Annotated in this window: 175 protein-coding genes, 1 tRNA gene and 1 pseudogene (1 of these 177 running past the window's edge); 115 read left to right on the forward strand and 62 right to left on the reverse strand. The window is 70.7% G+C overall.

Features of this window, described 5'->3' with window-relative positions:
- Both NR112_RS06455 and NR112_RS06460 read right to left on the reverse strand, forming a co-directional pair.
- Positions 1 to 1,057: the 5' portion of a hypothetical protein gene (locus tag NR112_RS06455; protein ID WP_256793158.1), read on the reverse strand. 125 nt of this gene lie to the left of the window's left edge; 1,057 of the gene's 1,182 nt are visible here — the first part of the coding sequence; its start codon is at positions 1,055 to 1,057; the stop codon falls past the left edge of the window.
- A 125-nt stretch (positions 1,058 to 1,182) separates the two neighbouring features.
- Positions 1,183 to 1,848 carry an antitoxin gene (locus NR112_RS06460; RefSeq protein WP_256793159.1) on the reverse strand — a complete coding sequence of 222 codons (666 nt, stop codon included), beginning with the start codon at positions 1,846 to 1,848 and terminating at the stop codon, positions 1,183 to 1,185.
- A gap of 134 nt (positions 1,849 to 1,982) precedes the next feature.
- On the opposite strand from NR112_RS06460, the gene NR112_RS06465 reads away from it, so the two are divergent.
- The 3 genes from NR112_RS06465 to NR112_RS06475 all read left to right on the forward strand — a co-directional run bounded on the left by NR112_RS06465 (position 1,983) and on the right by NR112_RS06475 (position 4,123).
- A complete protein-coding gene (locus NR112_RS06465) occupies positions 1,983 to 2,501 on the forward strand; it encodes a peptidylprolyl isomerase (RefSeq protein WP_020141595.1) in 519 nt (172 codons plus the stop codon).
- Between the two features lie 79 nt (positions 2,502 to 2,580).
- Entirely contained in the window at positions 2,581 to 3,531 is a 951-nt protein-coding gene (locus NR112_RS06470) for a rhomboid family intramembrane serine protease (RefSeq protein WP_256793160.1), read from the forward strand.
- 7 nt (positions 3,532 to 3,538) lie between these two features.
- Positions 3,539 to 4,123 (forward strand): AAA family ATPase, encoded by a 585-nt coding sequence (locus tag NR112_RS06475; RefSeq protein ID WP_256793161.1) that lies wholly within the window; start codon positions 3,539 to 3,541, stop codon positions 4,121 to 4,123.
- 316 nt (positions 4,124 to 4,439) lie between these two features.
- On the opposite strand, the gene NR112_RS06480 is transcribed toward NR112_RS06475, so the two are convergent.
- Positions 4,440 to 4,691: a cell division protein CrgA gene (locus NR112_RS06480; protein ID WP_056780519.1), complete on the reverse strand. Its 252-nt coding sequence runs from the start codon at positions 4,689 to 4,691 to the stop codon at positions 4,440 to 4,442.
- 618 nt (positions 4,692 to 5,309) lie between these two features.
- On the opposite strand from NR112_RS06480, the gene NR112_RS06485 reads away from it, so the two are divergent.
- Together NR112_RS06485 and NR112_RS06490 are read left to right on the forward strand one after the other, a co-directional pair.
- Positions 5,310 to 6,155 carry a DUF881 domain-containing protein gene (locus NR112_RS06485; protein ID WP_256793162.1) on the forward strand — a complete coding sequence of 282 codons (846 nt, stop codon included), beginning with the start codon at positions 5,310 to 5,312 and terminating at the stop codon, positions 6,153 to 6,155.
- A 31-nt stretch (positions 6,156 to 6,186) separates the two neighbouring features.
- The gene (locus tag NR112_RS06490) at positions 6,187 to 6,825 is read left to right on the forward strand and encodes an aminodeoxychorismate/anthranilate synthase component II (RefSeq protein WP_256793163.1); all 639 of its coding nucleotides are present in this window, start codon (positions 6,187 to 6,189) and stop codon (positions 6,823 to 6,825) included.
- A gap of 91 nt (positions 6,826 to 6,916) precedes the next feature.
- Here the strand turns inward: NR112_RS06490 and pknB are convergent, their stop codons facing one another.
- The 7 genes from pknB to NR112_RS06525 all read right to left on the reverse strand — a co-directional run bounded on the left by pknB (position 6,917) and on the right by NR112_RS06525 (position 15,790).
- Positions 6,917 to 8,767: a Stk1 family PASTA domain-containing Ser/Thr kinase gene (pknB, locus tag NR112_RS06495; protein WP_256793164.1), complete on the reverse strand. Its 1,851-nt coding sequence runs from the start codon at positions 8,765 to 8,767 to the stop codon at positions 6,917 to 6,919.
- Between the two features lie 88 nt (positions 8,768 to 8,855).
- Positions 8,856 to 10,082, reverse strand: a complete 1,227-nt coding sequence (locus NR112_RS06500) for a serine/threonine-protein kinase (RefSeq protein ID WP_256793165.1) — start codon at positions 10,080 to 10,082, stop codon at positions 8,856 to 8,858.
- A complete protein-coding gene (locus NR112_RS06505) occupies positions 10,079 to 11,539 on the reverse strand; it encodes a penicillin-binding protein 2 (RefSeq protein WP_256793166.1) in 1,461 nt (486 codons plus the stop codon). The genes NR112_RS06500 and NR112_RS06505 overlap by 4 nt, the downstream gene beginning before the upstream one ends.
- Positions 11,536 to 12,933, reverse strand: a complete 1,398-nt coding sequence (locus NR112_RS06510; RefSeq protein ID WP_256793167.1) for an FtsW/RodA/SpoVE family cell cycle protein — start codon at positions 12,931 to 12,933, stop codon at positions 11,536 to 11,538. Before NR112_RS06510 ends, NR112_RS06505 begins: the two co-directional genes overlap by 4 nt.
- Positions 12,930 to 14,378 carry a PP2C family serine/threonine-protein phosphatase gene (locus NR112_RS06515; RefSeq protein ID WP_256793168.1) on the reverse strand — a complete coding sequence of 483 codons (1,449 nt, stop codon included), beginning with the start codon at positions 14,376 to 14,378 and terminating at the stop codon, positions 12,930 to 12,932. Before NR112_RS06515 ends, NR112_RS06510 begins: the two co-directional genes overlap by 4 nt.
- 4 nt (positions 14,379 to 14,382) lie before the next feature.
- A complete protein-coding gene (locus NR112_RS06520; RefSeq protein ID WP_256793169.1) occupies positions 14,383 to 14,955 on the reverse strand; it encodes an FHA domain-containing protein in 573 nt (190 codons plus the stop codon).
- Positions 14,956 to 15,004: 49 nt separating this feature from the next.
- On the reverse strand, positions 15,005 to 15,790 hold the full coding sequence (locus tag NR112_RS06525; protein WP_256793170.1) for a DUF3662 and FHA domain-containing protein: 786 nt from the start codon (positions 15,788 to 15,790) through the stop codon (positions 15,005 to 15,007).
- A 222-nt stretch (positions 15,791 to 16,012) separates the two neighbouring features.
- On the opposite strand from NR112_RS06525, the gene NR112_RS06530 reads away from it, so the two are divergent.
- On the forward strand, positions 16,013 to 17,608 hold the full coding sequence (locus NR112_RS06530) for a hypothetical protein (protein ID WP_256793171.1): 1,596 nt from the start codon (positions 16,013 to 16,015) through the stop codon (positions 17,606 to 17,608).
- Between the two features lie 31 nt (positions 17,609 to 17,639).
- A complete protein-coding gene (locus NR112_RS06535; RefSeq protein WP_256793172.1) occupies positions 17,640 to 18,464 on the forward strand; it encodes an NAD(P)-dependent oxidoreductase in 825 nt (274 codons plus the stop codon).
- Between the two features lie 104 nt (positions 18,465 to 18,568).
- Here the strand turns inward: NR112_RS06535 and NR112_RS06540 are convergent, their stop codons facing one another.
- Entirely contained in the window at positions 18,569 to 19,168 is a 600-nt protein-coding gene (locus NR112_RS06540; RefSeq protein WP_256793173.1) for a MarR family winged helix-turn-helix transcriptional regulator, read from the reverse strand.
- A gap of 56 nt (positions 19,169 to 19,224) precedes the next feature.
- On the opposite strand from NR112_RS06540, the gene NR112_RS06545 reads away from it, so the two are divergent.
- The 5 genes from NR112_RS06545 (at position 19,225) to NR112_RS06565 (ending at position 23,842) form a co-directional block, all read left to right on the forward strand.
- The gene (locus tag NR112_RS06545) at positions 19,225 to 20,919 is read left to right on the forward strand and encodes a DHA2 family efflux MFS transporter permease subunit (RefSeq protein ID WP_256793174.1); all 1,695 of its coding nucleotides are present in this window, start codon (positions 19,225 to 19,227) and stop codon (positions 20,917 to 20,919) included.
- Between the two features lie 62 nt (positions 20,920 to 20,981).
- Positions 20,982 to 21,064 (forward strand) — tRNA-Leu (locus tag NR112_RS06550).
- A gap of 287 nt (positions 21,065 to 21,351) precedes the next feature.
- Positions 21,352 to 21,762, forward strand: coding sequence for a hypothetical protein (locus NR112_RS06555; RefSeq protein ID WP_256793175.1), 411 nt, complete (start codon positions 21,352 to 21,354; stop codon positions 21,760 to 21,762).
- A gap of 345 nt (positions 21,763 to 22,107) precedes the next feature.
- Entirely contained in the window at positions 22,108 to 23,109 is a 1,002-nt protein-coding gene (locus NR112_RS06560) for a serine/threonine-protein kinase (RefSeq protein ID WP_256793176.1), read from the forward strand.
- 82 nt (positions 23,110 to 23,191) lie between these two features.
- Positions 23,192 to 23,842: an LON peptidase substrate-binding domain-containing protein gene (locus NR112_RS06565; protein ID WP_256793178.1), complete on the forward strand. Its 651-nt coding sequence runs from the start codon at positions 23,192 to 23,194 to the stop codon at positions 23,840 to 23,842.
- A gap of 204 nt (positions 23,843 to 24,046) precedes the next feature.
- On the opposite strand, the gene NR112_RS06570 is transcribed toward NR112_RS06565, so the two are convergent.
- Entirely contained in the window at positions 24,047 to 24,754 is a 708-nt protein-coding gene (locus NR112_RS06570) for a M50 family metallopeptidase (protein WP_256793179.1), read from the reverse strand.
- A gap of 145 nt (positions 24,755 to 24,899) precedes the next feature.
- Between NR112_RS06570 and NR112_RS06575 the strand changes: the two genes are divergently transcribed.
- Positions 24,900 to 25,745: a peptidase M10A and M12B matrixin and adamalysin gene (locus NR112_RS06575; protein ID WP_256793180.1), complete on the forward strand. Its 846-nt coding sequence runs from the start codon at positions 24,900 to 24,902 to the stop codon at positions 25,743 to 25,745.
- A 111-nt stretch (positions 25,746 to 25,856) separates the two neighbouring features.
- Here the strand turns inward: NR112_RS06575 and NR112_RS06580 are convergent, their stop codons facing one another.
- The gene (locus NR112_RS06580) at positions 25,857 to 26,792 is read right to left on the reverse strand and encodes a 2-dehydropantoate 2-reductase (RefSeq protein ID WP_256793181.1); all 936 of its coding nucleotides are present in this window, start codon (positions 26,790 to 26,792) and stop codon (positions 25,857 to 25,859) included.
- Between the two features lie 150 nt (positions 26,793 to 26,942).
- Between NR112_RS06580 and NR112_RS06585 the strand changes: the two genes are divergently transcribed.
- Genes NR112_RS06585 through NR112_RS06600 form a run of 4 tightly spaced genes read left to right on the forward strand, consistent with a single transcriptional unit; the run spans position 26,943 to position 31,500 of the window.
- Positions 26,943 to 29,540, forward strand: coding sequence for a molybdopterin-dependent oxidoreductase (locus tag NR112_RS06585; protein ID WP_256793182.1), 2,598 nt, complete (start codon positions 26,943 to 26,945; stop codon positions 29,538 to 29,540).
- Entirely contained in the window at positions 29,537 to 30,475 is a 939-nt protein-coding gene (locus NR112_RS06590) for a xanthine dehydrogenase family protein subunit M (RefSeq protein WP_256793183.1), read from the forward strand. The genes NR112_RS06585 and NR112_RS06590 overlap by 4 nt, the downstream gene beginning before the upstream one ends.
- Before the next feature lie 9 nt (positions 30,476 to 30,484).
- Positions 30,485 to 31,009, forward strand: coding sequence for an EVE domain-containing protein (locus NR112_RS06595; protein ID WP_256793184.1), 525 nt, complete (start codon positions 30,485 to 30,487; stop codon positions 31,007 to 31,009).
- The gene (locus NR112_RS06600) at positions 30,973 to 31,500 is read left to right on the forward strand and encodes a metallophosphoesterase family protein (protein ID WP_256793185.1); all 528 of its coding nucleotides are present in this window, start codon (positions 30,973 to 30,975) and stop codon (positions 31,498 to 31,500) included. Before NR112_RS06595 ends, NR112_RS06600 begins: the two co-directional genes overlap by 37 nt.
- A 43-nt stretch (positions 31,501 to 31,543) precedes the next feature.
- Here NR112_RS06600 and NR112_RS06605 read toward each other — a convergent pair whose 3' ends face one another.
- From NR112_RS06605 to NR112_RS06615, 3 genes are all read right to left on the reverse strand, one after another.
- Positions 31,544 to 32,032, reverse strand: a complete 489-nt coding sequence (locus NR112_RS06605) for a DUF1269 domain-containing protein (RefSeq protein WP_256793186.1) — start codon at positions 32,030 to 32,032, stop codon at positions 31,544 to 31,546.
- Positions 32,033 to 32,191: 159 nt separating this feature from the next.
- A complete protein-coding gene (locus tag NR112_RS06610; RefSeq protein WP_256793187.1) occupies positions 32,192 to 32,689 on the reverse strand; it encodes a DUF427 domain-containing protein in 498 nt (165 codons plus the stop codon).
- Complete coding sequence (locus tag NR112_RS06615) at positions 32,686 to 33,921, reverse strand: cysteine desulfurase-like protein (RefSeq protein WP_256793188.1); 1,236 nt, start codon at positions 33,919 to 33,921, stop codon at positions 32,686 to 32,688. The genes NR112_RS06610 and NR112_RS06615 overlap by 4 nt, the downstream gene beginning before the upstream one ends.
- 125 nt (positions 33,922 to 34,046) lie before the next feature.
- On the opposite strand from NR112_RS06615, the gene NR112_RS06620 reads away from it, so the two are divergent.
- Both NR112_RS06620 and NR112_RS06625 read left to right on the forward strand, forming a co-directional pair.
- Positions 34,047 to 35,822, forward strand: coding sequence for an FAD-dependent oxidoreductase (locus NR112_RS06620; RefSeq protein WP_256793189.1), 1,776 nt, complete (start codon positions 34,047 to 34,049; stop codon positions 35,820 to 35,822).
- Positions 35,815 to 37,194 (forward strand): adenylate/guanylate cyclase domain-containing protein, encoded by a 1,380-nt coding sequence (locus NR112_RS06625; protein WP_256793190.1) that lies wholly within the window; start codon positions 35,815 to 35,817, stop codon positions 37,192 to 37,194. Before NR112_RS06620 ends, NR112_RS06625 begins: the two co-directional genes overlap by 8 nt.
- Positions 37,195 to 37,252: 58 nt before the next feature.
- Here NR112_RS06625 and NR112_RS06630 read toward each other — a convergent pair whose 3' ends face one another.
- Positions 37,253 to 38,668, reverse strand: a complete 1,416-nt coding sequence (locus NR112_RS06630) for an FAD-binding oxidoreductase (protein ID WP_256793191.1) — start codon at positions 38,666 to 38,668, stop codon at positions 37,253 to 37,255.
- Between the two features lie 205 nt (positions 38,669 to 38,873).
- Between NR112_RS06630 and NR112_RS06635 the strand changes: the two genes are divergently transcribed.
- A complete protein-coding gene (locus NR112_RS06635; protein ID WP_256793192.1) occupies positions 38,874 to 39,398 on the forward strand; it encodes a DinB family protein in 525 nt (174 codons plus the stop codon).
- Positions 39,399 to 39,408: 10 nt separating this feature from the next.
- Here NR112_RS06635 and NR112_RS06640 read toward each other — a convergent pair whose 3' ends face one another.
- On the reverse strand, positions 39,409 to 39,813 hold the full coding sequence (locus tag NR112_RS06640; protein WP_256793193.1) for a hypothetical protein: 405 nt from the start codon (positions 39,811 to 39,813) through the stop codon (positions 39,409 to 39,411).
- Between the two features lie 123 nt (positions 39,814 to 39,936).
- On the opposite strand from NR112_RS06640, the gene NR112_RS06645 reads away from it, so the two are divergent.
- Entirely contained in the window at positions 39,937 to 40,761 is an 825-nt protein-coding gene (locus NR112_RS06645) for a CPBP family intramembrane glutamic endopeptidase (RefSeq protein ID WP_256793194.1), read from the forward strand.
- A 135-nt stretch (positions 40,762 to 40,896) separates the two neighbouring features.
- Here NR112_RS06645 and NR112_RS06650 read toward each other — a convergent pair whose 3' ends face one another.
- Both NR112_RS06650 and NR112_RS06655 read right to left on the reverse strand, forming a co-directional pair.
- Positions 40,897 to 41,181 (reverse strand): hypothetical protein, encoded by a 285-nt coding sequence (locus NR112_RS06650; RefSeq protein ID WP_256793195.1) that lies wholly within the window; start codon positions 41,179 to 41,181, stop codon positions 40,897 to 40,899.
- A gap of 132 nt (positions 41,182 to 41,313) precedes the next feature.
- On the reverse strand, positions 41,314 to 42,354 hold the full coding sequence (locus NR112_RS06655; RefSeq protein ID WP_306216823.1) for a LysR family transcriptional regulator: 1,041 nt from the start codon (positions 42,352 to 42,354) through the stop codon (positions 41,314 to 41,316).
- A gap of 236 nt (positions 42,355 to 42,590) precedes the next feature.
- On the opposite strand from NR112_RS06655, the gene NR112_RS06665 reads away from it, so the two are divergent.
- Genes NR112_RS06665 through NR112_RS06675 form a run of 3 tightly spaced genes read left to right on the forward strand, consistent with a single transcriptional unit; the run spans position 42,591 to position 45,120 of the window.
- On the forward strand, positions 42,591 to 43,391 hold the full coding sequence (locus NR112_RS06665) for an alpha/beta hydrolase (protein ID WP_256793196.1): 801 nt from the start codon (positions 42,591 to 42,593) through the stop codon (positions 43,389 to 43,391).
- A 2-nt stretch (positions 43,392 to 43,393) separates the two neighbouring features.
- Entirely contained in the window at positions 43,394 to 44,179 is a 786-nt protein-coding gene (locus NR112_RS06670) for an oxidoreductase (protein WP_256793197.1), read from the forward strand.
- Between the two features lie 23 nt (positions 44,180 to 44,202).
- Positions 44,203 to 45,120: an alpha/beta hydrolase gene (locus NR112_RS06675; protein WP_256793198.1), complete on the forward strand. Its 918-nt coding sequence runs from the start codon at positions 44,203 to 44,205 to the stop codon at positions 45,118 to 45,120.
- Positions 45,121 to 45,175: 55 nt separating this feature from the next.
- On the opposite strand, the gene NR112_RS06680 is transcribed toward NR112_RS06675, so the two are convergent.
- Complete coding sequence (locus NR112_RS06680; protein WP_256793199.1) at positions 45,176 to 46,528, reverse strand: S53 family peptidase; 1,353 nt, start codon at positions 46,526 to 46,528, stop codon at positions 45,176 to 45,178.
- A 149-nt stretch (positions 46,529 to 46,677) separates the two neighbouring features.
- Here NR112_RS06680 and NR112_RS06685 point away from each other — a divergent pair, with 149 nt between their 5' ends.
- The gene (locus NR112_RS06685; RefSeq protein ID WP_256793200.1) at positions 46,678 to 47,193 is read left to right on the forward strand and encodes a GNAT family N-acetyltransferase; all 516 of its coding nucleotides are present in this window, start codon (positions 46,678 to 46,680) and stop codon (positions 47,191 to 47,193) included.
- On the opposite strand, the gene NR112_RS06690 is transcribed toward NR112_RS06685, so the two are convergent.
- Positions 47,160 to 48,008 carry a hypothetical protein gene (locus tag NR112_RS06690; protein WP_256793201.1) on the reverse strand — a complete coding sequence of 283 codons (849 nt, stop codon included), beginning with the start codon at positions 48,006 to 48,008 and terminating at the stop codon, positions 47,160 to 47,162. The genes NR112_RS06685 and NR112_RS06690 overlap by 34 nt on opposite strands.
- 214 nt (positions 48,009 to 48,222) lie before the next feature.
- Between NR112_RS06690 and NR112_RS06695 the strand changes: the two genes are divergently transcribed.
- From NR112_RS06695 to NR112_RS06715, 5 genes are all read left to right on the forward strand, one after another.
- Positions 48,223 to 48,561 (forward strand): MmcQ/YjbR family DNA-binding protein, encoded by a 339-nt coding sequence (locus tag NR112_RS06695; protein WP_256793202.1) that lies wholly within the window; start codon positions 48,223 to 48,225, stop codon positions 48,559 to 48,561.
- A gap of 88 nt (positions 48,562 to 48,649) precedes the next feature.
- Complete coding sequence (locus NR112_RS06700) at positions 48,650 to 49,600, forward strand: alpha/beta hydrolase (protein WP_256793203.1); 951 nt, start codon at positions 48,650 to 48,652, stop codon at positions 49,598 to 49,600.
- Positions 49,601 to 50,000: 400 nt separating this feature from the next.
- A complete protein-coding gene (locus tag NR112_RS06705) occupies positions 50,001 to 50,906 on the forward strand; it encodes an ROK family protein (RefSeq protein WP_256793339.1) in 906 nt (301 codons plus the stop codon).
- Positions 50,903 to 51,859, forward strand: coding sequence for a 1-phosphofructokinase family hexose kinase (locus NR112_RS06710; protein WP_256793204.1), 957 nt, complete (start codon positions 50,903 to 50,905; stop codon positions 51,857 to 51,859). The genes NR112_RS06705 and NR112_RS06710 overlap by 4 nt, the downstream gene beginning before the upstream one ends.
- Positions 51,856 to 52,689 (forward strand): class II fructose-bisphosphate aldolase, encoded by an 834-nt coding sequence (locus tag NR112_RS06715; RefSeq protein ID WP_256793205.1) that lies wholly within the window; start codon positions 51,856 to 51,858, stop codon positions 52,687 to 52,689. Before NR112_RS06710 ends, NR112_RS06715 begins: the two co-directional genes overlap by 4 nt.
- A gap of 139 nt (positions 52,690 to 52,828) precedes the next feature.
- On the opposite strand, the gene NR112_RS06720 is transcribed toward NR112_RS06715, so the two are convergent.
- The gene (locus tag NR112_RS06720) at positions 52,829 to 53,728 is read right to left on the reverse strand and encodes an SIS domain-containing protein (protein ID WP_256793206.1); all 900 of its coding nucleotides are present in this window, start codon (positions 53,726 to 53,728) and stop codon (positions 52,829 to 52,831) included.
- Between the two features lie 130 nt (positions 53,729 to 53,858).
- Between NR112_RS06720 and NR112_RS06725 the strand changes: the two genes are divergently transcribed.
- The 4 genes from NR112_RS06725 to NR112_RS06740 all read left to right on the forward strand — a co-directional run bounded on the left by NR112_RS06725 (position 53,859) and on the right by NR112_RS06740 (position 57,996).
- Complete coding sequence (locus tag NR112_RS06725; RefSeq protein ID WP_256793207.1) at positions 53,859 to 54,659, forward strand: DeoR/GlpR family DNA-binding transcription regulator; 801 nt, start codon at positions 53,859 to 53,861, stop codon at positions 54,657 to 54,659.
- 163 nt (positions 54,660 to 54,822) lie between these two features.
- Complete coding sequence (locus NR112_RS06730) at positions 54,823 to 56,088, forward strand: extracellular solute-binding protein (protein ID WP_256793208.1); 1,266 nt, start codon at positions 54,823 to 54,825, stop codon at positions 56,086 to 56,088.
- A gap of 13 nt (positions 56,089 to 56,101) precedes the next feature.
- A complete protein-coding gene (locus NR112_RS06735; RefSeq protein WP_256793209.1) occupies positions 56,102 to 57,097 on the forward strand; it encodes a carbohydrate ABC transporter permease in 996 nt (331 codons plus the stop codon).
- Positions 57,094 to 57,996 (forward strand): carbohydrate ABC transporter permease, encoded by a 903-nt coding sequence (locus NR112_RS06740; RefSeq protein ID WP_256793210.1) that lies wholly within the window; start codon positions 57,094 to 57,096, stop codon positions 57,994 to 57,996. The genes NR112_RS06735 and NR112_RS06740 overlap by 4 nt, the downstream gene beginning before the upstream one ends.
- A gap of 24 nt (positions 57,997 to 58,020) precedes the next feature.
- Here NR112_RS06740 and NR112_RS06745 read toward each other — a convergent pair whose 3' ends face one another.
- Complete coding sequence (locus NR112_RS06745) at positions 58,021 to 59,448, reverse strand: hypothetical protein (RefSeq protein WP_256793211.1); 1,428 nt, start codon at positions 59,446 to 59,448, stop codon at positions 58,021 to 58,023.
- A gap of 116 nt (positions 59,449 to 59,564) precedes the next feature.
- Positions 59,565 to 60,464 (reverse strand): class I SAM-dependent methyltransferase, encoded by a 900-nt coding sequence (locus NR112_RS06750; RefSeq protein WP_256793212.1) that lies wholly within the window; start codon positions 60,462 to 60,464, stop codon positions 59,565 to 59,567.
- A gap of 139 nt (positions 60,465 to 60,603) precedes the next feature.
- On the opposite strand from NR112_RS06750, the gene NR112_RS06755 reads away from it, so the two are divergent.
- Positions 60,604 to 61,074: an SRPBCC family protein gene (locus tag NR112_RS06755; RefSeq protein WP_256793213.1), complete on the forward strand. Its 471-nt coding sequence runs from the start codon at positions 60,604 to 60,606 to the stop codon at positions 61,072 to 61,074.
- 69 nt (positions 61,075 to 61,143) lie between these two features.
- Here the strand turns inward: NR112_RS06755 and NR112_RS06760 are convergent, their stop codons facing one another.
- Positions 61,144 to 61,557, reverse strand: a complete 414-nt coding sequence (locus tag NR112_RS06760; protein WP_256793214.1) for a cupin domain-containing protein — start codon at positions 61,555 to 61,557, stop codon at positions 61,144 to 61,146.
- The gene (locus NR112_RS06765; RefSeq protein WP_256793215.1) at positions 61,541 to 62,464 is read right to left on the reverse strand and encodes a helix-turn-helix transcriptional regulator; all 924 of its coding nucleotides are present in this window, start codon (positions 62,462 to 62,464) and stop codon (positions 61,541 to 61,543) included. The genes NR112_RS06760 and NR112_RS06765 overlap by 17 nt, the downstream gene beginning before the upstream one ends.
- Positions 62,465 to 62,635: 171 nt before the next feature.
- Here NR112_RS06765 and NR112_RS06770 point away from each other — a divergent pair, with 171 nt between their 5' ends.
- The 6 genes from NR112_RS06770 (at position 62,636) to NR112_RS06795 (ending at position 71,195) form a co-directional block, all read left to right on the forward strand.
- Positions 62,636 to 63,655 (forward strand): zinc-dependent alcohol dehydrogenase family protein, encoded by a 1,020-nt coding sequence (locus NR112_RS06770; protein ID WP_256793216.1) that lies wholly within the window; start codon positions 62,636 to 62,638, stop codon positions 63,653 to 63,655.
- A gap of 203 nt (positions 63,656 to 63,858) precedes the next feature.
- A complete protein-coding gene (locus NR112_RS06775; RefSeq protein WP_256793217.1) occupies positions 63,859 to 64,212 on the forward strand; it encodes a cyclophilin-like fold protein in 354 nt (117 codons plus the stop codon).
- 5 nt (positions 64,213 to 64,217) lie between these two features.
- Positions 64,218 to 64,793: a sugar O-acetyltransferase gene (locus NR112_RS06780; protein WP_256793218.1), complete on the forward strand. Its 576-nt coding sequence runs from the start codon at positions 64,218 to 64,220 to the stop codon at positions 64,791 to 64,793.
- Positions 64,794 to 65,116: 323 nt separating this feature from the next.
- On the forward strand, positions 65,117 to 65,779 hold the full coding sequence (locus NR112_RS06785; protein ID WP_256793219.1) for an HAD family hydrolase: 663 nt from the start codon (positions 65,117 to 65,119) through the stop codon (positions 65,777 to 65,779).
- A gap of 488 nt (positions 65,780 to 66,267) precedes the next feature.
- Positions 66,268 to 69,015 carry a S8 family serine peptidase gene (locus tag NR112_RS06790; protein WP_256793220.1) on the forward strand — a complete coding sequence of 916 codons (2,748 nt, stop codon included), beginning with the start codon at positions 66,268 to 66,270 and terminating at the stop codon, positions 69,013 to 69,015.
- A gap of 272 nt (positions 69,016 to 69,287) precedes the next feature.
- Complete coding sequence (locus NR112_RS06795) at positions 69,288 to 71,195, forward strand: CocE/NonD family hydrolase (protein ID WP_256793221.1); 1,908 nt, start codon at positions 69,288 to 69,290, stop codon at positions 71,193 to 71,195.
- A 325-nt stretch (positions 71,196 to 71,520) separates the two neighbouring features.
- Here the strand turns inward: NR112_RS06795 and NR112_RS06800 are convergent, their stop codons facing one another.
- Complete coding sequence (locus NR112_RS06800; protein WP_256793222.1) at positions 71,521 to 72,177, reverse strand: alpha/beta hydrolase-fold protein; 657 nt, start codon at positions 72,175 to 72,177, stop codon at positions 71,521 to 71,523.
- Between the two features lie 274 nt (positions 72,178 to 72,451).
- On the opposite strand from NR112_RS06800, the gene NR112_RS06805 reads away from it, so the two are divergent.
- The 6 genes from NR112_RS06805 to NR112_RS06830 all read left to right on the forward strand — a co-directional run bounded on the left by NR112_RS06805 (position 72,452) and on the right by NR112_RS06830 (position 81,757).
- On the forward strand, positions 72,452 to 72,946 hold the full coding sequence (locus tag NR112_RS06805; protein WP_256793223.1) for a GntR family transcriptional regulator: 495 nt from the start codon (positions 72,452 to 72,454) through the stop codon (positions 72,944 to 72,946).
- The gene (locus tag NR112_RS06810; RefSeq protein ID WP_256793224.1) at positions 72,943 to 73,830 is read left to right on the forward strand and encodes an ABC transporter ATP-binding protein; all 888 of its coding nucleotides are present in this window, start codon (positions 72,943 to 72,945) and stop codon (positions 73,828 to 73,830) included. Before NR112_RS06805 ends, NR112_RS06810 begins: the two co-directional genes overlap by 4 nt.
- A complete protein-coding gene (locus NR112_RS06815) occupies positions 73,827 to 74,855 on the forward strand; it encodes an ABC transporter permease subunit (protein ID WP_256793225.1) in 1,029 nt (342 codons plus the stop codon). Before NR112_RS06810 ends, NR112_RS06815 begins: the two co-directional genes overlap by 4 nt.
- A 150-nt stretch (positions 74,856 to 75,005) precedes the next feature.
- Complete coding sequence (locus NR112_RS06820; protein WP_256793226.1) at positions 75,006 to 76,352, forward strand: hypothetical protein; 1,347 nt, start codon at positions 75,006 to 75,008, stop codon at positions 76,350 to 76,352.
- Positions 76,353 to 76,451: 99 nt separating this feature from the next.
- Positions 76,452 to 81,377, forward strand: coding sequence for a BTAD domain-containing putative transcriptional regulator (locus tag NR112_RS06825; protein ID WP_256793227.1), 4,926 nt, complete (start codon positions 76,452 to 76,454; stop codon positions 81,375 to 81,377).
- Positions 81,378 to 81,604: 227 nt separating this feature from the next.
- On the forward strand, positions 81,605 to 81,757 hold the full coding sequence (locus NR112_RS06830; protein ID WP_256793228.1) for a DUF6440 family protein: 153 nt from the start codon (positions 81,605 to 81,607) through the stop codon (positions 81,755 to 81,757).
- Between the two features lie 120 nt (positions 81,758 to 81,877).
- On the opposite strand, the gene NR112_RS06835 is transcribed toward NR112_RS06830, so the two are convergent.
- Positions 81,878 to 83,266 carry an alkaline phosphatase family protein gene (locus NR112_RS06835; RefSeq protein WP_256793229.1) on the reverse strand — a complete coding sequence of 463 codons (1,389 nt, stop codon included), beginning with the start codon at positions 83,264 to 83,266 and terminating at the stop codon, positions 81,878 to 81,880.
- Between the two features lie 442 nt (positions 83,267 to 83,708).
- On the opposite strand from NR112_RS06835, the gene NR112_RS06840 reads away from it, so the two are divergent.
- A complete protein-coding gene (locus NR112_RS06840) occupies positions 83,709 to 85,691 on the forward strand; it encodes a potassium transporter Kup (RefSeq protein ID WP_256793230.1) in 1,983 nt (660 codons plus the stop codon).
- A gap of 317 nt (positions 85,692 to 86,008) precedes the next feature.
- On the opposite strand, the gene NR112_RS06845 is transcribed toward NR112_RS06840, so the two are convergent.
- A complete protein-coding gene (locus NR112_RS06845; protein WP_256793231.1) occupies positions 86,009 to 86,335 on the reverse strand; it encodes a hypothetical protein in 327 nt (108 codons plus the stop codon).
- Positions 86,336 to 87,002: 667 nt separating this feature from the next.
- Complete coding sequence (locus NR112_RS06850) at positions 87,003 to 88,055, reverse strand: LacI family DNA-binding transcriptional regulator (RefSeq protein WP_256793232.1); 1,053 nt, start codon at positions 88,053 to 88,055, stop codon at positions 87,003 to 87,005.
- Between the two features lie 163 nt (positions 88,056 to 88,218).
- Between NR112_RS06850 and NR112_RS06855 the strand changes: the two genes are divergently transcribed.
- From NR112_RS06855 to NR112_RS06870, 4 genes are all read left to right on the forward strand, one after another.
- Positions 88,219 to 89,400, forward strand: a complete 1,182-nt coding sequence (locus tag NR112_RS06855) for a phytanoyl-CoA dioxygenase family protein (protein ID WP_256793233.1) — start codon at positions 88,219 to 88,221, stop codon at positions 89,398 to 89,400.
- 282 nt (positions 89,401 to 89,682) lie between these two features.
- Complete coding sequence (locus tag NR112_RS06860; RefSeq protein WP_256793234.1) at positions 89,683 to 90,840, forward strand: hypothetical protein; 1,158 nt, start codon at positions 89,683 to 89,685, stop codon at positions 90,838 to 90,840.
- A gap of 253 nt (positions 90,841 to 91,093) precedes the next feature.
- Positions 91,094 to 92,020, forward strand: coding sequence for a hypothetical protein (locus tag NR112_RS06865; RefSeq protein ID WP_256793235.1), 927 nt, complete (start codon positions 91,094 to 91,096; stop codon positions 92,018 to 92,020).
- Between the two features lie 227 nt (positions 92,021 to 92,247).
- On the forward strand, positions 92,248 to 93,204 hold the full coding sequence (locus NR112_RS06870) for an NAD(P)-dependent alcohol dehydrogenase (protein ID WP_256793236.1): 957 nt from the start codon (positions 92,248 to 92,250) through the stop codon (positions 93,202 to 93,204).
- 114 nt (positions 93,205 to 93,318) lie between these two features.
- On the opposite strand, the gene NR112_RS06875 is transcribed toward NR112_RS06870, so the two are convergent.
- Together NR112_RS06875 and NR112_RS06880 are read right to left on the reverse strand one after the other, a co-directional pair.
- Entirely contained in the window at positions 93,319 to 93,720 is a 402-nt protein-coding gene (locus NR112_RS06875; protein ID WP_256793237.1) for a nitroreductase family deazaflavin-dependent oxidoreductase, read from the reverse strand.
- Positions 93,721 to 93,852: 132 nt separating this feature from the next.
- Positions 93,853 to 94,710, reverse strand: coding sequence for an aminoglycoside phosphotransferase family protein (locus tag NR112_RS06880; protein ID WP_256793238.1), 858 nt, complete (start codon positions 94,708 to 94,710; stop codon positions 93,853 to 93,855).
- A gap of 224 nt (positions 94,711 to 94,934) precedes the next feature.
- On the opposite strand from NR112_RS06880, the gene NR112_RS06885 reads away from it, so the two are divergent.
- Both NR112_RS06885 and NR112_RS06890 read left to right on the forward strand, forming a co-directional pair.
- On the forward strand, positions 94,935 to 95,108 hold the full coding sequence (locus tag NR112_RS06885; protein WP_256793239.1) for a hypothetical protein: 174 nt from the start codon (positions 94,935 to 94,937) through the stop codon (positions 95,106 to 95,108).
- A gap of 2 nt (positions 95,109 to 95,110) precedes the next feature.
- Complete coding sequence (locus NR112_RS06890; protein WP_256793240.1) at positions 95,111 to 96,721, forward strand: MFS transporter; 1,611 nt, start codon at positions 95,111 to 95,113, stop codon at positions 96,719 to 96,721.
- A gap of 442 nt (positions 96,722 to 97,163) precedes the next feature.
- Here the strand turns inward: NR112_RS06890 and NR112_RS06895 are convergent, their stop codons facing one another.
- The 4 genes from NR112_RS06895 to NR112_RS06910 form a co-directional block, all read right to left on the reverse strand.
- Positions 97,164 to 97,379 (reverse strand): hypothetical protein, encoded by a 216-nt coding sequence (locus NR112_RS06895; protein WP_256793241.1) that lies wholly within the window; start codon positions 97,377 to 97,379, stop codon positions 97,164 to 97,166.
- A 1,179-nt stretch (positions 97,380 to 98,558) separates the two neighbouring features.
- On the reverse strand, positions 98,559 to 100,331 hold the full coding sequence (locus NR112_RS06900; protein WP_256793242.1) for a hypothetical protein: 1,773 nt from the start codon (positions 100,329 to 100,331) through the stop codon (positions 98,559 to 98,561).
- A gap of 909 nt (positions 100,332 to 101,240) precedes the next feature.
- Positions 101,241 to 101,921 (reverse strand): response regulator transcription factor, encoded by a 681-nt coding sequence (locus NR112_RS22855; protein ID WP_256793243.1) that lies wholly within the window; start codon positions 101,919 to 101,921, stop codon positions 101,241 to 101,243.
- Positions 101,918 to 103,117, reverse strand: coding sequence for a sensor histidine kinase (locus tag NR112_RS06910; RefSeq protein ID WP_256793244.1), 1,200 nt, complete (start codon positions 103,115 to 103,117; stop codon positions 101,918 to 101,920). Before NR112_RS06910 ends, NR112_RS22855 begins: the two co-directional genes overlap by 4 nt.
- A 203-nt stretch (positions 103,118 to 103,320) precedes the next feature.
- On the opposite strand from NR112_RS06910, the gene NR112_RS06915 reads away from it, so the two are divergent.
- Both NR112_RS06915 and NR112_RS06920 read left to right on the forward strand, forming a co-directional pair.
- Entirely contained in the window at positions 103,321 to 104,064 is a 744-nt protein-coding gene (locus NR112_RS06915) for an ABC transporter ATP-binding protein (RefSeq protein ID WP_256793245.1), read from the forward strand.
- Positions 104,061 to 104,804 (forward strand): ABC transporter permease, encoded by a 744-nt coding sequence (locus NR112_RS06920; RefSeq protein ID WP_256793246.1) that lies wholly within the window; start codon positions 104,061 to 104,063, stop codon positions 104,802 to 104,804. The genes NR112_RS06915 and NR112_RS06920 overlap by 4 nt, the downstream gene beginning before the upstream one ends.
- A gap of 927 nt (positions 104,805 to 105,731) precedes the next feature.
- Here NR112_RS06920 and NR112_RS23175 read toward each other — a convergent pair.
- Both NR112_RS23175 and NR112_RS06925 read right to left on the reverse strand, forming a co-directional pair.
- Positions 105,732 to 106,208, reverse strand: a complete 477-nt coding sequence (locus NR112_RS23175; protein WP_374511804.1) for an FG-GAP repeat domain-containing protein — start codon at positions 106,206 to 106,208, stop codon at positions 105,732 to 105,734.
- Positions 106,154 to 107,854: pseudogene (locus tag NR112_RS06925) on the reverse strand (FG-GAP-like repeat-containing protein); the annotation flags it as partial. The pseudogene NR112_RS06925 and the gene NR112_RS23175, both read right to left, overlap by 55 nt.
- A gap of 1,528 nt (positions 107,855 to 109,382) precedes the next feature.
- On the opposite strand from NR112_RS06925, the gene NR112_RS06930 reads away from it, so the two are divergent.
- On the forward strand, positions 109,383 to 110,846 hold the full coding sequence (locus tag NR112_RS06930; protein ID WP_256793248.1) for a hypothetical protein: 1,464 nt from the start codon (positions 109,383 to 109,385) through the stop codon (positions 110,844 to 110,846).
- 183 nt (positions 110,847 to 111,029) lie between these two features.
- Here NR112_RS06930 and NR112_RS06935 read toward each other — a convergent pair whose 3' ends face one another.
- Together NR112_RS06935 and NR112_RS06940 are read right to left on the reverse strand one after the other, a co-directional pair.
- Positions 111,030 to 111,509, reverse strand: coding sequence for a tyrosine-type recombinase/integrase (locus NR112_RS06935; protein WP_256793340.1), 480 nt, complete (start codon positions 111,507 to 111,509; stop codon positions 111,030 to 111,032).
- Positions 111,404 to 111,901, reverse strand: coding sequence for a site-specific integrase (locus NR112_RS06940; RefSeq protein WP_256793249.1), 498 nt, complete (start codon positions 111,899 to 111,901; stop codon positions 111,404 to 111,406). Before NR112_RS06940 ends, NR112_RS06935 begins: the two co-directional genes overlap by 106 nt.
- 774 nt (positions 111,902 to 112,675) lie before the next feature.
- Here NR112_RS06940 and NR112_RS06945 point away from each other — a divergent pair.
- Positions 112,676 to 113,002 (forward strand): hypothetical protein, encoded by a 327-nt coding sequence (locus tag NR112_RS06945; protein WP_256793250.1) that lies wholly within the window; start codon positions 112,676 to 112,678, stop codon positions 113,000 to 113,002.
- A 367-nt stretch (positions 113,003 to 113,369) separates the two neighbouring features.
- On the forward strand, positions 113,370 to 114,665 hold the full coding sequence (locus tag NR112_RS06950) for an IS110 family transposase (RefSeq protein WP_256793251.1): 1,296 nt from the start codon (positions 113,370 to 113,372) through the stop codon (positions 114,663 to 114,665).
- 222 nt (positions 114,666 to 114,887) lie between these two features.
- On the opposite strand, the gene NR112_RS06955 is transcribed toward NR112_RS06950, so the two are convergent.
- Entirely contained in the window at positions 114,888 to 115,859 is a 972-nt protein-coding gene (locus tag NR112_RS06955) for a hypothetical protein (protein WP_256793252.1), read from the reverse strand.
- Between the two features lie 253 nt (positions 115,860 to 116,112).
- Here NR112_RS06955 and NR112_RS06960 point away from each other — a divergent pair, with 253 nt between their 5' ends.
- The 7 genes from NR112_RS06960 (at position 116,113) to NR112_RS06990 (ending at position 126,039) form a co-directional block, all read left to right on the forward strand.
- Complete coding sequence (locus tag NR112_RS06960) at positions 116,113 to 118,170, forward strand: VCBS repeat-containing protein (protein ID WP_256793253.1); 2,058 nt, start codon at positions 116,113 to 116,115, stop codon at positions 118,168 to 118,170.
- Between the two features lie 831 nt (positions 118,171 to 119,001).
- Positions 119,002 to 119,601: a hypothetical protein gene (locus NR112_RS06965; protein ID WP_256793254.1), complete on the forward strand. Its 600-nt coding sequence runs from the start codon at positions 119,002 to 119,004 to the stop codon at positions 119,599 to 119,601.
- 438 nt (positions 119,602 to 120,039) lie between these two features.
- The gene (locus tag NR112_RS06970) at positions 120,040 to 121,224 is read left to right on the forward strand and encodes an IS110 family transposase (protein WP_256793255.1); all 1,185 of its coding nucleotides are present in this window, start codon (positions 120,040 to 120,042) and stop codon (positions 121,222 to 121,224) included.
- Between the two features lie 276 nt (positions 121,225 to 121,500).
- Positions 121,501 to 121,935: a hypothetical protein gene (locus tag NR112_RS06975; RefSeq protein ID WP_256793256.1), complete on the forward strand. Its 435-nt coding sequence runs from the start codon at positions 121,501 to 121,503 to the stop codon at positions 121,933 to 121,935.
- A gap of 1,310 nt (positions 121,936 to 123,245) precedes the next feature.
- Positions 123,246 to 123,992: a PrsW family glutamic-type intramembrane protease gene (locus NR112_RS06980; RefSeq protein ID WP_256793257.1), complete on the forward strand. Its 747-nt coding sequence runs from the start codon at positions 123,246 to 123,248 to the stop codon at positions 123,990 to 123,992.
- A 410-nt stretch (positions 123,993 to 124,402) separates the two neighbouring features.
- Entirely contained in the window at positions 124,403 to 124,831 is a 429-nt protein-coding gene (locus NR112_RS06985) for a hypothetical protein (protein WP_256793258.1), read from the forward strand.
- An 80-nt stretch (positions 124,832 to 124,911) separates the two neighbouring features.
- Positions 124,912 to 126,039, forward strand: coding sequence for a hypothetical protein (locus tag NR112_RS06990; RefSeq protein ID WP_256793259.1), 1,128 nt, complete (start codon positions 124,912 to 124,914; stop codon positions 126,037 to 126,039).
- Positions 126,040 to 126,488: 449 nt separating this feature from the next.
- On the opposite strand, the gene NR112_RS06995 is transcribed toward NR112_RS06990, so the two are convergent.
- From NR112_RS06995 to NR112_RS07005, 3 genes are read right to left on the reverse strand one after another with little or no spacing between them, the layout of a single operon-like run.
- On the reverse strand, positions 126,489 to 128,819 hold the full coding sequence (locus tag NR112_RS06995) for a beta-galactosidase (protein WP_256793260.1): 2,331 nt from the start codon (positions 128,817 to 128,819) through the stop codon (positions 126,489 to 126,491).
- Positions 128,816 to 131,011, reverse strand: a complete 2,196-nt coding sequence (locus NR112_RS07000) for a glycoside hydrolase family 3 N-terminal domain-containing protein (protein WP_256793261.1) — start codon at positions 131,009 to 131,011, stop codon at positions 128,816 to 128,818. The genes NR112_RS06995 and NR112_RS07000 overlap by 4 nt, the downstream gene beginning before the upstream one ends.
- A gap of 1 nt (position 131,012) precedes the next feature.
- A complete protein-coding gene (locus tag NR112_RS07005; RefSeq protein ID WP_256793262.1) occupies positions 131,013 to 134,459 on the reverse strand; it encodes a GH36-type glycosyl hydrolase domain-containing protein in 3,447 nt (1,148 codons plus the stop codon).
- A gap of 179 nt (positions 134,460 to 134,638) precedes the next feature.
- On the opposite strand from NR112_RS07005, the gene NR112_RS07010 reads away from it, so the two are divergent.
- The 9 genes from NR112_RS07010 to NR112_RS07050 all read left to right on the forward strand — a co-directional run bounded on the left by NR112_RS07010 (position 134,639) and on the right by NR112_RS07050 (position 145,499).
- Positions 134,639 to 136,321, forward strand: coding sequence for an ABC transporter substrate-binding protein (locus NR112_RS07010; protein ID WP_256793263.1), 1,683 nt, complete (start codon positions 134,639 to 134,641; stop codon positions 136,319 to 136,321).
- A gap of 61 nt (positions 136,322 to 136,382) precedes the next feature.
- Positions 136,383 to 137,372, forward strand: a complete 990-nt coding sequence (locus tag NR112_RS07015; RefSeq protein WP_256793264.1) for an ABC transporter permease — start codon at positions 136,383 to 136,385, stop codon at positions 137,370 to 137,372.
- A gap of 2 nt (positions 137,373 to 137,374) precedes the next feature.
- Positions 137,375 to 138,313, forward strand: a complete 939-nt coding sequence (locus tag NR112_RS07020) for an ABC transporter permease (RefSeq protein WP_256793265.1) — start codon at positions 137,375 to 137,377, stop codon at positions 138,311 to 138,313.
- Positions 138,310 to 140,163 carry an ABC transporter ATP-binding protein gene (locus tag NR112_RS07025; protein WP_256793266.1) on the forward strand — a complete coding sequence of 618 codons (1,854 nt, stop codon included), beginning with the start codon at positions 138,310 to 138,312 and terminating at the stop codon, positions 140,161 to 140,163. The genes NR112_RS07020 and NR112_RS07025 overlap by 4 nt, the downstream gene beginning before the upstream one ends.
- 184 nt (positions 140,164 to 140,347) lie before the next feature.
- Complete coding sequence (locus tag NR112_RS07030; protein WP_256793267.1) at positions 140,348 to 141,394, forward strand: LacI family DNA-binding transcriptional regulator; 1,047 nt, start codon at positions 140,348 to 140,350, stop codon at positions 141,392 to 141,394.
- A 297-nt stretch (positions 141,395 to 141,691) separates the two neighbouring features.
- Complete coding sequence (locus NR112_RS07035; protein ID WP_256793268.1) at positions 141,692 to 142,168, forward strand: hypothetical protein; 477 nt, start codon at positions 141,692 to 141,694, stop codon at positions 142,166 to 142,168.
- Between the two features lie 150 nt (positions 142,169 to 142,318).
- A complete protein-coding gene (locus NR112_RS07040; RefSeq protein WP_256793269.1) occupies positions 142,319 to 143,644 on the forward strand; it encodes an ABC transporter substrate-binding protein in 1,326 nt (441 codons plus the stop codon).
- A gap of 278 nt (positions 143,645 to 143,922) precedes the next feature.
- Positions 143,923 to 144,648, forward strand: coding sequence for a carbohydrate ABC transporter permease (locus NR112_RS07045; protein WP_082620056.1), 726 nt, complete (start codon positions 143,923 to 143,925; stop codon positions 144,646 to 144,648).
- Positions 144,648 to 145,499, forward strand: a complete 852-nt coding sequence (locus NR112_RS07050) for a carbohydrate ABC transporter permease (RefSeq protein ID WP_256793270.1) — start codon at positions 144,648 to 144,650, stop codon at positions 145,497 to 145,499. Before NR112_RS07045 ends, NR112_RS07050 begins: the two co-directional genes overlap by 1 nt.
- A 30-nt stretch (positions 145,500 to 145,529) precedes the next feature.
- Here the strand turns inward: NR112_RS07050 and NR112_RS07055 are convergent, their stop codons facing one another.
- Positions 145,530 to 145,961, reverse strand: a complete 432-nt coding sequence (locus tag NR112_RS07055; RefSeq protein WP_256793271.1) for a hypothetical protein — start codon at positions 145,959 to 145,961, stop codon at positions 145,530 to 145,532.
- A gap of 87 nt (positions 145,962 to 146,048) precedes the next feature.
- Between NR112_RS07055 and NR112_RS07060 the strand changes: the two genes are divergently transcribed.
- Entirely contained in the window at positions 146,049 to 146,942 is an 894-nt protein-coding gene (locus NR112_RS07060) for a hypothetical protein (RefSeq protein ID WP_256793272.1), read from the forward strand.
- A gap of 8 nt (positions 146,943 to 146,950) precedes the next feature.
- Positions 146,951 to 147,325 carry a hypothetical protein gene (locus NR112_RS07065; RefSeq protein ID WP_256793273.1) on the forward strand — a complete coding sequence of 125 codons (375 nt, stop codon included), beginning with the start codon at positions 146,951 to 146,953 and terminating at the stop codon, positions 147,323 to 147,325.
- Between the two features lie 39 nt (positions 147,326 to 147,364).
- Here NR112_RS07065 and NR112_RS07070 read toward each other — a convergent pair whose 3' ends face one another.
- The gene (locus NR112_RS07070; protein WP_256793274.1) at positions 147,365 to 148,486 is read right to left on the reverse strand and encodes a PfkB family carbohydrate kinase; all 1,122 of its coding nucleotides are present in this window, start codon (positions 148,484 to 148,486) and stop codon (positions 147,365 to 147,367) included.
- Between the two features lie 143 nt (positions 148,487 to 148,629).
- Between NR112_RS07070 and NR112_RS07075 the strand changes: the two genes are divergently transcribed.
- The 3 genes from NR112_RS07075 to NR112_RS07085 are packed head-to-tail and all read left to right on the forward strand — an operon-like array spanning position 148,630 to position 152,485.
- Positions 148,630 to 150,000, forward strand: coding sequence for a 6-phospho-beta-glucosidase (locus tag NR112_RS07075; protein WP_256793275.1), 1,371 nt, complete (start codon positions 148,630 to 148,632; stop codon positions 149,998 to 150,000).
- A 41-nt stretch (positions 150,001 to 150,041) separates the two neighbouring features.
- Positions 150,042 to 150,800 (forward strand): LamB/YcsF family protein, encoded by a 759-nt coding sequence (locus NR112_RS07080; protein ID WP_256793276.1) that lies wholly within the window; start codon positions 150,042 to 150,044, stop codon positions 150,798 to 150,800.
- Positions 150,801 to 150,802: 2 nt separating this feature from the next.
- Complete coding sequence (locus tag NR112_RS07085; protein ID WP_256793277.1) at positions 150,803 to 152,485, forward strand: carboxyltransferase domain-containing protein; 1,683 nt, start codon at positions 150,803 to 150,805, stop codon at positions 152,483 to 152,485.
- A gap of 4 nt (positions 152,486 to 152,489) precedes the next feature.
- On the opposite strand, the gene NR112_RS07090 is transcribed toward NR112_RS07085, so the two are convergent.
- Positions 152,490 to 153,638, reverse strand: coding sequence for a sensor histidine kinase KdpD (locus NR112_RS07090; RefSeq protein WP_256793278.1), 1,149 nt, complete (start codon positions 153,636 to 153,638; stop codon positions 152,490 to 152,492).
- Positions 153,638 to 154,309 carry a response regulator transcription factor gene (locus NR112_RS07095; protein WP_256793279.1) on the reverse strand — a complete coding sequence of 224 codons (672 nt, stop codon included), beginning with the start codon at positions 154,307 to 154,309 and terminating at the stop codon, positions 153,638 to 153,640. The genes NR112_RS07090 and NR112_RS07095 overlap by 1 nt, the downstream gene beginning before the upstream one ends.
- 315 nt (positions 154,310 to 154,624) lie before the next feature.
- Between NR112_RS07095 and NR112_RS07100 the strand changes: the two genes are divergently transcribed.
- From NR112_RS07100 to NR112_RS07160, 13 genes are all read left to right on the forward strand, one after another.
- Positions 154,625 to 160,093, forward strand: coding sequence for an IPT/TIG domain-containing protein (locus tag NR112_RS07100; RefSeq protein WP_256793280.1), 5,469 nt, complete (start codon positions 154,625 to 154,627; stop codon positions 160,091 to 160,093).
- Between the two features lie 119 nt (positions 160,094 to 160,212).
- Positions 160,213 to 161,505: a multicopper oxidase domain-containing protein gene (locus NR112_RS07105; RefSeq protein ID WP_256793281.1), complete on the forward strand. Its 1,293-nt coding sequence runs from the start codon at positions 160,213 to 160,215 to the stop codon at positions 161,503 to 161,505.
- A gap of 20 nt (positions 161,506 to 161,525) precedes the next feature.
- A complete protein-coding gene (locus NR112_RS07110; RefSeq protein WP_256793282.1) occupies positions 161,526 to 162,866 on the forward strand; it encodes a multicopper oxidase domain-containing protein in 1,341 nt (446 codons plus the stop codon).
- Between the two features lie 11 nt (positions 162,867 to 162,877).
- The gene (locus tag NR112_RS07115) at positions 162,878 to 166,045 is read left to right on the forward strand and encodes a multicopper oxidase domain-containing protein (RefSeq protein WP_256793283.1); all 3,168 of its coding nucleotides are present in this window, start codon (positions 162,878 to 162,880) and stop codon (positions 166,043 to 166,045) included.
- Positions 166,046 to 166,113: 68 nt separating this feature from the next.
- On the forward strand, positions 166,114 to 166,638 hold the full coding sequence (locus NR112_RS07120; protein ID WP_256793284.1) for a hypothetical protein: 525 nt from the start codon (positions 166,114 to 166,116) through the stop codon (positions 166,636 to 166,638).
- Positions 166,638 to 168,548: a copper resistance CopC family protein gene (locus tag NR112_RS07125; RefSeq protein WP_256793285.1), complete on the forward strand. Its 1,911-nt coding sequence runs from the start codon at positions 166,638 to 166,640 to the stop codon at positions 168,546 to 168,548. Before NR112_RS07120 ends, NR112_RS07125 begins: the two co-directional genes overlap by 1 nt.
- A 147-nt stretch (positions 168,549 to 168,695) precedes the next feature.
- Entirely contained in the window at positions 168,696 to 169,652 is a 957-nt protein-coding gene (locus NR112_RS07130; RefSeq protein WP_256793286.1) for a lytic transglycosylase domain-containing protein, read from the forward strand.
- Positions 169,653 to 169,760: 108 nt separating this feature from the next.
- Entirely contained in the window at positions 169,761 to 171,485 is a 1,725-nt protein-coding gene (locus tag NR112_RS07135; protein ID WP_256793287.1) for a nitrite/sulfite reductase, read from the forward strand.
- Positions 171,482 to 172,231: a phosphoadenylyl-sulfate reductase gene (locus tag NR112_RS07140; protein ID WP_256793288.1), complete on the forward strand. Its 750-nt coding sequence runs from the start codon at positions 171,482 to 171,484 to the stop codon at positions 172,229 to 172,231. The genes NR112_RS07135 and NR112_RS07140 overlap by 4 nt, the downstream gene beginning before the upstream one ends.
- A complete protein-coding gene (gene cysD, locus NR112_RS07145; protein ID WP_256793289.1) occupies positions 172,228 to 173,196 on the forward strand; it encodes a sulfate adenylyltransferase subunit CysD in 969 nt (322 codons plus the stop codon). Before NR112_RS07140 ends, cysD begins: the two co-directional genes overlap by 4 nt.
- A gap of 73 nt (positions 173,197 to 173,269) precedes the next feature.
- Positions 173,270 to 174,646 (forward strand): sulfate adenylyltransferase subunit 1, encoded by a 1,377-nt coding sequence (locus tag NR112_RS07150; protein WP_256793290.1) that lies wholly within the window; start codon positions 173,270 to 173,272, stop codon positions 174,644 to 174,646.
- Complete coding sequence (gene cobA, locus NR112_RS07155; protein WP_256793291.1) at positions 174,634 to 175,857, forward strand: uroporphyrinogen-III C-methyltransferase; 1,224 nt, start codon at positions 174,634 to 174,636, stop codon at positions 175,855 to 175,857. The genes NR112_RS07150 and cobA overlap by 13 nt, the downstream gene beginning before the upstream one ends.
- A 126-nt stretch (positions 175,858 to 175,983) precedes the next feature.
- Complete coding sequence (locus NR112_RS07160) at positions 175,984 to 176,157, forward strand: hypothetical protein (RefSeq protein ID WP_256793293.1); 174 nt, start codon at positions 175,984 to 175,986, stop codon at positions 176,155 to 176,157.
- Between the two features lie 26 nt (positions 176,158 to 176,183).
- Here NR112_RS07160 and NR112_RS07165 read toward each other — a convergent pair whose 3' ends face one another.
- A complete protein-coding gene (locus NR112_RS07165; RefSeq protein WP_256793294.1) occupies positions 176,184 to 176,738 on the reverse strand; it encodes a hypothetical protein in 555 nt (184 codons plus the stop codon).
- 98 nt (positions 176,739 to 176,836) lie between these two features.
- Here NR112_RS07165 and NR112_RS07170 point away from each other — a divergent pair, with 98 nt between their 5' ends.
- Positions 176,837 to 179,863, forward strand: coding sequence for a glycoside hydrolase family 38 C-terminal domain-containing protein (locus tag NR112_RS07170; RefSeq protein WP_256793295.1), 3,027 nt, complete (start codon positions 176,837 to 176,839; stop codon positions 179,861 to 179,863).
- A 26-nt stretch (positions 179,864 to 179,889) separates the two neighbouring features.
- On the opposite strand, the gene NR112_RS07175 is transcribed toward NR112_RS07170, so the two are convergent.
- The 3 genes from NR112_RS07175 to NR112_RS07185 form a co-directional block, all read right to left on the reverse strand.
- Complete coding sequence (locus tag NR112_RS07175; protein WP_256793296.1) at positions 179,890 to 180,843, reverse strand: phosphotransferase enzyme family protein; 954 nt, start codon at positions 180,841 to 180,843, stop codon at positions 179,890 to 179,892.
- Positions 180,844 to 180,873: 30 nt separating this feature from the next.
- Positions 180,874 to 181,473, reverse strand: coding sequence for a hypothetical protein (locus tag NR112_RS07180; protein WP_256793297.1), 600 nt, complete (start codon positions 181,471 to 181,473; stop codon positions 180,874 to 180,876).
- Between the two features lie 131 nt (positions 181,474 to 181,604).
- On the reverse strand, positions 181,605 to 181,997 hold the full coding sequence (locus NR112_RS07185; RefSeq protein WP_256793298.1) for a YciI family protein: 393 nt from the start codon (positions 181,995 to 181,997) through the stop codon (positions 181,605 to 181,607).
- Positions 181,998 to 182,163: 166 nt separating this feature from the next.
- On the opposite strand from NR112_RS07185, the gene NR112_RS07190 reads away from it, so the two are divergent.
- Entirely contained in the window at positions 182,164 to 182,697 is a 534-nt protein-coding gene (locus tag NR112_RS07190; protein ID WP_256793299.1) for an ATP-binding protein, read from the forward strand.
- 71 nt (positions 182,698 to 182,768) lie between these two features.
- On the opposite strand, the gene NR112_RS07195 is transcribed toward NR112_RS07190, so the two are convergent.
- On the reverse strand, positions 182,769 to 184,052 hold the full coding sequence (locus tag NR112_RS07195; protein WP_256793300.1) for an MFS transporter: 1,284 nt from the start codon (positions 184,050 to 184,052) through the stop codon (positions 182,769 to 182,771).
- 40 nt (positions 184,053 to 184,092) lie between these two features.
- On the reverse strand, positions 184,093 to 185,292 hold the full coding sequence (argE, locus tag NR112_RS07200) for an acetylornithine deacetylase (protein ID WP_256793301.1): 1,200 nt from the start codon (positions 185,290 to 185,292) through the stop codon (positions 184,093 to 184,095).
- An 88-nt stretch (positions 185,293 to 185,380) separates the two neighbouring features.
- Here argE and NR112_RS07205 point away from each other — a divergent pair, with 88 nt between their 5' ends.
- Positions 185,381 to 186,496, forward strand: coding sequence for an Lrp/AsnC family transcriptional regulator (locus NR112_RS07205; RefSeq protein WP_256793302.1), 1,116 nt, complete (start codon positions 185,381 to 185,383; stop codon positions 186,494 to 186,496).
- A 220-nt stretch (positions 186,497 to 186,716) separates the two neighbouring features.
- Here the strand turns inward: NR112_RS07205 and NR112_RS07210 are convergent, their stop codons facing one another.
- The gene (locus tag NR112_RS07210) at positions 186,717 to 187,766 is read right to left on the reverse strand and encodes an AAA family ATPase (protein ID WP_256793303.1); all 1,050 of its coding nucleotides are present in this window, start codon (positions 187,764 to 187,766) and stop codon (positions 186,717 to 186,719) included.
- A gap of 212 nt (positions 187,767 to 187,978) precedes the next feature.
- Between NR112_RS07210 and NR112_RS07215 the strand changes: the two genes are divergently transcribed.
- Complete coding sequence (locus NR112_RS07215; protein ID WP_256793304.1) at positions 187,979 to 188,458, forward strand: group II truncated hemoglobin; 480 nt, start codon at positions 187,979 to 187,981, stop codon at positions 188,456 to 188,458.
- Between the two features lie 119 nt (positions 188,459 to 188,577).
- Here the strand turns inward: NR112_RS07215 and NR112_RS07220 are convergent, their stop codons facing one another.
- From NR112_RS07220 to NR112_RS07235, 4 genes are all read right to left on the reverse strand, one after another.
- Complete coding sequence (locus NR112_RS07220; protein WP_256793305.1) at positions 188,578 to 189,408, reverse strand: anti-sigma factor domain-containing protein; 831 nt, start codon at positions 189,406 to 189,408, stop codon at positions 188,578 to 188,580.
- Entirely contained in the window at positions 189,405 to 190,016 is a 612-nt protein-coding gene (gene sigK, locus NR112_RS07225; protein ID WP_256793306.1) for an ECF RNA polymerase sigma factor SigK, read from the reverse strand. The genes NR112_RS07220 and sigK overlap by 4 nt, the downstream gene beginning before the upstream one ends.
- Before the next feature lie 46 nt (positions 190,017 to 190,062).
- A complete protein-coding gene (locus NR112_RS07230; RefSeq protein WP_256793307.1) occupies positions 190,063 to 190,731 on the reverse strand; it encodes a fasciclin domain-containing protein in 669 nt (222 codons plus the stop codon).
- Between the two features lie 111 nt (positions 190,732 to 190,842).
- Positions 190,843 to 192,414, reverse strand: a complete 1,572-nt coding sequence (locus NR112_RS07235) for a molybdopterin-dependent oxidoreductase (protein ID WP_256793308.1) — start codon at positions 192,412 to 192,414, stop codon at positions 190,843 to 190,845.
- Positions 192,415 to 192,517: 103 nt separating this feature from the next.
- Between NR112_RS07235 and NR112_RS07240 the strand changes: the two genes are divergently transcribed.
- A complete protein-coding gene (locus tag NR112_RS07240) occupies positions 192,518 to 193,534 on the forward strand; it encodes an LLM class flavin-dependent oxidoreductase (protein ID WP_256793309.1) in 1,017 nt (338 codons plus the stop codon).
- A 108-nt stretch (positions 193,535 to 193,642) separates the two neighbouring features.
- Here NR112_RS07240 and NR112_RS07245 read toward each other — a convergent pair whose 3' ends face one another.
- Positions 193,643 to 194,086 carry a hypothetical protein gene (locus NR112_RS07245; RefSeq protein ID WP_256793310.1) on the reverse strand — a complete coding sequence of 148 codons (444 nt, stop codon included), beginning with the start codon at positions 194,084 to 194,086 and terminating at the stop codon, positions 193,643 to 193,645.
- 100 nt (positions 194,087 to 194,186) lie between these two features.
- Between NR112_RS07245 and NR112_RS07250 the strand changes: the two genes are divergently transcribed.
- The 5 genes from NR112_RS07250 to NR112_RS07270 all read left to right on the forward strand — a co-directional run bounded on the left by NR112_RS07250 (position 194,187) and on the right by NR112_RS07270 (position 198,172).
- A complete protein-coding gene (locus tag NR112_RS07250; RefSeq protein WP_256793311.1) occupies positions 194,187 to 195,221 on the forward strand; it encodes an ABC transporter ATP-binding protein in 1,035 nt (344 codons plus the stop codon).
- The gene (locus NR112_RS07255) at positions 195,218 to 195,964 is read left to right on the forward strand and encodes an ABC transporter permease (protein ID WP_256793312.1); all 747 of its coding nucleotides are present in this window, start codon (positions 195,218 to 195,220) and stop codon (positions 195,962 to 195,964) included. The genes NR112_RS07250 and NR112_RS07255 overlap by 4 nt, the downstream gene beginning before the upstream one ends.
- Entirely contained in the window at positions 195,961 to 197,094 is a 1,134-nt protein-coding gene (locus tag NR112_RS07260) for a sensor histidine kinase (RefSeq protein WP_256793313.1), read from the forward strand. Before NR112_RS07255 ends, NR112_RS07260 begins: the two co-directional genes overlap by 4 nt.
- On the forward strand, positions 197,091 to 197,705 hold the full coding sequence (locus tag NR112_RS07265; protein WP_256793314.1) for a response regulator transcription factor: 615 nt from the start codon (positions 197,091 to 197,093) through the stop codon (positions 197,703 to 197,705). Before NR112_RS07260 ends, NR112_RS07265 begins: the two co-directional genes overlap by 4 nt.
- A 98-nt stretch (positions 197,706 to 197,803) precedes the next feature.
- Complete coding sequence (locus NR112_RS07270; RefSeq protein ID WP_256793315.1) at positions 197,804 to 198,172, forward strand: YciI family protein; 369 nt, start codon at positions 197,804 to 197,806, stop codon at positions 198,170 to 198,172.
- 84 nt (positions 198,173 to 198,256) lie between these two features.
- Here NR112_RS07270 and NR112_RS07275 read toward each other — a convergent pair whose 3' ends face one another.
- A complete protein-coding gene (locus NR112_RS07275) occupies positions 198,257 to 198,928 on the reverse strand; it encodes an HdeD family acid-resistance protein (protein ID WP_256793316.1) in 672 nt (223 codons plus the stop codon).
- Between the two features lie 162 nt (positions 198,929 to 199,090).
- Here NR112_RS07275 and NR112_RS07280 point away from each other — a divergent pair, with 162 nt between their 5' ends.
- The 12 genes from NR112_RS07280 to NR112_RS07335 all read left to right on the forward strand — a co-directional run bounded on the left by NR112_RS07280 (position 199,091) and on the right by NR112_RS07335 (position 213,870).
- Positions 199,091 to 200,320: an ATP-grasp domain-containing protein gene (locus tag NR112_RS07280; RefSeq protein ID WP_256793317.1), complete on the forward strand. Its 1,230-nt coding sequence runs from the start codon at positions 199,091 to 199,093 to the stop codon at positions 200,318 to 200,320.
- Between the two features lie 21 nt (positions 200,321 to 200,341).
- Positions 200,342 to 201,268 (forward strand): hypothetical protein, encoded by a 927-nt coding sequence (locus tag NR112_RS07285; protein ID WP_256793318.1) that lies wholly within the window; start codon positions 200,342 to 200,344, stop codon positions 201,266 to 201,268.
- 5 nt (positions 201,269 to 201,273) lie between these two features.
- Positions 201,274 to 202,416 carry an alpha/beta hydrolase-fold protein gene (locus tag NR112_RS07290; protein WP_256793341.1) on the forward strand — a complete coding sequence of 381 codons (1,143 nt, stop codon included), beginning with the start codon at positions 201,274 to 201,276 and terminating at the stop codon, positions 202,414 to 202,416.
- A gap of 28 nt (positions 202,417 to 202,444) precedes the next feature.
- A complete protein-coding gene (locus NR112_RS07295; RefSeq protein WP_256793319.1) occupies positions 202,445 to 203,173 on the forward strand; it encodes an esterase family protein in 729 nt (242 codons plus the stop codon).
- Positions 203,174 to 203,268: 95 nt separating this feature from the next.
- Positions 203,269 to 205,671 (forward strand): excinuclease ABC subunit UvrA, encoded by a 2,403-nt coding sequence (locus NR112_RS07300; protein ID WP_256793320.1) that lies wholly within the window; start codon positions 203,269 to 203,271, stop codon positions 205,669 to 205,671.
- Between the two features lie 12 nt (positions 205,672 to 205,683).
- Complete coding sequence (locus tag NR112_RS07305; RefSeq protein WP_256793321.1) at positions 205,684 to 206,685, forward strand: serine hydrolase domain-containing protein; 1,002 nt, start codon at positions 205,684 to 205,686, stop codon at positions 206,683 to 206,685.
- A 280-nt stretch (positions 206,686 to 206,965) separates the two neighbouring features.
- On the forward strand, positions 206,966 to 208,255 hold the full coding sequence (locus NR112_RS07310; RefSeq protein WP_256793322.1) for a sugar ABC transporter substrate-binding protein: 1,290 nt from the start codon (positions 206,966 to 206,968) through the stop codon (positions 208,253 to 208,255).
- A 167-nt stretch (positions 208,256 to 208,422) separates the two neighbouring features.
- On the forward strand, positions 208,423 to 209,298 hold the full coding sequence (locus tag NR112_RS07315; protein ID WP_256793323.1) for a carbohydrate ABC transporter permease: 876 nt from the start codon (positions 208,423 to 208,425) through the stop codon (positions 209,296 to 209,298).
- Positions 209,291 to 210,154 carry a carbohydrate ABC transporter permease gene (locus NR112_RS07320; protein WP_256793324.1) on the forward strand — a complete coding sequence of 288 codons (864 nt, stop codon included), beginning with the start codon at positions 209,291 to 209,293 and terminating at the stop codon, positions 210,152 to 210,154. The genes NR112_RS07315 and NR112_RS07320 overlap by 8 nt, the downstream gene beginning before the upstream one ends.
- A 40-nt stretch (positions 210,155 to 210,194) precedes the next feature.
- Positions 210,195 to 211,442, forward strand: a complete 1,248-nt coding sequence (locus NR112_RS07325; RefSeq protein WP_256793325.1) for a Gfo/Idh/MocA family protein — start codon at positions 210,195 to 210,197, stop codon at positions 211,440 to 211,442.
- 81 nt (positions 211,443 to 211,523) lie between these two features.
- Positions 211,524 to 211,937 (forward strand): hypothetical protein, encoded by a 414-nt coding sequence (locus tag NR112_RS07330; RefSeq protein WP_256793326.1) that lies wholly within the window; start codon positions 211,524 to 211,526, stop codon positions 211,935 to 211,937.
- Between the two features lie 118 nt (positions 211,938 to 212,055).
- Positions 212,056 to 213,870 (forward strand): ABC transporter substrate-binding protein, encoded by a 1,815-nt coding sequence (locus NR112_RS07335; RefSeq protein ID WP_256793327.1) that lies wholly within the window; start codon positions 212,056 to 212,058, stop codon positions 213,868 to 213,870.
- The last annotated feature ends 418 nt before the right edge of the window (positions 213,871 to 214,288 follow it).

The following is a 214,288-nucleotide window of genomic DNA, read 5'->3' on the forward strand; positions in this document are numbered from 1 at the left end:
CGGGCGCGGCGTCGACCGCCGTGGTCTCACCCTCCGCGGTCGCGGGTGCGCCCGCCAGCTCGTCCACCGCGTCGCTCGTCGCGTCGGTCGCGTCGGTCGCGTCGTCGACGGCCTCGCCGGACCGGTCCTTCGCGTCGGCGATGGCGGCCTGGCCCTTGGCCGCGAGGTCGCCGGCCTTGTCCTTCGCGGCGTCGGCGAGCTCCGAGCCCTTCACCTTGGCCTTGCTCGCGGCGTCGGTGACGGCCTCCTTGGCCTGGCCGACCTGCTCGGCCGCCTTGTCCTTGAGCTTCGCCGCGTCGGAGGCCAGGGCCGAGGCCGTCGAGCCGCCAGCGCCCGCGCCGGAGCGCGAGTCGAGCGGCGTGGCCCACGGGTCGTCGGCCTGCTTCTGCTTGCGGAAGGCTGCGACGGCGGCGACGGTGGCGGCGGTCAGGCCGATGGCGATGAGCCACCGCCCCCTGCTCCGACGCTTCTTGGCGACCGCGTCACCCTTGAGCACGTAGAAGGCGCCGTGGGCGCGGTGGCCACCGACCGCAGCCGTCTCCTTGGCCTGGGCGGCCGCCTGCTCCAGGTGCGGCTGGGCCGCCTCGCGAGCTTGCTCGGCACCGGCCGCGAGGGCCGCTGCGGCGGTGGCGATGGCCGCGCCGACCTTGGGCAGCACCGTGTCGACGAGCGTCGACTGGGCGGCTTCCACCTTCGGCTTGGCGCGGTCGGCCGCCTCGTGGAGCGCGTCGCCCGCGGCGTACTTGGCCGTGGTCGCAGCGTCGTAGAAGCGGTCACGGGTCGCGTCGGCCGCGTCCTGGAGCGCGGGCGTCGCCGCCTGCTTGGCCGCCACGAGCCGCTCACGCGCTGCGTCGGCGGCGTCCTGGACGGCCGGCGTCGCCGCCTCCTTCGCGGCATACGCGCGATCCTTGGCGGCCGCGGTGGCATCGCTCGCGGTGTCAGCGGCGCTGTCCTTCAGCGTGCCGAGCCGGTCACCTGCCGCCGAGCCGAGATCGGCTGCTGCGGAGCGTGCCTGGTCAACCGCAGCCTCTGTGCGGGACTGCTTGGTTCGGAACATACGTCCTCCTAAGTCCACTCGTCCTTACCCATCCTGCCAACTTCGGCCACGCAGCGCACGGTTGCCTCCCGGGCCTGGACTGCATCGTCGCCGATGCCGATCGCGTATGCCGTGACACCCTCCGGTCAGCTCGTGGCGTCGTGCGGCGGTCGGGGCACGTGCGGGGCGGCGTCGGCGTCCTCGGGAGCCGGCGCGCCCGGGTGCGCGGCCGGCGCCGTCGGCGGGTGGTCGAGACCGAGGACGGTGTCCTCGAGGGTCGTGTCGGCGAGCGCCTCGCGGATCGGGACCGGCACGTCACCCGCGGCGGCGTCGAAGCCGAGATCGTCGACCGGCGTCGGACGGTCGATCGGGGCCGGGGCCTCGAGCGGGCTGGCCGACACCGGAGCCGGGGCGTCGGGATCGACCGGGAAGGTCTCGCCGCCCGTCACGTCCGTGGCTCCCGCCGCAGCGGCAGCGCCCGTGGCGGTCGACGGTCCCGAGGTGTGGCCCTCGGCGACCTTGTCGACGCCGCGGTCGACGTGCTCCCTGACCTTGGCCACCTTGTCGGCGTACTTGCCCTCGGTCTTCTCGTCGATCTTCGTCGTGGCGGTCTCGACGTAGCCGTCGATCTTCTCGCGGTTCTGGGCGGCGTAGTCGCCCGCCTTCTCACGCGCCTGCTTTGCCGCCTGCGTGGCGGCGTCCTGCAGCTGCTTGGCCTTGGTCTCGAGGTCGAGCTCCTCGGCCTTCTTCTTCAGCTTGTCCATGAACGACATCGGCACTCCGTCCTGCGCCGGCTCCGAGCCGGCTGTCATCGGGTCGCGTCCTCGACTGCTGTGAGGATGATCCTTCTCCTAGGCCAACGGTGGGTCCAGCCCCAGCGTTCCGCCACTGCTGCGGCATACCCGCCCGGACGGCATACGTGCTCGGTCGTGCGAGGATTGGGCCCATGAAGGCAACCCTGCACACGAACCGCGGTGACATCGTCATCGACCTCTTCGAGCACCAGGCCCCGAAGACCGTGGAGAACTTCGTCGGTCTCGCCAAGGGCGAGAAGGAGTACAAGGACGACGCGGGCCGGACCAACCCGACCCCGTTCTACGACGGCCTGATCTTCCACCGCATCATCCCGAACTTCATGATCCAGGGCGGCTGCCCGATCGGTCAGGGCTTCGGTGGTCCCGGCTACGCGTTCGACGACGAGATCAGCCCCGACAAGGACTTCACCAAGCCCTACATCCTCGCGATGGCCAACGCCGGCAAGCGCATGGGCAAGGGCACGAACGGCTCGCAGTTCTTCATCACGACCGCTGCGACGACCTGGCTCCAGGGCAAGCACACGATCTTCGGTGAGGTCGCCGACCAGGCGTCCCGCGACGTCGTCGACGCGATCGGCGCCGTTGCCACCGGTGCCAACGACAAGCCCGTCGAGGACGTCGTCATCAACTCGGTCACCATCGAGGACTGAGCCCCGCACCACCGCACGACAGCTTCACCAGCATCACCCGAACCACCGCCCACGGACGTGACCGGCAGGGGGACCACCGTTGTCTGACAACCCACCCAGCGGCCAGCAGGGTCAGCCCCCGCTCGAGCCGGGGGTCCCGCAGCCCGCTGCCGGTCCGTCCGTGTGCCCGCGCCACCCCGACCGGGAGGCCTACGTCCGCTGCCAGCGCTGCGGCCGGCCGGCCTGCCCCGAGTGCCAGCGCCCGGCCGCCGTCGGCATCCAGTGCGTCGACTGCGTCCGTGAGGCCGCCCGCACGGCGCCGAGCGCGCGCACCGTCTTCGGCGGGCGGGCGACCGACGGCACGCCCGTCGTCACCTACACGATCATCGCGGTCTGCGCCGTCGCCTACCTCGCGCAGCGGGCCAACCCGAGCGTCACGGCGAACTTCGCGTTCGCGCCGGTCGTCGGGTGGACCGAGCCGTGGCGCTTCGTCACCGCGGCCTTCCTGCACTCGCCCTCGACGATCTTTCACATCCTGCTCAACATGTTCGCGCTGTGGAGCCTCGGGCAGTACCTCGAGCCGATGCTCGGTCGGGCCCGGTTCGCGGCGCTCTACCTCATCAGCGGCATCGGCGGGCAGGTCGCCGTGACGCTCCTCGCGGGCTCGCCGACGATCCCGGGCCTGCGGGCCGGCCTCGACGACGCGTGGCTCACCCCGGTCGTCGGGGCGTCCGGCGCGATCTTCGGACTCTTCGGCGCCCTCCTCGTGCTCAACCGGCACCTCGGACGCTCCTCGGCGGCGATGTACGCGACGATCGCCATCAACGCGGCCTTCGGCTTCTTCTACCCGGGCATCTCCTGGCAAGCCCACCTCGGCGGCCTCGTCACCGGTGTCGTCTGCGCCGGCGTCATCGTCGTCTTCCGACGACAGGGCGTCCGCCATCTCGTGTGGGCCGCGCTCAGCGCTGTCCTCGTGCTGCTCGTCGCGATCACCGTCGTCAAGTACCTCACGGTGCCCGAGGCCATCCGCGAGCTCAGCATCTTCGGCTGAGGACCCCGTGCACCTCGTCTGCGTCACCGGCCCGCCGGCCGTCGGCAAGATGACGGTGGGCCGCGCCGTCTGCGAGCTGACGGGCTTCCGGCTCTTCCACAACCACATGTCGATCGAGCCGCTGCTCGGCGTCTACGACTTCGGCACACCCTCGTTCCAGCGGATCAACGGCCTGATCCGCCGCGAGGTCATCGCCGAGTCGGTCGTCGCCGACCTGCCCGGCCTCGTCTTCACCTTCGCCATCGACCTCGAGCATCCCGGCGACCTCGCGCAGCTGCACGAGCTCGTCGAGCCGGTCGAGCGAGCCGGCGCGCCCATCGACGTCGTCGAGCTCTACGCACCCCAGGACGTGCGGCTGGCCCGCGAGGGTGGCACCGACCGGATGGACCACAAGCGCAGCAAGCGCGACGTCGAGTGGGCCCGCTCCCACGTCATCGAGCTCGAGTCCCGGGCCCGCCTCAACACCGACCCCGCGCGGGACGGGGAGCAGCTGCTGCCGGGTCACCGTCACCTGCGCCTGGACAACGCGCACGGCGACGCCCGGGCGACGGCCGAGCGGGTCGTCGACATGCTGGGGCTCCCCCGGGTCTGACGGAGGTCGAGCCCTCCACCGTCGAGGAGTCGGAAAGTTGTCCACCGGCTGTGGATAAACCTGTGGATGTAGTTACACACATGTCATTCATCCCCAGCTGGGGACAACGGTGTGGACAAGTCGCGCGATCCGCGCTGGAGGTTGTGCACGGCCGTCATCCACAGCTGTGGACGTGAAAGCCGTACGCCGGCTGTCCACAGGTGTGGACAGCCGGCGCTCGGTGGGGTGTGGGCACAAGGGCCGCTCCGTCGTGAATGACAGGAGCGGCCCTCTCGAGTGTGTGGGGGGTGCGGGTGGCTGCGGGGCTCGGTGGGGCTCAGCGCCACCGCATGGTCATGATGAAGCCGCCCATGAGCAGGACGAAGCCGATGCCGAGGTTCCAGACCCCGATTGACCCGATGGGGTACTTGTACTCGGTCACGTAGTAGACGACGATCCACAGCAGCCCGAGGACGAGCAGCGTGATGAAGACGGGCGCCCACCAGGTGGGGTTGGGCTCGGCGGCCTTGCTCGTGCGGGGCGGGGTGTATGCCGCCGCCTTGTGGTCGCGGCCTTTGGACTCGGGCACTGCGTTCTCCTTGCTCTGAGTTGAGGCAAGGGTAACCAATGACGCGCTCGGCGTCCCCGCGCGGGCGTGCCGGCCCGGTGGATCGGGGGGCTGCCCTCGGACGTACCGACCGGTCCCGTGCTCCCCTGCTCGGCGGTGCCCCTCGAGAACGTCTCGAGGGGCACCCCGACGGGTGGCACCGGTGTCGACGGCGTTCGGGCGGATGCGCCCCCTGTCTGCGCCCCGCCCGCCGCCGGTCCACACCCCGGTGACCGGTCGAGGATGACAGGCGCGGGCCCGCGTGTCGCGTCTGCGCTTCCCCGGTTGCACGAACCTGCAGCGCGGGGTGCGCTCATCGAGTTGACCTGAGCCGGGAACCGGCCATGCTGGCAGTCACGGACAGCAGATCAGGGGACGACGTGATGACCAGCCCGATGTCGGGTCCCGGAGCGAACAGGGACGACGCGCAGCTGCGAGCGCCCTCGCCGGCCGCGGCCGCCGTCGAGCTCTCGTGCCTCCGCGGAGGCACCCAGACCAGCGAGCTCTCCCCCTACGCGCCCTGCCTCCGGTCGGTCCACGCCCCGTGACGAGGCACAATGGAGGCGGCGCGGAGGGTCCGCGCGAGCGAGGACACGAGTCATGACGGACGCCGAGCAGCCTGGGCCGCGCGTGCAGGCCGAGCCGCCCGAACAGCCCGAACCGGCGACGGCGGGCGACGCCGGCGACGCCGGTGACGTGGCAGCGTCCCCCGTGCCCTCCCGTCGTCGACCCCGTCTGACGTGGGGGCTGGTCGTCCCGGTCGTGATGGCCTCCGCCGGCGTGATGTTCGCGATGAGCTTCCAGACCGCGCAGGGTCGGGACCTCCGCGCCGACCGCGACCTGCCGCAGCTGATCATGCAGGGTGACTCGCGCGTCGCCGAGAAGGCCAGCGTCCTCGACGGGCTCCAGAAGGAGGTCCAGGCGCTGTCGAAGACGAACGCGCCCACCGACGAGCACCTCTCGAGCCTGACCCGCGCGGCCGACGAGCTCGCCGCGCCGGCCGCGACGACGAAGGTCCGGGGCGCCGCGCTCGAGGTGACCCTGGACGACGCGAAGCGCACCGCGGACTCCCTGCCCGACGGCTTCACCGCCGACGACATCGTCGTGCACCAGCAGGACGTCCAGGCCGTCGTCAACGCGCTCTGGACGTCCGGAGCCGAGGCGATGATGATCCAGGACCAGCGGGTCATCTCGACGAGCGCCGTCCGCTGCGTCGGCAACACCCTCATCCTGCAGGGCCGCGTCTACGCGCCGCCCTACCGGATCACCGCCATCGGCGACGTCGACCGCATGCAGCAGGGGCTCGACGCCGACGCCTCCGTCAACATCTACAAGCAGTACGTCGACGCCGTCGGTCTCGGCTACGCCTTGCACACCCACAACTCGATCGAGTTCCCGGCATACTCGGGCTCGGTCGACTTCCAGTACGCGTCACCGATCCGCTGAGCGCGCCCCACCACCCCTCTGAGGCCCCCGCATGACCAGCCCCACCCGCATCCTCGTCGTCGACAACTACGACAGCTTCGTCTACACGATCGTCGGCTACCTCGAGCAGCTCGGCGCGGAGTGCACCGTCGTGCGCAACGACGCCGTGGCGGCGACCGACGCCGCTGCCTACGACGGCGTGCTCGTCTCTCCCGGGCCGGGCACTCCGGAGGATGCCGGGGTGTCGATGGACATGATCCGCGAGTGCGCCCGCATCGCGAAGCCGATGTTCGGCGTGTGCCTCGGGCACCAGGCGCTCGGCGTCGTGGCCGGTGCGGTCGTCGGGCGGGCACCGGAGCTGCTCCACGGCAAGACGTCGCTCGTGCACCACGACGGCACCGGGGTCCTCGAGGGACTGCCGAGCCCCTTCACCGCCACCCGCTACCACTCGTTGACCATCGACCCCGCGACCCTGCCCGACGAGCTCCTCGCCACCGGCAGCACCGACTCGGGCCTCGTCATGGCGGTCCGCCACCGCGACCTGCCGTTGCACGGGGTGCAGTTCCACCCCGAGAGCGTCCTGACCGAGGGCGGCCACCGGATGCTCGCGAACTTCCTCGCGCTCTGCGGCGACACCGGCGCCGTGCAGCGTTCGGTGGGGCTCAGCCCCCTCGTGACCGCCGCCGTCTGACGCGACGCTCGACCCGGCATACGGCACCACCTGTGACGAAGGGCCCCTCCCGCTCGGGAGGGGCCCTTCGTCGGATGCCGGGTGCTGACCGCTAGGGGGTCGGCGGCGGGGTCGTGGTCCCCGGGGCCGTCGTCGTCGTGCTGGGCGGCGGGGGCGTCACCGTGACGGTCGCCGTCTGGCTCGGGGTGCGCGCGACCTTGACCGTGATCTGGGTGCCGATCTTGACGACGTCGCCGGCCCGGTCGACGGAGAGCACCTCGTCGGGGTTCTTGTCGGAGTCCACGGTTTCCTTGACCGGGTTGAGCCCGGCGTTCTGCAGCGCGACGGCGGCGAGGGCCCAGTCCTGGCCGACGAGGTTGTCGGGCACCTTGACGTTGCCGGTGGCGTAGAAGATCTTGATCTTCGAACCCTTGGGGACGACGGACTGGGCGGCCGGCTCGGTCTTCGTCACCTTGTTCTTGTCCTGGTCGGGGGTGTTCTCCTCCTGGAAGCCCGAGACGACGAGGCCGGCCTTTTCGAGATCAGCGCGAGCCTCGTCCTTGTTGCGCCCGGTGACATCGGGCACGGTGAGGTTGTCGGGCCCCGTCGAAACGACGTACTTCACGGTCGACAGCTCGGCGACCCTCGTCCCCGACTTCGGGTCCTGGCTGATGACCTCGCCCTCGGTGACGGTCGTGCTCGCCGCCGTCGACTTCTCTCCGCGGAGGTTGTTCGTCGCCAGGGTGCGGACGGCGACGTCCTCCTGCATGCCCTCGACCGTCGGCACGGCGACGAGCGTCACGCTCGGAGTCTGGTTGCCGAACCACTTCACGCCGCCCCAGCCCACGAGGGCGAGGAGGGCGATGACGAGCCCGGTGATGAGCACCGCCTTGCCCGTGCCGCCCTTCCGTTCGTCCTGCTCCAGCTCGTCGTGGCCGACGGCGGGCAGGCTCGCGGTGTTCGCGTAGCGCTCGCTCCTGGACGTGACGGGGGCCTGCACGGCGGTCGGGGTCCCCGGTGCGGCATACGCCTGCGGGAGCGTCTGGGTGGCCGCAGCCCCCACGGCGGCCGCGGTGCCGAGCGCCGCGGCGCTGATCTGGCGGCCGAGCCGGACGTTCTCGAGGTCGTCGCGGAAGGCCGTGGCGTCCTGGTAGCGGGCCTCGCGGTCCTTGGCGAGGGCGTGCAGGGTCACGGCGTCGAGGTCACCGGCGACGGCGTCGTTGAAGACGCTCGGCGGCTGGGGCAGCTCACCGACGTGCTGGTAGGCGATGGCGACGGCCGAGTCCCCGGTGAAGGGCGGCCGGCCGGCGAGCAGCTCGAACAGGAGGCACCCGGTGGAGTAGAGGTCGGACCGCTCGTCGACCGTCTGGCCCTGGGCCTGCTCGGGAGAGAGGTACTGCGCGGTGCCGACGACCGACTGGGTCTGGGTCATCGTCGCGGCCGTGTCGGCGATCGCCCGCGCGATGCCGAAGTCCATGACCTTGACGTGACCACCGGTCGTGATCATGACGTTGGCCGGCTTGATGTCGCGGTGGACGATGCCCATCCGGTGGCTGTAGGCGAGGGCGTCGAGGATGCCCTCGGTGACACGGATCGCCTCGGCCGGCTGGAGCTGCTGCTGGTCGGTCAGCTTCTGGCGCAGCGTCTCGCCGTCGACGTACTCCATGACGATGTAGGGCAGGGTCGTCCGCGTGCCGTTGGGGCCCTCGACGACGCTGTCGTCCTCGCCCGAGTCGAAGATCGCGACGATCGCCGGGTGGTTGAGCCCGGCCGCCGACTGCGCCTCGCGCCGGAAGCGCATGAGGAAGTTCGCGTCGCGGGCGAGGTCGGAGCGCAGCATCTTGATCGCGACCTGACGACCGAGTCGCGTGTCGTGGCCCAGGTGCACGTCGGCCATGCCGCCCCGACCGATGAGCTCGCCGACCTCGTAGCGTCCGCCGAGGACACGGGGTGCGGTGCTCACGTCGTTGGCCTCTGCTCGTTCGGGTGCTGGGTCATCCTGGTCCACTCGTCGGGCGCCTGGATCGCGCTGTTCGGGCTGGTCGGTCATGTCACTTCGCCTTGCCCTTCCCCTTGCCCTTGCCCTTGCCGGCATGGGCGGGCTGCGGCTTGATGCTCGTCTGCTTCGTGGCAGCCGTGGCCTTGGCCGCCGTGCGGGTCGGCGTGGCCTTCGGGGCGGTCGTGGTCGCCCGGGAGGCGTTCGCGGTCGGCGTCGAGGTCGGGGTCGACGACGTGGCGGGGGGGAGGGTCGCCGGGGCCGTCGACCGGGCCTCGGGGCTCGCAGAGCCGGCGTTCAGGACGCTGCCGAGCGCGAACGCTCCCCACGCCACGAGGGCGACGGTCGGGACGGCCAGCCATGCCCAGCGACGTCCCGCCGAGGCTTCCGTGGCGGCCGCGTCGGCGGCCGGGATGACCGTCGTGGCGTCAGCCACCGCTGGAGGTGGCGTGACCCCGGGCAGGGACGCGAGCGGCACGCCGGCGGCTTCGGCCACCGCGCGGGCGTCGGCCGGGCGGTCGGACGCCGACTTGGCGAGGCACGCGTCGACGACCTCCCGCAGGTCGACAGGGACCGTCGAGGGCAGCTCGGGCGGCGCGTCGTTGACCTGCGCGATGGCCGTCGCCACGGGTGAGCCCATGTCGAAGGGCTTGCGGCCGGTGATCATCTCGTGAGCCACGACGCCGAGGGAGTAGATGTCGCTCGAGGCCGTCGCCGGCTCGCCGAGAGCCTGCTCCGGGCTGATGTAGTCGGGGGTGCCCAGCACCTCGCCCGTGAGGGTGTGTCCCGAGCCGTCGCCGACCCGGGCGATCCCGAAGTCGGTGAGCTTCGCCTGTCCCTCGGGCGTGACGATGATGTTGGCCGGCTTGACGTCTCGGTGCACGACGCCCGCCTCGTGGGCCACCGACAGGGCCAGCGCCGCCTGGCCGAGCAGGGAGCGCACCTCCTCGGCCGGCATACCGCCGTCGTTCTCGCGGATGATCTCGCCGAGCGTGCGTCCGGGCACGAGCTCCATGACGAGGTATGCCGTGCCGTCCTCCTCGCCGTAGTCGAAGACGGACGCGATGTTGGGGTGGTGGAGCGAGGCACTGCCCCGGGCCTCGTCGCGGAAGCGCTCGAGGAAGGCGTCGTCCTCGGGCCCCTGCGGGCGCATCACCTTGACGGCGACGGGACGCTGGAGCACCTCGTCGCTGGCTTCCCAGACGTCGCCCATCCCGCCCGAGGCGATGGCCGAGCCGAGGGTGTAGCGGCCGCCGAGGGTCGCACCGGTCGAGAGGGTCATCGGCCGAGCACCGCCTCCATGACCTGGCGGGCGATCGGGGCGGCGACGCGGCCACCGCCGATCTCGCTGCCCGTGACGCCGCCGTCCTCGACGACGACGGCGACGGCGATCTTGGCGTCGGTGGCCGGCGCGAACGAGATGAACCACGCGTGAGGGGGCTTGCCGGGGTCGTGCTGCGCGGTACCGGTCTTGCCCGCGACCTCGACGCCGTCGATCTGCGCCCGCGCGCCGCTGCCGTGGTCGACGACCGAGACCATCATCTTGGTCAGGGTCGAGGCGGTCTGCTCGGACGTCGCCTGCGACAGCTCGACCGGGTCGGGCGTCGACTCGATGATGTCGAGGTTGGGGCTGCGCACGGAGTCGATGAGGTAGGGCGTCATGACCCGGCCCTGGTTGGCGATGCCGGCCGCGACCATGGCCATCTGGAGCGGCGTGGTGCGCACGTCGTACTGCCCGATGGCGGCCTGTGCGGCCTGCGGCGCGTTGAGGTCGGCCGGGACCGAGCTCACCGAGACGCGCATCGGGATCTGGAGGGCGTCACCGAAGCCGAACTTCGCGGCCTGGGCGCGGATCTTCTCGCCGCCGAGCTCGAGTCCGAGGGAGCCGAACGCCGTGTTGCACGAGATCTCGAGCGCGTGGATGAGCGTCGTCTTGTCGCCCGGCCCGCAGGCGCGGCCGTCCTCGTTGGGCAGGTTGGTGCTCGTCAGCGGCAGGTCGAGCTCGGCCGGCCCGGGGACGGAGGAGTTCTCGTCGCTGACGACGCCGTTCTCGAGCGCGGCGGCCGCCGTGATGACCTTGAAGGTCGACCCGGGCGGGTAGACGCCGTTGATGGTGCGGTTGAGGTAGGACTTGTCCTTGTCGTTGGACAGCGTCTGCCAGGCCTTGGAGGCCTTGGTGAGGTCGTGGCTCGAGAGCGGGTTGGGGTCGTAGGACGGGTGGCTCACCATCGCGAGGATCGCGCCGGTCTTCGGGTCGAGGGCCACGACGGCGCCCTTGTTGTCGCCGAGGGCCTTGTCGGCCGCCGCCTGCGCCTTCGGGTCGATCGTCAGCTCGAGCGTCGCGCCAGCGGTCTTGCGGCCCGTGATCAGGTCGGTGACGCGCCGCACGAAGAGGGTGTCGGCATCGCCCGAGAGCAGGTCGTCGGAGGCGTGCTCGAGTCCGTAGGGTGCCCCGACGGCATACGAGTAGAAGCCGGTCATCTGGGCGTACAGCTCGTCCTGGGGGTAGGTGCGCAGGAAGCGGTACTGGTCCTGGACGGGCACCGACTTCGCGATGGCCTGGCCGCCGACGATGATCGCCCCGCGCTCGCGGGAGTAGGTGTCGAGCAGGGTGCGCTTGTTGGACGCCATGGCGTTGAGCGTCTTCGCCTGGGTGAACTGCACCATCGTCGCCGCGACGAGCAGGGCGGTGAAGAGAGCGGCGATGACCACGGACAGGCGGCGGATGGGCGTGTTCACGTCAGCCTCACCACCTGGGTCACCTCGGCGGGAGCCGGCTCGTCGGCGGCGACACCCACGGGGATCTCGGGCATCGGCCGACGGGCCTGGTCGGAGATGCGCAGCAGCAGCGCCATGATCACCCAGTTCGCGAGCAGGGACGAGCCACCGAGCGACATGAAGGGCGTCGTGAGGCCGGTCAGCGGGATGACCCGCGTGACGCCGCCGACGACGATGAAGAGCTGGAAGGCGACGGAGAAGGCCAGGCCGATGGCGAGCAGCTTGCCGAAGCCGTCGCGCACGCCGAGGGCCGTGCGGATGCCGCGCTCGCAGAAGATGAGGTAGAGCACGATGATCGCGACGGACCCGAAGAGGCCGAGCTCCTCCCCGAGGCTCGGGAAGATGAAGTCGCTCTCGGCGAAGGACGTCAGGTAGGGCCGGCCCGCGCCGAGCCCGGTGCCGGTGAGACCGCCCGAGGCCATGCCCCACAGGCCGTTGGCCAGCTGGTTGGACCGCTCGAGGTTGTCCGGCGAGAACGGGTCGAGCCACAGGTCGACGCGCTTCTGGAAGTGCGTGAAGGCCGACAGGGCGAAGGCGACGGCCGCGGCGAAGAGCATCAGGCCGATGGCGATCCACGAGACGCGCTCGGTGGCGACATAGAGCATCGCGACGAAGAGTCCGAAGAAGAGCAGCGCCGAACCGAGGTCCTTCTGGAAGACGAGGACGAGCAGCGCGAGCACCCACGCGACGAGGATCGGGCCGAGGTCGCGTCCGCGAGGGAAGGTGAACCCGAGGACCTTCTTCCCGGCCAGGGAGAGCACGTCACGGGTCTGCACGAGGTAGCCGGCGAAGAAGATCGCAAGGGCGATCTTGGCGAACTCGCCGGGCTGGAAGTTGAGCGGGCCGACCGAGATCCAGATCTGCGAGCCGTTGATCGTGCGGCCGATGCCGGGGACGAGCGGCAGCAGGAGCAGCACGAAGCCGACGGCCATCGTCACGTAGGTGTAGCGGCGGAGCAGGCGGTGATCGCGCAGCACGAAGAGGACGGCCACGGCGAGAGCCACGGCGAGCGTCGTCCAGATGATCTGGCGGTAGGCGTCGCCGTCCGTCCCGAGCTTGCCGCGGGCGAGGTCGAGACGGTGGATCATGACGAGCCCGAGCCCGTTGAGGACGGTCGTGATCGGCAGGAGCACGGGGTCGGCGTAGGCCGCCTTCCAGCGCAGCACGAGGTGGACCGTGAGCACGAGCGCGGTGAAGCCGCCCGCGATCGGGATGATGTTGGCCGGCACCGTGCCGTTGCGGTTGAGGTCGGTCGTGACCCAGGCGAGCAGCACGATGCCGATCGCGAGGATGAGGAGCAGCAGCTCGGCGCCGCGACGCGTGCGCGGAGTCAGGGGCTCGACGGTCGTCGTCATGCGCGGCTCCCCGGGGGTGCCACGAGGCGAACGGCGGACCCGGCCACGGCCGGCGGCGTGGTGATCGACGGGTTGGGGCGCGACGTCGCCGGCCGCGGGGCCGGCAGGCTCGGGCTCGGGCTCGGGCTCGGGCCCGGTGTCGTCGGGGGCGTCGTGGGCACCGGGGTCGGTGTCGGCGACGTGCCGCACGGCGTGCCGGTCGCGGCGAGGCGCTGGCAGCGCTCCGCCTCACCGCGCAACGCGGCGACCTTGACGAGCGCGTCGGCGAGGTCGCGGGCGGGGATCGTGTTGCCGACGGAGGCCTGGACGTCGCTCGGGAGGTCGGAGACGAGCACGTCGGACGGCGACTCGACGTGGGAGAGGCTGATCGGTCCGAGGTCCTGGGAGACGCCGCGGAAGATCGCGACGTGGGTTCCGTCGGTCGCGACGTAGTACTGCTTCTGCGACCAGGCCCAGGCGGCATACCCGCCGCCGACGAGGATGGCGGCGACGACGATGGCACCGATGGTGCGCAGCGCGATCGTGGACCGGCGTGAGCGCGGCTGGTCCTCGGCGAGCTCGAGGGAGTCGTCGTCGGGCTCCGCGCGACCCGTGGCCTCGCGCGACAGGGCGGCCGCCTTCTCGGCCGGGCTCGTCGGGATGGCGCGGGTGCGGCCCCGCATCCGCTTGCCGGCGGCGCCGACGACCTGGGGCACGGTGGTGGGGAGGTCGTCACCGTCGGCGTCGACGACCTCGGCGACGACGACCGTCACGTTGTCACGGGTGCTGGCCTTGAGCGCGACCTCGATGCACCGGTCGGCCGCCTGGTCGGGCGTACGCGCCTCGCGGAGGATCTCCTCGATGACGTCGGCGCCGACGAAGTCGGACAGGCCGTCGGAGCAGAGCAGGAAGCGGTCGCCGATCTTGGCCTCGCGCAGCGAGGTGTCGGGCTCGTCGTCGGGCTGGCCGGTCATGACCCGGGTCACGACCGAGCGCTGCGGGTGGTGGCCGGCGTCCTCCTTGGAGATGCGGCCCTCGTCGATGAGCTGCTGGACGAAGGAGTGGTCCTTCGTGATCTGCGAGAACGTGTCGCCGCGGAGCATGAACGCCCGCGAGTCGCCGCTGTGCGCCATGGCGAGCTTGTTGCCGGTGCGCAGCATGACGATGGTCGTGCTGCCCATGCCGGACAGGTCGGCGTTCTCCCGCATCGCCTTGGTGAGTTTGGCGTTCGCGGCGTGGAGCGCCTCCTCGAGGAGCGGGATCGCCTGGTCGGCGGTGACGTCCTCCTCGTCGAGCGGGGCGAGCTCGCCGACGATCATCGAGCTGGCGACGTCGCCCGCGGCGTGGCCGCCCATGCCGTCGGCGAGCACGAGCAGGTTGGGCCCGGCATACCCCGAGTCCTCGTTGCGGGACTTGGGTCCCAGGCCGAGGTCGGAGCGCGCGGCATAGCGCAAGGCGATGGCCATCCGGTCAGCCTCGCAGTTCGAGGACGGTCTTGCCGATCCGCAGGGTGGTGCCGATCTCGACCGGTCGCGCCCCGGTCAGCCGGTCGCGTCCGATGAAGGTGCCGTTGGTCGAGCCGAGGTCCTCGACGACCCAGCCGTCGCGACCCGACGGGTCGGGATGGATGCGGCAGTGCCGGCCGGAGGCGTAGTCGTCGTCGAGGACGAGGGCGCACTCGGGGTTGCGCCCGATGAGGATGCCTCCGCTGCGCAGCGGGAGTGACGTGCCGGTCAGGGGGCCCTCGGTGACGACGAGGGTCGTCGGGCTGCCCTTGCCGCGGCGACCCTTGCGGGCGGGCGCTTCGGGGGTGACGGCGGCGGCACCCGCCGCGCCGGCGCCGACGGCAGCCGGGGAAGGCGTACGCCTCGGGGCGGCCTTGCTGTCCTGCTTCGCCGCCTGTTTGAGCGCCTTGCGCTGCCCGCGCCGGCTCACCGCCGTGCCGTAGATGTCGGTGCGCAGCACGCCGACGACGCTGAAGATGAAGAGCCACAGCAGCGCGAGCAGACCCAGCCGCAGCAGGGTCAGGGTGAGTTCACTCATGCGTCACCAGATGTCATCGCCGGAGGGCCGTCCAAGGGGGTCATCGCGCTCACCGGCGCCCAGCACGGAAGGTCGCGGACGTCCGGCCGATCGTCAGACGGTCGCCGTCCTGGAGCCGCTGGCTCGAGACGCGCTCGCCGTTGACGAAGGTGCCGTTGGTGGAGTTGAGGTCGCGGATCGAGGTCACGAGGTGCGGACCGTCGGTCGTCACGCGGATCTCGCTGTGGCGGCGCGACACCCCGGGGTCGTCGATGACGATGTCGGTGGTCTCGTCGCGGCCGAGCGTCGTGAGGCTGCCGAGGAGGGGGTAGCGGTCTCCTCCGATGTCGAGCCACGGACGGGCGGACGGGTTGCTTCGGGGTGCCGGACGGTGCGCCGGGGCCTCGTCGATGGCCGTGCCGTTCGTGGTCTGCGGCCGCGGTGCCACGGGTGCCGGTTCGCGGGCGGCGGACTCGCGCCCGGCCTGCTTGGCGGTGGCGGGGCGCACGCGGAAGACGCCGGTCTCGAGCCCCTCGCCCTCGACGAGCGCGACCTCGAGCGGGCCGCCGGGCTGGTAGCCCTGCGAGTCGGCGTGCTCCTGCGCCGCGGCGACGAGGTCGTCGGACAGGTCGTCCTCGTAGTCGCCGAGCCGCTCGTAGTCGGTCTGGCTGAGCTCGATCGTGTAGAGGTTGGGCACCATGGCCCGGCCGTGGCCGAGCAGCGCCGCCCGGTCGTCCATGGCGCGGCGGATGGCCGAGGCGATCTCGACGGGCTGCACCTCGGACTTGAACGCCTTGGCGAAGGCACCGTGGACAGCCTTGGCGAGACCGTGCTCGACACGGTTGATGATTCCCACGCCGTCTCCTCCTCCTTGGTGAGCGCTCCAGTCGGGCGCTTCATCGTAACCGCGTCAGCACCCCGAGCCCCCAACCGACAGTCGGCACGGGGCGGCGTGAAACGTCCGTTTCGGCCCGCCGGGCCCCCGTCGGCGGGTTTGATGTGCGACGGAAGCATGGGACGATCACACGGGGTCCCGCGGCGGGATCCCGCACGTGGTGAGGCCAGCAAGGAGCGCTCGATGAGCAAGGACGACACCGGAAACACCGAGAGCCAGGGCATCCCCGGCTTCTCGGCGAACAGCTCCATCCCGGGTGGTTTCGCCCTTCCCATCCCGACGGCGACCACCGGCGCGGCCCAGCCCGACCAGGCGCCGGCCGACCCGTGGAGCTCGACGTGGGAGGACACCTCCTGGCAGTCCGGCGACACCGGTGCCATCCCGACCGTCGCCGCCGGCGACGCAGGCTCGGCGTCCGACGACTGGAGCGCTTCCCATGAGTACGGCGGTGCGAGCGCCACCGGCGGCACCCCCGAGCTCAACGGCCACGCCCAGAACGGCTCGGCCCAGGGCGACGCAGCCTCGTCCGGCTCCTCCGGGGCGACGAACTCGTGGACCGACTGGCAGCCCTCCGATCGCGGCACCGCCGAGTGGCCGGCTGCGAGCAGCGACGAGCCCGAGGCCACCTACACCGGGTGGACCCCCGCCGGAGCGAGCCTCGCGGACTACGCGGCAGGCACCGTGCCCGGTCCCTCGGCTGCGGCGTCGACCGACCCCACGGCGGCGCAGCAGGCGTATGCCGCCCAGCCCGCCGTCGACCCCGACGTGGCCGCCGCGGCCGCCGAGCTCGGCCCCGACGTCGAGACCCCCGCGGGACCGTCCTACGACCTGACCCCCGCGCCGCGCACCGGCAACTCCGACCGCCCCAGCGCCGAGGACCTCATCACGGCCCGGTCGAAGGGCGAGCGCCAGAAGGTCAAGGCCAACTCCGGACTGCGCAAGGCGTTCGGCCTCGGCCCGAGCGTCAAGGAGATGCTCGAGCGCGACCGCATCGACCGCATCGCCCGCCCGCTCAACGGCCGCAAGACGATCATGGTCATCAACACCAAGGGTGGCGGCGGCAAGACCCTCGTCACGCTGATGCTCGCGAGCTACCTCGGCCGCTACCGCTCGGGCTCGGTGCTCGCGTGGGACAACAACGAGACCGAGGGCACCCTCGGCATGCGTGCGCCGTCGCAGAGCCACCACCGCACGGTCGTCGACCTGCTCGGTGCCCTGCCGACGATCGCCAACGACCCCAACGCCGGCACGTCGGAGCTCGAGCACTGGGTCCGCGAGCAGCGGGGCCTGTCGTTCGACGTGCTCGCATCGGCCGACGACGACGAGGCGATGCGGATCATCGGGGAGCAGGAGTTCGAGGACCTCCACACCCAGCTCTCGCGCTTCTACCGGATGATCGTCGTCGACACCGGCAACAACCGACTGTCGCCGAACTGGCTGGCCGCCGCCGCACGCGCGGACATGCTCGTCTTCGCCACCTCGCTCAAGGACGACACGTCGGTCGTCGCGGCCAAGAACCTCGACGCGCTCGTCGCGATGGGCCGGGGGGACCTCGTGCGCAACGCCGTCTGCGTCATCTCGCACACGTCGGCCAAGGGCAACGACGTCGGCGCCGGGGTCCACACCCGCGAGCACTTCGAGCAGTGGGTGCGCGCGGTCGTCGACATCCCCTACGACCCGATGCTCGCTCCGGGTCTGCACCTCGACCCGCTGAAGATCAGCCCCAAGACGCACCAGTCGTGCATGGAGATGGCTGCCGTCGTCGTCGACGGCCTCTGACGCTTGCGTCCCGGTCGGGGAGACTGCTGACGTGGCTCTCATCGCGCTGACCGGAGCCGCCGGGCGCATCGCGACGGCGCTGCGCCCACGGCTGCGCGCCGCCGGACACCGGCTCGTCCTCTGCGACGGCCTCGGGGTCGCCGTCTGCGACGTCGACGCCGCGGCGGAGCGGGCCGTGGAGTGCGACCTGCGCGACGTCGACGGCCAGGCGGCGGCGTTCGCCGGCGCCGACCTCGTCGTGCACCTCGGCGCGTACTCCGACGAGCGGTCCTGGGCCGACATCCTCGCCGTCAACATCGACGGCACGCACGCCGTGTGTGAGGCGGCGCAGCGCGCGGGGGTGACGAGGCTGCTCCTCGCGAGCTCGGTGCATGCGGCCGGCTACGTCCCGGTGGACTCGCCGGTTGCCGCCGAGGGGATGCCGCTGCCGGCGCCCGACACGTACTACGGCGTCAGCAAGGCGGCGCTCGAGGCCCTCGGTGGGTTGTATGCCGGCCGGTTCGCGATGACGGTCGTCAGCGCCCGGATCATGACCTTCGACGACGAGCCGGGTGGGCCGCGCTCGCTCCAGTCGTGGCTCTCCCCCGACGACATGGCGCGGCTGGTGCTCGCGACGCTGACGACGGCGGCCGGAGGCCACCACGTCGTGTGGGGCGTCTCGCGCAACACGCGGCGCCGGATCGACCTGGCGCCCGGTCTCGCGATCGGCTTCGACCCCCAGGACGACGCGGAGGCGTATGCCGCGGGCGTCGAGCAGCGCGACCCGAGCCGTCCGCCCGGGGTGCTCGGCGGCGGGTTCGCCGACGCGGCATACCTCCTCGGGGTGCCGCACGGGGGCGCACGCGATCGGTCGTGATCGTCCGCACCGGACCGTGGAGCTGACCTGCCCGATGAGACGGCGTCCGGTGGCCTGATCACCCCACCTTTTGCAGCACCATCAGGCGGTCCGTCAGGCGTTCCTCAGCCGTCGTCGGTCGCGAACCGGTGGTAGGCCTCCGTCGCGGCCTGCAGGTAGCGGTGGATGGCGTCTCGCTCTGCGGGCGTGAACTCGGCGGTCAGCGCGTCGAGCCCGTCGAGAAGGGTGCGAAGCTGACCTCGGACCTCGGTGGCGGCGGAGTCGGTGGGCACGAGGCGCACCCGCCTGCGGTCCGCGGTGTCGCGCTCGCGCAGCAGGTGGCCGGCGGCCTCGAGCCGGTCGACGACGTCGGTCATGGCGGCGGGTGTGATGCCGAGCCGGGAGCTCAGCTCCCGTGGACCGAGCCTTCCGTCCGAGGCGGCGACGTGGCTCATCGCCGACAGGTCGGTGGGGTGCATCTTCATCCGCCGGGCCAGGGCGCCGCTGGCCTCCGCCGCGGCGGCCCCGAGGGCGCGCAGCGCCCAGGTCTCGGGCTCGTGGGCTCGTCGTCCAGGGCTCTCCAGGCTCTCGGTGCTCTCGGTGCTCTCGGTGCTCTCGGTGCTCTCGGTGCTCTCGGTGCTCTCAGTGCTCTCAGTGCTCTCAGTGCTCTCAGTGCTCTGAGTGCGCTCGGTGCGGTCGGTGCGCTCCGGAGGTGGGATTGCCATGGCTCAATCCTACTGCTTTCATATGTTCAGGTGATCTAAAGACTTTGGAGGCGGACATGACGACGGATGGGTCGAGCACAGCACGAGGTGGGGAACGGCGCCGATGGTTCGGCCTCGTCGCGATCAGCCTCGCGGTCGCGCTCATCATCGTCGACTCCACCATCGTCAACGTCGCCGTGCCCCACATCGTCGACGACCTGGGACTCACGTCGTCGCAGGTCCAGTGGGTCCAGGAGTCCTACACCCTCGTCTTCGCGGCCACCCTGCTCATCTGGGGCGCCGTGGCCGACCGTATCGGACGACGCCGGATGCTCCTCATCGGTGTCGTCGTCTTCGTCGCGGCCTCGGTCCTGGCGGCCGTCGTCGACTCGGGTGGGGCGCTCATCGGCGCCCGGATCCTCCAGGGCTTCGGCGGCGCCATGATCCTGCCGACGACCCTCTCGCTCATCAACGCCGGCTTCACCGGCCGCGAGCGAGGCATCGCCTTCGCGGTGTGGGGCTCGACCATCGGCGGCATGGTGGCGGTCGGGCCGCTGCTCGGCGGATGGCTCACGACGTCGTTCTCGTGGCGCTGGGCGTTCGGGATCAACCTGCCCATCGGCCTGCTCATCGTCGCGGGGGTGCTGCTCTTCGTCGACGAGTCGAGGTCCGGCCGACGTGAGGCGATCGACGTCGTGGGAGCGCTGCTGTCGGCGGTCACCTTCGCGACGCTGGCCTTCGGGCTCATCGAGGGACGGACCTACGGCTGGTGGAGCCTGACGAAGCCCTTCGAGGTCGGTCCCTGGACGTGGACCAGGGGGCTGTCTCCCGTGGCCGTCGCCTTCGCGGTGACGCTCGTCGCGGGGACGGTCTTCGTCGTGCGCACCCTGCGCCGCACGGCGGCCGGACGCCCGACCCTCTTCCGTTTCGACCTCTTCGGCATCCGTTCCTTCCGCAACGGCAACATCGCCGCGATGATCGTCAGCCTCGGCGAGTTCGGCATCGTGCTGTCCCTGCCGCTCTGGCTCCAGAACGTGCTCGGCTACACCGCCTTCCAGACCGGGCTCGTCCTGCTCGCGCTCGCCATCGGGTCCTTCACGGCCAGTGGTCTCGTCACCGTGCTCAGCTCCCGGCTCACGGCTGCGGCGATCGTGCGGATCGGCATCGTCGCCGAGATCGCCGGCATCGCCGGGCTCGGCCTCGTCATCGGACCCACGACCTCGTGGGTGGCCGTGGCGCCTTGCCTCTTCGTCTACGGGTTCGGCGTCGGCCTCGCGACGGCTCAGCTGACCGGCGTCGTCCTCGTCGACGTGCCGGTCGAGCGCAGCGGCGAGGGCTCGGGGTTGCAGTCGACGGCGCGCCAGGTCGGCTCGGCACTGGGCATCGCCATCCTCGGCACGGTGCTCTTCACGACCGCCGGGGCGCGTCTCGACTCGGGCCTCGCCGACCTGGGGGTGCCCGAGGCGAGCCGGACGGTCGTCGTCGACGCGGTCGTCGAGAGTGCGGGCGGCGCGATCCCTGCCCTGGCCGCCGACCCCCGCACGGCCGCGGCCGCCCCGGTCGCGGAGCAGGCCTTCTCCGACGCGACGAGGTATGCCGCGTTCACCGCTGCAGGCTTCCTCGTGCTCGGTCTTCTCGCGACCCTGTCGCTCGGTGACCCCGGCGGCGGCCGTCACCGGCAGGGGTATGCCGAAGCGCGCGGTCCGGCGGACCGGCGACGCTCGTCGGAGGACGTGAACGTCCCCGACGCGGACGCCCCGGCCCTCCCGTAGAACCGCTACCCGCCCCGGTTTGGCGATAGCGGGCCTCATACAGCACACTGTCTGCTTGTCACGCGCGAGTGGCGGAATGGCAGACGCGCTGGCTTCAGGTGCCAGTGTCCGAAAGGGCGTGGGGGTTCAAATCCCCCCTCGCGCACGCGTGCCGACGAAGGGCCCCGACCGATCAGGTCGGGGCCCTTCGTGCCGTCTTGGCCCTCGTCGTCACGTGTCCACGGCGTAAGCGCCCGGTGGGAGCGACGGGATCTCCCCCAACACCAGGCGGATCCGGTATCTGCCGGCTCTGCTCCTCCGTCTGTCAGCTACCCGCTCGATCGGCTCCGGCCACGGCCCGACGGAATCCTCGAAGGCCCGGCGCCCCTGGGAGCGATCGCGGTCCATGGCGCGGCCGTGCGGGGTCGACTCTCCACGTGAAAGGAGCGCCACATGTCCAGTCAGTCCTCCACCACCACTCGACTCGGTCGCCGTTCGGCCGCGGCGTTCGGCACCTCGGCCGTCTTCTGTCTCGCTGTCGCCGGGCCGGCCCTGGCCGTCCCGCGTCCCGACCCGGTGCCCGGTGCGCAGCCCTCGTCCGCGTCGGCGAGTTGCGTCTACGTCGGCGGCGGGTCCGTCGTGTCCTGCGCCGACCCGTCGTCTGCGTCCCCCGCTTCTGGCGCGGGCTCGGCGAACTCGGCCGAGGGGAGCACGCCCGCCGTCGTCGCACCCGTGTCGCGCCGGATCGTCCTGCCCTCGCCCCAGCCGTCCGACCTGCCCGTGCTCGGGCTCGGCGTCGCCGCCGCGGTCGTCGTCGCGGGTGGCCTCCTGATCGCCTCGACGAACCGGCGCCGTCCCGCCTGACCGCCCGTGCCCCGCTCGGTCGCCTCGCCCGGTCGCCTCGCCTGATCGCCTCGCCGACCGTCGTCCCATGGACCCGACCCAGGGCCACGTCGACGACGGACCCGGCCCGGCGGCATACGCCATCGTGTGTCGCCGGGCCCCGGCGGACCCGCCCAAAACGGGTGTTCGAGGCCCGGACCTCAGGGGTATGTAGGCGGGAGCCGTGCCCGGGGGCACGGTTCAGCAGAGACCCAAACCCGTGAATGCTCAATCATCTGCGGGTCCCGTACCATGACCGCTGACGAAGGCCCCTGAGATGTCATCTGACGTGCACCTTCAGTCCTTGGAGACCGAGGTGTGCCCGACATGAACCGCCTGCATGAAGGATTCGTGCTCGGCGAGCGCTACCACCTGGAGAGCCGCATCGCCTCCGGCGGGATGGCCGACGTCTGGGCAGGCACCGACTCCGTGCTCCGGCGTGAGGTCGCGGTCAAGGTCATGCGTCCCGACGCCGACCACGAGCGGCTCTTCGCGCTCCGCTTCCGCGACGAGGCCGTGCACTCGGCCGCTCTGATGCACACGAACATCGCGACGGTCTTCGACTACGGCGAGGACCAGGGCCTCGCCTTCCTCGTCATGGAGCTCGTCTCCGGTGAGCCGCTCTCGGCCGTGCTCAACCAGCGCGGCCCCCTTGCACCCGCCGAGGTCCGCTCGATCATGGGCCAGGCCGCGCTCGCGCTCGGCGTCGCCCACGAGGCCCGCGTCGTGCACCGCGACATCAAGCCGGCCAACATCATGGTCCGCGAGGACGGCCTCGTGAAGCTCACCGACTTCGGCATCGCACGTGCCCTCGACGCGTCCGGACACACTCAGCACGGCGAGATGCTCGGCACGCCCAACTACATCAGCCCCGAGCAGGCTCTCGGCCACGCGGCCACGGGCGCGAGCGACCTCTACGCCCTCGGCGTCGTCGGCCACGAGATGCTCGTGGGCAGGCGTCCCTTCGACCGCGGCACGCCCATCGCCACCGCGCTGAGCCATGTCAACGAGCCGCCCCCGCCGCTGCCCGACGACGTCCCCGAGGACCTGCGCGACCTCATCGCCGAGTGTCTCGAGAAGGACCCCGAGAAGCGTCCGGCCAATGCCGCCGCCGTCGCGGTGCGCCTCGGCCTCGGCGACCAGGAGCTGCGCGGCCTGGCCCTCGGTCTCGCGACGGCCATCAACGGCTCGCCCGCGGAGATGCTCGACGAGGTCGAGGAGCTCCACGGCGAGGTCCGCGACCCGGGGCAGCGCACCGGCTCGGGCCGGGCCGTGACCGCCGACCAGCTCGGCGCCACCCAGGCCATGCCGTCCGGCGTCCCGGACTGAGACTCGGGTCCGAGCCCCCGTCGGGCACCGAGGGCTCGACAGCCCACCTGCCACTTTGCAGTTCCGACCTAGGCTGGCCTTCATGGCGACCTTGCCGCTCTTTCCGCTCGGCACCGTGCTCGTGCCCGGTGCGCGGTTGCCGCTGCAGATCTTCGAACCGCGCTACATCCAGCTGCTCAAGGACCTGCTCGACGGCCAGGACGAGCGTCTGCCCGTCTTCGGGGTCATCGCGATCCGCGAGGGCTTCGAGGTGGGTGACGACGGCGTGCGGGCGCTGCACCCCGTCGGCTGCGGTGCCTTGCTCGTCCAGGCGGCAGCCCTGGAGGGTGAGCGTTTCCTCGCCGTCTCGGAGGGCACCGACCGCTTCCGCCTCGACGCCATCGACGAGTCCGCCGGCACCCCGTACACCACCGCCCGGGTCACCTGGCTGACCGAGCCCGACGGCGACGTCCCGGCCGTCGCCGTCCTCGCGGCGCGGCTGCGGGCCGAGCTGACCGCCTTCGGCGCGGCCACCGGGGCCGAGCCGGAGCTCCCCACCGACGACCGGTCGCTGGCGTATGCCGTCCCGGACACCGTGAGCCTCGACGTGTCCGACCGCCAGCGCCTCCTCGCAAGCAGCGACACGGAGTCCCGCCTGCGCCTCGGCATCCGGCTCGTCCGGCGCGAGCGGGAGTTCGCCTCAGCGCTGGGCGCGGTGGGCCGGGCGGCGATCCCACCCTTCAGCCTCAACTGACGCGGCGCCACGTTTTCCAGCGGGGCTCAGCCCGGCGGCATACCTGGACCCCCTGTATGCCGCCGGGCCGCGGCCGCGGTCATCCGTGCACCGGATGTGGCGTCCCCCGAGCCGTGCTGCAGGTGGCTCCCCCTGGCCCCACCCGAGCAGCGCTTACCCACTTCTCGGCGCGTCGAACATCAACGCCGCGGGGATCGTGCCGGCTCAGCGCAGGGTGGCGACGACCTCGCCGACGACGACCCACGTCGAGAGGGCGCACACGACGACGAACGAGAGGTTCCAGAAGGCGCGCGGCAGGGGGGTCAGGGAGGCGAGGACCCCCGGGTCGCTGCCGCTGCTGCGGTCCCGGAGCACGGCCACGAGATGGCGCCACCCCCCGACGACGAGCACGACGCCGAGCCCGACGAGCACCTGGGTCTGGAGCGCATCGTCGCGCCACCACCACAGGGCCGCCGAGCCGGCGATCGCGACGACCATGACGACGACGGTGAGCGCCGAGCGGACCCGGACGAGGGCGAAGAACAGCACGGCCAGGCCGGCCGTGATGACCGGGGCCGCCCAGCCTCGCTCGGCGGCCCAGACCATCGCGGCGCCGAGCAGCGCCGGCACCGGGTAGCCCGACCATGTCGACGCGACGCGACCGGTGCCGCGCACGGGACCTCGGGTCACGGCGTGGCCGGACATGTCGCCGCGGAGGACGAAGCCGGTGAACTGGCGGCCGACGAGGACCCCGACGACGGCGTGACCGAGCTCGTGCACGAGGGTGACGGCGAGACGGACGACCCGCCAGAGCGGCTCGACGGCGACGAGCACGAGCGCGACACCGAGGACGACGAGCAGGCGGGGCGCCGCGAGGGCGACGTCGGCGGTCGCCGGGACGACCCGGTCGCGCACGTGCTCGAACCACTCCACGGACGCAGAACCTAGCCGACGACCGTGTGGGCGCCCGACGCAGCGTCCCGCTGGGTACGGGATGAGGAGTCGCGCGTGAGGAGCCGGCTCTCGATCGAACGCTCTCGGGGCGACAGGACGGACGGTTCACGGCACCATGCACGACATGCGTCAGGGGTCCCTCGTCCGCGCACCCGGTCGGCACCGAGCCACCGGCGCGAGCGCGTCCCGTGGCCGCCGGCCCGTGTGGCTCGGCGCCGTGGTCCTCACCGTCCTGGCCGTCGTGGTCCCGCTGTGGCAGTGGCAGGCCAGACCGTTCGACTCGCGGCACGGCTTCGGTGTCGACTCGCCGCCCGCGGGCATCGGCGCGGCCCAGGAACCGCTCGGCGCTCCACCGACGATGCCCGGCGGCACGGGCGGCTACACGTTCATGCGGATGCAGGCCAACGGCACGGACCCGGTGGCCTACGACCCCTGCCGGCCGATCCACTTCACGACGAGCACCGTCGGTCTTCCCCCGGGCGGCGACGCCCTCGTGCGCGAGGCCGTGGCGACGATGTCGGAGGCGAGCGGGCTGCGCTTCGTCGACGACGGCCTGACCGACGAGGCGCCGGCGCCGGAGCGAGACCCCTACCAGCCCGACCGATACGGCGACCGCTGGGCGCCCGTCTACATCGCGTTCGCGACGCCCGACCAGATCCCGCGCCTCGCGGGCAGCACCGTCGGTCTCGGTGGGAGCACGCCGCGCGCGGCCGGCGACGGGGCCCTCGTCTACGTCACCGGCTCCGTCTGGCTCGATGCCACGGCCATGGACGACCTGCTCGCGGCGGGTCGCGAGGACTCCGCGCGGGCCGTCGTCGAGCACGAGATCGGTCACGTCCTCGGGCTCAACCACGTCTCCGACGGGTCCCAGCTGATGTCACTGACGGGTGGCACCGGTGCCGGACCGGCCGACGGGGACCTGCGCGGGCTGGCGATCCTCGGCCGCGGGGTGTGTCGCCCCGACCTCTGACCGTCCCGACCACATCGCGCCCACATCGCGCCCACATCGCGCCCACATCGCGCCCACATCGCGCCCACATCGCGCCCACCGAGGGCGTACGCCAGGAGTGGGGTCCAGCGGTCAGCCGAGCAACGCTGCGGGGTGGCGTGACGTGAGCACCTCGAGGAGCAGCCGGTGCAGCGGGACGTCGACACCGGACTCGCCGGCGAGGCGCACGACGGCGCCCGTCCACGCGTCGAGCTCCGACGGCCTGCCCTCGAGCAGGTCGCGCTGGAGCGAGGTCGTCGCGTCGGCCGGCTGGTCGTCGACAAAGGCGATCGTGCCCTCGACGATCCCTTCGGGCAGGCGTATGCCGCGGGCCCGGGCCAGCGACTCGACCTCCCGCATCGCGTCCTGCAGCAGCACCCGGCGCGGCGCGTGCGAGCGGAGCTCGCCGATGGTCGCGTCGAGGGCGGCGCCGAGCCCACCGAAGGGCACGACGAAGAGCATCTTCGACCACAGCTCGGCCCAGATGTCGTCGGGCACGGGCGAGACGGCGCCGGACGCCGTGACGGCGGCGCGCAGCCGCGTGACCCGGTCGGACGTGGCGCCGGGAGTGGCCGACCACTCGTCGAAGGCCAGCGAGGCCGGACCACCGGCGTGCGTGATGCGGCCGGGACCGTCGATGAACGCGAAGATCTTGGCGATGCCGGGCAGCACGACGGCGCGTCCGACGAGGCCTGCGACCTGGTCGGGCGCCTCGACGCCGTTCTGGGTGGTGACGACGGCCGTGTCCGGGCCGACGAGCGAGGGCAGCGCCTCGAGGACCGGTGGGAGCTGCCACGTCTTGACGGCGAGGAGGACCACGTCGACGACCCCGATGGAGGCCACGTCGTCGGTGACCCGCGCGGGCTCGACGGTCACGTCCCCCGCGACGCTCGTCACGACGAGGCCGTGGTCGCGGATGGCCTCGAGATGGGGACCCCGCGCGACGAAGGTGACGTCGTGCCCGGACGCCGCGAGCCGCCCTCCGAAGTAGCCGCCGATCCCGCCCGTGCCCAGCACCGCGATGCGCATGACCACACTCTCCTAGTCACCCGGCTCGGCTCGTCGGGGCCACGCGTCGGCCTCGAGCACGAGCCCTCGACACCATCATCGCGCCGGGGCCGGTCCGGAGGTAGCGTCGTGGCGCACCGTCTCGTCGAGACGCAGCCGCAGGAGGCCCTCATGGAGCTCACCACCACGGTCAACGACGAGGCGCGGGTGATCGACGTCGACGGCACGGAGTCGGCGCTGGACGTCGTGCGCGACGGACTCGGCCTGACCGGCACGAAGCTCGTCTGCGGCAGCGGGGTGTGCGGTGCGTGCACGATGCTCGTCGACCGCGAACCGCTGCTCGGCTGCCTCACCCCCGCCACCCGGTTGCGCGGCGCGAGCGTCACGACCGTCGAGGGCCTCGCCGACGGCGAGGACCTCCACCCCGTCCAGCGGGCCTTCGCCCACCACGACGGGCTCCAGTGCGGCTACTGCACGCCGGGGTTCGTCGTCGAGGCGGTCGCCTTCCACGACCGGTGGCGGCCCGAGCACGGTGCCGACGAGCCGGACGGCCCGAGCCGCGAGGTCATCGCCGAGGCGCTCGCCGGCCACCTGTGCCGGTGCGGTTCCTACGAAGGCATCTACCGTGCCGTCGCCGCCGCGTGCCGCGGTGAGCACGACGGCGGGGTCGGCGACGTGGAGCGCGTCGACGCCCCCGCCAAGGTCACCGGCGCCGCCGTCTACACGACCGACGTCGTCCTGCCCGGCATGATGCACGCTGCGATCCGGCGCTCCGACGTGGCGGCCGGCACGGTCGGCCCGATCCGCTTCCCCGACGGCGTCGTCGGCCTCGACGTCCTCGGCGACGACCGGCGCGTGCGCTGGGCCGGGCAGCCGATCGCCGTCGTCGCGGCGGAGTCCCTCGCCGAGGCGCGCCGGATCGCGCGGGAGCTCGTCGTGCCGGTGACGGTCCACGACTTCGTGCTCGATCCCGAGGTGGCCGTACGCCCGGGTGCCCCGCTCGTCTACCCGACCCGGGGCGAGCGGAAGGCGGCGCCCTCCGCCGGCGAGGGCGGGTCGATGCCGGCACCCTGGGACGGCAACCGCCACGGGCCCTCGCGCAGCCCCTTCCTCGGCACGCTCGCCAAACGTCGCGTCGGCGCCGCGCGCGCTGCCGGGAGACGTTGCCTCGTCGAGCTGGAGTTCCACACCGCCGCCCAGCTGCACACGGCGTTCGAGCCGCACGCCTGCGTCGCCGACTGGACCGACCCACAGCACCTGCGAGTCTGGCTCAGCACCCAGGGCGTGGACCTCATGCGGTACGCCATCGCCGACCGTTTCGACCTCGACCCCGCGCAGGTGGAGGTCGTCGCCGAGCACGTCGGCGGTGGGTTCGGGGCCAAGCTCTCGCTCACGACGGAGGCCACGAGTGCGATCTCCCTGAGCCGCCTCGCGCGTCGACCCGTACGGCTCGTGCTCGACCGGCACGAGGAGCTGACCGGCACCGGCAACCGTCCGGGGAGCCGGTCGCGCGTCTCCATGCTCGTCGACGACGACACGCAGGCCGTCAGGGCGCTCGTCGTCGACACCGACAGCCACGCGGGCGTCGCCATCGGCAACAGCGTGGCCGCCCTCTCGATGCTCCTCTACGAGCGCACGCCCCGGCTGGCCCGCGACGTCGACGTCGTGACGAACGCGCCACCCGGAGCGCCGTTCCGGGGACCCGGCGGCCCGACGAGCGCCTGGTCGCTCGAGCAGACCGTCGACGAGGTCGCGCACCGCTTCGGCCGCGACCCGATCGCATTGCGCGCCCAGTGGGACGGCAACCAGAAGCGTCAGGCGCTCTACCGCTGGGCCAGTGCGCTGCCGACCTGGGAGCGGCGACCCGCCACGGGCAGCCAGTCCGGGCGTTTCCGGCGCGGCGTCGGTGTGGCTGCCGGCAACTGGATCTACCTCGTCGACCCCGACTGCGAGGTCGTCGTGTCCGTCGAGGCCGGTCACCTGGTCGCGTCGACGGCGGCGCAGGACATGGGGACCGGGAGCCGCACGGTCGTCGCCCGGGCGGTGGCAGGTGTCTTCGACGTCGACCCGTCCCACGTCGAGGTCCGGCTCGGCCGCTCCCACGGCGGCACGTCCCACGGCCCGGCGTCCGGGGGCAGCCGCACGACGGTGTCGCTGTGGTCGACCGCCGTCGAGGCGGCGACCAGCCTCCGGGACCGGGTCGGCACCGACCTCGACCGTGCCCCAGACGGCGCGTCGGCGACGGCGAAGCGCGGGGGCGACCGAGGCCTGCGAGCCGTCCCGATGACGATGAACGGCATCCAGGTCGGCCGCGGCTTCTCGGCGGCCCTGCACGTCACCGAGGTCGAGGTGGACACCCGCACCGGGAAGACCCGCGTGCTCCGTGTCCACGGCGGCATCGCCGTCGGCCGCATCCACGCACCGGTCCTGGCCCGGAGCCAGTGCGAGGGCTCGATCATCCAGGGCATCGGGCTCGCGCTCTACGAGAACCAGGTCCTCGACCCGCACACCGGCCTCACCCTGACCGCCAACCTCGAGGACTACCGGATCCCCCAGCTCGGCGACACCCCGGAGATCGACATCCACTTCCACGAGGAGGGCTGGGACCGCGTGCCCGGCGGTGGGGTCGGCCTCGGCGAGGTCGCCACCGTCAGCCCTGCCGCCTCCGTGGGAAACGCGATCTTCAACGCGACGGGCTGGCGACCGCTGACGCTCCCGGTACGACCCGACCGACTGCTCGAGGGACTCCGCTCGGAGGTCACGCGATGAGCCTCACGATCCTCACGGCATACGACGAGCGGCCTGACGGCACAGGCGATCTCGTCTACCGAGCCGGCGGCACCGACCTCCAGGAGCGGCTGCGCACGACCGGCGCCACGCCGCACGTTCTCGACCTGACGGGGGTGCCCGGCTTCGCCGCGGTCGAGCGCACCGACGCGGGCACGACCCTCGGCGCCGGCGTCACCGTGGCCACGGTGGCTCGCGATCTCGCGACCGACTACCCGGCGCTCGCGCTCACGGCCGCAGGCCTGGCCACGCCCCAGGTGCGTGCCGCCGCGACGATCGGTGGCAACCTGCTCCAGCGCACCCGCTGCTGGTACTTCCGGCACCCTCACACGTCGTGCTTCAAGTCGGGCGGCGACGGCTGCCCCGCGCGCGACGGGCGCCACCTCTACGGCGTCGCCTTCGACACCGCCCCGTGCGTCCACCCGCACCCGTCGTCCCTCGCGATGGCACTGCTGACGTATGCCGCCACCGTCGACACGACGCACCGTGACGGTCTCGGCGTGGGCGACGTGCTCGGCGACGGGTCCGACCCCACCCGTGACCACCTGCTCGCCGACGACGAGGTGCTGACCCGCGTCACCCTGCCGCCTCCGGCTGCGGGCGAGCGGGCCGCCTACGTCCGCTCGATCAGCCGGTTCGAGGCCGAGTGGCCGCTCGTCGAGGCTGTCGTCCGCATCGTCCGCGACGCGGCCGGCACGGTCACGTCGTGCGGTGTCGCGATCGGCGGCGTGGCGCCCGTTCCCCTGCGGCTCGGTGCCGTCGAGGAACTGCTGACCGGCTCGACGCTCGACGACGGCACGGTCGCCGCGGGCGCGCACCTGGCGACCGAGGGCGCGAGCCCGCTGCCGGAGACGGGCTACAAGGTGCAGCTCGTCGAGGCCACGGTCCTCGAGGTGCTCGAGCGTGTCCGCGGGTAGGAGTCGTGCATGGCGAGAGGCAGGAGCACCGGGAGGTCCGTCGAGCGCGAGCGCCTCGGGGCGTGGGTGCTCAAGTGCAACCCCTCGCTCTGGGACCTGCGGGCCCTGCTTGGGTCCGGCGAGCGACGCCTGACCTCGTGGGCCGTGCACCCGAGCTACCGCACGCGGCTCGTCGCTCCCGGGGACAAGGTGCTCTTCTGGGTCTCTGGCGACGGTCGTGACGGCCTGAGCCGCGGGGTGTGGGGACTCGGCCATGCCGTGGCGCAGGTCGAGCCCTGGGTGGAGTCCACCCAGGCCTGGTGGCGCACCGCATCGGACGCGCACGCCGTGCGTGAGCGGGTCGAGATCGACGTCGCGCTGCTCGACGACCCGGTCGAGGACGCGGAGCTGAGGGCGGCGGGCATCGACGGTCTCGAGGTGCAGGGCCAGCCCTTCATGGCCAACCCGTCGTTCGTCTCGGCCGAGCAGCTCGGCGAGCTGCTGCCCCTGCTGCCCCCGTGGCCGACGACACCAGCGGGCGGGGGTCGGTCGTGAGGGTCCTCGTCGTCTCCGACACGCACGCGCCACGCCACTGGAAGGCCTGCCCGCCGGCGCTGCTCCCGCACCTCGCGTCGGCCGACGTCATCCTGCACGCCGGGGACGTCTGCACGCCCGACGTCCTCGACCTGCTCGCATCGTTCGCGCCGGTGCACGTCGTCATGGGCAACAACGACGTCGCGGAGGTCGCCGCGTGGGGCGCACCCGAGACGCTCGAGGTCGACCTGGACGGGCTGCGCGTCGGGATGATCCACGACAGCGGGCAGCGCCAGGGGCGCACCGCGCGGATGCGGCGGCGCTTCCCGACGGCCGACCTCGTCGTCTTCGGGCACTCGCACATCCCGCTCGACGAGACCGGCGACGGCGTCCGCATCCTCAACCCGGGGTCGCCGACCGACCGTCGGCGTCAGCCCGCCGGGACCTTCGCCTGGCTCGACGTGCGCGACGGACAGCTCGTCGACGCCCGGATCGAGCAGCTGCCGCGCTGATCCCCGGCCCGACGGCCGCGGTCAGCGACCCCGGAAGGTCTGGTCAGCGACCCCCGAAGGTCTCGAGCAGCATCTGGCGCTCGCCCTCGGTGAGGTTGGTGGTGATGAGCTTGCTGTGGATCCCGCGGAGCCGCTCGCCCACGCGGTCGAGGTCGCCGTTCTCGGTGACGACGAAGAGCGCCGACGTGCCCGGGGTCAGCTCCGTGCGGATCGTCTCCAGCTGCTCCTTCGTGATGCCGGCGTCCTCGGTCATCTTGCTGATCGCCCCGATGGCCGCGCCGACGACGCCGCCCACGACGGGAACGAAGAACAGCGCGCCGACGAGCACTCCCCAGAGCGCGCCCCAGCCCGTGCCTCGCCACTTGTCGTCGTTCCCGTGGCTCGTCTTGGGGTGCGGGTCCCCCGGGGGCCAGGTGACGACGGCGTGGTCGATGACCTTGAGGAAACCCTCCGCCTGACAGTCCTCGAGGACGGATTCGGCGTGGTCGGCGCCGTCGAGGTCGTCGAACTTCCATACCGTGAAGGCAGCCATGTCCTGCTCCTTTGCGTGGCGCCGTGGCGGGCCGGCCGTCCGGCGGTCGTTGCGGTCATGTCGTCGGGCTCCTGTGCGTCGCCGGACGCACGTCTCCCACCGACCACCCTGCCCCTCGGCGCGCCCGCGATCCTCCCCCTCTGAGGGTGAGGTCTGGCGTCACCAGCCCCGGGAGCCGGGGCCGCCCTTGAACGGACCCACGACGCGGTCGGTGATCCACCCGCCGTAGAAGCCGCCGTCCTGGGCCCGCACCTGCTCGCCGTCGACGAAGCACGCGTCGACGAGCCCCGGCATGACGGCGACGTGACCGGCGAGGACGGCATACGTGGGCACGGGGTCCGGATAGGTCCACGCCGCCCCGGCCGCCCGGCGCCCACCACCGACGACGTCGAGGTACGCCGCCTGGCCCTTCCACTCGCACACCGAGCTGCCCGCCACGGGGACGAGAGCGCCGTCGGCGAAGGCGTCGAGCGGCAGGTAGTAGGTCGGCGGGTGGCTCGTCTCCAGCACCCGGAGCGAGGCCCGGGTCCGCGCCACGACCTCCCCGCCGAGGTGCACCTCGACGAGCTCACCGCTCGGGTCGACGGCCGGTGGGCGCGGGTAGTCCCACACCGACTCCTGGCCGGGCCCCGCCGGGAGCGGCACCGGGCGACTCATCGCCCCACCCCGCAGATCTGCTCGAGGCCGGTCGCGAGCCGCTCGACGTCATCGGCGCTCGTGTAGGGAGCGAGCCCCATCCGCAGCCCTCCCGTGGTGCCGAGCCCCAGCGCGTGGCTCGCCTCCCACGCGTAGAAGTGCCCCGCGGGCGCGTTGACGCCGCGCTCGGCGAGGGCGACGCGCAGGTCCTGCGGGTCGTGGCCCTCCACCGTGACGAGGAGGGTCGGTGTCCGGTGCTGCGCGTTGCTGTGCGCCGTGAGCCCGGGGACGGCGCGCAGCCGCGCCTCCAGCGTGGCGAGGAGGCCGTCCTCGTGCGCCTCGAGCGCGGCGAAGGAGGACACGAGTCGCTGACGGCGGGGCTGCGAGGGATCGGTGAGGGCGAGGTCGGCCAGGAAGTCGACGGCGGCGGCCGTGCCGGCGAGCAGCTCGTAGGGCAGCGTGCCGAGCTCGAACCGCTCGGGCACCGCGTCCGACGAGGGCACCAGCTTGGCGGGGTGCAGCGTCTCGAGGAGGGCGGGCGTGGCGGCGAGGACGCCGTGGTGCGGGCCGAGGAACTTGTAGGGCGAGCAGACCCAGAAGTCCGCGCCGCTCGCAGGCACGTCGGTGAGCACGTGCGCGGTCGCGTGGACGCCGTCGACCCAGACGAGGGCACCCGCCGCGTGGGCGATCTCGGCGATGGCGGGGAGGTCGGGGCGCGTGCCGATGAGGTTGGACGCCGCGGTCACCGCGACGAGACGCGTGCGCTCGCCGACGACCGCGGCGACCGCGTCGGGGCTGAGCTCGCCGGTGGCCGGGTCGAACTCGGCCCAGCGCACTGTGGCGCCACGGGCCTCGGCCGCGAGCACCCACGGCCGGATGTTGGCGTCGTGGTCGAGGCGGCTGACGACGACCTCGTCGCCGGGCCCCCAGACCGCCGACAGCGTGCGGGCGAGGTGGAAGGTCAGCTCGGTGGCCGAGCGGCCGAAGACGACGCCACCCGGGTCGACCGCCAGCAGGTCACCCATCGCGGCACGGGCCTCGACGACGACGCGCTCGGCACGCCGTTCGGCAGCCGTGACGGTGCCGCGGTTCGAGATGGCCGAGGTGAGCGTCTCGACGACCGCCGTCGCGACGGTGTCGGGCACCTGTGACCCGCCGGGGCCGTCGAAGTGCGCGGCCCCTTCGTGCAGCGCGGGGAAGTGCCAACGGATCCGGTCGACGTCGTACGCGGTGGGTGGTCCCAGTGGTGCCATGGCCCCATCTTGGCCGAGAGGCGAGCAGATCGTCCGTTCGGACCCGCTGGCGGGCGGACCGTCCTACCGTCGAGAGAGGGGTGGTCGCACGTCGTCCTGCCCGCACGCTGCACCAGGGGTTTTCCATGACCCGTCCTCTCCTGCTCGTCGTCGACCACGACCTCGACGCACTGGCCCGGACCGAGGCTGAGCTGGCCCGGCGCTTCGGCGCGGACTTCCGGGTGCGTGGTGAGTCCGACAGCGCCGTCGCCCTGCACCACGTCGAGCTCGCGGCCGAGCGACGCGACCCCGTCGCCCTCGTCCTCGCCGACCCGTGGCTGCCCGGCCTCGGGGGCGCCGAGCTGCTGCGGTCGGTGCGCACCCTGCACCCGGACGCAGCCCGCGCCCTGCTCGTGCCGTGGGGCGCCTGGGCCGACGGGCGCACGGCGGCGGCGATCCTGCGCGGCATGTCCCTCGGCGACATCGACTACTACGTGCTCCAGCCGTGGACCTCGCCGGACGAGCTCTTCTGCCGCACCGTCTCGGAGTTCGTCCAGGTCTGGTCGCGCACCGTCGCCAACCGCCGGCGCGAGGTGGTCGTCGTCGGCGCGGCCCGCGACCCGCGGGGTCATGCCGTGCGGACCCTCCTGACCCGCAACGGGATCCCGCACGCGTACCTCGATCGCGGCTCGACCGAGGCGGTGGACCTGCTCGGGGAGATCGAGGCCCCGCGACCGGACGACGCGGACGGGCCGCTCGTCCTCTGGCTCGCGGCGCTGGGCGGCCGGGTCCTGCTCGACCCGACCGACGTCGAGATCTGTCAGGCCTGGGGCATCGGGACCGACCTCTCGGTGCCTCGTGGCGACGGGGGCCGCGACGAGGTGCGCGATGTCGACCTGCTCGTCGTCGGCGCCGGGCCGGCCGGTCTCGCGGCCGGGGTCTACGGCTCGTCGGAGGGGCTGTCCGTGGTCTGCGTCGAGGAGCACGCGCTCGGGGGCCAGGCCGGCACGAGCTCGCTCATCCGCAACTACCTCGGCTTCTCGCGGGGGGTCTCCGGCGCGGAGCTGGCCCAGCGAGGCTTCCAGCAGGCGTGGGTCTTCGGCGCGCGGTTCGTCCTGACGCGACGCGTCACGGCGATCGACCGGACCACCGACGCGGACGGGTCCTCGTGGTTCGTGGTCACCGTCTCCGACGTGGGCGACGTGCGGGCACGCGCGGTGCTGCTCGCCACCGGGGTGGCCTACCGGCGCCTCGGGGTGCCGTCGCTCGAGGCGCTGAGCGGCTCCGGCGTCTACTACGGCGCGAACGTCTCCGAGGCGCACGGACTCGCCGGGGCGCACACCGTCATCGTGGGCGGCGGCAACTCGGCCGGGCAGGCGGCCCTCCACCTGCAGCGGTACGCCGCGGACGTGACCGTCGTGATCCGCACCCCGGACCTCTCGGCGACGATGTCGCGCTACCTCATCGACGAGATCGAGGCGTCGCCCACCATCACGGTCGTCCCGAACGCCGACGTCGTCGACGGGAGCGGCGACGGATGGCTGTCCGAGGTCGTCGTCGCCGACCGCACGACCGGCGACCGACGCTCGACCCCGGCGGACGGCCTCTTCGTGATGATCGGCGCGCAGCCCCACACCGCGTGGCTGCCCGAGGCGGTCGCCCGCGACCCCTGGGGCTTCCTGCGCACCGGTGCCGACGTGCGCGAGGCCGGCTGGAGTCTCGACCGACCCCCGTGCGCCCACGAGACCTCCGTGCCGGGCCTCTTCGCGGTCGGGGACGTGCGGGCGGGGTCGGTCAAGCGTGTCGCGTCGGCGGTCGGCGAGGGATCGGTCGTCGTGTCGGAGGTGCACCAGTACCTCTCGCTCGTCGAGGCGGCGTCGCGGTCGAGGAGTCCGGAAGCGCAGGCCGTCCCCGATGGCTGACGGACCGGGCGACGGACGGCCTGGAGCCCGGCGACGCGCAGCCATGGGCGCCGTCGCGCTGACGCTGCCGCTGATCGGCCTGGCCGTCCTGCGGCTCTCCGAGCAGCTCGACATGCAGTGGCAGCACGACCCGACCCACTTCTGGATGGTCCTCGGCGCGGCTCTGCTCAGTGCGCTGACGGCATACGGCACGGGGGCGGCAGCGGTGCGACGGGGCGACGTGCGCGTCATGTACGTCTCGCTCGCGTTCCTGTCCGCCTCGGGCTTCCTCGGTCTGCACGCCCTCGCGACGCCGCACGTGCTGCTCGACACCGCCTCCGCCGGGTTCAACATCTCCACCCCCGTCGGCATCGCCATCGGCTCGCTCTTCGCGGTGGCGTCGGTGCGCGAGGTCGACGCGGCGCGGGCCGCCGCGGAGATGCGCCGTGCGCGGATCCTGCGACTCGCCCTGCTCCTGCTGATGGTCGTGTGGGGCGTCGCCTCGCTGCTGCGGCTCGGGCCGTTCGGAGCAGGGCCGGGGCTCGCGCGCGACTCCCCGCCGATGGTCGTCGCGGGCGTCGTGTCGGTCGTGCTCTTCGGGGTGGCCGCCGTGACGTACGCACGCCTCTGGTGGCAGCGCGGTGGGCTGCTGCCCGCGGCGATGGCGTCGGCGATGGTCCTCCTCGCCGAGGCGATGGTCGCGATCGTCCTGGCCCCGAACTGGCACTACTCGTGGTGGGGCTGGCACGTGCTCATGCTCGCCGCGTTCGTGCTCGTCGCGTGGGGGGCGCAGCAGTCCTGGCACGAGGAGCGCTACGCCGCGCTCTACACGGCCGACACCGTGGCAGGGCGTCGCGAGATGTCGATCCTCTTCGCCGACCTCAAGGGCTTCACGACCTTCTCGGAGGGCCATGACCCGAGCGAGGTCACCGACATGCTCAACACCTACTTCACCGTCGCGATCCCGGCCGTCGTCAAGGCGCACGGCGGCACGATCGACCGCCTCATCGGCGACGCGATCATGGCGACCTTCAACCGCCTCGGCGACCAGCCGGACCACGCTCGCCGAGCCGCGCAGGCGGGCCTGGACCTGCAGGTCGAGACGACGCGGATCGCCGACCAGCACCCCGGCTGGCCCCGCTTCCGGGTCGGGATCAACAGCGGCGAGGTGCTCGTCAGCGTGCTCGGCAGCGAGGGCGGACGCACGCACACGGTCATCGGCGACGCCGTCAACGTGGCCTCGCGGATCGAGGGCCAGGCCCCCGTCGGACGCGTCGCCGTCACCGCCGACACGCTCGCGCTGCTGCCCGGCGCGACCACCGAGCCGCTCGGCGCCCTCGCCCTCAAGGGCAAGGGCGAGCCGGTGGAGGCCTTCGTCCTCGTGACCCTCTGACTCCGGTCGAGGTGATCGCGTGAGGCCTGTGGCTCACGCGATCACCTCGAACCAGCCGTCACTCGGTGACCGCGCCGTCCTCGAAGAGACGGGGGACTCGGTGGTTGGCGAGGAAGCGGTCGTCGGGGTCGTACGCCGACCGGATCCCCTTGAGCTGCAGCCACGCCGACTCGGTGTAACCCGTACGGGCGTCGACCTCGTTCTCGGCGAAGTTGAGGTAGCTGCGGCCCGTCGACCACGGCTCGAGCGAGCCGGTGAGCGTGTGGGCGTCCAGCTGCCCCTGCATCGCCAGCTCCGGCGTCGCCGCGATGGCGACGGCGAAGACGGCGTATGCCGCGTCGATCGTCGCGAGGGCGCCGTGGCCCTCGGGCGCGCGGCCGAGGGCGCCGCCGAGCTGGCGCAGCTCGGTCGAGAGCAGCGACGACGTCGAGCCGGGGCCGACCTGCTCGAGGAGCGTGTCGATCGTCGCGTCACCGAGCTCGCCGATGAGCGTGCCGTCCGAGACCGCGGGTGTCGGGCCCTCCGGGTCCATGTGCAGCCGGGTCAGCGACCGGGCCGGCACGCGGTCGAAGGTGTCGATCTCGGGTCCGAGCCCGCGCAGCATCCCGAGGACCCCGCGGGCCTCCGCGTCGCAGCCCAGCACCGCGCCGTCGATGACGACGAGGGACCGGCCGCGCAACGGCTCGGGGATCGCCGGCAGGGGCGGCACGTTGAGGAAGCGGAAGGCCGTCGTCACGGCGTCGGGCGCCTCGGGCGCCCAGTCGGCCCAGCGACGCAGCACGCGCTCGGCCTGGTCGCGGTCCCAGACGAGCATGCCGGCATACGCCGTCTCGATCGGGTAGAGGCGGAACTCGAGCGCGGTGACGACGCCGAAGTTGCCGCCGCCGCCCCGCAGCGCCCAGAAGAGCTCGACGTTCTGCGTCGCGTCGGCGCGCACGTGCTCGCCGTCCGCGGTGACGAGCTCGACGGCCGTGAGGCTGTTGGTGGCCAGGCCGAGCTTGCGGGCGTACCAGCCGATGCCACCACCGAGGCTGTAGCCGGCGATGCCGACGTCCGGCGAGCTGCCGTGCAGCGCCGCGAGCCGGTGGTCGGCCGCGGGCTCGGTCGCGTCGATCCACAGGGCGCCGCCCTCGACCCGGGCGATGCGGCGGGTCGCGTCGATGGTGACGCCGCGCATCCGCTCGGTGCGGACGAGGACGACGTCGTCGAGACCGCGCCCGACGAGCGGCCCGGCGTTGTGCCCGGTGCTCTGCGGGGCGACCCTCAGGCCGTCGGCAGCAGCCGCGCGGACGACGGCCTGGACGTCCGCGACGGTGTGCGGCAGGGCGACGGCGGCCGGGCGCTGGTCGAGGGCGACGTTCCACGGCAGGCGTGCCGCGTCGTAGCCGGGGTCGCCGGGGAGGTGGACCGCACCGTCGCAGAGTCCGGCGAGGCTCGGGGCCCGTCGGGCGGTGGGGGTCAGGGTGGTCGTCATTGCTGGTCTCCTGGGTCGGGGCGCCCGGCGTCGTTGCGTGTGGTGGGCGCGGGGGTTCAGAGACCGGGCGGCCCGTCCAGATACATCGGGTGGCAAAGGTCCGTTTCGTCCGGCCCGCCTCTGGTGCAAAGGATCCGGATCGGCGTGGTGCCGGCACGGCCGGAGGCTGTTTCGGCATCGGATGCATGCTGGTTAGGTGGACGACATGACGACCGACATCGCACGCGACCTGATGCTCGACGGCTTCGGCCGCATCCGAGACGGCCTGCCGGAGGTCGTCGACGGCCTCTCCGTCAACGAGCTGCTCTGGCGCCCCGACGCCGACGCGAACCACATCGCGTGGCTCGTCTGGCACCTCGCCCGACAGCAGGACGACCAGGTGTCCCGGCTCGCCGATGCCGACGACTCGGTGTGGCGCGGCGACGGCTGGGTCGAGCGGTTCGGGTTGCCCTACCCCGCGGACGTGCACGGCTGGAGCATGACCTCGGCCGACGTGGGCCGTTTCACCGTCGCCGACCCGGCTCTCTTCGCCGAGTACCACGCAGCGGTGCACGAGCGCACGGTCGAGCTCGTCGAGGAGCTCGACGACACGGCATACGCCCGCGTCGTCGACGCTCGCTGGGACCCGCCCGTCACGGTGGCGGTGCGCCTCGTCTCCGTCCTCGACGACGCGGCCAAGCACCTCGGTCAGGCCGAGTACCTCCGCGGGCTCGTCGTCCGCCGTCGCTGACGCGCTCCGTTCAGAAGCCGCCGAGCGCAGTCACGGCGGAGGGTGCCACGAGGAAGAGCAGGATGAAGGCCCAGCCGCCCGTGAGACGACGGCCCGTGGGCACCGTGTCGGCGACCCCGGGCGACGGGCCCGAGAGGAGCAGGAAGAGCGGGACGGCCACGACCGCGGCCGGGGAGAAGAGCGCCCAGAACCAGGCCCAGCGGCTGGCCCACCACGGCTGCGCGCCGTTGGACAGCAGGGCGACGGTGGCGAGCCAGAGCAGGAACCCCACCGCTGGCATCCACCCGGGCACGTGCCAACCGGCGAGCTTCTGCCCCGGGTCGAACCACGCCTCCGTCCCGATGCGCACACCGGGGTCGAGCGCGCGAAGCGTCTGCTCGACGTCCGCGGTCTCTGCCGGCGGGGCGGCCCGCATGCTGTGGTCCGGGGGTCGGCTGGGGTGTCTGTGACCCCGGTGGCAGGCGAGGTCGGGGCGCCGTGTCAGCACAGGTCCTGCACAGGTTGACGTGCGAAAATCGAGGTAATGAGCAGCCCAGCCGTGAGTCCCGTTGTCGCCGTCGCGTCCCCGACCGACGGCATCGTCACGACCTCCCGGAGCGTGCTGCACGACGGTGCCCCTGACCCGGTGCGGCGGCGTCGACTGACGCTCATCGCCCGCGGACGGCGCGCGCGTCTGGCCGCCACGGTGGCCGTCGTCTTCGCCCTCGCCGGCGTCAACGTCGCCAACCACGTGCTCGGCTGGGACACGATGTGGCTGGGCCCGGTCGGTGCCGTCGCCCTTCTGGCGTTCGCCCGGTGGCAGGGCCTGTCGTGGCACCAGCTCGGCCTGGCCCGGCACACCCACGCCCGCGGCATCCGTTGGGGCCTCGGTGTCATCGCCGTCGTCGGGCTCGTCTACCTCGTCGGCGTCCTGCTCCCGATGACACGCACGGCGTTCCTCGACGTGCGCTACCACCTGCCCCCGGCCGGTGCGCTGCTCACGGCCTTCGTCATGATCCCCGTGGGCACGATCCTGCTCGAGGAGGTCGCCTTCCGCTCCGTGCTCTGGGGCTTCCTCTCCCGGCACGCCCGGATGTGGCAGGTGCTCGCCGGGTCGTCCCTGCTCTTCGGCCTCTGGCACGTCCTCCCCGCCATGGCCTCGGCCACCGGCAACGAGGCGATCGGCTCCGCCGTCTCCGGGCTGGGCCCCTTCGCCAAGGTCGCCGTCGTCGGTGGCACCGTGCTCTTCACCGCGCTCGGTGGCGTCCTCGCCGGCGAGCTGCGCCGACGCAGCGGCAGCCTCTTCGCGAGCGTCGGGATGCACTGGGCGACGAACTCGCTCGGCGTGCTCTTCGGCGTCCTCGCCTGGCGCCTCGCCGCCTGACGCTGCGGCTTCACGCGCACCACCACGCACCATCTCGCACCAGGGAGCGTCGGCCCAGGGGTGCGCGCTGCGTCGACGAGTGCGCCGTGCAGGGCGCACCGATCGTGGCGAGGTGCACCGCCGACGCACATGCGTTCAGACGCCGGCGCCCGCCCCGGCGACGTGTGGGATGTACGTCTGGTCCGCGATCTCGTCACCGCACTGCGAGCAGCACCATCCGGTCTCGCGCTTGAGGTAGCTGTGTCCGGCCGAGCGGCAGGCCCGGCCCGGGACGGCGTCGTCCCAACGCGGCCCGGCGCCCGTCGGCCGGCCGGCGCGGACGTAGGCCGTGGCGAAGAGGGAGCCGACGAGGATGGTGAGAAGCGCGAGAGGCCAAGCCGCAGCCAGGGAGGCTGCTCCGTCGAGGATCACCGAGTTCATGTGGCGAACACTCCTCCGCGTCGTGCAAGACACCGTCGGACACACCGGCAAGAACTCCGCAAGAAGGGCGCAAGCCGCAGCACGGCAGACGGAGGTCCGCGCCTCGGAGGAGAGCTGGGTCCGGGATCTGGGTCAGGGGCCCGGTGCCATCTCCGCTGCCGCGGCCGTCGCCGGACCCGTCCCGTGCGCGCCCGGGTCGGCTGTGAGGACCTCCGCCCAGGCAGGGTCGTCATCCGGCAACCAGGCGGGGGCGTGTCTGCCGTCCCGACCTGAGGCCAGCCAGCCGAGGTCCTCGGCCGCGCCGACCGAGACCTCGATGAGGCGAGTCGTCGTCGCGTCCACGTCGTCCGCGCGCCAGGCGAGCGACCACGGGTAGTACGGCTGGATCTCGTCGGGCCAGGACATGTGCAGCCCCTCGGCGACGTACTTCTCCGCGTAGCTGAGGAACTCGAGGTAGTGGATGCTGTCGGGTGCCCATCGAACGTGCGAGAGGCAGTGACTGAAGGCGCCCGGTGTTCCGAGCCACTGCATCGTGAGACCGAGTCGTTGCTCCAGGGCGGTCAGGTACTGTCCGTGCGCGTTGTAGGTTCCGGAGCTGGGCGGGTCCCCGAAGACGTGCAACGGCCGGTCGCCGAACGACACCCGCCCCTGGTGCCCCTCCTCGTGTCGGCCCACGAGCACGAGGGGCTCGAGGCGCAGGAGCCGGTGGCGCCAGCCGGTGGGGTGTGCGACCTTCATCCGCGGCGTGACGCGCAGGATGGCGACGTCGAGCCGGCCCTGCAGGAGCGCGTTGAGCTGCGTGACGCTGTCCATGGCGTGCTCTCGCAGGGGGATCCCCGGCTCGGCGAGCCTGAAGGCGTCGGCGACGACCTGGCTCGTGGACAGCTCGAACACATGGGCGATGCTCACCCCCTCGGGTCGGGTCCGTGCGGACATCGAGTCCGCCAGCGCCAGGAGCCGACGGGCGTCCACGAGGAACCGCTCCCCTCGCGTCGTCAGGGTCACATGCCGGCTGTCCCGCACGAAGAGGGGTTCGCCGAGCTGGTCCTCGAGCTTGCGGATCTGCTTGGAGAGGGCCGGCTGGCTCACGTAGAGCCGTGCCGCTGCACGACCGAAGTGCAGCTCGTCGGCGACCGCCACGAAGTAGCGCACCAGTCGAAGCTCCAGGTCCATGCCGACGCCTCCGTGGAGGCCGTGGACTGGATGGGCGTAGCGGGGTGTCGGTCTCCGTCGCCCACGCTATCGAGCCGGCCGCTGCCGGAGGGGATCTCGCGGTTATCGATCCGTTCGGAACGGGTCTTGGACGTGTGGCGACGGCTGCGGCAAGACTCGGAACCGTCGCCGTCCCCTGCGACACCCGTGGACGGCCAGGAGGTCGCCCAGCCCGCATCTGCTTCGGAGGCACCCTCATGCAGCCAGCCCCGCGCCCCGTCATCTTCATCCACGGACTGTGGCTCCACCGGACCAGCTGGGCCCCGTGGGTCGAGGCCTTCGCTCAGGCGGGCTACTCGCCCACCGCGCCCGGGTGGCCTCACGAGGCCGAGACCGTGGCCGAGGCTCGCCAGCAGCCGGAGGCCGTCGCGGGTCTGGGCATCGACGACGTGACGAACCACTACGCGTCACTGATCGACGGGTCCTCGGAGCCGCCGGTCGTCATCGGTCACTCGTTCGGCGGGCTCATCGCCGAGAAGCTGCTGGGGCAGGGAAAGGCCGCCGCGGCGGTCGCCATCGACCCGGCGCAGATCAAGGGCGTCCTCCCGCTCCCGCTCGCCCAGCTCCGCGCCGGACTGCCGGCCCTCGGCAACCCCGCCAACCGCAACAAGGCGGTCTCGCTGACGGCCAAGGAGTTCCGCTTCGGCTTCGGGAACGCGGTGAGCGAGGAGGAGTCGGAGGCCCTCTACGAGAAGTGGAGCATCCCGTCACCCGCGAAGCCCCTGTTCCAGGCCGCGGCCGCCAACTTCTCGCTCCACTCGGAGGCGGCGGTCGACACCCGGAACGCCACGCGCGGGCCGCTCCTGCTGATCTCCGGCCTGAAGGACCACACGGTTCCCGACGCCGTCACCCGGTCGACGCTGAAGCAGTACCGCCACTCGACCGCGGTCACCGAGCTGCGTCAGTTCGAGGGTCGGGGTCACTCGCTGACGATCGACAGTGGCTGGAGCGAGATCGCCCAGGCCGTGCTGGCCTGGCTGCATGAGCAAGGCCTCTGAGCGTGGACCTCGGGCTGGCGGGGCAGGTCGCCGTCGTCACCGGTGCGAGCAAGGGGATCGGTCTCGCCATCACGAGCGTGCTGGCCGACGAGGGGGTCACGGTGGTGGCCGGCGCGCGCGAGACGTCGGCAGAGCTGGAGGCGTTGACCCGCACCGGGACGGTGACCTACGTCGCCGCCGACCTCGGTCAACCCGACGGGGTGGCCCACCTCGTCGACGCCGCTGCCGGGCGTGGACGTCTCGACATCCTCGTCAACAACGTCGGAGCGGTGACCCCGCGGCTGGACGGCTTCCTGGCCGTGACGGACGAGCAGTGGGCGACGACGTACACGCTCAACCTCATGGCCGCCGTGCGCACCACCCGCGCCGCCCTGCCGATGATGCTGGCTCGTGGCCGGGGCGTCATCGTGTGCACCAGCTCGGTCAACGCCGTCCTGGCCGACCCGGGCGTCATCGACTACAGCGCGGCCAAGGCGGCGTTGCGGAGCTTCTGCAAGTCCCTCTCGAAGGAACTGGGCCCGAAGGGGATCCGCGTCAACACCGTGAGCCCGGGGCCGGTCTCCACCGACCTCTGGCTGGGCGCCGGCGGGGTCGCCGCCGCGGTGTCCGCACGGCAGGGCACCGACCCTTCCGCCGTCGCCGCTGCTGCGGCCGGGGAGTCCGCCACTGGCCGCTTCACCCGGCCCAGCGAGGTGGCCAACCTGGTCGCCTTCCTGGCCAGCGACGTCGCGGGGAACATCACCGGAGCCGACGTCGCCATCGACGGCGGCCTCATCACCACCACCTGACCTCCGAGCACGAGGAGAACCACATGTCCAGCAACCGGTCCGGCATCGTGACCACCGCACCGCCCATCCCGTCGCCGGACCCCGGGGCTCGTCCCCGCCGGTCGTGGAGCGGACGCGGCGCGTCGGGCGTCCGGCGACGTTCGACGTGGCTCGCCGGCGTGGCGCTCGCCGCGCTCGTCGCTCTCCTGGCGGGGACCCCGGCTCAGGCCGGGCCTGCCTCGTCCGTGGCACGGCCGTCCGTAGCGGCAGGCCCCACCATCGTGCTCGTGCACGGCGCGTTCTCCGGTCCGTCATCGTGGAACGAGGTCGCCTCCGCGCTGCGCAAGGACGGCTACACCACGGTCGCCGTGACGTTGCCACTGTCCGGCACGGTCGACGACATCGCGACGGTCAGGGCGACCCTCGATGCGGTGCCCGGCCCCAAGGTCGTGGTCGGGCACTCCTACGGCGGCTTCGTCATCACCGACGCCACCGCCGGGCGCAGCGACGTGTCAGCGCTCGTCTACACGGCCGCCTTCGTCCCCGCACCCGGGGAGAGCATCATCGGGCTCGGCGCGGGCTATGCGCCGGCCGCCTTCCTGGCGCCCGGTCACCTCACCTTCGACAGCACCGGTCGCGCCACCATCACGTCGACGAGCTTCCGCGACGACTTCGCGCAGGACCTGAACCCCCGGCTCGCGGCCACGCTCGATCATGCGCAGACGCCCACGGATCTCAGCATCCTGTTCGCGCCGTCGGCCGAGGTCGCGTGGCCTGCCATCCCGTCCTGGTATGCCGTCTCCGGCGCCGACCGGGTCATCGACCCGGCCTTGCAGCGCTCCATGGCCGCCCGGGCCGGGGCGACCACGGTCACCTTCGACGACGCGAGTCACGCCGGCGGGTTCACGCACTACTCCGCCCGCTTCACCAAGCTCGTGGAGCAGGCTGCGGCGGGACGCTGACGGCGTGGCCACCCAGCGGAGCGCTGGGTGGCCACGACACGGCATACGCGATGGGTCAGTGGACGAGCTGCCCCACGAGGTTCGAGACGTCCGGTGAGCCGAGGCCGGTCGGGTCGTCGTAGCCGGCCTTCGCGTCGAGGCCCGGTCCCTGCCAGGCGTTGTTGCCCGACGTCACGTCGTGGAAGGCGAGCGCATGCGTTGCCCCCGTGCCGATCGCGTAGAGCGCCGGGTTGAGGGTGCCGAGACGGTGACCCGCCTGCTGGTCGGCGAGGGCGCCGATCGCGGCCCACTGCGGCGAGCCCGAGCTCGTGCCGCCGTAGAAGTAGAAACCGTTGTCGTCCGGGTTGGCGTTGAAGCCCTCGTAGACGAAGACCGACGTGTAGACCGATGCGTTGTAGGAGACGTCGGAGGTCGTACGCATCGCGTTGCCGTTGACGCCGGCCTGGTAGGCGGGCGCCGGGAAGATCGTGCTCGGGGCGCCGCCCGTCGCGCCGATCGGCCCGAGGGTGCAGCCGAACGGCTGGTGCACGGCGCACGACGCCTCGTCGCCCCAGACCGTCTCGCCCTCGTAGGCGCCGGAGTCGCTGGCGAAGAGGTTCGTGCCGCCCACCGCCGTGACGAGCGGGTCGGATGCCGGGTAGCCGGCCGCGAGGGCCGGGCCGCCGTTCGAGGCGCCGTCGTCGCCGGAGGAGGCGAAGAGCGAGATCCCCTTGGCCGCGGCCGCCGCGAAGTTCGCGTGCGACTGCTGGACCTGGAGGTTGTTGCCCTTGCCCTTGATCGCGGCCTCGTCGGCGCCGTAGCTCATCGACAGGACGTCGCCGAGGTCGTGGTCGACGGCGTACTTCACCGCGACGTTGAGCGCGTTGCCGTAGTTGTTCGGCGCGACGACGAGGTTGATCGTCGCGTCGGGCGCGATGGCGTGCGCCCACTGGACGTCGAGGCTCGTCTCCCCCGCCCAGCTGAGCGGCTGGCCCCGGTGGGCCGTGCTCGTCTGCGGCCGCCCGGCCGGGTAGTAGACGTTGAGGTCGGCCTTGGGCAGGCCGAACGTCTGGCTGAAGACGTCGAGGTCGCCGCGGACCGTCGGGCTGCCGTAGGCGTCGACGATGACGATGCGCTGTCCCTTGCCGGTCCACCCGTCGGGGACGTCGTACGCCTTGCGGATGAGTGCCGGGGTGTAGCAGGCGAGCCCGATCCCGGCCACGCACTGCGACGGCGTCGGCAGCGCGCCCGGCTTCGTGCCCGTGGAGAACTGCTTCGTCAGTGGGTGGACGGTGTAGACGATGTCGCTGCCGTCCGTGCCGGCGGCCGACGCCGCCGATCCGGCTGCGAAGGTCGTGCCGAGCGCGAGGGCGCTCGAGGCGAGCCCGACCCCCACGAGTGTCCTGCTGCGCCTGCTGTGTGTGCGCATGCTGCCCCTTCCCTGTAGCCCCCGAGGCGGCTCGCTCGAGCCGTCTCGGAACGTAGGTGCGGTTTCTGCGAACCGGCTGGGTGCACCCTGCCGGTCACCTGGGAGACGTCTCGGACGATGGTCGGCCCGCGGCTGCGACACTGGCGCGCATGGACGGCTTCACGATCCGGGCCGTGCGCCCGGACGACTACGAGCGACTCGGCGAGCTGACGGCCGCGGCCTACCTCGACGACGGGCTGCTCGACTACGGCGCGGCGGACCCCTACCTCGCCGTGCTCCGGGACGTCGGGCGTCGGGCCGAGCACGCAGAGGTCCTCGTCGCGGTCGACGACGCGGGCGCGGTCCTCGGCGGTGTCGCCTTCGTCGGTGCTCCCGGCCCGTTCGCCGACGTCGCGCGCGAGGGTGAGGCCGAGTTCCGCACGCTGGCCGTCGCCCCCGAGGGCCGTGGTCGCGGCGTCGGGACGGCCCTCGTCCGCGCGTGCATCGACCGGGCGCGGGCCCTCGGGCGCCGCCGCGTCGTGCTCTCGACCCAGCCGATGATGCACGCCGCCCACCGCGTCTACGAGCGCTTCGGCTTCACCCGCGCCCCCGAGCGCGACTGGTCACCGATCGACACGCTGACCCTGCTCGTCTACGAGCTCGAGCTCGAGACCGCCCGGGACTGAGCGTCGGCCGCCGACCGGGCGATGAGGTCGCGGACGGCCGCGACGATCGTCGGCTCGAGCTCGACGTGCGCCTCGAGCAGGCGCAGGAGCGTCGCCGCCGCGTGGGCGTTGCGCTCGTAGCCTGGCACGAGGTCGGCCAACGGCAGCAGGTCGGGACCGAAGCGCCGCTCGACGCCGCGGTCGACGACGAAGACGTCCTGCTGCGCGCCGCGCCCGAGCCCCAGGTGGCCCAGCACCGTGATCCAGCGGTCGACGGCATACCCCTGGATGAAGCGGGTCGCGGTCAGGCGCTCGCCGCGCAGGTCGCGGTGCAGCCCGACGTAGAGGTTGGTGATCGCCTCGCCCACCTCGTGCTCGAGCGAGGGCGGCTGGGGCAGTGAGGCTTTGGGGATCTCGAGGTCGGCCGGTGCGTCGGCGCGACTCCAGTGGATGCGGCCCGGCGGATAGCCTGCGGTCGCCAGGTCGGCGACGGCGAAGACGGCGTACTCGGCGAAGAGGTCGCCCTCGAGGAGCGCCTTGCGGCCGAGCTCGCTGTTCTCGAACGACCACACGACCGGGTGCGCGGCCTCGAGCCAGTCGATGTCGGCGATGTAACGGTCGCGCGTGGCCGTGTCGTCGACGACGACGAAGAAGTCGGCGTCCGAGTGGTCGTCGAGGCGGTGCAGGTCGCGGCCGACCGAGCCGAGGCCGAGGAGCGCGACGGCGTCGCCGCGGCGGTCGAGCTCGGCGCCGAGGCGGTCGAGGAAGGCGAGCAGGCGCTGCGGGACGGTGGGCGCAGTGCCGGGGGCGGCGGGCGGGATGGGGTTGGACGGCATACGTCGTCTCCTTGTCGGTGTGTCAGGGAGTCGACGTTTCAGCCCGCCCGGCCCGGGGGCCGTCGAGGTCGCGACAGGGGCAGGGTATGCCGTCGCGTGCGTCCGCGGAAGGGGTCGGGGAGGGTGCCGGGCGCAGGAGCGAGCGGGTCCCTCGGAGTCAGAGGCTTCGGACGGCGTGTCGCCCGGGCGTGCATGGCAGGGTGGAGGGGTGCCCGTGACCATCGACGACGTACGGCGCGTGGCCGAGCAGCTCCCTCGCTCGTACGAGGTGCTCGTCCACGACCGCGTGAAGTTCCGTGTCGGCAAGATCGTGTGGCTCGCGTTCTCCGCCGACGAGACGCAGATGGGGTTCGCCTTCCCCAAGGAGGAGCGCGACGTGCTCGTCGCGAGCGAGCCCGACGTCTTCCTCATGCCGCGCCGGTCCGATCTGCGCTTCAACTGGGTCGAGGTGCGGCTCGACGCGCTCGACGTCGACCGGATGCGCGAGATCGTCATCGACGCCTGGCGCCTCGTGGTGCCCAAGACGGTGGCGCTCGCGCGCGCCGGGAACTGAGGCGGCTCGTCAGGCGTCGAGCCCGGCGACCTGTCGCGATCGTTCTACCTGCTGGACCCATCTGCCCCTCACCGCACGGGAGAACACCATGAGCACCACGCCAGCCGCCACGCCCGCCGTCACCTCCGTCATCACCGACACCGAGCGCGCCGAGGTCGAGGCCGCCAACGCGAGCGGCCGTCAGCCCGTCGTCTTCGTCCACGGCCTCTGGCTGCTCCCGAGCAGCTGGGACGCGTGGCGGGAGCACTTCGAGTCCCTCGGCTACGCCACGCTCGCCCCGGGCTGGCCCGACGACCCCGAGACCGTCGAGGAGGCTCGGGCGCACCCGGAGGTCTTCGCCGGCAAGACCGTCGGCCAGGTCACCGACCACGTCGCCGACGTGATCCGCCTGCTCGATCGCGAGCCGGTCGTCATCGGTCACTCGTTCGGCGGCCTCATCACCCAGAAGCTCGCCGGCCAGGGACTGGCCCGAGCCTCCGTCGCCGTCGACCCGGCGCCCTTCCGCGGTGTGCTGCCCCTCCCCTTGTCGGCCCTTCGCGCGAGCTCCCCCGTCCTGATGAACCCGGCGAACTACAACCGGCACGTGTCACTGACCTTCGACCAGTACCGCTACGCCTTCGCCAATGCCGTCAGCGCCGAGGAGGCCGCCGACCTCTACCGCACGTATCCCGTTGCGGCGCCGGGTCGCCCCCTCTTCCAGGCCGCTACAGCGAACGTCAACCCGCGCACCGAGGCCAGCGTCGACACGGACAGCCCCGACCGCGGCCCGCTCCTCGTCATCAGCGGCGAGCAGGACCACATCGTGCCGTGGGCCATCGCGCACGCCTCCTACAAGCGCCAGCTGAAGAACCCGGCTCCCACCGAGATCATCGAGATCCCGGGGCGCGGGCACTCGCTCGTCGTCGACAGCGGCTGGCGCGAGGTCGCCGACACCGCGGCCGCCTTCCTCGCTCGCCACGGCGCCGGGCCTGACGCGGCCCCGGACGCGGCCCCGGACGCGGCCCCGGACGCAGCCGCGGACGCAGCCCCCGACGCCTGAGACCCAGCGCGGTCAGCCGATCCGGTGTGCCGCGGACGCTCGCGGACCCCGCTCGTCCTCCCCCGCTCGAGACAGAACTCGTTGCCCTCGGGCACCGGGATGAAGAGCAGGGCCGCCCAGAACGTCGCGAGGGCGCGCGAGTCGGCGCCGTCGAACGTGATGCTGTGGATCCCCAGTGCCATTCGCAGCGTCGTCCCGACCGCGTTCGGCTGCAAGCCGTTTGCGTATGCCGCGTGCCGGCGTCCCGGGGGCGGGCCACGTCATGCGCTGCCCGACGTCGCGAGCGGCGGCCGGCTGGGGGTGGCAGGCTGTGCCGCGTGCCCACCGTGCCGCTCGCTTGTCCAAATGTGCTCGATCATGTGTTCAACCGTGCAGTAATACGCATAGAATGCGCGTCGTGATGCGCGAAGCAGTGGTCGGGATCGACGTCGGCGGCACCCGGATCAAGTCGGCTCTCGTGACCCCCGACGGACAGGTCCTCGCCGAGGCCTTGCGGCCCACGCCCGAGAAGGTCGGCGACCAGCTCGGCGAGGTCGCCGCCAAGGCCGTCGTCGAGCTGACCGCCCGGATCGACGATGCCGTCGACCTGCTCGCCGTCGGGGTCGCCGTGCCCGGGCTCGTCGACGACGTCACCGGCATCGGGGTGTGGTCGGCCAACCTCGGCTGGCGCGACCTCGACCTGCGCGGCGGCATCGCGGCGCACGTCGACGTGCCCGTCGCCGTCGGCCACGACGTGCGCTCCGGGCTGCTCGCCGAGCACCGCCTCGGCGCTGCGCGCGAGGCCGACAACGTGCTCTTCGTGCCGCTCGGCACCGGTCTCGCGAGTGCCATCCTCTGCCGGGGCCAGCTCGTCACCGGCTCGCTGTGGACGGGCGAGATCGGCCACATCGTCGTCGTGCCCGACGGACCGCTCTGCGCGTGCGGTCAGCGCGGTTGCCTCGAGGCGCTCTCGAGCGCCGGCGCCATCGGTCGCCGCTGGTCCGAGGCGACCGGTCTCGTCGGCGACGCCGAGGAGGTCGCCCGCCGCGCCGAGGCCGGCGAGCCCGAGGCGCGCCGCATCTGGCAGGAGGCCATCGACGCGCTCGCCATCATGGTCGCCCCCGTCGTGGCGGCTGCCGGCACCGAGCTCGTCCTCATCGGCGGCGGGCTCGTCCACGCCGGCGAGACCCTGCTCGAGCCCCTGCGCACCGCCCTCACCGCCCGCCTCGGCGGTCGCGACGACGTCGCCGTCCACGCCGCCGCCCTCGGCGACCGCGCGGGCTCGCTCGGCGCCGCGACCATCGCCCTGGACCTCGTCGGTCGATGATCATCACCTTCACGCCCAACCCGGCGCTCGACATCACGTATGCGGTCCCCCTCGTCGCCCTCGGTGACTCCCATCGCGTCGCCTCGGTGAGCGAGCGCGCCGGCGGCAAGGGGCTCAACGTCGCGGCGGTGCTGACGTCCATGGGCTGCCGGTCCGTCGCGGTGGCGCCCGTCGGCGAGATGGACCTGGACCTCTTCGCCTCGGACCTCGGCGCGCGCCGCGTGCCGCACCGGCTCGTCCCGTCACCGTGCCCGACCCGTCGGTCGGTCGCTGTCGTCGAGGCGAGCGGCCGGGTGACCCTGCTCAACGAGCCCGGCATCGGCCAGTCGCAGCGGGTCTGGGACCGCGTCGCCGACGAGATCGCGGCGCTCGCCCCGGAGGCGTCGACGCTGACCGTGTCGGGCAGCTTCCCGCCGGGCACCGACCCCGACCTCGTCCGCCGGGTCACCCGCGTGGCCCACGAGGCCGGTCTCCGCGTCGTCCTCGACGTGAGCGGGGCTCCCCTGTCGCGCGCCCTCGCCCTGGGGCCCGACCTCGTCAAGCCCAACCGCGTCGAGGCGGCCCAGACCCTCACCGGGCTCGGCCGCGGCGAGGTCCCTTCCGTGCCCGGGGCGGCCCGCGCGCTCGTGGCGGCCGGCGCGCGCGCCGCCGTCATCAGCGACGGCACGAACGGCTTGGTCCTCGTCCACGACGACGTCGCCCTCCGGGCCCACCTGCCGCGGCCACTGTCGGGCAACCCGACCGGCGCGGGCGACGCCCTGACGGCGTCGCTCGCGGCCGACCTCGACGGTGACGGCGACCTGCCGCAGGGGCCCGAGGCGTGGGCCGCGGTCCTGCGCCGCGGCGTCGCTTGGTCGGCCGCGGCCGTGCTCCAGCCCGTCGCCGGCGCCGTCGACCCGGCCGACGTCACCCGTCTGCTCCCCACCGTCGAGATCGAGGAGATCCGTCTGTGACCCGCTCCGCCCTGACGCCCCTGCTCGCCGAGGCGTCCGTCGCCGGCCGTGCCGTGGCGGCCTTCAACGTCATCCAGCTCGAGCACGCCGAGGCCTACGCCGCGGCGGCCGAGCGCGTCGGGCTACCCGTCGTCATGCAGATCTCCGAGAACTGCGTGCGCTACCACGGCGCGCTCGCACCGATCGCGGCGGCGACGCTCGCCATCGCCGACGCGTGCAGGCAGCCGGTCGTCGTGCACCTCGACCACGCCGAGGACGTCTCGCTCGTCGAGGAGGCGGTCCGGCTCGGCCTGACGTCGGTGATGTTCGACGGCTCGACCCTCGCGGACGACGAGAACCGGGCCGTGACCCGTCGCGTCGTCGAGCTCTGCCGCGCGGCCGGGGTCAGCGTCGAGGCCGAGCTCGGGGAGGTCGGCGGCAAGGACGGCGTCCATGCGCCGGGCGTGCGCACCGACCCGGACGACGCGGCCCGGTTCGTCGCCGACACGGGCGTCGACGCGCTCGCCGTGGCCGTGGGCAGCAGCCATGCGATGACCGACCGCACCGCCGAGCTGGACACGGATCTCATTGCGGCACTGCGCCGCTCGGTCCCGGTGCCGCTCGTGCTGCACGGCTCGTCCGGGGTGCCCGACGGGGGGCTCGTGGCCGCGGTGCGGGCCGGGATGACCAAGGTCAACATCGCGACGCACCTCAACCAGGTCTTCACGCGGGCGATGACCGAGCGGCTCGAGGCATCGCCCACGGTCGACACGAGGAAGTACCTCGGCGCCGCCCGCGACGCCGTCACGGACGAGGCCGCCCGCCTGATGGCCCTCCTGGCGCTCCGCTGACCTCGGTCCCCACCCCTCCCTCACCGTCGAGAGGCCAAACTTCGCCGGTGCGCGCGCGTCGAGAGGCCAAAGTTCGTCGCGAACTTTGGCCTCTCGACGCGCCGGGACCGGCAGACTCTGGCCTCTCGACGGTGTGGGGTCAGGTGAGGACGATGCTCCTCGTCAGGTTGCGGGGGGCGTCGGGGTCGAGGCCGGCGGCGTCGGCCTTGCCGAGGCACAGCCGGTGCAGGCGCACGAGGTCGGCGAGCGGGTCGATGTCGCGGTGCTCGAAGTGGGCACCGGTCGCGTGCACCTGCTCGGGTAGGCCTTCCGGCACCTCGCCGAAGGCCCACACGGCCCGTCCCGGCGCCGCGATGCTGATCGGTCCGTGGCGGTACTCCATCGCCGGGTAGGACTCGGACCAGAACTGCGCCGACTCGCGCAGCTTGAGCGCGGCCTCGTTGGCGATGCCGTTGGACCAGCCGCGTCCGAGGAAGGTGACCTGCTCCGACGGCGCCAGGTGGCCGTATGCCGTCGAGGCGTCCTCCGCGAGGACGGCTCGGGCCTGCTCGGCCACCGGTCGCAGGTCGTCACCGAGCGAGGCGCGCAGCAGGGCGAGCGTCGTCGTGGCGAAGCGGGTCTGCACGACGCTCTGCTCGTCGACGTCGTCGAGCAGCACCGTCGCGTCGGAGCGCTCGGCCACCGGGGTGCCGGCCGTCGCGACGATCGACACGTGCGGGGTGCCCGAGGCGCGCAGCTCCTCGACGACGGCCATGACCTCGGTCGTCGTGCCGGAGCGGCTGATGAGGACGACGCGGTCGTAGCCGCGCGCGACCTGGTGCTCGGAGGCGGCATACGCGTCGGTGGGGCCCTGGCCGAGGGCCTCACGGCGGGCGGCATACGCCTGTCCCATGAACCACGACGTGCCGCAGCCGATCGTCGCGACCCGCTCGCCGGGGCGCGGCAGGTGCCGCGCGACGTCGTCGAGGCGCGTGACGACGCGCTCCCAGTCGTCCGGCTGCGTGGCGATCTCCTGGGCGAGGTGCGTGGTCTGCGGCATGGTGGCTCCCGACGGTTCGACGGTCACACGGCTCTCGCCGTGGCGGTGTTGATTGTGTTTGCGCGAAACACAGCGTAAACGCGCAGAGATGCACATGTCCATTGCTCGAACTGCGCGGTATCGTCAGCGCGTGACCGAAGAGAGCGATCTCGCCCGCAACCGCGCCAGCCGCTGGTCGATCATGCTCGACCGCCTCGCCACGACCGGCCGCCTCGGCGTCGGCGAGGCCTCCGAGCTGCTCGGGGTCAGCGAGGCCACGATCCGGCGCGACTTCTCCGAGCTCGCCAAGCGCCAGCTCGTCGCCCGCAACCACGGCGGGGTCGTCGCGACGAACGTCGCCTACGAGCTGCCCTACCGCTACCGCAGCAGCATGGCCGACGACGACCGGACGCGGATCGCCGAGGCGGCGGCGGCTCTCGTCCTGCCCGGCCAGGTCATCGGCCTCAACGGCGGCACGACGACGACCGCGACGTCGCGCGCGATCACGGCGCGCGAGGACCTCGCGGCCGACGGCGAGATCACGATCGTCACCAACGCCCTCAACATCGCGACCGAGGCGGTGCTCCGGCCTCACGTCCAGTGCGTGTCGCTCGGCGGGGTCGCCCGTCCCGAGTCCTACGAGGTCACCGGCCCGCTCGCGACGCTCGTGCTCCACCAGCTGTGGCTCGACGTCGCCATCGTCGGCGTCAACGGTCTCTCGGCCCGCGAGGGGGCGACGTGCCGCCACGAGGAGGAGGCCGCCATCATCCGCACGATGATCGAGCGGTCGAAACAGGTCATCTGCGTCGCCACGGGTGACAAACTCGGAGCGCGTACCTTCGCCTCGATCTGTCCTGCCGAGCGCATCGACCACCTCATCACTACGGTGGGCGCTGACCGCGGCGAGGTCGACGCCCTGCGCGAGGCCGGTGTCGAGATCCACCAGGTCTGACGCGACGACGCCTCGTTTGCTTGATTGTGATCGAAACAATGAACATTCAGTCAGAATTGCTCTTGCGGATGGCGAACACGCCGATCTAGGTTGTCCTCACCGTGTGACCGGGTCGGCGCGTCACCACGCTGCCACCACGTCCGGCACCGAACCAAGGAGAGACATGAGGTCGACGAAGCAGTCTGTGGTCGTCGCGGGGCTGGCCATCGCAGGCCTCGCCCTCGGCGCTTGCGGCGGAGGGACAGGTGCCGGGACGGCACCGGGGGGCACTGCCGGCAGCACCGGCGAGGAGGCCAAGACGATCAAGCTCGTCGCGGCCGAGTACTCCAAGGACCACACGAAGGCGTTCTGGGACGCCTTCGCCAAGACGTACCACGACAAGACCGGCTACACCCTCGAGGTGCAGGTCGTCAGCTGGGACAACATCGACCAGCAGTCCTCGACCATGATCCAGAACAACCAGGCCCCCGACATCCTCAACCTCAACGCGTACGCCAGCTACGCCAAGGACGGCCTGCTCTACGACTCCGACGCGGTGCTCCCCGCAGTGGTCAAGGACGACATCCTCGACACGTTCGTCAAGTACGGCACCTACCAGGGCAAGTTCTACGGCTTCCCCGACCTGTCCTCGGCCCGCGCGTTCTTCTACAACAAGACGCTCTTCCAGCAGGCCGGCATCGCCGCGCCGCCGAAGACGTGGACCGAGCTCGAGGCCGACGCCAAGAAGATCACCGCTCTCGGTGGCGGCAAGGTCGGCTACGCGCTGCCCCTCGGCCCCGAGGAGGCGCAGGGCGAGTTCTCGATGTGGCTGTTCAACAACGGCGGCGACTGGAAGACCGACGGCAACTGGGTCATCAACTCCGACAAGAACGTCGCGACCCTGGACTTCCTCAAGAAGCTCGCCGACGAGAAGGTCACGCAGAACAACCCGGCCCGCACCAACCGCGCCGACGCCTTCGACCTCTTCAAGTCCGGCACGGCCGGCATGGTCATCGGCTTCAGCCCGCTCGCGGCCGACCTCGACAAGGACAAGAAGGTCGACTACGCGGTCGCGCCGTTCCCGTCCAACGACGGGACCGAGAGCAAGACCTTCGGTGTCACCGACTACCTCATGGCCTTCAAGAAGCCGGGCAACGAGAAGGCGGTCAAGGCCTTCTACAACCTCTACTACACGCCCGACCAGGTCAACACCTTCATCAAGGCCGAGGGCTTCCTGCCGGTCACGAAGTCCGGCGTCGCGTACTTCTCCAACGAGAAGGCGCTGCAGGTCTACCTCAACACGCTGCCCAACGCGAAGCTGACGCCGACCGACGACCCCACGTGGGACAAGGTCAAGCTCGCGGTCCAGCAGAACCTCGGTGGCGCCATGAACGGCTCCCCGAAGGCCACCCTCGACGGTCTGCAGCGGACCGCCGAGAGCGGCGGCTGAGGCACCCGCCCCGATGAGTGACAGCACCACGGTGTCCCCCGGTCCCGCCCCCGTGGCGGGGTCGGGGGACCGTCGTTCGCGTATGCCGTCCCGCGGCGGTCGTCGGCGCCGTGCGGGACGCATCGGCCAGGTCCACCCCCTCGTCGCGCTGCTGTGGCTCGCGCCGGCACTCGCGCTCATCCTCGGGGTCGTGCTCTACCCGGCGATCAAGCTCTTCGACGCCTCCCGCGGCGAGTACTCCATCACCGGCCTGCGCAAGGGTGACGCCGGCTGGGACAACTACGTCAAGGTGCTCGACCACCCCGACCTCGGCACGGTCCTGCGCAACACGGTCGTGTGGGTCGTCGCGGTCGTGGCCATCACGATCGTCCTGAGCCTCGCGCTCGCCCAGTTCCTCGTGAAGAGCTTCCCGGGACGACGGTTCGTCCGGTGGGCCGTCATCATCCCGTGGGCCGCATCTCTCGTCATCACGAGCCAGCTCTTCGTCCTGCTCTACGACTACAACTACGGGATCATCAACCACGTCCTGCTGAGCCTGCACGTCATCGGCACGCCGATCGACTTCCTCGGTGACGACAGCTGGACGATGTTCTCGATGGTGGTCGTCGGCGTCTTCGTGTCGCTGCCGTTCACGATCTTCGTCTTCATCGCCGGCCTCGGAGCGATCCCCGACGACGTCATGGAGGCAGCCACCGTCGACGGCGCAAGCCCGTGGCAGCGCTACTGGAACATCACGCTGCCGCTCATGCGCCCGGCCCTGATGATCGCGACGGTGCTCAACGTCATCTACGTCTTCAACAGCTTCCCGATCGTCTACACCCTCAACGACCGCAACCCGGGATACCTCCACGACACGACGATCACGTTCATGTACAAGCTGGCCTTCAAGAGCCAGGAGCACGACGTGGGCATGTCCGCGGCCGCGGGGATCTTCAACGTCCTGCTCATCCTCGTCGTCGTCGGCATCTACCTCAAGATCATCAACTGGCGCGAGGAGACGAGCCGATGAGCACGACGACGGCCCCCGCGCCCAGCGCTGCGGGCACGCCTGCGCCGCAAGGTGACCCGACGGCGCGCAATCGGGACCCCAAGCGGCGCAAGCGGATCCTCATGGCGGTGGGTGGTGCGCTCGTCGCGTTCGTCTTCGTCGCGCCGTATCTCGTCATGGTGCTCGACTCGCTGCGCACGAGCAGCGACGTCAAGAGCACGCCGCCGAGCTTCCTCCCGAAGGTCTGGCAGTGGGACACCTACGCCCAGATCCTCGGCGACGAGCGTTTCCTCAACTGGCTCAAGACCTCGCTCATCGTCGCGACGGGCTCGACGATCATCGTCATCCTCGTCGCCATCCCTGCGGCCTTCATGACGGCCCGCCACCGTTTCCCCGGGCGGGGCCTCTTCCTGCTCGTCGTGCTCGTGACCCAGATGTTCGCGCCCACCTCGCTCGTCGTCGGCCTCTACCGGCAGTTCTTCGAGCTCAACATGATCAACACCTACGGCGCGCTCATCCTCACGAACGCCGCGTTCAACCTCGCCTTCGCGATCTGGATCCTGCACGGCTTCTTCTCCTCGATCCCGCTCGAGGTCGAGGAGGCGGCGGCCCTCGACGGCGCGAGCCGGTGGCAGATCCTGCGCCGGGTCATGCTGCCGCTGACGCTGCCGGGCCTCGTCACGGCGACGATCTTCACGTTCATCGCGGCGTGGAACGAGTACGTCGTGGCCCTGACGCTCATGATCGACGACGACAAGAAGCCGCTGACCGTCGGCATGCGGGCCTACATCACCGGCTACGAGCAGCACTGGGACCAGCTCTTCGCGGCGTCGGTCATCGCCGTCGTCCCGGTCGTCATCCTCTTCGCGATCATCGAGAAGCACCTCGTCGGCGGCCTCACCGCGGGGTCCGTCAAGTAGTCGCTGCGTCCCCGCCGGCCGGTCTCAGATCCAGGCCGGTGGGGGCGGGACGACGACGCCGACGACCGACCCGAGGTCGACGACGTGCGTCCCGGCTGCCTTGATGCGCAAGCACTCCGCGGGCGCGCACCAGCGCGGCACGACGCCAGCCTGGGCCTGGCGCACCATCATCCGCAGCGTGCCGGCCATGATCGAGCCCTTGCTCGTGGCTCGCTGCGCCGGGTCCTGGTAGAGCACGACGGGGCGGCGGGTGCCCGACGGCCCCGGCGCGGTCGCGCGGTCGACGAGGGCGGCATACTCGCTCCGGGTCTGTTGGTGGGCGCCGATGTCGGCCCGCCACGTCAGGACGCCGAAGACCGTGAGCGCGGCGAGGCAGGCGATCCCGATGCGGGGCGACCAGCCGACGCCCCCGAGCAGCAGGGCCGCCGGGACGAGGACGGCCATCCACGCCCAGAGTTCGCCGCGCGGGTCGGTGACGACGCCCGTGACCACGGTCTGCGCGCCGCTCAGCGCGACGACGACCGCGAGCCCGACCACGAGACGCAGCAGCAACGGCCGGATCGTACGGTCGAGCCACGCGGCGACGACGGCGACGATCCCGACGAGGGCGGCGATCCACAATGCTGACCCGAGGCGGAGCACCTCGCGCGCGAACCGGCCGGCGTTGACCCGCAGGGTGTGCAGGTCGTGGATCGGGTTGGGGTGTCGCCACGCGGCGATCTTGAGGCCGAGGTGCCCGAAGAAGATGCCGTTGAGGCCGTAGATGACGGCGACGCCCACGGCGTACGCCACGACGTAGCCACCGGCGAGCAGCAGCACGTCCTTCCACGGGCGGGCACGCAGCTGGACGACGGCCGCGAGGAAGAGGACGACGCCCACCGGCGGGTAGGTCAGGGTCGTCAGGACGGTGGCGAGCAGGAGCCACACCGCGAGCCTGGGCGGCGTGCGCGAGGCCCACGGCAGCGTCCACACCGCGGCGGCCGCGACGAGGACCGACGGCGTGAGGGTTCCGGGCCAGTAGACCAGCTGCACCCAGAGCGCGGACGCGAAGACCGCGAGGCCGAGGAGCGCGTCGACCGCCCAGTGCAGCGTGCGGTCGACCGGGCGCAGCACGCGCCACAGGCCGGCGACGAAGAGAATGTATGCCGTCACGTACGTCAGCGACGCCGTGAGCGGCGTGCTGTGCTGGCCGATGCCGACCCACCAGGCCCAGTTGAGCCAGCGGCCCTCCGAGAGGTTCTTGGCGTAGACGTTGGACGCGAAGGGCGTGTGCGGCGGCAGGAGGAAGGGCCAGTCGTCGCGGCGGATGAAGGGCACGACGGCCTGGGTCACGGCGTCGGTGAGGACGACGGCGAGGACGAGCACCGCGGTGACGACGAGCCACCGGGGCGGCAGCCAGCCCGGTCGGGCGGTGCGTGCGGTGCCGGTGGCAGCCGCGGTCGGTGCCGTCATGTGCGGACCCGTTCACAGGAGGGAGGAGCGGTGCCTCCACGGTACGCAGGTGCGGTGGACCAACCGGGCGTCTTCGTGCTCTGCCCAGCGACTTCCCAGCGGACTCACCGCCTCGATCAGCCCGAGCGTGCTCCGAGACGAGCCACGGCGACTCGACCGTTGGCGAGTGATGTCGCACTGGCGTACGGGGTGTCACACCGGGTCGTGCTCTCGAGGAGACTGACATCGCTGTCGACGACCCAGCCGCGGTCGGCCAGGAGCCGGGCGATCTGTCGCTCTGACCACAGGGACCGCCACGGCTCGCCGGCCAGTGGTGACGGTGCACCCGACAGCCGGGAGGCCAGTCCCGCCACCCGACGCCCGACCTGTGCCGACAGCGAGCGCGACTGGTACTGGGCGACGAGGGCGTTGCCGGCGGCGGAGCTGCCGGTGACGGCGTCGACGGTGGCCGTGACCTGCTGGCGCGAGAGGTAGGGGATGACGCCCTCCCAGATCCATGCCGTGGGTCGGAGCGGGTCGTGCCCGGCGGCGGCCAACCCCGGACCGAGCGGCTCGTGCGTCAGGTCGACGGCCACGAAGCGTAGGTCGCACAGCGGGGCAGGAAGGCTCTCGGCGCGCCGGCGCAGGTCGGCTTGGGATGCCGGGTGGTCGACCGAGAACACGGTGGTCCCGGCCAGCGCGGCCAGGCGCCACGGTCGCCCGTCGAGCCCGGCGCCGAGCAGGACGACCTGCCAGTGGCCGCCCTGCTCGAGGGTCCGACTCACGGCGGTGTCGATGAGCACGGTGCGCGGCGCCATCACGGCCGCGCAGGCGCTGACCGCCTGCACGGAAAACCGCTGGCGGCGGTCGTCGGGAAGCTCACCGCGTCGGGCCAGCCGGACCGGCTCGAGCTCCGCCTCAGACAACAGCCGCTCGGCGACGGGGTCGGCGAACGGCTCGACCCCGACTCGCCCGTCGGCCACGGCGCGGCCCTGACAGACGAAAACCGCCGTCCGGCTCGGTTGTCCCGGTTTCACGTGTCGACCCTACGACCGGTCGTCGGCGAGACGGGGACGGCCGGGGGCAGGGGCGGCGAGGAGGCTATGACAGATCGCTGCGGATCACGCACGACCTGCCTACGCTGGGAGTGGTCGCCGCACCGATCGAGGAGGCTTCATGGCTGGGAGCGTGATTCGGTTCGAGGCGCAGACGGTGATCCGTCGGCCGGCGAACGAGGTGTTCGAGCGGCTGGCCGACCTGCCCGGCTACCGGCAGTGGATGCACCGGGACGGCGTGTTCGGCGGCACGGACCTGACCTCCGCGCTGCCCGTCCGGGCCGGCACGACGTACGTCGACCGGACGCGGATGGGCCGTTTCGTCGGGGAGGTGACCGAGCACGCGCCGACCTCGCGCCTCGCGTTCAGCGAGACGTTCAGCATCTTCGGTCACCCGCTCACCCAGGCGCGCCCGAGCTACGTGCTCGAGGTCGACGGCGATGACACGGTCGTCCACCACACCGCCGAGGCGGAGCTCTACGGAGTGGCTCGCGCGTTCAAGCCGGTGGCCGCGCGGATGGTGACGCGGGAGCGGTCACACACCCTCGCCTCCCTCAAGCGCTCCCTCGAGGGCTCATCCGAGACCGAGTAGCAGGTCGCCTCCGCGGGCCCCTGGGCGTCCCTGGCCGGGCCGCTCGTGTCGGCGGCAGGACTGGGTCGGTCACCCGGTGATCGAGGGCGCGGCGGCATACTCCTCGTCGGTGACGGGGGTCAGCCAGTGCACGACGTCGTGGTCGGCGTCTCCTTCGTTGATGGCGACGTGCACCATGAGCCGGGTGGGCGCGGCGCCGTGCCAGTGCTCCTCGTCGGCCTCGAAGAGGACGCGGTCGCCGGGACGGATGACCTCGATCGGGCCGCCGCGGCGCTGGCAGAGGCCGACGCCCTCGGTGACGAAGACGGTCTGGCTCAAGGGGTGGCGGTGCCAGTGGGTGCGGGCGCCGGGCATGAAGTGCACGAGGTTGGCCGAGACGCGCGACGGGCTGGGCGCGGCGGCAACCGCGTCGATGTAGACGTCGCCGGTGAACCAGTCGCTCGGGCCCTTGACGGTGTCGACGGAGCTACGGGTGATCTGCATGAGTTTCCTTCTGACTGTTGGGGATCGAGGTGTCGGTGGTCACGGTGGGTCTCGGAGTGCCTGCGGCCCAGGAGGCGAGCAGCTGGAGGCGCTCGGCCGAGGGCGAGCCGGGCTCAGCGGTGTAGACCATGAAGACGAGGCCGGGCTCGGCGGTGACGGCGAGCTCCTCGTAGGCGAGGGTCAGCTCGCCGACGACCGGGTGGTTGAAGCGCTTGGTGCCGGTGCCGTGGGTGCGCACGTCGTGGGCGCTCCACAGCCGCCGGAAGACGTCGCTGCGGGTCGAGAGCTCGCCGACGAGGTCCTGCAGCCCGCGGTCGTGCGGGTCGCGGCCGGCCTCGGCGCGCATGATGCCGACGCACATCCCGGCGAAGAGCTCCCAGTCGGGATAGAAGTCGCGGCTGGCCGGGTCGAGGAACTGGAAGCGGGCGAGGTTGGGCAGCCGCCCGCCCTCGCCGATGACGGGCGAGTAGAAGGCGCGCCCGAGGGAGTTGGTGGCGAGCAGGTTCTGGTGCGGGTCGCGGACGAAAGCGACCGCGTCGTGGATCGACTCGAGCGCCCACTGCAGGCTCGGGCGGGAGGCGGGCTTGCCGGTCGCGCGTCGGCGCGGGCGTCCCGACGTGGGTATGCCGTCCGCTGCCCTGGCGAGGTCGAGCAGGTGGGCGCGTTCCGCCTCGTCGAGCTGCAGGGCGCGAGCGAGCGCGTCGAGCACGCCGGCCGAGGCGCCGGCGATCTGACCTCGCTCGAGGCGGGCGTAGTACTCGACGCTGAGGCCGGCGATGGTCGCGACCTCGCTGCGCCGCAGACCAGGCACGCGACGGCCGCTGCCGGCAGGGAGGCCGACCTGGTCGGGGGTGATGCGGGCGCGGCGGGTCATGAGGAACTCGCGCACCTCTCGGCGGTTGTCCACGACCCCGAGACTAGGCCGGGTCGGAGCGCTCATCGAGCCGCGAGAGGTGCCCTGTCAGTACGTGCCCCGACAGGGACTTCCTCCGGGTTCCGGTGGCGGCTTGACTCGTGGGGTGGGCCGTGGGGCCCGGCGGGCCGTGGGCTCGCGACGAGACGATGGAAGGAACACGCGATGCGTGGAGTGGTCATGTACGAGCCCGGGGACGTGCGAGTCGAGGAGCGCGAGGACCCGCAGATCATCGAGCCGACCGACGCGATCATCCGACTGACGGCGACGTGCATCTGCGGCAGCGACCTGTGGCCCTACCGCGGCGCCGAGCCGGTCGACCACCAGGTCATGGGGCACGAGTACGTCGGTGTCGTCGAGCAGATCGGCTCCGAGGTCCGCACGGTCAAGCCCGGCGACTTCGTCGTGGGGTCGTTCTGGGCCTCGGACAACACGTGCGAGATCTGCCGGGCCGGCTACCAGGCGTACTGCGTGCACCGCGTCCTCATGGGCACGATCGGCACCCAGTCCGAGCTGGCGCGGATCCCCCTCGCGGACGGCACGCTGGTGGCGACGCCGGGGCAGCCGGATGCCGACCTCATCCCCTCGCTCATGGCGGCCTCCGACGTGCTCGGCACCGGGTGGTTCGCTGCGGTGGCCGCCGAGGCGGGCCCGGGCAGGACCGTGGCCGTCGTCGGCGACGGCGCGGTCGGGCTGATGGGCGTTCTCGCGGCCCGCGAGCTGGGGGCCGAGCGGATCATCGCCTTCAGCCGGCACGCGGACCGACAGGCGCTCGCGCGCGAGTTCGGTGCCACCGACATCGTCGAGGAGCGCGCCGAGGCCGGCGTGGCGCGGGTCAAGGAGCTGACCGGCGGCCTCGGGGCGCACTCGGTCATCGAGGCCGTCGGCACGCAGGAGGCGATGATGCAGGCGATCCACTCGACGCGGCCGGGTGGCCACGTCGGCTTCGTCGGGGTGTCGCACGACGTCGCCATCCCCGGGGACGAGCTCTTCATGGCCGGCGTCCACCTCCACGGCGGACCGGCACCGGTTCGGGAGTACCTGCCGCACCTGATCCAGCTCATCTGGGACCGGAAGATCAACCCCGGCAAGGTCTTCGACCTCACCCTGCCGCTCTCGGAGGCTGCCGCTGGCTATGCGGCGATGGACGAGCGTCGGGCGACCAAGGTGTTGCTGACGTTGTGAGTGTGGGCTTGCTCTCGAGAAGGACGCACGGCCCGATGGTGGCCCTCGGGCTGACGACGGTCCTGACCGCGGGCTGTGGCTCGACGGTCGAGACCGTCGACGCCCGGGAGGCGCCCGGCCGCGCGCAAACCATCGCGACCGCCACGACACCGCATACGCCATCCACCACGCCTCCGTCGACCGACCACGCAAAGGACCAACAGGTGAAGATCGTCATCACGCTCGGGGGTCAGCGCCTCGGCGCCACCCTCAGCGACAGCGCCGCGGTGCGTGATCTGCTCGCACAGCTGCCGGTCACCGTCGACATGGTCGACCACGGCGGGGTGGAGAAGACGGGACCGCTGCCGTCACCGCTCTCGCTCGACGGGCAGCCCGAGGGGGCGGACCCGGACGTCGGAGACGTGGGCTACTACGCCCCGGGCAACGACCTCGTCCTCTACTACGGCGACCAGTCCTACTTCCCGGGCATCCACGTCCTCGGCCGCCTGGACGAGGGCGCCGCTGTGCAGATCGCCGACCAGCGGGGTCCCGTCACGGTGACCGTCGAGGCCGGGTGAGGGCGGTGCAGCTGCAGGAGTTCCTCGACCACGTGAACGCCGGACGCCTCATCGAGGGCGGCTCGGAGGAGCACGAGTTCATGCACGCTGCGTCGCAGGAGGCGCTGCGGACGCTCGCCGAGCTGAACGGCGCCTACCGAACGCCCGAGGAGGTGCGGGCGCTGCTCTCCCGCCTGACCGGTCGGGCGGTGGCTGAGTCGGTCACCGTGTTCCCGCCGTTCTACTCGGAGTTCGGCAAGAACCTCACCCTCGGCGAGGGCGTCTTCATCAACATGGGCTGCCGCTTCCAGGACACCGGCAGCATCTCCATCGGAGACGGGTCGCTCATCGGCCACGGCAGCACGCTGACGACGCTGAACCACTCGATGGACCCGGCGCGGCGCGCCGACATGGAGCCGGCGCCCGTGACGATCGGCCGCAACGTGTGGCTGGGAGCCAACGTCACGGTCGTGCCCGGCGTGACCATCGGCGACGGCGCCGTGATCGGCGCCGGAGCGGTCGTGACCAAGGACGTTCCAGCCGACACCATCGCCGCCGGAGTCCCGGCCCGCGTCATCCGCCCCACCGGTTTCACGGCGTGACTGCCGGCAGGAGACGTGCCGACGTGATGGTGTTTTGCGGCACGTGACAAAGGGCATGGTGGGGGTATGCGCCTGCGGGATCACCACAAGGGAGACCTGGCCCTGACGGCACTGACCTTGGCGGTCGCCGCGGCGGCAGCTGCCAGCGAAGCAGCCCGCTGGGCAGCTCGCCGTCATCGTCGACACCACGGCTCCGGGCAGTCGATGCGTCCCACGGGGAAGTAGGCCGGCAGCGCTGAGCCGACGGTCTCCGGCCGGCCCGGCTTCCATCGTCCAACCGCGCCCGGGCTGGTGACTGCTGCCCCGCGGGGTATGAAGGTGCCATGGCGGATACGGCGATCTTCGATGTCGACGGCACTCTCGTGGACACCAACTACCAGCATGCGCTGGCGTGGTTCCGCGCCCTGCGCCGCTACGACATCACTCGGCCGATGTGGCGCATCCATCGCGGCATCGGGATGGGTGGGGACCAGTTCGTCTCGGCGGTCGCCGGTCGTGAGGCCGAGGAAGCCCACGGGGACGACTTGCGCGAGGCGTGGGCAGAGGAGTTCGACGAGCTGATCGGCGAGATCCAGCCTTTCGAGGGCGCGCACGAGCTGTTGGCCGAGGTCAAGGAGCGCGGCTTCCGGCTGGTGCTCGCCAGCTCGGGCAAGACCCAGCACGTCGAGGCCTTCCTCGACCTCATCGACGGCAAGTCGCTCGCGGATGCCTGGACGACCTCGGACGATGTGGAGAAGAGCAAGCCCGAGCCGGACATCGTGGCCGCCGCCCTGGCCAAGGTCGATGGCGCCAGCGCCATCATGGTGGGGGACTCGATCTACGACGCCCAGGCGGCGGCCAAGCTCAGCATCCCGACCCTCGGGGTCCGCACCGGCGGCTTCTCCGTCGGTGAGCTGCAGGAGGCCGGCGTCCTGCAGGTCTTCGACTCGCTGGTGGCCTTCCGCTACGCCCTGGATGGCACCCCGTTGGCCCGCGCCAGCCGCTGAGCGTGGCGGGTGGAACCATTGGATGTCGGTTGAGCTCCCAGTCCACTCGCCTCTGCCGAGGCGGGCACCGCTTGCGCGTCCACGGGGCTACCCCACACGCAGCGGGATCCCGGCGCTCGAGTTTTTCGATTCGTCTCTCGGAGGGATAAATCGGACGATACATTCCGATCTCGGCCCGCCGCAGTCCTGCGCGGGAGATCAATGCCGCGCGTCAGTCCACCCGGGCCGCGCGGGCCATACAGGGGAGTTCTTCTATGGGCGCTCGTCGCCGATGCTTTGTTGCGGCTACCGTCGCAATGGGCCTGTTCGTCCCGGCGGGATCAGCGGCAACCGCGGCTGACGGCAGCACTTCGCCGACCACGAAGCGAGAGCGGCTGGAGGAGCTGCACGGCCAGCCCGCCAGAACACCGGCGCCGCCGGGACGAGGAACAGGCGGTCGGTTGGGCGGCCTTGCGGCGCAGCGTGACTCCGACCGGATCGTACTGTCGGTGAAGGTCCGAGACGGTGCCGGCGCAGCCAAGGCCCTGACCGAGGTCTCACGGTCAGCCACAGCACAAGGTGGTGTTCAGCGGCGCATGATGCGCCAGCTGGCCACCGTGTCCGTGGAGGTCCCGAAGGCTGATGCGGCGTCCATGGCCGCCACCCTGCGTCAACGCCCTGACGTCGAGCAGGTCGACATCGTCAAGCGCAGAACGCTGACGTTCGTGCCCAATGACGAGAAGTACTCGGCCAGCGCCCCCTACCTCGAGGCGGTCAATGCGCCGTCCGCGTGGGACGTGCAGCATGGTGACTCTGCCGTGCGCATCGCCGTCGTCGACAGCGGCCTCGACGTGAACCACCCCGATCTGACCGACCGAGTGGTCGGTACCTACAACGCGTTCGACGGCAGCAGTGACGTCGTCGACGAGATCGGCCACGGCACCTTCGTCGCGGGCGTCGCAGCCGCGACCGCCGACAACGGGATCGGCATCGCCGGCGCGTCGATGGGCGCAAGCGTGATGGCCGTCAAGGTCGCAGACCCGTCCGGTCAGGTGTGGACTGACACCGAAGCCGCCGGCATCATCTGGGCTACCGACCACGGCGCGAACGTCATCAACATGAGCTTCTCCGGCGACACGCCCGACCAGGTCGAGTCCGACGCGGTCGCGTACGCCGTGAGCAAGGGGGTCCTCGTCGTTGCCGCTGCGGGCAATGACGCCGACACGCTCCCCAGCTACCCCGCTGCCTACCCCAGCGTCGTCGCCGTGGGAGCCACCGATGCCGTCGGCCACCGGGCGTCGTTCTCCCAGTACGGCTCTTGGGTCACCGTAGCCGCGCCAGGCACCTCCATCACGAGCACGTCGCCCACCAGCGCCAGCTCCGGCTTTCAGCTCGACTACGACACCGCGGACGGCACCTCGTTCTCCGCACCGCTCGTGGCCGCTGAGGCGGCACTGCTGTGGTCGCGAAGCCGCAGCGCGAAGGCCGCAGACATCCGTGCAGCCATCGTGACCACCGCGCACGGTTACACCGGTCTCGGGCTCGGCACAGGGCAGGTCGACTTCCGCGCCGCTCTCGACGCGGTCGCGCCGAACACCGTGCCTGCGCTGACCACCCCCGCCGACGCATCGTCCGTCACAGGCGTCGTCAGCCTGACCGCAGCCTCCACCGCACCCAAGGTCCGCTTCTTCGTCGACGGCGCTCCCCTGGGTGCGCCCGTGCCCGCAAACAGCGGCACCGCTACGACCAACTGGTCCACGTGGGGGCTGGCCAACGGCGCCCACACCCTGCGCGCTGTCGACTGCAGCCCGAAGGACCTGTGCAACACGGCGGGCACCCAGGTCGCCGTCACGCTGGGCAACGCGGCGCCCGTCATCACCTCGCCGCGGCCGTCGCAGCTCGTCTCCGGGTCCGCGACGTTCACCGCGACCGCGCCAGGCGGCGCCGTGGCCTTCTTCATCGATGGTGTACGCCGTGGGCAGGACACCAGCTCGCCGTACGCCCTGACCTACCCGGTGAGCGCGCTCACCGATGGAACCCACACCGTGAAAGCAGTCAGCTGCACGACCGCCGGCACCTGCAGTGGCCCCACCTCGACCGCGGTGTCGTTCAAGAACCAGTCACTGCACCCCAAGTTCACGGGGATCAGCCCGAGCGTGTTCAGCCCCAACGGCGACGGTCGCTCCGACACCACGAAGCTCACGTACTACCTGCCCGACAGCGAGACGGTGAAGTACCAGGTCCGCAACGCTGCCGGCGCTGTGGTCCGCGGCCCCGGTAGCCTCGGCACGCTTGCCGCGGGCACCCGCAGCTTCGTCTGGAACGGCCTGCTCAACGGCGGTGCACGCGCCACGAGCGGCGCCTACAAGGTTGAGCTCGTCACGACGCGGACGACGAGTGCCGGCACGTTGCGCGGCCTCGCCACGATCAACGTCCGCGTGGATCAGGTTGCCCCGACGATGAGCTCCATCACGGGTAGCGGTTCCGGGTTCTACCCGTACCCGGACACCTACCGTGACACGTTCGCGCCGGCCCTCACCTTGAGCGAGTCCGCGACCATCACCCTGACGGTCCGCACCAGCGGCGGGACCCTGGTTCGATCCGTCAGCGGCACTCGAGGCACCGGCCGGGCGAGCATCACCTGGAACGGCCGCAACAACGCAGGTTCCCTCGTCACTGCCGGCACGTACTACTGGACGTTGACCGCTCAGGACCCAGCCGGCAACCGGCGCTCCAGCGCCAAGTACTCCGTCACCGTGAGCAGCAAGCGGCTCGTGACGAAGACGGCAACGCTGGACAAGCGAGGCACCCAGTTCTACACCGCCGGCGGCAGCGACGACTACTGCGCCGGAGCGAGCCTGAGTCTGTCGTACTTCCGCCCCTACGGTCTGTGGCTGGCCAACACGTGCAGCGCGTCCTACGACGGCTACCAGATTGCCGGAGCGGTGTACCGCTTCTCGGTGCCGTCCGCCGTCAGCTACAGCTCGCTGAAGGTGCAGACCTACGGGTTCTCGATGGATACGTCGACGCTCGGTGCCGGCTTCACGAAGTGGGGCACCTCGAACTACGCGTTCACCCCCGAGATCTCCACCGGCACGGCGAGCGCGTGGCGCACCATCGGTTCAGTGTCCGCGTCCGGGCTGGTGAACTCCTCACGGGCCGTGGAGACGACTCTGTACGTGCCGAACGACTACTACGACAACGACTACGACATCAGCTACGTACGACTCGTCGTCACCTACAAGGTGCTCGCCTGACGGGGCGGACGTCGCAAGCGGACATCTGAGCTGCACTCTGGAGCCGGTACGGCAGCACCTGCTGTGCCGGCTCCCGCGTGCCGACCAGCCGGGTCTTTGCCCGGCCACTGGCCCCGTCAGGAGCGAGACGGTGGAGTGACAGTCAGACAGGAAAACGGACAACGAGGCATCTGGTTCGTCGTGTCCTCCTTTTCCGGACATTTGCTCGATACGTTGTGAAAGCCCCTCACCCTCAAGGGACATCGCCGGTTCCGGGGGCAGGAAGGACTCACATGAAAGCCAGGATCCTTGCCCTCGCCAGCTCCCTCGCCGTGGCCGCGCCGTTGGCCATCGGGACACTGAGCGAGGCACACGCCGCACCGACGAGCGCCACCGACACCGCGCCCGTCACGCTCGTCGACGGGATGACGTCGCCGAGGTACGACTACACGACCGCCATCCGCGAGACCGTCTGGGTCGACGCGCCCGACCTGGACGGGGACGGCAAGGCCGAGCGGATCGCCACCGACATCATCCGGCCGCGCGAGCTCGACGGCACCGCACGGGTGCCGGTCATCATGGACGCCAGCCCCTACTACCTCAGCCTGGGCCGGGGCAACGACAGCGAGTTCAAGGAGTACGCGGCTGACGGCAGCCCGACGAAGTTCCCGCTCTACTACGACAACTACTTCGTGCCCCGCGGCTACGCGTTCGTCGCCGTCGACATGGCCGGCACCGCCCGGTCCACCGGGTGCACCGACGAGGGCGGTCGCTCCGACGTCGAGTCAGCCAAGGCCGTCGTCGAGTGGCTCAACGGCAAGGGCAGCGCCCACGACTCGAGTGGCGCTCTCGTCCAGGCGACGTGGAGCAACGGCAGCACCGGGATGATCGGCAAGTCCTATGACGGGACGCTCGCCAACGGGGTCGCCGCCACCGGCGTCGACGGACTCAAGACGATCGTGCCGATCAGTGCGATCAGCTCGTGGTACGACTACAGCCGCTGGCAGGGCGCCGTGAAGTCGCGCCACTACGCCAGCAGCCTCTCGCGCACCATCGCGCAGCGCCGCACGATCCCCACGGACTGCTCGGCGCGGCTGGCATACATGGACGCCAACGACGCCGACTCCACTGGCGCCTACACGGACTTCTGGGCCGAGCGCGACTACCGTGACGGCACCTTCTACGACGCGTCCAACGTCAAGGCGAGCGTCTTCATCGTCCACGGGCTCCAGGACACCAACGTCAAGACCATGAACGCCTCCAAGTGGTGGGAAGCATTGGGGCAGAGTGGAGTCAAGCGCAAGATGTGGCTCAGCCGCCTCGGCCACGTCGACCCGTTCGACCACGACCGTCAGGAGTGGGTCACCACCCTCAACCGGTGGTTCGACCACGAGCTCATGGGGATCGACAACGGGATCGATCGCGAGCCTGCCGTCCGCGTCGAGACCACCCCGAACCAGTGGGAGACCTCGAAGACGTGGCCGATCCAGTCCGCGCGCACGATGTCGCTCAACCCGCGCAAGGACGGCACGATGGCCCTCGGCAAGCAGGACCCGGGCACAGCCCCCTATGTCAACAACTCCCGCCTGTCCGAGACCAACGCCGTCTCGCTCACCGCGAACCCGAACCGCGTGCAGTTCCTCACCGGAGCGCTGACGAAGGACGTCCGGATCTCCGGCACCCCCACGGTCGACCTCGGCGTGACCCACACGGCGCCCGTCGGCCAGGTCTCCGTCATGCTCGTCGACTACGGCGCGATGGACCGGGTGAGCGCCACCGGTGACGGTGCCCTGACCCTGGCCACGGAGACGTGTTGGGGCGGGGCCATCGCCACGGACGACGCCTGCTACAAGGACGTCACCCGTCGTCTGCAGAGCACCCAGCTGCAGGTGCTGGCTCGCGGTTGGGCCCGTCTCGACGGGGCCGGCAAGCACCAGGTCACCGTCGAGCTGGCAGCCAACGACGTTGTCGTCCCGGCGGGGCACCAGCTGGGTCTCGTCGTGAGCGGGGCGAGCAACGGCGTCATCGCCGTCGACACCAGCTCAGGGACGTATGCGGTCGACCTGCGGTCCACCCGGCTGAACCTGCCCGTCTCCGGCCCGATGAGCGGATTCGCTCCCGGACACCTGAACGCCAAGGACGCCGACAACCTGGCCCGAGGCACCCTTCCGGACCTGGACGAGACCGTGTGGCCCCGGTGATCTGGCGCTCACGCACGGTCTCTCGTCCCTGACGCCGCCTTCCAGAACGAGCGGCCCCCACTCCTGGCAATCAGGGGTGGGGGCCAGCTGCGTGTCCCGGGGTGTCGCGCGTGCATGACTGCTCAGGAGACGCTGTTTCCGGCCCGGGGCGCCGGTGACGCACGGGTGGTCGCGGCATACGCTCTCGCCCCCAGCGAGCGCGACCACACCGCGGAAGGCCGGCGGCCGCCCTGTTCACCCCGCCAACCGGGGCCCCTGTCGCAGGGTGCCGTCGGCGTCGCGGCGGCGCGTACAGATGGCGCAGCGGCCGGCTCGCCGAAGGCGCTCAGCCAGGTTCCCTCAGAAGATGAGGCAAGGCTTGTCCGAGCCCGGACCGCCACGCGGAGAGTTCATGGCCGCCGGAGTGCTCCACGTGGACGAGGTCGAGGCTCGCAGCGTCGGCACCCTCCCAGAACTCCCGGTTAGAGCGTAGGAGGTCGGGATCCTCGGCGGTGCCGGCCTGCATCCAGAGGCGGAGGCCGGTCGCTGCCTGGACCTCGGCCGCGACCTGGCTCCCGGACAGCTGTACGGGGTCGCCCGGCCACCACAGCGCGGCGGACCCGGTGGCGGCTCCACCGAAGAGTCTCGGCCAGTGTGCGGCGACGTAGAGGGCGGCGTTGCCGCCCAAGCTGTGACCCAGCACGACGCGTCGACGTGAGTCTGCGGTGACTGCACCAGACTGCTCGAGGAAACCTCGGAGCGTGTCGACCAGCCTGTCAAGCAGCACTGGATCCGTCAGTGATGCCACCCGCGACGGACCGCGAGTGGTGGAGCCCTCGATCGACTCGACGTAGACCGTGGTGAGCGGGCCGATGGCCCCCTCCTCCTGCAGCGAACGCACCGTCTCCGGGATGCCCGCGTCGATCATGGGTCGGCCGTCGAACAGAACGGCGAGTGACGTGTCAGTGGAGACGGGGGCGGTGGCCTGCTGCACCGAGAACACGGTTCCATCCACGAAAGCACGACGTTGCATCCGGTGCTCTCCTTTGGTGAACGAGTCCGCGGCAGTCCCACCCACGTTCTTCCGCACCAGAACACTGTCGCGCTCAGGGCTGCCGCCGTCCACACTGCCAGCCCCTCCGCGGTGGGCAACAGGCGGCAAGCACTCTCTCTCTAGGCGCTCGACGCTGCTGCGCCCAAGGGACGCTGATCCCACCCCGAAAGATGAGCGGCGAGAGGCACTGGCACCGACAACTGAGTTCGCGTACCGTTGTACTATGACACTAGTACAACCGAGTGACTCCGAGCCTGGCAAGGCCGGCTCGGCCATCGCCTTCCAGCTCGATCCCGCGTCCGGGGTGCCGACGTTCCTCCAGCTGGTTCAACAGGTCGAACACGCCTTGCGGCTTGGATATCTCACGACCGGAGATCAGCTGCCCAAGGTCCGCGATGTCGTGGCAGATCTGGCCATCAACCCGAACACGGTCATGAAGGCGTACCGGGAGCTCGAGCACAAGGGCCTGGCCTCGGGGCGGCCAGGGCAAGGCACGTTCGTGACGGGCACCTTGAGCCAGGCCGGTCTGCCGGAGATCGCTGGGTTGCGACGGGCGCTCCAGCGGTGGCTCGTTGATTCAGCCAATGCCGGCCTGGACGAAGACGGGATGGTTGCGCTGTTCAGCAGCACGCTGCGGGATTTTCGTGAGCGCGGCGCGGCGGCCGAGTCCAGAGCGGCCCGCAGCGCCCCGCGAGAAGTCGGAGGTGGCGTCGCATGAACGTGATCGAGACGTCCGCGCTGGGTCGGCGCTATGGCGGCCAGTGGGCTCTACGCAACTGCACCCTCAATGTCCCCGAGGGCCACCTGGTGGCCCTGGTGGGTCCGAATGGAGCGGGCAAGACGACATTGCTGAACATTGCGGTTGGACTGACATCGCCGACCGACGGGCAGATCACCGTGCTGGGTGGGATCCCTGCCGGGTCGCCGACCGCGCTGGATCGAATCGCGTTCGTCGCCCAGGACATGCCCCTGTATAGGAACCTGTCCGTCTCCGACATGCTGCACGTGGCGCGCAACCTCAACCATGGGTTCGACGTCGCATACGCGCACGGTCGGCTCGGCAACCTCGGGATCGGGTTACGGCACAAGGTCGGCAAGCTGTCGGGGGGTCAGAGGGCGCAGTTGGCCCTCACCCTTGCTCTGGCCAGGCATCCTCAGCTTCTGGTCCTGGACGAGCCAACAGCGTCACTGGACCCGGTGGCACGGCATGACTTCATGGCAACTGTCGTCACGGCGATGACCGACGACGGGGTGTCCGTCATCCTGTCCTCGCACGGCTTGGCAGAGTTGGAGCGCGTGGCCGACTACCTCGTCCTGCTCACCGACGGAGCGGTGCGCGTCGACGGGCCGGTCGATGACCTGCTCCGCCAGCATCTGCGCCTCACCGGCCCAGTGGGCGCGCCGGTCGACCCCCGCTGGCACGTGGTCGAGTCTCGCGACGCCCGAGCTGTACGCGTGCTGCTCGCCCGGGTCGACGACCCGGCCATGCCCGTCCCAGATGAGTGGGAGGCGCGAGCGGTTGGTGTTGAGGAACTCGCGCTCGCCTACCTGCGGGAGTCACCTGCTCCCACGCGTCCTTTCATGGTGGAGGCGGCCCGATGACCACCATCCTGACGAGTGTGCCGACAACGACGCCGCGACCGGTGCCGTGGCGCCGGTTGGGCTGGGTGGCCTGGCGCCGCCACCGCTCCACCCTGCTGGCCATCGTGTCGCTCATGACCGTGCTCGCGGTGCTGCTGCTGGCCAGGGGACACCAGATGCGCGAGGCGTACGCGACTGTGCAAGCGTGCACCCCCCAGGCATCCGCGCGATGCGGGTTCGCCTTCCGCCAGTTCCGTGAGACGTATACGAATACCGGCGCTCTGGCCGCGCTCTTCGTGTGGATCCCTGCTGTGACGGGCGCGTTCGCCGGGGCTCCGATGGTGGCCAGAGAACTGGAGTCGGGCACGTTCCGCTTCGCCTGGACTCAAGGCGCGGGACGCACCCGTTGGATGCTCGCGCTCACTGCCGTCGGGGCGCTGGGGGTCGTGTCGCTGGCCTTCGCCTTCGGCCTGCTGATCTCCTGGTACCAACAACCTCTCGTTTCCACGGCGATAGAGCAGCGCCTCCACCCGAGCGTCTTCCCCGTGACCGGCGTAGCCGTGGTCGGCTGGGCCCTGACCGCCTTCGCCCTGGGCGTGTTCCTCGGGCTCCTGACCCGCCGGGTTCTCCCGGCCGTCGCGCTGACTCTGGCGGCATGGACGGGGTTGGCCTTCCTGGCCTCGGCCTTGCGTGACCACTACGCGACACCCCTGCTGACGAGCGCGATCCAGCTGGACGACGCCGCTGTCACCGTCGACCAGTGGTGGACGAAGGGCAACGCCCGCGTCACGTACGCCGAGATCGACCAGGTCCTGCAAGCGGCCGGTGTTCAGCCCATCGACGGGGGGACCATCGCCGCTACCCCCGGAATCCAAGCGGTCGACCCGGTTCAGTACCTCATCGATCATGGCTACCTCCAGAGGACGACCTTCCAGCCGGACAGTCGCTACTGGCCGTTCCAATGGATCGAGTTCGGCTGGTTGACCATCCTGTCTCTCGTGCTGCTCGGCACGAGCGTCTGGCTTCTCCGCCGCCGATCCGCCTAGGAGCCCTGTCGGTCATGCCCTACGCGTTCAACCTCAGCTCGCGCTGGCGTGATCGGGCGCGTCTGATCCTGGAGGAGGCACAATCCGGGAACATTCCGTGGATGGTCCCCTCGGCTGGAGTTCACCCTTCCGGTGCCGGGCTTCTGGCGGGTGCTGGTCGACGCCTCGGGGCTGGCGTCCGACCTCTCGCCCACCGCGCCCGCTCGAACGGTCGGGTACGCCGCGCCTCCTGCTTGGGACGGCTCCGATGTGCACTGTTGCAACAGCCTTGCAACAGTGCACCGCGACCTTCGTGGTGGAGCAACCACAACGAGGGAGACGGACATGAGCAGACGACAGATCTCGGTACTTGCGGCGGTGGCCAGCGTGGCAGTGATGATGGCCGTGGCGCCCGACGCGCGTGCCGCCGGGGTGCGCGCTGACATCACGGCGGGTGCCCAGCGCGGCCCCACGATCACTGCCTTGCCGCTCCCGCCGGGGGAGACCAGCGGCGACATCATCTCAGCCGCTGGGCCTTGGGCGGTCGGCTTGTTGACGGACGACGCGCTGCACCAGCACGTCGCCATCTGGAGGAGCGAAGGCACCCGGTGGTCCGTCCGGGACCTCGGAGACTTCGGCATCTCCAGCCCCAACTCCGGGCTCTCGGCCACCGGCGTCAACGCCAGGGGGCAGGTGGCCATCGGCATCAACACCGGTGCGGGCATGGGCGGCTGGATGTTCGACGGTGCAACGGTCCACCAACTCGTCGACTTCGCCGGGGGGACCGACGCCTACGCCCGCGCGATCAACGCCAACGGCGAAATCGTCGGGGAAGCGCTCGATGAGACGGGCAACGACTTTGCGGCGGTATGGCGACACTGGTGGTCGCCGCCGATGGCTCTCGCCCCAACGGCCGGCTTCGACGGCTCGTATGCCCAAGGTGTCGACTCGCGCGGTGAGGTGGTCGGTGGCAGCTTCTCCAACGGCCCGGCGCCAACGCTTCCCGTCGTGTGGGGTCGGGACGGCACTCCTCGGATCCTGCCCGACCTGGGTATGGGTGGTGACCTCTTCGACCGCAACGACCTGGGCCGCACGGTGGGTCAGGTGTTCACGGCCTCTGGTTCCGAGGCGGCCGTGTGGGACCACGGGCGGCTGCGCGACCTCGGAGTCTTCTCGGACGACACCTTCTCCCGAGCGATCGGCGTCGGCGAGACCGGTGAGGTCGTCGGGTTCGCCGGCACACGGCCCAGCTCGGGGATCCCGCTACGCCAACTCGTGTTCTGGCCCGGTTTCGGACCCACCCGTTCGCTTCTCCCACTTGACCTTGACTGGCAGGACAACGCCTACGCTCACGCGATCGTCGGCGACACGGTCTTCGGGACGAGCATGGCATCGCATGGAACCAAGGAGCGTCCGACCGTGTGGACGCACGCGTTCGCGCAGTCGTTCGTTCCGCGGGCCAACGCTCGGCCGGCGACCGCGCCGCGCGTGGTGTTCGCAAGTGCGGGCGCGCGATAGGTGCCGTCGGCCTCGAGGCCGAGGAGTCCCGGACGGAAGCTCGCCGCCCGGGACTCCCGAGTCAGCGGACACGGCAGCACGGATGTGTTTCGATGTTTCATGCACTTCTCGGTGCTCGGCCCGCTGCGGGTGACCGGGCCCGACGGCCCGGTAGCCCTGGGTGGGCCCCGCCAGCGGGCCGTACTCGCTCTGCTCCTGGTTCACGCCGACCGGGAGGTCGCGACCAGCCGACTCATCGACGGCGTCTGGGCCGAGTCTCCGCCACCCACTGCTGAGCGCACCCTTCACGCCTACATGGCCCGGCTTCGTGGCCTGCTCGAGCCCGACCGAGCACCGGGCACCCCACCGCTCCTGCTGACCCGCGGCGAAGGGGGCTACCGGCTCCGAGTGCGGCCCAGCGATGTCGACAGCCTCGTGCTGGAGTCCGCCGTCACCGGAGCGCGGCTTCGGCTGGGTGCCGGCGACGCGGCAGGCGCGGCGGTTCAACTCCAGTTCGCGCTGGCGACGTGGCGCGGCCCCGCCCTGTGTGACCTACTCGAGTTCCCGGCACTGAGTGCCGCCGCCGATCGCCTCGAACGGCTGCGGGCAGACGCGGTGGCTGACCTGGTTGACGCCGAACTGCGCCTCGGCAAGCACGTCGAGCTGGTGCCCAGGCTCGCGGAGCTGGTTGACGAAAGTCCTTTCGACGAGCGGCTCTGGTGCTCGCTGGCGCTCGCGCAGTACCGGGCAAGTCGCCAGGCTGATGCCCTGGAGACGGTGCGGCGCGCCCGCCACCACCTGGTCACCGAGCTGGGGATCGAGCCCGGGCCGGCGCTGCACGATCTGCAGCATGCGATCCTGACCAACGACGCAGCGCTGGGATTCCACGCGCCATCGGCGGGGGCGCCGGCTCGCCCGCACCCCGGCCTGGAGGGTCGCGGCGACCAGCTCCACGCGCTGCGGAAGGCGTGGTCCCTCGCGTGCTCCGGCCATGGCGGTTGCGTCATCGTCAGCGGCCCGGAGGGTATCGGCCGCAGCAGGCTCCTACGTGCGTTCGCGGCCGAAGTCCACGCCTCTGCCGGCAGCGTTGTCGAATGGCGTGGCGCCGACGCACCCACGAAGGTCGACGAACCCGCGGATACCGACCCCGGAGGCGCCCCCGTCCTGGTCCTGGCGGACGATGTCGAGACCTCGACGCCGACCGAGTGGAGGCTGCTGAAGCAGTGGATCGAGGCCACCCGCCGCCGGCAGATACTGGTCCTTCTCGCCATCCGTGACGCGTGTGTCACGCCGGAGCTTGGCGCACTCCTGGCGCGGATCGACCCGACGGGCGAGCGGAGCGTCCGATTGAGCCCGCTGGAGCCGGACCAGATCGCGAGGGTGGCCGCCTCCTATGTTGGACCTGCGATGGCGCTCGAGGTGGCCATGCAGGTGGCTCAGGACTCGGCCGGAATACCCGCGCGGGTCCATGCCGAGATCGAGGCTCGTGCGGGGTCGAAGCTACGAAACGCAGTATCGGACTCGATGGTTGCAGCGACGGCAGACTGGTCCGGGGCCAGGCGGGGGGAGGCCGCCCTCGTGACGAGCCTGTTGGACCTCTCGGCCGTGGAGTCTGCCGCGAATGTCGCCCGAGCCCTGGCAACCGGCGCACCCGCCTGCCCCTACCCGGGGCTCGTTCCATTCGACGCCTCTTCTGCGGGGTTCTTCGTGGGTCGCGAGGAACTGGTCGCGCTCGGCATCGCCCGGCTGGCCATCGCCGGCTCGCTGATCGTCGTGGGCGCCTCCGGTGTCGGAAAGTCCTCACTGGTGCGTGCGGGCATGATCCCTGCCCTGCTCTCAGGTGCGATTCCGGGAAGCGACCAGTGGCGCATAGACCTGGTCACCCCCACCCTGGGCGGCCTCACCGCCACGAGACACCCCCTGGCCGCGGACCTCCTCGTCGTCGACCAGGCCGAGGAGCTGTTCGGCCTGGACCCGAGCTCCAGTGACGACTTCGTCAGATCCCTGCAGGGGGCGCGGGGCGACGGCAGCCGAGTGGTGCTCGTGGTCCGGTCCGACATGTACACGACCGTTGTCGGCGACCCGCGACTGGACGAATTGGGCTCGGCACCACAGCTGCTCGTCGGGTCCATGACGGACGCCGAACTGGCCAGGGCGATCCAGGTCCCCCTGCGCCGAGCCGGCACGGACTGCGAACCGGGCCTGGTCCAGGCGATCGTCGCCGACGTATCCGGTGAGCTCGGCGCGCTGCCACTGCTGTCCACGACGATGCGCGAGCTATGGGAGCTGTGCCCCAGCGGGCTGCTCACCCTGGCCGCCTATCACCAGCTGGGCGGCATACGGGATGCCGTCGCGCGACTGGCGGAACGCGCCTACTCGGGACTTGACGATGACGAGCGGTCGGCGGCCAGGGAGATCCTGGTGCGGATGGCCTCACCGGGAGAGGGGAACTCCGTCGTGCGCGGATTTGTCCAGCTGGACTCCATCGCCAGCGCCGGCCCGACCCGACGCGCCCTGGACCGGCTCGTCACCGATCGCCTCGTGACGGTGGACGAAGCCCATGCCAGCGTGGCTCACGAGGCCCTGTTCGCGCAGTGGCCACGGCTGGCCGCGTGGCTTGCCGCCGACTCGGAAGCCCGAGCCATGAGGACCCGTATCGGACAGGCCGCGAGCACGTGGGCGGAAGGTGGTCACCTGGACGCTGACTTGCTGCGGGGCCCGAGGCTGTCGGCGGCTCTGGAGCTCGTGCATGACGGCCGTGGCTGGCTCACCGCCGGTGAGACCGCGTTCATCGACGCCAGCGAACGCGCCGACTCGCGGGTTCGACTCGACCTGGTGGAGGGCCTGCGTGCGCAGCGGAAGATCAACCGCCGCCTGCGGACCGTCGCCACGGTCGCCGCCGTAGCCCTGCTGGTGGCGACCAGTGCTGTGGGTCTGGCCCTGCACGCTCGGGACGCGGCGAACCGGACCGCGACCCAGTCGGCTGCGCGCGGACTCGCGGCGCAGGCGCTGACGACACGGCGCCTCGACGTCTCCCTCCTGCTTGCCGCCCAGGCAGCCATGCTGGATCCCGGGGTCGCGGCCCGATCCGCACTGCTCGCCGCGCAGGCAAAGGCACCCCAGGCCACGCGCGTCTTCACCGGGACCGGGCAGCGACTGGACACGGTCGCGGTCGGCGGCCCAGGCCCGATCGTCGTCGCCATCGACCGCACCCGCCATGCCGACGCGTTCAGCCTCGGCACCGGCCTGACGACCACCATGGGGGAAGGTCCGAACGGCACGCAGGCTGCCGCCTTCTCGCCCGACGGAACCGTTCTGGCCCTGGGCGGTGCCGGCCGCGGTGACCCAGCCACGGGCCACATCGAGTTCGTCAACCCCTCGACCAGGGCTGCTTCGGGACCGGCGGTTACGACACCATCCCCGGTGGTGGCGCTGCGGTTCGCGGGCCGCGCACCGCGGCTCGCGGCGGTGATGATGTCCGGGGAGACCGAGGTCCTGGACACCAGCACACACGCGGTCGTGTGGAGCGCCCAGGGCGCGAAGACTCCGTATGCCACCACCGTGGACCTTTCCCAGGATGGGCACTACCTCACGGCAAACGCGCCGGCCGTGCTCTGGAATGTCGGCAGTCGTGTCGCGAAACCCATTGTGCTGGAGGGTGACCGGTCAGCCATCACGCCGGACGGAAGCCTCATCGCCGTCGCCACCGGCACCCAGATCCGCCTCGTCCAACGGGCAGGTCTGACCCCCTACCGGGTACTCGGATCATCGGCCGCCTCGGTCGAGTCCATGGCCTTCTCGCCCGACGGCTCGGCTTTGGCCAGCGGATCCGACGACGGTTCGGTCGTGGAGTGGGATGTGGCGACCGGGCAGCGTCGTGCCACGTTCGCCGGTCATGACGGGCGGGTCAACGGTGTGGCGTTCTCCCCGGACGGGCAATCCCTGGTCAGTGCTGCGACGGACGGCCGCGTGGTTGCGTGGGATCTCACCGACAGGCTCGGCCTCATTGGGGCGGTCGGCTCCGTCCGCGGGGTGACGCCGGACGTCATGGCCGGGTCGTACGTGGCCGTCACCCCGACGGCTGGCAGGATGCTCGTAGGCACCGCCGACGGCAGAGTCCTGATCACCCGGTTTCCCGGTGGTGGCCGCCTGAGCGCCTACACCACCGCCCCCGGGGGCAACGCCAACGATGCCCAGGTCAGTCGGGACGGCGACATCGGCGCCGTCGCCACCAGCAACAACCTCGTCAGCCTTTGGGACCTCCGGTCGGGGCGACCGTATTCCGTTCATCCCACGATCCACACACCTGTCCAACCCAGCACGGTCGCCATCTCCCCCGACGACCGGACCATAGCCTGGGGGGATGTCGCAGGAGGCCTCACCGCGATGTCCCTGGTCAGCGGACAGGTCCTGTGGCATCGCCAGCTCGGGCACCCGGTCGATCCCCCATCCGCGGGCAGCGTCATGATCATCGCGTTCAGCCCGGACGGATCGCACCTGGCTGTCGGGGTCTCCCACATCGCCACCGATCTGATCCGGGCAGACGGCAGCGGAGCCGTCCGGTCGTTCCACAGCGCAGACGACAACTCACTCTCGGTCGTCTTCTCACCCGACGGTGGCCGTCTGGCGACGGCGGACAGCGACGGGAGCGCCCGCGTGTGGACGCTGTCAACGGGAGCCGGGGAGGATCTGGGGACACCCCTCGGCGCGGCGAGCGCCGCCATCTTCGGGTCCAGCTTCGGCCCGACGGGCGACACCTTGGTGACGTATGCCGCTGATGGCACCGTCCAGCTCTGGGATGCCGCCACCGCGAGCCCGGTCGGCCCGCGCCTGACGGGGGGAACAACCCCCGTCATGGCTGCCGGCTGGCTCGACAACGACACCCTCGCCACCTTCCAGGCCGATGGGACGGTGAGACGGATCGCGGTCGGATCCACCGCGCTCCAACACCGAGCCTGCACCGTGGCTGGACGCACACTCACCCGAGCAGAGTGGTCTCAATACCTGCCCGACAGACCATATTCGCCGGCCTGCAAGCCGAGCTGACATGTCGTGGCTTCCTGTCAAGAGACAGGGTGAGGGCCCGTCGGGACGCGGTGAGTCCGGACGGCGCCTCTGCTTCGTCGCGAGAGTGGCTGGCGAGCGTGTCGTTGGCGACGCGCGGTCAGACTGATGTGCGCGGTTTGGGTACCGCAGAATGGTGGTTCGGCAGGAACGGGACCGCGTGTCCAGGATCGAGCGTCATTGTGTCCCAGGGGGAGCGGAAGAAGGGCATGTCTTCGCGGACCCAGATCCTGCGAGATCGCGAGACGGGAGTGTGCTACCTGCAGACCTGGGATGGCTTCGCTGCCTCCATCACCCTCTTGGTCAACGCCGACGGCTCCCCGGTCGTGAACAGCCAGGCGACCGAAACCACCGACGCCTGACTACTCGCCCGTCTAGCAACTGGGCGGTGGTTCCCCCGAAGGGCCGCCGTCCCGTGCCCGCAGCGTCCACCGTTACGCGTGCTGGAGTGGAGGGACTGGCGCGGGGAATTCTTTCGGGGCTCAGTGGCCCCTCGTAACGGTTTGAGCTGCCAGTAGGTACTTGTTGGTGGCGAGTTCGCCGATCGTCGTCGCGCCGAGCGCGTTGCCGAGCGCGTCAGCTTTGGCGGCGCTGATGCCTTTGAGCGCGGACAGCGGTGCGTCGGCGAGCTCGGCGGGTGTCTTGTTGACCCAGGCCTTGTCGACCAGCGCCGACAGGTACGGGGGCGGGGGTGATGGGGGTGGCCCGCCCCCGCCCGTGGCCGGCGGGGTGGGCGGCTTGGGGTGGACGGTCGCGTCGGCCGGCGCGGGGACCGTCGACCCGTCCAGAGTGACCAGGTCGGGCAACGGCTGTCCCGAGGCCCCCGTCCACGCCGGCGGGTCCTGGGGGACAGGGGCGGGGTTTGGCGGGTCTGGCTGGCTGATGCTGAGCCCGAACGCAGGGGGCAGCGGTCGGGAGAGGGTGGCGTCGATGCGGTCGGCCATCGAGATCGCCTGGTCGACCCGTTCGATCCCGATGGCGGGCAGTCCGAGCAGGTCGATGATGGTCGTGACGATGCTGGCATGGGAGTGCCAGCGGTTGTCGATGCCCTGCTTGACCTTCCCGCCGAACATGATCAGCGGGATCCGGGAGCCCCCGATCACTTGGAAACCGCCGGGGTGGAGGCTGTCGACGGCGGTCTCGCTGTCGGGCGTCGCGACGGAGTCGGTGTACCCGCCCCAGTCGTCCCAGGTCAGGATGAAGGTCGTGTCGGACCAGCCGCCGCCGTCGATCACGGCCTGCACACGCTGCCAGATCAGGTCGTGGCCGTTCTTGACGTAGTTCGGGTTGCTGGTCGCAGGCGGATGCTCGTCGAAGCCGCCCGGGCTCCACACGTAGCAGATCTGGGGCAGGGTGCCGGCCTTGGCCATCGGGATGAACTGGCTCGGCGGGTGGATGTTGTCGGTGGCTGGGCTCGTGGTCAGGTGCGTGTAGTACTTGGTCGGGTAGCCGTCGTTGTCGGGGAACGCCGCCCATGAGACTCCAGCCGACTGGGCCAGAGAGAACACGGTAGGCAGGTTCCACACTGGGTGGGCGCCGACGAAGGGCGGGTTCTTCAACGTCGGCGTCTGGCCGCCGACCGCAAGCATGTGCCCAGAGGTTGAGTTCGAGCCCAGCGCGAAATGGTGATCGCAGAAGGTGTGCTGCTTGGCCAGCCAGGCGTAGAACGGGATGACCGTGTCGGTGTCGACCTGCACATCGAAGGCCGGGTAGTCCCCGCTCTTGTAGTGCACCCAGGCCGAACGATCATGAGGCTGGTCGAAGTTCGGCGGCGCCGAGAGCAACGGCCGATCATGACGTACCGCCGCACCCCACGGCGCCAGCCCGGCGAAGTAGAAGTCGGTCGTTTTGTTCTCCTGCAAGAACACCACGACCCGATGCCCACTCAGCCCCGCCGAGCGAGTCGAACCGGTCGCCGCTGTACTCGACCTGGTGCTGCGCCGCCGCCCTGAGGCCACCACGGCCTCCTCTCGATCGCTGGATACCGACACGATCAGCCTTCACCCCGCCGCCCCGTCAGGGAAGGGCTTGGCGACGCCGGTCTCCCCCCGGAGAGAATCTTGGATCCCGTACCGCCACGCTCACTCCGAGCGACGATCCTCACCGGCAACGCGATGTCGCCAGGACTCGCAAAGGTGCGCGACCTCTATCGCCTACTCGAAAACACCACGCCAGGTGCTTGACGAAGCATAGGAGCGTCGCACGCTGCTCCGTGCCTGTGCCGGCGAGTGCGGACATCTGGTGAGGCCCGTGATCTACCGGATCTGCCGGACTCGTCGGACGGCTCGCCAGCACCCGTGCCACGATGACGTTGTGACGTCCGCGGGCGAAGCGACACCGCCGGCCGCGCGGCAACCAGAATCCGCGGGACCGGATGCGGCGCGCCCCAGCGGCATCCACGGCCACCATCACCGCAGCGGCAGGACGTTTCCGCTGGCGCTGGGCGCGCTGGGCATCGTCTTCGGCGACATCGGCACGAGCCCGCTCTATGCGATGCAGACGGTCTTCAGCATCGAGCACAACACGGTGCGGGCCACCCGAGGTGATGTTCTCGGCGTGATCTCGATGGTCCTGTGGTCGATCACCCTCGTCGTCTCGATGAAGTACGTGTCCCTCGCCATGCGGGCCGACAACGACGGGGAGGGTGGCATCCTCGCGCTCGTGGCGCTCCTGCGCCGCCACCTGCAAGGCACTCGTCGGCTCGCAATGGTGATGGCGATGGGCCTGCTCGGCGCCGCCCTGTTCTACGGGGACGCGGTGATCACGCCCGCCATCTCGGTCCTGTCGGCGATCGAGGGACTCGAGGTCGCCAACCCCAGCCTTGCCGATCTCGTGCTGCCCATGGCGCTCGTCGTGCTGTCCGGGCTGTTCGTCATCCAGCGTTGGGGCACGGGCGTCGTGGGCAAGGCCTTCGGTCCGGTGATGGTCCTCTGGTTCACGGTGCTCTTCGTGCTTGGTCTGCCTCACATCGTCGCGAACCCCCTGATCCTCCAAGCCATCTCGCCGACCTACGCGTTCATGTTCGTCGCCCAGCACCCGTTCGTCGCGTTCGTCGCCATGGGTGGGGTGGTGCTGACCATCACCGGCGCCGAGGCGCTGTATGCCGACATGGGTCACTTCGGAGCGCGCTCGATCCGCCTCTCGTGGTACTTCGTCGTCTTCCCCGCGCTGGCCGTCAACTACCTCGGGCAGGGCGCGATGATCCTCGCAGACCCGTCCGTCGTGTCGAACCCCTTCTTCCTGCTGGCTCCGTCGTGGGCGACCCTGCCCCTCGTGCTGCTCGCCACGGTGGCCACCGTGATCGCCTCGCAGGCAGTCATCTCCGGCGCCTTCTCGGTGTCGCGGCAGGCCGTGCGACTGGGGATGCTGCCCCGGCTCGCGGTGCGGCACACTTCCCGTGAGGAGGGCGGCCAGATCTACGTGCCCGTCATGAACTGGATCCTCTTCGTCGGGGTGCTCGTGCTGACCGCGACCTTCCGCAGCTCGAGCCGGCTTGCCGCGGCATACGGGCTCGCGGTCACGGGCACCCTGCTGCTGACGAGCGCGCTCTTCCTGCTGCTGGCAAAGTACGTGTGGCAGGTCCAGACGTGGAAGCTCGTCGTGTACATCGTGCTCGTCGTCGCCGTCGAGCTGACCTTCCTCGGCGCCAACCTCACGAAGATCGTCAACGGCGGCTGGCTACCGCTCATCATCGCGGCCCTGGTCGTCGCGGTCATGACAACGTTCAGGCGCGGGACCGATGCGCTGCATGCCGAGGAACGAGACCTCGAGGGCCCGCTCCAGCTCTTCCTCAAGGTGCTTCACGACCACCCTGAGCTCGTCCGTCGCGTTCCCGGGGTGGCCGTCTTCCCGCACCCCAACGCGACAACGACGCCGCTCGCGCTACGGGCCAACGCCGACTTCAACCGGGTGGTCCACGAACGGGTCGTCCTCGTGCAGATCGTCAACGAGAACGTGCCCCACATCCGCCACGTCGACCGCGTCGAGGTCGACGACCTGGGCGACGCCACCGACGGGTTCGTGCACGTCAAGGTGCACGTGGGCTTCACCGACAGCCAAGACATCCCCAAGGGACTGGCACTGGCCGTCGGAACATCGCGTGCGCTCGACGTCGATCTCGACGAGGCCCACTACTTCCTCTCGGTGCTGACCGTGCAGGCGACGGGCCACCGTGGGCTACGCACGTGGCGCAAGCGCCTCTACGCGTGGATGTACCACAACGCCGCGAACCGGACGGAGGTCTTCCACCTGCCGCCCGAGCGCACCATCGTCATGGGCGCCCACATCGAGCTCTAGCCGGAAGGTGGTTCGGGACACGGCGTGGGGGATGACCCCGCGTTGTCCCTCGCCAGGGCCGACCCCGAGCCGCATCCGCACGCCGACGAACGACGTCTGTTCTACGTCGCCCTCGTACGGGGCCGCTGGGGTGTCGTCCTGATCGCCCCGGCAGCACCTTTCCAACGTGCCGACACACCAGCCAGCAGGCCGAACACGCGTATCAGTGTGTGCCCCGCTAGCGGCGAACTGACGCAGACGGGTAGTCCTGGCGACCGCCCCCTCGCGAAGGTCGCGGTTTACCCGGTGAGGGGAGACCGCGCCAGCAGCCGCGCCTCTCAGACAGTCTGAGTCGTGGGCTGGGGTTGTACGTCTGTCTCTTCCACGAGCCGTTCGACGACTTCCTCAGCCAGCTTCTCGTGGCGGGCGGCCTGGGCTTCCTCGTGCTGCTTCACCTCGACACGAGCGGCCTGCCACGCGGACCAGTGGCCCGAGACGAGAGCCCACAACGACAGAGCTGACACGTACACCACGGAGTTGACCCAGTGCGTCACCAGCGACACCGGAATCATCACGAGCCAGAAGATGGTGAACCAGCCGTTGACCCGGCGCATGAAGACCGGGTCGCCCTGGACGCTGGCCCAGAGGGACTTGATGACCGTCACCGAATACCTCCACTTCGCAAGGGCTGCGCGGCCGCAGCGAGCAGAGATTAGGGCCAGATGCTGAGAGTCCGCTACATGGCCGTGTGGGAAATCCGTCGCGTCGTGTTCGACCTGCAGAATGAGGTGCGGCCCGGCACGGGGTGAGCACGGCTGAGACTGTCCGCGGGTGGGTGCGCCGGCTCAAGTCGACCAAGGCGCCCGGCCGGGCGTTACGAGCGAGGAGGACGTCGCGCTGAACATGGAGACTGAACGCCTGCAGCTCGGCACGGAAGGCGGTCGTGAGCCGGTCCATGAAGAAGGTGGCCGGCGGTCCGGCAGGCCAGGTTGCTCCCGGCTCGAGGTTGCGCAGGGGTGTCGTGTCGCTCCATCCGGCGGCGACGCTGTCCTCGGTCCCGTGCAGCCGGGACGACGTCCGTCACGACGAGGGAGTCTACGGCGGGCAGCTGGGACAGGGTGTCGGCGTGGAACGAGCCGATCCTGCCGAGACCGATGAGGCCAACGCGCATGGGTTCTCTCCTCGAGAGTGGTGACGGTGCCACGACCGTGCACCGATCCGCCGAGGCGACCGAGGACGTCGTGGTCCCGGTTGATGACCCCAGCGTGGTCTGCCCACCGGCGACCCGGTACCACTTCTGTCCCTCAGAAAGACCTCACAGGGCGTCTGCGGTCAGCGGGCGTGGATGCGCGGAGGGATGTTGTATGCGGTGACGACCTCGACGTTGGCCGCGACGCAGGTGGGGGCGCCGGGCACCAGCCGGTGGGCGCGCATCAGCTGGCGCACGCCGTTGCGCATGTCGGCATGGAGGTCGTGGTGCAGGACGGCGGTGAGCACCCCGGAACGCAGCAGGTCGAGGTTGTCCTCGTCGAGGTCGTGCGCGATGAAGACCTGTGGCCCCCGGCCAGCAGCCGTGAAAGCGCTGGCGATGGCTCGGTTCCCGCCGCCGACCGAGTAGACCGAGCGCACATTGGCCTGCGACCGGAGCAGGGCGGCGACGAGGGTGCCCATCGTGGCGTCGAGTCCGTCGCTGTCGGTGATCGCGTGGACCCGCCGGCCGGGCGCGATGCGCTCGAGGGTGGCCATGAAGGCGTCGGCGCGCTCGCGTTCGCCGAAGAAGAACGACCGGCTCAGGGTGAGCAGCACGTCTCCCGGACGGTCCCCGAGGACCTGTGAGACCAGGTAGGCAGCGGTGGCGCCGGCCGCGGCGTTGTCGAGGCCGACATAAGCCACCCGTGCGCTGTCGCGCACGTCGGTGACGAGTGTGACGACGGGGATGCCGCGGTGGGCGAGGCGCCCCACGGCGGCCGCCACGGCCGGGTCGTCGGGTGCCTTGAGCACGACGCCGTGACTGACGCGCCCCCGACGACCGAGTCCGTCGAGCACCGCGACGGCGGCGTCGACGTCGGCGTTCTCGCGCAGGTGGAAGCGAGCCCGCACCGCAGCCGGGCGCAGCGCCGGAAGCTCGTCCTCGAGGGCGGCCCGGACTGCCGAGCTGAAGCGCGACGGGGCCTGGACCACGACGTCGAGCAGGAGGGTCCGGGCCGCCAGGCGCAGCTGAGTCTGCTGGCGGTCGAGGTCGAGCACGGCCTGCTCGACGGCGCGGACCGCCCGCGCGCTGGCCCCCGGGCGACCGTGGAGCACCCGGTCGATCGTCGCCGGCGACAGGCCGGACTGCTCGGCGATGTCGCGCACGCGGTGCGAGTGGCTTCGGTGGGGGCCCACGCTCCGGAGCGTAACCCCGGCATGCCCGTCCTGAGGTCTTTCTGAGGTGCTTTCGCCACTCGGTGGCACCGGTGTCGGCCGCATCCTTGAGAGGTCGCCGCAGCACCACACGAGCGGTGCACCGACCCACCCGATCACCGCCGATCCGCCCGAGGAGGGCACCATGACCATCACATCGACCAGCTCACGAACGGGCTGGATCCGTCCCGAGGACGCCCGACTCCCCGACCTGCTCGCGGTGCTCTCCGATCGGACCGAGCTCGCCGACTACCCACACGCGGCCCGCGTCGAGCGGGAGGTCCTCGTCTACGACTGGTCCACCCTGCGGCATACGTCCGCGGACGACGCGAGGAGAGCCGACGTGCAGGCCGAGCTGGCGCGTGCCCTCTCCGACGGACCCGGGATCGTCGTGCTGGCAGGCGCTTTCGACGCCGCGCCCCTCGACCGTGCGACCGCAGTCTTCGAGCGGATGATCGCCGAGCAGCGCGCGAGCGGCACCGCCGCGGGCGACCACTTCGCCAAGCCTGGAGCCAACGACCGCATCTGGAACGCCCTCGAGAAGCTCGCTGTCGCCGACCCCGAGGCGTTCGTCGACTACTACGCCAACGACGCCGTCGCGCTCGTCGCGCAGGCGTGGCTCGGGCCCGGCTACCAGGTCACCTCCCAGCTCAACGTCGTCAACCCCGGCGGTGCCGGACAGACGGTGCACCGCGACTACCACCTCGGCTTCCAGTCGGCCGAGATGTGCGCGAGTTACCCCGCGCACGTGCACGCTCTGTCGCAGGCGCTGACGCTGCAGGGTGCCGTCGCTCACGTCGACATGCCCGTCGAGTCCGGGCCGACGCTCTATCTGCCGCACAGCCAGAAGTACACGCACGGCTACGTCGCCTACCAGCGGCCGGAGTTCCAGCACTACTTCGTCGCCCACCACGTGCAGCTTCCGCTGTCGGCCGGTGACGCGGTCTTCTTCAACCCGGCGCTGCTGCACGCGGCCGGCACGAACCACACGACGGACGTACGCCGGATGGCCAACCTCCTCCAGGTCAGCTCGGCGTTCGGCCGGGCGATGGAGACGGTCGACCGGGCGCGCGTCGTCGCGGCCGTCCACCCGGCGCTGCTCGCGGCCCGAGCCGCAGGAATGCCGCCGCGCGACGTGGCCAACGTCATCGCCGCGAGCGCCGAGGGCTATGCCTTCCCGACGAACCTCGACAGGGACCAGCCCGTCGACGGCCTTTCGCCGCGGACCCAGGCCGATCTCGTCGCCGACGCGCTGGCGGCCGAGGTGCCACCGGCCGAGCTGCATGCCGCCCTGGTCCAGCAGCAGTCGGCCCGCGACAGCCACTAGCCGGACCGGTGCGCGCCCGGCGGGTGCGCCTCCCGCCCGCCGGGCCACCCGGCAGCACGGCAGCACGGCAGCACGGCAGCACGGCAGCACGGCAGCACGGCAGCGTTGATCCGGCGCCAGACATGCGCGCTTCCGTTGACCCGTTGATCGAGCAGGCACTGCAATAGCCTGCGCCCCGCTCGCTGCGGAGTGACCCAGTCGTCTCGGTAGATCCGGGCGTTCAGCTCACGCACGCTCGTTCTTGCTGTGAAGATGTGGAGACGGGTGTTCGAGGAGGCTGACTTGTCGAATCTGAACTGGTTGACGGATCCTGGGCGCCACATTCTGGTGAACCCTGTGGTGCGTCTGGGGTGTTCGGTCTGGCTCGAAGGCCGTTCCTACGACGTTCTCCCCAGCGCCTTCGAACTGATCAAGGTGTGGTCGCCGACGTTGGCGCCCTTCCGCCGTCTGGTCGGAAAGGACGTTGAGTCGCAGGTCGCGGTCATTCAGTGCGCTGGCGGGCCCTTGGATTGCGTCTCTGATCGGGCGCTGACGATCGTGCCACAGTGGGGACGCCGCCGGTTCGTGTTCCTCGATGACCAAGGGACGCGGTCGCCAGTCCTCAAGGTGGTCAACCGCGTCTCACCGTCCACGGTGCGTCTTGGACTGCCAGCGATTGGCGTTTCGGTAGCGGAGCTTCCCGGTGGGGCGGCCGTGGGGAAGGCCGAACTGGACCTGTCCAAGACGTTGAGCGTGGAGGTGAAGGTCGCCGCAGCTGTTGACCCAGAGGTGGTCGTATCGCTTGTCACCGGAGATGAGCTGGGCACGGCATGGGCGGCGCTGATCGCGGCCGACACGGGTCTGACGACCGTTGGTGCCACGCGTTGGCTACTGCGCGCTCTGGAGGACGACAGTCCCGATCGGGACCGCGCGTTGGCCTTCCTTGAAGAAGTCCTCGCCTCCGGTGTGTCTGTCGAGAGTTCGCTCTCGCCAACAGACGAGGGGGGCGCTCTGGCGCGTGTTCTGAAAACTCATCCGTTCTCTGCCTCCGCCAGCCCTGCGCATGGTGGTGGCGACGATGAGCTGTCCGCCGCCCGGGACTACGTGGCCCTGGTAGCTGAATGGGATGTGGCCGGCCTGTTGGCTCCAGCGCAGCGTCATCGAGAGTTGCGCACCGGTCCCCGGCCCGCGATCTTCATCGGCGATGAGCAGGACCCCAGACCCACCGCTGAAGTGCACATCGACGAGGGGGAGTCGGTCGATGTGACCTTTACTCTCGTTGGACTCGGACCAGACGTGACACGTTTCGCGACGAAGGCCTCAACCGTCATCGATGGCGTGAACGAGGACGTGTACAGCGACGTCGTCAGCATCGCCGAGCGTGATGGATCCTTGGTGTGGTGGGAAGATCCCGACCTGGTGACCGTTATCGAACAAGAGCGGGAAATGGCGGTCTTGTAGGGTCGAATAGCGCAGCAGCTGCTGGACTACGGCTTTCGCGTCGAGTGCGTATGGTGCATCCACGCCAACACCCTTGAAAACCGTCGGTTGGCGCGCGCCGCGTCCAGCCCGCCTAATCGACTGTCCGGGTGTGACTCGTCAGAGCCGACGACAACATCGTCTGAATCGCTCGCTCCGAGTGCGGCGACCAACATCTGCACAAACTCAGCAAATCCGGTGCATGCCTAAATTGGCGCGCGTACCGTCAAGAGGTATGGCCGCACAAATGGCGGGTGTCGCCGAGGGCACCAGCAATATCACCCTGCAGACGTATCGCTACCTGCGGATGATCCTCGTCCTGCCGCCCGTCTTCCTCATGCTGGCCACCGTCGGGGAACGGCTTACCCGCGGCGTGTGGCGCGACTCGATCAGCGACTCGTACGCGGGCCCGGTGCGCGACGTCTTCGTCGGCGCCCTCATGGCCACCGGGGTCTGCCTGATCGCGTACAAGAGCAGCTCCAAGCTCGAGGACTACGCCCTCAACTTCGCCGGCTTCAACGCGTTCTTCGTCGCCCTCGTGCCGAACAACTTCACGCCGATGCTCGTGGCCGCCCCGGCGCGCGACCCCCATGACCTGGGTGTGCTCACCCAAGCCCAGATCTTGGACAACCTGCGGGTCGTCCTGTGGGCCTTCCTCATCAGCGCGGCCCTGTTCACCTTTTTCGACTGGCGCCTCATGCACTGGCGGTCCTTCCGCTGGGGAAAGGACGAGACCAGGTTCGCCAGCATCCTGGTCGGGATTTCCTGGGTCGCTGAAGCTGTCTTCCTGCTGGTCATCGTCGGCGGCTTCCTCCTCTTCGGCCGCAGGACACTCGTTGGAGGCGTGAGCATCTTCGGCGTCCTGCACTTCACTGCGGCGGGGCTGCTCATTGCCAACCTGTCCTTCGCGGCCGCAAGCCACGCGTATCCACTTAGCCTGCGCAGCAAAGCGGACCGGTCCGCCGCGCCGCCAACATCGAAGCGAGCGCTACTCACATACCGGCTGATCAGTGGCCTCATGTGGGTGGGACTGCTCATCGGTGGCGTCTGCATCTGGCGGCAGGTGCCGTACTCGGTCATCCTCACCGAGTACTTCGAGATCGCGATGTTCCTGGCGTACTGGCTCGTCGCCACCCGACGCGACTGGTCCAACCCCATTTAGGGGCACAAATGCCCTGAATCGTCTGGGAAAGGGCTATCTGGTGCGGGCGGCACCAGCGCCCCGAGCCCGATCCGGTCGGGACCGTCACCGTTACGCCCTGACGTTTCTTGGCTCTGAGCTGAGCTGACACCCGACCAGGAACGCTGAGGGACTCAGTAGATCATTCCGCGGAGCGGTCGTCGGCATTGCTACGTTGCCGTCATGACGTGGTGTGCTGGGAGACGGGAGTGAAGGCGGTCGTCTACGACCGGTACGGATCCCCTGACGGCCTCCGTGTTGAGGATGTGCCGGTGCCGATGCCCGGCGCCGGTCAGGTGCGCGTGAAGGTCGCTGCGGTGTCGGTCAACCTCAGCGACTGGGAGTGTCTGCGCGGGTCGCCGTCATACGCGCGGATCGGCGGGCTGCGCTCTCCGGCGCGCCGGACGCTGGGATCGGACATCGCCGGGGTGGTCGACGCGGTCGGGGCAGGGGTCTCCCGGTTCCAGCCGGAAGACCAGGTGTATGGCGACAACCTCGCGTTGAAGGGTGGCTTCGCGGAGTACGCGGTCGCGCCGGAGTCGGTATTGGCCCACAGACCGGCCCAGATGACGTTCGCCGAGGCATCCACCATCCCGCAGGCCGGTGCGATCGCGTTGCAGGGCACCGCTGGGGTGACGTCGGGAGCACGAGTGCTGATCAACGGTGCCGGCGGTGGGTCTGGATCCTTTGCGATCCAGGTGGCCAAGCGGCTCGGCGCTCACGTCACCGGTGTCGACAACGCCGGGAAATTGGGCTTCATGTCGGCTCTCGGGGCGGACGAGGTCATCGACTATGACCGCGACGACTTCACCCGTGATGCCGGGGCGTACGACCTCATTCTGGATCTGGCCGCGCATCGCTCGGTGTTGGCCTATCGGCGTGCGCTGGCGCCAGGGGGCAGCTATCGGTGCGTGGGTGGGTCGGTTCCGACGCTGTTGCGCGTGCTCACCCTTGGCTCCGTGGCCGGGCGGGTGACCGGTCGGAGGATCGGGGTGCTCGCCGTCAAGCAGGGCCCGTCGTTCTTCGAGCCGCTGGCCGCGCTGTGTGCGGCGGGCGAGGTGAGTACCCACATCGACCGCTTCTTCACACTCGACGAGGTTCCAGCCGCGCTGACTCGTGTCGGAGAGGGACGCGCCTTGGGCAAGGTCGTGATCAGGGTCTCCTGAAACACCATCGAGGGGCCTGCAGCTGCGGCGTCCGCAGATCCGGGCAGGCGATCCGACGCGATAACGCCCGGAAGGGCTCAGTTCCCTCCGCTGGACATGCAGCTCCTAGAAGCCCTAGTGCTGGTCATCCGAGTCGTCGACCGTGAGCACGATGAGCGGGCTGTGCCGGAGCATGTCGGACACATCCGTGCGACGCCATCGCTTGGCGGCCGCTTCGATGAAGGGTCGGCGTTCATCAATGTTGGTGACCACTCGGGCGGTAGCGGGCACGTCTATGACGACCGACGCCTTCAGGTGAATTACGACGTGGGGATCGGCTTCGATGTTGTAGATCCAGTCACGCGTACGGTCAGCCCGGGGCATCCCGGTGATGAAGAGTTGGTCGTCGTCATGGTGCAGGAAGATCTCGATGCGCCGTGGTTGACCGGTCCGTCGGCCAGTGGTCGTCAGATCGATGATCTGACTGTGGGTCAACGCTGCCCGGGTGGCTTCTCCCAGAGAACTGTCAGGCTCCACGGCGGGATCCTCTCGACTGAACCGACCCGGCCACTTTACGGCGGGGACCGCACTGTGCGCCGGCGCGGCGAAAAGTCGCATGTGGCGATCTGGTGGATGGTGAGTGAATTGCGGCTGGGCTGGTGGGTTCATCTACTCGGCGGAGAGGGCTCCGAGTACGGGCCACGGCGGACCCTGGCGCAGCAAGGTCACGATGTCGCGGCCGTGTCGGTGCCCATCCGGAAACTCATCGCGGACGTCCCAGCGCCAGGCGGCGACCATCGCAAGAACGAGCCGTCGACACTCTGCGAGCAGCACGTGGTCGAGGTTGGGATAGTGCGCGCTGACCTCGTTGGGCACGTGCGCGACGTCGAACTCGATGGGCCCGCGGCAGCACGTCTCGAAGTCGATGAACAACAGGCCACCGGGGGTGTTCAGGACGTTGCCGGGATGCGGTTCGCCGTGGAGCAGCTGCTCGGTGGCGCCGCGTTCCCGGATCCGTTTAGTCGCGTCGTGAAGTGTGTACAGGAGGAGCTGCCGGTCGCTCTCGCCGAGTGTCGGAGTCTTGTCTCGGTGGGCGATCAGACGTTCAGCTTCGGTGACGCGGTCCAGGAAGTGCGGCGTCTCGATGTCGACGCTGCGCAGACCCGCGTGCAGGCGGTGCAGCGCGTCGGCGTAGCTGCACGGGGAGCCCCATTCGGCGTGCACCGACTCGTAGAGGGTCCAAAATGTCACGGTGAAGCCGTTGCACTCGTAGACCCCCGGCGCGACCCTGGGTTCGGGCGCCGCGACGGGGCTTGCCGTTGCTGCGAGTCGCTGGGCAAGCTCGACCTCGAGCGCGGCCATCTGGTGCCCCGACGGTGCCACTCGGGCGAACACCTCACACGGGGTCATACGGAGCGCGAGCTTGTTCGAGTTGTGTAGTACGGCGACGTCCTCGACATGCAGCCCTGAATCCTTGGCCAGCGCCATTGCCGCAGCCACCGCGCGCGAAACGACATCCGCCTCCACGACGCCGATTCTCGCATCTACTGGCTCACCGGAAGCCAGCAGTGTCGACGCCCGTCAGGCGGCGGTCGGACGCATGTCCAGCCGCGACCGGGGCAGAGTTGAGGACGTCGTCGCTCGCGTCGTCGTTCGTGTATGGAGACGTCTGGTCGGGAGCCAGCGGGTCCCGTCCAGGGAGGTACTGGCAGGATCTCCCAGTTCAGGTCGTCGGGCCCTAGCGTGGCGGCATGGACAACCGCCTCTCCGTACGCGCCGGCTCGACGCGTGGCGGCGGGAAGAACGCTCCTGAGAAGGTCGATGGTCTCACCGGCGGCGTGATCCTCCGGTGTACGGCGCCGCTGACTGGGACCACCGGTTTCGTGGTGGGAGATACGCGGTGTCTGCCGCGCGGTGAGGGGTGACGGTGCCTCGTCCTGGAGACCCTGTCGCGGCGGGTGAGCCATCGGCTTTGGAGTCCTCGCCGTGGGCGCCGTTGCGGCAGCGGGTGTTCGCGTTGTTGTGGGTCGGGGTGCTGATCTCCGGGATGGGCACGTGGATGCAGACGGTGGGTGCGCAGTGGCTGCTGCTCGACTCGCCGAACGCCGCAGCGGTGGTGGCGCTCGTGCAGGTGGCGAACACGCTGCCGGTCATGGTGATGGCGATGCCAGCGGGTGTGCTGGCGGACTCCTTCGACAAGCGCTGGCTGCTTTTCGCGGTCCAGGTGTACTTCCTCCTCGCCGGGGTGTCGTTGCTGGTGCTGACGCTGGCCGGGCGGATGCCGGCGTCCCTGCTGCTGGTGTTCACGTTCCTGCTCGGTGCGGGGGCGGCGGTGCAGTTGCCCGCCCTGCAGGCCAGCACGCCCGAGCTTGTGCCGCGGCACCAGCTCAGGTCGGCCGCGCGCTTGGAGATGGTCGGGGTGAACGTGGCCCGAGCGGCCGGGCCGGCGCTCGCGGGTCTGGTGATCGCAGGGTGGGGCGTCGCGTCCGTGTTCGCACTGAACGCCCTGTCGGTGATTCCGCTGGGTGTCGGCCTGCTGTTCTGGCATCGCACGCCCACCGCGGTCCCTGGTGGCCGTGAACGGTTCTGGCCGGCGCTGCGAGCGGGTGGTCGTTACGCCTGGCATGACACCGACGTCAGGCGTGTCCTACTGCGGCTGGGGGTGTTCCTGCTTCCCGCATCCGCCCTGTGGGCGCTGCTGCCGTTGATCGCGACGCGCCGGCTGGGAGCGGGACCTGGTGGCTACGGGGTCATGTTCGCGGCTCTGGGGATCGGGGCCATCGCCGGCGCGCTCGTGCTGGGCCGGGTGCGCCGGGTGCTGTCGACAAACGCGACACTCACCGCCGCGGGGCTGTTGATGGCCGCGTCGCTGCTAGCGTTGGTTGCGGTGCAGGGCTACCCCGCGGCGCTGGTGATCCTGGTCGGCGCGGGCCTGGCCTGGACGACGACGATCTCCACACTGGTCGGGGAGCTGCAGCTGTTCCTGCCGGGGTGGGTGATGGCTCGTGTCCTCGCGATCTGGACGATGGTCTTCACCGGATGCCAAGCGCTCGGAGCCCTTCTCTGGGGTGTGGTGGCCAATCAGATCGACCTGTTCGCCACGTTTGTCGTGACAGCGGGGCTGTCGGCGGCCGTTGCCGGGATGGGAATGTTCTGGCGGGTGCCCGACGCGTCCGCCGACGCGCTGGATCCGATCGCGTACTGGGGTGAGGCCCGGGTCGCCCTCCCGCCCGAGCCCTCGGCGGGGCCGGTGCAGATCGCGGTGACCTATACCGTCGCGGCTGAGCACGAGAGGGATTGGCTGGCCGCGATGGGCGCCATGCGCCGCTCGAGGCTGCGCAGTGGGGCGACCCGTTGGGAGCTGTACCGCGACGCCGAACATCTGGACCGGTTCGTCGAGCAGTTCTGGGTGCCGACCTGGGAGGAGCACCTGCGCCAGCACGAGGGTCGCCTGACGGCCCACGACCAGGCCATCGAACGGACCGCCCTCGGTTTCTCCGACCCCCCGGCGACGGCCACGCACCTGCTTCCACCCTGAGCGTTCACACTCGCCAACGTCGGCGAACCGGCGGCACATGCGCTCTGACTCGACAGGGGGGTCAAAAGCTCGCGAGGGAGTCCGATCGAGCTGACATCCCTGTGCCGCCCCATCAAGTACTTGGGCGCATAGCGGCCCTACGCTCCAGAGAGTGACCCTTCCGCGGCGGAAATACGCAATTCCCTCGCAGCTCAACCGAACGGCAGTTGCCAAGAGGCGTCGTCGGCCATTGTGACGCTCGGTTCGGTAATGCCTTGCTCCTCCATTGCGCGCAAAGTGACGCGGCCTCCGTGGACACCTCGGTCCCCGAGGCGTAAGGCCTGACGGTCCCCGCTCAGCGCCAATGGGGGGGTAGGACTGCAGTCGGGGCAGATCGGCTTGCCCAAGCGTAAAGCTGCGCGAGCGCGGCTATCAGGACAGCGACCCGAGTCAAGCCTGACGGTCAGATGCGGGTGCTGCTGAGCCCGCCGCAGTTCGTGCACTCCATCACGATGTTGGCGACCTGAGAGGCCGACTCGAGGCCCCGCGCGACCACGTGCTCGCAGCTCCCGCAGATCAGGTCGACCCCGCCCTTGCCAACGAACACCGGGCCCGGGGCCTCAACCCGAGCGACCGAGGCACTGCCAAGCGACGGCTCGTCGACCGCGAACAGCTTCACCCTCACGCGCTCTGCCCACCCTCAGTCATCACGACCGCGCCCGTCACAACAGGCGTGACGCAGCCGGTCCCCGGTCCCCGATTCGCACAACCGCTGCCCCGGTCCCGCCGGGGCCTTCCCATGTCCAGAGGAGATCCCCAATGTCCGCGGAGACCACATGGAAGGGCTGCGCCCCCAACGCGCCCGTCATGACGATGTGTACCCACTTGCCGCCGATGCTGAACGAGCTCGCCCGGCTCGTCACCATCCGCACCAGAACGGCCGGTGTGCCCGACTTCTACATTAAAGGCATCGCTGGTTTCGGCTCGTTTCGGGAGAACGCCGCGTCGGCCGCCACCGACACGGGCTCGCACATCGACCTCAACTTCGCCGGGCTCACCGACGCCCAGCGCAAGATCGGCGAGGGCGCCGCCCGCGAGATCGGCTTCCATGCGACATCCGTATGCCGTCCTGGTACTCGTCATGGTTCGGCCGGATCATCCGCGCGACGTGGCGGCCGCACCTGCACATGCTGCCCGTCGGTGACCCGCACCTGTCGGCGCCGGCACTCGCCCAGCTCGCCGAGTGGAAGGCTGGCGAGAATGGTCTCGTCGGGCACGACAAGGACGCCGGCCCGCGCTCGTTCGTCGGGCGCACATGGTCGGCGTACCTCTCGACCCGTGACGGCGTCAACACCGTCACGCAGTCGGTCGTCAACGCCGCGAAGGTCAGGGCGCTGCGGGCCGCCGTGCACCAGAAGGGCGACGGGCTAGTGGGCACCGGGCGCGAGCACGGTGCTGTACCGCCTGGCTTGCGGCGATGTGACGCTGCAAGCGGCCCGACGGCGGAGACAGTTGAAACGAAACAGAGGATGCGCGGACATCGCGTCACTGATGGGCGAACTGTGGAGACCGCATACCGGATCCGTGGTGACCGTCTGACTGGTGAGCGGTCCGGAGAACGATTCTTCGTCTTCGCGGCTGATCTCGCTCGGAGCGGCGCGGCGAAGCGGACGCGGCGGAGTGCGCAGCTTCCCCGGGTCGGGGCTGAAGTCGGAGGCTTGACGGGTCGACCCCGCCCTTGGACAGGGCCCGGAACCGCGGGTCAAGAGCCTTGACCCGCGGTTCCTTCGGTCCTGTAGGTGTTCCCAGGGGCGCCCCGTCACGGACGGCGGGCACCCGAGGGCGGCGACCGGATCGTCTACGGGATGCGTACCGGTGCCACGTAGATGTCCTGGTCGTTCGCGATGGGTGCGTTCGGCGCCGAACCGGTGCAGACGGTCGGAGGCGTCGTCGGGGTCCCTGTGCCGGGGCAGAGGAACTCGTCGACGGTCCGGGTGTCAGCCCATAGCGGGTATGCCGTGCTGCGCGTCACGGCGACGCCCGCGTAGTCGCCGATGAACACCCCTCCGAACTGGGTCGGTGGGGGCATGGACGACGAGGTCACCCGTCGGTGCGCGAAGCCGACCCGGTCGTGGGATGCGGACAACGTGATGTCCGAGTAGCCGGTGGAGTTGTCGGAACCGTACGAGCGGTCGTAGTAGCTCGCGACGAGAACCCCACGAGGGGTGAATGCCGCACCCTGCCAGAACTGGTCGGTTCTGCTCTGCCGCCTGGCGTCGGTGACGACCGGCAGCAGGCGCGGGTCGATGGACCCCCCGGAGAAGTGGGCTCCACGATCCGTGGAGGAGCTGTAGACGATGTCGTTGTTGCACCCGCCGGCTTTGACGCCGATGTAGGTGTTGATGCCGTCGGCGGCGAATCCGTCAGGGGTGCAGCCTCGGGACTCGTTCGAGCTGCGGTTGATGTACGAGCCGAAGGTCACGACGACCCGGTGGGAGTCGGTCGGGTCCACGCCGCCGATCGGGTAGTTGCTCGCCCGGAAGATCGAGTTGTGGCTCGCGCCCTTCTCGACGACGCAGGACCTGCCTGGGTCCGAACCGGCGCCCTGGTAGGTGTCGCAGTCGGGCAGCTCGTAGTAGTCGGACACCTTCACGGGCGCCGTGAAGCTCGCGCCACCGTCCGTCGACCTGGCCAGCAGCACCTGATTGCGGTTGTCGGCACCGGTCACGACGTTGTTGAAGTTGTTGTAGACGACGTACAGGGTGCCGTCAGGTCCGGTGAACGGCTGCGAGTCCTGGTTCTCGTTGCAGTTGCCACGAGGGGTGGGAATCCCGAAGGTGTTGCCGCAATGGCTGCTGTTGCTGCTGACGAGCACCGGAGCCGAGAACGACTCGCCGTAGTCCTTGGAGTAGGCCTCGTAGATATAGCCGGTGCCGTCTGCGGCGAACGTGGTCCACGTGACATACACCCTGTCGGCGAACCGGCTTCTCGCGTGGTTGTCCACGGTCAGAAGCTGCTTGTCCAGGAGGAAGTCTCCGGCGCCGGCGGTGTCGTCGTGCGTCGCCACGGATCGGCCGGTGAAGTTGAACGATGCGCCTCCGGTGCCCGTTGAGCGGAAGACGTAGAAGGCACTCGACTGGTCCGGGTTGGGCGACACCGCGATGCCCCGGTTGAACGCCTGGCAGGACAAGTACACGTTGCCCTTGGTGTCCCACGCGACACTGGTGTCTCCGCCCGCCTGCCAGTACTCCCTGGCACTGCCGACGAAGTCTCCGCGGACGAAGCCGTTGGGTGTCGTGCTGTCAGCCCAGGTGCGTCCGGCGTTGTTGGAGTAGGAGACTCCGCAGGTTCCGTCCCCCCGGCGGTAGTCGTTGTAGCTGGCGACGATCCGGGACGAGTCGTTGGGGTCCACGGCGATCCAGGTCTCGTTCTGGGCCTGGCCGCGCCCGGACAGATCGGCGTCGGTGAGGTTCAGGCAGTTGGCGTTGACCTTGAGGTTCGAGCCGCGCGTGGCCTTGCATCCGTTCGGTCCCGGCTGCTGGGGCACTCTCGGGGTGCTGCGCACGGGCGCGGCGCCGCGGAGTCGAGCCGTGTTGCTCACGTCGAGCTCGGAGGACAGCAGGCCAGACACATGCCTCTTCTGGACGGAGTTGAGACTCTGGAATCCAAAGGGTTGGGCGGAGCTGACGGTCGGCCCCAAGGTCAGCAGCGAACCTGCCGCCACGGCCACGGCACCAACTGTCGCTAGCCATCGGTTCTTGTTCATGGCGTACCTCTGATCGGTGGGAAAGAGGAATCGCCGGCGCGCCAGAACGCTTTGTTGACCCCCCTTCCCCGCCACGGGCACGGTCATCTCGGCCGGTCGAGAGCAGTTCGTCGGCACCGATCCATGGCGCCCGGCCATCTCGGAGGCTACCCCCATCGGCTGCCGCGGATCGGCCGATCAGGCACATCCATCAGACTCGGGTGACGCGGTCGGCAGGCTCGGGTCGCCGCGCTGGACCACGTTCAGTGTCTGTCCCGGCGCTGTGTACGTCAGGGTCGGGTGAGACGGGTCGGTGATTTCCTTCCCTCCCGGGAGAGTGAGCGGGATGCCGTCGTCCGTCATGCGGCGCAAGGGCATGGCCGCTCCGCGGCGGAATGACTGTGAGGATCGCCAACGCAGCCTGAAGGTGCTGGGCTGTGGTTGGTGACCGCGAGTGTGACCCCCGGAGTGACTGGCCTCGTGCCTTGGTGCGACCTGTCCGCTCGTGGTCGCCGGCCCCGGCCCGGTTGGGAGGAGCTGGCCTGATCAGGAGCTCGACCATCTGGCGTTAGAGGCGCTTCCAGTACCAGCCAGCCACCCGCGAATACGTTGCCCGCCGGACGGCCGAAGGCAAGACCGGCCGAGAGATCAAACGCTGCCTAGCCCGCTACGTCGCCCGAGACCTCTACCGCCTACTCGAAAACACACCACGACAGGGGCTTGCGGGCTCCGGCGACAAAACCTCGACGATAGGTTGAGGGCGCGACTCATTAAGACGACCGTGGCCGCGATCCGTCAGAGGAAGCCGGGAGTCACGAGGCCTGACTCGTAGGCGGTGACGATGAGCTGCGCGCGGTCACGCGCCCCGAGCTTGGTCAGCAGCCTGCTGACGTGGGTCTTCGCCGTGGCGGGCGCCACGAAGAGTGCTGCAGCTATCTCGTGGTTCGCCATCCCGCGAGCCACGAGGGTGAGCACCTCCACCTCGCGCTCGGTGAGGACGTCGAGCGATCCGGGCTGCGGCCGCACGGTGTGGGACTCCGCAGGGGTGGTCCGGATGAACTGCTCGATCAGCTGTCGGGTGGCGGTGGCGCCGAGCAGGGCGTCGCCGCGGGCGATGATCCGGATTCCCTCGAGCAGTTCGGCTGGAGGGGTGTCTTTGACCAGGAAGCCACTGGCACCAGCCCGCAGGGCAGCGAAGACGTACTCGTCCAGGTCGAACGTCGTCAGCACGAGCACCTTGGTCGGGCTGTCGAGGGCGGCGATGGCGCGGGTCGCGGTCAGGCCGTCCATGACGGGCATCCGGATGTCCATCAGCACGACGTCGGGCGCGAGCGACCGCACAAGGTCGACGGCCTCGGCGCCATCGCCGGCCTGGCCGACCACCTCGAGGTCCGGGGCGGAGTTGACAAGGACGACGAAGGCGCCGCGCACGAGCGCCTGGTCGTCGGTCACGACGACGCGCACCGGCGACGTCACGACGTCTCCGCACCGGTGGGCAGGCACGCCTTCACGCGGAAGCCGCCGCCCGCCCGCGGGCCGGCCTCGAGCGTCCCGCCGTAGAGCATCAGCCGCTCCCTCATGCCCACCAGACCGTGACCGCCGCCTTCCTCGGAAGCGGCCGCCGTTCGGTCCCCGGCGAGCCGCGCGTCGGGGGGCCGGCCGTCGTCGGTGACCTCGATCGACACCTGCCCGTCCTCCACACCCACGCGCACGTGCGCGACGGGCCCGCCGTGCTTGAGGACATTCGTCAGCGACTCCTGCACCACGCGGTATGCCGTGAGCTCGACGCGCGCCGGCACCGCCAGCACCTCGCGTGCCGCTGGTGCCTGGAGCGTGACCCCGAGACCGGACCGACGCATCTCGAGGGCCAGCGCGCGGAGGTCTTCGATGCCGGGCGCCGGGCGCACGTCCGCGGTCTCGCCGTCATCGCGCAGCACCCCAAGCATCAGGCGCATCTCGACGAGCGCCTGGTGGCTCGTCACCTCGATGGCGCTCAGCGCGGACCGGGCACTGTCGGGATCGGTGTCGATGACGTGTGAGCCGACGCCCGCCTGCACCGCGATGACGGACATCGCATGGGCGACCACGTCGTGCAGCTCGCGGGCGATCCGCAGTCGCTCCGCTGCAACAGCGGCGCGCTCACGCTCGGTGCGCTCCCGCTCGACCAGCTGTGCCCGCTCCTCCAAGGAGGCCCAGCGCTGACGCCGCTGCCGGAGGCTGATGCCCCCCAGCATGGCCACGCTCGCGGCGAGCAGGGTGCTGACCCAGTCGTTGACGACCGCCACTCCCGGGGGCTGAAGCGCGAGGGCAACGGCCAGTGCGGCCACCGTCGTCCCGTAGGTGACCACCGCTTGCCGGCGGGTGCCGTGCAGGGCGACGCCAAAGACCAGGACGAAGAGGCACACGCCCGGATACGGCGCTACGTGCAGCACCGACCAGGTGAGCAGAGCCGCCAGAGCCGTGACGGTGGCGGCCATCGGATGCTGCCGGTGGACGGCATACGGCGCGGTCAGACCCAACGCGATGACCCACGCAACTCCGCTGGCGGGGCGCTGGCCGGGGTGGACGTTGCCCGGGAACGACAACGCCAGCAGGCCCAGCAGCGCGACGGCGACCACGGCGTCGAAGACCCGCGGGTCAAACCGCGGCCTGGGCCGGGCAAAGGGGGCCATGGCTCAAGGGTAGGCGGGCCGAACGCCGCGGGGATCGGCTCCGAGGTGTACTCCCGCAGATGTATGTCGTGACGCCGGGGCAGCTCGGATCGTCCGGGAGCAGCACGGCCAGGTTCACTCCACCGGCCGACGACGACTACCCGAGCCGCGGCGGATGGTGGAACCACGCCCCGCAGAACGGGCACCACGACAAGGAGCGCACCATGGCAACACTGTCCTTCCACCAGCTCACGAAGCGCTACGGCGACGTGCTGGCTCTCGACGGCTTCACCGCCGTGGCCATGCCCGGTCGGATCACGGCGTTCGTCGGCCCCAACGGCGCCGGCAAGAGCACGAGCATGCGGATCCTGCTCGGCCTCGCCGAGCCGACCAGCGGGACGGCGACGATCGACGGCTTGCCGTATCGCGACCTGCCCTACCCCACCCGGGTCGTCGGTGCCGTGCTCGACCAGGGCTTCCACCCGAACCGCAGCGCCCTTAACCACGTGCGCATCGCCGCTCGCCAGGCTGGCATGTCGCCAGACCGTGCAGCGGAGGTGCTCGGCCACTTCGGGCTGGCCGCCGCCGCACGGCGTCGTGTCGGGGGCTACTCCCTCGGGATGCGCCAACGGCTCGCCTTGGCCTCGGCAGTCGTCGCCGGTCCGTCGGTGCTCGTCCTCGACGAGCCCCTCAACGGACTGGACCCCGACGGCATACGCGGCATGCGCCAGTACCTGCGGTCCTTCGCGGACCAAGGCGGCACGGTCCTGCTCTCCAGCCACCTGCTCAGCGAGGTGGAGGCAGTCGCCGACGACCTGATCGTCATCAACGGCGGCAAACTCGCCGCCGCCGGGCCCTTGGCCGACCTCGTCGGGGATGCCGACCTGGAGTCGGTCTTCCATGCCGTCACCCACTCCACCGACCCCCGCCACAACCACCCCACAGACATCCAAGGAGCCTGGTCATGAACCACCTCATCTCCCTCGAACTGCACAAGCTCCGCACCACGCCGGCCGCGTGGATCAGCCTGGCCGTCACCGTCGTCCTCGGGGGGCTGTCGGTCGCCTCCAACGCCCTCGTGCCCAACCCCGGGGGCCCGGCCTTCGGGTCGACCGCTCACGTCAGCCACACGCTGTCGGTCGCCGCACTGACCTCGATGGTGATGCTCGCCATGGGCGTGGTCATCATCGCGGGGGAGTACCGCAGCCGCACCATCATCTCCACCTACCTGGCCACGCCACGGCGCGGCAGGGTGCTCGTCGCGAAGCTCGTCACGGCCACCGGTCTCGGTGCGGTCGTCGGCGCTGTGACCTTCGGTCTCGCCTGGGTCGAGGCGGTCGTGATCTACGGTGCACGCGGCGTGCACACCCTCCCAATAGACCTCGTGCAGCTGTGGGTCGGTACCACCGTGGCGACCGCACTCTTCGGGCTGCTCGGCGTCGCCCTCGGTGCCCTGACCCGCAACACGGTCGCCGCGATCCTCGGCGGCATCGGCTGGACGATGATCATCGAAATCGGCATCCTCGCGTCCCTCGCGCCGGAGGTCGCCAAGTGGCTGCCCGCTGGGGCGGCGGTCGCCCTGACCACGGTCGGCGCTGCCGGCACTGCGATGCTGAGCCCTTGGGTGGCTGCCGCCGTCCTCGCCGGGTGGGCGATCGCCCTTTCAGGTGTCGCAGCGCGGTTCACCCTCAGCCGGGAAGCGCACTGAACAGGGCGACGCATCCATGGCGGCACGCCCGAAAGGGCAGGCCCAGCATCGGGCCGAGACGGCCGGGACTCTCATCGTCCCGGCCGTCTCGTCGTCGTCGCCGCGCCCGGATCTGACGGATCCGGGAATCCCACCGGCGAACGGCCGGGACGCTCGCTCGCCTCGGCCAGCAGTATCAAGTCGTTGGGTCCTCGTCGTTCGCCGCGACCACATGGGTCGGCGACGTTCGACCGATGCCCCCGCTCGACCGACCACACGTAAGCCGGTCCCCCCGGCTTCCGCTGCCCAGCCACGACTACACGTCTTCGCGAGCCAGCTCCACGCGATACCTCCTCACCGAGCACCACTCTGACGGTTGACTGGCGGTTCTGACGGTCGACTGGCGGCGAAATGACGCGGATGGTGCAGCCGCTTGCGTCGAGTGCACTCGGTGCTCGGCGGCGAACAGTGCCTCGCGAAAGTCATCTGTGCTGAGGTCGCCGCTGTTGTCGGTGGCGATTCAGAAGATGCCCCCGCCTCCTCCGGCGCCCCAGGGAATGAAGTGGAAGGATGTGTCCTCGCCCGAGCTTCGGTCTGGATGTACCGAGGCGTCGAAGTGGTTGCGACCGCAGAGAACGCAGACCCGTTCGCGCATCCCAGCGACGGTGGTGGGCTGCCAGCGGTGCCGGCCGATAGTGCATCTCAAGCTCTTTTTCGTGTTCATGAGTTGAGAGTGCGCCGGGGGCTCGGGGATGTCTGTGCGCTGCGCGACATGCAGAGCTAATCCCGGACTCGTGCCATGGGAGATGTGCCTGACAGGCGGCGAAGAGACGCGGTGGGTGTCCAGATCATCCTGAGCCACCTCCTGCAGGTAGGGGAGGGTGCGGGTGCCGTCCAAGCGGCGTGTTCGGCGCAGCCGTTTCGACTGGCAGCGAGTAGACATGGTGGTTAGAGCAGCGGCCGGTAGCCGGTCCAGGCTGTCCCGACTTGCAAGGACGCCCCTAACGACGTGCCTCGGCCGGGATACATGAGCAGCTTGCCGCTCGTGGTTTGCACCGCGAACAGGTCGGGGTGACCATCGCGGTCGTAGTCGCCGATACCGGTGAGGTCTCGCATGCCGTTCCAGCCGCGGCCGATCCGGCTCTTTGCGGCGAAGCCGCCGCTTCGACCCGGGTAGAGCCACAGCTCCCCGGTTGCGTCCTGGCGGGCGAGCAGGTCCGGGTCTCCGTCCCGTTGAAGTCGCCGACTCCAGCCAGCTCGCTCATGTTGTTCCAGCCGAAGCCGAGCAACTGCCTTGCGCCGAACGACGTTCCCCGTCCGGGGTAGAGATATAGGGCTCCGGTCGAGGTTTGGACGGCCAAAAGGTCGGGGTATCCATCGCCGCTGAGGTCCCCTACGGGAGTGACCTCCCGCATGGCGTTCCACCCCGAAGCTCCGATCCTGACTCGTGACATGAACCCGTGGCCGGTCCCTCTGTAGAGCCAGAGAACTCCCGTCTTGTTTTGAGCGATGACGTCCTCGTGGCCGTCCCGGTCGAAGTCACCAAGGCGAGTTATGGTACTCATCGAGTTCCAACCGGTGCCGACCTCGGTCCTAGCGGTGAAGCCGACGCCGTTACCGGGGTAGAGCCAGAGCGAACCGGTCGAGGTCTGCCGAGCGATCACGTCCGACCACCCGCCACCGTTGAAGTCACCGAAACGCGTCTGCGGTACGGCAGTGAGCTGGTCGCGCACGAACACGTCGACCCCCGTGAAGCTTTGCGGGTCCGGGTTGTTGGTGTCTCCTGCCACCAAGTTGTTAGCCAGGGAGACGAACGCGACGTAGCGGCCGTCGGCGCTGATCGCGGGTTCGGCGCTGGTGCCCGAGTCGACGTTGGCTTGGCTGCCGGCGGTGGAGACGTTTGCTCGAGTTGTTGCGCCGGTGGTCTGGTCGTGGACGAAGACGTCCGAAGCCTGGTTGGTGTCACCGGCCACCAGGTTGGTCGAGGACGACTCGAAGGTGACGTAGCGACCGTCCCGGCTGACCTTTGGTGAGGAGCAGGTGTTGTTGGCCTGCATACCCGTGGTGTTCACGCTGCTGCGGACCGTCTCCCCGGTGATCCGGTCATGGAGGAAGACGTCGAGTGCGTGGTTTGTGTCTCCGCGCACGAGATTGGTGGCATAGGACGCGAATGCGATGTGCCGACCATCCGCGCTGATCGCGGGCGCCATGCTGAGGTCGTTGCCTTGAGCGCCCCCGGTAGCGACGCTGATCCGCGTCGTGTCACCGGAAACCTGGTCGTGCAGGAAGACATCCAGCTGTCCGTTGGTGTCTCCTGCCACCAGGTTGGTCGCCGTCGACATGAAGCTGATGTAGCGGCCGTCCTCGCTGATGGTTGGCCGATAGCTTTCGCGATCGGCCTGATCTCCGCCCGTGGCAACGCTGACCCGCTTCGTGGTGCCGGTGTGCCGGTCATGGACGAACACGTCGGTGCTGTCGTTCGTGTCGCCAGGGACCACGTCGGTCGTCGCAGAACTGAAGGCGACGTAGCGGCCGTCCCCGCTGATCACTCCTTCGCGCGATTCGAAGTAGGCCGGTGTCCCTGCCGTGGAGACACTCACCAGCGTCGTGGTCCCCGCCTTGCGGTCCCGGACGAAAACGCCCGCGGACCCCGCGCCTGGATCACCAACCTCTTCGAAGACGATGTACCGGCCGTCCGAGCTGATCGACGTCACGAAACTGCCGATATCGAGTTGAACTCCCGTGTTGGTGACGCTGACGCGGCTTGTGGCGCCGGTCAGTCGGTCCCGGACGAAGACGTCGGGCCAATCGTTGGTGTCCTTGGGCACGAGGTTACTGGCACTCGAGGTGAAGGCGACGAACCTACCGTTAGCGCTGAGTACTGGGCTAGCGCTGGAACTGTTGGCCTGCGCACCTCCAGTGGCGACGCTGACCCGGCTTGTCACACCCATGACCGCCGATGCCGTTAAGGCGGTCGGAGGCGCCGTGGTCGGTGGAGCAAACAAGCCGACCAGCAAGACAAGAGCTCCTAGAGGACGCAGGCTCATGCTCACCAACTCCCGACAGGTCATCCGCGCCGAAGCCTCACCCAGGGCCACCAATCCCCGATGCGACGTCTGCAACGGGAGCCAGCAGGAGGCATGAGCACGTGCATGACCATGATCGCGCTCGAGGAGCCTGTTCGCGGCGATCTCCCCAACATCGCTCAGAGATCCGAAATGAGGTGCCTCCTCATGGGGAGACCTCCGGCCACCGGCACGCGGCGACTCCGCGCCTTGTCATCCGCGAGGTCTGTACCTCCCGCCAGCAAATGACCCATGCCTGCTCAGGGAGGGCGGCCGCCGTGGACCCAGCACACGGCGCTGCAGAGGTCTTGCGGCGCACCCTCCGCCGCGACCAAACATGCCCTGCTCGCGGCGATGTGACGCAGCTCAGACCTGCTCTCGGCGCTCCTCGGCCATGGTTTGGGTCGCTTGAGGGCGGGCAGGCGAATCTGGGTGTGGGTCGTCGCTCGTAGGCTTCCGCGAGCCGATATCGGTGCCGGGCAGATGATTCCCGCCTATAACAGGGGTAGGGATGCACTCGGTCGACGGAGGTGTGGACTCGTGTCTGTGGTGAGCGTGCTCTCCAGCGCCAAGACGATTCTGTCTCTGGCCCAGGCAGCTGGCCTTGCTCGCTCATCGACAGACCAGGCCTTGAAGAACCTCGAGACCCGGTTGCGGGGACTGGTCGAAGCTCCTCTTCATGAAGGCTTGAACCGCGTTAAGTGGGCGGCCCAAAGCAAGGAACCGCGCAGGTCCGAGTTGTTGCGCGAGGCGCGGTCAAAGTTGCTTGACGCGGTAGCACGTCCTGACATGCCGCCTCGCGCTGCAGCGGTCGCATGCGTTGCCGGCGCGGCGGTCGCTCGTGAGCTAGGCGATGAGGACGATGCGCGCACGTGGATGGCCAACGCTGTCGCCGCGTACGACCGTTGTGTCGCTACCGCTTATCAGGGTATGAACCGCACGGCACTGGTTGGCGATCGGCTGCAGCAGCCAGCGCTGGCGTGGCACCGGTCATTCCTGGTTTGGTGTGGCGCTAAGGGCTCATTCGCCAAGGCGGTGCTAGTTGGTTCCTCGTTGCAGTTCGGGAAAGATCAAAGTGAGCTCGCCGCGTTAACGAGAGAAGTGTCGGATGCTCACGCGTTCGCCCGTGAGCTAGGCGTGAACGCGGACGGGCACTCCTGCTCCGTCCGCGTCGTCCACTTCCGGGGGGTGGTAGTCAAGGCAAAGGTCATGACGCATGGGCTAGGAGCGGATCAATGCGACGCCTGAGCGCCGGCGCACTCCTGAAGACGCCGGGCCGCGGAAGCGTGGCGAACGTCTACCTTGCGAGCGCGATAAACAAAGCAGCGCGGCCTAAGCGCGAGCGCCAGCCCGCGGCGGTGTGGCGCACTCACTGAGCTCTCCGAGTCAGGGGGATCAGTGCGTCGGCGTAGCCATGGCGTCACCCATGGCGCGAGGTCCGATGCCACATCGCACGCCGCCGATAGCGGGCGCAGTACGCCATCGCGGCGGTACGGTCGGGGCTGTCACTTCCGAATTTCCGGACGGGAATCCTATGGCCGAGCACTCGTGGAACGAAGCACGACTCATCCCCACTTCCGGCATCAACGGGGCCGAGGAGCAGGAGCGCCGGGCGACGTCAGCTTTGCTCGCCGTAATGACCGCGGTTAGGGAGTATGGCCGCGCGCTGGTCCGACCGCTGGGCGCTCCTGCCGGGGCGATCGAGTGCTTTATCGAGGTGCCGTTCGTCTTGGGGGAAAGGAAGCTGTACCCAGATGGGCTCATCCGCGTCTCCCGCGGGGTGAAGTCTTGGACGGCTCTTGTGGAGGTCAAGACGGGCAGTAACGAGCTGGCCGCTGAACAACTGGAGAACTACCTCGATATCGCGCGCGACCAAGGCTTTGATTCCGTCCTCACCATCTCGAACGAGATCCCGGCCGTGGCCGGCCAACACCCGACCAAGATCGACAAACGCAAGCTGCGCAAGGTCAACCTGCACCACCTGTCCTGGTCCCAGGTCCTGGCCGAGGCGGTTATGCAGAAGGAGTTCAGGGGTGTGGCAGACCCCGACCAGGCGTGGATTCTCGGTGAGCTCATCCGCTACCTCGAGCACTCAAGGTCCGGAGCGCTGGAGTTCGACGATATGGGTGAGTCATGGACGTCCGTGCGCGACGCGGTTGCCGCGGGAACGCTTCGAGCCACAGACAAAGGCATCGCAACGGTCGTGGCCCGCTACGACGCCTTGCTGCGGTTCGCGAGCCTGAGTCTCGGGCGACGCCTGGGGACCGAAGTGGTCCCAGTCCTCACCCGTAAGGAGCTCGCCGAACCGGCTCTACGCGCGCAGTCCCTGACCCAACAGCTGTGCGCCACCGGTCAGATGTCTGGGGCTATTCGGATCCCGGACACCGTGGGGCAGCTGGTCGTCACAGCTGACCTTCGCTCCGGACGCGTCTCCTGCCACGTCGATCTAGACGCCCCCCGCGACGACCGTGCCACGACACGGGTGAACTGGCTGGTGCGCCAGCTGAAGAACGCGCCCGACAGTGCGCGCGTGGAGTGCTTCACAGCGCACTCGCGCGGGTCCAGCGCCGCCGAGCTGCTCCGTACCGTGCGGGAGACCCCGGGCGTGCTTATCACCGACCCGGCGAAGGAGGTCCGCGCGTTCCGGGTTGCAACCTCGTCGACGGTGGGCACGAAACGTGGCCGGGGTCGCGGCGCGTTTATTGATTCCGTGCTCACTGCGATCGACTCGTTTTACGCCGAGTTCCTCGGCGACCTCAAGGCGTGGTCAGCGGCACCCCCGAAGATGCGCCAGGTCTCCCCTACTGAGTCGGCGGAGATTGAGCCGACGCGCCCCGCGTCGCTCGCCTCGACGGACTTCTCGTCGCAGGACGGAACCGGCGACGGCCGCGCCGGAGTCCTTGGGGTTCCTTCACCGGCGGGGCGCGACGAGAAGGCCCACAGCGACTCGGATAAGGGCACAGACCTCAGCCGGGACGGTCTGCCGCGCCAGAGTTAGCACACGGGCGCTGATGCCGGCACACGAAGGGCAGCATTTCGTAGCCGTGCAGACCAATCTCGACGCTTCCTTACCGATCCGCGGCGGAAGCGACCCCACCGGCCCCGACGCACGCCGAAGTTCCGCATCGACGCGTTGATGATGCCCGCCCCAGTCGGCCTCCTGCGGGTGCGCCAAGGCGGTTCAGACGCCGGCGACGTAGGCGGTCAGGAAGTGGACGCCGTGTCGGTCGAGGTTGCCGCGGGCGCGGTCGTAGTGCTCGGTGGTGCGCGGATCGGCGTGCCGGGCCAGGATCTGCGCGTCCCGGAGAGGGACGCCGGCGTCGAGCGCGTTGGTGATGGCGGCGTGCCGTAGCGAGTGGGGGCTGATGTGCCGCGGGATGCCGGCGGTCTTCGCGATCCGGGCGACCATTCGGTAGACGTCGCGTCGGTCGATCGGGTTGCCTGAGACCGGTCGCAGCACCAGCGGCCCGGACGTTCGTTGGCCGCGGCAGGCCTCGAGCGCTCGAAGCACGGGGACGGTGACCGGCATGGTCGCGGGCTTGTTGCCTTTGCCGACTAGGTGCAGGACGCGGTGTCCGCGGAGGGTATCGGCGTAGTCCTCGATGCGCACCGCGGCGGCTTCTGAGGCGCGGAGGGCGTTGATGCCGAGCAGGTAGGCCAGGGCGCCGTGGTGGACGGTGATGGTCGGGGCGACTTGGAGGAAACGGTCAGTTCGAGCCGGTCCAGTCCTTGGGTGCGGGACTCGTCGCGGTGGATCTTGGGTAGCCGCGCGTACACGGCTGGGTCGGCATTGATGAGCCCGTCGATGTGGGCGAAGCGGAAGTAGCCGCGGATGGCGTGCATCATCGTGACGATGGACGAATCCATCAGGCCCCGCTCGCCGAGGTGACGGATGTAGAGCTCGATGTGTGCTCGCTGGATCCCGAGGAGCGGGTCGAGCCCGCTGATCTCGCACCACGCGAACCACTCCCGCAGCTGGAACGCGTAGAGGGAGTGGGTGCTCCCGGCGTAGCGCGCCAGGAAGGACACGGCGGCGAGTTGGGCCCTGGACATGGTCGCGGGCTGGACGGTAGAAGGGTGGACGGGCCGGACATGAAGTCACCTCGCGCGGCGATGCTTCACTGACCTAGACCCCGCCCGCCGCTGGCGGCCAGGCGCATGGACCTATCGACGCTAGCCACCTGCCAGCGTTTCGGCCCGGTCTGCAGGCGGCGGAAAGACTCAGCATCACGCACCGACATATCGAGATTTTCGTCGACTGCCCGAGCCTCCGAGGTTTCGGGTCCTCGGCCGCCATCGCGCAGACGCAGCGGTCCTTACCAGGCCGGTAGAGGACGCCTCTGATCTGTGGCAGGAGATGCATCGCCATGGGCGCGTCCGCAAGGGTTGTAGATCAGCGTTCTTGTGCGTGACGACGCGATCTCGGAGACCGCACAATGGAACGACGGGCTGGCCCGTGTTCCTGGCAAGGTAGCGACCGCGACACTGGGAGGCGAAGTGACCATCCCTCAGCAAAGCTCGACAAATACTCACGAACCGCCACACTGGGCACTCGCGGTCGCCGCAGTTCTTACCGGGATCGCCGCTGGCCTCGTTGCCTACTTTCAGCTTTACCTTACGCAGGTCGGCAACGTAGTTATGGCAGCCTGTGGTGCTGTGGTCGGGCTCCTAGTCCTCTACGTGCTTTACCCCTCCAAGTCCCGTGGTGTTGCGAGTGTCCTAGTGGTCCTTGCCTTGGCTGCTGGATCGGCCGACTGGTACTACCTACGGGGGGCCCGATCACCAGACGGTGTCGCAACCATCGTCGGGGGGTGCCAGCCCTTCACGGTGTTCGCGCAGAATCGCTACGACCCCGTCGGCGCCGCCATACGTGCGGTCCCTCTTCCAGGGGGTCAAAAGGTTGGCGGTTTCAGCCCCAATGAACTGGTCACCGTTGACGGCTGGACCGAGACGCAGCCGGCCTACCCGCGCAACCGAGCACCGTGGAACAGCGACATCTGGTTCCATCTTGCCGATGGCAAGGGTTGGGTTTCCTTCGCCGGCTTGAGGCAGGCGCCGACCGCGAAGGATGACAACAACCACAGCCTTGAGGGCGGACCCCCAGTGCCGGCCACGGAGAGCTGCCGCGGAGTTTTGCGCATGCCAGCACTGTGAAGGTCGCGCTTCAAGGCGTGTAAGCGAGCCCTTTCGACGCCCGTTATGGGCGTCCCTGCGGAGCGTAGTACCGAGCCTATGGTCCGTGCCCCCGCGGGGCTAGGCGGCGGAGTGACATGTCCGCGCTCGCGGCTGTTAGACGATTGTCGGCAGGACCCGTGTCCGGCCAGACTCGGTTCCAGGTGCTCGGCGGGCTGCTCTTCTCGCGGCTGCCCACCAGGGTGATCGGTGTGGCTCTCTTTCGGTTTGCTGCCCGCCGGGCGCCGTGACGAGGCGTGGCTCCAGAGGGGACTGCCCTGCTCATAACAGCATTGCCCGCCTCGCGACTCCTTGCAGGTCCACGATGAGACGAGGACGAGGTGGCGACATGGCGATGGTGTTCATCGGGGTCGATCCCCAGAAGCTGTCGGTGACGATCGAGGTCGTCGATGCCCACGAGAGAGTCGTGGCGACGGGACGGTTCCCCACTGACAAGGCCGGCTATGCCGCGATGCGCACACAGGTGCGTGCCTGCCCGGAGCGGGTTTGGGCGGTCGAGGGCAGCAATGGCGCTGGCCGGCCGCTGGCGCAGCGATTGCTCGCCGACGGGGAGCGCGTGGTCGACGTGCCGGCGAAGCTGTCGGCACGGGCGAGGTCGCTCGACACGGGGCACAACCGCAAGACCGACGCCCACGACGCGCACGCCGTCGCGGTCGTCGCGGCACGCACGAAAGGTCTGCGGGTGCTGTCCTACGACGACGAGCTGGAGGCGCTGCGGATGCTGGCCGACCGCCGCGATGAGCTGTCCCGGGCGCGGGTGCAGACGGTCAACCGGTTACAGCGGTTGCTGTCCGAGCTGACCCCCGGGAAGGCGAAGAAGGACCTGACTCCCTTGCAGGCCAAAGCAATCCTCGCTTCGGTCCGCCCGCGGGACCTGGCCGGCAAGACCCGGCGGCGGCTCACGGTCGAGCAGCTGACCGAGCTCGTCGCGGTCGACAAGAAGATCAAAGCGCTGACCAAAGAGCTCAATGCAATGGTGATCGCCCGCGGGTCGCAGCTGATGGACCTGAGTGGCGTCGGTCCGGTCGTCGCGGCGCGGACGTTGGCCGACGTCGGTGACGTGGCCCGTTTCGCCGACCGGAACCGGTTCGCGTCCTGGACCGGCACCGCGCCGCTGGACGCGTCCTCCGGCGAGCAGAACCGACACCGGCTGTCGCGGGCCGGGAACCGGCGGATGAACCACATGATCCACATCGCTGCGATCAGCCAGATCCGCTTGGACACCGACGGGCGCGCCTACTACCGGCGCAAGTGCGCCGAGGGCAAGAAGCCCCTCGAGGCGCTGCGATGCCTGAAGCGAAGGATCTCCGACGCGCTGTACGGCCAGCTCGTCACCGACGCCCGCGCGGCCGGGGCGGGCCCGGGAGGGCACTGCGGGGCGACTCAAGAATCCAGCGCGGCCGGCTCGAACCCGCTCACCAGCGCTTCGGATCAGCCACTTCCCGGACCCGCACCCACGACGCTACCCGCCGCCACAACCCCTGCGAAGCCCCGCCCGGGCTCGGCTCCTGAGCAGCCGCGCCGACGAGCCGGAGCCGTCAAGGTGCAGCGCCCCACCGGACGAACGACCTTGACGGCGACCAGCGCCGGCGCAGACTCCAAAGAGCCGGTCCCGGCACCTTGACAACAGAGGGGAGCCGAAGTGACGCACGTCGACGGGCCATACACCGGCGTTCCCTAGGGCCTGATCGGTGGACCTGGGTCCACTACGCGGTCGGTGTTGTAGCGAGGCCTTCCTCGACCCGAATACCGCTCATGGAGTGTGGCAGCTGTAATCCAAGCCGGGTCCACATCGGCGAGATCCTGGGGATCTTTGCTGCGGCGACTTGGGACTGCCCCGGCGAGGTCACTCGGAAGTCCAGGTCTTCCCCACCGCCAGCACGTAGCGCCGCTGCATGCGCCCAGCCCACCGGGCGAGCTCCGGCTGTGCAGCGCACGCGTCGAAGAAGTCCTCGTGCGACCAGTAGGCGACCGGGGTGTGTGGCTGGCATGCTGCGATCGTCTGCACGACCTTCCTCGCGTTCCGGTCATCTTGGCGACCTAGAACGACCGCCAAGGTCCGATGCACCTCGTGCCGACGGCGCAGCCCGTGTCGGCGCAACGAGTCCGTCAACAGGACGGAGCGCAGGAACTGGCTACCACCGGCGGCGACGATGCGGGTCATCGACCCCTCGTCCAGCCCGGCCGAGGCCAGCTGGGTGGCGTACCGCTCCCACGTGACCTTCTTGGCCGAGAACGTGTCGACGTACTTGACCTCGACCGAAACCAGCAGGCTCTCTCCTTCCTGCAGCCGCAGGTACGCGGCGATGTCGAAACCGGAGCGGTCCCCGGTGTGGAGGTCCCTGGGCGGGAACCACTCGGCCTCGATGCCGCCCAGGTCATGCGAGGGGGTCTGGGTGTCGGCAAGGTCTTCGAGGGAGGCCACCTGCTGTCCGGTCAACGCGGCGAAGACCCGGGCGGTCGCTGCCGGGTGTTCACGCAGTTCGCCTGCGATGCTGAAGGCCAGCGGCTGGCTGGAGAGCAGGTTCCGCCACAGGCGGTCGTCCTCGGCGAGGCCGCCGAGGGTCTGAAGCTGGGCCAGCCGGGCATCCGCGTAGGACTTCGCGGCCGGGGACATCAGGTTGAGCCCTTCAGCCTTCGCAGATCGCCCGTCGAACTCGGGTGCGAGGCAACTGCCCAGAACCGGGTAGCGCTTCGCTGCTCCACGGTGCGTAGGTGGCCCGGCGGGCCAGCCAAGTTCCTTCTCGCGCCAATCGGATTGGTGCGCTCGGTGCGCTGCCACGGCGGCGCTGCGGTCGCGCGGGGATTCGGACTCCATCGGGCCAGTGTGACCCACGTCCTTTGACGTCGGGCGACTATCGCTCATCGGCATCATGTGGGTGAGACGCACGCGCCCGGCAGGCGGCGAAAGGACGCGGCTCGCGTCAGCGGCGACGCGCACCACGAGGCCGGTGATGACCTAGACCACGGGGATTCCGCCGGTCCAAGACATTCTCCCGCCGCTGCAGTGTGCAGTCGCCACACTGGAGGGAGCGGGCTCCCCTTGAGCCCCAGGTTCGGAGGGACTCAGCATGAGATGGCAACTCACCACCGCCCTCGTCCTGGCCACATCGATGGTGACCATCGGCTGCGTGGCTACACCGTCCGGCGCGGAACCGGGCGATCCCGGCGCCACGACGCTGGCCAGTGTCAACGCGTCGGGGCACGTCTCGGTCGGCACCCCTTCCGCTCCGGACCTCGCCGGTGCGATCGCGTTTTCGTCCACTGCCTCAGACCTTGTCACTGGCGACCGTAACGGGGTTGCCGACGTGTTCCTGTTCGGTCCCGGCTGGGGTGACAACTACTTCGCCCCGCCTTACTCCATGGAGCTTTACGGCGGGGAAGCATTCAACGGAGCGAGCAGCGAGCCGTCCCGGCCGAAGACGCTCGTTTTCTCGTCGAAGGCCAGCAACATCGTGACGCCGGACACCAATGGAGTTCAGGACGTCTTCGCCGACTGGGATGAGGGTGATCCCCCCTCTCGGCTCAGTCAGTCAAGCGTGGGAGCTCAGGCCAACGGTCCGAGCAGCCACCCATCGGCGAGCGAGGGCAGCATCCAGTTCACCGCCATCACGGTCGCGTTCCAGTCGGCGGCCACGAACTTGGTCTCGGGAGACACGAATGGCGCGACCGACGTCTTCGTGTCCCGCGCTGGCCGGTTGACCCGGGCGAGTGTGACCAGTGACGAGCGTCAGGCCACCGGTTCAAGCACCGAGCCCAAGGTCACGAGTGACGGTCTGCTCGTGGTCTTCACGTCGTCCGCACCGGACCTCGTGTCGGGCGACACGAATGGCGTGACCGACATCTTCGTCAGAGACCTGAAGGCCGGAACGACGAGCCGTGTTGACGTGTCCAGCTCGGGAGGCCAGGCGTCGCGTGCGAGCTCTCAACCAGACATCAGCGCCGACGGCAGGTTCGTGGCATTCACGTCCGCAGACGCCGGGCTGACAGGGGGCGCAACGGCATCTGCCGCCCAGATCTACGTGCGCGACCGTGTGGCCGGGACGACGAGGCGCGTCAGCGTGTCGACCTCCGGCGAACCCGGCAACGGCGCCTCATCGCAGCCGGCGATCAGTGGTGACGGACGATACGTCGCCTTCACGTCGTCCGCTTCGAACCTTGTACCGGCAGACACCAACGGGCTCACCGACGTCTTCTTGCACGATCTGAGCACCGGCACCACCACACGCGAGAGCGTCTCCTCGAGCGGGGCGCAGTCCAGAAGCAGAAGCCACTCACCCGACCTGGGGTACGGCTCGATGCTCGCGTTCCTCTCTGAACCGCACGGCGGGCTCGTGCCGGGGGACACCAGTCAGACTGTCCTGCTGCGTCGACCGGACGCCCCTGCTACCACCTTCGGCGACTTCGATAGGGATGGCCTGTCGGACGTCATCGCGCGCACGGGCAAGGGTGAACTGCGCCTCTTCCGTGGCTCAGGAGCCGGGCTCGCCCCCTCGACCCGCATCGGAGCCTCCGGTTGGAATGCCATGGCAGACATCACCAGGCACGGAGACTTCAACTCCGACGGACGTGAGGACGTCATTGCGAGTGAGAAATCAACCGGAGCCCTCTGGCTGTACCCCGGCACCAGAACCTATCTAGCCCCCAGGCTTCAGATCGGGGCCCGTGGCTGGAACGGCATGCGTGAGGTCACCGCTGTCGGCGACTTCACCCGCGACGGCAAACCCGACCTCGTGGCTGTCCAGGCGAACACCGGCGACCTCTACCTCTACCCCGGTCGAGGCACCGGCTTGGAGAAACGACGCATCATCGGCCATGGTGGCTGGAACGGGATGGACGAACTCATCGGAATCGGAGACCCCAACGCCGATGGATACGCCGACCTCATCGCTCGACAACGGTCAACTGGTGAGCTCTGGCTCTACCCCGGCACCTCCACGGCGACCAGGTTCTTGCATCGCGAACTGCTCGAGGGAGGCTGGAACAGCAAACGAGCCCTCGCAGCAGTGGGCGACTTCGACCGCGACGGCGACCCCGACATCGCCGGCATCCGAAACTCGACCTCTCGCCTCGAGGTCGGACCGGCCACAGTGGCAGGCTTCACCTCCACCGTGAGCGCAATTCTTTAACTGACTTCGACAACCCGCGGGCTCAAGGGCTACGGCCCAACCCGCACGGGGTAGGTCGGCTCGCGGCGAAGTGACGCACTTCGAACGCGAGGGAACGATTAGCGGAAGAGGTCGGTAGCCAGAGACTTTCCCGTTAAGTCGGGCTTGCCGGATTTCGAGGTGTAGTCCGGCGACGATCCCTACGCTGACGTCCATGACGTGGCATCAGGGGCGAGGCGTGCGAGCGGGTGTTTGGGGGCTGCTGATTACTGCGGTGCTGGCCGGCTGCACGGCGGCGCCATCGGCTCCGTCTGCTTCCAGCGCCCCAGCGGGGCTGCCGCCGACCAGCGCCGGCCAGACGACCCCGCAAGTCACGACGACCGTGACCGTGCCGGTCGCCGCGGAACCCGCGCGCACTTGCGCCTTGGCCTTCGCCCTTGTTGGCGCCGGCAGGCCGCAGCAGGCTCTGAAGCAGCTCGAGGACGCCAGCAGTCCACAAGTCCTTGGCGATCCCGTGTGTCGCGATCTGACGACCCGGGCAAGAGCTGCCGTCTCGGCATCCGCCGCCGCCGCTAAACATGTCGCTACGCCGCAGCCTCGCGTTCAGGTAACAAGGACGCCACCAACGCTGCGGCGAACGAGTACGCGGCGCACCTAGAGGGGCACCCAGAAGAGCTCGAGCGAGTCGTGCCGGCCATCTTGAAGGTAGTCGCGCAGACGGAGCCGCTGGTGGTGCTCGCCGCTCTTACGCACGTGCTTTGCGCGACCGCGGCCAAGGTGCAGCAGCGACCGATAGGAGGAGGGCCCTCGGGGTGCGTGGCGTTCACCGGGTCGTTTGTGAACCCTTCGTTCATGACGGTCGTCGACGTGCGCGACAAGGAGGACAAGCCGTTGCAGCCGCCCGAGATCACGACGGTCGACGGGAGGTCCTACCTCGACTTCGACGCGAGAATGGACTCTTTCTATATGGGTGATACGCGGCCACGCATGTGGATCGTCAAGCCCAATGACCCTGCGGATTCCGAGGCCCTGGCCAGCGATCTGAACCACATGCTCCTAGATCGGGTCGATAGGCCGGGCGCCCCAGTCGCGCACATCAAGGTTCACGACGTCATCTCGGAACCCGCGGGCGACTCCACGGCGGCGCGCGGGGTCCTGCGGATTGTGAACTACGTGTATGCCGACCGGGTGGATATCTTCTACCCGGACCCCGAGAAGGAGAAGGCCCTCCTCGCTGCGAAGACGCTGGCGGAGAAGCTCATTATCCGAATGCGAGAGACCGAAGTCGACAAGTTGGCACGCGGCGAGCGGCGAGAGTTTCTCGTCAGCGCGGTAGACGGACCCCGTGCCCTGCTTTCCTCTCTGCGGGCACTAGCCCTGCAGGACCAAGAACTACTTGGCGCGTGGCGCGATGACTGGGGCGGTCTTGGTGAGGAAGTCGCCGCCGGCTGAGCCACAGGCTTGTCGCAGCGCGGCAGGAAGCCCTCCATTCACCAACGGCTATGCTCGCGACCCCGGGTCCACCGGACGTCTCGGCGGCCGGGCATCCGCGAGTACGCGACGTCGACACTGACGATGGTCGGCGCCGAATCCTCGCTTCAATGGACGCTGGATGCCGCCTCCGGCTGTCGCCAGTCACTGCCTCGGTCCGGACGTTCGACTCGCGGCTGCTAGACGATTGCCGTCAGGATCGGTGTCTGGCCAGACTCGGTCCAGGTGTCCGGCGGGAGGCTCTCTTCGCGGCTGCCCACCTCGTGGGGTGTGGCTCTCTTCCGGTCTGCAGTCCGTCGGGCACCGTGACGAGGCGTGGCTCGAAAGGGGACTGCCCAGCTCGTAGCAGCATTGCCCACCTCGCCGTCCCTGTCGGTTCGAGGCATGCAGGAGAACGTCATGGCGAAAGTGGTCATCGGGCTCGATCCCCACAAGCTGTCCGCGACGCTCGAGGTCGTTGACGACCGCGAGCGGTTGCTCGGTTCGGGCCGGTTCGGCACCGACCAGGCGGGCTACGCCGCGATGCGGGCCTACGCGAAGGCGTGGCCGGAGCGGGTCTGGGCGGTCGAGGGCAGCAACGGTGCTGGCCGTCCTTTGGCGCAGCGGCTCCTCGAGGCCGGCGAGTACGTGGTGGACGTCCCGGCGAAGCTCGCCGCTCGGGTGCGGCTGTTCGACACCGGCCACAACCGCAAGACCGACGCGCGGGACGCGTACTCGATCGCGGTCGTCGCCGTGCGCACCGCCGGGCTTCGGGTGCTGCAGGTCGACGGTGAGCTCGAGGCGCTGCGGATGCTCGCCGACCGCCGTGAGGCGCTGTCCCACCGGCGGGTGCAGACTGTCAACCGGCTGCAGGCGTTGCTCGCGGAACTCCTTCCGGGACAGGCGAAGAAGGACATCCCCGCGGGGCAGGCCAAGGCCCTGCTCGCCTCTGTCCGCCCCCGCGACATCGCCGGGAAGACCCGTCGACGGATCGCCGCCGAAGAGCTCGCCGAGCTGGTCGCCCTCGATGCGAAGATCAAGAAGTCCAGCGCCGAGCTCAAGGCCATCGTCCTGGCCCGCGGGTCGCGTCTGATGGACCTGCGCGGTATCGGACCGGTCGTCGCGGCCCGCACACTGGCCGACGTCGGTGACGTGGCTAGGTTCGCCGACCGGAACCGGTTCGCGTCCTGGACCGGCACCGCGCCCTTGGACGCGTCCTCCGGCGAGCAGGACCGGCACCGGCTGTCGCGGGCGGGAGACCGGCGGATGAACCACATGATCCACATCGCCGCGATCAGCCAGATCCGTCTCGACAGCGACGGGCGGCCCTACTACTGGCGCAAGCGTGCAGAGGGCAAGAAGCCCCTCGAGGCGCTCCGGTGCTTGAAGCGCAGGATCTCCGACGCCCTGTTTCGCCAGCTGATGGCTGATGCCCACAGGGCGGCTGGAGCGGGTCCGGGAGGGCACTGCGGGGCGACTCAAGAATCCAGCGCGGCCGGCTCACACCGCCTACCGGCACTTCGGTCAGCCACTTCCCGGACCCGCGCGACCGACGCTACGCCCGGCAGCTACCCCACGAAAGACCGACCGCCAAAGAGCCGTTGAAGTCACCGCTTGACAACAGAAGGGAGCCGGTATGACGCAACTCGTGATGCATCTAGTCTCTGGGGTTGACGTGATCGTCTCGGATCGGACCGCTTCCCAAGCGGATCGGGACGCCACCGTGCTGGAATTCAGCTGTTTCTGGGTCCGCGCGGTGACACCGGCAGGAAGGACCCGGCGCCACGCGTGCCATTACCAACTCCTGTACGTCCGCGGCTCTACGCTGCGGTGTGCCTCACGGCACGCAAGACAGAACGAGATGAACAGGGGAAGTCGATCATGAATGCGAATGTCGTTGGGTTGGGCTGCGCACTACTGCTGATGGCCGGTCTAGGCGGCTGCTCGGCGTCCGCTATGGCCGGCACGGCTCGGGCAGGCGTCACCACGCAAGCGCACTCGACGGACGCGGAACCCGTATCCGCGATCGACGCGAGCATTCCGGCCTCTCCAGCCGGTGACCGTGCGAACAATGGCCAAGTCAAGGATCCGAGCGAGGTCACGGCGTCGGAAGCATCCGCTGCCATGGCGTCCCAGAGCGTGCAACGTGTCCTGATCGGTCTCTTGTGGAACGACCTCAGCAACGATAAACGGACGGATGCGTGCCAGGTCTGGAAGGCCTCGCCGGACCGGGCTGTGGAGCGGTTTGCGATCCACGACAAGGCCTTGCTGGAACGTGATGTGCTCGTCGCCTTCTTCACCGCTCACTGCGCATGAGCCCGACAAGGCACCAGTTCGCCGTGTGACGACGGGATCGACCAGCCGCTAGAGGGCCGGGCGAGTTGCATGCCTGTGTGGGATCTCGACAAACGAGCGTGGGGTGACGGCTGTATCTCGCCGAGGAGAAGCATTCGGAGGCGGACGTTCTCGCGGTTTCGGTAGCCGCGTGCGCCCCGACGGTGCAGCTCGATGTCGCCGCTAGATGGCGTCGGCTTCCGCAGTTGTTCGCGCCGCTGGTGTCGAAGTAGCCGAGGAACTCGATGGGTCGCTGCTCCAGAGTGCGTCCCAGGCGGGCGACCTCGCGGATCGGACACGTGGTGAAGGACTCGAGGATCTTCTCGGCGATCGCCCTTCCGGCGGCGTGGATGTCCTGGTGGTACGGAGCAGATCTGCTGCGCGCAGGCCAAGCCACTTAACCTCGGGATGATCCTCACGTTCGGCAGCGCCGGGACGGTGCGGACCCTCTCGGGCGGCGAACGCCAGCTCGAGCTGGCCCGTGCCTCCGGTCGGCGAGGTCCTCCGGTCCGGGCGCGGAGGATGTTGCGGATCCGATGGAGGGGGCCCTCTCGCCATGGGCTCTGGCCGCTGTCGTTCTGCTGCCCTCGTCGACGCACGTCGTCGACGACCCACGTGGCGACGTGAGGTCGACTTGAGGCGGGGTGACCCTGTTGGCGTGTGTTTCGTTCCCAGCGGCCGCCTCACCGAGTCGGGCGCTCGCCTGCACCGCACCCCGGCTCTCCACGAGGCCGTGCCGAAGGTCGAGCCGGTAGGCGAGTTGGGGGAGGGCGCTTCTTACGCCCGTTTCCCGATCACGAGATGTCGGGGAGGTCAGGGCCGACGGTGGTCCGGCGCTGACCGGGCGCTGGGGGCGACTCCCGGAACCAAGTGTGGATTCCGTTCGAGACAGATTTCGGCAAATGGGACATCTAGATCTCGACTTGGCTCTACCTTTGCCATCGGCAACTCGTGTGCCAACCCGCGCCCAGTAGAAGCGCGGCGTTTTCACGTCAGGGGTGGATATGCGGTTCTGCGGCGACTGTGGACAGCTGCTTGTTCACGCACGTCCGTTCTGTAGTCACTGCGGGGCGCGGGTCTCGGAGTGGAGTAGGGCTGGCGAGGAGCCGTTGACCTCCAGGTCGGCGCTTCGGTCCCGACACGGCGAAGCGGGGAACGCGACGGCGGGTGACCCGCTGGCAGCTCTGGGTGAGCAACTTCGATCGGTCCCCTGGCGGCAGCTACTGCCGCTGCGCTCTTGGTGGGGGGATGGAGGATGGCACCGCGGTCAGGTCGGCCTGTTTTGTCTGTTTGTGATCGCGCCGTTCTTCTTGCTTCGCCTGACCGCGGACGATCAGGAAATAGATCGAATCGCGTGGGGTTTCGCCGGGTACTTCGCGCTCCTTTGGTTTGTCGTCCTGTACGGCCTCATCCGGCCCGAGCGGATCGACTGGTTGGTGCTACTGCGGGTGGCATTGGTGACGGCTGTGGTGGGCACCGCCCTTGCAATCTTCCTCGAGTCCCGCATGGCTCCGGACGACTCCAATTTCGTGAAGATGGTCGTCGGAGTGGGCCTCCCTGAAGAGTTGGCGAAGGCTTTGGGGGTATACCTGTTCTTGTTCCGAGCCCGCAGGGTGTTCTCCAGCCGCAGCTACATTTTCGCCGGCGCGGTCTCCGGCCTGGCCTTCGGCGCTGCGGAAGCTGTCGGCTACACACAGAAGTACGCCGACTTGGCCGAGTACCTCTGGCCGAGTTCCTACACCGCTCTCATCACGTGGCGGCTACTGACTGACTCCCTGCTGCACGCCCTCATGGCGGCCATCTGCGCCTACTTCCTCGGTCTCGCGGCGCGGTACCCGGCTTCCCGATGGCCTTTGATCATCTCGGGGCTCGGCCTTGCCGCGTTGCTGCACGGCGCGTATGACGCGCTGTCCTCAGGCTGGCTGGGCACCGTCGTTGCAGCCGTCATCGTCTTCATCTTCGCCGGCTACGTCCGGACCGGCGACCAAATCACCCAACGACTCGATGTCAGCGCGCTCGGTGAAGCGTCGCGACGGTGAGAGGAACCCACATGGAAATCACGACCTGCCCCTCCTGCGGAGGCGAGGTCCCCTCCGCGCGCTTCTGTGCACGCTGCGGCAAGCCGTTGACGATCCCGAGCGAACCACCTGTTTCGACTCCAGCGGGCGCGCCAGTGGACACTCAACTAGCGGCCCGAGTGGAGGCAGGCGCTCCCCAAGCCATCACCGCCTCATCACCGGCGCCCACGGTCGGCGATGCTCAGACCCAATCCCTCCCGGTGCGGGACACGCAGATGCTGAGCGGACTCCGGGTCCGGGCCGATGTGTCGCCCGCAGCTGGCACTGCAAGGGTGGCGGCGTCCGTGGACGGAGGCCTTACCCCTACAGCCATTGTGGACTCAGAACTCAACTCGGTCCCGGACGTCAAAAGAGCCGACGCGCCAAGTCGAGTGGGTTACAACCGACGTATTGGAATCGCGGCGATTACGGTTGCCCTGCTGGCGGGGGCTGCATACCTAGTCCTGGGCATCGGCGGCGAGTCGCACACCTTGATGGGCGACCTGACCCTCAGAGCCAGCAGCGACCTCTCGCCCGGCGACAGCTGCTCCGGGCAGGGCGGGTACAGCGACATCCACGATGGAACACAAGTGGTCGTCGAGGACGAAACCGGCAAGACCCTTGCCACCAGCGCTCTCGGCCCCGGGACCTTCGACGGCACGTCATGCGTCTTTAGCTTCAGCTTGGCAGAGGTGCCGAAGGCGGCCTACTACCGAGTCGAAGGCGCACACCGTGGCGTGCTTCAGTACTCCTACCAAGACATGGTCAGCGCCAACTGGTCGGTGCATCTCACCTTGGGCGACAGCTCAGGGACCAACTAGCCATGCCACTCACATTGAGACGCTCCCGCCAAGGTCGACATCGGCCAGACCCCCCAGAAGAAGACACCACGGTGGCTTCCTTGCTCGACGACTTCGGGGTCCAGGCCCCCGGCGCGTTGGAGGACCCACTCGCCTCCCGCGAGAAGTGGAACACGTCGGTGCCCGCAACGGTTACCCGGAGCTCTCGGCTGCGCGGGATGGTTCGCACACACCGCTTTGCGGCTGCGGCGGCCGTACTTCTCCTTACGGCCGGCGCGGCGACACTCTTCGTCCCCATGGCTGGCGGCTCATGCGCCAACGGCTTCAGATCCCTAACAGCGCGGCCGGCGACTCAGCCTACCGACACGTCCCCACAACCCGATCCGGCGACAGCCGAGGCCGACGATAAGGCCATTGCAGACGCGCAAGGAGCGATCAATCAGGCCAACTCCGCCGTCGCGGATGCACAGGCCGCGCAGGACGCCGCCGCCAGCCTCCAGTCCAAGGCCGACGACGCGGCATCCGCGGCATCCGCGGCTGACAGCGCTAGTGGCACGCCCTCAGTCGACCTCGAGCAGGACCAGAACGCCCTTGAGTGGGACAAGCAGGAGGTCCAGAGCGCCAACGACGCGCTCACTTCCGCCCAAGAGGGCCTGCAGTCCGCGAAGGACACCCTGACCACTGACCAACAACTGGGGCTCGACACGAGTTACGACACGCAGTCGATCGCCGACGCAAAGGCGCAGATTACCCAGGCGCAGTCGGACCTGAAGACTGCACAGACAACCGTGGACGCCGACACTGCGAAGATCGCCAAGGACCAGAAGAGCGTCGCGAGCGCCGCTGCCGCCTCAAAGACGGCCACAGCAAACGCCGAATCCCTCGCGAAGAGGGCTGAAGACGCCCAGACCAAGGCGGACAGCCAACTCTCCGGCGCGCAGGAACGCCAGAGTTCCGCGCAAGCCGACCTCAGCTCAGCCCAAAGCACCCAGGCGGCGCACCAGGCCGCTGACTTGAACGCGGCCGCGGTGTGGCACCACGAACACCGGCTTGCAGTCTTCGCCGTCGATGCAAAGAACTCCACAATGACGGACTGTCGGCTGGCGGCCACGAAGAACGCCGGCGTTGGCGCCGGCCTGGCCGTCAGCGGAACAGTCCTTCTCCTCGTGGATGTCGTTTCCACTCGGCGGCGCCGGGTCGCCCTGCGCCGAACCGACCCCCAAGAGTGACACGAGGAGCGACATGTTCCCGACCCCATCCTCCCGGCGACAACTCACAAGAGTCGCCACCTTCGGGACTGCGACGTGCCTCCGAAAACACAAATGGCCCGCCTGGCCGGTCTCGCCGCGGGAAGCACGATCGGTCGGTCACCGCTGGAAGCAGGCCGGGAGCGCGTTCGCGCGATCATCTTGGCAGAGCGCATCCCGGGGACTGAGAATTCCTATCATGAGAGTGCCCGCCACCCGTTTGGTCTGACGGCCCCCAACAGGGCGGTAAGAGAATCGGCGCACGATCCGAAGACTGGGTATATGAAGCCCGATGGTCGCGCCTGCGTCGCGGCGGTAGGACACGGCCGCTTCGCGGCGGAATGGGCTACGTGTGGTCGGCCCACGGATCGTGGCAGAGCGGCCGGGGGACCTCTTGTCGCACTCCGGCCGCTCTCTCCAGCCTGGAACACTCAGGCATGCAGCGTGTGCTCACCTGGCGCGAGCTCGATGGGGAGGCCGTCGACGATGACAGTTGTGCCGCCGTCCTCGTCGAGGCCGGGGCGGAAGTGGATCGTGGCGTCTGCGTCGACGCCGGCGATCTCCGCCGAGGCCCAGTCCAGACGACGCCCGGCGACGTCGAGTCCGAGGGGGAGGATGTGGCCCGACCGAGCCGGCACCGACAGTGTCGCTCCCGCAGCGATCGGTGTTCCGTCGAGACCGACCGTCACCGTCGCGGCCGCGCCCGAGGTGTTGATGACGTGCACGGCCCGCTGGCCGTCGTCGGTGCTCGTCGTCGTGGCAAAGACACCGGGCCACTGGGTCTCGAGGCGCAGCCCCGGAGTGACACCCAAGCTCGAGAGCGCGCGGTCGAAGAGCACCGGGTCCGACGGCACCTGCGCTGCCAGCACGATGGCGCGCCCCTCGCCGAGCGGCACGTCGACGCCGCACACCGCCCCGTAGACGTCGGTCAGCACGACGTCCCCCCGCTCGTGACCGAGACTCTGCACCCAGCCGGCCCGCATCTCGGGCCAGGGCTCCGCCCACCCGTGCGCGACGAGCGACGGGTAGTAGTGCGCGGTGTCGCGCACCACCTCACCCGCCGTGAGGCCGAGTGCGTCCGCCAGCACCGTGCACGGCGACCCGTCGAGGTCCCGCTCCGGCACCCGACCGAGCAGGATGACATTCCCACCGGTCGTCACGTGCCCGACCAGCCGCTCCTGCACGACCCGCGAAAGGTAGCGCCCCGTCCCCACGAGCACCGTCGACCCGGGCGCGGGATCGCGCCGCTCGAGATGGGTTGCGCCATAACGGAACCCGCCCAGCAGGAGTGACCGCGCCAGCGCCTTGCGCTCCCCTGCCCCGCGGTGCGACGTGAGGTCATCAACAACCTCGGTCATCACCTCGGACCCCGGGTGGTGGTACTCCGTCATGTACGCGTCGAGCACGAGTCCCAAGGACACGTCGTCGTGGTCCTCGTCCATCCGGGCGAGCCACGGCTCGTTGGCCTTGACCGCCCGCACTGCCTGCGCCGTCGCCGAGTACGCATACCCCCGCTGGCCCTCCGGACCCACTGGAGCCGCCGTGCCGTGCCGCTCGCCCGTGAACGAGATGCGGTCGTTGCCGTCCCCCACAGCCTCGTCGAGCGGCGGGTTGATGCCGCCGGCGAAGAGGTAGTAGTTGATGAGCCGGTTGCCCTGCGCCAAACACCACCGCGTCTTGAGGTCGGCCGTCGAGGGGTCGTACTGCATCTCCGATCCCGCGCCGTAGTCACCCGAGCCCGCCTCGAATTCGAGGGAGGTGAGCGGCTGGTCGGAGTCGTGGACCGCGGCCATGTAGGCGTTGATGACGTAGAGGTCGGTCATCGTGTTGAGCGTCGCCTCGCCGAGGTAGTGGTCCGACCCCGAGACCATCCCCGGGATGCCGGCATACGTGTCGACGAGCTGGCTGATGCCGATGGGGAAGGGCGCGCCGTTGCCGCCCTCGGTGCCGTGGATGTTGACGAAGAAGGGCACGCCGACAACCCCCCGGTCCTCGCACATCGAGCGCAAGGCTGCGACGTACGAGGCGAACCGCTGCCGCATGAAGAGGCCGAGGTCGAGGCGCAGCGCACCGGCCCACTCCTCCTTCGGCGACCGCACGACCTCGGCCCACCCCGACGAACCCGGCGACACGGCATACGGCCCCGACTCTCCATGACGCGACCGCACGAACTCACCGAACGACTCGACGAGCCCGTCCGTGAGGTCGGGCGAGTTCGTCACCCAGGCGAGCATCCCGATCTCGTTGTCGAGCTGCACCCCGATGATCGGGCCACCGTGGGGCTGCAGCCGCGGCGCGAGCACCGGCATGATCGCGTCGAACCACCGCGCGCTCTCCGACAGGAACGCCGGCGCGAGGTAGTCGACCGTGCGCGACGACACGGTCTCGCCGTCCCACCCCACCGGGATGACCTCCGGGTGGTCCCGGTAGACGCTGAACGGGATGCCCTCGTTCTTCAGCTCGGCCATGATGAACGGCCCCGGGCGGGCGATGAACCGCAGCCCCTTCGACGCCGCGAGGTCGATGAACGCACCGATGTCGCGCTCGGGACGCGTCTCCCCGGCCACGTCGATCGACCCGTCGGGCAGCTCGTGGAAGATCCACGGGATGTAGGAGGCGACCGTGTCGCAGCCTGCCTCGACGAGCAGGTCGAGGCGCTGGCCCCACTCGGCGCGCGCGACGCGGAAGTAGTGCACCTCCCCCGACATGACGATGACGGGCTCCCCGTCGATGCGGATCTGGCGCTGGACGGTCTCGATCATGAGGAGGCCTTCGGGGACGTGACGGTCACGGACACGGGCTGGAGGCGGGCCGCGTCGGGCCCCGTGAGCAGGACGATCTCGCCCTCGTCGACGCGCGTCGTGAGGTCACGGCCTGCGTATGCGAAGTGCGAGGCTCGCACGTCGAAGGTGACCTCGCGCGCCTGGCCGGGCTCGAGGGCGACGAGCGCCCAGTCGGTCAGCTCGACGAGCGGCCGGGTCACCTGGGCGACGGGGTCGCGGAAGTAGAGCTGCACGACCTCGCGGCAGGGGCGCTCGCCCGTGTTGGTCACCGTGACCGTCAGCTTGACCGCGCCGTCGGTCGTCATCGTCGGCGACGACAGGATGGGCGCGCCGTAGTCGACGCTCGTGTAGGACAGCCCGAAGCCGAACGGCAGCCGTGGGTAGGTGAGGGCGTCGATGTAGCGGCCCTCCTGGTGGTCGACGTCGGCGCGGATGAGCCGGCCCGTCGGCCTCTGGTGCGTGCTCGTCGGGATGTGGCCCGTCGACAGCGGGAAGGTCATCGGCAGCCGGCCGTGCGGCTCGGCGTCGCCGAGCAGCAGGTCCGCCAACGCAGACCCGGCCTCGACCCCGGGGTGCCACACGACGAGCACCGCGTCGGCGAGGTCGAGCACCTCGGTGAGGTCGAGCGGGCGACCGGTGTAGACGACCGCGACGAGCGGCTTGCCGAACGCTGCCACCGCACGCACGAGCTCGAGCTGGCCCGGGGGCAGGCCGATGTCGACGACGGACTGCGCCTCGCCGGAGCGGGACCGGTGCTCGCCGAGGAGGAGCACCGACGTGTCGGCGGCCCGCGCCTGCATCAGGGTCACGTCGGGGAAGCGGCCGTCCGCCACCGTGACGCGGTCCCCGAGGCGCTCGCGCAGGGCCGCCTCGGGCGTGACGACCTCCTCGCCGCGACCATCCAGCACCCAGGTGCCGAGCAGCGCGTCCCCGTCGTCGACGAACGGCCCCGACAGCAGGACCTTTCCCGCGTCGTCGCCGAGCGGCAGGACGCCGTCGTTCTTGACGAGCACGTGCGCGGCTGTCGCGGCACGGCGTGCGACGGCGCGCGTCGAGGGAGTCGGCGCGTTGGACGCACCCGGCTGGGCGGCATACGGACGCTCGAAGAGCCCGAGGCGGAACTTGAGGCGCAGCACGCGGCGCACCGCGTCGTCGACGAGCGCCAGGTCGACCTCGCCCGAGTCGACGAGGTCCTCGAGGTGCTCGAGGTAGGCGCCGCTCACCATGTCGAGGTCGACGCCCGCGCGGATCGCCAGAGCCGCGGCCTCCCGCTTGTCGGCGGCCACGCCCTGGAAGACGATCTGGCCGATGCCGTTCCAGTCGGCGACGACGACACCGTCGAAGCCCCACTCGCCCTTGAGGACCTCGCGGACGAGGTGCTCGTGGGCGTGCATCGGGATGCCGTCGACGTCGTTGAAGGCCGCCATGACGGTGAGGACGCCGGCGTCGACGGCCGAGCGGAACGGCCGCAGGTGCAGGTTGCGCAGGGTGTTCTCCCCGACGCTGACCGTGTCGTAGTCGCGGCCACCCGCGGCGAGGCCGTAGCCGGCGAAGTGCTTGGCGCACGCGGCGAGGCGGTCGGGGTCGCTCGGGTCGTCGCCCTGGAAACCGCGGACCAGGCCGGCCGCCAGCCGACCCGAGAGCACTGGCGTCTCGCCGAGCGACTCGGCGACCCGGCCCCAGCGCGGCTCCTCGGAGAGGTCGACCATCGGCGCGAAGGTCCATGCCACCCCGTCGACCGCCGCCTCGCGGGCAGCGATCTCACCGATCTCCTCGGCGATGTCGGGGTCGAAGGACGCCGCGATGCCGAGCGGGATCGGCGCGACGGTGCGGTGCCCATGGATGACGTCGCGGCCGAAGAGGAGCGGGATGCCGAGGCGGCTGCCCTCGACGGCGTGCCGCTGGGCGGCGTCGATGTTGCCGACGAGGACGCCCTCGTCACGCTCGTTGCCGGCAGTCGCGCCCGAGGCGTACAGGCTCGAGCTGATCCGGCCGGATGCGATCTCGTCGGCGTCGTCGTCGGGGTTGATGTTGGCGACCTGGTGGGTCTGGCCGACCTTCTCGGGCAGGGTCATCTCGGCCATGAGGAGGTCGATGCGCTCCTCGACGGGCAGGGCGGCATCGAGCCACGGCCGCTCCGGGGTGGGCGGTGTGGCGGTGACGTCAGTCATGTCAGTGGGTCTCCACGAGGATCTCGGTGGTGGTCTGGGTGTGCGAGCCGCGGTCGCCGTCCGGCGCCGCAGCCGCGAGGAGGTCGGCCGTTCGCACAGCCGCACCCGCACGGCGGTAGGGGTTGGTCAGCGGTCGCAGGCTGAGCTCGCGCCCGTCCACGGTGACGCGGCGGACGCCGTGGCCCTCCCGCCCGACGACGTAGCGGACCGTGAGGTCGGTCCCGGCCAGGGGCAGGCGCGCCGTCAGCTCGGAGGAGCCATCGGAGGCCCCGTCGCCGGCGTCGCCGCTCGGCGGCAGCACCGGGTCGATCTCGACGTCGTCGCCACGCTGGCGGACGCCGAGGAGCACCTCGGTCACGAGCCGCAGCACGAGACCGGGACCGGAGGAGTAGACGCGCCACCCGCCCTCGAGCGGCACGTCGCCGGCCATGAGCGCGGCATACCGCTCCGACGCGTCGTAGCGGTCGGTGAAGGCGCCGTCGGACGACGAGTAGTAGCACGTCGTCTGGCGCGGGCGGGCCTGCGGCACCAGCGAGTCGAGCCCGACCGGGCTCGCCTTGGCCAGGGCCGTGAGCAGGGCCGCCCCGTCGCCGACGCGGGCCAGCGCCTCCGCGTAGCGCAGGTGGGCGTGCATGTACATGAGCCCGATCTCGCGGCCCCAGAAGGTGCTCGCCTCGGCCCGCTGGAAGACAGCCATCGGACCGCCGACGTAGCTGACCGGCCGGTCGAAGAGGCGCGCCCCGTCGGGACCGAGCAGGTGCTCCTCGATGAGGTCGAGGTGGTGGCGGGCCTGCTCCGGCGTCAGGAGGTCGGCGCCGATGGCGTGGATCCACGGCAGCACGCCGTAGCGCAGTCCGGTGCGCTCGTCGGTCGGGTGGACGAGCGGCTCGAAGTGCCCGTCCTCGTGCTGGAGCAGGTAGCCGGGCAGCACGGGGTCGGCCGCGAGCTGGTCGAGCAGGGCGTCGTGGGTGCGCTCGGCGAGCTCGTCGGCGTCGGCGGCCACGGCCGTCGTGCCGTGGGGTGCGCCGACCGCGTGCAGACCCTCGGCGAGGGTGCGCAGCGACTGCGTCTGGAGCACGGCCGTCCACGTGGAGACGAGGTGGGCAGCGAGGTGCGGGTCGGCCGGCTGGAGCGAGTCGTTCCAGTCGCCGTGGCCGTATGCCGGCAGCGGGCTCCCGGGGACCGTGCACTCCGCGATGCGCGCGACGGCACGACGCAGGTGCTCGGCGACGGTGGCCGGCTCGCCGAGCGCGTCGTCGCCGACGAAGGCGACGGTCTCGTCGAGCAGGCTCGCGTCGCCGCTCGTGCGCAGGTAGTCCCCGGCCGCGAGGACGGGCCAGAAGACGACGTCGCCGTGCGAGTCCTGCTGGCCCGTCTCGGGCAGTGGCGGGAGGAACTCGAAGGCCTGCGGCCAGTCGCCCCGGGCGTTCTGGGCGCGGAAGACCCGGAGCAGCACGTCGCGGACGGCGTCCTGACGACCGAGGGCCGTGAGCAGTCCGACGGGACCTTGGCAGACGTCGCGGGTGCCCCACGCGCCACCCGAGAACTGCTCGAGCCCGCGCGGCGAGAGGTAGTGGACGAAGGCGTTGTGCGTGAACCACGGCAGGGCCGCCGAGAGGTTCCCGGCCTGGGGCCCAGCCTCGCCGAGCGCCGACCCGTCGAGCGTCACAGCGTGGCCGGCCCTGTCCCAGAACGCTGCTCCGAGACGCTCACCCGTGGGCCTGACCTCTCCGGTCGCGTCCTCGCCAGCGCCGGGTGCAGACCGGACGACGACCTCGAGCTGATCGCTCGGGTCGAAGAGGACGGTGACCCAGCCCGGTCCACGGCCGACGCCGTCGGCCTGGAGCCGTGCGTCGCCGACCTCCGGGTCCCCGGGGCCGGTCCACGAGATGCGCCACGGCCGTGGGTCACCCGCGGTCGTGACATCCACGTGGTCGTCCGCTGTCGTCACCGACGGTGCGTCGGACAGGTCGTCGGCGACCTGCAGGGCGAGCAGGATCCGGCGGGGAGCCGCGCCGCGCTGCCCGACCGCGAGCGTCAGGGCGTGCCGCTCGGCGGGAGCGCTCGAGGTCACGGTGAGCACGGGACCCGACGCGGCGGCATACCACCACGTGCAGTGGTCGAGGCCGGTGAACCACGCGCTCGGGGTCTCGAGGAGGCTCCACGTGCCGTCTGCGTCCTCGACGAAGAGGCGCACGCCGTGGGCGCGCTGAAGACCGAGATAGGTGCGGCGGCCCGTGACCAGGGGGTCGCGCCCGACGTGGCCGCGCGTGATCTGGGAGTGGAAGGTGCCGGCCATCCACACCGTCGACGCGAGTGACCGCGAGTCGGGCGTGAAGGTGTCACCGGTGCGGAGCAGGTGGCCGTGCGGGCGCAGGACCGCGAGCTCCTTGGCGGAGGTGACGAGCTGGCCCCCGCGGACGGTCCACGCGAGCTCGGTGCCGTCATCGCCCGTCTCGACGTCGGTGCGGCCGTCGAGCAGGCCGGCGTCGTCGAGCTCGGTCCGGTCGAGTGGGCGCGAGGCGAAGGCCGGGCTCGACGACCAGAGGGTCGCGGGCGTGGCCCGCCGGCCGTGGGCGCCGTCGCCCGCCGGCGCCCACGGGGTCGGGGTGGCCGCGACCGCGACGTCGGCCCAGCGGGCGTCGGCGTCGGACGTGGCCGCGGGGTGGTCCTCGAGGGCGATGCCCCAGAAGCCGGTGCGGTGGGTGTCAGCCGGTGCGATCTCGACCGGGGCGTCCTGCAGCGCGATGAGCGAGTGCTCGTGCTGGAGGCGCTCGCTCGGCAGGTCGACGGCGTCGAGCCCGGGCCAGTCGACGCCGTGCCCGGTGCGGCGAGTGAGCTGGAGGGCGTCGGTCGCCCAGCCGGTGCCCCTGCCGGTCGTGCCGACCATGAGCCACGGCACACGCTCGCCGGGCATGTTCTGGCGGACGGCGACCGCGGTGCCGTGGCCGGCCGTCGCCACGGGGGCGAGGTCGAGGTACTGGCTGACGTAGTACTCGTTGATCCGGACGTTCCCGAGGGGCGCCAGGGCGGGGTCGTGGGTCAGGACCGCGTCGGCGACGACCGGCTCGCCGGTCGTGTTGGTCAGCACGAGGTCCCAGTGCCACGTCGGCGTCTCGGGCGACCCGTCGCCGAGCGTGAGGACGAGGCGGTAGTCGAGCCCCTCGTGCCGGCCCGTGACGACGACGGCGCCTTCGGCCGCGGTGACGACCGAGCCGCTGCCGGGTCCCAGCAGGGCCCGACGGCCTGGGCCGTCCGGGCGGTGCACACGCAGGTGGACGTTCGTCAGACCCGCCTCTGCGACGGTCGCGGGGTGCAGCAGCAGGCTGGTGCCGAAGGCCTCGAGGCGGCGCAGTGCGCCGTTGTCGAGCACCTCGGCGAACAGCGTGGAGCTGCCCTCCAGGGTGTGGACCGTGGGGGCGGTCAGGACGTCGTTGTCGTCGGGCACCCCTCCTTCCTACCAGCGGGGCTCGGATCGGCAACAGGCGAATCTCCTTGAAAACAAATGAAAGTCAGGAGCAGCACGGAAGTGGGTATGAAAGTAGTTACATGGTCGCAAGTCGTTGACACGAGACGTCGACGGACCCCTAGCCTGACGGAAAACCCGCCCCCCGACGGAGGTCTGCAATGACGCTGACTCGAAGCAAGCCCGTGTTGATCGTGACCGGCCTGACCGCCGCCCTGGCCCTTGCCAGCTGCGCCGGCAGCGCCAAGCAGAAGGAGAGCGCCGGCGCAGCCGGCGCCGGCGGGATGATCGCCCAGCTGACCTTCCCCTCCGAGGCGGACGCATCCGTCGGGAGCCTCGCGAACTACAACCCCTACGCACCCAAGCCGCTGACGACGACGTGGCTCTACGAGCAGCTCATCGTGCGCAACGCGCTGACGTGTGAGGAGACGCCGTGGCTGGCTGAGAAGGCCACGTGGGAGGACGGCAAGAAGCTGACCTTCGACATCCGCCAGGGCGTCAAGTGGAGCGACGGCCAGCCCTTCACGGCCAAGGACGTCGCCTTCACCTTCAACCTCATGAAGCAGTACCCGGCCCTCGACAAGGCAGGCGTCTGGACCTCGACGTTCGGCGCACCGGCCACGAGTGTGACCGCCGAGGGCAACAAGGTCGTCTTCGCCTTCTCCGGCAACGCCGCACCGAAGTACGACGGGATCATCTCCTCGAAGATCCTGCCCGAGCACGTCTACTCCAAGGTCGGCGACCCGACGAAGTACATCGACAAGGCCCCGGTCTCCACCGGCCCCTTCAAGGTGGCTAGCTTCAACGGCCGCCAGCTCGTGCTCCAGCGCCGCCCGGACTACTGGCAGGCTGACAAGATCAAGGTGCAGAAGCTCGTCCTCGAGGGCCAGTACGACGCGGCCCAGGCCGCCCTGAAGCTGCGGTCCGGTCAGCTCGACGCCTACTTCGGCGAGATCCCCAACCCGGAGAAGACGTTCGTCAGCGCGGACCCGCAGAACAACCACTTCTACTACGCGCCCAACGGGATGACCGTCCTCACCGGCAACAACGAGAAGGCGCCGTTCAACGACGTCAAGTTCCGTGAGGCCATCTCGTATGCCATGAACAAGCAGGAGATGTCCACCAAGGCGACGTACGGCGTCATGAAGCCGGCGAGCCAGACCGGTCTCAAGCTGCCCCCCATGCAGAACCTGCTCCCGGACAAGTACGCCGGCCAGGACACGGTGCTGCCCTACGACCTCGCCAAGGCGGGCCAGCTGCTCGACGCGGCGGGCTACAAGAAGGGCGCCGACGGCAAGCGCACGAACCCCGACGGGTCCCCGCTGGCCGTCAACTTCTCCGTGCAGGCCGGCTTCATCGACTACCAGGCGATGGCCGACGTCGTGGTCAAGGGCCTCAACGACCTCGGGGTCAACGCGAAGGTCACCGCGTCCGCACCGGACTCCGTGGACGGCCAGAAGAAGACCGGCGACTACCAGCTCATGCTCGAGTACCTCCACGGTGGCTGTGAGCTCGCCAAGAACCTCGGCACGAAGCTCTCCAGCACGCAGATCCCGACGAAGACCGAGGTGCTGCCCAACGTCCAGCGCTTCAAGGACCCAGCCGTCGACGCGGCCGTGACCAAGCTCGCCTCCGACACGGACCGGGAGACCCAGAAGGCCGATCTCGCGCCCCTCGTCGACACGATGATGACGCAGTACCCGGTGACGTCGCTCATCTACGCCCCCGCGCGCGTCATCTACCGCACCGACAAGGCGGTCGGCTGGCCCAGCGACCAGGACCCGTACGCCAATCCCCAGGACGACAAGCTCCTGATGCTGACGCACCTCACCGCACCCAAGTGACCGATCGACGTCGGTTTGGAGCGGCTCGGCGAGCCGCCCCGCACCGGGTCGGGAGGCCCAGATGATCTACTTCGCAAGGAAATTCGGCTTCTTCCTGGCCACCCTCTGGGCGGTCATCACGCTGAACTTCTTCATCCCCCGGCTCCAGCCCGGCGACCCGGCCGAGATCATCGTCAAGCGGCTGGCGGGCAAGGACTCCGCCCTGGACCAGGCTCAGGTCGAGGCGATGCGGGCGATGCTCGGCACGCCGACGGACTCGCTGTGGCACCAGTACGTCTCGTATCTCTCCGAGCTGGTCCACGGCAACTTCGGGCTCTCCTACACCTACTACCCGTTCCCGGTGACCGAGGTGATCGCCCAGGCCTTCTGGTGGACCGTGGTGCTCGTGGCGATCGTCCAGGTGCTCTCGTTCGCCGGTGGCGTCGTGCTCGGGGCGTACGCCGCGTGGCGGCGCAACTCGCGCTTCGACTCCGTCGTGACATTGGGCTCGACCTTCCTCGGCACCCTGCAGCCGTTCTGGATCGGCCTGCTGCTGCTCTACGTCTTCGGCTACACCCTCGGGTGGTTCCCGACGTCCGGCGGCTACGAGGAGTCGACCCCGGGCTGGAACTGGGCGTTCATCCAGGAGGCGGTCTCGCACGCCTTCCTGCCTGCCGTCGCCCTGCTCATCGTCACGCCGATCGGCTGGATCCTCGGCATGCGCAACACGATGATCATGAACCTCGGCGAGGACTACATCCGGCTGGCCAAGGCCAAGGGGCTCCCGGACCGGACCGTGGCCCTCAAGTACGCGGCGCGGAACGCGCTGCTCCCCAGCGTTACCGGCTTCGCGCTCGCTCTCGGCGGTGTGCTCGGTGGGGCGATCCTCGTCGAGACCGTCTTCGACTACCCAGGGCTGGGCCGCCTCATGGGCGAGGCCCTCCAGCAGAAGGACTATCCCTTGCTGCAAGCACTGATGCTCCTGACTGCGGTCGGCGTGCTCATCGCGAACCTCGTCGCAGACCTGCTCTACGGCGTGCTCGACCCCCGGGCCAGGAGGGCTGAAGGATGAGCATGACCCCCGTTCCCACCCCCGGCGAGGACTTCATGGCGGCGGGCGAGCCCGGTCAGGACCTCGCCGTAGAGCAGGTCAGCGACGTCGAGACCCCTGACCAGTGGTGGCAGGTCATCTGGAGCAGCAAGAAGGCCCGGGTCGGTGTCATCGTCCTCGCCGTCTACGTGCTCGTGGCGGTCTTCGCCCCCTTCATCGCGCCCCACGACCCGCTCGACGGCTCCTTCCCGCCACTCGCCGAGCCCAGCTCGACGAACTGGCTGGGCACGACGACGAGCGGTCAGGACATCGCATCGCAGCTCATCTACGGGTCGCGGATCTCCTTGTTGGTCGGCCTCTTCGGTGGCCTGTTCGCGACGATCATCGCCACCGTCGTCGGCCTCATCTCGGGCTACGCGGAGGGCACCATCCTCGATGACGTCCTCTCCTTCGTCACGAACGTCTTCATCGTCATCCCGATCTTCCCGCTCATCCTGACCCTCGTCGCCTACTCGGAGGTGCGCGGGGTCTGGCTCATCGTCGCGGTCGTGTCGATCACGTCCTGGGCCGGGGCGGCGCGTGCCAAGCGCGCCCAGATCATCACCCTGCGCAACCGAGACTTCGTCACGGCCGCGAAGTTCTCCGGGGAGGGGACGTGGCGCATCGTCTTCCGCGAGATCATGCCGAACATGAGCTCGCTGGTGCTGGCCAGCTTCGTCGGTGCCGCGACCGGGGCCATCGCGGCCGAGGCCGGCCTCGCGGCCCTCGGCCTCGGTGACAGCCGGACCGTGTCGTGGGGCACGATGCTCTACCAGTCCAACGCCCAGGGGGCCATCGCCCAGGGTCTCTGGTTGTGGGTGTTCGCGCCCGGCCTCGTGCTCGCCATCCTCATGACCGCGACGACCTTCATCAACTTCGGCGTCGACCTGCTGAGCAACCCCCACCTCCGGGAGGACGCATGACACTCCTCGACGTCCGCGACCTGAGCGTCCGGTACGAACCCAAGGCCTCCCGCTCCCTCGACGCCGTCCAGGGGGTCAGCTTCTCGATCGAGCCCGGTGAGTTCGTCGGTCTCATCGGCGAGTCCGGGTCGGGCAAGACGACCCTCGGCACCGCCCTGCTGCGGCTGCTGCAGCGACCGGGGCGCATCAGCGGTGGCTCGATCGAGTTCAACGGGACCGACATCACGAATCTTCCGGAGGACGAGCTGCGCTCGCTGCGCTGGCGTGACCTCTCGACCGTCTTCCAGAGCAGCATGAACTCGCTCAACCCGGTCGTCCGGGTGGAGGCGCAGTTCCGAGACGCCATCGAGCAGCACTCGTCGCTGCGCGGTGAGGCGGTGACCCGGCGCATCCGCGAGCTCTTCGACATGGTCATCATCGACCCGAAGTTCATGACGGCCTTCCCGCACGAGCTCTCCGGGGGCATGCGCCAGCGGGTCAACCTCGCCCTGGCCCTGGCGCTGGACCCGAAGTTCATCCTGCTCGACGAGCCCACCACCGGGCTCGACGTCGTCGTGCAGCACTCGATCCTCGAGAACGTGCGGCGCCTCCAGGCCGAGCAGGGCTTCGCGGTCCTCTTCATCAGCCACGACATCGGCACCGTGCTCGACCTCTCGGACCGGATCCTCGTGATGTATGCCGGTCGCATCGTCGAGGACCAGAGCGCCGCCGCGCTGCTGCGGGAGCCCCTGCACCCGTACACGAAGGGCCTGCTGGGGTCGTACGGCGACCCGCGCGAGGAGACCGTCAAGATCACGTACGTCCCCGGTCGCCCGCCGGACCTCAGCCGCGACATCGTCGGGTGCAGCTTCGCCCCGCGGTGTCCCGAGCGGATCCAGCTCTGCCTCGAGCAGGACCCGCCGCTCGTGCCGCTCAACGGTGGGCGGGTGGCGTGCCACGTCGCCGTGCTGCAGCGTGAAGACGGCGGCGCCGAGAGGTACGGCGAGCCCAAGCGCGGGTTCGAGGGCCCGCAGTTCGTCAAGACCGCGGCGGAGTCGCAGGACGCCCTGGCCAACGAGGTCGTCCTCTCGGTCGAGAACGTCTCGAAGGTCTTCGAGCGCCGTCGCGGCTTCACGGTCACCCGCACGGACGCCGTCCGTGACGTCAGCTTCGAGCTGCGCCGGGGCGAGGTGACGGCTCTCGTGGGTCAGAGCGGCAGCGGCAAGTCGACCCTCGCCAAGATGATCACCGGTGTGGAGACCCCCACTGAGGGCCGCATCGTGTTCCACGGCCCCGACGGCGACAAGCTCGTCTCGGGCTTCAAGGGCAGGGCGCTGCGCAACTACCGCAGCGACGTGCAGATGGTCTTCCAGGACCCGTACAGCTCGATCAACCCCGCCAAGCGGCTCGGCTACGTCCTGTCCCGTCCGCTGGTCAACTACCAGGGCCTCAAGGGCGAGGAGCTGCGCGAACGCGTCAAGGAGCTGCTCGAGCGGGTCGCCCTGACTCCGGCCGAGCGGTTCATCAACCGCTACGGCTACGAGCTGTCCGGAGGCCAGCGCCAGCGCGTCATCATCGCCAAGGCCCTGGCCGTCGAGCCCCAGATCATCGTCGCCGACGAGCCCATCTCCAGCCTCGACGTGTCGATCCGGGCGGAGATCCTCGAGCTGCTCAACGACCTCGTCAAGGAGAACGACGTCGGCATCCTCTACATCACGCACGACCTGCTGAGCGCGCGCATGCTCTCCGACGAGGTCATCGTGCTGAACGGAGGCAAGGTCGTCGAGAAGGGACCGACCCTCCGTGTCATCCGTGAACCCAAGGACGACTACACGCGCAGCCTGCTCGACGCGATCCCCAACCCGTTCTGAGCGGTCGGCACAGCCGTCGCGGCGGGGTCGTCCGGGAGGGAGCCCCGGACGCCCCCGCCGTAACCCCCGAGCCGACCGGACGGCATACGCCCTCGGTGTCTGGGACGGCGCGCGCCGAGCTCGGCGCGTGGCTTGTGGAGCGTCGCGACGCCGTGCACAGTTGACCCCGGAAGAGGGAGCCCGGGTGTCCACTGAGCACGATGACGCGCGACCGGTCACGATCTACACGGTGGCCGAGCGCGCCGGCGTGTCCATCGCCACCGTCTCCCGCGTGCTGAGCGGCTCGACCCCTGCGTCGGCGATGACCCGTCAGCGGGTGCTCCGGGCGGTCGAGGACCTCGAGTACGTCCCGCTGCGGGCCGGCCGCGCCGTCGGCGTGCCGTCCCACGAGACGCACGGGCTCGTCCTGCCGGGGCTGCGTGGGCCCTACTACTCCGAGCTGCTGTCGGGCTTCGAGTCCACGGCGGCGCGTGACGGGCAGTCGGTCGTCGTCGTCGTGTGCGACGCGTCGAAGGACGCCGAGGCCTCGGTGCGCAAGATCCTCGGCCGGGTCGACGGCATCGTCATCGCCAACGACACGGTCAGCGACAACATGGTGCGCCAGATCGTGCGCTCCACCCCGACGGTGCTCGTCGCGCGCGACGCCATCGAGGGCTGCGACTCCGTGCAGGTCGAGAACTTCATCAGCTCGGCCGAGCTGACCCGGCACCTGCTCGAGCACGGCCGCTCGCGGCTCGTCTTCGTCGGCGATCCCGACACCTCGCACGACGTCTCGGAGCGCTACCGCGGCTTCCAGCACGCGCTGACCCGCAAGCGCGGCGCGGAGGTGGCCGGTCCGATCCGGGTGCAGTACGAGGAGACGTCGGGTCGACGCGTCATGGAGGGGCTCCGGGAGGCCGAGGCGGCCGGGGCGCAGATCGACGGGCTCGTCTGTGCCAACGACGAGCTCGCGCTCGCGACGATGGTGCTTCTCGGTCGCGAGGGCCGGCGCGTGCCCGACGACGTGGCCGTCGTCGGCTTCGACGACATCATGACGTCGCGCTACCTCGCGCCGGGCCTGACCACGGTGCAGCAGCCGATGCGCGAGCTCGGGCGGTGGGCCGCGATCCGGCTCCACGAACGCATCGGTGGTCGCACGTTCGACGTGCATCCCCAGGTGCTCCCGACCCGCATGGTCGTGCGCGGCTCGTGCGGCTGCGACTGGGACCAGACCTCCGTCGTCAGCGACTGACCGCTCCGCTCCCTGCTCCTGCGCGGTCCGACCGACCGCCACGAGGCGCCTCCGCACGCCCGCCCCGCTCCCGTATGCCGTCTCGTGGCGGTCCGTCGGACCGCTGCCGCCTCCACCCCGCTGACTCCAACCCCGACCTGAGGACTTCGTATGCCTGACCGGACCTGCCGGACCGGACCGTCGGACGGTTCGTGGAGCTCCTCCGGCGCCCGGTGCCGATAGGACTCCACGACCTCGGCCGCGCGCCGGTCGTACGCTGGTGGGGTCGCGCAAGCGGACGAGAGGTGGTGGCACGACGTGTCGCAGTGGCGAGAGCAGTGGTCGGAGCAGGAGTGGTTCACGCTCCGGCTCGCGCCCGTCTGGGTGCTGAGCGCCCTCGCCGGCCGGATCCGCTTCGACGACGACGAGCGCGGCGCCTTCTGGGACGCCGTCACCGACGCCGCCCTGCGCAGCACCGGCCCGGGCCGGGAGGTGCTCGGCACCGTTGCGGCCCAACGCGTCTGGCTGTTCGACGAGTTCGAGCTCGACGGTCGACCCGTCGTGTCGGGCCTGCTCTCCGTGACCCGGCTGCTCGAGCGCATGGACCCCGACACGCGGACGGACGTCCGGTCGAGCATCCTGCGCATCGGTTCCGGCGTGGCCCTGGCCCGTGGCCACTTCGGCCGCCGCATGACGCTCGAGGACGAGCAGACCCTGCTCCTCGTCGAGCAGCTGCTCCAGACGGCCCCGGAGACCCTGAACGACAACCCGCTCAACTCCCCGGCCACCATCTGAACCGCGCCGGGGCCGGGCAGCGGCACATCCGGCATACGCGGAGGTAGCGGGCATACGATCGGGGGGTGGGCGAGGTCGAGCAGACTGGCCGAACGCCCGCCGTCGTGAACGGTGCCCGCACGCCCGGGCAGGAAGGACGCAGGGGAACCTATGTCTGACAAGCAGATCGGTCGCGAGATCGGCCAGGCCCTCGGAGCCAACCTCACCCGGCGCTCGCTCTTCGCGCTCGGCGGTGCCGCTGCGGTCACGGGTGCGCTCGCCGCGTGCGGAGGCAACACGGGCCGCGAGCCGGCCGCCAGTGGTGGCGCGACCGGCGGCGGCAGCGGGACCACGCTCAACCAGTGGTACCACCAGTACGGCGAGGCCGGCACGCAGCAGGCCGTCGAGAAGTACGCCGCCGCCTACAAGGACGCCACGGTCAAGGTCAGCTGGAAGCCCGGCGACTACGACCAGTCCACCGCCGCCTCGCTGCTCACCGACGCCGGGCCCGACGTCTTCGAGTATGGCAACGGCCCGACGATCGACATGATCAAGGGCGGCCAGGTCGTCGACCTCACCGACCTCATCGGTGCCACGAAGTCCGACTTCAACCCGAGCATCCTCGAGCGGATGACGTACGAGGGCAAGACGTATGCCATCCCGCAGGTCGTCGACATGCAGCTGCTGGTCTACCGCAAGTCGATGCTCGACAAGGCCGGCGTCACGCCGCCCCAGACCATCGACGAGCTCATCGCCGCGGCGAAGAAGCTGACGCAGGGCAACGTCAAGGGCCTCTTCCTCGGCAACGACGGTGGCGCCGGCCTCATGGGCGGCCCGATGCTGTGGTCGGCCGGGCTCGACTACCTCACCAAGGACAACCAGTTCGGCTTCGACGACCCGCGCGCGGCGACCGCCCTCGGCAAGCTCCGCGAGATGTGGGACGCCAAGGTGCTGCTCCTCGGCGCGCCCAAGGACTGGTTCGACCCGTCCGCGCTCACCGCCGGACTCACGGCCATGCAGTTCACCGGCCTGTGGACCTTCCCCGACCTCAAGAAGGGCCTCGGCGACGACTTCGGTGTCATGGCGTGGCCCGCGCTCGACGGGCAGGGCAAGGCCTCGGTGCCGGTCGGCGCGTACGGCTCGTGCGTCAGCGCCAAGAGCAAGGACGTCGAGGCCGCCAAGAAGTTCGCCAAGTGGCTGTGGATCGACCAGACCGCCTACCAGCTCGACTTCGCGACGGCCTACGGCTTCCACATCCCGTCGCGCACGAGCCTCATCGGCCAGGCCTCGACGCTCACGAGCGGGCAGGCGGCCGACGCGGCCAAGCTCGCCACCGACGTCGGCCACGCGCAGAGCCCGATCCTGTGGACGCCCAAGTGCAACACGGCCTTCGGTGACGCGATGAACCGCATCGTCAAGGAAGGCGCCGACCCGGCCGGCGAGATCGCCAAGGTCAAGACCGTGGCCGACGCCGAGCTGAAGCGGGTCCTCGCCTGACAGCGCAGGCCGACCCGGCGGCATACGACAGCGCCGCGCAGCGGAAGGGCGCCGACCGGGCGACGCCGCCCCCGACCGCGGGGAGGCCGTCGCTCGGTCGCCGCCTGCGCGGGCGCCAGGACCGCAACCTGTGGTTCTGGGTCTTCGTCGGGCCGTTCGTCATCGGGCTGATCGTCTTCGTCTACATCCCGATCGCCTGGTCGATCTACCTGTCCTTCTTCGAGTCCTACAACACCGTCACGCCCACGAAGTTCGTCGGCGTCGGCAACTACCTCGACATGCTGCGTGACCCGGCCTTCCGCAGCAGCCTCGTCACCTTCCTCGCCTTCGCCGTCTTCATCGTGCCGACGACGTTCGTCATCTCCCTCGGGGCGGCACTGCTCGTCGCGCGGACCCGCGTCATGCAGTCGTTCTTCCGGTCGGTCTTCTTCCTGCCGACCGCGTGCTCCTACGTCGTCGCCGCGCTCGTCTGGAAGATGTCGATCTTCAGCGGCATCCGGTCGGGCCTCGCGAACGCCGTGCTCGGCTGGTTCGGTGCCGACTCGATCCCGTGGCTCAGCCTCGCCGACCCGCCGTGGTACTGGCTCGTCATCGTCACGGCTCGGCTCTGGCTGCAGGTCGGCTTCTACATGATCCTCTTCCTCGCCGGCATCCAGCGGATCAGCCCGACGCTCTACGAGGCGGCCGCGATCGACGGCGCCGAGGGGTGGAAGGTCTTCCGCCACATCACCCTGCCGCAGCTGCGCGCGACGTCGACGGCGGTGCTGCTGCTCCTGCTCATCAACGCGTTCCAGGCGTTCGACGAGTTCTACAACATCCTGTCGACGTTCGGCACCTACCCGCCCTACGCGAGGCCGCCGCTCGTCTACCTCTACTACACGGCGCTCGGCTCGGGCCAGGACTTCGGCCACGGGTCGGCGGGAGCCGTCATCCTCACCCTCATCATCGCGATCGTCGCCGTGGTGCAGGGCCGCATCCTCCGGCTCGGCGACAGGGGCGACTGATGGCGATCGTCCGGAGCAAGCGGCAGTCCCGGATCACGGGCTGGGCCCGCTACAGCGCCCTCGCCGCGGCGGCGCTGCTCTTCCTCGTCCCCTTCTACCTGCTCGTCCGCAGCGCGTTCATGCGCGAGCAGGACCTCGGCTCGCCCGACTACCACTGGCTGCCGCCCGTGTGGGAGACCTCGAACCTCACCGGCCTCTTCGACAACCCGGCGATCCCGATGGCCCGCAGCCTGCTCAACTCCGGCCTCATCGCGGTGACCCAGACGGTGGGCGTGCTCGTCGTCTCGGGCCTCGCCGGCTACGGCCTCGCGCGCATCCCGTACCGCTGGTCCAACGCCGTCTTCTACACGATCACCGCGACCCTGCTCATCCCGGCGGCCGTGACCTTCGTGCCGAGCTTCGTCCTCGTCTCGACGCTCGGTTGGATCTCGACGCTCCGCGGCCTCATCATCCCCGGCCTCTTCCAGGCGCTCGCGACGTTCCTCTTCCGGCAGTTCTTCCTCGGCTTCCCCAAGGAGATCGAGGAGGCCGCCTTCATCGACGGGCTCGGCTATTGGGGCACGTTCTGGAAGATCGTCGTCCCCAACTCGTTCGGCTTCGTCGCGGCCATCGGCACCATCACCTTCATCGGCTCGTGGAACGCCTTCCTCTGGCCGCTCGTCATCGGCCGCGACCAGGAGTCGTGGACCGTGCAGATCGCGCTGTCGACCTTCCTCACCGCCCAGTCGGTGCAGGTGAGCCAGCTCTTCATGGCGGCGCTCGTCGCGATCGTGCCGCTGCTGCTGATGTTCCTCTTCCTGCAGCGCTGGATCGTCGAGGGCGTCGAGCGCACCGGCATCGGCGGCGACTGACGGCGTATGCCGGGTGGCGCGGTCTCCAGGTCAGCGCACGCGCCGCAGGTGGTCGGGTGCCGGCATCCGGCGCACCTCGACGCTCCAGAAGCGGACGACGAGCGGGTAGGCCGGCACGAGCGTGACCCGGTGCTCGAAGCCGCCGTCGGTGATGGGCACGACGTCGGACCGCTCGACCTCCGCGGCGGCCGCGACGGCACGGTCGAGGTCGCGGCGGTTGGTGTGGAGCACGACCGCCCCGACGTAGGTGATGGTGGCGAGCTCGTGTCCCCGGTCGATGTCACCGGCGAGCAGGGTCCACGTGAAGGAGTCGCCGGCGATCGACCAGTGCTGCACCTGCGCCGCACGCAGGTCGAGAGCCGCGAGGTCGCTGACGTCAACAGGCAGCTCCGCGGGCAGCTCGTCGGGCGGAGGGGTCGGCCACTCGGGCAGGAGGTCGTCCCTCTGGCGGGGGTCGTGCATCGCACCATCATCGCCGAGCCGCCGGGTGTGGTGAACGACGGACAGGGCCGTTGACGTCTCCTATGCTTCGGGACAAAGGGGACGAAAGTGACGTTCCCAGATCGGGGAACCACCGTGCACCGTCACCATCACCGCACCGGCACATCGGTCGCCGTCGCCGTGCTCACCGCAGCTCTCCTGTTCGTTGCGGGACCCGCCTTCGCGATCGCGCCGGCCGGGGCCGACAAGAGCAACGCGCGTGCCGTGACGACGACGACCGCGCCGCTCTCACCGGGACAGTCCGGGTGGGTGTCGGTCGTGTGGACGTCCGACCAGACGGTGAGCGGCTGGTCGACGACCGTCACCGCTCCCAAGGGTGTGACCGTGACCTACCCGACGACACGCGGTGGGGCCGACACCTCGCTCTACGGCTCGGACACGCTGGTCGGCACGACGAAGGACTTCACCTCCTTCAAGCTCAAGGTGCCCTACACGCAGACGACGAGCTTCCAGGTGGTTCTCACGTCGAGGTACTCCGTCGGCGTGGGCAACGACGCAAACGGCAACGGGAACGGCAACGGCGGCAACAACGGCAACGGCAACGGCAACAGCGGGGCATTCACGACGACCGCCACGGTCACGGTCCCGGTCCAGGCCGCCACCGGTCCGGCTTTCACCCCGCAGACCCCCTCGCTGTCGATCAAGGCGGGCAGCAGCGGTTTCGAGCGCATCGCGTTCGCGGGCGGCCAGACCGACCTCGCCGACTTCAGCGTGCGGCTCGGCGAGCTCCCCGCAGGGCTCGAGGTCGCCTACCCGGGCGATCGCGCCTCCGCCGGCCTCAACGGCGACCAGACGCTCGTCGGCGGAAGCGCCGACTACGTCGGGGTGCGCTTCATCGCGACCGACCTGAAGCCCGGCACGTACACGATCCCGGTCCTCATCTCCTACACCGCGGCCTCGCCCCAGACCCGTACCGCGAGCCTGACGCTCAACGTCTCGTGAGGAGCGGAATGCGCACGACGTCCACCCGCGGCGCGACGACGGGCCGAGTCGTCGCCCTCGCCACGGTCGCCGCCCTGCTCGTCCCCGTACTCGGCGCGTGCGGGACCTCCGGCCCTCCCGGCGCATCGAGCACGGTGCGCGCCGACGTGCCTGCCGACGCCCGCACCGAGCAGATCGCCGAGGTCGAGTTCGCGCGCCAGTGCTCGGTGGGCACACAGAGCTTCCCGAAGGAGTCGGACATCGACGCCGACCTCGCGAAGCGGCTGACGACCGCCGGACTCAGCCACCTCGAGTGGAAGCAGTGGCACGACTCGCTGGCCGTCTCACCGCAGCTCGTGACCCAGCTCGCCGAGGTCGGGAAACGCGGCTGCCCGAAGGCCTGACCTCTGTCAGGCCGCCCTGGCCGTTCGGTGGGCTGAGACTCAGTCGAGGTCCTGCACATCGGCGCGCTTGGCGATCGTCGCGGTCGCGCGGCGGCACGCCGTGACCGGCACCCGCGGCACGATCTCGTCGAGGAAGCCGAAGCGGCGCCGGAGCGAGCGGTGGTAGGCGTCGCCGCTCGTGTCGGAGACGAGGGCGGTCCACCAGTCGGCGAGGTCGCCCCAGCCGGGCGCCGCGAGGGAGCCGCCGTACTGCTGGAGCGCAAGGCCGGCGCAGAGGCTCGCGAAGGTCATCCGCTGCTCGAGCGGCCACTCGGCGAGCGTGCCGACGAGCAGGGCGGCCCCGAAGACGTCACCGGCGCCGGTCGGGTCGACCTCCTGCACCCGCAGCGACGGGACCTGGGACTCCTCACCCGTGCGGGCGTCGATGCCGAGCGCCCCGTTGGGGCCGTCGGTGACGATGGCGACGGGCACGCGGTCGGCGAGGGCATAGACGGCCTCGACGGGTGACCGCGTGCCGGTGTAGGCCATCGCCTCGACGGCGTTGGGCATGAAGACGTCGCAGCGCTCGAGCCGGTCGAGCACGTGCGGCGACCACTCCTCCTTGGGGTCCCAGCCCACGTCGGCGAAGACGAGCGCGCCGTCGTCGCGGGCCTTGTCCACCCAGGTGCGGCCGCTCGCCCCGAAGACCTCGTCCTCGCCGAGGTCGACCATGACCGCGCGAGCACGCGGGGGCGTGCCGATGAGCTCGGCAGCGGCGACGGGTGACGGGTGGCCGTGCGAGACCATGCTGCGGTCGCGATCCACCGACATCGAGATGGTGACGGGGCTGTGCCAGTCGGCGAAGCGGCGGCTCCGGGCGAGGTCGATGCCCTCCTGCTCCTCGAGGGTGCGCCAGCAGAAGTCGCCGTAGTCGTCGTCGCTGAAGGCCGCCGCGAGCCCCGTGCGCAGCCCGAGTCGGCGAGTGGCGACGGCGAGGTTGGCGATGCCGCCGGGGCACGAGGCGAGCCCCTCGGCCCACACCTCCGTGCCGGGCTTCGGAGCGCTCGGCAGGCCGGCGAAGATCATGTCGAGGAAGACGGTGCCCCAGACGAACACGTCGAGAGCCGGCTCGTCGGCGGTGCGACGAGACGCCAGCGGGTCGAACGTCTGGTTGGGTGGCACGTCCTCATGATCCCGCACTGCGGTCCGCGACTCGCCGGGTTTTCCGACGGTCGTATGCCGTGTCGGCGCGGTTCGTCCCCATGTCGCCTCGCATCGAGTGGCCCCGCCGTCACACCTTGGTACGGTCCGAGGGTGGTGCTGCCATGAAGCTGGTCATCCTCGGCGGGGGCGGGTTCCGCGTGCCGCTCGTCCACGGCGCGCTGCTGCGCGACACCGCGGACCGGCGCGTCACCGAGGTCGTCCTGCACGACACGGACGGCGCGAGGCTCGACGTCATGCGACGGGTGCTTGCCGCCCAGGCCTCCTTGACCGTGCGTGACTCCGGCGCGGCGACCGCGCCGCCGACGGTCACGGCGACGACCGACCTCGACACGGCGCTCGAGGGGGCCGACTTCATCTTCTCCGCGATGCGGGTCGGAGGTCTCGAGGGCCGCACCGCCGACGAGCGGATCGCGCTCGACCTCGGTCTCCTCGGCCAGGAGACGACGGGCCCCGGGGGTGTCGGCTACGGCCTGCGCACCGTCCCGGTGGCGCTCGACGTCGCCGAACGCGTACGCCGTCTGTCGCCCGACGCGTGGGTCATCAACTTCACCAACCCGGCCGGGCTCGTGACCCAGGCGATGCAGTCGGTGCTCGGTGAGCGGGCCGTCGGCATCTGCGACTCCCCGCTGGGCCTCGCCAAGCGCGCGGCCGGGGCGCTCGGTCACGACCTCGACGACCTCGAGATCGACTACGCCGGGCTCAACCACCTCGGCTGGCTCACCGGGCTGCGCCATGACGGCCGCGACCTGCTTCCCGACCTCCTCGCGGACGACGTGGCCCTCGGAGCCATCGAGGAGGGCCAGCTCTTCGGCACCGAGTGGCTGCGGACGCTCGGTGCCCTGCCGAACGAGTACCTCTTCTACTACTACTTCACCCGTGATGCGATCGCCCAGATCGCCGGGGCGCCGCAGACGCGCGGGGAGTACCTCGTCGGTCAACAGGCCGACTTCTACGCCCGGGTGGCCGCCGAGCCCGAGCAGGCTTGGCAGCGTTGGGACTCCGTGCGACGCGACCGCAACGCGACCTACATGCAGGAGACCCGCGAGAGCGACGACGGGCACACCCAGGAGCGCGCCGAGGCCGACGTCGAGGGAGGGGGCTACGAGGGCGTGGCGCTCGCCCTCATGGCCGCGCTCGCCCTCGACGAGCCGGCCCGCCTCATCCTCAACGTCCGCAACGGCGGCGCCGTCGTGGGGCTCCCGGACGACGCCGTCGTCGAGGTGCCGTGCCGGGTCGACGCAGCTGGCCCGGTCCCCGTCACCGTGAGCCCCCTCCCCGGCCACGCGTTGGGGCTCGTGCAGCAGGTCAAGGCCGTCGACGAGCTCGTCATCCGGGCCGCCTTGGAGCAATCGAGATCCCTTGCGGTGCAAGCGTTTGCGCTCCACCCGCTCGTCGACTCGGTCACGGTCGCGCGCGACCTGCTCACGGCTTACGTGAGGCGCCTGCCTGAGCACTATGACAACCTGAGGTGAAGGGACCGGTGGACCCGCTGCTGGTGGGGCAGGATCGGGTCATGCGACTCGACCTCAACGCCGACGTCGGCGAGTCCTACGGAGCCTGGACGCTCGGCGACGACGCCGCCGTGCTCGACGTCGTGACGAGCGCCAACGTCGCCTGCGGCTTCCACGCGGGCGACCCGCTGACGCTCCGCACGACGTGCCGGTACGCCGCCGAGCGGGGTGTCGTCGTCGGGGCGCAGGTGGCCTACCGCGACCTCGTCGGCTTCGGGCGCCGCTTCATGGACGTCCCGCCTGACGAGCTGACCGCCGACATCATCTACCAGCTGGGCGCCCTCTCGGCGGTGGCCCAGGTCGAGGGCACCGACGTCGCCTACGTCAAGCCGCACGGCGCCCTCTACAACGCGGTCGTCCACCACGAGGCGCAGGCCAGGGCGCTGGTGGATGCCGTCGTGGCGGTGGACACGTCGCTGCCCGTCCTCGGTCTGCCCGGCAGCCTCGTGCTCGAGCTCGCGAGGGACGCGGGGCTGCGCGCCGTCACCGAGGCGTTCGCCGACCGCGGCTACACGCCGGACGGCCGTCTGGTCCCGCGCACCGAGCCCGGCGCGGTGCTCCACGACCCCGTCGAGGTGGCGGCACGCGTCGTCCGGCTCGCGCGGGAGGGCCTCGTGACCGCCGTCGACGGCACCGACGTCGAGGTGCGTGCCGAGTCGGTGTGCATCCACGGCGACACCCCGGGCGCGGTCGCGATGGCACAGGCCGTGCGCGTGGCGCTCGAGCGGTCCGGCGTCGAGATCCACCCCTTCGCGGGCTGAGCGTGGAGGCCCGCCTGCTGCCGATGGGCGGCGCAGCACTGCTCGTCGAGGTGGCCGACACCGATGCCGCCCTCGCCCTGCGTGCGCACCTGGCGTCGCTCGTCGAGCGCGCCACGGGCGTGTGGGAGGCCGTCGACCACCTCGTGGCCGGGGCCCGCACCGTGCTCGTCGTGCTCCGGGACGCCCGAGGGAGCTCGGACGTCGGGCGGGAGTGCCTCGCCGAGGCGACAGGTCTCACGGTGGCGGTGGCGCCGCCGGAGGACGTGGCCGCAGTCATGGTCGAGATCCCGGTGCGCTACGACGGGCCCGACCTCGACGAGGTCGCCCACCTCACCGGACTGACCCGCGACGCGGTGGTCCGCGCCCACACCGGCACACCGTGGCGGGTGGGGTTCGGGGGCTTCGCGCCCGGCTTCGCCTATCTCGTCGACGGCGACGAGCGTCTGCGCGTGTCGCGTCGTAGCGAGCCCCGGAGCCGCGTCCCTGCCGGATCCGTCGCTCTCGCAGGCGATTTCAGCGGCATCTACCCCCAGGACTCTCCCGGCGGGTGGCAGCTCATCGGCACGACCGACGCCGTGATCTGGGACGTCGACCGTGACCCGCCCGCGCTGCTCGCGCCGGGCACGTCGGTCCGCTTCGTCGACGCCGGCCAGACCCCGTCGGGCGGCCCCGTGGCCCCGGCCACCTCATCGGTCACGGGGACGGATGGGACGACGAGACCCCTCGACGGTGGTGGAGGTCGAGAGGGTGGGACTGACGAGGCTGCGCCACTCGAGGGTCTGGCAGGTCGGGGCGGTCGCGGTCTGGAGGTGCTCGCCACGGGACCGCTCACCCTCGTCGAGGACCTCGGCCGCCCGGGTCTCGCCGACGTGGGCGTGGGCCGCTCCGGGGCGGCCGACCCCACGGCATACCTCCTCGGTCTGCGGCTCGTCGGGCACCTGCTCGACCCCCACGAGCCGAGCGGGCCGGCGCCCGCGTCGCTCGAGGCCACCCTCGGCGGGCTCTCGGTGCGCGCCCACGGCGACCTCCTCGTCGCGCTCACGGGCGCGCACTGTCCCGCTGACGTCGACGGCAGGCCGGTCCCGCACGGCGCCCCTCACGCGCTGGTCGACGGTGCCGTGCTCACCCTCGGCGCCCCTCCTGCCGGTCTGCGCACGTGGCTCGCGGTGCGCGGCGGCATCGCGGTCGCGCCGGTGCTGGGCTCGCGCTCGACCGACACGCTGGCTCGGGTGGGCCCACCGGTGCCCGCCGTGGGTGACGTCCTTCCAGTCGGGTCGCCGCCGCGGACGTTCCCCGTCGTCGAGGTCGCACCCCATCGTGCCGTCCCGAAGGGTGAGGTCGTGCTCGAGGTCGTCCCCGGCCCCCGTGCCGACTGGTGCCACCTCACCGGTGTCGACGAGACCTCGTGGTCGGTCTCCTCGCGTAGCAACCGCGTGGGAATCCGCTTGGAGGGCAAGCCGATCCAGCGACTGCCCACGTATGCCGACCACGAGCTCCCGAGCGAGGGGATGGTCCCCGGAGCGGTGCAGGTGCCACCCGGTGGCGAGCCCGTCGTGTTCCTCGCGGACCATCCCGTGACCGGCGGCTACCCCGTCGTCGCCGTGCTCACTCCGCGAGCCAACGCGCTCGCCGCCCAGCTGCGCCCCGGCCAGCAGGTGCGGCTCAGGTGGTCGCGCGGGGGCTGAGCCCTCAGGCGCTCCGTGCCCCGGTGCCGGGTTCCGGCTCGCGTCGCACTCCGGAGCGCCAGAACGACACCTGCTCCGTGGCCTCCGGGGCGATGACCGCAGTCGGGCGCCCGACGGGCAGGGCCGGCGCCGCGGGACGCACCGGGAGGATCATCGCGACGTCCGCACCGCCCCACGGAGAGACCCCGAGCTGGACCCACCCGCCGCGTCGCGTCGCGACGTCGCGGACGAGGGAGAGGCCGAGCCCGGTCTGGGAGAGGTCGTCGCGCACGCCGTCGAGCACGCCGCTCGGGAGGTCCTGGGCTGCGGCCGAGCGCAGCATGTCGGTGGTGAAGCCCCGCCCCGAGTCGGCGACCCCGAGCGCGATGGCGCCGCGCATCGGGCGCGCGTAGAGCAGGACCGTGTCGTCGTCGTGCCCGGTGTAGCGCAGCGCGTTCTCGATGAGGGTGTCGAGGCAGGCCCGCAGCCGCTCACCGGAGCAGTGGAGCGTGAGCGCCGACGACTCGACCTTCCAGTTCCGCTGCGCGACGGCCGACCACCGCTCGGCCGTCTGGTGCAGCACCGAGTCGATCTCGACCTCGGTGACCTCGAGATCGGACCCGACGCGCATGCTGCGCACGAGCCGCTCACACACCCGGGTGAGCCGCTCGAGCTCCTCGTCGACGACCTGGAGGTCGGCGAGGTCCTCACCGGGCGGGGTCCGGTCCATGAGCATCTCGAGGTAGCCGCGGGAGATCATGAGCGGTGACCGCATCTCGTGCGACGTGCGCAGGGTGAGCAGCTCGCGCATCGTCGAGTCGGCGCGCTCCCGTGCCGCGTTGACCGTGAGGTCCGACAGCGCCTGCTGACGACGGCGCACGTGCCAGATCATGAGCGCCATGAGCAGGAGCATGAGCGGGATCTCGGTCGTCTCCTGCCACTCGAGGACGTCCGTCATGACGCGGTTGACGAGGATCGCGCCGGTCACGAAGGTGAAGACGCCGAGCCCGACCCACGTGGACCGCGGGCTCCACTGCTCGAGGCCGAAGCAGAGCGCGAAGGCCGCCCAGGCGATGTGGTACGGCACCGTCTCGCTGCCCGGCAGCGCGATCATCGCGGCCGAGCAGAGTGCCGCGAAGACGCTCCAGACGAGGACCAACCGGTGCCGGACCATCAGGCGTCCTCGTAGAGCCCGTACCCGACGCCGCGCAGCGTCTCGACGGGGATGTCCTGGCCGAGCTTGGCGCGGAGCCTGCCGACGCACACCTCGACGACGTTGCTGCCCGGGTCGAAGTCGAGGTGCCACACGTCGTGGAGCAGCTCCTCCTTGTGGCACACCTGGCCGGCGCGTCGCATGAGGTGCGCGAGCAGACTGAGCTCGCGCTCGGTGAGGGACGCGCTGCGCGAACCGAACGTCGCGCGGCGGCGCCCCACGTCGAGGCGTACGCCGGCCACCTCGAGGAAGCCGTCGTCCGCGGGAGCGCGCGGCGCCCCGACGTTGCGCCGGACGCGAGCCATGAGCTCGGTCAGGCTGAACGGCTTGGACACGACGTCGACGGCACCGCGGTCGAGCGCCTCGACCCGCGCTCCCACGTCGGTGACGCCCGACAGCACGATCACCGGCGTCGTCTGCTTGCGCTCCTTGATCGCGTTGAGCACGGCCAGGCCGTTGACCCCGGGCATCACGAGGTCGAGCAGGACGAGATCGACGTCCTTCGACGCGAGCCGGTCTATGGCGGCGTTGGCCGTTGCAGCGGTCACCACCGAGTGGCCTTGTGACGACAACGACTTCGCCAGCAACGTGCGCACGCGTTCCTCGTCGTCGACGACCATGACGGTTGCCATCAGAGTGCCCCTCCCCGATCTGTCGCCAAGTATGGATCCGAGCGTGGCGGAGGGAGCGGCAAAAGGGCCTAGAGCGGCGAAACACGTGGTCGAGACGTGTGCAAACGCTCCCAATTCGGGCGCATTCATGACAGGAACATGACGGCGGGCTGGCAGCGGCATGACAGCCACCTGAGGCGAAGCCCATGCCGTCGGTGACAGTTGCCTGAGCCGTCGACCCATCTGGGCAGAGCGCCGTCACGGCGCGTGCGACGTTCGCGGGACGACGGGCTCGCACCGAGCCCTGCAGAGCATCACGTGGGGGTTGCCGTGGACATGCCAAGGCTGCGTAGGCGTTGCGTCCCGATCATCGCCGGACTGACCGCACTCGCCATCGCCGGAGTGGCGCAGGTCGGTGGACCGCTGGCAGCAGCGGCCGCCGCACCGAGACCGGCGGTCGCGCCCGCGGCGCCCGCCGCGGCGCCGGCCGCGGCACCGGCGGTGACCACCCCGACGGGTGGACCCTGCCCGTCGACGACTGCGGCCGGCAAGGGCTGCATCACGCTGACCGTCGCGAGCGCACGTTCGGTCAACACCGGGCCCGGCTTCGTCCACAAGGGCGAGCACGTCACGGCCTACCAGTGGATGGTCAACGAGGACAGCACCGGCGATCCGGGTACGGCTGACGCGCCGCTCCTCGACCGCTGCCTGCCGTCGCGGGCGCCCGGCGGTAGCACGAAGCCGGCCAGCCCCCAAGCAGGCGACCCGACGGAGCCGTATGCCGACAGCTGCCCGTGGCCGTCGGTGCGGTCCACCTCAGGATTCTCCAAGATCGTGGCGCAGGGCTCCGAAGCCGACCTCGACTCCGCGACGGTCCTCGAGGGTCTGGCCCCCGGCAAGTACCTCATCTCCGTCACGGCCGACGGCTACAAGATCGACGGCGCGCACTTCACCGTGAAGGCGGGGCTCAAGGGCCTCGTCGACGTCGCGATGCAGCCGCTGCCCCTGCCGCTCGCCACCATCAAGATCCAGGTCTTCAACGACAACGTCCCCGCGGACGGCACCTACGAGGCCGACGCGGAGCGAGGTCTGTCCGGCTTCACCGGCAACCTCTCCGACGTCCTCGGGCCTGTGAGCACCGACTACTACGGCAACGCCCTGTGCACCGTCTACCGGCACAACGCCGCCGGTCGGATGACGTTCGGCACCGACGGCAAGCCGGTCGTCGACACGACCCGCTCCACCGGCAAGTGCACGAGCGACGCCTCGGGCGTCATCACCATCCCCAACCTCGGCCCGAACCGCTACGGCGCCACCGTCTCCCCGCCCGCAGGCCAGGCGGGCTGGGTCCAGACGACGACCCTCGAGGGCGGGCACGACCACGACATCTGGGTGCAGGAGGGCGACACCGGCCTCGACACCGAGTTCATCAAGGGCGCCGAGCCCGTGCCGGCGACCCAGTTCGGCTTCGTCCGCGTCACGGCCATGCCCACGTCGTCCGCGACCGGCGAGGTCAAGGGCGTCGCCGTCGCCGGCCTGCCCTACATCGGTGGCCAAAACGGCCAGGTCGTCCCCGAGACCGGCTGGGCCGGCTCGAAGTATGCCGGCCCGATCGCGTCGCCGTGGGTGGCGCTCTCGGACCTCACCGGCGGAGACGCGGCCGTCTACGTCGGGCGGGGCGCGGCCAACGGCTCCTTCGACATCAAGAAGGTCCCGGACGGCACCTACCAGCTGACGATCTGGGACGACGCCCAGGACTACATCCTCTGGAGCTTCAACGTCGAGGTGTCCGGCGGCGACCTCGTCGACGTCGGCAACAAGATGCTCGTCGGCTGGTTCACGCACGTGCGCGGCACCGTCTTCGTCGACGACAACGGCAACGGCAAGCGCGACCCGGGCGAAGCGCCGGTCCCCGGCTTCACCCTCACCGTCCGCGAGCGCGACAACTCGCTCATGGACCAGTACACGAACCTCGTCAACACCGGCGACGACGGTGCCTACGACATCAAGGAGGGATACCCGCTCGGCAAGTGGCTCGTCCTCGAGGCGTTCAACACCCGTTACCGCACCACCGGCCTGACCTACCAGGCCGACAACGAGGACAACCCCACCACCATCCTCGGCGGCCTCGTCGACGTGAACTTCCTGCCGATCATCGGTCTCTCGGGCCGCATCGACTGGGGCGTCGAGCCGTATGCGACGAACGAGAACGGCGGCATCGCCGCCACCGTGTCCTACGACGTGACGCGCAACGAGCTCGACCCGGCCGACGCCGTCAGCGAGGACTACCAGCCCGGCATCCCCGACGTGAACGTCCACGTCTACGCATCCGTGCCCTGCACGGCCAACACGGCCGAGGACAAGGCGAACGCGTGCCGCCAGGGCAAGGCGATCGTGCCGCTGTCGGTGCCCAACCCGGCCCACGACACCGACCCCACCGCGCCGGCGACCATCGCGAACCCCGACCCCGAGCGTGGCGCCCTCGTCAAGGGCGCCGAGGTGCAGGACCACTACCCGAGCGAGGAGTGGGCCCCGCCGCGGGGCTGCACCGCTCGCCAGTGGGACGGCACCGAGCTGACCGACCAGCTCGCCCTGCCCGAGTCCGGGCCTGACGCGAACAACCTCTGCGTGGAGGCTCCGATGATGGGAGTGCAGGTCGGTCCGTCCGACAACACCCCCGGGGCAGCCGGCCAGACGGTCAACGGCAACTACGGCTTCGGCGACCTCCCCGCGGGTGACTACATCACCTCGGTCGAGATCCCGACCGACCCGGTCGACGGCAAGCCGATGTACCAGGTGACCCGCGAGGAGGACGTCAACGTCTTCGACGGCGACAGCTACCTGGCCCAGGAGAACTTCCCGCCGACCGTGGCCGAGGCGGCCTCCGACGGCCCCGGCACCGGCAACGACCCGCTGCCCCCGACCCAGCCCCCGTCGCAGGGAGCCGGCATCATCTCGGGCTGCGCGGGCGCGCTCCACACCGTGCGCGTCACGAACCCGGCCTTCCTCGACGGCGGCGGCAGCCCCTTCGAGGGCCAGGACCGGCCCCTGTGCGACTCCAAGCTCATCACCGTCCGCAGCGGTCAGACCGTCGCCCCGAACTTCAACCTCTACACGCCCGTCCCGATCCCCACGCACTTCTGGGGCCTGACGATCAACGACCTCGGCCTGTCCCTCGACAAGCGGAGCGCCAACTACGGCGAGGCCCAGGGCCTGCCCAACGTCCCCGTCGGCCTCTACGACTACAGCGGACGCCTCGTCGACACGACGCACACCGACTTCAACGGCTTCTACGAGGCCCTCGAGCCCTCGACCGGGACGTACAACTGCCCGGTCCCGGCCGGTCCCTGCCCGAACATGTACCGCTTCACGGGCAACGACCCCGGAGGACCGGGTGACCCGAACCCGGACTACAACCCGGCCTACCGGACGATCAGCACGAACTTCCAGGGCTGGCCCGGTCTCTACACCGTGACCGACACGGCGCCCACCCAGGCCGCCGCGACGGTGCTCGCCCCCGGGACCACCGCGTCGAACCCGGCGCGCTGCAACCTCGGCACGACGGACCCGCAGCTGCTCGCCGTGAGCCGGCCGTACGTCCGGTCCACCGACGCCAGCCGCACCGTGACCATCACGGGCACCGGCTTCGGCGCCACGCGTGGCACCGGCACGGTGACGCTGACGAACAGCGCCGGCACGAACATCCCCGTGACGACGTACGGGCCGTGGTCCGACACGAGCATCACCTTCACCGTCCCGGTCTTCACGCCGACGGCGACGGCGCCCCGCGGCGCCCTCAAGGTCAGCGTCACGAACGCGTCGAAGCGCTCGACGTACAACGGCCTGACCGTCTGGAACCTCGCGGGGCCCCCCGCCTCGGGAGCCTCGACGACCTACAACCCGAACGTCGTCGAGGTGGGCCCCGGCAAGACGTACTCCTCCGTCCAGGCCGCGCTCGAGGCCGCCACGCCCTCCTCGACGAGGCGCCACTGGCTCGTCGTCGTCTGGCCGGGCACCGCGACCGCGCTCAACCCGCGCGGTGAGTACAACGAGAACCTCCTCGTCCACCACCGCGTCGCCATCCAGGGCGTCGGTCCGGGCGGCTTCACGACCAATGCCGACGGCTCCCAGCGGTGGGTGCCCGGCTCGATCATCGACGGGTCCGGGTTCAGCCCCGACCTGCCCGGTGGCACGGCGTGGATCACCCGGCTCGGCACGCTGACCTACAGCGGCGAGCTCGACGTGCCCGACGCCGCGACGATCACCGTGCTCGACGACCCGGCTCGCGCCTCCGTCAACGACACGGCATACCCCGTCGCCATCGACGGGCTGCAGGTGACCGGCGGCTCGCAGTCGGACTTCGCCGGCAACGTCAACGTGCTGACCGGCGGCGTCACGACGCCGTACGGCGCCACGGGCGCGCTCGTCACCCAGGGTGGCGGCATCTACCTGCACAACAACAACCGCAGCGTCCGGATCACCGACAACGTCATCGTCGGCAACAGCGGCAGCCACGGCGGCGGCATCCGCGTGGGCACGCCCTACACGGGTGACAACCGCAACTACGACACCCTCATCGCCGACAACCAGGTGCTCAACAACGGTGGGACCAACCTCGCCGGCGGCATCGGGCTCTTCACCGGCAGCGACGGCTACAAGGTCCTGCACAACGCCATCTGCGGCAACTTCTCCGCGGAGTACGGCGGCGCGATGACGGCCTTCGGCTACATGTCGAACGCGGGTGGCAACGACGGCGGCACCATCACCGGCAACACCATCTGGTTCAACAGCTCCTACGACGAGGGTGGAGCCGTGATGCTCGCCGGCGAGCTGCCGTCGAGCCCCATCGGCCTCAGCCCCGGCACGGGCGCGGCGACGATCGACGCCAACGTCATCGACGCCAACCTCGCGAGCGACGACGGCGGCGGCATCCGACTGCTCCAGGTGGCCGGCACGCACGTCACCAAGGCCGATCCGCAGACGATCACCATCACGAACAACACCGTCACCAACAACGTGTCGGCCCACGAGGGTGGCGGCATCGCCCTCGACGACGCCCCGTTCGTCAACCTCGTCGACAACACCGTCGCGGGCAACATGACGACGGCGACCGCGGTCACCTCGGACGGTCTCCCGGCCCCTGCGGGCCTCGCGACCGGGCCGAACAGCGACCCGCTCATGGCGAGGCTCAACAGCGGCGGCCTCGGTGCCTTCGCCGTCATCAAGGTCACCGGACAGTCGACCTTCAGCAAGCCGGTGCTCCTCGACAACGTCTTCAACGACAACCGCGCCGGCACCTTCATCGGCGGCTACGTCTACGGCATCGGCGGCACCCTGCCCGACGGGACGACCAACTCGGTCGACACGTGGGACATGGCGGTCGTCGGCGGCCCCGGCACGCTCCACCCTGTGGGCGGCGTCATCCAGACGACGACGGGCACCGACGGCGGAGTGGGCGTCACCGTCAGTGACACGCCCGGCTTCAAGGACCCGACGCCCGACCTGGCGGTCACCGTCCTGGCCGCACGCACCTTCCCGGCCTTCCGCGAGGCGGCCATCGTCACGGCCCTGCTGCCCCCGCGCCTGCGGGCGGACTACCACCTCTCGGGGACGGCAGCCACGGCATACGCCAAGGGCCGCGGGACGACGACCGTCACCTACGGCAGCCAGACGGTGCTCGGGGCCACCTTCCCGTGGACCGCGACCGTCAACGCCGCCGCGCGTGACATCGACAACCAGGCGAGGCCCACCGGCACCGGCACCACCCGGCGATACGACTCCGGCTCCGACCAGTACTACCCGTAACCCGCAGACCGGCCCCCGGGGATCCCAGTCACCCCCACTGGAGCCCCCCCGGCGCCCCGGGGGCCAACCCACTCACCACCTGTCCGGCACAGGAGCCGGACCGACCTCAGGAGCACCTCATGACCGACGAATCACGCTCAGACGCCGCACGGCGCACGGCGGGCTCAGGTCTCGGCCGACGAGCCGTCATGCTGGGTGGGGCGGGCGCCGTGGGCAGCGTCTTCCTCGGCACGCGCCTCAGCTTCGGACAGCAGGCCCCCCGCCCGACCGTCGTGCAGGCCGCCGCAACGGGCCCCGCCAAGTCGGTGCACCTGGCCGGCACCGACGGCTGGGTCAGCATGCCGGCCGGCTCGCCCGATGACCTGCCCTTCTTCCCGGACTCGCTCGCACCGTCGCCCTTCGACACGTACGTCTTCGGCTTCCGTGACGTCACGGGGATGACGGCGACGCAGGTGGCGGCCACGCGCGGGAAGGCGCAGATCTCGGCGCCGATGCTCGCCTTCGACGAGCTGGACGAGGTCACGATCACGCTGTCCAACCTCGGCCTCGTCATGCGGCCCGACCTCTTCGACGGTCACACGCTGCACTGGCACGGCTTCGTCAACGCCATCCCGCTCTTCGACGGCGTGCCGGAGCTCTCGCTCGCCGTGCCGATCGGGCGCGACCTGTCCTACTTCTACCGCCCTCGCGACGCCGGCACGTACATGTACCACTGCCACTTCGAGGACGTCGAGCACGTGCAGATGGGCATGACCGGCATGGTCTTCGTGCGGCCGAAGCAGAACAAGGCGCCGGTGGCCGGCCACCCGATCGGCACCAAGTACGCGTACAACGACGGCGACGGCAGCACGCGCTACGACCGCGAGTTCGCCTTCATGATCACCGAGCTGTGGTCGGCCGCCCACTACCGCGACGCCCACATCCAGGTCAGCGACTGGACCGACTACGCGCCGAGCTTCTGGCTGCTCAACGGGCGAGGCTACCCCGACACCATCGCACCCGCGGGCAATCCTGAGTCGACGTCGGCCGGTCGCCTCCAGTACCAGCCGATCAGCTCGCTCATCACGTGCAACGTGGACGAGACCGTGCTCCTGCGGCTGTCGAACCTCGGCTACCAGAACCACGCCCTGACGCTCGACAACGTCGACATGCAGGTCATCGCCAAGGACGCCAGCCTGCTCCGTGGTCGCGACGGATACACGAACTACCTCGAGACCAACACCGTCGACGTGGGGCCCGGTGAGAGCCGGGACGTGCTCGTCACACCCCACCAGCCCGGCGAGTACCTGCTCTACGACCGCAACTACGCCTATCTGGGCAACGGCGGGGGACCCGGCTGGGGCGGCATGATGACCGTCCTCCGCGTCGGCGCGCCCGGCACCTACGGGCCCCAGACCCAGCCAAACACCTGACGAGCCGACGGAGGACGATCATGCGACTCAACCGATCACGACGCCACCCGGGTGACGCGGCGAGTGCCGCGCGCACCCGCCGGCGCACGGGCATCCTCGCGGCCGTCGGCGCCCTCGTCGCCGCCGTGGCCGTCGGCTCGACCGCCGGCGCCCAGGCCGCGACGTCCGAGGGGCTGCTCTGCCAGACGGACCCGCAGCAGACCTTCTCGCTCACCGCGCGGACGGGCTACGTCTCGACGCCGGACGGCAACTCGATCTACATGTGGGGCTACGGGATGAGCTCCGGGCGGTTCCAGCTGCCCGGGCCGGTCCTCTGCGTCACCTCGGGCCAGCAGGTCACCGTCATCCTGCACAACGACCTACCGGAGGCGACCTCGATCCTCTTCCCGGGCCAGAAGGCGGTCAAGGCGAACGGCAACCCGGCCCAGCCGCAGCTCGACACGGGCGGTTCCCTCACCTCGATGGTCCAGCCCGCCTCGGCCTCGGGCGGCTCCGTGACGTACACCTTCACGGCCGGCTCGCCCGGGACGTACCTCTACTCGAGTGGCACCGACGTGACGAAGCAGCAGCAGATGGGCCTCTACGGAGCGCTCGTCGTGCGCCCCTCGGGTGCGGCCGGGCAGGTCAACGCTCGCGCCGACTCGGCCTTCAACCCGCAGCACGAGTACGTCTTCCTCCTCTCGGAGATCGACCCCGAGGTGCACCTGGCCGTCGAGCGCGCGCAGCCCGTCGACTGGAGCGCCTACAACGCGCGCTACTACCTCATCAACGGCCGCAGCATGCCCGACACCCTGGCGCCCAACAACGCCTCGTGGCTGCCGAGCCAGCCCTACGGCGCCCTCGTGCACATCAAGCCGTACGACGCGACGACCAACCCGCTCCCCGCGGTCATCCGCTACCTCAACGCGGGACGCGGCAGCTACCCCTTCCACCCGCACGGGAGTGACGAACGCGTCGTCAACAAGGACGGCCACGCCCTCCAGGGCACGAGCGCCACGGCGCCCCAGGACCTGGCCTACCTCAAGTACGACATCGACGTGATGCCGGGCCAGACCGTCGACGCGCTGATGGACTGGCGCGACGTCGAGCACTGGAACGCGACGACGAACCCGATCCCGACGCAGCTGCCCGTCATCACCGACCAGCTCCTCGTGGGCGCCGACACGTGGTTCAGCGAGAGCCCCTACCTCGGCACGAAGGGCACCTTCCCGTCGAACATCACCGTGAACAACGAGTGCGGCGAGTACTACCACGTGGCCCACAGCCACGCGCTCCAGCAGGCGACCAACTACGGCGCAGCCTTCGGCGGCATGATGACGGTCTTCCGCATCGACCCGCCCGCCGGCTGCCCGACGAGCTGAGGACGACCACGATGACCTCTCGACCCAGCCTCCGGCACCGCCTCGGCGTCTCCGCCGTCGCCGCCGCGCTCGCGACCGTGCCCTTCGCCACCACGACTGCGTATGCCGTCTCGTCGACCTCCGTGGCGCCGTCGGGTTCCGCTGTCGCACCAGCCGTCGCCCCTGCCGCCGCACCCGCGGTTGCACCGGCGGCACCGGTCGGCACGCTGACCCCGAACACGCCCGGCTGCACCGTCACACCGGCAGCTGCCCCCGACCCGGAGATCGTCGCGTGCGACCTCTGGGCCAAGACGGGGACGAACCAGATTCTCGGACAACCGATCCCGATCTGGGGCTACTCGACGACGTCGGGCGGGGCAGCCACCGCGCCCGGCCCCGCCATCATCGCCCGGCAAGGTGACCGGGTCGTCCTGACGCTGCACAACGGGCTCGACGAGCCGACCTCGCTCGCCCTGCCCGGGCAGGCCGCTGCATCCATCACCGAGGGTCTGCCCACGGCGGCCGCGACGACCGGCATCGCGCCGGGAGCGACCGCGCGCTACGTCTTCACGGCCGGGCGCCCCGGCACGTTCCTCTACGAGGCCGGTCACACCTCGGGCGGAGCCCGTCAGGTGGCGATGGGGCTCGCCGGCGCGCTCGTCGTCCTGGGCGACGGCACGGCCTACGGCCAGACCTACGACGACGAGGCGGTGCTCGTGCTCAGCGAGATCGACCCGGCCCTCAACGCACACCCGGCGACCTTCGACATGCGCGAGTTCCACCCGGCCTACCGGCTCATCAACGGCAAGCCCTTCCCGTCGAGCGACCCCGTCCCGACCGACCAGGGCCACACCGTGCTGCTGCGCTACGTCAACGTCGGCTCGGAGCTGCACTCGATGAGCACGCTCGGCGCCGACCAGGTCGTCCTGTCCCACGACGGTCACGGCCTCGCGTTCCCGGAGCCCTCCGTCGTCGTGCCGGTCGACCCCGGCGTCAGCGTCGACGCGCTCGTCACCGTGCCCACCGGACCGGAGTCGAAGATCGCGGTCTACGAGTCCTCGGCGCGCCTCGACAACGCCGGCCAGAGCACGGCCGACCCGCTGTCGGTGGCCTTCGGCGGGATGATGACCTTCCTGGACACCAACGCCCCTCCGCCCTCGAGCGACGGCGTGGGCCCCGTCTCGACCGGCATCACGGCAGACCCGAACCCGTCCGACGCCACGGGTCCCGTCACGGTCACCGCGACCGTGAGCGACGCGGCCACGGGCCACGGCACGGTCAGCCAGGCCGAGTTCGTCGTCGACGACGCGGTCACCGTCGGCGTCGGCAGCGGCGTCCCGATGACCGGGACCTGGGGGGTCGAGACCACCACCGTCACTGGCACGATCCCGGCCGTGGCGACCGCGGCGGACTGCGCTGCGCCCGTGCCTCCCGTCGACCTGCACTGCCTGACGTCGACGAAGCACACGGTGTTCGTGCGCGGTCTCGACGCCGCCGGCAACTGGGGCGTCGTCGGGTCAGTGATCCTCAACGTCGCCAAGTCCGGCCCGCAGACCGTCGCGCTCTCGGTGAGCCCGTCGCCCGCGAGTGGCAAGGGAGCCGTCACGGTCAACGCGACCGGGGACGACACCGCGGCCGGGGGCACGATCACCGGAGCCGAGTACTTCCTCGGCGCAGCCGCCGGCGCCGACGGCACGGGCCACACGATGAGCCTCAACCGGTCGGCGACCAAGGTCGCAGAGACCGGGACCATCCCCGCGGCGGACGTCGCCGGCCTCGGCGAGGGAACGTCGCAGGTGTGGGTGCACAGCCGCAACTCCCAGAACATCTGGGGCCCGGCCGTGCCCGTCGACCTCACCGTCGACCTCACCGCACCGGCCGTCAACGCTGCGACCGTCGGACCCAACCCGACCAACGGCGTCGTGGGCTCGAAGTCCTACCCCGGCTACCTCGTGATCTCTGCCGAGCTGCAGGACCGCGACGCCGGCAACGGCCTGCAGAGCAACGTCCTCGCCGGCGAGGCCTTCATCGACCCGACGAGCACGGCCCCGACCTTCGGCAAGGGCCTCAGCCTCATCGCCGTCGACGGCGCCTTCGACTCGCCGACGGAGCAGGTCTACGGCCTCCTCCCGCTGACGCAGGTCAAGGCGATGACGGCCGGTGTGCACCAGGTCTACGTCCACGGCAAGGACGCTGCCGGCAACTGGGGCAGCCTCACGGCGAGCAACGCCCTCGTGCGCCTCTTCGTCGACAAGACGGCTCCCGTCCTCGGGACGATGACCGCCAGCCCGAACCCGACGAACGGGGCAGCCACGGTCACGCTGGCTGCACCGGTGACGGAGACCCCGGACCCGGCATACGTCGGCCCGCGCTTCCAGGGCGCCGAGTTCTGGACCGGCACGACCGATCCCGGCGCCGGCAAGGCCACGCGGGTCCAGGTGACCGACTCGGGAACCGGTGTCACGGCGGCGATCCCGCTGACCGGCATCCAGCCCGGAACCGTCCAGTTCAACCTCCGTGTCCAGGACGCGGCGGGCACCTGGAGCAACGCGTCCGCGGTCACGGTCCAGGTGACCCGACCCAACGCGATCTTCAGCGACACGTTCAACGGCAACTCGCTGTCGACGTGGTCGGCACGCAACGGTGCGGTCTCGACGAGCCTGGTGGCCGGCATACCGTCCGGCACCGGCAACTACGGCATGGTCGCAACCGGCTCTGGGACCCCGGCGTTCGTCACCGACGACACGCCGTCGGCCGAGACGACCTATCACGCCCAGTTCTCGTTCCACCCGAACACCCTCTCCACAGGGACGATCGCCACGACCTGGGTGACCGTCTTCGAGGGGCGGACGACGGCTGGTCAGGCGTTCGCGGTGCAGTTCCACCGCCAAGGCACAGGCGCCACGGCCGGGCAGCTGCGCATCGTGATGAACCGCAACCTCCTCGGTAACTCCACGGGGGCGGCCTACAACCTCCCGGCAGGTGCGCACACGGTCCGGGTCGACTGGGCCCAGGGCGCGAACGGGTCGCTCCGACTGCTCGTCGACGGCGTCTCGCGGGATCTGCGCACCGGCAACAACACCGGCGCCGCGATGCAGATCCAGTCCGCACGCCTTGGCATCACGGCGGGCACCACGTCGACCACGGCGGGCACGGCCTGGTTCGACAGCTTCGTCTCCACCCGGAACAGCATCCCCTGATCCGGTCCCACCTCGTGCCGGGGTCACCTGCCCGTGACCCCGGCCGGCAGCATCGGAGGGCAGTCCGAATGAGCACCACCACAGCAGTTCCGCCGGTCCAGCCGGCCGGTCCCTCCGGCCCCTCCGCCCCATCCACCCGGACGGGGCGGGAGGGCCGGGCCAGGGCTGCGCTCGCCGTCGTCGCCGTCCTCGTCGTCGCGGTCCTCGGTCTCCTCGGGGCCCGGGCGCTGCGAGGCGGCGACGACCCGGCGCGACCGGTCCCGCACTCGACCGCGATGGAGACGGCCCTCGGCGTCCGCATCTCGCGGGTCGCGGTCGTCGGCGACGGTGGCCTCGTCACCGTCAGCTACGTCGTCCTCGACGTCGACAAGGCGAGCCGCTTCCAGGCCGACGTCAAGCACCCACCGGTGCTGCGCAGCGAGGCCCGTGACGGCTCGACGAACCGCGTCTCGGTCATGCGACAGGGGCACATCAACCGCGCGGGCGCGACGTACTACTTCGTCTACCAGAACACGGGTGGAGCGCTCCGCGCCGGTGAGGACGCGACGATCGAGTACGGCGGCCTCCGCCTCGAGCACGTCCCGGTGCTGTGATGGGCCTCCGTCGGGCCCTGCTCACCCTCGCGGTGGCGCTCGGCACCGCCCTGCTCGTCGGCCTCGGCGCGGGCCCGGCCTCGGCCCACGCGTACCTCGCGTCGAGCAACCCGGCCGACGGGGCCACCCTCGCGACCGCCCCACGCACCATCGAGCTGCGCTTCACCGAGCACGTCGTCCTCGCCTCGACCGAGATCACCGTCACCGAGCCGGACGGTCACCGCCTGGCGCCGACGGCGATGACGCTCGTCGAGAGCGACGAGGACCAGGAGGCCCCGGCGACCGTCGTGGCCGCTCTCCCGGCGCTCGGCGTCGGCGCCTACCACGTGTCCTGGCGGACCCTGTCGAGCGACGACCTCCACGAGTCCGCGGGCATCTTCGCCTTCGGCGTGCAGAGCGAGGTCGAGGCGGCCGGTCCGAGCGAGACGAACCCGGACCTCTTCGAGCTGGTCGGCCGGTGGGCCGTCCTCGCGGGGATCGGGGCCGGGCTCGGCGCCGTCGTCGTGGGACGCCTGCTCCGTCGAGTGCCGGGGGCGAGGAGCGGTATGCCGCGGGCCTGGCTCCGCCGTCAGGCGTTCCGTCTCCTCGTCGTCGGCGCAACGGCTGCCCTGGCCGTGGCGCTCGTCGACCTCGTCCGCTTCGGTGCGGGAGCCTTCACCCCGGGATACGTGCTGCGCTGGGGGCTGCGCGAGGCGGCCCTGCTCGGAGCGGCGCTCGCCCTCCGACCGGGTCGGCCGGCGCCGGGAAGGATGAGCCGAGATGCCGCGGCCACGACCGCCCTCGTCGGCGCGGGGCTGCTCACCGTGAGCATCGGTCACTTCGGGGTGCGCGGCGGCCCGACGTGGGTCGTCGCCTCGACGGCGCACCTCGTCGCCGCCCTCCTGTGGGCCGGCTCGGTGGCCGCCCTCGCGCTGCTCGGCGCGCGTGCCGCGCGGTTGGGGCTCGACCGCGCGGACGTCCGCTCGGTCCTGCGGGGCTTCCGCACTCCCGCGACGGTCTCGGTCGTCGTCGTCGCCGTCACCGGCGTCTACCTCGCGAGCGACGTCGTCGTCTCGGTCGACGCCGTGCTGCTCACCACCTACGGTCGCGTCCTGCTGGCCAAGGTCGTCCTGGCCGGCCTCGTCGGCCTCCTCGCCCTCGCGACGACCCGCGCCCTGCACCCTCGGGGGTTGCAGGAGGGGCAGGCGCGACGACGCTTCGTCGCGGTGGAGGCCGTGGGCCTGCTCCTCGTCGCCGCCCTCGGTGGCCTCCTCGCCACGGGGCAGCCCGCCGTCTCGCCCCGCCTCGTCAGCGAGCAGGCGCCGAGCGTCATCGACGACCGGCCGGTCGCCGACCTCCAGCAGACCCTCGCGCTGCGGCCGAACCGTCCGGGTGCCAGCGTGGCCCTCATCGACGTGCTCGACACGCGCCGCCCGTCCCCCGGGCCGGTCACGGGTGTCTCCCTCACGGTCCGAGGCGGTTCGTCCGGTGGTGTCGAGGCACGTCCCGCGGCGGCGGAGGCTCCGGTGGCAGCCACCGCCGTGACGCCGTCGCGTTGGTCGGCGGCTCTCGAGCTGCCGGCCGGTGGACCGGTCGACGTCGACGTCGTCGTGCACCGGCGTGGTCTCGACGACGTACGCAGCACCGTGCACTGGGTCGTCGGGCCGAGCTCCTCCGACCCGGCCCCCGTCGTGTCGCGGGCGCCCGTCTCGGGGCTGCTGGCCCTGGCGTCCGCCGCGCTCGCGGTGGCCGCCGTGATCGGGGCGGCCTGGCTGCTCTGGAGGCGCCGTCGTGAGCCGGCTCCGGCACCGCGTCGTACGCGTGTGGCAGCCGAGCACGGGGCCGCCGCGCCCGAGGCGCCCACCGAGGCCGGCAGCGCCGACGCGGCTCGGGACGGGGCCGTCGCTCCGCGATCCGCTGCGGGCCGGTGACGGCCGTGGGGCCCTCCCGTCGCGACGAGTCGGGCCGGAGGGCAGGATGGCCCGTGGTCCTGTGGGAGTCGGCGTTCGTCGCCGCGGTCGAGGATTTCGCGCTGTACTGGTGAGTGGGCGGCCATGTGCCCGAGGAAGGATACGGACATGTCAGGGGCGAGCAGGAGACGACTGACGGCGGCACGAGCCGTGGCTGCCTCCGTCGCCGTGGCGACGGCCCTGCTCGGGTCAGCAGGGCGGGCCACGGCCGACACCGCTCCGGCCGTGCCGACACCGACGCCCGCACCCTTGCTCTCACCGCTGGTCCCGGGAGGTGCTGCGGCCACTCCTGGCCCGGATGGCTCGACGCCACCGGAGCCGCCCCCCTTCGACACCGGGTTCGGCTCTGTCGCAGGCGATCTCGTGCTGCCCGTCTTCGACGAGATCCGCGTCGCGGCCTCGACCCTTGCGCAGCAGGCGCCCGAGGTCGCCGCGGCGACGCTCGAGCCGGGCGGCGGGTCGAGCGCCAACCCCACGCCGTGGCGACCCAAGGCGGTCATCAAGATCCCCGTCGTCGTCACCGTGCCGCCCCAGGGCACCGCGCGGCCCGCTGCGCGCAGCAAGGACGAGATCATCTGGGCGGCATACGCCTCCGCTGCGCAGCGGCAGCGCGCCTGTCACATCCCCGTCATGCTGCTCGCCGCCATCGGCGAGGTGGAGTCGTCCTCGCTCCGCGGCCGGACGCTCGACGCGTCGCACGACGCCGTGCCGCCGGTCCGGGGACCGGCGCTCTCGGGGGGCTCCTTCTCGGCGATCCGCGACTCCGACGGGGGCCGCTACGACGGCGACCCGGTCTGGGACCGCGCCGTCGGCCCGATGCAGTTCATCCCGGGCACGTGGCGCATCTGGGGCGCCGACGGCAACGGCGACGGCGTCAAGGACCCGCAGAACATCGAGGACGCGGCGCTCGCCGCCGCGAACTACCTCTGCGCCGGTGGCCGCGACCTCTCGCGCCCCGCCGACCTCACCGCGGCGGTGCTGTCCTACAACCACTCGCAGGCCTATCTCGGGGCGGTGCTCGGCATCGTCCAGGCGGTCGACTCCGGCCAGCTCGCCGGCCCCTGACCCCGGAGACGGCGGGCTCCCCGACGCTATTCCCACTGGTTCGGTGGGAAAGGGCCGCACTCTGGACCCCGGTGTGCCGGGATAATCGCTGGTTATACATTCGATTACATGACCGTCACCGACGCCACGACCGGCGCAGCCCGACCGGGCCCCCGTCCGCCGCGGGCCGACCGCTCCAACGGGCAGTGGAAGGTCGACGGGCCCGCCCCGCTCAACGGCAACGAGACGTGGAAGCAGGAGGACAACGGCCTCAACGTCCGTGAGCGCATCGAGCAGATCTACTCGCGCGAGGGCTTCGACTCCATCCCGACCCAGGACCTGTCGGGTCGTTTCCGCTGGTGGGGCCTCTACACGCAGCGCCGCCCCGGCATCGACGGCGGGCGCACGGCGCAGCTGAGTGACGACGAGCTGAGCGACCGCTACTTCATGATGCGCGTCCGCAGTGACGGGCAGGCCCTGACGCCGGAACGGCTCCGGGTCCTCGGGGGCATCTCCACCGACTTCGCCCGCGACACCGCCGACATCACCGACCGGCAGAACCTGCAGTACCACTGGGTGGGTATCGAGGACGTGCCCGAGATCTGGCGCCGGCTCGAGACCGTGGGCCTGCAGACCACCGAGGCCTGTGGTGACACCCCTCGTGGCTTCCTCGGCAGCCCCGTCGCCGGGGTGGCGGCCGACGAGATCATCGACCCGACGCCCCTCATCGCACGGATCACCGAGAAGTACCTCGGAGACCTCGACCTCTCCAACCTCCCGCGCAAGTTCAAGACCGCCATCACCGGTCACCCCAGCCTCGACGTCGTCCACGAGATCAACGACATCTCGCTCGTCGGCGTCGTCCATCCCGAGCTCGGGCCGGGCTACGACCTCTGGGTCGGCGGCGGCCTGTCGACCTCGCCCCGTCTCGCGGAGCGCATCGGCGTCTTCGTCTCCGAGGACGTGGCCGTCGACGTCTGGCACGGCGTCATCTCGATCTTCCGCGACTACGGCTACCGCCGCCTGCGCAACAAGGCCCGCCTGAAGTTCCTGCTCGCCGAGTGGGGGCCGGTGAAGTTCCGGGAGGTGCTCGAGACCGAGTACCTCGGCCACCCGCTCCCCGACGGACCGCCGCCCGCTCCGGCGACGGGCCCCGGTGACCACGTCGGCGTGCACCTCCAGAAGGACGGCCGCTACTACGTCGGTGCGGCGCCGACGGTGGGCCGCATCAGCGGCACCCTGCTGACCCGTCTCGGTGACCTCGTCGAGTCCTACGGCGCCAGCGCCGTACGCCTCACCGCTCACCAGAAGCTCGTCGTCCTCGACGTGCCGGCCGACCGCGTGGACGACTTCGTGGCCGACCTCGAAGGTCTCGGCCTGACGGCCAAACCGAGCCCGTTCCGCCGCACGACGATGGCGTGCACCGGGATCGAGTACTGCAAGCTGGCCATCGTCGAGACGAAGCAGACCGCGACCGACGCCATCGCCGAGCTCGAGACCCGACTCGCCGACCTCGTCGACGACGGTTCGCTCGACGCGCCGATCCTGCTGAACGTCAACGGCTGCCCCAACTCGTGCGCGCGGATCCAGACGGCCGACATCGGCCTCAAGGGCCAGATCATCACCGTCGACGGAGTGCAGCAGCCCGGCTACCAGGTCCACCTCGGTGGCGGTCTCGCATCGTACGACCGGGACGAGGCCGGCCTGGGCCGAACCGTCCGCGGCCTCAAGGTCCCGGCCTCGGCGCTGCCCGACTACGTGGAGCGCGTCGTGCGCACCTACGTCGCCGAGCGGGTCGACGGCGAGACCTTCGCCGAATGGAGCCACCGAGCAGACGAAGGAGCCCTCCAGTGACTGCAGTCCACCTCGCGGCCCCCAGGGTTCCGCGCAGACGGCGCAGCGACGCCGAGCTCACGGCGATCGTCGACGACTTCAACGCCACCCTGGCGGCCGACCCCACGCGTGAGCCGACCGCCGACGAGGTCGCCGCCTGGGCGGCCTTCCACTTCGACGGCAGCCTCGCCGTAGCCTGCTCGATGGCGGATGCCGTTCTGCCGCATGTCGTCTCGCGGTTCGCTCCCGGGGTCGACGTGCTGTTCCTCGAGACCGGCTACCACTTCTCCGACACTCTCGTGACGCGCGACATCGTCGCGGAGGACCTGCCGATCACCCTCGTGAACGTCATGCCCGAGCTGACGGTCGCCGAGCAGGACGAGAAGTACGGCGCCCGCCTCTACGAGCGCGACCCGGCACGGTGCTGCCAGATGCGCAAGGTCGAGCCGCTGGCTCGCACCCTGCCGCTGTACGAGGCGTGGGTCACCGGCGTCCGACGCGAGGAGGGCCCGACCCGCGCCGACACGCCGCTCGTCAGCTGGGACGCCAAGAACGGCCTCGTCAAGATCAACCCGCTGGCCGCGTGGACCTTCGACGAGCTGCTGGCGTATGCCGCCGAGCACCAGGTCGAGGTCAACTCCCTTCTGTCCGACGGCTACCCGTCGATCGGCTGCGAGCCGTGCACCCGCCGGGTCGAGCCCGGCGAGGACCCTCGTGCCGGTCGCTGGGCCGGCTTCGCCAAGACCGAGTGCGGACTCCACACATGACGACGACCAGCCCTGTGTTCACGACTGCGGCTCCGACCTTCACGGCGTCCCCGGTCGGCGACCCCGACGACCGGCGCCTCACCCACCTGGACGCCCTCGAGGCCGAGGCGATCCTCGTCATCCGCGAGATGGCCGGGGAGCTCGAGCGTCCCGCCCTGCTCTTCAGCGGCGGCAAGGACTCCGTCGTCATGCTCCACCTCGCGACGAAGGCCTTCTGGCCGGCGCCGATCCCCTTCCCGGTGCTGCACGTCGACACGGGCCACAACTTCCCCGAGGTGCTCGCCTACCGCGACGAGACGGTCGAGCGGCTCGGCCTGCGGCTCGTCGTGGCGAGCGTGCAGGACTACATCGACGACGGCCGGCTGCGCGAGCGCGCCGACGGCACCCGCAACCCGCTCCAGACGCTCCCGCTGCTCGACGCCATCAACGACCACCGTTTCGACGGCGTCTTCGGTGGCGGCCGTCGCGACGAGGAGAAGGCGCGCGCCAAGGAGCGGATCGTCAGCCTCCGCGACGAGTTCGGGCAGTGGGACCCGAAGAACCAGCGGCCCGAGCTGTGGAACCTCTTCAACCCCAGGCACCGGCCGGGCGAGCACGTGCGCGTCTTCCCGATCAGCAACTGGACCGAGGTCGACATCTGGCGCTACATCGACCGCGAGGACATCCCGCTCGCACCGCTCTACTACGCCCACGAGCGCGAGGTCTTCCAGCGCGACGGCATGTGGCTCGCGGTCGGGCCGGTGAGCCGTCCGCGTGACGACGAGCCCACCTCGACCCGCCTCGTGCGCTACCGCACCGTCGGCGACATGTCGTGCACGGGGGCTGTCGAGTCCCCGGCCCGCACGAACGCCGAGATCGTCGTCGAGGTGGCCGCCTCGACCCTGACCGAGCGCGGCGCCACGCGCGCCGACGACCGGATCTCCGAGGCCGCCATGGAGGACCGCAAGAAGGAGGGGTACTTCTGAACCCCCCACGAAGTTCTCCGCTCGTCCCTCGCTCCGATACTTCGCGGGGGCCCCACGACAAGGACACCCTGAGATGAGTGCCTCCACGCAGACCGCGCCCGTCCTCGACCCGGTCGCCGTCGCCGGTGCCGCCCGGGGCACGCTGCTGCGCCTCGCCACCGCCGGCTCGGTCGACGACGGCAAGTCGACCCTCGTCGGCCGGCTCCTGCACGACACGAAGTCGGTCCTGTCCGACCAGCTCGCCGCCGTCGAGCGGGTGAGCCGCGACCGTGGCCTCACCGCCGCCGACCTCGCGCTGCTCACCGACGGCCTCCGCGCCGAGCGCGAGCAGGGCATCACCATCGACGTCGCCTACCGCTACTTCGCGACGGCCCACCGCTCGTTCGTCCTCGCCGACTGCCCCGGGCACGTCCAGTACACGCGGAACACCGTCACCGGCAGCTCGACGGCCGACGTCGTCGTGCTCCTCGTCGACGCGCGCAAGGGCGTCCTCGAGCAGACCCGCCGCCACCTCGCCGTGACCGCGCTGCTCCGGGTGCCGCACGTCGTCGTCGCCGTCAACAAGATCGACCTCGTCGACTTCTCGCAGGAGGTCTACGACCGCGTCGAGTCCGAGGTGCAGGCGGTGGCCCGCGAGCTCGGAGTCGTCGACGCCATCGCCATCCCGGTCAGCGCCCTCGACGGCGACAACGTCGCCGAGCGCTCCCCGCGCACGCCCTGGTACGGCGGCCCGAGCCTCCTCGAGCTGCTCGAGGCGCTCCCGCCGTCGGACGACCCGGCGAACGAGTCCTTCCGTCTGCCGGTCCAGCTCGTCATCCGGCCCCAGGGCGCGGCCCGCGACGAGGCGCACCGTGACTACCGGGGGTATGCCGGCCAGGTGGCCTCGGGCGTGGTGCGCGTCGGTGACGAGGTGGTGGCCCTGCCGTCGGGCCGCCGCACGACCGTCGCCGGCATCGACCTCGGTGACCGCGAGCTCCAGGAGGCCTTCGCGCCGCAGTCGGTGACGCTCCGGCTCACCGACGAGATCGACATCTCGCGCGGCGACGTCATCGCGGCCGCCGCCGACGCGCCGGAGCCGACGCAGGACATCAAGGCCGTCGTCTGCTGGCTCGGCGACGCGCCGCTGCGCCCGGCCCAGCGCCTGCTGCTCAAGCACGGCTCGCGCACGGTGCAGACCGCGGTGCGCTCGCTCGACGGCGCGCTGGACCTCGACGACCTCCACACGGTCCCCTCGGAGGCGTTGTCGCTCAACGACATCGGCCTCGTGACGCTCCGACTGGCGGCGCCGGTCCCCGTCGAGAACTACTCGACCTCGCGCCGCGGCGGGTCGTTCCTGCTCATCGACGCGCACGACGGACGCACCGTCGCCGCCGGCATGGTGGGCGCGACGCTGCCCACGGCCGCCGACGCCCCGACGCAGCCCGAGGGTGACGAGGAATGGGAGATCTGAAGCCGGCGCTGCCGGTCGTCCTCGACCTGAGCGGACGTCTCGTCGTCGCCGTCGGTGGCGGCCCGGTGTCCGCGCGCCGGGTCCGGGCCTTCCTCGACGAGGGGGCGGTCGTGCGGGTCGTGGCCCCCTGGCTGTGCGAGGACCTGCGCGACCTGGCGGTGGCCGGCCGCGTCGAGTGGCTGGAGCGTGACTATGCCGGAGCCGCCGACCTCGACGGTGCGTGGTTCGCCCACACGGCGACGGGCGAGCCGTCCGTCGACCGCGAGGTCGCCGCCGACGCCGAGGCCCTCCGCGTCTGGTGCGTCGACGCCACGGATGCCCGTGGGACGACCGCGAGCGTCGCGGCCCGCGCCGACGTGACCACCCCGGACGGTCGGGTCACGGTGGCTGCGTATGCCGCCGGCGACCCCGGTCTCGCCGTGACGGTCCGCGACGGGGTCGAGCGGGCGCTCGTCTCCGGCACGCTCGACCTGCGCAGGACCCGCACGCACGGCCGTCGCGGCTGGGTGGCGCTCGTCGGCGGCGGGCCCGGGGTCGACGGCCTGCTCACGACCCGTGGCAACGAGCTGCTCGCCTCGGCCGATGTCGTCGTCGTCGACCGCCTGGCGCCTCGCGCCGTCGTCGACCGGCTGCCTGCCTCCGTGCGCGTCATCGACGTCGGCAAGACGCCCGGCCACCACCCGGTGCCGCAGTCGCGCATCAACGACATCCTCGTCGAGGAGGCCCAGCGGGGCCTCGGTGTCGTGCGCCTCAAGGGTGGTGACCCCTACGTCCTCGGACGCGGAGGGGAAGAGCGTGACGCCTGCGAGGCACACGGCATACGCGTCGAGGTGGTGCCCGGCGTGACGAGCGCGGTGAGCGTGCCCGCGTCGGCCGGCATACCCGTGACCCACCGCGGCGTCGCCCGCGGCTTCACCGTCGTCACGGGCCACGCGGACATCCCGGTGCTCCCGACGGGTGGCGACCACACGCTCGTCCTGCTCATGGGCGTCACCCAGCTCGCCCGCACGACCGAGCTGCTCGCCCTGCACGGCCGGTCGGCCGACTGTCCCATCGCGGTCGTCGAGCGCGGCTTCGCCCCCGACCAGCGCACGACCGTCGGCACGGTCGGCACCATCGCCGAGCTCGCGCGCGAGCGAGGCGTGCGGGCCCCCGCGGTCGTCGTGGTGGGCGACGTCGTCCGCCTCGGACCCGACTGGCGCCGGCGCTGACTGTGCACGTCACCGCCCGATCCCGCTGGGGTCGGGCCATCCGTGTTTGGCGCGCGCCCCGTCTGCGGGCTATCGTGGTCGGGAACGCATACCCCCATGGGTATCCATCGACCAAGGAGAGCGACCATGTGCCGAGCGGCCACCTGCAAGACCTGCGGCAAGACGACGTGGGCCGGCTGCGGCCAGCACGTCGACCAGGTCATGCGCACCGTACCCGCGGGCGAGCGCTGCCCGGGTCACGCGGAGTCCGAGAAGGCGTCTGGTTCCGGCTTCCTCAGTCGCCTCCTCGGTCGCGGCTGACGATCGGATCCGCAGGCGCGACCCGCTCAGCCGAGTGCGGCCGCCTGGGCCTCGACGATCGCCGCGAGCTGCGGCCACCGCACCGCCTCGGCCCGCCCACCGAGCGCCGCCACGACGACCGTGCTGCCGACGACGCACCACACCGTGAGGGTGCGTGAGTGCTCGCCGTCGAGGACGAACGCCTGCTCGGCCGCCTCCACGTGCGTCGTGCCGGCCACCTCCGGCGCCTCGACCGCCCGCAGCTGCCCGACGTCGGAGAGACCCTTGCTCTGCGGCATCGTCCGCGGGAGGGCGCGCAGCTCGGTCTGGGCCGCACGGGCGTCCGCCGGTGACGCGAAGGGGATGACCTGGATGAAGAGGTCGGCCCGACCGACCTCCTGGTAGCCGCGCACGCTCGTGACCGAGCGGATCGCGCGCGCCCGGGTGATGGCCTCGCTCGTGCTGCCGCTCGCTCCGGTGCGGTAGGTCCGTCCGCCACGCGCGACCCACGGGCCGCCGGGCACATCGCCCGGCGACAGGCAGGTGTTGCGCGAGCCGATCGACCTGACCTGCGCGAGCATGAGGCGTCCGATGTTCGTCACGCGGTCACGATATGCCTGGGATCGCCACTCGTGCGGCGATCCGTCGGGGTCGCGTCGACGGACCGACACCCCTGGACCCGCACCCCCGAGAGGCAGCCATGCACGACGACATCGCCCTGACCGTGGGTCGCGTGACCCGCGTCCTCACGGAGCGCATCCTCCCGGCCGTCCACGCCGAGTCCGTGCCGCTCACGGCCCAGTGGCACGAGCTGCCGGGCGAGCCGGTGTCGCCGGCCGAGGGCCTCGCCCTCGACTACACGCCGTATGCCGTCGGGACCCCCTGGGGCGCCGCCTGGGGCACGACGTGGTTCCGGCTCACCGGCGAGGTGCCGGAGCACTGGGCCGGACGACGCGTCGAGGTCGTCGCCGACCTCGGCTTCGACCGCGACATGACGGGCTTCCAGTGCGAGGGACTCGTCTACCGCGCCGACGGCACGCCGGTGAAGTCGCTCAACCCGGGCAACCAGTGGGTCCTCGTCGCCGACCAGGCCGAGGCCGGCCAGCCCGTCGAGCTCTACGTCGAGGCCGCCTCGAACCCGATCCTCGTCGCGGGCAACCCCTTCGTGCCGACTCGGGAGGGCGACCTCGTCACGAGCTCGTCGACGCGCCTCTACACGACCGGCCGCCTCGACCTCGCGGTCTTCGAGCGTGACGTCTTCGAGCTCGCACTCGACGTCCAGGTGCTCCTCGAGCTGCAGGCCGAGCTGCCGCCCGGACCGCGACGGATGCAGGTGCTCCAGGCGCTCGACGACGCCATGGACCGCCTCGACCTCCAGCACGTCGCCGCGACGGCGGCCGACGCGCGCTCAGCCCTCGTCGACGTGCTGGGCCGCCCCGCCGAGGCGAGCGCCCACGAGATCTCCGCCGTCGGCCACGCCCACATCGACAGCGCCTGGCTCTGGCCCGTGCGCGAGACGATCCGCAAGGTCGCCCGCACCACCGCGTCGATGACGACGCTCATCGACGAGACCGACGACTTCGTCTACGGCATGTCGAGCGCGCAGCAGTACGCGTGGATCAAGGAGCACCGGCCCGAGGTCTGGGAGCGGGTCAAGGCAGCCGTCGACGCGGGTCGCTTCGTCCCGCTCGGCGGCATGTGGGTCGAGAGCGACACCGTCATGCCGTCGGGCGAGTCGCTCGTGCGCCAGTTCCTCCACGGGCAGCGCTTCTTCGAGACCGAGCTCGGGGTCCGCTGCCGCGGCGTCTGGCTGCCCGACAGCTTCGGCTACTCGCCCGCCCTGCCCCAGCTGATGCGCCGAGCCGGCTTCGAGTGGTTCTTCACCCAGAAGATCTCGTGGAACCAGGTCAACACGTTCCCGCACCACACCTTCCTCTGGGAGGGCATCGACGGCTCCCGCGTCCTCAGCCACTTCCCGCCGATGGACACCTACAACGCGCAGCTGTCCGGCGCCGAGGTCGCCCTCGCCTCGCGCCAGTTCCGCGAGAGCCGCGTCGCCACCGGCTCGATCGCGCCCGTCGGGTGGGGCGACGGCGGCGGCGGCACGACCCGCGAGATGACGGGCCGGGCGAGCCGCCTGGCCGATCTCGAGGGCAGCCCGAGGGTGCGCTGGGAGCATCCGGACGCCTTCTTCGACCGCACCCGTGAGCAGCTGCCGCAGGCACCGGTCTGGGTCGGGGAGCTCTACCTCGAGCTGCACCGGGCGACGCTGACGTCGCAGCACCGCACGAAGCAGGGCAACCGCCGCACCGAGCACCTGCTCGTCGAGGCGGAGCTGTGGGCGGCCACGGCCGCCGTGCGGACGGGGACGGCATACCCCCACGACGAGCTCGACGCCCTGTGGCAGCAGGTGCTGCTCCAGCAGTTCCACGACATCCTCCCCGGCACGTCGATCGCGTGGGTGCACCGCGAGGCGGTCGAGCAGTATGCCCGGGTCACCGAGGCGGCCGAGGCGATCGTCGCGCGCTCACTCGCGGCGCTCGTCGGTGAGGGTGACGTCGTGCTCGAGGCGAACGCCGCGCCCTTCGAGCGCGCCGGGGTGCCGGCCGGCGGCGTCACGCCGCTCGAGGCCCACGGGCCGGCAGCGTATGCCGTGTCGCTGAGCGGACGCGAGGGAGGTTGGGTGCTCGACAACGGCGTCGTCGCGGTGACCGTCTCGGCCGCGGGGCTCGTCACCTCGGCCGTCGATCTCGTGACGGGACGCGACGCCATCGCGCCGGGCCACGAGGGCAACCTCCTCCAGCTGCACCAGGACGTCCCGAACCGGTGGGACGCGTGGGACGTCGACCGCTACTACCGCAACCGGGTCACCGACCTGCGTGAGGTGAGCACGCTGTCGGCGTCGGTCGACGGGGAGGGTGTGGCGCGGGTCGTCGTCGAGCGGCGGATCTCGCCCGAATCCACCGTGCGACAGGAGCTCTCGCTCGCACCGGGAGCGCGGCTGCTCGAGATCGACCAGTGGACCGACTGGCACGAGACCGAGACGTTCCTCAAGATCGCCTTCCCGCTCGACGTGCGCGCCGAGCACGTCGCCGCCGAGACGCAGTTCGGCTTCCACCGCCGGGTCACGCACTCGAACACGAGCTGGGAGGTGGCGAAGTTCGAGACGTCGATGCACCGCTTCGTGCTCGCCGAGGAACGCGGCTTCGGGGTCGCGCTCGTCAACGACTCGGTCTACGGCCACGACGTGACCCGCGACGTCGTCGGCGACGCGGTCGTCACGACACTGCGGCTCTCGCTGCTGCGGGCCCCGCGCTTCCCCGACCCCGAGACCGACCAAGGCGTGCAGACGCACCGCTACGGGCTCGTCATCGGCGCCGACGCCGAGGTCGCCACGCGCGAGGGCGCGCTCATGGGGACGCGCGCTCGCCGGCTGACGGGCGCTCGCGGTGTCGCGCCGCTCGTCACCGTGACGGGTGAGGGCATCGTCGTGTCGAGCGTCAAGGAGGCCGCCGACCGCTCGGGCGACCTCGTCGTCCGGGTCTACGAGTCACTCGGAGGACGGGCCCGCGGCACGCTGCGGCTCCACCTCCCGGTCGGCCGGGTGACGACGGCGACGCTCCTCGAGGAGCCGCTCGACGACGGGGCTGTCAGGGTCGTGGACGGCGCGGTGTCGGTCGAGCTCGGCGCCTTCGAGGTGCGGACCCTGCGGGTCGTCCGGGCCTGAGGAGCGCGCCCGGGTGCTCGCCGAGCTCAGGTGACGGCGGAGAGCACGCGGTCGATGCGCGGCAGCGTCACCGGGTCGTCGGGGATCTCGAGGAACCAGGCTGCGAGGCGCTCCCGCTCTGACGCGCTGCTCGCACCGACCCAGCGCGAGCAGGCGAGCTGGCCGATGTGGGCCTGCTCGGCGACGAGCATCGTGAAGTGCCCGCGGCGGGTGACCCGCCCCGGTCCACCGGCCTCGGCGTATGCCGTGTGCAGCCGCCGCGCGCGGGCCGGGTCGTCGTCGCCGAACTCGAAGAGCACCATGGCGAGCTCCTGGCTCGGGTCGGCCGGGCCGAGGTTCTCGAAGTCGATGACGCAGACCTCACCGCCGGTCGTGGCGAGCACGTTGTCGGCCCAGAGGTCGCGGTGGCAGACGATGGGCGACTCGTGCGGCTCGACGACCGACTCGACGGCGACGAGCTCGTCGACGAGCGCGCCGAGCTGCCCCGCGAACGGCGCGCCCTCCTCGAGAACCCGCTGGTGCAGGTCGCGCCACCGCTGCTCGCCGAAGCCCGTCGCGAACCAGTTGTCGACGGCCTCGTCCGACGGCGCGCCCGCCCGGTGCAGCCCCGCGAGCGTGCGCCCGACCGCGACCGGATCGAGCCGGCGCGTCCGCGGCTGAAGGTCGACCCACTCGAAGACCCGGACGGCCGTCTCGCCGTCCGGGGTGGCGACGGTCGTGGCCACGTCGCCGCTCGTCGTGCGCTGGATCCACGGCGTGACGACGCCCTGCTCCCGGGCCGCCGCGACGAGGTCGGCATCCCTCGAGGCCTCCCCGAGGTCGGGCGTCGCGAACCACTCCTTGACGGCGTGGCTGCCGTGACCGGTGTCGAGCCGCCACACCTGGCCGAGCTGGCCGCGCGCGACCGGGCCGGTCAGGGTCGCCGTGCCGTCGAGACCGTAGGCATCCGCGACGACCCGGGCTGCCGAGGGGGTGAGCATCGGATCCCCCTCGCGCTCAGGCGTTCCCGGTCACGGGAGGAGTCGCCACACGGCGAGACCGACCGTGACGACGGCGAGGGCGAGGGAGGCCCACCCGAGGGGCGAGCGGCCGGCGCGCCCGCGACCGAGGAGGAGCAGCAGGGCTGCGAGGACCGACAGGGCCGCCGCGACGACGGTCTCCTCGGCGCCGAGGTCGATGGTGCGGATGAGGATCGTGCCCGTGACGCCGTGCCGGGTGAGGAAGCCGACGATGCGGATGAGGACGAAGAGCCACCAGCCGACGGTGATCCAGAAGAGCGCGACGCCGATCTGCCCGAGCAGCGGGTCGACCGTCTCGTCGGTGGCCCGGCTGGGACTGGGCGCGGCCGGCCAGACCGGCTGTCCGGCATACGGATTCGGCGGCACGGGTGGAGCTGCGGGCTGCGGGGAGGGCCACGACGGGTCGGCGGTCGGCAGCTCACGCGTCGGCTCGAAGACGGGGATGGCCTGCGTCGGAGCCGTAGCCGCAGGTGTCGTGGGACCGGCCGCTCCGGCACCAGGACCGCGCGGCACGTTGGGGACGGGGACGGTGAACTGCTCGTCCGGGGCCGTCGACCCGGTGGACCCGCCTGACACGGGGGTGTCGCTCATGGCGACAACGTACCTCGCGACCCGGCGCCCCGGCGGGATCGTCAGCGCCCGGATGGCAGGGTGGACGACCCGAGCGTCGGTGGGGGACGTGCGTCCACGTGTCTCGGCGCCCGCCCGTCAGCGTGGACCGGTCAGGCGTCGACCGGCGGGGGCCCCGCGAGCGGGCGCACCTCGATCGGGACGCTGGTCGGTGCACCTCCGGGACCGGGTGACGACGACGCCTTCGCCGCGATGGCGTACGCCCGCTCCTCGCTGTCGCACTCGACGACCCAGAAGCCGATGAGGAACGGCCGTCCCGGTGGGAACGGCCCGTCGCTGACGGCGGGAGCCCCGCCGGTGTTGGTCACGACGCGGGCCTGGTCGGGCCACGCGAGCCCGGCGTTGAAGACCATCTCGCCGTTCTCCTCGAGCTCCCGGTCGAACGCCCGCTGGAACTCGACCATGTTCGCGATGTCCGCCTGGTCCCACTCGAGCACCTCGCGGCCGTCGTCCTGCCCCACGTGCATCATCAGCATGAACCTCATTGCGGCCTCCCTCGACGCTGGCGGTGCTCCGATGTCGACACTAGCCATGGGAGCCCCTCGCGCAGGGACAGGGACGTGGTCGACGTCGGGGGCGACCGACCGGGCAGCGCAGCCCTGACGCGAGCTCGACGATGATGGGACGAAACGCCCGCACGGAAGGTGATCGATGAACGGCCCGACCTTGTTCCTGACCGTGGGACTGCCCGGCACCGGCAAGACCACCACCGCCCGGCGCCTCGAGGTCGAGCAGCGGGCCCTCCGTCTGACGAAGGACGAGTGGGTCAAGGCGCTCTACGGGCAGGACAACCCGCCGTCGGCGCAGGACGTCATCGAGGGCCGGCTCATCGAGATCGGCCTGCGCGCCCTCGAGCTCGGCACCAACGTCGTCATCGACTACGGCCTGTGGGGCCGGGACGAGCGCTCCGCCCTGCGTCAGGCCGCCGCCGACCGGGGTGCCGAGGTCGAGATGCACTACGTCGAGCTGACCAGGGACGAGCAGCGGCGTCGTCTGGAGCAGCGTCTGGCCGAGGCGTCGCACACGACGTGGCACATGTCCGACGAGGAGCTCGACGCGTGGGCCACGAGCATCGAGGTCCCGACTTTGGGTGAGCTCGACGGCAGCGAACCCGTCGACGACCCGCCGGCGGCCTTCGCGACCTGGGACGACTGGCGCCGTCATCGCTGGCCCCCGTCCGTCTGACGCCCGCCCGACGGGGGCGTATGCCGTCCGCGACGTGGGGCGAGCACGCCGACGCCGCGGACGGCCGGCGCTCAGGCTGCGCCGTAGCGTCGGCGCGCCACCGTCAGCCCGACGAGCGAGACCACGGCGACCACGATGTAGTAGACGCTGGGGGCGTTGAGCGATCCGGTGAGCCCGATGAGCCAGGTCAGCACCAGCGGGGCGATGCCGCCCATGACCGTGACGCCCACGTTGTAGGCGACGGAGACGCCGGTGGCCCGCACGTCGCTCGGGAAGAGCGTCGTCAGCAGGGCCGGCAGGGGGCCGAAGTAGAAGGCCATGATGACGCCGAGGACCCCGATCGACACGACGAGGACCGGGACGGTCGGCGAGGCGATGACGACCGCGAAGAGCGGCCACGCGAGCACGAGCGCGCCCACGGCGGCCCAGACCATGACCCGGGCCGGTCCGACCCGGTCCGCGAGCCGGCCGACGAGCGGGACGCCGACCATCGTCACGATGCCCGCCACGACGCCACCGAGGTAGGCGGCGCTCGCGGGGACGCCGAGGTTCTTCACCGCATACGTCGGCATGAAGAGGATGAGGTAGACCGAGATGGTGGCGACGCCGACGCAGGCCGAGCCGGTGGCGACCCGTCCGAGGTGCTCGGTGAAGGTCGAGCGGATCGGGGCCTCGTTCGGCGTGCTGTCGGTGAACTCCTTGGGCTCGGAGAGGTGCGCCCGGATGTAGAGGCCGACGGGCCCGATGAGGCACCCGATGACGAACGGGATGCGCCAGCCCCAGGAGTAGAGGTCCTCCTTGGACAGCTGGGTGAACAGCACGTAGCCGAACGCCGACGCGAGGAACATCGAGATGCCCTGGCTCGCCACCTGCCAGGAGGCGTAGTAGGCCTTGCGGTGGGGTGCGGTCTCGACGAGGAACGTCGTCGCCGAGCCGAACTCGCCGCCCGCCGAGAAGCCCTGGACGAGCCGTGAGACGAGGATGATGACCCCGGCCCAGGCGCCGACCATGGCGTGGGTGGGCGCCGCGGCCATGAGGACGGTGCCCACCATCATGAGCAGGAGGGTCAGGGTCAGCGCCTTCTTGCGTCCGTGCCGGTCGCCGTAGCCGCCGATGAGCATCCCACCGAGCGGCCGGACGAGGTAGGAGATGGCGAACGTCGCGAACGTGAGGATCAGGCCCAGGGTCGCGTCGCCCTCGGGGAAGAAGTTCTCGGCGATGACGATGGCGAACGAGGCGTAGACGATGATGTCGAACCACTCGAGCGCGGCGCCGATGGAGCTGCTCAGCACCGCCTTGCGGGCTTCGGCCAAGCGTTCGGGAGTCACGTCTGTCGGTGTGGCGGTCAGGGTCATGGTGCTCCTTCGGGACGGCGTGGGAGGTCGGGCGCGCAGGTCAGGCGCTGAGGTGGGTCAGGAGGTTGGCGAGGAACGCGTCGCAGCGCTCGATCTGGTCGATCGCGACGAACTCGTCCGGCGCGTGGGCCTGCGCGATGTCGCCGGGGCCGCAGACGACGGTCGGGATGCCTGCCCTCTGGAAGAGTCCGGCCTCGGTGCCGTAGGCCACCTTCTCGGTGGAGGCCTCGCCGCCGAGCCGGGTCACGAGGTCGATGACCTCCTCGTCGTCCGGGGTGTCGAGGCCGGGGGCCTGGGCGCCGATCGACACCTCGACGCGGGCGTCGGGGTTCTCGCGACGCATCTCGGCCTCGATCCGACGCGCCTCGGCCCGGAACGTCTCGACGGTCGCGTCGACGTCCACCGCGCCGACGGCGCGGAACTCGAAGGTGAGCGCGCACTCGGCCGGGACGGTGTTGACGGCGATCCCGCCCTCGATCTGGTTGACCGTCGCCGTCGTGAAGGGCACGTCGTAGTGCTCGTCGAACGGGCCGTCGGTGCGGAAGCCGTCGGCGACGCCACGGACGAAGCGAACGAGCTGGGCGGCATACTCGATCGCGTTGACGCCGAAAGGCGTCCGCGAGGAGTGGGCCGCGACGCCGTGGAAGGTCACCTGCAGCATCGTCAGCGACTTGTGGCCGCGGATCACTCGCATGCTCGTCGGCTCTCCGACGATGCAGGCGCGGGGGCTCAGCCCGCGCTCGACGATCGCGCCGACGAGCGAGACGGCGCCGACGCAGCCGACCTCCTCGTCGTAGGACAGGGCCAGGTGCACCGGCTCACGAAGCGGCGTGGTGCTCAGGGCCGGCACGGTGGCCAGGACGGACCCGATGAAGGCCTTCATGTCGCAGGAGCCGCGGCCGTAGAGCCGGCCGTCGCGGATCTCGGGGACGAACGGCTCGCTGGCCCAGTCCTGCCCGTCCACCGGCACGACGTCCGTGTGCCCCGACAGGACGACGCCACCGGTGGTCGTGCCGTCCGCCGCCGGGAAGGTCGCGAGCAGGTTGGCCTTGGTGCCGTCGTCGTTCGTCATGAGGACGGGCTCGACGCCGTGCTCCCGCAGGTGTGCGGCGACGAGGTCGATGAGCGGCAGGTTGCTGTCGCGGCTCGTCGTGTCGATCTCCATGAGCCGCGTGGTCCAGTCGAGACCGGCCGGCTGGGTCGGTCGCGTCATCTCGCGGGTCGCGCCTTCGGGCGGCATGCGTCGCTCCTGTGTCGGTCGTGCGTGCTGAGGACGGTGGCGTCGGGCCGCCTTGAGCGGGCCGCACCAGTGACCGAGAATGGCAGCCATGCCACGAAGAGCCCGGAATGCGCAGGATCTCGCGACGAGTGCTGAGATTCCGCAGGATTCCGCCGCACGCGCCGACGAGCTGGACCTGGCGGTCGTCAACTGCCTCCAGCTGCAGCCTCGTGCGTCGTGGACGCTTGTCGGCGAGGCGCTCGACGTCGACCCGGTGACGGTGGCCCGACGCTGGCAGCGCCTCTCCGCGGCGGGCATCGCCTGGGTGTCCGGCCGGGCGGCGGGTCAGGGCCGCCCCGAGTCGTGCCTCGCCGTCGTCGAGCTGAGCTGTAGCGCTGCCCAGACGCTCGCCATCGCCCGGCGCGTCACCGAGCTGCCCCACGTGCTCAGCGTCGAGCACACGAGCGGTCCCCGGTCGCTGACGATCCTCGTCGAGGTGCGCGACCTCGCGTTCCTCTCCCGCTTCCTCCTCGAGTCGGTCGGCACGATCCCGGGCGTCGTCGCGACGAGCAGCCACGCAGTGACGAAGGTCTACTCGATGGGCGACCACTGGCAGCTGCACGTGCTCGACGCCTCGCAGCGCGCGGTCATGATGCGGGCGCCGCAGCCGCGTCTCGACGGCCTGACGTCCGAGCAGACCGACCTCGCCCGCGGCTACGACGCCGTCGAGCGGCAGCTGATCCTGCTGCTCGGCGAGGACGGCCGGATGCCGGTGGCCGCCATGGCAGCGCGGGCGGGGCTGAGCGAGAGCACGGTCCGGCGCCGGCTCGCCGACCTCGTCGGCAACGGACGCGTCGTCCTCCGGTGCGACATGGCTCTGCCGGACTCGGGGTGGCCGGTCATCAGCTGGCTCTGGGCCTACGCCGACGCCGGCGACATCGACGCCGTGGCCACGACCCTGCGCCGGCTGCCGGGCATCCGCGTGTGCTGGCGGATCTCCGGTGGCCGCCCCAACCTCATGATCGCCCTGACGACCCACTCGCTGACCGAGCTGTCGCACGTCGAGGCGCGGCTCGCCGCCGAGGTGCCGCAGATGACGATCCACGACCGGTCGATGGTCCTGCGGTCGATCAAGCGGATGGGTCGAGAGCTCGACCTCGACGGCCGCAGCGTCCGCTCGGTCCCGCTCGACATCTGGGCCGACGCGGCCGGCCCACCGCACTGAAGCGCGCCGACCGATGGCGTATGCCGTCCGCGACCTCGGGTGGACGAGTCGCCCAGGTGGCCGTCGCGAACCGCCGCGGCTTGCCCGGACCGAAGGGAGCCGCATCAGGCACCGGCTCGACGACGACGTGCTGGCTCGAGACGTGGCCGAGCCCCATGTGTGCCTGCTCCCCTGACGTGGTCACCCAGGCGAATGTGACAGCCGGGTCGCGGCCCACCCGTCAGCCGACCGGGTCGGCGAGGTCCCAGCCCTCGGCGACGACCTCGTCGACGGCGGCGGTGGCCGCGGCCAGTCGCTCGTCGCGCGTGCCCTGCACCTCGACCCACGGCACGCGGCGGGCGGCGAGCTCCTCGCGGAACCGACCCTGCATCCACGCGCGCCCGTGCTCGCCGTCGCGCATGCCGTCCGGGACGAAGGGGATCTCGTCGCCGGTCAGGAGGTAGAGGGCCGGAGTCGGGCGGGCATCGGCGAGGGCCCGCACGCTGGGCGACGGGGCGCCGACGTGGCGCTCGTGCAGGAGCGTCGTCGCGAAGGCATCGCTGTCGCAGACGAGCAGTGGTCGCGGTGCGGCGGCGGCCGCCGCGTCCTCGAGGGCGGCCTGCTCGCGGGCCACGAGCTCGAACTCGGCGGCGTGCCACGGCCCGGTCAGCCCGCCGGCTCGCCGCTCGCTCCACTCACGCCAGAACTCGGGGACGACCGTCGTGCCGTAGTGAGGGCCCAGGGCGTCGGCCAGCGTCGTCGCGCCCGTCGACTCGGCGCCCACGACGACGATTCGCTTGGCGAACCACGCCCGGACCGGCGACGGCAGCGCCCACCAGGAGCCCGCGACGTCCGCGCGCACGGCCGTGCCCGAGATCGGGGTCGAGGCCCGCCCCGGGTCGACCTGCACCCACGTCGCGCCGAGCCGGCGGGCCATCTCCTCTCCGTACGCGTCGCTGGTGAAGACCGCGTCCACGGGAGCGTCGAGGTGCGACTCGATGACGTCCATGTGCAGGTCCCAGACCTCCGGCGAGTCGAAGTCGACGTCGTGATCGTCCGGGGCCGCGACGACGCGCGCCGTCGGGTGCTCGGCCTGCACCCAGCCCACGCGGACATCGACGGGGATCGACTCGACGGTGTGCGCCATGACCTCGACGGTGACGCGGTCGCACGAGCTCGTCGCCGCCCGCACGAGCGCCTGGTGGCCGGCGTGGAAGGGGTAGAACTTCCCGATGACGAGCCCGTGCCCGTGACGCCCGGTCATCGTCCGCGCACGACGAGGGCCACGCATACGGCACCCTTGGGGAAGCCCGCCGCCTCGATCCGGTCCATGGCAGGAGAACGTACCGGGACGACCGGCCCGGAGTCGCCGACGGAGCCGGCTGCCCACGTCGACCGACGTCCCGACGTCCCGACATCGCGACGTTCCGACATCGCGGCAACCGACGGCTCACGATCATCAATCCGGGTGCGGCCGGCCGCCGGGTGGGGTGCACTGGCGTCATGGGTGGAGTCCACGAACCTGAGCTGCCGACGCTGTACGAGTGGGCGGGCGGCCTCGGGCCGCTGCGCCGGATGATCGACTGCTTCTACGACCGGGTGGAGCTCGACGAGACCCTGTCGGGTTTCTTCCCGGGCGGGGTGTCGGAGCATCATCGAGCGCACGTCGCGGACTGGTGGGCCGAGGTGCTCGGCGGTCCTGCGACCTACACGCAGCGGCACGGGGGGTATGAGTCGATGCTCCGCCACCACCTCGGACTGGCCATCACGCCAGCGCAACGCCACCGGTTCGCAGCCACGATGAGTCTGGCGGCCGACGACGCCGAGCTGCCCGCCGACCCGGAGTTCCGGGCCGCGATCATCGGCTACCTCGAGTGGGGCACCCGGCTCGCCATGGAGAACTCCCAGCCCGGCGCCGAACCGGTCGAACGTGCTCCCACTCCACGGTGGGGCTGGGGCGTCGCGCCGCCGTACCAGGGGTGACCGATCCGGGAGTCGTCGGAGCGATTCCCGCCGGAGCGCGGAGGTCGGGCGGTCACGAGCTCCAGCTGGGGAAGCCGGGAGCGAGCTCGTGACCGCCCGACGTCCGGGCGATCGGTGGCTCAGGCGAAGGCGATGAACGCGACGGGGTCGGAGGTCGGCTGGTCCGAACCACCGTCGGGCTCGACCGTGATGCCGGCGCCCTTCGAGTGGCTGGCGTCGCCGCTCAGCACGACCACCTGGTCGCCGCCGCCGGGCATGAGGCCCGCCGAGGTCATGTGACCCGTCGCGTCCTGGAGCCACAGCTGGAAGACCTTGCCCGAGGGTGGCTGCGACATGCCGGACGTGACGATGACGGCCTTGTGGAGCGCGTTGGAGCGGACGACCGTGGCCGTCGCCCCGCCGGCGAGCCGCTGCCCGTAGCGCGTGGCGTCGGGGGCCGCGAGCACCTGGTCGGCGATGGCTCGGGACGGGTCCTTGTCGATCTGCTTCCAGACCGTGAACCCGCCGATGGCGAGCACGGCCACCGTGGCAGCAGCGACGACGACCCGCCAGCCGCGGGCGAGCCCACGGGCGGAGCGGGACCGGCGGCGCTCGGCGAGGTCGTCGGCGTGCTCGAGCTGCGTGCCGGGGGCTGCGGTGGCGGTCGGAGCCTGCGCGGGCTCCGGGGGCGTGGACGACGTGACGTCCTCGTCCGCGGAGTCGTGCTGCGGTGCCGTGAGGGGCGGCAGGGGGCGGACGGTCGCGATCTCGGCGAGCACCTTGGCCCGGAGCGACGCCGGCGGAGCGGCTTCGGTCAGCACCGACAGCTCCGACGCCGCGGCGACGAGGCTCTCGACCTCGGCCTGGCAGGCGGTGCAGCCGGCGAGGTGGCGCTCGAAGCGCGCTCGCTCGACGTCGTCGAGGGCGTCCACGGCGTAGGCACCCGAGAGTGCGTGGATGTCGTCGCTCACAGTGTCACCCCCAACGTGTCTCGTAGTCTGATCAGTCCATCACGGATGCGTGTCTTGGCGGTCCCAAGTGGCAGGTCGAGCATGGTGGCCACCTCCGTATGGGTGTATCCCGAGAGGTAGGCCAGCTCGAGGGCCTGCCGCTGGACCGGTGTGAGGGTCTCCAGTGCCCGATGAACCCGCTCCGCGTCGAGCCGTTCGACGACGGCCTCCGCGGTGGAGTCGTGGGTGACGTCCTGGTTGCTGGCGCCGTATCCCTCGTCGCGGTGGCGGGCTGCCTCCGCCGACCGGACCCGGTCGACGGCCTTGCGGTGAGCGATGGTGAGCATCCACGAGAGAGCGGCACCCTTGCTCGGGTCGAACCGTGCGCTGTGCCGCCAGATCTCGAGGAACACCTCCTGGGTGACCTCCTCGGACTGGGCCGGGTCGCGCACGACCCGGCGGACGAGACCGAAGAGCCGGGAGGAGACGGCGTCGTAGAGCTCTGCGAACGCCGTCTCGTCCCCCGTCGCCGCTCGGTGGAGCAGCTGCTCGAGGGTGACTGGGCGGGCGGGTCCCCCCGGCGACGCATCGCCGGAGGGAACCACCGAGAACCGTGACATGGGATCCATTGTGTCGCCCGTCGTCGTGGTCTGCGTCAGCCTGGTCCGGTGTCGATCAGGGCATCAGGACGCCGTCGATGATGTACACCGTGGCGTTGGCGGTCGGGACGTTGCCACAGATGACCTTGGCGTCGGCCTTGCCGACGGTGAAGTTCTCGCCAGAGCCCTTGACCGTGATCGTCGTGCCGGCGAGCGTCTTGTGGTCGCCCGCGAGCTGGTCCGGCGAGATCTTGCCGGCCACGACGTGGTTCGTGAGGATCTTGGTGAGGGTCGGCTTGTCGGCGAGGACCTTCTTGAGGTCGGCGGCCGGGATCTTGGCGAACGCGTCGTTGACGGGCGCGAAGACGGTGATCTCGGGAGCCGAGTTCAGGGTGTCGACGAGGCCGGCCTGCTTGACGGCGGTGACGAGCGTCGAGAGCAGCGGGTTGTTGCTCGCGGCGGTCGCGACCGGGTCGGTGGCCATGCCGTTGAACGAGCCGGAGCCGTCCTTCGGCACCGCGGCGCAGCCCTCACCGAAGACGGCCGCCGCGGCGTCCATCGAAGGGGACGAGGACATCGTGTCGGACGGGGTGCTCGACATCGAGTCCGAGGACGTCGCCGCAGGGGTGCTGCCGGCGGCCGGGGACGCGGTGTTGTCGCTGGAGCTGCCGCAGGCCGCGAGGCTCAGGGGCAGGGCGATGGCGAGGGCGACGAGGCCGGTACGGGTCTTCATGGTGCTCTTCATGTCAGTCACTCCTTGTGGCTGTGTGGTGCACGGTCATGTGGGATTCGGTGCCGCTGTGGCTCCGGATTGCTTGTCGGAGAGGTTTTTTCGCGGGTGCTTGGCCGTAGGCGTTCACGCGACGGTCACCACCACCTCCTGGATGCCGCTCGACCCGCTGGGGAACGGCGTGGCACGTTCGGTGATCTGCGCCCGACCCGAGCGGTCGGTGGCACGCACGGCGATGCGGTGCAGTCCGGGCTTGGCGTCCCACTCGAGGTACCACTGGCGCCAGTAGTCGATGCCGACATCGGGACCGAGCTTCGTCTTCTGCCACTGCCCGTCGTCGACCTTGACCTCGACGGTGCCGACGCCGCGGTGCTGGGCCCAGGCGACGCCGCCGATGGCGGTGGCGCCGGCCTTGATGGTCGACAGGGGTGCGGGAGTGTCGATGCGCGCGCTCGTCTTGATCGGTGCGTCCGTCGCCCACTGCCGTTTCGTCCAGTAGGACTGGTCGGCGGCATACGTCGTCAGCGTGAGCTTCGTGAGCCACTTCGTCGCGCCGACGAAGCCGTAGAGGCCGGGCGTGATGAGGCGCGCGGGGAAGCCGTGGGTGTCGCTGAGCTGGGCGCCGTTCATGCCGATGGCGATCATCGCGTCGCGTCCGTCGCGGACGACGGCGAGCGGGGTGCTGATGGTGAAGCCGTCGACGGCGGTGCTCAGCACCTGGTCGGGGCTGCCGGTGATGCCGGCCCGGTCGAGGACGTCGGTCAGCCTGACGCCGAGCCAGCGGGCGGAACCGATGTAGCCGCCGCCGACCTCGTTGGAGACGCAGGTCATGGTGATGTCGCGCTCGATGAGCGGCATGGCGGCGAGCTCGGCGAAGGTCATCGTGAAGGGCTTCTCGACCATGCCGTCGACCTCGAGCGTCCACGTGTCGACGTCGACCTGAGGCACGACGAGGTTGGTGTCGACGCGGTAGAACGTGTCGGTCGGGGTGCGCAGCGGGGAGATGCCGGAGACGGTCGTCTCGAGCCCCTTCGGCAGCGCCGTGGCCTGGTCGGCGGCGGCGGGCAGGACGACCTTCTTGACCGACTGGGCACCGGCGCGCAGCTGGCCACCGACCGCGGCGAGCACGGCGAGGGCCGTGACGCCGAGTGCGCCACCGAGGAAGCGACGGCGTCCGGCGGTCGAGCCTGCGGTGGACGTGCGCCCGGGGTCGGTGGCGTTCGTCATGACCGAGCCGCGTGGGCCGCTGGTCTCCTGGACGACGTCGCCCGAGGCGGTCCGGGCCAGGCGGGTGAGCCAGACGAGGGTGGCGACCCCGGCGGCCATCGCCGCGACGGCGGGCAGGGCGTCGAGCGGACGGGCCGCAGGCCGAAGCAGCGCGGCCGCACCGGCGAGGCCGGTGAGCAGCACGATGAAGCCGATGGCGACGGGCATCCGACGACGGGCGAGCAGGCCGGCCACGGCGGCCAGGACGAGCGTCACGACGAGAACCGACCCCTGGAGGATCACCTTGTCGTTGGTGCCGAAGGTCGCGATCGCCCATTCCTTGACGGGCGTGGGGGTCAGGTCGATCACGGTCGACCCGATGGCGAGCACCGGCGACGATGCGGGGGCGAGGAACCCCGCGACGAGGTGGCCGGCAGCGATCCCGGCGACCGCGGCGAGGATCCCGCTGAGGGCAAATCGTAGGCGCGTCATGCCTCGTCGTTCGGTGCGAGAGGGCGATCCGGATTGTCGGTCGCGCTCGCCGGCGGGCGTGCGGTGGTGGGAAGAGCAGGGGCGCCCCCGTTGTTGACCGCACGTGAAGAAGATCGGATTCCTCTCGTTCGGGCACTGGAACCCGTCGCCGCACTCGGGCACGCAGTCGGCCTCGGACGCCCTGCTCCAGTCCATCGACCTCGCCGTCGCTGCCGAGGAGCTCGGCGCGGACGGCGCCTACTTCCGGATCCACCACTTCGCGCGCCAGCTCGCGTCGCCGTTCCCGCTGCTCGCCGCGGTCGGGGCGCGCACGAGCCGGATCGAGATCGGGACCGGCGTCATCGACATGCGCTACGAGAACCCGCTCTACATGGCGGAGGACGCCGGCGCGGCCGACCTCATCTCCGGCGGACGCCTCCAGCTCGGCATCAGCCGTGGGTCACCCGAGCAGGTCGTCGACGGCTTCCGATACTTCGGCTACGAGCCCACCGACGGCGACCACGCCGCGATGGCCCGACAGCACACCGAGGTCTTCCTCGACGTCCTCTCCGGCCGGGGCTTCGCCGAGCCGAACCCGCGCCCGATGTTCCCCAACCCGCCCGGGCTGCTCCGCATCGAGCCGCACGCGCCCGGGCTCCGCGACCGCATCTGGTGGGGTGCCGGCAGTCGGGCCACTGCGGAGTGGACGGCTGAGCAGGGGATGAACCTCATGAGCTCGACGCTGCTCACCGAGGACACCGGCGTGCCCTTCCACCAGCTCCAGGCCGAGCAGATCCAGCGCTTCCGCGATGCCTGGACGGCCGCCGGGCACGAGCGCGAGCCGCGTGTCTCCGTGAGCCGCAGCGTCTTCCCCATCGTCGACGACCGGGACCGCGCGTACTTCGGCCGCGAGTCGGCGAGCCAGGACCAGGTCGGCCACATCGACGGCGGGACGGCCCGCTTCGGCAAGACGTATGCCGGTGAGCCCGACCAGCTGGTCCGTGACCTCGCGGAGGACGAGGCCATTGCCGCCGCCGACACCCTGCTCATCACCGTGCCCAACCAGCTGGGCGTCGACTACAACGCGCACGTCATCGAGAGCCTCCTGACGCACGTCGCTCCGGAGCTCGGCTGGCGCTGACCGCCACGGTCCCCCACGACACACGAAGTCCGTCCCGCGTGGGGTGACCTCCCACGGGGAGCGCGTCCGGGCGGCACCTCGTGTGTCGCGCGGGCCGGCGCGTGCCCCTCACTCGCGGGCGAGCAGCCTACGGAGGGTCGAGCCGTATGCCGCCCCGGCGACCTTCGCGACGACGGGGTCGAGGAGCGCGGGCACGCCTCGCACCCCGATGCGCTGCGTCCATAGGACCGTCGACCCGGAGGCCGTGGGGGTCACGAGCAGGTCGATGCGTCCGCGGACGACCTTGCCCTCCTTGCGGATCCGCGCGCTCCCAGCCGAGTGCGTCGTCGGCCGGACGATCGACTGCACGACCATGACGTCGTCGAAACCCATCGGCCCGAGGCCCGTTCGCGCGATGAAGCGCGACCCCTCGACGAGCTCGCTCGCGCCCATCGCCTCCCCGGTCACGGTCGTGAGCGGGATGACGGCGGTGTGCGCGCGCAGGTCGAGGATCCGCCGCCACGCCTCGGGGGCGGGCAGGGGTGAGTCGAGGTGCACCTCGAAGTCGGCCATGGGACCAGTCTGTCCGGTCCGGCGCCCCGTGACACCTGTCACGCGCACGACGTGACGCCTGCTGCTGACGCGGAGCATCCCCGAGCGGGAGAGTTGGATCATGACCACCACACCTCGTCCGGTCGACGGCGCCTCGGGGGCGCCGGCGATCGAGCTGCGTTCGCTCGTCAAGAGCTTCCCTCCCCGACGCGGGTCCAAGGATGCGGAGGTCCGTGCCGTCGACGGCATCGACCTGCGCATCGAGCCCGGCGAGGTCGTCGCCTTCCTCGGCCCCAACGGTGCCGGCAAGACGACGACCCTCGACATGGTGCTCGGCCTCACCGAGCCGACGAGCGGCACGGCGGAGGTCTTCGGCCGACGTCCGCGCGAGGCCGTCGTCGGTGGGCACGTGTCCGCCGTCCTCCAGACGGGCGGGCTCCTGCGCGACCTCACCGTCCGCGAGACGGTCCGGATGATCGCGTCGACGTATGCCGTCCACTCGCCGGTCGACGAGGTCATCGACCGTGCCGGGCTGAGGCGGCTCGCCGACCGCCGCGTCTCCAAGTGCTCGGGCGGCGAGCAGCAGCGGCTGCGTTTCGCCCTGGCCCTCCTGCCCGACCCGCGCCTGCTCGTCCTCGACGAGCCGACGGCGGGCATGGACGTCACGGCCCGGCGCGACTTCTGGGACACCATGCACGCCGACGCCAGTGCAGGCCGCACCGTCGTCTTCGCGACGCACTACCTCGAGGAGGCCGACGCCTTCGCCGACCGCATCGTCCTCATCGCCGGCGGCCGCATCGTCGCAGACGGCACGACGGCCGAGATCCGCTCGCAGGCGAGCGGGCGCACGGTCTCCGCGACGCTGCCGCCGGGCTCGCTCGCCGAGTGCGTCGCGAGGCTGCGGACGGTCGACGGCGTGCACGAGGTCGAGGAGCGCGGCAGCCGGGTCGTCGTCACGGCCGGTGACTCCGACGCCGTCGCGCGGCTGCTCCTGCTCGAGCTCGGCGGCACCGACCTCGAGATCGTCACCGCCGGCCTCGAGCAGGCCTTCATGACCCTGACCGGGGACGGCCGCGACACCCGCGCCACGGGTGTCGCCCGCGACGCCCGCGACGCCCGCGACGCCACGACCCACGACGAGGAGCTCGTCCGATGAACGCCACCTTCACGCTGCTCGAGATGCGCCGGATCACGCGCGACTGGGCGGGCATGTTCTTCACCGCGGTGCTGCCCGCCTTCTTCTACCTCATCTTCGGCGCGACGGTCGACGCCAAGGACGCGACGATCGGCAACGGCAACGTCGCGATGTACGTCATGATCAGCATGGCCGCCTACGGCGCCGTCACCGCGACGACGAGCATCGGGGGCAACGCGGCCGTCGAGCGCCAGCAGGGCTGGGGCCGCCAGCTGGGACTCACCCCGCTCGCCGACTCGTCCTACATCGCCATGAAGGCGCTCATCGCCATGACCGTGGCCGCCGTGCCGATCCTGCTGACCTTCACCCTCGGTGCCGCGACCGGCGCCCGCGGGTCGGCCCGGGCCTGGGTGCTCAGTGCGGTGCTCTGCCTCGTCGGGTCCGCGGTCTTCGCGGTCTACGGCCTGCTCGTCGGCACGGCCTTCCGCTCCGAAGCCGCGGTCGGTGCTGCGAGCGGCACCATGGTGATCTTCGCCTTCCTCGGCAACGTCTTCATCCCGCTGTCGGGGGCCCTGCTGGCGTTCGCGAAGTTCACCCCGCTCTACGGGTATGCCGCCCTGGCGCGCTATCCGCTCACCGAGGGCTACCTGCCCGACGGGTCGCAGGACCCGCTGTGGCTGCCGATCGTCAACGTGCTCGCCTGGCTCGCGATCTTCGGGACCGCCGCGGTGCTCCTCGTGCGCCGCGGCCGGGAGCGACAGTGACCGAGCGGGCGTCGGTCTCGCACGTCCCGGGTGCCCCGGCCGCCGACCCGGCGCGGGGGCGCAACCCGTGGGAGCGCTTCGGCTGGGTCGTCCAGTCGGTGTGGCTGGTCTTCCTCGTCTTCCCCGTCATCGCGATCGTCTCGAGCGGTCTGCCGCTCTGGCAGGTCGTGCTCGGGCTGGCGCTCGTGCTGACGTTCGCCGTCGTCTACGGCCTCGGCGCGCAGCACCTCCAGCGTCTGCACCGCAGGTGCGCGCCGACGCAGCGTCGGGGTGTCGGCTACCTGGTCGTGCTCGTCGGCTGCGCGGTCGGGCTGGTTCCGCTCATCGGCGCCGGCAGCCTCAGCTTCCTGCCCTTCATCGTGTCGTTCGGGATGTTCGCGCTGCCGCTCGCGTGGTCGATCGCCCTGGGCATCGCGTGCGTGGCGGTCGCGACGGCGGTCGCGGTCTTCGTCGACCCGGACGAGGGAACGTGGGTCGTGGCCATCATCGTCTTCGCCGTCGGTGCGATGACCGGGGCGGTCCGGCTCATGACCGACCGGGGTGAGGACTACGAGCGGATCTCGCGCGACCTCGCCATCGTCGAGGAGCGCGAGCGGGTGGCCCGCGACGTCCACGACGTGCTCGGTCACTCGCTCACGGTCGTCACGGTCAAGGCCGAGCTGGCCGAGCGTCTCGTCGACCTCGACCCCGAGCGGGCCAAGGGCGAGCTCGCCGAGATCCAGGCCCTGAGCCGTCAGGCGCTCGCCGAGATCCGGGCGACCGTCGGCGGCCTGCGGGTGGCCCGGCTCGGGGACGAGCTGGCCTCGGCACGCACGGCGCTCGCCGGCGCCGGCATCGAGGGCCACGTGCCCGACGACCCGAGTGCGGTCGACCCGCGCCACCGCACGGTCCTCGCCTGGGTGCTGCGCGAGGCGACGACCAACGTCGTGCGCCACAGCGACGCCGACGCCTGCTGGGTCGAGCTCGAGTCGAACCGCCTGACCGTCCGCGACGACGGACGCGGCCTCGGCGAGCGGCCGGAGGGGAACGGCATACGCGGGCTGCGTGAGAGGGTCGAGGCCGCGGGAGGTCAGCTCTCGATCGAGACCGGCCCGGAGGGCCACGGGACCCTGCTGGAGGTGGTGCTGTGAGCGCGACGATCAAGGTCCTGCTCGCCGACGACCAGGCCCTCGTGCGTGGGGCGCTCGCGGCGCTGCTCGCGCTCGAGCCCGACCTCGAGGTCGTGGCGGAGGTGGGGCGCGGCGACGAGGTCGTCGACGCCGCACGTGCCTCGGCCGCCGACGTGTGCCTCCTCGACATCGAGATGCCCGGCGTCGACGGCATCGCCGCCGCGGCCGCGGTGCGCGACGCCCTGCCTGGCGTGCGCACGCTCGTCGTCACGACCTTCGGCCGACCCGGCTACCTGCGTCGGGCGCTCGAGGCCGGCGCGTCGGGCTTCGTCGTCAAGGACACCCCGGCCCGTCAGCTCGCCGAGGCGGTGCGCCGCGTGCACGCCGGGCTCCGCGTCGTCGACCCGTCCCTCGCCACCGAGTCGCTCGTCGACGGCGCCAACCCGCTGACCGAGCGCGAGCGCGAGGTGCTCGGGGTCGCTCTGCGCGGCGGCACGGTCGCCGCCATCGCCGGGGTCGTCCACCTCTCGCCGGGCACGGTGCGCAACCACCTCAGCTCGGCCATCGGCAAGACGGGCACGTCGACGCGCGCCGAGGCCGCCCGCGTCGCCCAGGAGCGCGGCTGGCTCTAGCTGGCCTTTCGATGATCGAAATGTCGAGTCGGGCCTCCCCCGTTCGACGTCGTGGTGGAGGCTGGGACGGACCCGGCACGAGACGCAAGGAGAGACCGATGCGCTACCTCATGATCCACAAGATCGACGAGTCCCGCCCCGAGGCCTGGAACCCGAGCCAGGAGTTCCAGGACGCGATGGGCGCGCTCATGTCGGAGTACGCCGAGTCGGGCGTCCTGCTCGCTGCCGAGGGCGTGACGCAGAGCAAGGACGGCGCGATCCTCCGCAAGACCGAGGGCGCCGGCGTCACGGTGACCGACGGGCCGTTCAGCGAGGCGCGCGAGGTCATCGGCGGCTTCGCCCTCGTCAACGTCGAGAGCAAGGAGCAGGCGCTCGAGCTGGCCGGGAGGTTCGCCTCGCTCTTCGACGAGGTCTCGGTCGAGGTGCGCCGCGTCTACGAGTTCGAGGACCTGCCGCAGCCGTCCTGAGCCGACCGACGTCGTGGAGGTTCGCACCCCCCGGTCGGGGTGCGAACCTCCACGCTGTCGTATGCCGTCCGGTGGCTCGAGGGGTCAGGCGGTGGCCGGCGCCGTGGTGCTGCTGGTGCCGGCGGCGCGGCGCGCCATGAGGGCCGTGACGAGCTCGACGATGCCGATGACGATGAGCGCGATGCCGGCGATGCGGGTCAGCACGACGAGCGACGAGCCCGGGAAGACCGCGACGACGAGCCCCCCGAGGATCGAGACGACGCCGCAGACGATGAGGAAGACGCGCGTGCCGGTCGTCCGGTCGGCGCCGAAGCCCTGGACGAGCGCGGCGATGCCCTCGGCGATCCAGCCGATCGCGATGAAGATGGCGATGACGAAGAGGGACGCGTTCGGCCGGAACAGGCAGATGATGCCGGCGACGATCGAGAGTGCGCCGAGACCGATGGAGACGGGCTTGATCCAGCCCGGGTCGCTCGGCAGGTCGCGCGTCACCGAGAGGCGCACGGCTCCGGCGACGATGAGCTGCAGGCCGAACATGATGGCCACGATGAGCAGGGTCGCCTTCGGCCAGACGAGCACGAGGATGCCGAGGACGACGGACAGGATGCCCATGGCGATGAGGGCGCCCGACCACCCGGTCGAGGTGGCGGCGGCGGTGGACGACCATGCCGCGGCGGCCTCACGGCGCGTTCTCGGCGAGTCGGGCGCGGGGTCGGTCGGGTCGGGTGACGCTGCGTTCGGGACGGTGCTCGACATGGCTTCCTCCTGAGGGTGTGAGGTGCTGCCCGAGGTGCGGCACCACCAGTCTCGTCCTCGACAGCCCCCGGTGCGCGCTTTTGCCTCGCGACCCGCGCGGCGCCAGACGGCGGCGCGCGGCGTCCGTGGCGGGCCCCCCGGTGGACCGATAGCGTCAACGCCGTGAACATCATCTTCGTGGAGCCGTCGTTCCCGGCGAACCAGCGTCGCTTCGTGCACGCCCTCGCCTCGGTGGGTGCGAACGTCTACGGCATCGGCGAGTCCGACGAGGCGCACCTCGGCGACGAGCTGCGGGGCGCGCTCCGCGGCTACTACCGCGTCGGCTCGGTGACGAACGTCGACCAGATGGTCGAGGCGGTCCGCTACTTCCAGGACAAGGTCTGGATCGACGCGCTCGAGGCGACCGTCGAGGCGCACACGATGCCTGCGGCGCAGGTCCGCGAGGCGTGCGGCATCCCCGGCACGAGCGTCCGTACGACGTGGCTGTGCCGCGACAAGCCGTCGATGAAGGAGGCGCTGCGCCAGGCGGGCGTGCCCACCGCGGCGAGCGCGGCCGTCGACTCGGCCGCCGAGGCGCGCGCGTTCGCCGAGCGGGAGGGCTACCCGCTCATCCTCAAGCCGCGCGCGGGCGCCGGCGCCCAGGGCACGGTCCGCGTCGACTCCGACCACGAGCTCGAGCAGGCCCTCCAGGGCTACGCCCGCGAGGGTGCGAGCTCCATCGCCATCGAGGAGTTCGTCGAGGGCCACGAGGGCTTCTACGACACGATCAGCCTGGACGGCCGCGTCGTGCACGACTGGGCGACGCACTACTACCCCAACGTCCTCGAGGCGATGCGCCAGCGCTGGATCTCGCCGCAGTTCATCACGACGAACCGCATCGACGAGCCGGGCAACGCCTTCTACACCGAGGTGCGTGAGCTCGGGCGCCGCGTCATCGAGGCGCTCGGCATCGAGACGTCGGCCACGCACATGGAGTGGTTCTACGGCCCGAAGGGCCTGAAGTTCAGCGAGATCGGCGCCCGCCCCCCGGGTGTCGGAGCCTGGGACGTCTACTCCGCGGCCAACGAGGTCGACGTCTACCGCGAGTGGGCGCACGTCATCACCCACCGCGCCCCCGAGCGTCAGATGCAGCGCACGTATGCCGCGGGCATCGTCGCGCTCCGCCCCGACCACGACGGGTCGATCACCGGCTACAGCGGCATCGACGAGATCCAGTCGCGCTACGGCGAGTGGGTCATCGACGGCCACTTCCCACCGGTCGGGCACGGCACCCAGGGCGTCGAGGCCGGCTACATGGCCAACGCGTGGGTCCGACTGCGCCACCCCGACTTCGACACCGCGCGAGCCATGCTCGACGACGTCGGCCGCACGATCCACGTGCACGCCGGCTGAGCGCGGCTGAGCCCTTCCTCGATGTCGACGACGATCCTGCTCGGCCCCCAGCGGTTCACGACGACCGTGGGCGCCACCGTGCGCTCCCTCGGCGTGACCGGCCGCATCGCCATGGTCAACTCCGGCTGGGAGGAGCGCGAGTCCGACGACGGCGAGCTCGCCGGCCACCTCGACGGGCGCGGTGTCAACCTGCGCCTGCACCACCGGATGATGGACGTGCTCACCAAGGACCAGCACTTCGCCGCGGCGGCGGTCGCGTTCCGCGACCGGATGGACGAGCTCCGTGCCTTCTACGGCATACGCCTCCAGGCGGCGATCGACGCCGTGCACGCCGTCTCGCACCGCACCTCGATCCACGCGGTCGGCCCCATCGCCGAGGAGTCCGCCATGGAGGCCGTGCGCGAGGTCGACCGGTGGTATGCCGCCGAGCTCGACGAGCTCTACGGCTCGGTCCGCGCCACCGCGCCGCTCGACGAGAGCGGCACCATCGGCTGGCACCGGGGCGAGATCGGTGCGCTTCTCGCCGAGTGCGAAGCGGTCGTCATCGCCGGTGGCAACGTGCGCACCCTGCTGCGCACGCTCCGCGTCTTCGACGTCACCTTCGGGCCCGAGCAGTCGGTCGTCGCGTGGTCCGCCGGCGCGATGGCCCTGACCGACGAGGTCGTCCTCTTCCACGACTTCACACCGCACGGCGTGGACGCGGCCGAGCTCCACGACCGGGGGGTGGGGCGGCTGCCCGGGATCGTCGCGCTGCCGCACGCCAAGAGGCGGCTGCTGCTCGACGACCACGAGCGCATGTCGGTGCTGGCCCGGCGCTTCGCCGAGCACCGGCTGCTCCTCCTCGACGACGGGGCCGTCGTGCGCTTCCCCGACGGCGCGACCGAGCTGCCTGCCGGTGCTCGGTTCATCGACCGCACCGGCCACGTCTCGGTGGTGGGGGTCGCGTGAGCGCCATGGAACGCCTCGCCGTCAACCGCCTCCGCGAGCGGCTGCCGCTCGACGGCCCGACGATCGACCGCTTCGTCGGGCGCTACGGGTGCCCGATCATCGAGGGCGAGCGCGCGACCTTCCTCTACCGGGGTGACGTCGACGAGGTGTGGGTGCGCCACCGCGTCGTCGGCCTGCCGGATCCCCTGCCGCTCAAGCGGATCGGCGAGTCCGACCTCTGGGCCGTCACGACCGTGCTGCCCGAGGGGTCGCGGGTCGAGTACCAGATCGAGATCCGCAAGGGCGAGCACTACGAGCGCTTCAACGACCCGCTCAACCCGCGCCTGGCGCACAGTCCGATGGGGTCGTCGTCGGTGTGTGCGGCGATCGGCTACCGCGTGCCCGAGTGGGTGGCCCACGACCCGGAGGCCCGCCCGGGCACGCTCGTCGAGGAGCAGGTCCACAGCAAGGCGCTGCGCCGCGACCAGCCGGTGCAGATCTACCTGCCGGCACGCTTCAACCGGGCGCAGCGCTACCCGCTCCTCGTCGTGCACGACGGCACCGACTACCTCCAGTTCGCCGCGATGAAGACCGTCCTCGACAACCTCATCCACCGGCTCGACGTCGACCCGCTCGTCGCCGTCTTCGTGCCGCCCCGGGACCGGCTCAAGGAGTACCCCAACCACGCGCCGCACGCCCGGTTCATCGCACGCGAGCTCGTGCCGCTGCTCACCGAGCGACTCCCCCTCGTCGACACCCCGGAGGCGCGCTGCCTCATGGGCAGCTCCTTCGGGGGCATCGCGTCGCTCTCGACGGCGGTGCGCTACCCCGGCTTCTTCGGCTCGCTCATGCTCCAGTCCGCCTCCCTCGTCTTCACCGACATCGGCTTCGACCACGGTGGCGGGCCGGCCTTCGACCCGGTCGTGAAGTTCGTCAACCGTTTCCGCGAGAAGCCGTCCGCGGTCGTCGACCGCCTCTTCATGTCGTGCGGCGTCTACGAGCCGCTCATCACCCCGAACCGGTCGATGGTCCCGGTCTTCCGCCACGCGGGCATGACGGTGCGCTACACGGAGTCGCGCGACGGCCACAACTGGGAGAACTGGCGCGACCGTCTCGGTGACGGACTCGCGTGGCTCTTTCCCGGACCCCAGAAGTTCGTCTACGAGTGACGAGCGCAAGTGAGAAGGCAGGTCACCCATGAAGGTCACCGACAGGTGGTACTCCGACCGTCTGGGCCAGGACATCAGCGTCGCAAGGTGGGGCACCTACGGCGCGCCCGTGCTGCTCTTCCCGACCGCAGGCGGTGATGCCGAGGAGGTCGAGCGTCACAAGATGATCGCGCACCTCGAGCCGCTCATCGCGGCCGGCCGCGCGAAGGTCTACTCCGTCGACAGCGTCGCGGGGCGCGCCCTGGCCGAGGGACGCGGCACGCCGGACCACCAGCTCGCCCTCTTCAACGGCTTCCACGAGGCGATCGCCCGCGAGGTCATCCCGGCGATCCACTCCGACCTCGGAGGCCAGCCGATGCCGGTCACCGTCGCGGGCGCCTCGATCGGCGCCTTCAACGCCCTCGCCGTCACGTGCCGCTACCCCGAGCTCGTGCAGTCGGCGGTGTGCATGAGCGGCACGTACGCCATCGAGCAGTTCCTCGGCGGCCACGTCAACGACGACCTCTACTTCAGCTCGCCGCTGCGCTTCCTGCCCGGTCTCGAGGGTCCGGCGCTCGACGTGCTCCGAACGCGGATGATCGTGCTCGCCTCGGGCAGCGGCCGCTGGGAGGACGTCGGCGAGTCCCGGACCGTCGCGCACGTCCTCGGCAGCAAGGGCATCCCCAACCGCGTCGACGACTGGGGCACGGGCTACGACCACGACTGGCCGACGTGGTGGGCGATGCTCCCGCTCTACCTCGACGACCTCCTCCCCTGACGGCGTACGCCCTCTGGGCCGGGTGCCGCTCGGTCACATGATGTCGTCGGGAATCGGGAGGCCCGGGGTGGGCGCGGGGCCGTAGCGTACGTCGCATGGAGTCCAAGAGCACCGCTGCGAAGACCACGTCGCGTCCCTCCGGTGGGTCCCACCCGGCCGACGTCCACGACATGATCCGAGTGCAGGGTGCGCGCGAGAACAACCTCAAGGACGTCAGCCTCGACCTGCCCAAGCGTCGGCTCACGGCGTTCACCGGCGTCTCCGGCTCGGGCAAGAGCTCACTCGTCTTCGCGACCATCGCCGCCGAGTCGCAGCGGATGATCAACGAGACGTACAGCGCGTTCGTCCAGGGCTTCATGCCGTCGCTCGCCCGCCCTGACGTCGACTACCTCGACGGCCTGACGACGGCGATCATCGTCGACCAGGAGCGGATGGGGGCCAACCCGCGTTCGACGGTCGGCACCGCGACCGACGCCAACGCGATGCTGCGGATCCTCTTCTCCCGCATCGGGACCCCTCACATCGGGCCGCCCACCGCCTTCGCCTTCAACGTCCCGACACGGGTCGCGAGTGGCGTCATGAAGACCGACAAGGGCAACCGCCAGGAGACCTCGATCGTCCGCGAGGCCGTCTACCAGGGCGGCATGTGCGCTCGCTGCGAGGGAATGGGGTCGGTCAACGACTTCGACCTCACCGCGATCTACGACGAGAGCAAGTCGCTCTCCGAGGGTGCGCTCCTCGTCCCGGGCTACAGCATGGACGGCTGGTACGGCCGCGTCTTCAGCGGCGCTGGGCTGCCCATGGACAAGCCGGTCGGGACGTTCACCGAGCGCCAGCTCCAGAAGCTGCTCTACGGCCAGCCCGAGAAGATCAAGGTCGAGGGCGTCAACCTCACCTACGAGGGCGTCCTGTCGAAGGTGCAGAAGTCCATGCTGTCCAAGGACCTCGACGCGATGCAGCCGCACGTGCGGCGCTTCGTCGAGCGGGCGGTCACGTTCACGACCTGCCCGGAGTGCAAGGGCACGCGCCTGTCGCAGGAGGCGCTGAGCTCGAAGATCAAGGGCAAGAACATCGCCGAGCTGTGCACGATGCAGATCAGCGACCTCGCCGAGTGGCTCCGCGACGTCGATGACCCGTCGGTCGCACCGCTCCTGCGGGGGCTGCAGCACCTGCTCGACTCCTTCGCCGAGATCGGGCTCGGCTACCTGTCGCTCGACCGACCCGCCGGCACGCTGTCCGGTGGTGAGGCCCAGCGCACCAAGATGATCCGTCACCTCGGCTCGTCGCTCACCGACGTCACCTATGTGTTCGACGAGCCGACGATCGGGCTGCACCCGCACGACATCGCGCGGATGAACCAGCTGCTCCTCCAGCTGCGCGACAAGGGCAACACCGTCCTCGTCGTCGAGCACAAGCCCGAGACGATCGCCATCGCCGACCACGTCGTCGACCTCGGTCCGGGCGCCGGCACCGCCGGCGGTGAGGTCGTCTTCGAGGGCACCGTCGAGGGACTGCGCAAGAGCGACACGACGACGGGCCACCACCTCGACGACCGGGTCCGCCTCAAGGACTCGCTGCGCACGGCGGCCGGGGCGCTCGAGGTCCGGGGCGCGTCGACCCACAACCTGCGCGACGTCGACGTCGACATCCCGCTCGGAGTGCTCTGCGTCATCACCGGGGTCGCCGGGTCGGGCAAGAGCTCGCTCATCCACGGCTCCGTCGCCAAGCGCGACGGTGTCGTCGTCGTCGACCAGGGCGCCATCCGCGGCTCGCGCCGGAGCAACCCCGCGACCTACACCGGGCTGCTGGAGCCGATCCGCAAGGCCTTCGCCAAGGCCAACGGCGTCAAGCCCGCACTCTTCAGCTCGAACTCCGAGGGGGCCTGCCCCGCCTGCAACGGCGCCGGGGTCATCTACACCGAGCTCGGCGTCATGGCGACCGTCGAGTCGACGTGCGAGGAGTGCGAAGGCCGCCGTTTCCAGGCTGCGGTGCTCGAGTACGAGCTGGGCGGTCGCAACATCGCGGACGTGCTCGCCATGCCGGTGGCCGAGGCGCTCGACTTCTTCGACAGCGGCGAGGCCCGCACGCCCGCCGCGCACACGATCCTCGAGCGGCTCGCCGACGTCGGACTCGGTTACCTCACCCTCGGGCAGCCCCTCACGACGTTGTCGGGCGGCGAGCGCCAGCGCCTCAAGCTGGCCACGCAGATGGCCGAGAAGGGCGACGTCTACGTCCTCGACGAGCCGACGACCGGCCTGCACCTCGCCGACGTCGAGAACCTCCTCGGCCTGCTCGACCGGCTCGTCGAGTCGGGCAAGTCGGTGCTCGTCATCGAGCACCACCAGGCCGTCATGGCGCACGCCGACTGGATCATCGACCTCGGACCCGGGGCCGGTCACGACGGCGGCACCGTCGTCTTCGAGGGGACGCCGGCCGACCTCGTCGCCGACCGGGCGACGCTGACCGGCGACCACCTCGCGACCTACGTCGGAGCCTGACCGGAGCGCGCCGTGGACCTCGACGCCGCGGTCGCCGACGTCGTGCGTGAGCACGGCTTCTCGGGCGTCGTCCGCGTCGACCGCGGCGGCGAGGTCGTGCACGCCTCGGCACACGGTCTCGCCGACCGTGCCCACGGCCTGCCCAACACCCTCGACACGCAGTTCGGGACCGCCAGCGTCTGCAAGGGCCTGACCGCGCTCACCGTCGTGAGCCTCGTGGCCGAGGGTCGCGTCGCCCTCGAGACGCCCGTGCGCGCGGTCGTCGGCGACGACCTGCCCGACATCGGGGGTGACGTCACGATCGAGCACCTCCTCTCCCACCGTTCGGGCATCGGTGACTACCTCGACGAGGACACCGACCTCGATGCCTCCGACTACGTCATGACCCTCCCGGTGCACCGGTTCGCCACGACCGAGGGCTACCTGCCAGCCCTCCGCGGACGGCCGGCGAAGTTCGCTGCGGGAGAACGCTTCTCGTACTGCAACAGCGGCTTCGTCGTGCTGGCCCTCGTCGTGGAGCGCCTGACCGGCACGGGCTTCCACGAGGCGGTCGAGGCGCGGGTCTGCGCTCCCGTCGGGATGGTCGACACGGCATACCTGCGCTCCGACGAGCTTCCGGGGCGCGCCGCGCTCGGCTACCTCGATGCCGACGGGCTGCGCACCAACGTGCTGCACCTTCCGGTTCGGGGCAGCGGCGACGGTGGGCTGTACACGACGGCGGCCGACCTCCACGCGTTGTGGGACGCGTTCCTCGGTGGGCGCATCGTCGACCCGCCATGGGTCGCCGAGATGCTGCGCGCGCGCACCGACGTCATGGACGACGGCCGGTGCTACGGCCTCGGCGTGTGGCTCGACGGGACGGGTGACGGGGTCGTGCTGAGCGGCTACGACGCCGGCGCCTCGGCGGTGACCCGGCACGAGCCGTCGCGGGCCCTGACGTGGTCGGTCCTGGCCAACCGCAGCGACGTCGCGTGGCCGGTCGCGCGGCGGCTCCGCGAGGTCCTGGCGGGCTGACGCCCAGACCTCGAGACGTCCGCATCGCGGACCTCCAGTCGCGACGCCCGACGCGGTGAGCGATGCCTCCGGGCAGCACGCAGGGGCCCGCGGCGGTCTGCCCCACAGGCCTGTCCCGGGCCGGTCCCGGACCTGCCCTACGGATTGACAGGTGATCGAATGTGCTCGATTGTAGTCCCGCCCAAGCACAAACGAGCGATCAGGCTTGGGCTGCCCGATGACGTGCACCGGACCGCAGCGGCCCCCAGCCAGCTGCGGGCCCCCACCCAAGGAGTCGCGAATGCGCAGAACGTCCACGCTGGCCGCCACGGCCGCGCTCACCCCGTTGCTCGTGCTCGGCCTCGCCGCGTGCGGCCAGTCCACCGGCGGCGCCACGGCTGACGCCCAGCCCGAGTCGGGGCCGGTCACGATCTCCTATGGCATCTGGGACAAGAACCAGGTGCCGGCCATGCAGAAGATCGCCGACGAGTTCCACGCCGCGAACCCGAACGTCACGGTCAAGATCCAGGTGACGCCGTTCAAGCAGTACTTCACGACCCTGCAGACGGCCGCGGCCGGCGGCGGTGCCCCCGACGTCTTCTGGATGAACGGTCCCAACGTCAAGCTGTACGCCGCCAACCAGCAGCTGCTGCCCCTCGACCAGACGATCAGCCGCGCCAAGCTCGACCTCGCGAAGTACCCCGAGGCCCTCGTCGACCTCTACACCTACGACGGCAAGAGGTACGGCATCCCGAAGGACTTCGACACGATCGGCGTCTGGTACAACAAGGCGCTCTTCGACGCGAAGAAGCTCGCCTACCCCAAGGACACCTGGACCTGGGCCGACTTCCAGTCCGCAGCCCGGGCACTCACCGACAAGACCAAGGGCGTCTACGGAGCGGCCGCTCCCGTCGAGGACCAGGCCGGCTTCTACGACACCATCCCGTCGGCCGGTGGCCAGGTCATCGACGCCGCCGGCACCAAGAGCGGCTTCGACTCCCCCGAGGCGCTGCAGGGCATCGAGTTCTGGACCTCGCTCGTCAAGGACGGGGCGTCGCCGACGGTGCAGCAGATGACCGACACGAGCCCCGGCGACATGTTCAAGGCCGGCAAGGTCGCGATGTACTGGAACGGCTCGTGGGCCGCGGTCGAGTACAGCGACGTCCCCGAGCTCAAGGACGCCGTCAACGTCGCGCCGGTCCCCGCCGGCCCCAAGGGCCAGGTCTCCGTCATCCACGGCCTCGGCAACGTCATCTACGCCAAGACGAAGCACCAGGACGCCGCGCAGAAGTTCGTCGGCTTCCTCGGCGGTGAGCGCGCCGCGCAGATCCAGGCCGACGCCGGCGCCGTCATCCCCGCCTACGAGGGCACCCAGGAGGCATGGGTGAAGTCGATGCCGCAGTTCAACCTCAAGGCCTACGTCGACGAGGTCGCGACGGCCGTGCCCTACCCGGCGTCGAAGAACACCAAGGCGTGGACGACCCTCCAGACCGACCTCCTGACGAAGGTGTGGAACGGCGAGGTCGACGCGGCGACGGGCCTGAAGGACCTCGCCACGCAGATGAACGCGGCGCTCGCCAAGGAGAAGTGATCGTGGCGGGCGTGCTCACCGACAGGGAGCAGGCGTCGGGGACCGTCGGCGCGACCGCGCCGGCCGGCTCCTCCTCGGGGTCGGGTAGCCGGGGCGACACCCCGGCCCCCGGCCGCCGGCCCGGGCGGCCCGGTCGATCCCATCAGCCCGGTCGAGGCATGTCGCGGATGCGACGCAACGACCTCTTCTGGGCGGCGGTCTTCATCCTCCCGACCCTGCTCGGCCTCGTCGTCTTCTACCTCTGGCCGGTCGTGCGCACGTTGCTCATCTCCTTCACGGAGACCGGGCCGTTCGGCGGCTCGGAGTTCGTCGGCCTCGCCAACTACCGCGAGCTGTTCGGCGACGCGCGGCTCTGGGAGACCATGCTCAACACCGTGAAGTTCACGGTCGTCGCGCTCCTCGGCATCCCCGTAGCGCTCGTCATCGCGGCGCTGCTCAGCACCGAGGGCCTGCGCGGGGTGCGCATCTACCGCGTCCTCTACTTCCTGCCCGTCGTGACGATGCCGGCCGCGGTCGGCCTCATCTGGCGCACGCTCTACAACGGCGACGTCGGCGTCATCAACGCCCTGCTCGGGCTCGTCGGCATCGAGGGCACGAACTGGCTCTCCAACCCCGCGACGGCTCTGTATGCCATTGCCGCCGTGGGCATCTGGCTCAGCCTGGGCACGCAGATCGTCATCTTCCTCGCCGCGATCCAGGGCGTGCCGAAAGACCTCTACGAGGCGGCCGCGCTCGACGGCGCGGGACGCATCCGACAGTTCTGGTCGATCACGCTCCCGCAGATCAGCCCGAGCGTCTTCTTCATCTCGGTGCTCGCCGTCATCGGCGCGCTGCAGACGTTCGACCTCATCTTCGTCATGACCGGGCCGACGAACCCGGCCTACCCGCAGACCGAGACGATCGTCGCGCAGTTCTACCAGCGGGGCTTCGTCGAGAACCAGCAGGGATATGCCGCCGCGATCGCCCTCGTCATCCTCGTCGTCATCGTCGCGGTGACCGCCCTGCAGTTCCGGCTCCAGAAGAAGTGGGTCCACTATGTCTGAGCTCACGACCGGGCTCCCCCGCCGGCCGCGCCCGAAGCCGTTGCGCCGCAGACACCTCGGGGTCCATGCCGTCCTCATCCTCGGCTCGGTCGTCATGGTCGGCCCGTTCTTCTGGGAGGTCATGACCTCCCTCAAGACCCTCGGGGAGACGCTGACCGTGCCACCGACGGTCTTCCCCCGCTCGCCCCGGTGGAGCAACTACGGCGACGTCTTCGACACGCTCCCCTTCGGCCAGATGTTCTGGAACAGCACGATCCAGACGCTCGGGCGGGTGCTCGGCCAGCTCGTGCTCTGCTCGATGGCCGGCTACGCGTTCGCCCGCTTCGAGTTCCGAGGGCGGAGCCTGCTCTTCGGCCTGTTCCTGTCGGTCCTCATGGTCCCGAGCCAGCTCTTCCTGCTGCCGCAGTACGAGATCGTCGCGGGCCTCGGCTGGCTCAACTCGCTCCAGGCGCTCATCGTGCCCGGCCTCTTCAGCGCCTTCGGGACGTTCCTGCTGCGCCAGTTCTTCCTCAGCCTGCCGCGCGAGCTCGAGGAGGCGGCCAAGCTCGACGGTGCGAACCACTGGCAGATCTTCACCCGGATCATGCTGCCGCTCGCCAAGCCGGGCCTCATCGCGCTGGCCGTCCTCGACGTGCTGTGGTCGTGGAACGACCTCATGTGGCCGCTCGTGGTCAACAACGACCCGTCGAAGATGCCACTGTCGGTCGGGCTCGCCTCGCTCATCGGCCAGTTCTCCGTCGACACGACGACGCTCATGGCCGGCTCGGTCCTCGCGACGCTGCCGGTGCTCCTGCTCTTCGTCGTGCTCCAGAAGCAGTTCATCCAGGGGATCGCGTTCAGCGGCTCCAAGGGCTGAGACCCTCGAACCACCACCACCCCGGAAGGTGCCCCCACCCATGACCGACCAGCCCGACCAGCCCGACCAGCCCGACCAGCCCGACCAGCCCGACCAGCCGGACCAGCCGGACCTGCGCATCGCCATCATCGGCTTCGGCCTGCGGGCCAGCCTCGCGAGGTACGCCCACCGTCCCGGTGAGGGCAGCCGCGTCACGGTCGTCTGCGACCCGGCCGAGCGGGGGCGCGCGGACGCCGCCGAGCGGATCGACGGCGTACGCCTCGTCGACGGTCTCGACGACCTGCTCGCTCCCGACGTGCGCGCCGACATCGACGCGGTGCTCGTCCTGACGCCCGACCACGCGCACGCCGACCATGCCGTGCGCACGCTCGAGGCCGGCATACCGACGTTCGTCGAGAAGCCGCTCGCGACCAGCGTCGCCGACGCCGACCGGGTGCTCGAGGCAGCGCACCGCACGGGCACGCGCCTCTACGTCGGGCACAACATGCGGCACATGCCGGTGGTCCGGGCGATGCGCGACGTCATCGAGGCAGGCACGATCGGCGAGGTCAAGGCGGTGTGGTGCCGGCACTTCGTCTCGGCCGGCGGCGACTACTACTTCAAGGACTGGCACGCCGACCGGCGCAACACGACGGGTCTGCTGCTGCAGAAGGGCGCCCACGACATCGACGTCATCCACTGGCTCGCCGGCGCCTACACGCGCCGGGTCAGCGCGGTCGGCGCCCTCGCGGTCTACGGCGACATCACCGACCACCGCGACAACTCCGACCGGCGGATGGCCGACTGGTACTCCCTCGACAACTGGCCGCCCACCGCGCAGCGCGAGCTCCACCCCGTGGTCGACATCGAGGACATCTCGATGGCCAACCTCGTCCTCGAGGGCGGCGTGCTCGCCAGCTACCAGCAGTGCCACTTCACGCCGGACTACTGGCGCAACTACACCGTCATCGGCACGTCGGGTCGGCTCGAGAACTTCGGCGACGGCCCCGGCGCGCTCGTCAAGGTGTGGACCCGCCGCACCGACACCTACCGCGACGACGCCGACGAGGTCATCGAGATCCCGGCCGCCGACACGACGGGCCACGGCGGCGCCGACCCGCTGCTCATCGCGGAGTTCGTCCGCTTCGCCCGTGACGGCGGCCCGACGATGACCTCGCCCGTCGCGGCCCGTGAGGCCGTGGCGGCCGGGGCCTCGGCCACCACCTCGCTGCGCACCGGCGGTGGAGCGGTCGACGTGCCGGCACTCGACCCCACCCTCGTCGCATGGTTCGAGGGCGGCCAGGCCTGAGGCGTATCAGCGCCGTGACCGGCGTCCTCTGAGGCGTAGGGGTCCGTGGGTCGAGCGGGCCCGTTCCCCGAAGGACGATCCATGAGCGTCACCGACGTCTTCCCGCTGATCAAGGCGCCCGCGGCCTGGCCCGTGCCGGTCGTCGCGACGGTCGCGATGGTCTGCCTCGCGGGGCTCGACCTGCTCGGGGCGGTCCTCGCCAAGGAGTGGGCCGAGAACGGCAGCGCGCGGGCGCTCGTGCTCGGCGCGGGTGCCTTCCTCGTCCTCTTCTGGGTGTATGCGTCGTCGTTGAAGTACGCCGAGCTGGCCCTCGTGACGATGGGCTGGGTCGTCATGCTCCAGGTCGGGCTCGTCCTCATCGACCGCTGGCGCTACGGGGTCGAGCTCCCCACGGGCAAGTGGGTGGCGATCGGGGTCGTGCTCCTCGCGCAGGCCTATCTCGTGCTCGCCCCTGCGGCCGAGCAGGCGGGCGCCGCGGCGGGCTCCGGCGGCTAGACTTTGGACCACGGACAGGGGTGCTCCGGGTCGCCGTCGGTGCCACCTGCCACCGTGCTCTGCGTGCCCGCCGAAGTCCCGGGTCCGGTCTCCGGTCCGGGTGCCCCGAAGGAAGTCCATGCGTCGACGTCTCGTCCGCCCCACCGCGGTGGCGGCCCTCGGCGTACTCGCGCTGGCCTCGGGTGCCGCGTGCACGACGAGCACCGCGACGCCGGCCCCGACGCGAGGCACGACGGCGAGCACGACCCCCACGGCGGCGCCGACGACCGCGGTCGCGCCGCTCGTCGTCGGGGCGGTCTTCGACCACACGACGCTCGACCCGACGCGACAGTTCGACCGCAGCGGGTCGATGCTGACGCACGCGCTCTACGAGACACTGACGACGCTCGACCCCGACGACCCGACGAAGGTCGTGCCCGGGATGGCCGAGTACACCCTGTCCCCCGAGGGCCGGTGGCTCACGCTGCGGCTGCGAAGGGGCCTCGTCTTCTCCGACGGCACTCCGGTCACGACCGACGACGTCCTCTTCACGCTCCAGCGCGCGCGAGGGCTGTCCGGTCCCGCCGGCTCGATCCTCGGCACCGTGTCGGCGGTCAAGGTCGACGACCGCACCTTCACGCTCAGCTCTCCCGGCTCGAACTTCGCCCTGCCGGCGATCCTCGCCAACCCGGCCTTCGGTATCCTCAACGCGACGGCGGTCAAGGCGCACGGCGGCACCATCGGACCCGGTGATGAGGCGAGTGCCTACCTCTCGCAGCACTCGGCGGGTTCGGGTCCCTACGTCATCGAGAGCGTCCGCGGCACCTCCGAGGTGCGGCTCGCGGCCAACCCGATGTGGTCGGGTGCGACCCCGGCCTTTCCCGAGATCGTCGTGCGCAACCTCGACGCGCGCCAGCAGCTGGCCGCCATCGGGTCCGGTGGCGCCGACCTCGTGCTCGACCTCTCGCCGAGCCAGGCCGACGCGGCCACCGGCCGGCCGCAGCTCGCGGCCGTCACGGTGACGACGATGCGGTCGAGCTCGCTCGTCTACCTCGCCCTCGGGCGCGAGAAGGCCCTCAACCCGTGGACCGCCGACCCCGACTTCGCCGAGGCGGTGCGTCGCGGCCTCGACCGGGAGGCGCTCGGCAGAGCCGCCGCACCCGGGTCCATGCCCGCGGCGGGTCTCATCCCGGCCGGCATCGTCGGCGCGCTCGAGGACCTCGCGCCCGCGCCCGCCCCCACTGGCGGCACCGGCACCACCGGCACCGACGGCACGGGGACCCCGACCCCCACGACGTCGACGACGTCCGCCACGCCGGCACCGTCCTCCTCGGGCACCACGGCGACTCCCGACGGCATCCTCACGACCGGGGCGGACGGCATACCCACGCCGGTGGTGACGCTGCCCGTCGTGCCCCAGCGCGATCTCGCCGCGGCCAAGGCGGCGCTGCGCCGCTCTGGCTACAGGGGCCAGCCGATCCCGCTGTCGTATGCCGCCGACCTGCCCATCCAGGGCATCCCGACGAGCGCGCTCGCGGTGGCCGTGCGTGCGCAGCTCGCGCAGGTCGGCATCAAGGTGCAGCTCAACCCGGCGCCAGCGGCCCAGGCGATCGCCGCCTACCGCAGCGGACGCACGGCGTTCAGCCTGTGGAGCTGGAACCCCGACTACCCGGATCCCGAGAACTACCTCGCCTTCGCGCCGGGCGAGCTCGTCGGGTCGCGCGCCGGGTGGGCGCGCGGCACCGACCCGCTCGTCGACGACCTCACCGAGGCGGCGCGCTCGTCCGTGGGTGACAACCGGGCGGGGGCGTATGCCGCATGGCAGCTCGCGATGAATCAGCGCAGCCCGTTCGTCCCCCTGCTCCAGCCCTCGACGCGCTTCGCGAGCGGCGAGCGGGTCAAGGTCCTGCCGGGCAACCCGGTCTGGACCGTCGACCTCGCCCGGCTCAGCTGACCGGCCGTCTCGGTGGCGCTCCTCGTGGTGCTCCCCGCCGGCCTCCGATGGGCTCCAGGCGGGCTCGCCAGAGTGTCCGAGAGGGTCTCCCGACCGCTCCGTCGAGGGCCCCGGGAGGGGGTCCGACGGCCCGATTATGAGATCTCGGGGGAGGCCCTGTAACGTTCTCTTCGTCAGCCCGACAGGGAGCACCGGACGCCACCGCTGAGCGATACGTCGCTCGCGAAGTAGGCCGGCCCCGGGGTTGGCACCACAGAGTGAAGGACCGTTCGATCGGTCTCATCTACGTGGAAGCCCGCGTGTCTGGCGTGGTCGGTCGGGTCTGCTCCTCGGAGCCGGCGCCGATTTGGACCAGCGCATCGAGGCGGGTAAGTTTGAAGGGTTGCCCCGGAGGTCTCCTCGTTGAGGTGGTTGATGG

The sequence above is a fragment of the Terrabacter sp. Ter38 genome (assembly GCF_024519435.1).
GTDB lineage: Bacteria > Actinomycetota > Actinomycetes > Actinomycetales > Dermatophilaceae > Terrabacter.

What these genes read in the sequence shown, in the direction of transcription:
- NR112_RS06825 (WP_256793227.1), top strand. Translation starts at nt 76,452, where the DNA reads ATGCACTTCTCGGTGCTCGGCCCGCTGCGGGTGACCGGGCCCGACGGC.
- NR112_RS07020 (WP_256793265.1), top strand. Translation starts at nt 137,375, where the DNA reads ATGACCCCCGTTCCCACCCCCGGCGAGGACTTCATGGCGGCGGGCGAG.
- NR112_RS06690 (WP_256793201.1), bottom strand. Translation starts at nt 48,008, where the DNA reads ATGCCGTCCAACCCCATCCCGCCCGCCGCCCCCGGCACTGCGCCCACC.
- NR112_RS06580 (WP_256793181.1), bottom strand. Translation starts at nt 26,792, where the DNA reads ATGCGCATCGCGGTGCTGGGCACGGGCGGGATCGGCGGCTACTTCGGA.
- NR112_RS06460 (WP_256793159.1), bottom strand. Translation starts at nt 1,848, where the DNA reads ATGACAGCCGGCTCGGAGCCGGCGCAGGACGGAGTGCCGATGTCGTTC.
- NR112_RS07235 (WP_256793308.1), bottom strand. Translation starts at nt 192,414, where the DNA reads ATGACGCGCCTACGATTTGCCCTCAGCGGGATCCTCGCCGCGGTCGCC.
- NR112_RS06630 (WP_256793191.1), bottom strand. Translation starts at nt 38,668, where the DNA reads ATGACGACCACCCTGACCCCCACCGCCCGACGGGCCCCGAGCCTCGCC.
- NR112_RS06515 (WP_256793168.1), bottom strand. Translation starts at nt 14,378, where the DNA reads ATGGCCATCGCCTTGCGCTATGCCGCGCGCTCCGACCTCGGCCTGGGA.
- NR112_RS07045 (WP_082620056.1), top strand. Translation starts at nt 143,923, where the DNA reads ATGCTGCGTGACCCGGCCTTCCGCAGCAGCCTCGTCACCTTCCTCGCC.
- NR112_RS07325 (WP_256793325.1), top strand. Translation starts at nt 210,195, where the DNA reads ATGACCGACCAGCCCGACCAGCCCGACCAGCCCGACCAGCCCGACCAG.
- NR112_RS07090 (WP_256793278.1), bottom strand. Translation starts at nt 153,638, where the DNA reads ATGGTCCGGCACCGGTTGGTCCTCGTCTGGAGCGTCTTCGCGGCACTC.
- NR112_RS06755 (WP_256793213.1), top strand. Translation starts at nt 60,604, where the DNA reads ATGGCTGGGAGCGTGATTCGGTTCGAGGCGCAGACGGTGATCCGTCGG.
- NR112_RS06885 (WP_256793239.1), top strand. Translation starts at nt 94,935, where the DNA reads ATGGACAACCGCCTCTCCGTACGCGCCGGCTCGACGCGTGGCGGCGGG.
- NR112_RS07295 (WP_256793319.1), top strand. Translation starts at nt 202,445, where the DNA reads ATGAAGGTCACCGACAGGTGGTACTCCGACCGTCTGGGCCAGGACATC.
- NR112_RS07215 (WP_256793304.1), top strand. Translation starts at nt 187,979, where the DNA reads ATGGGTGGAGTCCACGAACCTGAGCTGCCGACGCTGTACGAGTGGGCG.
- NR112_RS07100 (WP_256793280.1), top strand. Translation starts at nt 154,625, where the DNA reads ATGCCAAGGCTGCGTAGGCGTTGCGTCCCGATCATCGCCGGACTGACC.
- NR112_RS06510 (WP_256793167.1), bottom strand. Translation starts at nt 12,933, where the DNA reads ATGACGACGACCGTCGAGCCCCTGACTCCGCGCACGCGTCGCGGCGCC.
- NR112_RS06995 (WP_256793260.1), bottom strand. Translation starts at nt 128,819, where the DNA reads ATGATCGAGACCGTCCAGCGCCAGATCCGCATCGACGGGGAGCCCGTC.
- NR112_RS06710 (WP_256793204.1), top strand. Translation starts at nt 50,903, where the DNA reads ATGATCATCACCTTCACGCCCAACCCGGCGCTCGACATCACGTATGCG.
- NR112_RS06955 (WP_256793252.1), bottom strand. Translation starts at nt 115,859, where the DNA reads ATGGAGTCCGAATCCCCGCGCGACCGCAGCGCCGCCGTGGCAGCGCAC.
- NR112_RS06565 (WP_256793178.1), top strand. Translation starts at nt 23,192, where the DNA reads ATGGCGACCTTGCCGCTCTTTCCGCTCGGCACCGTGCTCGTGCCCGGT.
- NR112_RS07065 (WP_256793273.1), top strand. Translation starts at nt 146,951, where the DNA reads ATGCGCACGACGTCCACCCGCGGCGCGACGACGGGCCGAGTCGTCGCC.
- NR112_RS06590 (WP_256793183.1), top strand. Translation starts at nt 29,537, where the DNA reads ATGAGCCTCACGATCCTCACGGCATACGACGAGCGGCCTGACGGCACA.
- NR112_RS06960 (WP_256793253.1), top strand. Translation starts at nt 116,113, where the DNA reads ATGAGATGGCAACTCACCACCGCCCTCGTCCTGGCCACATCGATGGTG.
- NR112_RS06610 (WP_256793187.1), bottom strand. Translation starts at nt 32,689, where the DNA reads ATGAGTCGCCCGGTGCCGCTCCCGGCGGGGCCCGGCCAGGAGTCGGTG.
- NR112_RS06595 (WP_256793184.1), top strand. Translation starts at nt 30,485, where the DNA reads ATGGCGAGAGGCAGGAGCACCGGGAGGTCCGTCGAGCGCGAGCGCCTC.
- NR112_RS06655 (WP_306216823.1), bottom strand. Translation starts at nt 42,354, where the DNA reads ATGGACCTGGAGCTTCGACTGGTGCGCTACTTCGTGGCGGTCGCCGAC.
- NR112_RS07290 (WP_256793341.1), top strand. Translation starts at nt 201,274, where the DNA reads ATGGAACGCCTCGCCGTCAACCGCCTCCGCGAGCGGCTGCCGCTCGAC.
- NR112_RS07135 (WP_256793287.1), top strand. Translation starts at nt 169,761, where the DNA reads ATGACCGTCACCGACGCCACGACCGGCGCAGCCCGACCGGGCCCCCGT.
- NR112_RS07050 (WP_256793270.1), top strand. Translation starts at nt 144,648, where the DNA reads ATGGCGATCGTCCGGAGCAAGCGGCAGTCCCGGATCACGGGCTGGGCC.
- NR112_RS06500 (WP_256793165.1), bottom strand. Translation starts at nt 10,082, where the DNA reads ATGACCCTCTCGACCGGTGCGACCCTCGGCGGCCGCTACACCCTCGGC.
- NR112_RS06640 (WP_256793193.1), bottom strand. Translation starts at nt 39,813, where the DNA reads ATGCGGGCCGCCCCGCCGGCAGAGACCGCGGACGTCGAGCAGACGCTT.
- NR112_RS06625 (WP_256793190.1), top strand. Translation starts at nt 35,815, where the DNA reads ATGGCTGACGGACCGGGCGACGGACGGCCTGGAGCCCGGCGACGCGCA.
- NR112_RS06735 (WP_256793209.1), top strand. Translation starts at nt 56,102, where the DNA reads ATGAGTGACAGCACCACGGTGTCCCCCGGTCCCGCCCCCGTGGCGGGG.
- NR112_RS07025 (WP_256793266.1), top strand. Translation starts at nt 138,310, where the DNA reads ATGACACTCCTCGACGTCCGCGACCTGAGCGTCCGGTACGAACCCAAG.
- NR112_RS06465 (WP_020141595.1), top strand. Translation starts at nt 1,983, where the DNA reads ATGAAGGCAACCCTGCACACGAACCGCGGTGACATCGTCATCGACCTC.
- NR112_RS06705 (WP_256793339.1), top strand. Translation starts at nt 50,001, where the DNA reads ATGCGCGAAGCAGTGGTCGGGATCGACGTCGGCGGCACCCGGATCAAG.
- NR112_RS06930 (WP_256793248.1), top strand. Translation starts at nt 109,383, where the DNA reads ATGGCCGAGCACTCGTGGAACGAAGCACGACTCATCCCCACTTCCGGC.
- NR112_RS07320 (WP_256793324.1), top strand. Translation starts at nt 209,291, where the DNA reads ATGTCTGAGCTCACGACCGGGCTCCCCCGCCGGCCGCGCCCGAAGCCG.
- NR112_RS07160 (WP_256793293.1), top strand. Translation starts at nt 175,984, where the DNA reads ATGTGCCGAGCGGCCACCTGCAAGACCTGCGGCAAGACGACGTGGGCC.
- NR112_RS06540 (WP_256793173.1), bottom strand. Translation starts at nt 19,168, where the DNA reads ATGGCAATCCCACCTCCGGAGCGCACCGACCGCACCGAGCGCACTCAG.
- NR112_RS07180 (WP_256793297.1), bottom strand. Translation starts at nt 181,473, where the DNA reads ATGAGCGACACCCCCGTGTCAGGCGGGTCCACCGGGTCGACGGCCCCG.
- sigK (WP_256793306.1), bottom strand. Translation starts at nt 190,016, where the DNA reads ATGGATCCCATGTCACGGTTCTCGGTGGTTCCCTCCGGCGATGCGTCG.
- NR112_RS07120 (WP_256793284.1), top strand. Translation starts at nt 166,114, where the DNA reads ATGAGCACCACCACAGCAGTTCCGCCGGTCCAGCCGGCCGGTCCCTCC.
- NR112_RS06545 (WP_256793174.1), top strand. Translation starts at nt 19,225, where the DNA reads ATGACGACGGATGGGTCGAGCACAGCACGAGGTGGGGAACGGCGCCGA.
- NR112_RS06975 (WP_256793256.1), top strand. Translation starts at nt 121,501, where the DNA reads ATGAATGCGAATGTCGTTGGGTTGGGCTGCGCACTACTGCTGATGGCC.
- NR112_RS07255 (WP_256793312.1), top strand. Translation starts at nt 195,218, where the DNA reads ATGAACGCCACCTTCACGCTGCTCGAGATGCGCCGGATCACGCGCGAC.
- NR112_RS06745 (WP_256793211.1), bottom strand. Translation starts at nt 59,448, where the DNA reads ATGACGGCACCGACCGCGGCTGCCACCGGCACCGCACGCACCGCCCGA.
- NR112_RS06810 (WP_256793224.1), top strand. Translation starts at nt 72,943, where the DNA reads ATGAACGTGATCGAGACGTCCGCGCTGGGTCGGCGCTATGGCGGCCAG.
- NR112_RS06920 (WP_256793246.1), top strand. Translation starts at nt 104,061, where the DNA reads ATGAACCACCTCATCTCCCTCGAACTGCACAAGCTCCGCACCACGCCG.
- NR112_RS07300 (WP_256793320.1), top strand. Translation starts at nt 203,269, where the DNA reads ATGGAGTCCAAGAGCACCGCTGCGAAGACCACGTCGCGTCCCTCCGGT.
- NR112_RS06965 (WP_256793254.1), top strand. Translation starts at nt 119,002, where the DNA reads ATGACGGTCGTCGACGTGCGCGACAAGGAGGACAAGCCGTTGCAGCCG.
- NR112_RS06760 (WP_256793214.1), bottom strand. Translation starts at nt 61,557, where the DNA reads ATGCAGATCACCCGTAGCTCCGTCGACACCGTCAAGGGCCCGAGCGAC.
- NR112_RS06720 (WP_256793206.1), bottom strand. Translation starts at nt 53,728, where the DNA reads ATGCCGCAGACCACGCACCTCGCCCAGGAGATCGCCACGCAGCCGGAC.
- NR112_RS06520 (WP_256793169.1), bottom strand. Translation starts at nt 14,955, where the DNA reads ATGAGTGAACTCACCCTGACCCTGCTGCGGCTGGGTCTGCTCGCGCTG.
- NR112_RS06635 (WP_256793192.1), top strand. Translation starts at nt 38,874, where the DNA reads ATGACGACCGACATCGCACGCGACCTGATGCTCGACGGCTTCGGCCGC.
- NR112_RS06815 (WP_256793225.1), top strand. Translation starts at nt 73,827, where the DNA reads ATGACCACCATCCTGACGAGTGTGCCGACAACGACGCCGCGACCGGTG.
- NR112_RS07010 (WP_256793263.1), top strand. Translation starts at nt 134,639, where the DNA reads ATGACGCTGACTCGAAGCAAGCCCGTGTTGATCGTGACCGGCCTGACC.
- NR112_RS06685 (WP_256793200.1), top strand. Translation starts at nt 46,678, where the DNA reads ATGGACGGCTTCACGATCCGGGCCGTGCGCCCGGACGACTACGAGCGA.
- NR112_RS06605 (WP_256793186.1), bottom strand. Translation starts at nt 32,032, where the DNA reads ATGGCTGCCTTCACGGTATGGAAGTTCGACGACCTCGACGGCGCCGAC.
- NR112_RS07105 (WP_256793281.1), top strand. Translation starts at nt 160,213, where the DNA reads ATGACCGACGAATCACGCTCAGACGCCGCACGGCGCACGGCGGGCTCA.
- NR112_RS07055 (WP_256793271.1), bottom strand. Translation starts at nt 145,961, where the DNA reads ATGCACGACCCCCGCCAGAGGGACGACCTCCTGCCCGAGTGGCCGACC.
- NR112_RS06865 (WP_256793235.1), top strand. Translation starts at nt 91,094, where the DNA reads ATGGCCGCACAAATGGCGGGTGTCGCCGAGGGCACCAGCAATATCACC.
- NR112_RS06730 (WP_256793208.1), top strand. Translation starts at nt 54,823, where the DNA reads ATGAGGTCGACGAAGCAGTCTGTGGTCGTCGCGGGGCTGGCCATCGCA.
- NR112_RS07075 (WP_256793275.1), top strand. Translation starts at nt 148,630, where the DNA reads ATGAAGCTGGTCATCCTCGGCGGGGGCGGGTTCCGCGTGCCGCTCGTC.
- NR112_RS07175 (WP_256793296.1), bottom strand. Translation starts at nt 180,843, where the DNA reads ATGCTCACCCCCTCGGCAGCCCGGGTCGTCGCGGATGCCTACGGTCTC.
- NR112_RS07210 (WP_256793303.1), bottom strand. Translation starts at nt 187,766, where the DNA reads ATGCGTGGCCCTCGTCGTGCGCGGACGATGACCGGGCGTCACGGGCAC.
- NR112_RS07330 (WP_256793326.1), top strand. Translation starts at nt 211,524, where the DNA reads ATGAGCGTCACCGACGTCTTCCCGCTGATCAAGGCGCCCGCGGCCTGG.
- NR112_RS07195 (WP_256793300.1), bottom strand. Translation starts at nt 184,052, where the DNA reads ATGACCCTGACCGCCACACCGACAGACGTGACTCCCGAACGCTTGGCC.
- NR112_RS06555 (WP_256793175.1), top strand. Translation starts at nt 21,352, where the DNA reads ATGTCCAGTCAGTCCTCCACCACCACTCGACTCGGTCGCCGTTCGGCC.
- NR112_RS07000 (WP_256793261.1), bottom strand. Translation starts at nt 131,011, where the DNA reads ATGACTGACGTCACCGCCACACCGCCCACCCCGGAGCGGCCGTGGCTC.
- NR112_RS07230 (WP_256793307.1), bottom strand. Translation starts at nt 190,731, where the DNA reads ATGAAGAGCACCATGAAGACCCGTACCGGCCTCGTCGCCCTCGCCATC.
- NR112_RS07040 (WP_256793269.1), top strand. Translation starts at nt 142,319, where the DNA reads ATGTCTGACAAGCAGATCGGTCGCGAGATCGGCCAGGCCCTCGGAGCC.
- NR112_RS07080 (WP_256793276.1), top strand. Translation starts at nt 150,042, where the DNA reads ATGCGACTCGACCTCAACGCCGACGTCGGCGAGTCCTACGGAGCCTGG.
- NR112_RS06575 (WP_256793180.1), top strand. Translation starts at nt 24,900, where the DNA reads ATGCGTCAGGGGTCCCTCGTCCGCGCACCCGGTCGGCACCGAGCCACC.
- NR112_RS06785 (WP_256793219.1), top strand. Translation starts at nt 65,117, where the DNA reads ATGGCGGATACGGCGATCTTCGATGTCGACGGCACTCTCGTGGACACC.
- NR112_RS06910 (WP_256793244.1), bottom strand. Translation starts at nt 103,117, where the DNA reads ATGGCCCCCTTTGCCCGGCCCAGGCCGCGGTTTGACCCGCGGGTCTTC.
- NR112_RS07130 (WP_256793286.1), top strand. Translation starts at nt 168,696, where the DNA reads ATGTCAGGGGCGAGCAGGAGACGACTGACGGCGGCACGAGCCGTGGCT.
- NR112_RS07335 (WP_256793327.1), top strand. Translation starts at nt 212,056, where the DNA reads ATGCGTCGACGTCTCGTCCGCCCCACCGCGGTGGCGGCCCTCGGCGTA.
- NR112_RS06560 (WP_256793176.1), top strand. Translation starts at nt 22,108, where the DNA reads ATGAACCGCCTGCATGAAGGATTCGTGCTCGGCGAGCGCTACCACCTG.
- NR112_RS07250 (WP_256793311.1), top strand. Translation starts at nt 194,187, where the DNA reads ATGACCACCACACCTCGTCCGGTCGACGGCGCCTCGGGGGCGCCGGCG.
- cysD (WP_256793289.1), top strand. Translation starts at nt 172,228, where the DNA reads ATGACGACGACCAGCCCTGTGTTCACGACTGCGGCTCCGACCTTCACG.
- NR112_RS06680 (WP_256793199.1), bottom strand. Translation starts at nt 46,528, where the DNA reads ATGCGCACACACAGCAGGCGCAGCAGGACACTCGTGGGGGTCGGGCTC.
- NR112_RS06940 (WP_256793249.1), bottom strand. Translation starts at nt 111,901, where the DNA reads ATGTCCAGGGCCCAACTCGCCGCCGTGTCCTTCCTGGCGCGCTACGCC.
- NR112_RS06665 (WP_256793196.1), top strand. Translation starts at nt 42,591, where the DNA reads ATGCAGCCAGCCCCGCGCCCCGTCATCTTCATCCACGGACTGTGGCTC.
- NR112_RS06530 (WP_256793171.1), top strand. Translation starts at nt 16,013, where the DNA reads ATGAGCAAGGACGACACCGGAAACACCGAGAGCCAGGGCATCCCCGGC.
- NR112_RS07150 (WP_256793290.1), top strand. Translation starts at nt 173,270, where the DNA reads ATGAGTGCCTCCACGCAGACCGCGCCCGTCCTCGACCCGGTCGCCGTC.
- NR112_RS06490 (WP_256793163.1), top strand. Translation starts at nt 6,187, where the DNA reads ATGACCAGCCCCACCCGCATCCTCGTCGTCGACAACTACGACAGCTTC.
- NR112_RS06970 (WP_256793255.1), top strand. Translation starts at nt 120,040, where the DNA reads ATGGCGAAAGTGGTCATCGGGCTCGATCCCCACAAGCTGTCCGCGACG.
- NR112_RS07125 (WP_256793285.1), top strand. Translation starts at nt 166,638, where the DNA reads ATGGGCCTCCGTCGGGCCCTGCTCACCCTCGCGGTGGCGCTCGGCACC.
- NR112_RS07310 (WP_256793322.1), top strand. Translation starts at nt 206,966, where the DNA reads ATGCGCAGAACGTCCACGCTGGCCGCCACGGCCGCGCTCACCCCGTTG.
- NR112_RS07275 (WP_256793316.1), bottom strand. Translation starts at nt 198,928, where the DNA reads ATGTCGAGCACCGTCCCGAACGCAGCGTCACCCGACCCGACCGACCCC.
- NR112_RS07015 (WP_256793264.1), top strand. Translation starts at nt 136,383, where the DNA reads ATGATCTACTTCGCAAGGAAATTCGGCTTCTTCCTGGCCACCCTCTGG.
- NR112_RS07190 (WP_256793299.1), top strand. Translation starts at nt 182,164, where the DNA reads ATGAACGGCCCGACCTTGTTCCTGACCGTGGGACTGCCCGGCACCGGC.
- NR112_RS07170 (WP_256793295.1), top strand. Translation starts at nt 176,837, where the DNA reads ATGCACGACGACATCGCCCTGACCGTGGGTCGCGTGACCCGCGTCCTC.
- NR112_RS06830 (WP_256793228.1), top strand. Translation starts at nt 81,605, where the DNA reads ATGTCTTCGCGGACCCAGATCCTGCGAGATCGCGAGACGGGAGTGTGC.
- NR112_RS06485 (WP_256793162.1), top strand. Translation starts at nt 5,310, where the DNA reads ATGACGGACGCCGAGCAGCCTGGGCCGCGCGTGCAGGCCGAGCCGCCC.
- NR112_RS06795 (WP_256793221.1), top strand. Translation starts at nt 69,288, where the DNA reads ATGAAAGCCAGGATCCTTGCCCTCGCCAGCTCCCTCGCCGTGGCCGCG.
- NR112_RS07285 (WP_256793318.1), top strand. Translation starts at nt 200,342, where the DNA reads ATGTCGACGACGATCCTGCTCGGCCCCCAGCGGTTCACGACGACCGTG.
- NR112_RS07095 (WP_256793279.1), bottom strand. Translation starts at nt 154,309, where the DNA reads ATGGCAACCGTCATGGTCGTCGACGACGAGGAACGCGTGCGCACGTTG.
- NR112_RS07270 (WP_256793315.1), top strand. Translation starts at nt 197,804, where the DNA reads ATGCGCTACCTCATGATCCACAAGATCGACGAGTCCCGCCCCGAGGCC.
- argE (WP_256793301.1), bottom strand. Translation starts at nt 185,292, where the DNA reads ATGCCGCCCGAAGGCGCGACCCGCGAGATGACGCGACCGACCCAGCCG.
- NR112_RS06675 (WP_256793198.1), top strand. Translation starts at nt 44,203, where the DNA reads ATGTCCAGCAACCGGTCCGGCATCGTGACCACCGCACCGCCCATCCCG.
- NR112_RS06700 (WP_256793203.1), top strand. Translation starts at nt 48,650, where the DNA reads ATGAGCACCACGCCAGCCGCCACGCCCGCCGTCACCTCCGTCATCACC.
- NR112_RS07185 (WP_256793298.1), bottom strand. Translation starts at nt 181,997, where the DNA reads ATGAGGTTCATGCTGATGATGCACGTGGGGCAGGACGACGGCCGCGAG.
- NR112_RS06950 (WP_256793251.1), top strand. Translation starts at nt 113,370, where the DNA reads ATGGCGATGGTGTTCATCGGGGTCGATCCCCAGAAGCTGTCGGTGACG.
- NR112_RS07110 (WP_256793282.1), top strand. Translation starts at nt 161,526, where the DNA reads ATGCGACTCAACCGATCACGACGCCACCCGGGTGACGCGGCGAGTGCC.
- NR112_RS06770 (WP_256793216.1), top strand. Translation starts at nt 62,636, where the DNA reads ATGCGTGGAGTGGTCATGTACGAGCCCGGGGACGTGCGAGTCGAGGAG.
- NR112_RS06855 (WP_256793233.1), top strand. Translation starts at nt 88,219, where the DNA reads ATGACCATCACATCGACCAGCTCACGAACGGGCTGGATCCGTCCCGAG.
- NR112_RS06740 (WP_256793210.1), top strand. Translation starts at nt 57,094, where the DNA reads ATGAGCACGACGACGGCCCCCGCGCCCAGCGCTGCGGGCACGCCTGCG.
- NR112_RS06915 (WP_256793245.1), top strand. Translation starts at nt 103,321, where the DNA reads ATGGCAACACTGTCCTTCCACCAGCTCACGAAGCGCTACGGCGACGTG.
- NR112_RS07315 (WP_256793323.1), top strand. Translation starts at nt 208,423, where the DNA reads ATGCGACGCAACGACCTCTTCTGGGCGGCGGTCTTCATCCTCCCGACC.
- NR112_RS06805 (WP_256793223.1), top strand. Translation starts at nt 72,452, where the DNA reads ATGACACTAGTACAACCGAGTGACTCCGAGCCTGGCAAGGCCGGCTCG.
- NR112_RS06650 (WP_256793195.1), bottom strand. Translation starts at nt 41,181, where the DNA reads ATGAACTCGGTGATCCTCGACGGAGCAGCCTCCCTGGCTGCGGCTTGG.
- NR112_RS07115 (WP_256793283.1), top strand. Translation starts at nt 162,878, where the DNA reads ATGACCTCTCGACCCAGCCTCCGGCACCGCCTCGGCGTCTCCGCCGTC.
- NR112_RS06585 (WP_256793182.1), top strand. Translation starts at nt 26,943, where the DNA reads ATGGAGCTCACCACCACGGTCAACGACGAGGCGCGGGTGATCGACGTC.
- NR112_RS06620 (WP_256793189.1), top strand. Translation starts at nt 34,047, where the DNA reads ATGACCCGTCCTCTCCTGCTCGTCGTCGACCACGACCTCGACGCACTG.
- NR112_RS07245 (WP_256793310.1), bottom strand. Translation starts at nt 194,086, where the DNA reads ATGGCCGACTTCGAGGTGCACCTCGACTCACCCCTGCCCGCCCCCGAG.
- NR112_RS06615 (WP_256793188.1), bottom strand. Translation starts at nt 33,921, where the DNA reads ATGGCACCACTGGGACCACCCACCGCGTACGACGTCGACCGGATCCGT.
- cobA (WP_256793291.1), top strand. Translation starts at nt 174,634, where the DNA reads ATGGGAGATCTGAAGCCGGCGCTGCCGGTCGTCCTCGACCTGAGCGGA.
- NR112_RS07205 (WP_256793302.1), top strand. Translation starts at nt 185,381, where the DNA reads ATGCCACGAAGAGCCCGGAATGCGCAGGATCTCGCGACGAGTGCTGAG.